General features: G+C 64.8%; 208 protein-coding genes and 7 pseudogenes (2 of these 215 running past the window's edge). 98 read left to right on the forward strand and 117 right to left on the reverse strand.

Translation table 11 applies throughout. The annotated features are described in order from the left end of the window. Positions 1-177, reverse strand: the 5' portion of a protein-coding gene (locus HMP09_RS13540; RefSeq protein WP_176500792.1) for a spinster family MFS transporter. The gene continues 1,140 nt to the left of window position 1, outside the view; the window shows 177 of its 1,317 coding nt (coding positions 1-177); it begins with the start codon at positions 175-177; its stop codon lies off the left edge, out of view. 50 nt (positions 178-227) lie between these two features. Between HMP09_RS13540 and HMP09_RS13545 the strand changes: the two genes are divergently transcribed. The 3 genes from HMP09_RS13545 (at position 228) to HMP09_RS13555 (ending at position 3,050) form a co-directional block, all read left to right on the forward strand. Continuing rightward, on the forward strand, positions 228-1,259 hold the full coding sequence (locus HMP09_RS13545; protein ID WP_176500793.1) for an alpha/beta hydrolase: 1,032 nt from the start codon (positions 228-230) through the stop codon (positions 1,257-1,259). 134 nt (positions 1,260-1,393) lie between these two features. Continuing rightward, positions 1,394-2,182: an IclR family transcriptional regulator gene (locus HMP09_RS13550; RefSeq protein ID WP_176500794.1), complete on the forward strand. Its 789-nt coding sequence runs from the start codon at positions 1,394-1,396 to the stop codon at positions 2,180-2,182. Continuing rightward, positions 2,145-3,050: an SMP-30/gluconolactonase/LRE family protein gene (locus tag HMP09_RS13555; RefSeq protein WP_232090282.1), complete on the forward strand. Its 906-nt coding sequence runs from the start codon at positions 2,145-2,147 to the stop codon at positions 3,048-3,050. The genes HMP09_RS13550 and HMP09_RS13555 overlap by 38 nt, the downstream gene beginning before the upstream one ends. 4 nt (positions 3,051-3,054) lie before the next feature. Here HMP09_RS13555 and HMP09_RS13560 read toward each other — a convergent pair whose 3' ends face one another. Both HMP09_RS13560 and HMP09_RS13565 read right to left on the reverse strand, forming a co-directional pair. Then, on the reverse strand, positions 3,055-3,819 hold the full coding sequence (locus HMP09_RS13560) for an SDR family NAD(P)-dependent oxidoreductase (RefSeq protein ID WP_176500795.1): 765 nt from the start codon (positions 3,817-3,819) through the stop codon (positions 3,055-3,057). After that, entirely contained in the window at positions 3,791-5,983 is a 2,193-nt protein-coding gene (locus tag HMP09_RS13565) for a TonB-dependent receptor (RefSeq protein WP_232090284.1), read from the reverse strand. Before HMP09_RS13565 ends, HMP09_RS13560 begins: the two co-directional genes overlap by 29 nt. A gap of 289 nt (positions 5,984-6,272) precedes the next feature. Between HMP09_RS13565 and HMP09_RS13570 the strand changes: the two genes are divergently transcribed. From HMP09_RS13570 to HMP09_RS13580, 3 genes are all read left to right on the forward strand, one after another. Beyond that, positions 6,273-7,037 (forward strand): enoyl-CoA hydratase/isomerase family protein, encoded by a 765-nt coding sequence (locus tag HMP09_RS13570; RefSeq protein ID WP_176500796.1) that lies wholly within the window; start codon positions 6,273-6,275, stop codon positions 7,035-7,037. A gap of 9 nt (positions 7,038-7,046) precedes the next feature. After that, positions 7,047-8,642, forward strand: coding sequence for an AMP-binding protein (locus HMP09_RS13575; RefSeq protein ID WP_176500797.1), 1,596 nt, complete (start codon positions 7,047-7,049; stop codon positions 8,640-8,642). 97 nt (positions 8,643-8,739) lie between these two features. Continuing rightward, complete coding sequence (locus HMP09_RS13580) at positions 8,740-10,326, forward strand: flavin-containing monooxygenase (RefSeq protein ID WP_232090286.1); 1,587 nt, start codon at positions 8,740-8,742, stop codon at positions 10,324-10,326. A gap of 451 nt (positions 10,327-10,777) precedes the next feature. Here HMP09_RS13580 and HMP09_RS18690 read toward each other — a convergent pair whose 3' ends face one another. From HMP09_RS18690 to HMP09_RS13595, 4 genes are all read right to left on the reverse strand, one after another. Next, positions 10,778-11,350: an SDR family oxidoreductase gene (locus tag HMP09_RS18690; RefSeq protein ID WP_197942434.1), complete on the reverse strand. Its 573-nt coding sequence runs from the start codon at positions 11,348-11,350 to the stop codon at positions 10,778-10,780. Positions 11,351-11,566: 216 nt separating this feature from the next. After that, a complete protein-coding gene (locus HMP09_RS18555) occupies positions 11,567-11,695 on the reverse strand; it encodes a hypothetical protein (RefSeq protein WP_269473566.1) in 129 nt (42 codons plus the stop codon). Between the two features lie 75 nt (positions 11,696-11,770). Beyond that, entirely contained in the window at positions 11,771-13,024 is a 1,254-nt protein-coding gene (locus HMP09_RS13590) for an MFS transporter (protein WP_197942435.1), read from the reverse strand. Further along, positions 13,021-14,022 (reverse strand): LLM class oxidoreductase, encoded by a 1,002-nt coding sequence (locus HMP09_RS13595; RefSeq protein WP_176500799.1) that lies wholly within the window; start codon positions 14,020-14,022, stop codon positions 13,021-13,023. The genes HMP09_RS13590 and HMP09_RS13595 overlap by 4 nt, the downstream gene beginning before the upstream one ends. A 175-nt stretch (positions 14,023-14,197) precedes the next feature. On the opposite strand from HMP09_RS13595, the gene HMP09_RS13600 reads away from it, so the two are divergent. Then, entirely contained in the window at positions 14,198-15,106 is a 909-nt protein-coding gene (locus HMP09_RS13600; protein ID WP_176500800.1) for a LysR family transcriptional regulator, read from the forward strand. 303 nt (positions 15,107-15,409) lie between these two features. Here the strand turns inward: HMP09_RS13600 and HMP09_RS13605 are convergent, their stop codons facing one another. The 6 genes and pseudogenes from HMP09_RS13605 to HMP09_RS13630 form a co-directional block, all read right to left on the reverse strand. Beyond that, entirely contained in the window at positions 15,410-16,012 is a 603-nt protein-coding gene (locus HMP09_RS13605) for a plasmid pRiA4b ORF-3 family protein (RefSeq protein WP_176500801.1), read from the reverse strand. 316 nt (positions 16,013-16,328) lie between these two features. Then, entirely contained in the window at positions 16,329-17,372 is a 1,044-nt protein-coding gene (locus tag HMP09_RS13610) for an IS110 family transposase (protein WP_176500802.1), read from the reverse strand. Positions 17,373-17,451: 79 nt separating this feature from the next. Next, a pseudogene (tnpC, locus tag HMP09_RS13615) lies at positions 17,452-18,962 on the reverse strand (IS66 family transposase); the annotation flags it as partial. Between the two features lie 55 nt (positions 18,963-19,017). Further along, positions 19,018-19,311: an IS66 family insertion sequence element accessory protein TnpB gene (tnpB, locus tag HMP09_RS13620; RefSeq protein ID WP_232090883.1), complete on the reverse strand. Its 294-nt coding sequence runs from the start codon at positions 19,309-19,311 to the stop codon at positions 19,018-19,020. Positions 19,312-19,361: 50 nt separating this feature from the next. Beyond that, the gene (tnpA, locus tag HMP09_RS13625) at positions 19,362-19,724 is read right to left on the reverse strand and encodes an IS66-like element accessory protein TnpA (protein WP_232090289.1); all 363 of its coding nucleotides are present in this window, start codon (positions 19,722-19,724) and stop codon (positions 19,362-19,364) included. 155 nt (positions 19,725-19,879) lie between these two features. After that, positions 19,880-20,806, reverse strand: a pseudogene (locus HMP09_RS13630) (IS481 family transposase). Positions 20,807-22,276: 1,470 nt separating this feature from the next. Here HMP09_RS13630 and HMP09_RS13640 point away from each other — a divergent pair. From HMP09_RS13640 to HMP09_RS13655, 4 genes are all read left to right on the forward strand, one after another. Continuing rightward, positions 22,277-22,882, forward strand: a complete 606-nt coding sequence (locus HMP09_RS13640; RefSeq protein WP_176500778.1) for a recombinase family protein — start codon at positions 22,277-22,279, stop codon at positions 22,880-22,882. Positions 22,883-22,899: 17 nt separating this feature from the next. Next, a complete protein-coding gene (locus tag HMP09_RS13645; RefSeq protein WP_176500804.1) occupies positions 22,900-25,869 on the forward strand; it encodes a Tn3 family transposase in 2,970 nt (989 codons plus the stop codon). A gap of 91 nt (positions 25,870-25,960) precedes the next feature. Further along, positions 25,961-27,244, forward strand: coding sequence for an IS66 family transposase (gene tnpC, locus HMP09_RS13650; protein WP_176499152.1), 1,284 nt, complete (start codon positions 25,961-25,963; stop codon positions 27,242-27,244). 208 nt (positions 27,245-27,452) lie between these two features. Further along, positions 27,453-27,716: a DUF6894 family protein gene (locus HMP09_RS13655; protein ID WP_176500805.1), complete on the forward strand. Its 264-nt coding sequence runs from the start codon at positions 27,453-27,455 to the stop codon at positions 27,714-27,716. On the opposite strand, the gene HMP09_RS13660 is transcribed toward HMP09_RS13655, so the two are convergent. Continuing rightward, the gene (locus HMP09_RS13660) at positions 27,713-28,453 is read right to left on the reverse strand and encodes a Crp/Fnr family transcriptional regulator (protein WP_232090291.1); all 741 of its coding nucleotides are present in this window, start codon (positions 28,451-28,453) and stop codon (positions 27,713-27,715) included. The genes HMP09_RS13655 and HMP09_RS13660 overlap by 4 nt on opposite strands. A gap of 238 nt (positions 28,454-28,691) precedes the next feature. Between HMP09_RS13660 and HMP09_RS13665 the strand changes: the two genes are divergently transcribed. Then, the gene (locus tag HMP09_RS13665; protein ID WP_176500806.1) at positions 28,692-29,258 is read left to right on the forward strand and encodes a recombinase family protein; all 567 of its coding nucleotides are present in this window, start codon (positions 28,692-28,694) and stop codon (positions 29,256-29,258) included. 726 nt (positions 29,259-29,984) lie between these two features. On the opposite strand, the gene HMP09_RS13670 is transcribed toward HMP09_RS13665, so the two are convergent. After that, complete coding sequence (locus HMP09_RS13670) at positions 29,985-31,253, reverse strand: IS256 family transposase (RefSeq protein ID WP_176498995.1); 1,269 nt, start codon at positions 31,251-31,253, stop codon at positions 29,985-29,987. Between the two features lie 194 nt (positions 31,254-31,447). Next, positions 31,448-32,029: a LuxR C-terminal-related transcriptional regulator gene (locus tag HMP09_RS13675; protein ID WP_232090293.1), complete on the reverse strand. Its 582-nt coding sequence runs from the start codon at positions 32,027-32,029 to the stop codon at positions 31,448-31,450. A 345-nt stretch (positions 32,030-32,374) separates the two neighbouring features. On the opposite strand from HMP09_RS13675, the gene HMP09_RS13680 reads away from it, so the two are divergent. Then, a complete protein-coding gene (locus tag HMP09_RS13680) occupies positions 32,375-32,650 on the forward strand; it encodes a BrnT family toxin (protein WP_176500808.1) in 276 nt (91 codons plus the stop codon). 52 nt (positions 32,651-32,702) lie between these two features. After that, entirely contained in the window at positions 32,703-32,867 is a 165-nt protein-coding gene (locus tag HMP09_RS18695; protein ID WP_443026469.1) for a BrnA antitoxin family protein, read from the forward strand. 143 nt (positions 32,868-33,010) lie between these two features. On the opposite strand, the gene HMP09_RS13690 is transcribed toward HMP09_RS18695, so the two are convergent. The 3 genes from HMP09_RS13690 to HMP09_RS13700 form a co-directional block, all read right to left on the reverse strand. Next, complete coding sequence (locus HMP09_RS13690) at positions 33,011-35,338, reverse strand: putative bifunctional diguanylate cyclase/phosphodiesterase (protein ID WP_232090295.1); 2,328 nt, start codon at positions 35,336-35,338, stop codon at positions 33,011-33,013. A gap of 75 nt (positions 35,339-35,413) precedes the next feature. Continuing rightward, positions 35,414-35,857, reverse strand: a complete 444-nt coding sequence (locus tag HMP09_RS13695) for a BLUF domain-containing protein (protein ID WP_176500810.1) — start codon at positions 35,855-35,857, stop codon at positions 35,414-35,416. Positions 35,858-35,868: 11 nt separating this feature from the next. Then, positions 35,869-36,930 (reverse strand): putative bifunctional diguanylate cyclase/phosphodiesterase, encoded by a 1,062-nt coding sequence (locus HMP09_RS13700; protein ID WP_232090297.1) that lies wholly within the window; start codon positions 36,928-36,930, stop codon positions 35,869-35,871. A 199-nt stretch (positions 36,931-37,129) separates the two neighbouring features. Between HMP09_RS13700 and HMP09_RS18700 the strand changes: the two are divergent. Next, positions 37,130-37,342: pseudogene (locus HMP09_RS18700) on the forward strand (DUF4158 domain-containing protein); the annotation flags it as partial. Between the two features lie 48 nt (positions 37,343-37,390). On the opposite strand, the pseudogene HMP09_RS13710 reads toward HMP09_RS18700, so the two are convergent. Next, a pseudogene (locus tag HMP09_RS13710) lies at positions 37,391-38,272 on the reverse strand (IS256 family transposase); the annotation flags it as partial. 484 nt (positions 38,273-38,756) lie between these two features. Between HMP09_RS13710 and HMP09_RS13715 the strand changes: the two are divergent. Next, positions 38,757-39,428, forward strand: a complete 672-nt coding sequence (locus HMP09_RS13715; protein ID WP_176500811.1) for a hypothetical protein — start codon at positions 38,757-38,759, stop codon at positions 39,426-39,428. A gap of 49 nt (positions 39,429-39,477) precedes the next feature. On the opposite strand, the gene HMP09_RS13720 is transcribed toward HMP09_RS13715, so the two are convergent. The 9 genes from HMP09_RS13720 to HMP09_RS13760 form a co-directional block, all read right to left on the reverse strand. Beyond that, on the reverse strand, positions 39,478-39,888 hold the full coding sequence (locus HMP09_RS13720; protein WP_176500812.1) for a single-stranded DNA-binding protein: 411 nt from the start codon (positions 39,886-39,888) through the stop codon (positions 39,478-39,480). A 1,110-nt stretch (positions 39,889-40,998) separates the two neighbouring features. Continuing rightward, positions 40,999-42,149, reverse strand: a protein-coding gene (locus HMP09_RS13725; protein ID WP_176499007.1) for an IS3 family transposase whose coding sequence is annotated in 2 segments (ribosomal slippage) — positions 40,999-41,885 and positions 41,885-42,149 — 1,152 coding nt in all. Because the reading frame shifts where the segments join, the coding sequence is not laid out codon by codon here. Between the two features lie 268 nt (positions 42,150-42,417). Continuing rightward, entirely contained in the window at positions 42,418-43,197 is a 780-nt protein-coding gene (gene istB, locus HMP09_RS13730; RefSeq protein ID WP_176499042.1) for an IS21-like element helper ATPase IstB, read from the reverse strand. Continuing rightward, positions 43,187-44,710, reverse strand: a complete 1,524-nt coding sequence (gene istA / locus HMP09_RS13735) for an IS21 family transposase (RefSeq protein WP_176499629.1) — start codon at positions 44,708-44,710, stop codon at positions 43,187-43,189. The genes istB (HMP09_RS13730) and istA (HMP09_RS13735) overlap by 11 nt, the downstream gene beginning before the upstream one ends. 105 nt (positions 44,711-44,815) lie before the next feature. Further along, a complete protein-coding gene (locus tag HMP09_RS13740) occupies positions 44,816-47,011 on the reverse strand; it encodes a TonB-dependent receptor plug domain-containing protein (protein WP_197942437.1) in 2,196 nt (731 codons plus the stop codon). A gap of 122 nt (positions 47,012-47,133) precedes the next feature. Then, positions 47,134-48,426, reverse strand: a complete 1,293-nt coding sequence (locus HMP09_RS13745; protein ID WP_176500813.1) for a DUF3526 domain-containing protein — start codon at positions 48,424-48,426, stop codon at positions 47,134-47,136. Beyond that, on the reverse strand, positions 48,423-49,862 hold the full coding sequence (locus HMP09_RS13750; RefSeq protein WP_176500814.1) for an ABC transporter permease: 1,440 nt from the start codon (positions 49,860-49,862) through the stop codon (positions 48,423-48,425). The genes HMP09_RS13745 and HMP09_RS13750 overlap by 4 nt, the downstream gene beginning before the upstream one ends. Further along, positions 49,859-50,599 (reverse strand): ABC transporter ATP-binding protein, encoded by a 741-nt coding sequence (locus HMP09_RS13755; protein WP_176500815.1) that lies wholly within the window; start codon positions 50,597-50,599, stop codon positions 49,859-49,861. Before HMP09_RS13755 ends, HMP09_RS13750 begins: the two co-directional genes overlap by 4 nt. Positions 50,600-50,609: 10 nt before the next feature. Further along, positions 50,610-52,670, reverse strand: a complete 2,061-nt coding sequence (locus tag HMP09_RS13760; protein ID WP_232090301.1) for a TonB-dependent receptor — start codon at positions 52,668-52,670, stop codon at positions 50,610-50,612. A gap of 197 nt (positions 52,671-52,867) precedes the next feature. Between HMP09_RS13760 and HMP09_RS13765 the strand changes: the two genes are divergently transcribed. From HMP09_RS13765 to HMP09_RS13785, 5 genes are all read left to right on the forward strand, one after another. Next, positions 52,868-53,332, forward strand: coding sequence for an Rrf2 family transcriptional regulator (locus HMP09_RS13765; protein ID WP_176500817.1), 465 nt, complete (start codon positions 52,868-52,870; stop codon positions 53,330-53,332). A gap of 65 nt (positions 53,333-53,397) precedes the next feature. Then, positions 53,398-54,075: a class I SAM-dependent methyltransferase gene (locus HMP09_RS13770; RefSeq protein WP_232090303.1), complete on the forward strand. Its 678-nt coding sequence runs from the start codon at positions 53,398-53,400 to the stop codon at positions 54,073-54,075. A gap of 277 nt (positions 54,076-54,352) precedes the next feature. Continuing rightward, complete coding sequence (gene istA, locus HMP09_RS13775; RefSeq protein ID WP_176495470.1) at positions 54,353-55,879, forward strand: IS21 family transposase; 1,527 nt, start codon at positions 54,353-54,355, stop codon at positions 55,877-55,879. 13 nt (positions 55,880-55,892) lie between these two features. Next, entirely contained in the window at positions 55,893-56,633 is a 741-nt protein-coding gene (gene istB / locus HMP09_RS13780; RefSeq protein WP_176495471.1) for an IS21-like element helper ATPase IstB, read from the forward strand. Positions 56,634-56,809: 176 nt separating this feature from the next. Further along, entirely contained in the window at positions 56,810-58,306 is a 1,497-nt protein-coding gene (locus tag HMP09_RS13785; RefSeq protein WP_176500819.1) for a right-handed parallel beta-helix repeat-containing protein, read from the forward strand. Positions 58,307-58,346: 40 nt separating this feature from the next. Here HMP09_RS13785 and HMP09_RS13790 read toward each other — a convergent pair whose 3' ends face one another. From HMP09_RS13790 to HMP09_RS13900, 23 genes are all read right to left on the reverse strand, one after another. Further along, the gene (locus tag HMP09_RS13790; RefSeq protein WP_176500820.1) at positions 58,347-59,168 is read right to left on the reverse strand and encodes an FkbM family methyltransferase; all 822 of its coding nucleotides are present in this window, start codon (positions 59,166-59,168) and stop codon (positions 58,347-58,349) included. Next, complete coding sequence (locus tag HMP09_RS13795) at positions 59,165-61,078, reverse strand: acyltransferase family protein (RefSeq protein ID WP_176500821.1); 1,914 nt, start codon at positions 61,076-61,078, stop codon at positions 59,165-59,167. Before HMP09_RS13795 ends, HMP09_RS13790 begins: the two co-directional genes overlap by 4 nt. 208 nt (positions 61,079-61,286) lie before the next feature. Beyond that, positions 61,287-61,979 carry an FkbM family methyltransferase gene (locus HMP09_RS13800; protein WP_176500822.1) on the reverse strand — a complete coding sequence of 231 codons (693 nt, stop codon included), beginning with the start codon at positions 61,977-61,979 and terminating at the stop codon, positions 61,287-61,289. A 95-nt stretch (positions 61,980-62,074) separates the two neighbouring features. Continuing rightward, on the reverse strand, positions 62,075-62,947 hold the full coding sequence (locus HMP09_RS13805) for a sulfotransferase (RefSeq protein ID WP_176500823.1): 873 nt from the start codon (positions 62,945-62,947) through the stop codon (positions 62,075-62,077). Further along, positions 62,944-64,056 (reverse strand): glycosyltransferase, encoded by a 1,113-nt coding sequence (locus HMP09_RS13810; protein WP_176500824.1) that lies wholly within the window; start codon positions 64,054-64,056, stop codon positions 62,944-62,946. The genes HMP09_RS13805 and HMP09_RS13810 overlap by 4 nt, the downstream gene beginning before the upstream one ends. Before the next feature lie 69 nt (positions 64,057-64,125). Next, entirely contained in the window at positions 64,126-65,253 is a 1,128-nt protein-coding gene (locus tag HMP09_RS13815) for a glycosyltransferase family 4 protein (protein WP_232090306.1), read from the reverse strand. Then, on the reverse strand, positions 65,250-66,377 hold the full coding sequence (locus tag HMP09_RS13820; RefSeq protein ID WP_176500825.1) for a glycosyltransferase: 1,128 nt from the start codon (positions 66,375-66,377) through the stop codon (positions 65,250-65,252). Before HMP09_RS13820 ends, HMP09_RS13815 begins: the two co-directional genes overlap by 4 nt. Continuing rightward, complete coding sequence (locus tag HMP09_RS13825) at positions 66,374-67,291, reverse strand: glycosyltransferase family 2 protein (protein WP_176500826.1); 918 nt, start codon at positions 67,289-67,291, stop codon at positions 66,374-66,376. The genes HMP09_RS13820 and HMP09_RS13825 overlap by 4 nt, the downstream gene beginning before the upstream one ends. Beyond that, positions 67,288-69,153, reverse strand: coding sequence for an ABC transporter ATP-binding protein (locus HMP09_RS13830; RefSeq protein WP_176500827.1), 1,866 nt, complete (start codon positions 69,151-69,153; stop codon positions 67,288-67,290). The genes HMP09_RS13825 and HMP09_RS13830 overlap by 4 nt, the downstream gene beginning before the upstream one ends. 79 nt (positions 69,154-69,232) lie before the next feature. Next, positions 69,233-70,336, reverse strand: a complete 1,104-nt coding sequence (locus HMP09_RS13835) for an EpsG family protein (protein ID WP_176500828.1) — start codon at positions 70,334-70,336, stop codon at positions 69,233-69,235. Beyond that, positions 70,330-72,225 (reverse strand): asparagine synthase (glutamine-hydrolyzing), encoded by a 1,896-nt coding sequence (asnB, locus tag HMP09_RS13840; protein WP_232090313.1) that lies wholly within the window; start codon positions 72,223-72,225, stop codon positions 70,330-70,332. The genes HMP09_RS13835 and asnB overlap by 7 nt, the downstream gene beginning before the upstream one ends. Before the next feature lie 59 nt (positions 72,226-72,284). Next, positions 72,285-72,812, reverse strand: a complete 528-nt coding sequence (locus tag HMP09_RS13845; RefSeq protein ID WP_176500830.1) for a hypothetical protein — start codon at positions 72,810-72,812, stop codon at positions 72,285-72,287. A 54-nt stretch (positions 72,813-72,866) separates the two neighbouring features. After that, positions 72,867-73,769, reverse strand: a complete 903-nt coding sequence (locus HMP09_RS13850; protein WP_176500831.1) for a glycosyltransferase — start codon at positions 73,767-73,769, stop codon at positions 72,867-72,869. A gap of 358 nt (positions 73,770-74,127) precedes the next feature. After that, entirely contained in the window at positions 74,128-75,318 is a 1,191-nt protein-coding gene (locus HMP09_RS13855; protein WP_176500832.1) for a glycosyltransferase, read from the reverse strand. After that, positions 75,315-76,388 carry a glycosyltransferase gene (locus tag HMP09_RS13860; protein WP_176500833.1) on the reverse strand — a complete coding sequence of 358 codons (1,074 nt, stop codon included), beginning with the start codon at positions 76,386-76,388 and terminating at the stop codon, positions 75,315-75,317. Before HMP09_RS13860 ends, HMP09_RS13855 begins: the two co-directional genes overlap by 4 nt. Next, positions 76,389-77,267 carry an FkbM family methyltransferase gene (locus HMP09_RS13865; RefSeq protein ID WP_176500834.1) on the reverse strand — a complete coding sequence of 293 codons (879 nt, stop codon included), beginning with the start codon at positions 77,265-77,267 and terminating at the stop codon, positions 76,389-76,391. It abuts the gene before it with no gap. 424 nt (positions 77,268-77,691) lie between these two features. Next, on the reverse strand, positions 77,692-79,068 hold the full coding sequence (locus HMP09_RS13870; protein WP_176500836.1) for an oligosaccharide flippase family protein: 1,377 nt from the start codon (positions 79,066-79,068) through the stop codon (positions 77,692-77,694). A gap of 86 nt (positions 79,069-79,154) precedes the next feature. Beyond that, complete coding sequence (locus HMP09_RS13875) at positions 79,155-80,339, reverse strand: tetratricopeptide repeat protein (RefSeq protein ID WP_176500838.1); 1,185 nt, start codon at positions 80,337-80,339, stop codon at positions 79,155-79,157. 47 nt (positions 80,340-80,386) lie between these two features. Further along, positions 80,387-82,654: a GumC family protein gene (locus tag HMP09_RS13880; protein ID WP_176500840.1), complete on the reverse strand. Its 2,268-nt coding sequence runs from the start codon at positions 82,652-82,654 to the stop codon at positions 80,387-80,389. Between the two features lie 124 nt (positions 82,655-82,778). After that, positions 82,779-83,909, reverse strand: coding sequence for an O-antigen ligase family protein (locus tag HMP09_RS13885; RefSeq protein ID WP_176500841.1), 1,131 nt, complete (start codon positions 83,907-83,909; stop codon positions 82,779-82,781). A gap of 773 nt (positions 83,910-84,682) precedes the next feature. Next, a complete protein-coding gene (locus HMP09_RS13890; protein WP_176500842.1) occupies positions 84,683-85,375 on the reverse strand; it encodes a polysaccharide biosynthesis/export family protein in 693 nt (230 codons plus the stop codon). Between the two features lie 112 nt (positions 85,376-85,487). After that, entirely contained in the window at positions 85,488-86,117 is a 630-nt protein-coding gene (locus tag HMP09_RS13895) for a metallophosphoesterase (protein ID WP_232090315.1), read from the reverse strand. Between the two features lie 227 nt (positions 86,118-86,344). Next, the gene (locus tag HMP09_RS13900) at positions 86,345-87,628 is read right to left on the reverse strand and encodes a sugar transferase (RefSeq protein WP_176500844.1); all 1,284 of its coding nucleotides are present in this window, start codon (positions 87,626-87,628) and stop codon (positions 86,345-86,347) included. 715 nt (positions 87,629-88,343) lie between these two features. Here HMP09_RS13900 and HMP09_RS13905 point away from each other — a divergent pair. The 4 genes and pseudogenes from HMP09_RS13905 to HMP09_RS13920 all read left to right on the forward strand — a co-directional run bounded on the left by HMP09_RS13905 (position 88,344) and on the right by HMP09_RS13920 (position 92,413). Further along, positions 88,344-88,646 carry a UDP binding domain-containing protein gene (locus HMP09_RS13905; RefSeq protein ID WP_176500845.1) on the forward strand — a complete coding sequence of 101 codons (303 nt, stop codon included), beginning with the start codon at positions 88,344-88,346 and terminating at the stop codon, positions 88,644-88,646. A gap of 854 nt (positions 88,647-89,500) precedes the next feature. Then, positions 89,501-90,463 carry a UDP-glucuronic acid decarboxylase family protein gene (locus tag HMP09_RS13910; protein WP_176500846.1) on the forward strand — a complete coding sequence of 321 codons (963 nt, stop codon included), beginning with the start codon at positions 89,501-89,503 and terminating at the stop codon, positions 90,461-90,463. A gap of 167 nt (positions 90,464-90,630) precedes the next feature. Continuing rightward, a pseudogene (locus tag HMP09_RS13915) lies at positions 90,631-91,379 on the forward strand (IS5 family transposase). A gap of 92 nt (positions 91,380-91,471) precedes the next feature. Further along, positions 91,472-92,413: pseudogene (locus tag HMP09_RS13920) on the forward strand (integrase core domain-containing protein). Between the two features lie 524 nt (positions 92,414-92,937). On the opposite strand, the gene HMP09_RS13925 reads toward HMP09_RS13920, so the two are convergent. After that, positions 92,938-93,339 (reverse strand): FHA domain-containing protein, encoded by a 402-nt coding sequence (locus HMP09_RS13925; RefSeq protein WP_176501783.1) that lies wholly within the window; start codon positions 93,337-93,339, stop codon positions 92,938-92,940. A 269-nt stretch (positions 93,340-93,608) separates the two neighbouring features. Between HMP09_RS13925 and tssG the strand changes: the two genes are divergently transcribed. From tssG to HMP09_RS13940, 4 genes and pseudogenes are all read left to right on the forward strand, one after another. Beyond that, positions 93,609-94,580, forward strand: a complete 972-nt coding sequence (tssG, locus tag HMP09_RS13930; protein ID WP_232090322.1) for a type VI secretion system baseplate subunit TssG — start codon at positions 93,609-93,611, stop codon at positions 94,578-94,580. A 67-nt stretch (positions 94,581-94,647) separates the two neighbouring features. After that, positions 94,648-94,695, forward strand: a pseudogene (locus HMP09_RS18705) (hypothetical protein); the annotation flags it as partial. A 1-nt stretch (position 94,696) separates the two neighbouring features. After that, positions 94,697-95,494, forward strand: a complete 798-nt coding sequence (locus HMP09_RS13935; RefSeq protein ID WP_232090324.1) for an N-acetylmuramidase family protein — start codon at positions 94,697-94,699, stop codon at positions 95,492-95,494. Between the two features lie 10 nt (positions 95,495-95,504). Beyond that, on the forward strand, positions 95,505-96,164 hold the full coding sequence (locus HMP09_RS13940) for a hypothetical protein (RefSeq protein WP_176500849.1): 660 nt from the start codon (positions 95,505-95,507) through the stop codon (positions 96,162-96,164). Positions 96,165-96,201: 37 nt separating this feature from the next. Here the strand turns inward: HMP09_RS13940 and HMP09_RS13945 are convergent, their stop codons facing one another. Continuing rightward, on the reverse strand, positions 96,202-96,339 hold the full coding sequence (locus HMP09_RS13945) for a hypothetical protein (protein ID WP_176500852.1): 138 nt from the start codon (positions 96,337-96,339) through the stop codon (positions 96,202-96,204). 348 nt (positions 96,340-96,687) lie between these two features. Between HMP09_RS13945 and HMP09_RS13950 the strand changes: the two genes are divergently transcribed. After that, positions 96,688-97,035 (forward strand): hypothetical protein, encoded by a 348-nt coding sequence (locus HMP09_RS13950; protein ID WP_176500854.1) that lies wholly within the window; start codon positions 96,688-96,690, stop codon positions 97,033-97,035. A gap of 46 nt (positions 97,036-97,081) precedes the next feature. Here the strand turns inward: HMP09_RS13950 and HMP09_RS13955 are convergent, their stop codons facing one another. Then, a complete protein-coding gene (locus HMP09_RS13955; protein ID WP_176500856.1) occupies positions 97,082-97,642 on the reverse strand; it encodes a helix-turn-helix domain-containing protein in 561 nt (186 codons plus the stop codon). A gap of 85 nt (positions 97,643-97,727) precedes the next feature. On the opposite strand from HMP09_RS13955, the gene HMP09_RS13960 reads away from it, so the two are divergent. The 3 genes from HMP09_RS13960 to HMP09_RS13970 all read left to right on the forward strand — a co-directional run bounded on the left by HMP09_RS13960 (position 97,728) and on the right by HMP09_RS13970 (position 99,809). After that, positions 97,728-98,192 carry a DUF6456 domain-containing protein gene (locus HMP09_RS13960; protein ID WP_176500858.1) on the forward strand — a complete coding sequence of 155 codons (465 nt, stop codon included), beginning with the start codon at positions 97,728-97,730 and terminating at the stop codon, positions 98,190-98,192. A 39-nt stretch (positions 98,193-98,231) separates the two neighbouring features. Beyond that, complete coding sequence (dapF, locus tag HMP09_RS13965; protein ID WP_176500859.1) at positions 98,232-99,170, forward strand: diaminopimelate epimerase; 939 nt, start codon at positions 98,232-98,234, stop codon at positions 99,168-99,170. A gap of 84 nt (positions 99,171-99,254) precedes the next feature. After that, on the forward strand, positions 99,255-99,809 hold the full coding sequence (locus tag HMP09_RS13970; protein WP_176500860.1) for a fasciclin domain-containing protein: 555 nt from the start codon (positions 99,255-99,257) through the stop codon (positions 99,807-99,809). Positions 99,810-100,409: 600 nt separating this feature from the next. On the opposite strand, the gene HMP09_RS13975 is transcribed toward HMP09_RS13970, so the two are convergent. Then, the gene (locus HMP09_RS13975) at positions 100,410-101,675 is read right to left on the reverse strand and encodes a NupC/NupG family nucleoside CNT transporter (RefSeq protein ID WP_176500861.1); all 1,266 of its coding nucleotides are present in this window, start codon (positions 101,673-101,675) and stop codon (positions 100,410-100,412) included. A gap of 142 nt (positions 101,676-101,817) precedes the next feature. On the opposite strand from HMP09_RS13975, the gene HMP09_RS13980 reads away from it, so the two are divergent. From HMP09_RS13980 to HMP09_RS14005, 6 genes are all read left to right on the forward strand, one after another. After that, positions 101,818-102,465 carry a queuosine precursor transporter gene (locus HMP09_RS13980; RefSeq protein WP_176500862.1) on the forward strand — a complete coding sequence of 216 codons (648 nt, stop codon included), beginning with the start codon at positions 101,818-101,820 and terminating at the stop codon, positions 102,463-102,465. Between the two features lie 142 nt (positions 102,466-102,607). Then, positions 102,608-103,525 (forward strand): acetylglutamate kinase, encoded by a 918-nt coding sequence (argB, locus tag HMP09_RS13985; RefSeq protein WP_060526005.1) that lies wholly within the window; start codon positions 102,608-102,610, stop codon positions 103,523-103,525. Positions 103,526-103,759: 234 nt separating this feature from the next. Next, positions 103,760-104,062, forward strand: a complete 303-nt coding sequence (locus HMP09_RS13990; protein WP_056066456.1) for a YggT family protein — start codon at positions 103,760-103,762, stop codon at positions 104,060-104,062. Continuing rightward, on the forward strand, positions 104,059-104,370 hold the full coding sequence (locus HMP09_RS13995) for a DUF167 domain-containing protein (protein WP_176500863.1): 312 nt from the start codon (positions 104,059-104,061) through the stop codon (positions 104,368-104,370). Before HMP09_RS13990 ends, HMP09_RS13995 begins: the two co-directional genes overlap by 4 nt. After that, on the forward strand, positions 104,367-105,242 hold the full coding sequence (folD, locus tag HMP09_RS14000) for a bifunctional methylenetetrahydrofolate dehydrogenase/methenyltetrahydrofolate cyclohydrolase FolD (protein WP_176500864.1): 876 nt from the start codon (positions 104,367-104,369) through the stop codon (positions 105,240-105,242). Before HMP09_RS13995 ends, folD begins: the two co-directional genes overlap by 4 nt. After that, positions 105,239-105,859, forward strand: coding sequence for a MarC family protein (locus HMP09_RS14005; RefSeq protein ID WP_176500865.1), 621 nt, complete (start codon positions 105,239-105,241; stop codon positions 105,857-105,859). Before folD ends, HMP09_RS14005 begins: the two co-directional genes overlap by 4 nt. 84 nt (positions 105,860-105,943) lie before the next feature. Here HMP09_RS14005 and HMP09_RS14010 read toward each other — a convergent pair whose 3' ends face one another. Further along, positions 105,944-107,731 (reverse strand): AcrB/AcrD/AcrF family protein, encoded by a 1,788-nt coding sequence (locus HMP09_RS14010; protein WP_176500866.1) that lies wholly within the window; start codon positions 107,729-107,731, stop codon positions 105,944-105,946. A gap of 125 nt (positions 107,732-107,856) precedes the next feature. On the opposite strand from HMP09_RS14010, the gene HMP09_RS14015 reads away from it, so the two are divergent. Beyond that, on the forward strand, positions 107,857-108,282 hold the full coding sequence (locus HMP09_RS14015) for a GtrA family protein (RefSeq protein WP_176500868.1): 426 nt from the start codon (positions 107,857-107,859) through the stop codon (positions 108,280-108,282). Between the two features lie 28 nt (positions 108,283-108,310). Beyond that, positions 108,311-109,039, forward strand: a complete 729-nt coding sequence (locus HMP09_RS14020; RefSeq protein ID WP_176500870.1) for a class I SAM-dependent methyltransferase — start codon at positions 108,311-108,313, stop codon at positions 109,037-109,039. A 373-nt stretch (positions 109,040-109,412) separates the two neighbouring features. Here the strand turns inward: HMP09_RS14020 and HMP09_RS14025 are convergent, their stop codons facing one another. Further along, on the reverse strand, positions 109,413-110,435 hold the full coding sequence (locus HMP09_RS14025; protein WP_176500871.1) for a glycosyltransferase family 2 protein: 1,023 nt from the start codon (positions 110,433-110,435) through the stop codon (positions 109,413-109,415). Positions 110,436-110,482: 47 nt separating this feature from the next. After that, complete coding sequence (locus HMP09_RS14030) at positions 110,483-112,588, reverse strand: RelA/SpoT family protein (protein ID WP_176500873.1); 2,106 nt, start codon at positions 112,586-112,588, stop codon at positions 110,483-110,485. Positions 112,589-112,734: 146 nt separating this feature from the next. On the opposite strand from HMP09_RS14030, the gene HMP09_RS14035 reads away from it, so the two are divergent. Then, positions 112,735-113,214, forward strand: coding sequence for a winged helix-turn-helix transcriptional regulator (locus HMP09_RS14035; RefSeq protein ID WP_176500875.1), 480 nt, complete (start codon positions 112,735-112,737; stop codon positions 113,212-113,214). Between the two features lie 152 nt (positions 113,215-113,366). Here the strand turns inward: HMP09_RS14035 and HMP09_RS14040 are convergent, their stop codons facing one another. Genes HMP09_RS14040 through HMP09_RS14050 form a run of 3 tightly spaced genes read right to left on the reverse strand, consistent with a single transcriptional unit; the run spans position 113,367 to position 115,788 of the window. After that, on the reverse strand, positions 113,367-113,792 hold the full coding sequence (locus HMP09_RS14040) for an acyl-CoA thioesterase (protein WP_176500877.1): 426 nt from the start codon (positions 113,790-113,792) through the stop codon (positions 113,367-113,369). Position 113,793: 1 nt separating this feature from the next. After that, positions 113,794-114,570, reverse strand: a complete 777-nt coding sequence (locus tag HMP09_RS14045; RefSeq protein WP_176500879.1) for a sulfite exporter TauE/SafE family protein — start codon at positions 114,568-114,570, stop codon at positions 113,794-113,796. 9 nt (positions 114,571-114,579) lie between these two features. Next, the gene (locus HMP09_RS14050; RefSeq protein ID WP_176500880.1) at positions 114,580-115,788 is read right to left on the reverse strand and encodes an LL-diaminopimelate aminotransferase; all 1,209 of its coding nucleotides are present in this window, start codon (positions 115,786-115,788) and stop codon (positions 114,580-114,582) included. 300 nt (positions 115,789-116,088) lie between these two features. On the opposite strand from HMP09_RS14050, the gene HMP09_RS14055 reads away from it, so the two are divergent. The 3 genes from HMP09_RS14055 (at position 116,089) to clpS (ending at position 119,119) form a co-directional block, all read left to right on the forward strand. After that, complete coding sequence (locus HMP09_RS14055; protein WP_176500881.1) at positions 116,089-117,798, forward strand: PHA/PHB synthase family protein; 1,710 nt, start codon at positions 116,089-116,091, stop codon at positions 117,796-117,798. Between the two features lie 105 nt (positions 117,799-117,903). Further along, positions 117,904-118,599 carry a phasin family protein gene (locus HMP09_RS14060; protein WP_232090326.1) on the forward strand — a complete coding sequence of 232 codons (696 nt, stop codon included), beginning with the start codon at positions 117,904-117,906 and terminating at the stop codon, positions 118,597-118,599. A gap of 181 nt (positions 118,600-118,780) precedes the next feature. Continuing rightward, positions 118,781-119,119 carry an ATP-dependent Clp protease adapter ClpS gene (gene clpS / locus HMP09_RS14065; protein WP_176501785.1) on the forward strand — a complete coding sequence of 113 codons (339 nt, stop codon included), beginning with the start codon at positions 118,781-118,783 and terminating at the stop codon, positions 119,117-119,119. A gap of 47 nt (positions 119,120-119,166) precedes the next feature. Here clpS and HMP09_RS14070 read toward each other — a convergent pair whose 3' ends face one another. Further along, a complete protein-coding gene (locus tag HMP09_RS14070) occupies positions 119,167-119,850 on the reverse strand; it encodes a Crp/Fnr family transcriptional regulator (protein ID WP_232090885.1) in 684 nt (227 codons plus the stop codon). 252 nt (positions 119,851-120,102) lie between these two features. Between HMP09_RS14070 and murA the strand changes: the two genes are divergently transcribed. Further along, a complete protein-coding gene (gene murA / locus HMP09_RS14075; RefSeq protein WP_176500883.1) occupies positions 120,103-121,386 on the forward strand; it encodes a UDP-N-acetylglucosamine 1-carboxyvinyltransferase in 1,284 nt (427 codons plus the stop codon). 381 nt (positions 121,387-121,767) lie between these two features. On the opposite strand, the gene phbB is transcribed toward murA, so the two are convergent. From phbB to HMP09_RS14095, 4 genes are all read right to left on the reverse strand, one after another. Beyond that, positions 121,768-122,490, reverse strand: a complete 723-nt coding sequence (phbB, locus tag HMP09_RS14080) for an acetoacetyl-CoA reductase (protein WP_056066403.1) — start codon at positions 122,488-122,490, stop codon at positions 121,768-121,770. A 33-nt stretch (positions 122,491-122,523) separates the two neighbouring features. Then, positions 122,524-123,531, reverse strand: a complete 1,008-nt coding sequence (gene hemH / locus HMP09_RS14085) for a ferrochelatase (RefSeq protein WP_176500884.1) — start codon at positions 123,529-123,531, stop codon at positions 122,524-122,526. Further along, positions 123,528-125,714, reverse strand: a complete 2,187-nt coding sequence (locus HMP09_RS14090) for a xanthine dehydrogenase family protein molybdopterin-binding subunit (RefSeq protein ID WP_176500885.1) — start codon at positions 125,712-125,714, stop codon at positions 123,528-123,530. Before HMP09_RS14090 ends, hemH begins: the two co-directional genes overlap by 4 nt. A 178-nt stretch (positions 125,715-125,892) precedes the next feature. Further along, positions 125,893-127,581, reverse strand: coding sequence for a class I adenylate-forming enzyme family protein (locus HMP09_RS14095; protein ID WP_176500886.1), 1,689 nt, complete (start codon positions 127,579-127,581; stop codon positions 125,893-125,895). Between the two features lie 70 nt (positions 127,582-127,651). Between HMP09_RS14095 and lgt the strand changes: the two genes are divergently transcribed. The 6 genes from lgt to HMP09_RS14125 all read left to right on the forward strand — a co-directional run bounded on the left by lgt (position 127,652) and on the right by HMP09_RS14125 (position 133,226). Further along, positions 127,652-128,533 (forward strand): prolipoprotein diacylglyceryl transferase, encoded by an 882-nt coding sequence (gene lgt, locus HMP09_RS14100; RefSeq protein WP_407818267.1) that lies wholly within the window; start codon positions 127,652-127,654, stop codon positions 128,531-128,533. Between the two features lie 152 nt (positions 128,534-128,685). Further along, the gene (locus HMP09_RS14105) at positions 128,686-129,735 is read left to right on the forward strand and encodes a class I SAM-dependent methyltransferase (protein ID WP_232090886.1); all 1,050 of its coding nucleotides are present in this window, start codon (positions 128,686-128,688) and stop codon (positions 129,733-129,735) included. Next, positions 129,732-130,241, forward strand: a complete 510-nt coding sequence (locus HMP09_RS14110) for a GNAT family N-acetyltransferase (RefSeq protein WP_176500887.1) — start codon at positions 129,732-129,734, stop codon at positions 130,239-130,241. The genes HMP09_RS14105 and HMP09_RS14110 overlap by 4 nt, the downstream gene beginning before the upstream one ends. 151 nt (positions 130,242-130,392) lie before the next feature. Further along, a complete protein-coding gene (gene pgeF / locus HMP09_RS14115) occupies positions 130,393-131,163 on the forward strand; it encodes a peptidoglycan editing factor PgeF (RefSeq protein ID WP_176500888.1) in 771 nt (256 codons plus the stop codon). Positions 131,164-131,240: 77 nt separating this feature from the next. Further along, positions 131,241-132,587 (forward strand): cystathionine gamma-synthase family protein, encoded by a 1,347-nt coding sequence (locus HMP09_RS14120; RefSeq protein WP_232090328.1) that lies wholly within the window; start codon positions 131,241-131,243, stop codon positions 132,585-132,587. Positions 132,588-132,707: 120 nt separating this feature from the next. Then, the gene (locus HMP09_RS14125) at positions 132,708-133,226 is read left to right on the forward strand and encodes a phosphoribosyltransferase (RefSeq protein ID WP_176500889.1); all 519 of its coding nucleotides are present in this window, start codon (positions 132,708-132,710) and stop codon (positions 133,224-133,226) included. A 344-nt stretch (positions 133,227-133,570) separates the two neighbouring features. On the opposite strand, the gene HMP09_RS14130 is transcribed toward HMP09_RS14125, so the two are convergent. Beyond that, a complete protein-coding gene (locus HMP09_RS14130; protein ID WP_176500890.1) occupies positions 133,571-133,954 on the reverse strand; it encodes a glycine zipper 2TM domain-containing protein in 384 nt (127 codons plus the stop codon). 155 nt (positions 133,955-134,109) lie between these two features. On the opposite strand from HMP09_RS14130, the gene HMP09_RS14135 reads away from it, so the two are divergent. Continuing rightward, positions 134,110-135,135, forward strand: a complete 1,026-nt coding sequence (locus HMP09_RS14135; protein ID WP_232090330.1) for an esterase-like activity of phytase family protein — start codon at positions 134,110-134,112, stop codon at positions 135,133-135,135. A 70-nt stretch (positions 135,136-135,205) separates the two neighbouring features. Here HMP09_RS14135 and rpmB read toward each other — a convergent pair whose 3' ends face one another. Then, positions 135,206-135,505, reverse strand: coding sequence for a 50S ribosomal protein L28 (gene rpmB / locus HMP09_RS14140; protein ID WP_055874131.1), 300 nt, complete (start codon positions 135,503-135,505; stop codon positions 135,206-135,208). Positions 135,506-135,664: 159 nt separating this feature from the next. Here rpmB and HMP09_RS14145 point away from each other — a divergent pair, with 159 nt between their 5' ends. Then, the gene (locus tag HMP09_RS14145; protein WP_055874129.1) at positions 135,665-135,883 is read left to right on the forward strand and encodes a hypothetical protein; all 219 of its coding nucleotides are present in this window, start codon (positions 135,665-135,667) and stop codon (positions 135,881-135,883) included. Positions 135,884-135,943: 60 nt separating this feature from the next. After that, on the forward strand, positions 135,944-136,372 hold the full coding sequence (locus HMP09_RS14150; RefSeq protein ID WP_176500891.1) for a nucleoside deaminase: 429 nt from the start codon (positions 135,944-135,946) through the stop codon (positions 136,370-136,372). A gap of 144 nt (positions 136,373-136,516) precedes the next feature. On the opposite strand, the gene pepN is transcribed toward HMP09_RS14150, so the two are convergent. Continuing rightward, positions 136,517-139,105, reverse strand: coding sequence for an aminopeptidase N (gene pepN / locus HMP09_RS14155; protein WP_176500892.1), 2,589 nt, complete (start codon positions 139,103-139,105; stop codon positions 136,517-136,519). Between the two features lie 279 nt (positions 139,106-139,384). Between pepN and HMP09_RS14160 the strand changes: the two genes are divergently transcribed. Then, positions 139,385-141,103 (forward strand): M28 family metallopeptidase, encoded by a 1,719-nt coding sequence (locus tag HMP09_RS14160; protein WP_176500893.1) that lies wholly within the window; start codon positions 139,385-139,387, stop codon positions 141,101-141,103. Then, entirely contained in the window at positions 141,100-141,936 is an 837-nt protein-coding gene (locus tag HMP09_RS14165) for an NAD(P)-dependent oxidoreductase (protein WP_176500894.1), read from the forward strand. Before HMP09_RS14160 ends, HMP09_RS14165 begins: the two co-directional genes overlap by 4 nt. Here HMP09_RS14165 and HMP09_RS14170 read toward each other — a convergent pair. The 3 genes from HMP09_RS14170 to HMP09_RS14180 all read right to left on the reverse strand — a co-directional run bounded on the left by HMP09_RS14170 (position 141,849) and on the right by HMP09_RS14180 (position 146,419). Beyond that, entirely contained in the window at positions 141,849-142,784 is a 936-nt protein-coding gene (locus tag HMP09_RS14170; protein ID WP_176500895.1) for a DMT family transporter, read from the reverse strand. The two genes, HMP09_RS14165 and HMP09_RS14170, sit on opposite strands and share 88 nt — an antisense overlap. Beyond that, complete coding sequence (locus tag HMP09_RS14175; RefSeq protein WP_176500896.1) at positions 142,781-143,782, reverse strand: threonine aldolase family protein; 1,002 nt, start codon at positions 143,780-143,782, stop codon at positions 142,781-142,783. Before HMP09_RS14175 ends, HMP09_RS14170 begins: the two co-directional genes overlap by 4 nt. Before the next feature lie 459 nt (positions 143,783-144,241). Further along, positions 144,242-146,419 carry a transglycosylase domain-containing protein gene (locus HMP09_RS14180; RefSeq protein ID WP_176500897.1) on the reverse strand — a complete coding sequence of 726 codons (2,178 nt, stop codon included), beginning with the start codon at positions 146,417-146,419 and terminating at the stop codon, positions 144,242-144,244. A 204-nt stretch (positions 146,420-146,623) separates the two neighbouring features. Between HMP09_RS14180 and HMP09_RS14185 the strand changes: the two genes are divergently transcribed. Further along, the gene (locus tag HMP09_RS14185; RefSeq protein ID WP_176500898.1) at positions 146,624-147,232 is read left to right on the forward strand and encodes an NADPH-dependent FMN reductase; all 609 of its coding nucleotides are present in this window, start codon (positions 146,624-146,626) and stop codon (positions 147,230-147,232) included. Positions 147,233-147,329: 97 nt separating this feature from the next. On the opposite strand, the gene HMP09_RS14190 is transcribed toward HMP09_RS14185, so the two are convergent. The 3 genes from HMP09_RS14190 to HMP09_RS14200 are packed head-to-tail and all read right to left on the reverse strand — an operon-like array spanning position 147,330 to position 153,268. Then, complete coding sequence (locus HMP09_RS14190; RefSeq protein WP_176500899.1) at positions 147,330-148,856, reverse strand: efflux transporter outer membrane subunit; 1,527 nt, start codon at positions 148,854-148,856, stop codon at positions 147,330-147,332. 5 nt (positions 148,857-148,861) lie between these two features. Beyond that, positions 148,862-152,074, reverse strand: coding sequence for an efflux RND transporter permease subunit (locus HMP09_RS14195; protein WP_176500900.1), 3,213 nt, complete (start codon positions 152,072-152,074; stop codon positions 148,862-148,864). 6 nt (positions 152,075-152,080) lie between these two features. After that, complete coding sequence (locus tag HMP09_RS14200) at positions 152,081-153,268, reverse strand: efflux RND transporter periplasmic adaptor subunit (RefSeq protein ID WP_176500901.1); 1,188 nt, start codon at positions 153,266-153,268, stop codon at positions 152,081-152,083. A gap of 213 nt (positions 153,269-153,481) precedes the next feature. Here HMP09_RS14200 and HMP09_RS14205 point away from each other — a divergent pair, with 213 nt between their 5' ends. Next, positions 153,482-153,973 (forward strand): TetR family transcriptional regulator, encoded by a 492-nt coding sequence (locus HMP09_RS14205; RefSeq protein WP_232090331.1) that lies wholly within the window; start codon positions 153,482-153,484, stop codon positions 153,971-153,973. Positions 153,974-154,172: 199 nt separating this feature from the next. Here HMP09_RS14205 and HMP09_RS14210 read toward each other — a convergent pair whose 3' ends face one another. From HMP09_RS14210 to HMP09_RS14245, 8 genes are all read right to left on the reverse strand, one after another. After that, positions 154,173-155,204 (reverse strand): sensor histidine kinase, encoded by a 1,032-nt coding sequence (locus HMP09_RS14210; RefSeq protein WP_176500903.1) that lies wholly within the window; start codon positions 155,202-155,204, stop codon positions 154,173-154,175. Further along, complete coding sequence (locus HMP09_RS14215; protein ID WP_176500904.1) at positions 155,201-155,641, reverse strand: response regulator; 441 nt, start codon at positions 155,639-155,641, stop codon at positions 155,201-155,203. Before HMP09_RS14215 ends, HMP09_RS14210 begins: the two co-directional genes overlap by 4 nt. After that, complete coding sequence (locus tag HMP09_RS14220) at positions 155,638-157,143, reverse strand: sensor histidine kinase (RefSeq protein ID WP_176500905.1); 1,506 nt, start codon at positions 157,141-157,143, stop codon at positions 155,638-155,640. The genes HMP09_RS14215 and HMP09_RS14220 overlap by 4 nt, the downstream gene beginning before the upstream one ends. A gap of 216 nt (positions 157,144-157,359) precedes the next feature. Continuing rightward, entirely contained in the window at positions 157,360-158,139 is a 780-nt protein-coding gene (locus HMP09_RS14225) for an exonuclease domain-containing protein (RefSeq protein WP_176500906.1), read from the reverse strand. 27 nt (positions 158,140-158,166) lie between these two features. Then, complete coding sequence (locus HMP09_RS14230) at positions 158,167-158,616, reverse strand: PH domain-containing protein (RefSeq protein ID WP_176500907.1); 450 nt, start codon at positions 158,614-158,616, stop codon at positions 158,167-158,169. A gap of 269 nt (positions 158,617-158,885) precedes the next feature. Next, positions 158,886-160,265, reverse strand: a complete 1,380-nt coding sequence (gene pgmG, locus HMP09_RS14235) for a phosphoglucomutase/phosphomannomutase PgmG (protein ID WP_176500908.1) — start codon at positions 160,263-160,265, stop codon at positions 158,886-158,888. A 113-nt stretch (positions 160,266-160,378) separates the two neighbouring features. Next, on the reverse strand, positions 160,379-160,645 hold the full coding sequence (locus HMP09_RS14240) for a DnaJ domain-containing protein (protein WP_176500909.1): 267 nt from the start codon (positions 160,643-160,645) through the stop codon (positions 160,379-160,381). After that, the gene (locus HMP09_RS14245) at positions 160,642-161,457 is read right to left on the reverse strand and encodes a division plane positioning ATPase MipZ (protein ID WP_176501789.1); all 816 of its coding nucleotides are present in this window, start codon (positions 161,455-161,457) and stop codon (positions 160,642-160,644) included. Before HMP09_RS14245 ends, HMP09_RS14240 begins: the two co-directional genes overlap by 4 nt. A gap of 126 nt (positions 161,458-161,583) precedes the next feature. Between HMP09_RS14245 and panC the strand changes: the two genes are divergently transcribed. Both panC and HMP09_RS14255 read left to right on the forward strand, forming a co-directional pair. Next, positions 161,584-162,420, forward strand: a complete 837-nt coding sequence (gene panC, locus HMP09_RS14250; protein WP_176500910.1) for a pantoate--beta-alanine ligase — start codon at positions 161,584-161,586, stop codon at positions 162,418-162,420. 92 nt (positions 162,421-162,512) lie between these two features. Continuing rightward, positions 162,513-162,809 carry a sel1 repeat family protein gene (locus HMP09_RS14255; protein WP_176500911.1) on the forward strand — a complete coding sequence of 99 codons (297 nt, stop codon included), beginning with the start codon at positions 162,513-162,515 and terminating at the stop codon, positions 162,807-162,809. A gap of 163 nt (positions 162,810-162,972) precedes the next feature. Here the strand turns inward: HMP09_RS14255 and topA are convergent, their stop codons facing one another. Then, entirely contained in the window at positions 162,973-165,579 is a 2,607-nt protein-coding gene (topA, locus tag HMP09_RS14260; protein WP_176500912.1) for a type I DNA topoisomerase, read from the reverse strand. A 1,179-nt stretch (positions 165,580-166,758) separates the two neighbouring features. Here topA and HMP09_RS14265 point away from each other — a divergent pair. Continuing rightward, positions 166,759-167,082, forward strand: a complete 324-nt coding sequence (locus HMP09_RS14265) for a hypothetical protein (RefSeq protein WP_176500913.1) — start codon at positions 166,759-166,761, stop codon at positions 167,080-167,082. Positions 167,083-167,150: 68 nt separating this feature from the next. Here the strand turns inward: HMP09_RS14265 and dprA are convergent, their stop codons facing one another. Beyond that, positions 167,151-168,254, reverse strand: a complete 1,104-nt coding sequence (gene dprA / locus HMP09_RS14270; protein ID WP_232090332.1) for a DNA-processing protein DprA — start codon at positions 168,252-168,254, stop codon at positions 167,151-167,153. Further along, on the reverse strand, positions 168,247-168,864 hold the full coding sequence (plsY, locus tag HMP09_RS14275) for a glycerol-3-phosphate 1-O-acyltransferase PlsY (protein ID WP_176500914.1): 618 nt from the start codon (positions 168,862-168,864) through the stop codon (positions 168,247-168,249). The genes dprA and plsY overlap by 8 nt, the downstream gene beginning before the upstream one ends. Before the next feature lie 296 nt (positions 168,865-169,160). Between plsY and murI the strand changes: the two genes are divergently transcribed. Then, positions 169,161-169,949: a glutamate racemase gene (gene murI, locus HMP09_RS14280; RefSeq protein ID WP_176500915.1), complete on the forward strand. Its 789-nt coding sequence runs from the start codon at positions 169,161-169,163 to the stop codon at positions 169,947-169,949. Positions 169,950-170,085: 136 nt separating this feature from the next. Beyond that, entirely contained in the window at positions 170,086-171,348 is a 1,263-nt protein-coding gene (gene hemA / locus HMP09_RS14285) for a 5-aminolevulinate synthase (RefSeq protein WP_176500916.1), read from the forward strand. Between the two features lie 33 nt (positions 171,349-171,381). Here hemA and HMP09_RS14290 read toward each other — a convergent pair whose 3' ends face one another. From HMP09_RS14290 to HMP09_RS14310, 5 genes are read right to left on the reverse strand one after another with little or no spacing between them, the layout of a single operon-like run. After that, a complete protein-coding gene (locus HMP09_RS14290; protein WP_176500917.1) occupies positions 171,382-171,939 on the reverse strand; it encodes a Uma2 family endonuclease in 558 nt (185 codons plus the stop codon). Positions 171,940-171,990: 51 nt separating this feature from the next. After that, entirely contained in the window at positions 171,991-172,455 is a 465-nt protein-coding gene (locus tag HMP09_RS14295) for a DUF3429 domain-containing protein (protein WP_176500918.1), read from the reverse strand. Beyond that, on the reverse strand, positions 172,455-173,159 hold the full coding sequence (locus HMP09_RS14300; protein ID WP_176500919.1) for an anti-sigma factor: 705 nt from the start codon (positions 173,157-173,159) through the stop codon (positions 172,455-172,457). The genes HMP09_RS14295 and HMP09_RS14300 overlap by 1 nt, the downstream gene beginning before the upstream one ends. After that, positions 173,152-173,721, reverse strand: coding sequence for a sigma-70 family RNA polymerase sigma factor (locus tag HMP09_RS14305; protein ID WP_176500920.1), 570 nt, complete (start codon positions 173,719-173,721; stop codon positions 173,152-173,154). The genes HMP09_RS14300 and HMP09_RS14305 overlap by 8 nt, the downstream gene beginning before the upstream one ends. A gap of 10 nt (positions 173,722-173,731) precedes the next feature. Continuing rightward, positions 173,732-174,157, reverse strand: a complete 426-nt coding sequence (locus HMP09_RS14310) for a hypothetical protein (RefSeq protein ID WP_176500921.1) — start codon at positions 174,155-174,157, stop codon at positions 173,732-173,734. 246 nt (positions 174,158-174,403) lie between these two features. Here HMP09_RS14310 and rpiB point away from each other — a divergent pair, with 246 nt between their 5' ends. The 5 genes from rpiB (at position 174,404) to HMP09_RS14335 (ending at position 178,039) form a co-directional block, all read left to right on the forward strand. After that, complete coding sequence (gene rpiB / locus HMP09_RS14315; RefSeq protein WP_176500922.1) at positions 174,404-174,838, forward strand: ribose 5-phosphate isomerase B; 435 nt, start codon at positions 174,404-174,406, stop codon at positions 174,836-174,838. After that, positions 174,835-176,145, forward strand: a complete 1,311-nt coding sequence (locus tag HMP09_RS14320; RefSeq protein WP_176500923.1) for a serine hydroxymethyltransferase — start codon at positions 174,835-174,837, stop codon at positions 176,143-176,145. The genes rpiB and HMP09_RS14320 overlap by 4 nt, the downstream gene beginning before the upstream one ends. 3 nt (positions 176,146-176,148) lie before the next feature. Further along, positions 176,149-176,328, forward strand: coding sequence for a hypothetical protein (locus tag HMP09_RS14325; RefSeq protein WP_107964462.1), 180 nt, complete (start codon positions 176,149-176,151; stop codon positions 176,326-176,328). Continuing rightward, a complete protein-coding gene (gene nrdR / locus HMP09_RS14330) occupies positions 176,329-176,793 on the forward strand; it encodes a transcriptional regulator NrdR (RefSeq protein ID WP_056412833.1) in 465 nt (154 codons plus the stop codon). Between the two features lie 160 nt (positions 176,794-176,953). After that, positions 176,954-178,039: a TrmH family RNA methyltransferase gene (locus HMP09_RS14335; protein WP_176500924.1), complete on the forward strand. Its 1,086-nt coding sequence runs from the start codon at positions 176,954-176,956 to the stop codon at positions 178,037-178,039. A gap of 116 nt (positions 178,040-178,155) precedes the next feature. Here the strand turns inward: HMP09_RS14335 and HMP09_RS14340 are convergent, their stop codons facing one another. Then, complete coding sequence (locus HMP09_RS14340) at positions 178,156-178,455, reverse strand: chorismate mutase (protein WP_176500925.1); 300 nt, start codon at positions 178,453-178,455, stop codon at positions 178,156-178,158. 193 nt (positions 178,456-178,648) lie between these two features. On the opposite strand from HMP09_RS14340, the gene rpsD reads away from it, so the two are divergent. Continuing rightward, the gene (rpsD, locus tag HMP09_RS14345; RefSeq protein WP_056053294.1) at positions 178,649-179,263 is read left to right on the forward strand and encodes a 30S ribosomal protein S4; all 615 of its coding nucleotides are present in this window, start codon (positions 178,649-178,651) and stop codon (positions 179,261-179,263) included. A gap of 91 nt (positions 179,264-179,354) precedes the next feature. On the opposite strand, the gene HMP09_RS14350 is transcribed toward rpsD, so the two are convergent. Beyond that, the gene (locus HMP09_RS14350) at positions 179,355-181,328 is read right to left on the reverse strand and encodes an alpha/beta hydrolase family protein (RefSeq protein WP_232090333.1); all 1,974 of its coding nucleotides are present in this window, start codon (positions 181,326-181,328) and stop codon (positions 179,355-179,357) included. A 163-nt stretch (positions 181,329-181,491) separates the two neighbouring features. Here HMP09_RS14350 and HMP09_RS14355 point away from each other — a divergent pair, with 163 nt between their 5' ends. Both HMP09_RS14355 and HMP09_RS14360 read left to right on the forward strand, forming a co-directional pair. Next, the gene (locus HMP09_RS14355; RefSeq protein WP_176500926.1) at positions 181,492-183,129 is read left to right on the forward strand and encodes a M28 family peptidase; all 1,638 of its coding nucleotides are present in this window, start codon (positions 181,492-181,494) and stop codon (positions 183,127-183,129) included. Position 183,130: 1 nt separating this feature from the next. After that, positions 183,131-184,105 (forward strand): agmatine deiminase family protein, encoded by a 975-nt coding sequence (locus HMP09_RS14360; protein ID WP_176500927.1) that lies wholly within the window; start codon positions 183,131-183,133, stop codon positions 184,103-184,105. Between the two features lie 335 nt (positions 184,106-184,440). Here the strand turns inward: HMP09_RS14360 and HMP09_RS14365 are convergent, their stop codons facing one another. The 8 genes from HMP09_RS14365 to HMP09_RS14400 form a co-directional block, all read right to left on the reverse strand. Then, complete coding sequence (locus HMP09_RS14365) at positions 184,441-185,310, reverse strand: class I SAM-dependent methyltransferase (RefSeq protein WP_176500928.1); 870 nt, start codon at positions 185,308-185,310, stop codon at positions 184,441-184,443. Beyond that, entirely contained in the window at positions 185,307-186,707 is a 1,401-nt protein-coding gene (thrC, locus tag HMP09_RS14370) for a threonine synthase (RefSeq protein ID WP_176500929.1), read from the reverse strand. The genes HMP09_RS14365 and thrC overlap by 4 nt, the downstream gene beginning before the upstream one ends. A 130-nt stretch (positions 186,708-186,837) precedes the next feature. Then, positions 186,838-187,383 carry an SURF1 family cytochrome oxidase biogenesis protein gene (locus tag HMP09_RS14375; protein ID WP_176501792.1) on the reverse strand — a complete coding sequence of 182 codons (546 nt, stop codon included), beginning with the start codon at positions 187,381-187,383 and terminating at the stop codon, positions 186,838-186,840. 62 nt (positions 187,384-187,445) lie between these two features. After that, the gene (locus HMP09_RS14380) at positions 187,446-187,829 is read right to left on the reverse strand and encodes a DUF983 domain-containing protein (protein WP_176500930.1); all 384 of its coding nucleotides are present in this window, start codon (positions 187,827-187,829) and stop codon (positions 187,446-187,448) included. A gap of 274 nt (positions 187,830-188,103) precedes the next feature. Beyond that, entirely contained in the window at positions 188,104-189,030 is a 927-nt protein-coding gene (locus tag HMP09_RS14385) for a cytochrome c oxidase subunit 3 (protein WP_176500931.1), read from the reverse strand. Positions 189,031-189,059: 29 nt separating this feature from the next. Then, positions 189,060-189,611 (reverse strand): cytochrome c oxidase assembly protein, encoded by a 552-nt coding sequence (locus HMP09_RS14390; protein WP_176500932.1) that lies wholly within the window; start codon positions 189,609-189,611, stop codon positions 189,060-189,062. Beyond that, entirely contained in the window at positions 189,611-189,757 is a 147-nt protein-coding gene (locus HMP09_RS14395) for a hypothetical protein (RefSeq protein ID WP_176500933.1), read from the reverse strand. The genes HMP09_RS14390 and HMP09_RS14395 overlap by 1 nt, the downstream gene beginning before the upstream one ends. Continuing rightward, a complete protein-coding gene (locus HMP09_RS14400) occupies positions 189,754-190,653 on the reverse strand; it encodes a heme o synthase (protein ID WP_176500934.1) in 900 nt (299 codons plus the stop codon). Before HMP09_RS14400 ends, HMP09_RS14395 begins: the two co-directional genes overlap by 4 nt. Positions 190,654-190,933: 280 nt before the next feature. Here HMP09_RS14400 and HMP09_RS14405 point away from each other — a divergent pair, with 280 nt between their 5' ends. After that, a complete protein-coding gene (locus tag HMP09_RS14405; RefSeq protein ID WP_176500935.1) occupies positions 190,934-191,170 on the forward strand; it encodes a hypothetical protein in 237 nt (78 codons plus the stop codon). 23 nt (positions 191,171-191,193) lie between these two features. On the opposite strand, the gene ctaD is transcribed toward HMP09_RS14405, so the two are convergent. After that, on the reverse strand, positions 191,194-192,855 hold the full coding sequence (ctaD, locus tag HMP09_RS14410) for a cytochrome c oxidase subunit I (RefSeq protein ID WP_176500936.1): 1,662 nt from the start codon (positions 192,853-192,855) through the stop codon (positions 191,194-191,196). 1 nt (position 192,856) lies between these two features. Then, positions 192,857-193,993 (reverse strand): cytochrome c oxidase subunit II, encoded by a 1,137-nt coding sequence (gene coxB, locus HMP09_RS14415; protein ID WP_232090334.1) that lies wholly within the window; start codon positions 193,991-193,993, stop codon positions 192,857-192,859. Positions 193,994-194,342: 349 nt separating this feature from the next. On the opposite strand from coxB, the gene pyrE reads away from it, so the two are divergent. The 5 genes from pyrE to HMP09_RS14440 all read left to right on the forward strand — a co-directional run bounded on the left by pyrE (position 194,343) and on the right by HMP09_RS14440 (position 198,256). Continuing rightward, positions 194,343-194,927 (forward strand): orotate phosphoribosyltransferase, encoded by a 585-nt coding sequence (gene pyrE / locus HMP09_RS14420; RefSeq protein WP_176500937.1) that lies wholly within the window; start codon positions 194,343-194,345, stop codon positions 194,925-194,927. Beyond that, on the forward strand, positions 194,924-195,664 hold the full coding sequence (locus HMP09_RS14425; protein WP_176500938.1) for a pyridoxine 5'-phosphate synthase: 741 nt from the start codon (positions 194,924-194,926) through the stop codon (positions 195,662-195,664). Before pyrE ends, HMP09_RS14425 begins: the two co-directional genes overlap by 4 nt. Before the next feature lie 123 nt (positions 195,665-195,787). Continuing rightward, entirely contained in the window at positions 195,788-196,213 is a 426-nt protein-coding gene (gene acpS / locus HMP09_RS14430) for a holo-ACP synthase (RefSeq protein ID WP_176500939.1), read from the forward strand. After that, the gene (gene lepB, locus HMP09_RS14435) at positions 196,210-197,193 is read left to right on the forward strand and encodes a signal peptidase I (protein WP_176500940.1); all 984 of its coding nucleotides are present in this window, start codon (positions 196,210-196,212) and stop codon (positions 197,191-197,193) included. The genes acpS and lepB overlap by 4 nt, the downstream gene beginning before the upstream one ends. Position 197,194: 1 nt before the next feature. Then, on the forward strand, positions 197,195-198,256 hold the full coding sequence (locus tag HMP09_RS14440; RefSeq protein WP_176500941.1) for an AI-2E family transporter: 1,062 nt from the start codon (positions 197,195-197,197) through the stop codon (positions 198,254-198,256). Positions 198,257-198,353: 97 nt separating this feature from the next. Here HMP09_RS14440 and HMP09_RS14445 read toward each other — a convergent pair whose 3' ends face one another. Next, positions 198,354-199,418, reverse strand: a complete 1,065-nt coding sequence (locus HMP09_RS14445) for a glycosyltransferase (RefSeq protein WP_176500942.1) — start codon at positions 199,416-199,418, stop codon at positions 198,354-198,356. Between the two features lie 159 nt (positions 199,419-199,577). On the opposite strand from HMP09_RS14445, the gene HMP09_RS14450 reads away from it, so the two are divergent. From HMP09_RS14450 to HMP09_RS14460, 3 genes are read left to right on the forward strand one after another with little or no spacing between them, the layout of a single operon-like run. After that, the gene (locus tag HMP09_RS14450; protein WP_176500943.1) at positions 199,578-200,501 is read left to right on the forward strand and encodes a hypothetical protein; all 924 of its coding nucleotides are present in this window, start codon (positions 199,578-199,580) and stop codon (positions 200,499-200,501) included. Next, positions 200,498-201,025 carry a DUF2141 domain-containing protein gene (locus tag HMP09_RS14455; protein ID WP_176500944.1) on the forward strand — a complete coding sequence of 176 codons (528 nt, stop codon included), beginning with the start codon at positions 200,498-200,500 and terminating at the stop codon, positions 201,023-201,025. The genes HMP09_RS14450 and HMP09_RS14455 overlap by 4 nt, the downstream gene beginning before the upstream one ends. 25 nt (positions 201,026-201,050) lie before the next feature. Next, positions 201,051-202,235 carry a glycosyltransferase gene (locus HMP09_RS14460; protein ID WP_176500945.1) on the forward strand — a complete coding sequence of 395 codons (1,185 nt, stop codon included), beginning with the start codon at positions 201,051-201,053 and terminating at the stop codon, positions 202,233-202,235. On the opposite strand, the gene HMP09_RS14465 is transcribed toward HMP09_RS14460, so the two are convergent. Together HMP09_RS14465 and ubiG are read right to left on the reverse strand one after the other, a co-directional pair. Beyond that, entirely contained in the window at positions 202,177-203,601 is a 1,425-nt protein-coding gene (locus HMP09_RS14465) for a DUF2029 domain-containing protein (RefSeq protein WP_232090336.1), read from the reverse strand. The genes HMP09_RS14460 and HMP09_RS14465 overlap by 59 nt on opposite strands. A gap of 209 nt (positions 203,602-203,810) precedes the next feature. Beyond that, positions 203,811-204,482 (reverse strand): bifunctional 2-polyprenyl-6-hydroxyphenol methylase/3-demethylubiquinol 3-O-methyltransferase UbiG, encoded by a 672-nt coding sequence (gene ubiG, locus HMP09_RS14470; protein WP_443026470.1) that lies wholly within the window; start codon positions 204,480-204,482, stop codon positions 203,811-203,813. A 121-nt stretch (positions 204,483-204,603) separates the two neighbouring features. Here ubiG and HMP09_RS14475 point away from each other — a divergent pair, with 121 nt between their 5' ends. The 9 genes from HMP09_RS14475 to pal all read left to right on the forward strand — a co-directional run bounded on the left by HMP09_RS14475 (position 204,604) and on the right by pal (position 213,335). Next, positions 204,604-205,857, forward strand: a complete 1,254-nt coding sequence (locus HMP09_RS14475; protein WP_176501796.1) for an aspartate kinase — start codon at positions 204,604-204,606, stop codon at positions 205,855-205,857. Positions 205,858-205,954: 97 nt separating this feature from the next. After that, complete coding sequence (locus HMP09_RS14480) at positions 205,955-206,974, forward strand: NAD(P)H-dependent flavin oxidoreductase (RefSeq protein WP_176500946.1); 1,020 nt, start codon at positions 205,955-205,957, stop codon at positions 206,972-206,974. Positions 206,975-207,403: 429 nt separating this feature from the next. Continuing rightward, positions 207,404-208,162, forward strand: a complete 759-nt coding sequence (locus HMP09_RS14485) for a hypothetical protein (protein WP_176500947.1) — start codon at positions 207,404-207,406, stop codon at positions 208,160-208,162. Between the two features lie 200 nt (positions 208,163-208,362). Further along, the gene (locus tag HMP09_RS14490) at positions 208,363-208,821 is read left to right on the forward strand and encodes a YbgC/FadM family acyl-CoA thioesterase (RefSeq protein WP_176500948.1); all 459 of its coding nucleotides are present in this window, start codon (positions 208,363-208,365) and stop codon (positions 208,819-208,821) included. Beyond that, entirely contained in the window at positions 208,818-209,510 is a 693-nt protein-coding gene (gene tolQ / locus HMP09_RS14495) for a protein TolQ (RefSeq protein WP_056474212.1), read from the forward strand. Before HMP09_RS14490 ends, tolQ begins: the two co-directional genes overlap by 4 nt. Positions 209,511-209,636: 126 nt before the next feature. Beyond that, positions 209,637-210,074 carry a protein TolR gene (gene tolR, locus HMP09_RS14500; RefSeq protein ID WP_055882060.1) on the forward strand — a complete coding sequence of 146 codons (438 nt, stop codon included), beginning with the start codon at positions 209,637-209,639 and terminating at the stop codon, positions 210,072-210,074. A 13-nt stretch (positions 210,075-210,087) separates the two neighbouring features. Further along, positions 210,088-211,149, forward strand: a complete 1,062-nt coding sequence (locus tag HMP09_RS14505) for a cell envelope biogenesis protein TolA (RefSeq protein WP_176500949.1) — start codon at positions 210,088-210,090, stop codon at positions 211,147-211,149. 236 nt (positions 211,150-211,385) lie between these two features. Next, positions 211,386-212,756 (forward strand): Tol-Pal system beta propeller repeat protein TolB, encoded by a 1,371-nt coding sequence (tolB, locus tag HMP09_RS14510; protein WP_176500950.1) that lies wholly within the window; start codon positions 211,386-211,388, stop codon positions 212,754-212,756. Positions 212,757-212,807: 51 nt separating this feature from the next. After that, positions 212,808-213,335 carry a peptidoglycan-associated lipoprotein Pal gene (gene pal, locus HMP09_RS14515; RefSeq protein ID WP_176500951.1) on the forward strand — a complete coding sequence of 176 codons (528 nt, stop codon included), beginning with the start codon at positions 212,808-212,810 and terminating at the stop codon, positions 213,333-213,335. 141 nt (positions 213,336-213,476) lie between these two features. Here the strand turns inward: pal and HMP09_RS14520 are convergent, their stop codons facing one another. The 4 genes from HMP09_RS14520 to HMP09_RS14535 form a co-directional block, all read right to left on the reverse strand. Further along, positions 213,477-214,340: a S1/P1 nuclease gene (locus tag HMP09_RS14520; RefSeq protein WP_176500952.1), complete on the reverse strand. Its 864-nt coding sequence runs from the start codon at positions 214,338-214,340 to the stop codon at positions 213,477-213,479. Further along, positions 214,337-215,257, reverse strand: coding sequence for an isoaspartyl peptidase/L-asparaginase family protein (locus tag HMP09_RS14525; RefSeq protein WP_176500953.1), 921 nt, complete (start codon positions 215,255-215,257; stop codon positions 214,337-214,339). Before HMP09_RS14525 ends, HMP09_RS14520 begins: the two co-directional genes overlap by 4 nt. Continuing rightward, positions 215,254-216,393 (reverse strand): acyltransferase family protein, encoded by a 1,140-nt coding sequence (locus HMP09_RS14530; RefSeq protein ID WP_176500954.1) that lies wholly within the window; start codon positions 216,391-216,393, stop codon positions 215,254-215,256. Before HMP09_RS14530 ends, HMP09_RS14525 begins: the two co-directional genes overlap by 4 nt. Before the next feature lie 126 nt (positions 216,394-216,519). After that, positions 216,520-217,041 (reverse strand): DUF1993 domain-containing protein, encoded by a 522-nt coding sequence (locus HMP09_RS14535; RefSeq protein ID WP_176500955.1) that lies wholly within the window; start codon positions 217,039-217,041, stop codon positions 216,520-216,522. A 130-nt stretch (positions 217,042-217,171) separates the two neighbouring features. Here HMP09_RS14535 and ispG point away from each other — a divergent pair, with 130 nt between their 5' ends. From ispG to HMP09_RS14550, 3 genes are all read left to right on the forward strand, one after another. After that, the gene (gene ispG / locus HMP09_RS14540) at positions 217,172-218,311 is read left to right on the forward strand and encodes a flavodoxin-dependent (E)-4-hydroxy-3-methylbut-2-enyl-diphosphate synthase (RefSeq protein WP_176500956.1); all 1,140 of its coding nucleotides are present in this window, start codon (positions 217,172-217,174) and stop codon (positions 218,309-218,311) included. Positions 218,312-218,697: 386 nt separating this feature from the next. After that, positions 218,698-219,597 carry a DMT family transporter gene (locus HMP09_RS14545; RefSeq protein ID WP_232090338.1) on the forward strand — a complete coding sequence of 300 codons (900 nt, stop codon included), beginning with the start codon at positions 218,698-218,700 and terminating at the stop codon, positions 219,595-219,597. After that, positions 219,594-220,070, forward strand: coding sequence for a GNAT family N-acetyltransferase (locus HMP09_RS14550; RefSeq protein WP_176500958.1), 477 nt, complete (start codon positions 219,594-219,596; stop codon positions 220,068-220,070). Before HMP09_RS14545 ends, HMP09_RS14550 begins: the two co-directional genes overlap by 4 nt. 17 nt (positions 220,071-220,087) lie before the next feature. Here the strand turns inward: HMP09_RS14550 and HMP09_RS14555 are convergent, their stop codons facing one another. From HMP09_RS14555 to HMP09_RS14570, 4 genes are all read right to left on the reverse strand, one after another. Continuing rightward, a complete protein-coding gene (locus HMP09_RS14555) occupies positions 220,088-220,762 on the reverse strand; it encodes a TIGR02466 family protein (RefSeq protein WP_176500959.1) in 675 nt (224 codons plus the stop codon). Between the two features lie 31 nt (positions 220,763-220,793). Beyond that, complete coding sequence (gene ppa / locus HMP09_RS14560; protein ID WP_176500960.1) at positions 220,794-221,372, reverse strand: inorganic diphosphatase; 579 nt, start codon at positions 221,370-221,372, stop codon at positions 220,794-220,796. A gap of 77 nt (positions 221,373-221,449) precedes the next feature. Then, on the reverse strand, positions 221,450-223,333 hold the full coding sequence (locus HMP09_RS14565) for a M61 family metallopeptidase (RefSeq protein WP_443026471.1): 1,884 nt from the start codon (positions 223,331-223,333) through the stop codon (positions 221,450-221,452). A 289-nt stretch (positions 223,334-223,622) separates the two neighbouring features. After that, positions 223,623-224,273 (reverse strand): DUF1345 domain-containing protein, encoded by a 651-nt coding sequence (locus HMP09_RS14570; RefSeq protein WP_176500962.1) that lies wholly within the window; start codon positions 224,271-224,273, stop codon positions 223,623-223,625. Between the two features lie 49 nt (positions 224,274-224,322). On the opposite strand from HMP09_RS14570, the gene hisS reads away from it, so the two are divergent. The 4 genes from hisS (at position 224,323) to HMP09_RS14590 (ending at position 229,232) form a co-directional block, all read left to right on the forward strand. Further along, positions 224,323-225,567 carry a histidine--tRNA ligase gene (gene hisS / locus HMP09_RS14575; RefSeq protein ID WP_176500963.1) on the forward strand — a complete coding sequence of 415 codons (1,245 nt, stop codon included), beginning with the start codon at positions 224,323-224,325 and terminating at the stop codon, positions 225,565-225,567. A gap of 106 nt (positions 225,568-225,673) precedes the next feature. Continuing rightward, entirely contained in the window at positions 225,674-226,747 is a 1,074-nt protein-coding gene (gene prfA / locus HMP09_RS14580) for a peptide chain release factor 1 (RefSeq protein ID WP_176500964.1), read from the forward strand. A gap of 153 nt (positions 226,748-226,900) precedes the next feature. Then, on the forward strand, positions 226,901-227,731 hold the full coding sequence (prmC, locus tag HMP09_RS14585; protein ID WP_176500965.1) for a peptide chain release factor N(5)-glutamine methyltransferase: 831 nt from the start codon (positions 226,901-226,903) through the stop codon (positions 227,729-227,731). A 259-nt stretch (positions 227,732-227,990) separates the two neighbouring features. Then, positions 227,991-229,232: a DUF4167 domain-containing protein gene (locus tag HMP09_RS14590; protein WP_176500966.1), complete on the forward strand. Its 1,242-nt coding sequence runs from the start codon at positions 227,991-227,993 to the stop codon at positions 229,230-229,232. Positions 229,233-229,339: 107 nt separating this feature from the next. On the opposite strand, the gene HMP09_RS14595 is transcribed toward HMP09_RS14590, so the two are convergent. Next, on the reverse strand, positions 229,340-229,630 hold the full coding sequence (locus tag HMP09_RS14595; RefSeq protein WP_232090340.1) for a hypothetical protein: 291 nt from the start codon (positions 229,628-229,630) through the stop codon (positions 229,340-229,342). A 71-nt stretch (positions 229,631-229,701) separates the two neighbouring features. On the opposite strand from HMP09_RS14595, the gene HMP09_RS14600 reads away from it, so the two are divergent. Further along, positions 229,702-230,127, forward strand: coding sequence for a CBS domain-containing protein (locus HMP09_RS14600; RefSeq protein ID WP_176500967.1), 426 nt, complete (start codon positions 229,702-229,704; stop codon positions 230,125-230,127). Positions 230,128-230,167: 40 nt separating this feature from the next. Here the strand turns inward: HMP09_RS14600 and HMP09_RS14605 are convergent, their stop codons facing one another. Beyond that, positions 230,168-230,403 carry the 3' portion of a lipopolysaccharide biosynthesis protein gene (locus HMP09_RS14605; protein WP_232090342.1) on the reverse strand. Its footprint extends 1,276 nt past the window's final position, so 236 of the gene's 1,512 nt are visible here — the last part of the coding sequence; its start codon lies beyond the right edge, outside the window — the gene reads right to left on this strand; it ends in the stop codon at positions 230,168-230,170.

Below are 230,403 nucleotides of genomic sequence, written 5' to 3' on the forward strand. Positions count from 1 at the left end.
GCCGATCTGCCAGTCGGCCAGATGCAGGTCGATCTTCATCGGCTCGACCAGCAGCGTGACGATCTGGCGGTCGAGCATGTTGAGGACATAGACCAGCATCAGCAGCAGGATCGGGCCATAGGGAAAGGCGCGGGGTTCGCGTGCAGCATCGTCGGCGATCTGGGCCTCTGCGATCATCATCGTCTCCTGTTCGCCTTATGGCGATTGCGGCGATCATAGGACGGGGCATGAATGCCGCTCGCCGGGCATCCGGCGGGCGCGACTTTATCGTCCATGTGATTCAGGGCGGCACGATCGCCGCGCGCCGCTCGCGACTGTCGGCAGGGGCTAGGATGTCCACCGCATCGAGTCAGAGGAAAGCTATGCCGATCGCGCATCACGGCGACGTCGCTATACACTACGACAGTTACGGCGACGTTGACGCGCCGGCCGTCCTGCTGATGGCGGGGGCGGGGCGACCTGCCACCGATTTCGACGCGCCGTTCATCGATGGGCTGACTGCAGCCGGTTTCCGCGTGATGCGTCTCGACAGCCGCGACACGGGCCTTTCCACCGCCTTCCCCGGGGTGTCGGCGAACCTGTGCGCGGTCTACCATGCGGCGCGCGGCGGGGCCCCGGCCAACCCGCCCTATGCGATCGCCGATATGGCGGCGGACGCGATCGCCGTCCTCGACGCGGCCGGAGTGGATCGCGCGCATATCGTCGGGCGCTCGCTCGGCGGGATGGTCGCGCAGCATCTGGCGATCCACGCACCGGCCCGTGTCGCCAGCCTGGCGCTGGTCATGGCCAACAGCCGCAGCCTCATTGACCGGATCGGCGAGGCGACACTCGACCAGCTCGAGGCGGAGTCGATCCCCGACGCCGATGCCTATGTCGCTCGCCAGCTGCGCGTGTTCCAAGCCAACGGGATTGCGGAGGATTTCGACGCGGACCGGATCGCGGCGGAGGCGCGGATCGCGTGGGCGCGCGGCGTTCATCCCGGTGCGACAGCGCGGCATTTCGCCGCCGCCCTCGCCGCCGAGGACATGCGCCCGGCGCTGGCCGGAGTCGCCGCGCCGACGCTCGTCATCCACGGCGCACGTGATCCGGTCATCCCGCCCGCCTATGCGGTCGAGACTGCGGGTGCGATTCCCTGCGCGGAGCTCGTTATGATCGAGGAGATGGCGCATGACGCGCCGCCGCACCTGCGCGCCGACTGGCTCCGGCGGATCGTGCGCCACGTGACCACTCTCGATGCTGGCACACCATCGCATATGTGATAAGTAACCCGTGCAGAGCTGGTCGTGGCCGGACAGGGTCGCGGCGCACTAGCCTCTTTGCCGACCTCTACGCAATGACGTGGCGGCAAAATGACAGAGGTGGCCGCCAAGGCTGCCCGGCATGGAGCGGATCGATGATACGACGTCCCGTCAAATCGGCCTCGCGCACGTTCGAGGTGCTCGAATTGTTTCGCGACCGCCGGATGCCACTGCGCCTGAACGAGATCTACACAGCGCTCGGCTACCCGCAATCAAGCGCGACCAATTTGCTCAAAAGCATGGTCATGGCGGGGTACCTCAACTACAACCGCGCCACGCGCACCTATCTGCCGACGCTGCAGGTGATGTCGCTCGGCAACTGGCTGTACAGCTATATCTCGGCCGACCACGGCTATGGCTGGCTGCTCGACGAACTGCAGCGGCGGACCGACGAGACAGCGGTGCTGGTCACGCAGAACGATCTGTTTATCCAGTATATCATGATGCGGCTGCCCGCGCATCCGCACAAGCGCCCGCCGCATGTCGGCGAGATGCGGCTGATGATCGACGCCACCTCCGGCCTCGCGCTGATGAGCCAGATGCACGACCGTGAGATCGACAAGATCTGTCGCTACAGCAATTATTACGAGCTGAGCCCGGGCGGGCGCGTCGATAGCGCCGAGCTGATGCGTAAGATCGCGTGGATCCGCCAGACCGGCTATTGCTATTGGGACGAGCATCCGGTGCCGGGGATTGCGTCGATGGCGTTTCCGCTCGCCGACACGCTGCATGGTATCCCGCTCGCGGTCGGCGTCGGCGGCACGACCGAGCGGCTGTCGCGCAACAAGAGCGAACTGGTCAAGATCAGCCGCGAGGTGATCGCCGAATTCCGCGACCGCTTCGCCCATGTCCCGGACGAACAATATCTGGTCGCGGCGGAGTGATCCGGGCATGCCGGTAACGATCGACCTGCTGCCCGAAGCCGGCGTCCGGCTCGGCGAGAGCCCGCTCTGGGACCATCGCAGCGACCGGCTCTGGTCGGTCGACGTCGTCGGACCGCGCATCCTGTCCTGCGACGCCAATGGTGCCGCGCCGCGCGAGTGGACACTCGACCAGCCGGTCGGCAGCATTGGCCTCGCGGGCGATGGCCTGGTCGCGGCGTTGGCGGACGGTTTCCATCGCTTCGATCCCGACACCGGCGCGACGACCGCGATCGCACGGCCCGACATAGCGGCGGGCACGCGCTTCAACGACGGCAAGGCGGACCGCGGCGGGAATTTCCTGGCCGGATCGATGCGGGTCGGCGACGGTACCGTTACCGGCGTCTTGTGGCGGCTCGGCACGGACGGTGCGCTGGTCGAACTCGAACGCGATCTGGCGATCACCAACGCGATCTGTTTTTCGCCTGATGGCGACACATTGTACCTAGCAGACAGCCTGGACGGCATCCTGCGATCTTATCGCTACGACGGTTCCGTGCTGGCCGAGCGCAAGACGCTGGCGGACTGCCGTGAGGCAGGGTCGGGGCCGGATGGCGCGACTGTGGATGCGGCCGGCAACATCTGGGTCGCACTGGTAATGGCGCAAGCGATCGCGTGCTACGCGCCCGATGGCCGGCTGCTGCAGGCGATCCCGGTGCCGGTGCCCTATCCGTCGTGCCCGGCGTTCGGCGGGCCGGGCCTGTCCACGCTATACGTGACGAGCATCGCGGATTCGGGCCACCGACTGGTGTCCGACCATCCAGATCGTGGCCGCATCGTCGCGATCCGGGGACTCGATGCGGTGGGCCTGCCCGAAGGCGTCTATCGCTGACTCGTCACAAGACCGCGGTGATACCGCCGTCCACGATCAGTGTCTGCCCGGTCACGAAAGCGGCGCGGACGGAGGCGAGGAACGCGACCGCCTCTGCGATGTCGGCGATCTCGCCCAGTCGCCGGAGCGGGGTGTCCGCCACTCGCGCGGCGAACGCGTCGGTGTCGAGCATCGCGCGGACGCCCTCTGTCGCGATCGTCGAGGGTGCGACCGCGTTCACCCTGATCCGGTCACACGCGAGTTCGGCGGCAGCGGCGCGCGTCAGGCCCTCGACCCCCGCCTTCACGCCGCAATAGACCATCGCGCCCGCGAACCCGAGCCGCGCCGAGACCGAGGCGATGTTGACGATCGCGCCCCCGCCGCCGGCGCGCATCGCAGGGGCCGCGGCTTGGGTCGTCCACAGGATCGCGCCGAAGCCGACGCCCAGCATCCGATCGACCGTCGCCGGGGTAATGTCGGCCAACGGATCGTAGCGATTCCACATCGCGTTGTTGACGACGATATCGAGCCGTCCGCACCGCGCCACCGTCGCGGCGACGGCGGCCTGGACCTCGGCCTGCACGCTGACATCCGCACCGAGCCCGAACGCGCCGCATCCGATTGCCTCCGCCGCGCCTTGCGCCCACTTGGCTTTCCGGTCGACAATCGCCACGGTGCAGCCGCGCGAGGCCAGCAACTCGGCAATGCCGCGCCCGAGCCCGCGCGCGCCGCCCGTTACCAGCGCGACGCGGCCTGTAAACTCAGAACTTGAACTGGAGTTCGACGCCATAGACCCGCCCCTTGTTCAGCGGCGAGAAGGTCGACCCCGCGAAGAACGGCAGCGGCGAGTCCGTCCCGAAGGTCGCCTCGTTCAGCAGGTTGGTGCCGTAAACCGACAGCTTGTACGGCCCGTGCGACAGCGCGAGGTTCGCATCGACCATCGTGGCTGCGCGCAACAGGCCGGTATTCTGGTCGTTGTAGAACGACGCGTCGCGGTAATTGGCGCCGACGCGTCCCTCCAGGCTGGTGTCCGCGGCGACCGTGTGCGCATAGGCGATCGAACCGCCATAGCTCCACGGCGACAGCCGCGGCAGTTTCAGCGCGAAATCCTTGGCGTCGATCACGCGGTCGTTGTTCAGGTCCGCGAAGATCTTCTGATACTTGCCGTCGGTGTAGCCGAACTGCCCGGAGATGGTCAGGCCCTTGAACGGCCGCACCAGCAGCTCGCCCTCGACGCCCTGGATGCGGACATTGGCGGCGTTGGTGATGATCTGGAAGATGCCGAACGGCGGCGCGGGGGTCTGGATCTCGCGCTGGACGTTGTCGATTGTGCTGTAGAAACCGGCGATGTTGACGCGGGCGAAGCGGCCGAACTCCTGCTTGATGCCGACCTCGTAGGCGTCCTGGCCTTCCTGGTCGAACGGGCCCGGATCGACATTGGGGTTGAGGTTGCGGAAATTATAGCCGCCGCTGCGGAAGCCCTTCGAATAGCTCGCATAGACCTGCGTCGCGTCGGTCGGCTTGTACTGCACGCCGAGGCGCGGAGTGAAGCCGTGCCAGTCCTGCTTGCTGCGGAAATCGAACGCGCAGTTGACGGTATCGAGGTCGCAGCCATTGGCGCGGATGCTGGCGATTTGAACCGCCTTGTGCTCCGCCGAATAGCGTGCGCCGACGTTTAGCGTCAGCGTGTCGGTCAAATGCCAGTCGACCGAGCCGAACACGCCGTAGGTGTTCTGCTCCTGCCGGCCACCGCCCGACACGATCAGCGCGCCGTTCGACAGGATGCGCTCCTCGGCATAGTTGATGTCCTGCCAGAAATAATACAGCCCGGTGGTCACGTCGATCTTGCCGAAGCTGCCGGCGTAGCGCAGCTCGTCGCTGAACTGTTCCTGCTTGGTGTGGTTGCGCGAATGCAGCAGCGTCAGCGGCGAGGCATCGACATCCGCGCCGCTGTCGTTGTCGAGCGCGCGATAGCCCATGATGTTGGTGATCTTGCCGTTGCCGAACCCCACGTCGATGTTGGTCTCCGCGATCGCCTGGTCCCAGTCCGACGTGATAAAGCCGGGATAGTTGATCGACACGCCGAAGCTGTCGCGCGGATAGAGGCCGTGGTTGCTAGCGACCGGGCCGTCGCCGCGGATGCGACCATGTTCGTAACGCAGGATCAGTTCGAAATCGTCCGACGGCGTGAAGCGCAGCGCCGGGCGGATGATCAGCGTCTCGTTCTTGCCGATCTTCTTGCCGTCGAAATCGTTGCGGAACCAGCCATTGTCGTTATTGTAATAGACCGCGAGCTTCGCATCGAGCTTGCCCTTGACGATCGGCCCGGTGATCGAGGCCGCTGCGCGCTTCTCGAGGCCGGTGGACAGCCCGAGCTTAGCATCGATGCGCAGCGTGTCGGACGGCGTCGTCGTGCGCAGCACCACCGCGCCGCCGGTCACGTTGCGCCCGAACAACAGGCCCTGTGGCCCGCGCAGCACCTCGACGCCCGCCAGGTCGAACGTGTCGAACAGTACGCCCGCGCTGACCCCCAGATAGATGCCGTCGACGAACACGCCCACGGTCGGGTCGATCGACGGGATTGAACTATTGATGCCCAATCCGCGGATCGAGAAGTTCGCATAGCCCGGCGTAGTGCCGACGCTTTCCAGCGAGGCGTTGGGGACGCTGAAGCTGATGCCCTGGATGCTGCGGACATGCTGTTCCTCGAGCTGCGCCGTGCCGAACGCGGTGACGGCGAAGGGCACATCCTGCACGTTTTGCGCGTCGGCGCGCTTGCTGGCAGTGACGACGATGTCGCCCAGGCCTTCCTGCGCCGCATCCGGCGTCGCGGTGTCGGCCGGCGTTTGAGTCATGGGTTGGCTGGGGGGCTGGGTCTGCGCTTCGGCCTGCTGCGCGAGCAACAGGCTCGCGGCGATGCCACACTGCAGCCAGGCCTTGTATGTGATGATCATTCGCTATCCTCCCCTGAAGGGTGCCCGCGCTCGACCGGTCGGGAATGACCGGCGGCACGATGTCTCGCCCTTGCATGATCGCCGCCGACGGATCGGCTCGGAAGATGTTCGGGGCTAAGAGCCGATCCGGGCAAATGCGCTCGCGGCAAGAGCGCGAAAATCACATCCGGGAATTCGCAGCGTGCCCGGCGTCGCCGCGTTTTCCGATATGCGATATTGCGGGCGGCGCACGCGATCGGCGATGCGGCGGCTGCCCCGCCGTGCATGGTTTGCGTGAGGAGAGACCGCAATGGCCCATGTACATCTCGATGTCACCGATCACGTCGCGCTCGTGACGATGGACAATCCGCCCGTGAACGCCCAGCCGATCGCGTTCATGGAGGCGCTGACGGAGGTTTTCGACAGCTTTAACGACCGCGACGATGTCCGCGTCGTCGTGCTGACCGGCGCGGGGCGGTGCTTCTCCGCCGGTGCCGACCTGAAAAACCGTCCCGATCTCTCCGAACCCGGCACGCGCTGGCGGCGCAACCGGATCGTGCGCGAATCCTCCTATGCGATCGCGGATTGCGCCAAGCCCGTGATCGCCGCGGTCAACGGCCCGGCGCTGGGCGCGGGGATGGGACTGGTCGCGAGCTGCGACATCATCGTCGCGTCGGAGGAGGCGGTGTTCGGCCTGCCCGAGGTCGATGTTGGCCTGATGGGCGGCGGCAAGCATGCCGCGCGCGTCTTCCCGCATTCGCTGGTGCGGCGGATGATGCTGACCGGCTACCGCGCGCCCGCCACCGAGATCTATCGCCGCGGCATCATCGAGGCGTGCCTGCCCGCCGCAGAACTGATGCCCTACGCGATGGCCATGGCGCGGATGATCGCCGCCAAGAGCCCGCTCGCGACGCGCCTCGCCAAGGACAGCATGCGGACGATCGAGACGATGACGTTGCGCGACGGCTATATCTACGAACAGACCAACACCGCTAAACTGTCGACGACGCACGACGCGGCCGAGGCAGTGTCGGCGTTCGTCGAGAAGCGCGCGCCCGTCTTCCTCGGTCGCTGAGCCGGCGTGATGGACTGGAATTTCGGCGACTTGCTCGATGCCACCGCGGCCAATGTGCCCGGCGATCGTCCGGCGATCATCCGCGGAGATCGGGTGCTCGACTGGGCAGATTTCGACGCCCGGACCAATCGCCTGGCGCGGGCGATGCTGGGTGCCGGACTAAAAACGGGTGACCGCGTCGCGATCCTCGCGCGCAACATCCCCGAATTCATCGAGGTCGCCGCCGCCGCGTTCAAGGCGCGGCTGACCCACGTTAACATCAACTATCGCTACACCACCGCCGAGATCGCCTATGTTCTTGCTGATTGCGGCGCTGCGGCGCTATTCCACGAGGACGTGTTCGCCGACCGCGTCGCGCCGCTGCCGGGAATGCTCGACCACCTACAACTTGTCGTGCGGATCGGAGACGGGGGCGGCTATGCGACGATTGTGGAGGTGGGCGACGGATCGCCGCTCGGCATCGTGCGATCGTCGCAGGACGGCTATCTGCTCTACACCGGGGGCACCACGGGGAAGCCCAAGGGCGTGATGTGGCACGCCGGCGATGCGCGCCGCTCGCAGTTGGAATCGCCGATGGCCAAGGTGACGATCGCGTCGATGGACGATCATGTCGCCTATGTCCGCGGCACTGCGCCGGGCCGCGTGCTGCCCGCATGCCCGCTGATGCACGGCGCCGGGCTGAACAGCTCGATGGCGGAACTGTTGAACGGCGGCAGTGTCGTGCTGCTGCCCTCCGACCGCTTCGATGCCGAGGAATTGTGGGACGCGGCGGCGCGCGACCGCGTGACCCGCGTGCTGATCGTCGGCGACGTGTTTGCACGACCCATGGCGCAGGCCTTGCTCGACCATCCGTGTCGCTGGGACCTGTCGGCGCTGCGGCTGATCTCGTCGGCCGGGCTGATGTGGAGCCGCGAGGTCAAGGCCGCGCTGATCGACGCGCTGCCGCAGCTGACATTGCTCGATATCCTCGGCGCGTCCGAGGCGTCGGGGTTCGGCTTCGCGATCACAACCGCGACTCGGGCGACGCCGACCGGGCTGTTCGAACCCGGCCCGCAGACCGTCATCATCGACGTCGCCACCGACCGCGTGTTGCGCGACGACGAGCCGGGCGAGGGCTGGCTGGCGCGACGCCCGCCGTTCGGCGGCGGCTATTTCGGCGATCCGGCGAAGACCGCCGCAACCTATCGCACGATCGGCGGCGTCCGTTACGCGATCCCCGGCGACATGGCCGAACGCCTGCCCGATGGCCGGCTGCGGCTGCTCGGTCGCGGCAGCCTATGCATCAACACCGGCGGCGAGAAGGTGTTCGTCGAGGAGGTCGAGGAGGCGCTGAAGCGCGTGCCTGGGATCGACGACGCGATGGTCTTCGGTCTGCCCGATCCGCAATGGGGCAACAGCGTTTCGGCGATCGTGACCGCGCCGCGCGGGATCGACCAGGCCGACATCCGCGCCGCTCTCGCGACCGACCTCGCCGTGTACAAAATCCCGCGCCGTGTCATCGTCGTCGACGAGATGCCACGGCACGCCAGCGGCAAGAGCGATTACGCGCGGGCCGTCGCGCTAGCCGCCGATCACATGTCGGATAATCACGAAGCATCCGCCTGACCGCGCGTGCTTACGCAAGTGATTTAATATCGAAGACGAAACACCCGCCCGTTGGAGCGCGATCATGGCGAATGCAGTATCAACTATGCCCAAGAAAGTGGACGCTTTCGTGATCGGCACCGGGTTTGGCGGCATGTACGCGATCCACCGGCTGCGCGGAATGGGCCTCGACGTCCATGCGATCGAGGCAGGCAAGGATGTCGGCGGGACCTGGTACTGGAACCGCTATCCCGGTGCGCGCTGCGACGTGATGAGCATCGACTACAGCTATTCCTTCTCGGACGCGATCCAGCAGGAATGGACCTGGACCGAACAGTTCGCCGCTCAGCCCGAGATCCTCGCTTACGCCAATTTCGTCGCGACGACACTCGACCTGCGCCGTAGCGTGAACTTCGAGACGCGCGCGAAAAAGGTCGTCTATGACGATGCCCGCCGCCTCTGGGTGATCGAGACCGAGGCCGGCGCTGTGTTCGAGACGACTTATCTGGTCATGGCGACCGGACCGCTGTCTGCGCCCAAATTGCTCGACATTCCCGGCGCACACCGGTTCAGTGGCACGATCTACCAAGCGCAGCGCTGGCCGCACGAGGCGGTCGATCTAGACGGCAAGCGGGTAGGTGTGATCGGCACCGGATCGACTGGCATCCAGATCATTCCCGTCGTCGCCAAGGAAGCCGGCCACCTTCACGTGTTCCAGCGCACGCCCAGCTTCACGCTGCCTATGCGCAACCGGTCGCTCGAACCCGATTACGTCGCGCAGGTGAAAGCGCATTACCCCGCGCTCCGCGCGATCGCCCGTAACACCTTCACCGGCGGCGTCCGCCCGGTGTCCACCCGCCCGCTGTTCAGCGTGACCGTCGAGGAGCGCAACGCGCTGATGGAGGACGCCTGGGCCAAGGGCGGGCTCACCTTCCTGGGTCTATTCTCCGACTTGCTGACCAACCAGGCCGCCAACGACATCGTCGCCGATTTCGTCCGCGACAAGATCGGCGAGGTCGTCAAGGATCCCGCCACCGCCGAGGCGCTGAAGCCGCGCGGCTACCCGATCTTCGCGCGCCGCCCGTGCCTCGATACTGGTTATTACGAGGCGTATAATCGCGCCAACGTGACGCTGGTCGATTGCCTCACCGATCCGATCGTCGCGGTCACCGAAACCGGTATTCGCACGCAGGGCGGGGAGGTCAACCTCGACGTCATCATCGCTGCCACCGGCTATGACGGCCTGACCGGTGCGATGCTGGCGATCGACATCCGTGGTCGCGACGGCCTGTTGCTGAGCGAGAAATGGCAGGATGGCTCGCGCTCGCATCTCGGCCTGATGATGGCGGGCTTCCCCAATCTCTTCATCGTCGCCGGCGCCAACGGGCCGTCAGCGCTCGCGAATTTCGTGCTGCTCAACGAACAGAACGTCGACTGGACGTGCGACTGTATCGCGTATCTACGCGCCAATGGCTTGGCGACGATCGAACCGACTGTCGAGGCCGAGGACCAGTGGATGCACCAGGTCGCGGCGCTGTCGAGCTCGTCGCTGATGCCCAAGGCCAACACCTGGTACACCGGGGCCAACATCGCCGGCAAACCGCGTGTGTTCAGCATCTATATGGGCGGCCTGGCACGCTATCGCGAAACGTGTGCCGTCGCGGCGCAAGGCTATCAGGATTTTGTTCATGAGCCGAAGATCTAGGCTAAGTTGATCGCGCCGGTACGTCGCGGTGACTTGGTAGGTGCTGACGGCGGTCCGATTTTGTCGATCAGCCCGATTGCGGAAAGCGCGGAACCGATCGTCAACCAACTACGCGCTTTGCTGATTGATGCGTCGCCGCCAGCCTGTCGCCTTTCGTGACGGTCTGCCAAACGAACTCGCGTCCTTGCCACCCTGCCGCGGCTCCGATCGAGATCGGAGCCCTTCGCCCCGATCCAAATCATGAGCCGCGTAAACTGCCGAGGGCGACGGCGACGTTCGAGATGGGCGGCGTTGAGGCACGGCAACCGTAATCCGGGACCCCCGGGATCCAATCACGCGGACCCGGACCGCGACGCGGATGGCAGAGGCCGTTGATTTCGCCGAGCGCGGTGACCTTGACGTCGGCTCCTACCAAGGATGCGGCGTGGACAAAACCGCGCTCGAACCGGCCCTACAAAGTCACCTTCTGGTTCAGCATTACGAGGCATTTATCCTCGCCACTGGGCGCCTGACCTTGAGCCTGATGCCGCGCCAACCGGCGCGCCCGGCGGCTTCGACACGATCTCGGAACGGAAAGGAGCTGATCTCGATTGGAGAACCCGGGTATACGTCGCCGGCGAGCGTCCAATAGGCAGCTAGCAGATCGGGGACGCTCATTGCGCAGTAAATTCGCCATCGACGAGCAACTCGACGCCCGTGATGTAGGAGGCGAGATCACTCTGTAGAAACAGACGGCGTTGGCGATCTCCTGAAGCTCGCCGAGCCGGCCCAGCGGGGTATTCTGGACGATCCCGTCGGTCAGAGCCGCGTCCTGATGCTCGATTAGCGGTGTCCTGATGATTCCGGGGCGGACGGAGTTCACCCGGACGCCGTCTTTTGCATAGACTGCCGCATTCTTGGTCATCGTACGTACCGCGCCCTTGGAGGCTTGATAGGCCGCGACGCCGCCGACCCCCCACATCGAGGAGATATTAACGATCGAGCCTTTGCCGACCTCCCTCATGGGAGCGAGCGCTGCGCGCATGCCAAGGAATGGCCCGGTCTGATTGATCGCGATCGTTCAGCCCCATGCCTCGACGCTCAGACTGTCGATGGGCTCGTGGGAACCGACGATCCCGGCGTTGTTGACGAGTATGTCGAGCTAGCCATGCGCCACGAGAATATTATCGATGGCGTTGGCCCAGTCGGTTTCGGATGTGACGTCGAGCTTCAGCGGCAAAATTCGGTCCGCTGAATAGGCCTATTTCAAGTCCACTATTTCCTCAGCGAAGACGGTCGCGCCAGCCGCCGCCAGCGTCTCAACGGTAGCGTGGCCGATCCCCATTGCGGCATCCGTCACGAGCGCAATTTCGTTGTTGAGGCAGTTCATTTGAAACTCCTTCACCAGTACTGAGGAAAGACAGTCGTGGTACCTGAGCGGATCTGACCATGGTCCGTTCGTCGGTTAGGCCGTGGCAGCTACCGACGTGTGCGATGGCTTGTTTCTCTGACCCACCCAGCCGGACAGGAGGGCCAGAATGAGAGCACCGGTCGACAGAATGGCGCCGGCCCAGTTCGGTGCGGCATAGCCGAAGCCTAGCGTGATAACCGTGCCGCCCGCCCAGGCGCCAATCGCGTTGCCGAGGTTGAACAAGCCGATGTTGACGGCGGAGGCGAGGTTGGGTGCACCCGCCGCTCTGGCGTTGTCGGTCACGAGTTTCTGGATAGGGGCGACGGTGGCAAATCCGAAGACCGACATCAGGAAGATGCAGACTGCGGATCCGATCTGACTACCTGCCAGAAAATAGAAGGCCAACAAGACGACCGCCTGTGCCGCCAGCGTCACGTAGAGCAGAGGCATCAGCGCCCGGTCCGCGAACTTTCCACCGAGAATGTTGCCGACAAAAAGACCTGCGCCGAACAGCGACAGCAACCAAGTGACTGCGCTGCCCGTGTAGCCCGCCACGTCGGTCATCATCGAAGCGATGTAGGTAATCGAGGTGAAGAACGCCGCCGGCCCCAGGATCGTAATCCCCATAGCGAGCAGGACGCGGATGTCGGTGAAAGCCGCCAACTCCTGCCGCAGTTGAGGCGGTTCATGGCGCTCGGCACGCGGCACCAGCATGATGACGCCAGCGATGGCAACGATGCCGATTGCCGTGATCGCGAGGAACGTCGCACGCCATGACACGGTCTGCGCCAGCCACGTCCCGGCGGGCGCGCCGATCAGCGTGGCGAGGGTCAGGCCCGTGAACATGAAGGCGATGGCACTGGTCCGGCGACCCGGTGCGACGAGGTCGGCCGCCATGATCGAGCCGATGCCGAAGAACGCGCCATGCGTCAGCGAAGTAATGACACGCCCGAGGAGAGCCACCGCGAAAGACGGCGCCGTCGCGGTGATGACGCTTCCTACAATGAAGAGGACAAGCAGCCAAGCAAGCATGGTCTTCTGAGGAAGCTTGCCACCCAGGATGATAGTGATGGGAGCGCCGAAGAAGACGCCGAGCGCATAGCTGGTCGCCATATTCCCGGCCATCGGGATCGAGATGCTGAATTCCGCGGCGATGCTGGGCAGAAGCCCTGCGATGACGAATTCGGTGGTCCCGATGCCGAACGCGGCGATCGCAAGGGCCCAAAGTGCCGCAGGCATTGCGTCCCCTTTGGAAGGGGCGGTTTCACATTGACGATCGGCTTGTGAGCCGAGATTGCCACTGCTCATGTTGCGAACTCCGGTAAGACATGGTCGGCCATTTCGGCGATAGCGTCGGCGAAAGGCCGTTGCAGAGGCTTCATGTGAAGTGCGACGTGGTTCACGCCTTCGTCCCGTTGTCGCTTCCAATGGTCGATCAGAGCGTTGCGCCCGCCCCGCATGGTCGACTGCTTGAACTCCAGCGAGGCATTTGGATCAGCGAGGAGATCGAACATGGTGCCGTAGCCATATGGTCGGAACCGACCTTCGCTGCCGCTCCGCCAGTTTGCGATGACGGACGCGAGCTTGGCTGGATCGCTCAGATGCCAGAGCCACCCATCGGTATTGTTTCCCAACCAGCCGAAGTCTTGACCAGCGCGCCCGATGGCGATGATCGGCAGACTAGGTGCAACGGGCTTCGGCAGCATGTCCAACCCGCCGTCCAATGCTCCGTAGAAGCGCGAAAGGTGCTGCGGAAAGGATTGCTCGGTCGCGGCGCGGATCACGCCGAGCGCATCCCGATAGCGTTCTACCCGGTTGCCGATGTCGCTTCCGAACGCTGCAAACTCGGAAGGTCGATCGCCGGTGGCGAGCCCTAGGATAAAGCGACCATTGCTCAGCCTATCGATGCTCGTGGCCTGCTTGGCGACGATTAACGGATCACGCAGCGGGGACACGATGCCGGCAGTGCCGATCGCGATACGGCGCGTGCTTGCGGCGAGCCATCCCGCGTAAACCATCGGATCGACGACCTGGCCCGTATCGCCGAAGCCAGGATCGTAGAACGGAACGTCACGAAGCCAAATCGCGGCAAAGTCCGTTTTATCGACCAGGCGAACCGCCTCGGCATGGCTATCGAGCGTTGGCCACGGCAATCCCGCGTAAGGCTCGAGCGGCGCTACCAAGCCGAATGTGAGACGATCAGATTTGAATACGCTGGAGTAGCCCGGATGCTCCTGAATAGACTTGAGATACGGCAGGCTCGCTATCGGAGGCCTATGGATGTCGGCACCTGCAAACGAGGTCATGCAGTCGCTCAAGACCGGCGCCCCGACAGGTGAAGGCATAGCGGTTCTGATGCTGAGATCGGGGCGGCCATTTGCGTGCTCCTTGAGACTTCGACTTCCAAGGCACCTATCTAGTACAAAGCGGTGGAAAGATTTATAGGCTGCAATTCCGAACAATGCCGCCTATCAAGCTCCAATGTCTGATCCGGTTGAAAGTCTTGGTGCCCTTCGAGGCTTCGTTGCCGCTGCCGACGCGCGCAGCTTCAAAGCCGCGGGGCAGGGGCTGGGTGTCTCGTCCTCGGCAATCGGTAAGATGATCGCGAAGCTGGAAGCCCAGCTCGCTACCACGTTGTTCCACCGGACGACGCGTACGATTTCTTTAACAGAAGCGGGCAGCCTGTTCCTGGTTCGTGCTCGTAATATGCTCGACGAACTCAAGGCCGCGGAGACCGAACTCGCGGCGGCGTCTGGTATGCCGCAAGGGCGCCTGAGAGTCGGCCTTCCTCTCTCCGGCTCGCTGCTGACCAAGGCGTTTGCGACGTTCGTCGCCGAACATCCCCTCGTCGAGCTCGAACTCGACTACAGTGATCGCCTCGTAGACGTCATCGACGAGGGCTTCGACGTTGTCATTCGCAGCGGCGACACGGGCGACTCTCGGTTGCTGCACAAGACGCTCGGCCGGTTCCGGTGGCGGCTCGTGGCGTCGCCAGCCTATGTCGGAAGGCACGGTCAGCCTATGACGCCTGAAGATCTGACTTCCCATATTTGCCTGCGGCAGAAACTCTCCTCCGGCGTCAATTTGCCTTGGGTGCTTCGGTCGGCGCCCAGACTCGTGGTGCCCGTCAGTCTGACCTCGAGCGTCATCGATCCGTTGCTCGACCTCACGCGCGCTGGCGCCGGCATTGCGCTACTCCCGGACTTCCTGCTGCGAGAAGCATTCGCGGAGGGTTCGCTCGTGCCCATTCTGGAGGACGAGATGGAGCATACTGGCGTCTTGACGATGTTGTGGCCGGCCAGTCGTTTCCGAGTGCCGAAGGTGCGTGCATTCGTTGATTGGATCGCGCATTATATCCATGCCCGCGACCCCAAAACGGGCCAATCGTAGAAGCGAGATTTTCGAGCGGATCGGGCGCGATGCGGCCCTTGCGTCCGACGGTCAAGTTCCTTTCAAGAAGGTCCTCGGCCTGGTGGAATCGATGGGAATGTCAGGCATCTAGAAAGCCAGGTTAACCGATTGTACGAGGAGATCGACGTCCGGCCGCGCTTAGCGGCTCGCTGTGGATCGCGGAGGCTGGCGATTCACAGGAGGCTTCGCGCAATGTCGTTAAAAGCCGGGTCAGACTGCTGTCCGGATTAAAGCCAATCTGACCGTCGATGAAAGGGTAAGCGTGGCCGGGAGGCCGCCTTGCTATTGAGTTCGGCTCTTCAGGTAGGCGATCTTTCCGGCATGGCGGCGGCTGGCGATGGCGGCGAGGGCGCGTCGGGTGAAGCGTTCGTCGATGCCGTCGGCGTTGTAAGGGCCTCCGTACCATTCGCGTAGACGGTGGTACTCCTCGTGGACGGGGTCGGCCATGGCATCGAGGAACATCTCGAAGCCGGGTAGTCCCCCTACATCCTCCGGCGGACAACGTCGCTCGCCATCGACAAAGCGAGGATATTGCTGGTCTGGTTCACCGGGGCCGATGCTTTCTACGGTGATGGTGTGCCGCCAGTCATCGCCCATGTCGTAGGTGTAGAGGAGTTCCCGCACGCCGCGGTCGAGGAGCGTCGCGAGCTTGACGTTCCTCGCCGCAGCCATGCCGTTGTCCGGCCATGCCGGGTCGGGCACGCCATAGCGCCGATCTCCGGCCTCGAAATTCCACAGGTGGTAATTTTCCCAGCCCATGGCGGCCTGGATGATGTCATGGAGCATCTTCAGGCTGGCAGTGACCGGCACGTCGACCCGGCGCCAGATGGTGGGTTCGATGTCGTTCAGGACGATATGGACGCGGGCGATGGTTTCGGCGGTCATGCCGCCATTCTGGCAGGTTCGCCTACCCAGTTCCATATGTGGACGGCTCCCTCTTGCAAGGTTCGAGTGGAAAATTCGATCGGATCGTTTGCTTCCATATGTCCGGCCTTTGGGTGCGACCGCTCACGGTCGCTGGCCAAGATGGTTTCCGCGGTGTGTGTTCCAAACACGGCAGCGGCCTGCGACGGCCACTGGAACTGACGGAGTGTCACACGCCTCGGATCGATCGATCGCACCATCTACTCTCTTCATGCAAGATCACGGATCAGCTCAGTTCGATAGCGTCAGTTTTCTGCTGATCGTTCCTGGCCAATTCTTATGCTGCTACCGCGGTTAGCGCGGGCGGCGCGACGCCTCGGTATCGCTCGCCGCTCACCATGAGCTTCCAAGCGATACGCGCCACTTTATTAGCAACGGCAACCGCGACTAGCTTGGGTGGTTTTCGCCCGATCAACCCGAGAAGCCATGGCGTGAGATTTCTGCCTCGCCCGTTGCGGGCGTGTTGAACGACCGCAGTAGCTCCAACCACGAGCGTGCTTCTGAGAAGCTCATCACCAGCGCGCGTGATTACGCCGTGTCTCGTCTTGCCGGCGGTTGAGTGATTTTTGGGGGTCAGGCCCATCCAAGCCGCGAAATCCCGTCCGGACTTGAACAGATGCGGATCGGGGGTTTTCATCATCAGCAAGGTCGCCCCGATTGGCCCCACGCCGGGAATTTGAGCCAGTCGCTGGCTACATTCATCGCTGCGATGCCACGTCATCAACTTCTCGTCGATCCGCTCAATTTCTCGCTCAAGTTGCGCGTGTTCCTTTCCCTGAAGCGCGAATAGTTCGCGCGCTAATTCTGGGATTGTTTCATCCGCCGCTATGCGCTCGAGAAGCGGTATAACGCGACACGCGCCGGTCGCTGCGGTGATACCGAACTCAGCACCATACCCTCGTATTGCGTTGACGAGCTGAGTGCGCTTCTGGATGAGCCTCTCCCGCACTCCAACCAACATGAGCGCCGCTTGTTGTTCGGCGGTCTTTGCTGGAACGAAGCGCATCGTTGGGCGGCTCACTGCTTCGCAGAGAGCTTCGGCATCCGCCGCGTCATTCTTGCCGCGCTTGACGTAGGGCTTCGCCAATTGTGGTGCGATCAGCTTCACCTGATGCCCGAGCGACCCGAGAAAGCGTGCCCAATGGTGCGAACTTCCGCATGCCTCGATAGCGATGACGGTGGGCGGTAGCTTTTCGAAAAAGCGAACCATCTCCCGGCGCGTCAGCTTTTTGCGAAGCACCGGCCTCTCTGCTGCATCGACGCCATGTAGCTGAAAAACGTTCTTTGACGTATCCATACCGATGCGAGTAATTTCCTCCACGGGCGGCTCCTCTGGTTGAGTTTTTCAACGAACTCACTCTGGCACATCGCGATGCCGTTGGGAGCCGTCCACACCAACACGGCAGGAGTTCATCCCAGCGGCTGGCGGGCCAGTCATAGGCAATCCTGGCGATGACGTCGGCGATATAGGCCTGCGGGTCGACGCCGTTGGCCTTGCACGTCTGGATGACGGTGTAGATGGCGGCGGCACGTTCGCCGCCCACGCGCGAGCCGGCGAACAGCCAGTTGCGGCGGCCGATCGCCACACCGCGCAGCGCGCGTTCCGCGATGTTGTTGCCGATCTCCAAGCGGCCGTCGTCGAGGAAGCGGGTCAGCGCCGCCCATCGCTTGGTGCCATAGGCGATGGCTTTGGCCATGTCACACTTGGGGGACAGGCGGCGCAGCGCTGCGTCGAGCACCTCGCGCAGGGCCTCGATCAGCGGTTTGCTGTGTTCCTGACGTGCCCGGTGCCGGATATCCGGCGGCTGGCCGCGCACCTCGGCCTCGACGGCATAAAGCGCGCCGATCCGCTCGAGGATGTCGGTGGTCAGCGGCGTGGCGGTGCGCTCATGCAGGTCAAAGACCTTGCGCCTGAAATGCGCCCAGCAGGCCACCTCGGTCACGCCGCCCCGATACAGCCCGTCATAGCCGGCATAGGCATCGGCCTGGAGGAAGCCGCGGAAGCCGGCGAGATGCGCCAGGAGGTGCGCGGCGGTGCGGTCGGGCGTGAAGTGATACCAGGTTGCGCGCGGCGCGGTGCTGCCCGAGGCCTGGTCGTCGGCCGCATATACCCATAGCCGCCCGGTGGCGGTCTTGCCGCGACCGGGGTCGAGCACCGGCACCGGCGTGTCGTCGGCATGGATCTTGTCGGCCTTGAGGACTTCGTCGCGTATGCGGGCGACGAGGGGATCGAGCAAGGCTGCGGCCTGTCCGGTCCAGCCGGCCAGCGTCGAGCGGTCTATGTCGAGCCCCTGCGTCGCCATCATCTCGGCCTGGCGATAGAGCGGCAGGTGGTGATCGAACTTCGATACCACGACATGCGCGAGCGTCGCGAAACTGGCCTTGCCGCGCGCGACGGCGCTGGGCGGCGCGGGTGCCTGGACGATCTTTTCGCAGACCCGGCAGCTATTTTGGGGCGGATGTTGCGTGCCACCCGCCAGCGCACCGGCACGATGTCGAGCATCTCATACGCGTCCATGCCCAGCCGGCGCAGCGCGCCGCCGCAATCCGGGCAGGTGCAGGCGCCCGAGGCCGGCTCGTGGACGACGTCCTAGCGCGGCAGATGCTCTGGCAGGCTGCGGACCGGCACCGGCCGCGACGCCGTCTCGGACGGGCGCTCCTCTTCCGGCGCCGCGTCGCGCTCGGCCTCCAGTTCTTCCAACGCCAGTTCGAGCTGCTCGACCTCGCGGCCCAGCTTCTCGGACGAGGCGCCGAACTGCATCCGCCGCAGCCGGGCGATCTGCCCGCGCAAGCTGTCGATGAGCAGATCGCGGGCGGCGAGCGCGGCATTGGCCCGGGCCAGCAACGCCTCCAGCGCGGCGATCCGCGCGGTGGCATCAGCAGGGAAAACGGGCGCTTCCGACACCAGCATTTCCTAGCAGATCGTAGCGCTTCGGGCGAGCAAAAGCGACGCAAGACCGCCGGCTTCATCCCGCCAGCGTCGGCGTGCAGGTCCGCTCCGGGCGGCGCCAGTCGATGCCCTCCAACAGCATCGACAATTGCGCTGGCGTCAGCACCACCGTGCCGCTCGCCGCCACCGGCCAGACGAAGCGGCCCCGGTCGAGCCGCTTCGAAAACAGGCAAAGGCCTTGCCCGTCGAACCAGAGCAGCTTGATCAGATGCCCGCGCTTGCCCCGGAACGCGAACAGCGCGCCCGAATGCGGGTTTTGCGCCAGCACTTGCTGCACCAGCACCGCCAGCCCGTCGAAGCCCTTGCGCATGTCGGTCACGCCGCACGCCAGATATACCCGCGTCGGCAACGGCGCCGGGCTCACCGCAGCACCGACAACACCCGCGCCAGCGCATCCGCATCCACCTCGCCGTCGACACTGATCCGAACGCCGCTGGGCAACTCGATATCGATGCGCTCCGGCGCGCATGGCACCGGCCGTGACGCCGGCACGACCGGCTGCGCGAGCTGAACCTCGGCAAACACCGGCAGCGACGGCGTGGCGCCGGCCAGCTTGCCTTCGCGCAGTTGCTTGCGCCACGTATAGATCAGGCTGCTCGACACTTCGCGCAAAGCGATAACATCGCAGACCCTAGCCCCAGGCCGGAACGCTTCGGCCAGGATCTCCAGCTTCTCCGCGTCTGACCATCGCCGCCGGCCCGACACCCGGCCGACTATTTCCATACGACCAGTCATACGAGCGCTCGTATGACTGGTCGTAGAACCCGAAACTTCCTGCACCAACACCACCCTCGTCACTGGCGGCAAGCGTCCCGGCTATCGACGATGCCGCAAGGCGGCCTGATGAATACGCTTACATGGAAGGTGCGCCTAGTTGTTTAGGTGTTTAGTCCCGGCATTTGGTTGATCGAATCAATGATGAACCTATCGGGCTCTGACGTCCAGATTTTGTGATGCATTCGTAAGGCGTGAGGCCACTGAGCGTCTTGAGCCGGCGGGCGAAATTGTAAGCCGCTATGAGTCGGCGAGGTGCACCCGCAATTGCTCGTGGTTCTCGTAGTGAAAGCGTTTGACGGTCGCTTCCTTAATCGTGCGGTTCATCCGCTCGACGTGACCGTTGGTCCAAGGGTGGTTCGGCTTGGTGAGCCGGTGCTCGATATCGTTCGCCTCGCAGATCATGTCGAAGCGCATCTGCCGCGACCAGGCAGTGTTACGAATGCGCGGTTGCTCGGCGAACTGGATGCTGTTGTCGGTCAGGGTCGTGTGAATGCGGTAGGGCACAGCTTTCAGCAGAAGTTCGAGGAACTCCCATGCCGTCCGCCTGGCAACTTTATCGACGAGCTGGGTGACCGCAAACTTGCTGGTGCGGTCGATGCCGACGAACAGGTAGAGCCCTTCGACAAGCTCAGGAGAGCCTTGCCTTCGGCAGTCTGAACCTCGGCGATATCCATCTGGAAGAAGCCGATCGGGTAGCGCTTGAAGCGCTGTCGCTTCGGCTTGTCCCCCTCGATGTCCGGAAGACGGGATATGCCATGACGCTGCAGGCAGCGGTGCAGCGCTGACCGTGTCAGATGCAGGATCGACGGCTGCAACGCATAGAGGCAATCGTCGAGCAGCAGTAATGTGTGACGCCGGAATGCGACGACCGCTGCCTCCTCGGCTTGGGTCAAGATCGTGGAGTGAGGGGCCTTCGGCCCGGTCTTCAAATCCTCGCTCGTCGCCCGCTTCCACCATTTCGCCACCGTCTTCGGGCTGATCCCAAGCTCCCGGCTCAGCGTCGAGAGCGAAGCTTGCGATCGCTGTATTGCTGCTCCGACGACGTGCGTGGTCGTCGATCACCACGCCATCGCGACGCAAGGTGCGTCGGACCACGGGCAGAAAGTCGATCAGGAATGCACGCGGATCACGCGGCGTGGGCGGTGCCCGGCCTTCAGTTGCAAGTGCGCGCACACCTTCCTGATAGCGCCGCAGCGGCACCTCGCCGTCCAGCCCGGCATGAGGACGTAGATGGTAGAGCTTGGCGATGGCGACGGCCAACCAGCGTTCCAGTTCTGCGAGCGTCAGGCACGCCGCCCTGTCGCTGTCGTAGCGTCCGCGCTGCATGACGTTGGAAAAGGTCGTGCCCGGCAGGGCATGGACCAGCTCCATCAGCGTGCCGATCACTCGTTCCACGACACCACCGACCTGCGGTCGCCCGAGCGGTCGCCAGTCGATGGTGATGTCGTGCTGGGCGCACCCGCGCTCCAGCGCCTCCGAATGAAATTCGGTCGCATTGTCCACGCCGATGCGGCGTGGGCGCCCCATGACCGGCCAGTCCGCATCGATTTCAATGGCTTCCAACCAGTCCCGCTTGTCCGACGCGACATGTGCCAGACACAGGCCGACGCTCGTCGAGGAAGGCGCTTCCAGTGTGACGTGGAAACCGGCGATGCAACGGCTGAAGACGTCGATCGCGACGGTCACCCATGGGCGCCCGATTGGGCGGCGCTCGATCGGATCGACCAGGATAAGGTCAACCGGCGTATGGTCGATCTGCACCATGTCGAGGGGTGCCTGCGCGGTTACGGTCGACCCCAGCACCGCTTCCGGCACATCCACGTCGCCACGTTGGCGGCGGTCTTCCATGGACAGCGCCGCAATCCGCCGCCTGACCGTTCCCGCCGATGGCGGCCGCACATGCTGCGCGCGGGCGCGCTTGCGCACCTCGACCACGATGCTTGCTGCCGACAGCCGCTGCGGCGTCAGATACAGGTCGGACACCGCTTCGCGGATCAGGGTATCGCGGCGCTCCGCGATGCGCGCTTTCCCACGTCCGCCACTCGATCTGCCCCGGAGCATCGCGGTCAGCGTACCGCCGCCCTCCCGGCATTTGCGAAGCAAGCGATACACCTGTCGTTCGGTCACGCCCAAGGCGGTTGCCGCCATGCGTGCCTGATCGCGAGAACATGCCGGTAAGTCCGCCAGCGGACGCAGCACAGCCGCACGCCGCTCCGCCTCCTGCCACAAAGGCTCGGGTATCAGGCTCAGGTCCGGGGCATCACCATCCGCCATCTGCCGACATCCACTTCGAGAGAAGTGTAAGCTGCCGACATCGACTCCGATCCCAGCGACATCGACTATGGCAAATGCGGGCACCGTTTAGCAAGCGAGCCAACCCACGGCTGACATCGACTTCGGAAACTGACACCACCCTCCGAAAAGCCCCGTATTTCGCACGACAAACCCTGTCGGACCGCTAGGATGCGCGACAACGTCTATTTCGGGGTTTGTCGCATATGCTGGTCGGTTACATGCGGGTCTCCACCAACGACGATCGCCAGTCGGTCGATCTGCAGCGTGACGCGCTGCTCGGCGCGGGTATCGACGAGCGGCATCTGCACCAGGATCGCGCCTCGGGCGTACGCGACGATCGACCGGGCCTGAAAGCGTGCATGACCGATCTGCGCGAAGGCGATGTGCTCGTCGTCTGGAAGCTCGATCGGCTCGGCCGGTCGCTGTCGCACCTGATCCGCATCGTCGAGGAACTGAAACAGCGCGGCGTTGCCTTCCGGTCGCTGACCGAAGCGATCGACACCACGAATGCGCATGGCAGCTTCCTGTTCAACCTATTCGGCACGCTCGCCGAATATGAGCGGGCACTGATCACCGAGCGCGTCAACGCAGGACTCGCCGCGGCGCGTCGACGTGGCCGCAAGGGCGGCAGACCGCCCACGATCGATGCTGAGAAGATCGACCAGATCCTGGCGGCGCTGGAGGGCGGCACCAGCAAGGCCTCGATATGCCGCAGCTTCAAGGTGCCGCGCTCGACGTTGATCGACATGCTGAAGCGGACCGGGTGGGCCGGGGCCGGGGCGGCCGACAAGCCTGCGATCACCGGCTGACTGAGCGGATCGCCGGCGTGGCATTTCTGGATGCTCAGGCGCGATCGGTTCTGTTCGAGCCTCCCGACACCCACGAGGAGGCACTCGCGCGCTACGCGCTCACGCCGGAGGATGTCGCCTTCGCCAGGCGTCGTCGCCGATCCCACAATCGGCTGGGCTTCGCGGTGCAGCTGGCGCTGGTGCGCGATCTCGGGCGGCCACTGCGCTCGGGCGAGACGATCCCGGTCGCTGTCCTCGATACGGTCGCCGACCAGATCGGCATCGATCCGGTCGTGTTCGAGCTTTACGCCCGGCGTGACGAGACCCGGCGCGAGCATCTGGCCGAGATCGTGGCCCAACTGGACCTGCGGACGATGCAGGAGCGCGATTATCGCCTGTGTATCCGAGCGGCAGCGATCGGCGCGGTGGCCACGGAGAAGGGGGAACCGATCGTACTCGCCGTCATCGACGCGCTGAAGGCCGCGCGCATTGTTGTCCCGGGCGCGGACCTGATCGAGCGACTTGCGCTGGCTGGTCGCGCCATGGCGCGGCGACAGGCGTATCGACATCTGATCGCCGACCTCAGCCCGGCCACGCTGGCCAGCCTGGACGAGTTGCTCAGCGAACGGAGCGGAGAGCGAACCATGCTCGGCTGGATCGCCGATGCACCCGAAGGCGCCAGAACGAAAAGCCTCAAGGCGGTGATCGCCCGGCTCGAGGTCGTGCGCCGCGCAGGGATCACCGACGAACGGCGAAAAACCATCCACGCCAACCGCTACGGCGTCATCGCCAAGGAAGCGCGCATCCTCCACGCCCGCGAGATGCAGCGCTTCTCGGCAGACCGCCGCTATGCGACGCTGACCGCCTTCGTGATCGAGCGGCAGGCAGCGCTCACCGACCTGGCAATCGACCTGTTCGGCAGGCTCCTCGGCACCGCCCGGCGTAAGGCGGAGTGGAGCCGCAACGAGCGGCGCTTGCGCGAGGCCGATATACTGACTGGCGTCGCGGTCGATCATGTCCAGCTCGGCCGGGCGCTGCTGGCGGCGCGCACGAGCGGCGGTGATCTCGGCGCGGCGATCGCCGGCACGCTCGGGTGGGAGGCGCTGGAGACCAGCGTCGCGGTAGCCTCCGGTCTCGTTCATCCCGACAGGCACGACGAGTTCGACGAACTGGTGGGTCGCCAGAGATCGCTGCGCGCCGTCGCCAGGCTCGTATTCGCGGCGTTCAGCTTCCGGTCGTTTCGCCCGACCGATCAGATCCTTGCGTCGATCGAGCTGCTGCGGACGGTGCATCAGGGCGCCAGGCTGCCGAAAACGGTGCCGCTGTCCTTCCTGACCCGCAAGTGGCGACGCCGCGTCCGCTCGGGCAGCGGCGATTTCGATGCGCGCGCTTGGGAGGTCGCGGTTCTCGTTCACCTGCGCGACCGGCTGCGCGCCGGCGATATCTGGGTCGAGGGCAGCCGTGCCTGGCGCAGCTTTGAGGATTATCTTCTGCCGCGGTCGACCTTCGACATGATGCGCGCCGAGCAGCGGCTGGGGCTCGCGGTGCCCGACAGCTTCGATGCCTGGCGCAAGGAGCGAACCGCCACGCTGGATACCCGGCTGAAGGCGCTCGCCCAGGCGGCCGCAGCCGATGCGATCCCTGACGCCACCTTGGGCGAGAAGGGACTTTCGATAAGTCCGATCGGCGAGGAGGAGCGCGACCGGATCGTCGCGCTCAGTCGTCGTCTTTACACGCTCGTGCCTCGCGTCAGAATCACCAGCCTGCTTGCCGAAGTTCACCGTTGGACCGGATTTCTCGACAGCTTCACCCATTACCCCACCGGCCACACTGCGGGCGACGAGGCGGCGCTGATGGCCGCAATTCTCGCCGACGCGACCAACGCCGGTGCCGAGCGCATGGCGGAGAGTTCGCGCGGCGTCACCATCCACCAGATGATGCTGATGATCGACCGTCATCTTCGCCCCGAAACCTACGCGACCGCGACGGCCGTGCTGGTCGATGCGCAGCAGGCTCACCCGTTCGCGGCGATCTGGGGCGATGGTCATGTGTCGTCGTCCGACGGGCAGTTCTTCCCCGCCGGTGGTCGCGGCGAGGCCAGCCTCGACTACAATGCCAAGTACGGCAAGCGCCCCGGCGCCTCGCTCTACGGGTTCCTCTCCAACCGGTTCGCCTCCTTCTTCTCCCGGCTGATCTCGGCCTCCGAGAGCGAAGCGCCCTATGTGCTCGACGGGCTCCTCCACAACGAGAGCTCGGTCGAGATCCACGAGCATGCGACCGACACCGCGGGCGCGACCGAGACGACCTTCGCCATGTTCCACCAGTTCGGCTATCGGCTCATCCCGCGCATCCGCAACCTGGGCGATCGACGGCTATTCGTGATCGCCCCCGACAGCGCCTACGATCCGCTCGACGCACTGATCGGTGGCACGATCAACATGGGCAGGATCGAGCCGCACTGGGATGACGTGCTGCGGCTCGGCGCCTCGGTCGCCGCCGGGCTCGTTCCCCCTTCGGTGATCCTCAAGAAAATCGCAGCGACACCGCGCCAGAACGGGCTGTCGGTCGCGCTGCGCGAGATCGGGCGGATCGAGCGCTCGATCTTCATTTGCGACTGGCTGCTCGATCCCAAGCTGCGCAGACGGTCCCATGCCATCCTCAACAAGGGCGAAAGCCGCCATGCGCTGGCGCGCGCCGTCTTCCTTCATCAGCTCGGCGAGTTGCGCAACCGCGTCGCCGACACAATGGCTTACCGCGCCTCGGGCCTCAACCTTGTCGTCAACGCGATCATCCTGTGGAACACCGTCTATCTCAGCCGCGCCGTCCGCTTCGTGCGCGACCAGGGCACCACTATCCCCGATGCTCTCCTCGCCCAGGTCGCGCCGCTGCCCTGGAGCCATATCGCGCTCACCGGCGACTATCTCTGGAACGAGATCGACCAACCCCTCGAACGCTACCGCCCCATCCGTGCCAACCGCTTCAATCCCAAGAACTTCGTGTTTCCTTAGCGTACACGGCTGAAGAAACTCCCACGGAGCCCCATAGTTGTAATTACCCACCCCCCTTGCGGACGAGCGCGATCGCTGATTCAAAGGGTGTATGGGTCGTCCGGATCTTGAGCGCCTGAGCCGCGAAGAACTGATCGAGCTGGTGCTGCGCCTGCAGCGCCCGGCCAAGACGTCGCAGACCTCGTCGAAGCCGCCCTCGACCGACCGCAAGGAGCGGCGCGAGTCCTCGCGGCCGGGCGGGGCAAAGCCGGGCCACGAGGGACATAGCCGGATACGAGGCGACGCATTCGATCGCGCAATTGATCATCGTCCGGACACCTGCACCGGCTGTTGTGCGGCACTACCGGTCGATCTGGCTGCCGAGACCGTCAGCGAGCACGACACGGTCGAACTTCCGCCGATCACGCCCATTGTAGAGCGCCACAGACGGTTGTCGGTTCGTTGCCCATCGTGCGGGATGCGCGTGGCAGCGGCTCTACCGGACGCTGCGAAAGGAACGCCGTTCGGCGCACGGATCCATGCGATCGCGACCTATCTGAAGACCTTTCAGGCGCTGTCCTACGAACGACTTCAGGGAGCGTTTGCCGACCTGTTCGCCCTGACGATCAGTCAGGGCGGCCTGATGAACATGCTCCGCCGTGCACAGGAGCACTTCGTGGACGGACGCGAGGACGCGGTGTCGAGCTTGCGTCAGGCAAGCGTCGTCAGCTCGGATGAGACCGGGGTGCGTATCGAAGGCAGCAACTCATACCACTGGGTTTTTCGGTGCGACCGTGCCGTCGTTCACACAGCGGCCCCGACCCGCGGCGCGATCGTGGTACGCACCATGATGGACGGGCATCGCCCGGACGTCTGGTGCTCTGACCGCTATGCAGCCCAGCAAGGTCATGCCGATGCACACCAGGCCTGCCTCGCCCATCTTGCGCGCGATGTCGCCTACGCGCTTCAGAACAGTGAGGACTTCTTGCCGATGCGCCTCAAACTATGGCTTGGTAAGGCGTTCAGACTGGCCAGGGACATCCGCCATCTCGCACGATCCACGATTGCCGCCAGGCGACGCGCTCTGGAGCGAACCATCGGCGATATCCTCAGTACGGCGACGGCGTGCGATCTGACCCGAAAGCTCCAGAACAAGTTTGCTCGCGCCAGAGAGCAGCTCCTGACCTTTGCCTATTGGCCCGGCCAGGTCGAGCCGACCAACAACGCGTGCGAGCGCGACCTTCGCCCCGCTGTCATCCAGCGCAAGGTCACCAACGGATACCGCGCCATGTGGGCCGCCCAAGGCGAAGCCGATGTCAGGACCGTCGTCGCCACCGCACGTCTCACGCCTGGCGCCAACATCTTCGGTACGATCGCAGCAACCCTGGGCGCCTAAAAATCCGTCAGATTTGGGGGTGGGTAATTACCGATAGTTAGCTATACAAACGGCAGCACCCAAGAATGCTCCGAAAGCAGCATATTTTACGATGCCCGTTTTTGCTTTCTCGATCGTCAGTGGAGGCGCATCGATGTGCATAACTTGATCTATGCTCACGACGTGTCCTCCAGAACGAGCAATGTATCGCAGCTAGAGGTGCCTTGCGATGACCATTTATTTCTTCAATATCATCGAAGGGGATGAGTACATCTCCGATTTGGAGGGCATCGATTGCTCAGATTTGGCCGCCGTGCAGAAGGCGGCGATCGCAGGTGCCAGCGGGCTGATTGCCGAGGCCATGAAGAAAGGCGAGCAGGACTACCGCGGGCGGTTTGAAGTGGCGGATGAACGTGGTGCAACGGTTCTTTCGCTGGCGTTTGCCTGCCCTATCACAATCAAGATCATCCCGCCTCTCGCCAAGGAAAGCTAAGCCGCGAACGGCAAAGCCGGCTGGTGCAGGTAGCCTTTACTGAAATCGCCGGCTGAACGCAGTCCGGACCAGTCCTTGATCGTTACCTTTCGCCCGTCCGTGCTGATAAGCCCATCGGCGCGCAACGCCTTGAGCGTGCGATTGACGTGAACCGACGTTAGGCCGGTCGCGTCCCCAATCTGCTCCTGCGTCATCGGCAATTCGTAATCTGGAGCTTTGCATATGCCCGCAGCTTCCTGGCACAGTGCAAGTTCGCAAAGCAGGTGCGCGATGCGCTGGCGGGCATTACGCTGGCCAATGTTTAGTATCCATTCCCGCGCCATTGAAGCGTCCACCAGAGTGTCGAGCCAAAGCGCGCGCCCAATAGCGGGGTATGCTTCCGTCAGGTTGAGAATTGCTTGGCACGGTATGTACGCTACCTGGGCATGGGTCAGGGCCTGCACATTGTGATCGGCATCTTCAAGAAGGATGTTCTGTAGATCGACCAAATCTCCTCGCAGATGGATCGATACGATCTGTCGTGAGCCGCTGCCTGTGATCTTGCTCCGGTACACGAAGCCCCACAGAAGTAGGCAACAGTTCTTTACCTTGTTCCCTTCCCGAACAAGGTACATGCCAGGATCGACGTCTGCCAACCGGTACTGCAAGGCCAAGATCGCGTTGGTTTCGGCTGGGCCCAGCGGCGACCGCCGCGTCAACTTGTCGAGCATCGGTGCAAGCACTGCGGAATTAGGCATAAGCTCTCCATCCTTCTGGGCAGGGAAGCTATCCCTCTGTCGGCAGCGCGCGGCTACGCATCGATTAATCAGTATAGCATAGATTAATCATGCAGAGGCAACTCTATGCTTGGTAGCTGGGCAAGTCATATTTCTGGCAAGTCGCCGTTGATGCGAAAATCACAAGTTTTGCATCGACTAAAAAATAGCCGGAATGCAGGCACTTCCGTGATGCATAAATCCAATGCACAACCGGCGTATGATTTACGGCTACGCACGCGTCTCATCCAACGGTCAGGATCTGGCCCAGCAGCTCGCCCAGCTCGACGCGGTCGGCTGCACCAAGATCTACCGCGAGAAGATTAGCGCCGCGACGGCCGATCGACCGCAGCTCAAGCGCGCGATCGCCGCGCTCGATGCCGGCGATGTGCTGATGGTGACGTCGACCGATCGCCTTGCTCGCAACACCCGCGACCTTCTGAACATCCTGTACGTGGTGAAGGAAGCCGGTGCGGGCTTCCGCTCGATTACCGAGCCAATGGTTGACACCACCTCAGAGTTTGCCGAGGTCATCATCGCTGTCTTGGGCGTCGCGGCCGGCTGGGAGCGCCATCGCATTACCGAACGCACCACTGCCGGCAGGGCTCAGGCCAAGGCGCGGGGCGTGAAGTTCGGTCGACGTGCTGCCCTCACCCCTCACCAGCAGGCAGAGGCACTACAGCGGCTCGCCGCTGGCGATACGCAGCGCACAGTCGCCGCCCTGTTGGGGGTCAATCAGGCAACGATATCGCGGCTGTATCGAACACACGGAACGATAGGCGACTAGCGGGAATTAGATGTCATCGCGCTGCCACCATATCATGCGAAGCAGCCATGCCCCTTCGGATTACAAAATCGTGCAAAGCTCGACCCCACTGATCCTTGACCAGCTAGTCGATTGCATAGCGACGGGGCGTGATCCCTCAGTCCTGGAACTCGAAAGCCTTGCGAAGCGCATGTGGACAGAGGGGGCAAAAAGCCGTTCGGCATTCTCGTGGGACAACCTACCTCCCACGAGCCTGGAGCGGGTTATCGCGCTACGATCGTCGCTATTGGCACTGCGGGGAAGTGACCTGCGCTAATCGAAAAACGGAGTGGTTTCCAACGCGCTAAACCGCGTTAAAATCCATTGATGGTGAAGCGCACATATGTTCCGGCAATGCGCCTTGAAGCCGATCTCAAGGAGCGTTGGAGCTTATATTCAGTTGACGGCGATTGTTGGCTACCTGTCGTCTTCCGTTCAGAGCGAGAGGCAGCGGAAGCTAGCAAAGTGGTCAATCGTGCAATCCGCTAATTCCGCAGTGCCGAGTACCTATTCAACAACCGACGCGCATCGGATTTTCGCATCGAGGAAACTCGCGGCTTCCACGATTTTTAGCCTGATGCAAAACTTGTGATTTTTCGCATCACTGACGCGGCGGGGGCAGCTCATGTCAGTTTCCGCAGTCAGTGTCAGCGGATTTTCAGAGTGCGTGTCAGCGGGAGCTATGCCGGAATTTGGGTGACGAGGCGATCAGGCGGCGCGGGTTGATTGGCCGTCGACGACTTCGGTGCCGTCACGGAATGTGACACCAGCGACGACTTTGGGCAACTGGTTCTCGCCCTTCAGCCGGCGCCATTTCCTGGACGCGGCGATGACGAGTTTGAAGACCATGAGGCGTGCCGTCTTTGGTGACAGCGCGCCCTTGGTACGCACCGTCCTGTGGCGCACGGTCGCGAACACGCTCTCGATCGGGTTCGACGTCCGCAGATGGTCCCAGTGCTCGGCGGGGAAGTCGAAGAAGGTGAGCAGCCTCTCGCGATCCTTGGTCAGGCATTCGACGGCCTTGGTGTATTTCGCGCTATATTTCTCGACAAAGACGGCGATCGCCTTCTCCGCCGCTGCGCGCTCAGGCGCGCTATATATCTCGCGCAGGTCAGCTTTTATTGCAGGCTGCACCGACTTGGGCACCTTGTTCAGTACGTTGGCGATCTTGTGCACCCAGCAGCGCTGGTGGCGCGTGCTGGGCCAGACTTCGTCGAGCGCTTTCCAGAAGCCGAGTGCGCCATCGCCCACCGCGATCTCGGGTGCGATTGCGAGGCCGCGCCGTTTCACCTCGACGAGCAGCTCGCGCCAGCTCTGAGCGCTTTCACGGACGCCCACCTGGAAGCCGACCAGTTCCTTCCTGCCCTCAGGCGTGGCGCCGATCAGCACCAGCATGCACTCGGAATGATCCTCCATCCGCGCCTGCAGGTAGACGCCGTCCGCCCACACATACACGTAGCGGCGGGCCGATAGGTCGCGCGCCTGCCAGTGCTCGTATTCGACCTGCCATTCAGCGGTGAGCCGACCGACCACCGCCGGCGAAAGGTTGGGCGCGTCCTTGCCAAGGAGCGCCGTGAGCGCCTCCTGAAAATCGCCGGTCGAAACCCCGCGCAGATACAGCACCGGCAGCAGCGCATCCAGGCTCTTGGTCCGCCGTGCCCAGCGCGGCAGGATTGCCGACGAGAAGCGCACACGCTCCCCTTCCTCGGCCCCCCCGCGATCACGGATCTTCACGCGCGACACCGGCACCGGGCCAATCCCGGTCTGGACCTGACGCTCTGGCCCGTGCCCGTGGCGCACCAGGCGCGACCGTCCATCGGGTAGTCGCAGGTCGTCTCGCGCCGCCAGGAACGCCTCGGCCTCCAGTTCCACCGCCTGCGCAAGCAGCCGGCGAGCTCCGGCACGCAGCACCTCGGTCAACGGATCGTCGACATCATCGGGCTGGCGAAATTGAACGACGTTGGTAGTATCGGTCATGGCGTATCGCTCTCCTTGAGAGGTTCCGGCAGGCTCATCACCCGCCTCGATACGCCGCCTTCAATCCTCCACCGTCACCCATTTTCCAACATAGCTCTGTCAGCGGGGCGGGAGACGCAGGATCGGCGTTCTCACAGGGATCGCTGGCGATAGGGTGCGATACGGACCTTGGCCCATCTGCAGCTTCATATAGCTTAGAGGCCAGCCTCGACCGCGAGCCTGATCAGGCCCGTTGTGGAGGTCAGGCCGAGCCGCTCCATCAGGATAGCGCGGTGCATCTTGACGGTTTTCTCGGCCAGTCCGAGTTCGGCGGCGATCTGCTTGTTGAGTAGGCCCTGCGCGACAAATTTCAGCACCTGGCCCTGTCTTGGCGACAGCGCCTTGACCATTTCCGCCGCCCGGATCCGGCGCATGCTGGTGGGAGCCGCGGCGTTCGTATCGATCTCGACCTGCGAGCCGAGAAAATACAGCAGCCGGTCTTCCTCGTCGTACAGCGGCGCGACTAGTACGGCATTGCGGAACGGCTGTCCGTTGCGCTTGTAGTTGAGGATCTCGACCAGTACCGGCTTGTGCTCGCGCACGCCGCGACGAATCTCTTCTGACAGCCACGGTTCGGTCGCCGGACCTGACAGGAACCGGCAGTTGTACCCTATGACCTGGTCCGCGGGATAGCCGGTCAGGTCACAGAACGGCTGGTTGCACGCGATAATCGGGTTGTCGGGACGCCGAGGGTCGCTGATCACGGACGGTATCGGGCTATCGGTGACGACTCGCATCAGCCGCTGGTGCGACCTTGAGTCAGCCCTAACGGCCGCAATGGTCTCGGTAGTCATCTCCCTCGATCTCCCGGCGCTTGATCAATCGCCTGCACCCTTCGAAGTTCGATACCATAGTTCCGACCAACCATGATAAAACGTTACTCTTCGGTAGTGGCAAAAGGTGATCGGAGCCGATGTGCGAATCTCGAAAGACAGATTCCGGATCTCGTATGTCGATCCGATTTCGGGAATGACCCAACGTCGCCTGTCGGTTGCGAACTGATTTGGCAGCAGGTTGGCCCTCGTTCTTTTTGGGTGAACAATAATTGTTGTTGCCGCGATTAATTGGGTGTACGGAAATCTGTGAAAATCGAGTTCGACCCTGCCAAGGACCGCGCGAATGCCGCCAAGCACGGCATGTCGCTGGTGGCAGCGGAGGGGTTCGATTGGGATACGGCGTTGGAGCGCGAGGACGATCGTTTCATTTACGGGGAAGCCCGGTTCGTTGCCCTTGGTCTGATCGGTGACCGCCCGCACGTGCTGGTGTTCGCCGAAGGCTCTCACGAAGATGCGGTGCGCGCCATCAGCCTGCGTCCCGCAGAAAAGCATGAGGTGAGGTTCTACTATGGGCAAGTTTGATCCCGAAATTCACGACGATAGTCCACCACTCGATGCTGCGTTTATGGCTGGCATGACTCCATCCCGGCGCGGTCGGCCGAGGCTGGAAACGCCAAAGGTCGAAATCAAAATCCGCTTGGACGCAGCAACGGTCGAGCATCTGCGTGGCAGCGGCCCTGGATGGCAGACACGCGTGAACGCCTTGTTGGGCCAACTAGTGGAGGCGGGGCAAATCTAGCGATCCATCCGTCTCGCAAAGGATCGGCCAATGGGAACGCGCCGGCATTCCCAATTAGGACCGTTGATTGGGAACTGCATAGCATTCTCAAAACGGTTCGGATGGAAAGCGTCACGCGCCATTACTTCATCATAGTATGAAGATTAATGGCAGCTCAAGTTCAAAGCCTCTGTCAAAATCGCCTCTGCCTTCTCTTGTGGCAGCGGCTTAGCGAAGTAATATCCTTGAACGGCGTCGCATCCGATCATCGCCAGCGCCGTCACCTGATCCACAGTCTCTACGCCCTCGGCTATGACCCCAACCTGAAGAGTGGCGCCCAGCTTGATTATCAACTCCACGATCGCAGCGGTCCGGCTGTCCTCACACAATCCGTCAATGAAAGACTTGTCGATCTTGATCGTGTCGATCGGGTAGCGGTTGATGTAGCTAAGAGAGGAATAGCCGGTGCCGAAGTCGTCGAGTGCTATACGAACGCCGAGTTCGCGCACGCGCGTGATTGTTTCAGCGATGTAGGGTGACGGATTTAGGAAAATACCTTCAGTGATCTCAAGCTCCAGGCAGGTCGGGTGAATGTCAAACTCTTTCAAAGTAAGATCCAGATCGCCAAGAAAATCGGGATCGACGAATTCTGCTGCCGATGTGTTGACGCTCATACGCAAATCTGGCTGCGCGAACTTAACCTGCCAGAGCTTCAGTTGTTGGCAGGCTTCGCGCATCACCCAGCGGTCGATCTGCCGGATCAGCCCGATCTGCTCGGCGACCGGTACAAAATCGGTCGGAGATACCGTGCCACGTTCCGGGTGTTCCCAACGCAGCAATGCCTCGAAGCTGACCACCGTTTTCGTCGTCGGATTGACGATCGGCTGATAGACGAGCCTGAACTCGCCCCGATCAAGTGCGTGTCGCAGATCGGTCTGAAGCGCCAGGAGCGCGATCGCATTGTCGTGCATCGAGGCATTGAAGATCGCGTAATCGCCGTATCCTGCGCGTTTGGCCTCGTACATCGCGATGTCCGCATCTCGGATGAGATCTTCGGGAACTGCGGCTCTATCAGCGGCTTCGACGATACCGATGCTGCACGACGGAAAGACGCTCTGGCGACCCAATTGGACTGGCGGGCGCAGCGCTCCGATGATCCGCTCGGCGACCGATACCGGCATGGCCAAGTCGTCAGCGTCCTCGATCAGCACCGCGAACTCGTCGCCGCCGATGCGTGCAAGCGTATCCTGCGGCCGAATGCACCCTTTCAAACGATGTGCGATTTCCTGGAGTAGTGCGTCGCCCGCGATATGGCCAAGGCTGTCGTTGACGACCTTGAACTGATCGAGGTCCAGGAACAGTACCGAACAGGTACCGTGTTCTGATTCCCGCCATCGGTCGAGGGCTGCTGCCAACCGCTCCATGAAGAACGCGCGGTTGCGAAGGCGCGTTAAATTGTCATGGAACGCGGTATAAAGCAGCTCAGCTTCGACCCGTTTGCGCTCTTGAATCTCACATGCCAGTGCTTCGTTTTCAGATTCGGCAAGGCGGATACGCAATGCGAGCTGCTCGGCATCCTTGCGGTCGGTGATGTCGCGCTGGACCGAGACCCAGTGGGTAAACCAACCGCGCTCGTCTGCGATAGGTACAATGCTCAGCTCGACCCAGAATTCCGTGCCGTCCTTGCGGTAGTTGATCATTTCGATCTCGATCGGCTCCCAGGCTTCGAGCGCCTGACGAAGCCTCGCTCTCGACGTTGGATCCGTTTTTTCGCCCTGTAACAGGCGTGGCGTCCGCCCGATGACCTCGTCTGGCTCGTATCCCGTCGCCCGCGTAAAGGCGGCATTGCAATAAAGGATGCGTGGCCCCGGCAGGTTCACCGGTTCGGCTTCGGTTATGACGATGGAATCGCGCGCATGTACTGCAACAGACTCCAGCAGCCGCAAGCGTTCCACGCGTTCGCGCTGATCGGCACAGTCCGCACCATCGACGATGACGCGCAGCCGCGCGACCTCGAACAGTGTCGCCAGATGCGCCGCGTGGGCGCGTAAGACGTAGGTCTGGGCAGCGTTCAGCAGGGGCCGCGGTTCGTTATGTGCGACGATGAGTAATCCACCCCCATCACATACGATGCCGGTAACCGCTGCAAACTTCAGCGTCGTTGCCGCCAAACCTGAGAAATGTAGATTGTCAGCCAGCGCCGCGTCGTCGATCGGGCTGATCGTCTGCACTACCGCGTCGCCTGACTGGTGACGAAGTGGCCTGGGCGCAAGCCGGGGAACGGCATCGATCCGAGAACTGTCGCCGCCCTGCGCGATCACCACGAGCACGCCATCCTCAATCCGGCATACGAACGCGGCAACGCAGCCCGCCGCACGTGCCGCTTCATCTGCAACGCGTTGATATGACGAGGCTGTGCCGAAGCCGAGGATATAGCCGACCGGGACAGCCGTTAAATCGCCCGTCCACTCCGTCGGCATTTGCATTTGCATTTGTGAGATCTCCGAACTCGCAAAAAGTCGCGCGCCAGCATGCGCACCGTGTACCTGCCTCGCTTCGCCACGCCTTCAGTACGCGGTATGTTCTTCCTCAAGCGCCAGTTGATGCAGCGCCTCGAACAATCCATCGCCTGTCATGCGTGCTGGATCGAAACCACTTTGCGGTCCCACCGTGCCGTAGCGTGCCGCGTCTTCCACGCGCGCACCGACGAAACCCATCGACCAGTTTTCAAACGCGCGGGCAGGCGTCGGATCGAAGGCCAGCAAGGAGACGTCACCGTGTCGCTCGTCCTGCTGGACGCGTTCAAACACGCCCTCGACCGCGGACCGCGACCCCTCCAGCACCTGCGCAAAACAGCCGGCGTTGAACATCAGCGCTCCGGTGACACCGACCCTCTCATTGTTGACTTGGCTCTTGGTCAGGATCGACGAGATCGCGGTCGCCAACGTAGCTTCATCACCCACGATGGCGTTGCGGCTGTAATAGACCAGGCGATAGAGCGGTTCGGACATCTCGGGATTCCTCAGCAAGCTTGGGCAATTTGATCGGGCGTCAGCAACGCCATCGCATCGACTGCGGACATTGGCCGGCCGGTCAGATACCCCTGCACTGCATCGCAGCCTTCGGCGCGAATGCAGGCAAGCTCGGCATCGGTCTCGACGCCTTCTGCGACCGTCTTCATGCCCAACGCCTTGGCAAGGCTGTTCACAGCGCGAATGATCGCCCGGCGATCGGCGTGGGCATCAATATCGCGGATGAAGCACTGGTCGATCTTGATCTTGTCGAACGGAAACTTCTGCAGATAGCTGAGCGACGAATAGCCGGTGCCGAAATCGTCCATCGATACCGATACGCCGAGACCGCGCAGCCTGTTCAACACGTCCCATGCGGCATCTGTATTATCCAGGAGTGCGCCTTCGGTAATCTCGAGTTCCAGGCGCTCGGCCGGAAGCTGCGATTGGTCAAGGGCGGAGACGACCGTTTCCAGGATCTTCCCTCCACGGAACTGCAATGGCGACAGATTGACGGCGATTGATATCGCGCCCGACCAGGACGCCGCCTGCTTGCACGCGGTACGCAGCACCCATTCCCCGATCGCGGGAATAATACCGATTTCCTCGGCAAGCGGAATGAAGTCTCCAGGTGAAACGAGGCCACGGACGGGGTGGTGCCAGCGGATCAAAGCCTCAAAGGCGGTGAGCCGGTTCGACGCGATGTCGAACTGCGGTTGATAGACCAGTTCGAATTGCTTGAGTGCCAACGCACGCCGTAGATCGACCTCCATCGATCGACGAGCCTGCATCCGCTCGTTCATTCCCGGCTCGAAGAAACGATAACAGCCGCGTCCCTCGGCCTTGGCCCGGTAGAGCGCAAGATCGGCGTTCTTCAGCAGGATATCCGGCTCGTAGCCATCGTCGGGCGCGATCGCGATACCGACGCTCGCGCCGATATGCAGCATATGACCTTCGACCGCATAAGCTCGCCCGATCAGGTCAACGAGGCGGGTTGCTAGCGCGGTCGCTGCGGCCGGCTGTGGCGCGTCGGACTGGATGATCGCGAACTCATCGCCACCGAGGCGTGCCACCAGGTCACCAGCGCGAAGAGCACTTGTCAGCCGTTCGGCGACCTTGCGTAGCAGGCCCAGTCACCTCATAGGTCGAAAAACGGCCATCTCGTAGAACGGATCGGAAACGGTCCGCGCGGTTGACTGTTGCGTTCCGGTACTCGAATGTTGTGAAACAAGCGGGCCGGAGAAGACAATGTCGGTGGTGAGTATCTGGGGGATGGAGGAGGAGCTCGCCGGCCGCTGGAGTTTGGCGTTCGAAGATTTCGCGCTTTTGAACGCAAAGCCTGCGGCGACCCGGCTCGGCTTTGCCGCGCAGCTGCTCCTGTACCGTACGACAGGGCGCTTTGGTCGCGGTGCCGGTGAGTTTCCGGATACCGCGGTAGCGTATCTTGCCGAGCAGATCGGAGCATCGCCTGCAGAGCTTGAGGACTATGACTGGCTCGGCCGATCGGGGCGACGGCATCGTGCCGAGATTCTCGACCATTTGGGCGACCTTGCGCCATTGCCCCTTGGCGGCCTCAGGCGTTTCCTGGGCATAGGCCGTAGCGATGAAGGCCGAGACGACGCGGCGCCCGCTCTTGCCGGCATGTGCGGTGGCGTTACGCGCGAAATGTACGCGACACCGCTGCCAGCTCGCGCTGAACACGCGCGACACGGCAGCTTTGATGCCTTCATGAGCATCCGAGATGACGAGTTTCACGCCGCGTAAGCCCCGCCGCGCCAGGCTGCGCAGGAAGTCCGTCCAGAACGTCTCGGCTTCCGAGGCGCCGATCGCCATTCCAAGCACCTCGCGCCTGCCGTCACTGTTCACGCCGACCGCGATGGTGACCGCGACCGAGACGATCCGACCAGCCTGGCGGACCTTCAGATAGGTGGCGTCGACCCAGACATACGGCCAGTCTCCCTCGATGGGCCGGTCGAGGAACGCCTTCACGCGGACGTCGATCTCCTCGCACAGCCGGCTGACCTGGCTTTTCGAGATGCCCGACATTCCCATGGCCTTCACCAGATCATCGACCGACCGGGTCGAGATGCCCTGGATGTACGCCTCCTGGACGACCGCGGTCAGCGCTTTTTCTGAAAGGCGCCGAGGCTCCAGGAAGGCGGGAAAGTAGCTGCCCGTCCTCAGCTTGGGGATACGCAGTTCAACGGTGCCGGCCCGCGTCTCCCAGTCGCGCTCACGGTAACCATTGCGCTGGGCGAGGCGGTCACTGCTCTTCTCGCCATACCCGGCGCCGGTCAGGCTGCCGACCTCCAGGTCCATCAGCCGCTGCGCGGCAAAGCCAATCATCTCGCGCAGGAAATCTGCGTCCGCGCTCTTTCCCACCAGCGCCTGCAGGTTCATCGTATCGTCGGTCATCGGAGTCTCCGTTGGTTGAGTTTCGCAACCCAAACCTAACCGAAGATCTCCGATGGCCACCCCTCAGCTACACCACGTCCCGGGACGCGACCCAACGCTGGGTCGCTGGTAACGTCCACGTCGCTAAGGGATGGGCGGCCGCCTGCCTCTCGTATCCGCACTCTGCGTCCCCTCGATCGATGGGAGAGTTCGCCGGCCTGCAGAGACGGGCAGTCCGGGGCAGATTGGAAAGAAGTTGCCGCTTTTCGGAAGAGGATTTCCTGCGCGCGTGCGCGCCCGTCAGTTGATCGTCACCCGAATGGGCCGAGACCGGTCACGGGCTCGGTGGAGCGAAGCGGAATAGAGCGACGGTTCCGGCGAAGCCGGAGACGCCCCCACATTCGATGGTTCTCCTCGCGACGGACTTCAAGCCAATTAAGGGCTGTTCATCGTCGGAGGTTTCGCCAATTCTCTCCTCATCGTGAACGACAACGGGAGCTGCTGGATGCGAATTGGTTTGATGGGATGCGCCGGGATGGTGCTGCTCGCTGGATGCAGCGATCCGAAGAAGGCCAGCGATGGGAATTTCAAGACAGCGATCGATGCGTACCTTGTGAAGAAGCCCATGTGCATCAACGCGCCGACGAGCGACACACGACCGACTGGTCAGGAGAGGGGGGCTTCACCGTTCCCGGCTTATGTCGCGATGCCGACCGCACCAGCGGGGCAGGCCAACTTCGAGGACAGGACCCGGTCGTTCGACGCGCTGGTGAAAAGTGGGCTGGCGAGCACGTCGACGGGAACGATCGAGACTGATTCTAGCTGGGGAGGGTCCAAGACCAAGCTGGCCGTGAAGATCTATAATCTGACGGAACAGGGCCAAAAGGCGTTCGTCAAATCTCCCGATGGGAATCCTTATGGCAACGAGTTTTGCTACGGGACGCCAGCGGTCAGCGAGGTAACGCAGTTCACTGAACCAAGCGCCGCTTTCGGGGCCACGATGTCATCGGTCGCCTATACTTATCATGTGAAGGACCAGGCGGGTTGGGCGACCGCTTCGGCAATGGTCGAGGCCTTTCCGATCCTGAAGCAAACGACAGGCGACAAGCTTGAAGGGAAAACCACCGTGGTTCTCACGAATACTGGGTGGGTGGATAGCCGAGGCAGCAAATTCTAGAACGTAGTTGAGGCCCGGAGCCGTAGCTCCGGGCCGTGCCCGCCTCGGTTCAGAAGGGTACGTCGTCGTCATCCTGACCGCCGTGATCCTGCGTGTCGCCCTGCTGCTGGCGCCCCCGGCTGAGGAAGGTCACTTCGTCGGCGATGATCTCGACACCGAAGCGCTCGATGTCTTGGCTGTCCGTCCAGCGGGTGTAGTGGATGCGGCCCCGGATCATGACCTTCTGGCCCTTGTCGACATACTGGGCGACGGTCTTGCCGACGCCGTTGAAGCAGGTGATGCGGTGCCATTCGGTGTCCTCGACCCGGCGACCGCCATCATCCTTGAGGATCTTGCCTTCGCTGTCGCGCTTGGGGCGCGAGGTGGCGAGGCTGAACTGAGTGATCTTGGTGCCGCCCTGGGTGGTGCGGGTATCGGGGGTGGCGCCGACGTTGCCGGCGAGGATGACGAGGTTCTGCATTTCGAGGTTCCTTTTCTTGTTCGCCGGGGGTCCGTTCCCTCGACTGAACACCAAAAAAGACGGCCAGGAGGCCCTCTCCACCGAAAGCGCGCAGACGCGTAAGGGGAACCCCGATCAGAGGGGTGGTGCGGGCAGCCGCGTAAGCGGCAACTCGGCCCGAAGGATCGCGGGTTGGGGAGGGCGGACGGCCGGATTAGGTCGTTCAGGAAAGAGAGGGGATGGACCCCAATGGCGGGCAACGGACAGAGAACCGTGTGCAGGACCAGCTTGTCGCATCGATCTGCCGGCAATGTCGGTGCCTCGATACGTCACCACAGGCGGAATGATACCCTGACTGCCGTCGCCTTGCGCCGATCGCGGGCGGGCCAACCTCACCGGGACGACGGTCGCAGCGTGGACCTTGGCTCCGCCTTCCTGCCCGAGGCGCGCGCCGTGCCCCCATGTCGATATGGCGATGATGATTGGTCCCGCGCGATCCACGCTGCTGAACGGCTGAAACCCGAGCGCGGGTGTCGTGATGCCGATGGAGGCTTTCAAACGCGATCGCCAGCAGGGCGTCGCGCAGTCCATCATCGCGGCGTGGCGACTATGCCTCTGAACCGAGGCAGACTGCCGGGGGCAGCTCCGGACCTCGCCTCATGGAATCGCTCCGCGCCGGAAATCGGGGTGCGATAGCGCCCGCTTCACGCGATCTAGGCGAGGCACCGCACCGTCGAGCGTGGCATGGCTGCCTTCAGTTCAGTGTGGAAGAGGTCCAGTTGAGCCGCGCGCGATGCGCGTTCGCAGTCCTCGGCAATTTGCGTGGCGCCTCCCCGCCTTTTGCTGGCCGATGCTCATGCCGAGCATGGAAATTGTGGTGCGCCTGCCGACGGAGGCGAGCAGCGGTTCTCGGCAGAAGCGACCGGCAAGGAAGACGATCGGGCCGGCGTACCGCGGCCCGATCGCTCGCCGTAGCTGGCGACCGTCTTCTCGCCCCATGCACGCCGCTCTGCGGCCATCACGTCGCGGAGGTGGCGTCATATAGGGCGAGAGGCGCTTGGTTGGCTTCACAAGGCCGTGCGCGGGCCGACACGATGTGGACTTGCCCCGATAAAGTGGAGAGGCATTTGCTCAGCGTGACGCAGTTCGTTCGAACTGGGCGGGGCTGATGTAGTCGAGCGCGGAGTGGCGCCGGACGGGGTTGTAGAAGCCGTCGATATAGCGGGCAATGGCCTGTGCGGCTTCGTCGCGGGTATAGAAGACGGTGCGCCAGACGAGCTCGGATTTGATCGTCTTGAAGAACGTCTCGACCATCGCATTATCGTAGCAATTTCCCTTTCCCGACATGGAGATACGGATGCCGTGGCGGCGCAGCTCGGCCTGGTAATCCACCGAACAATATTGACTGCCGCGGTCCGAGTGATGGATGAGCCCTTCAGGCGGACGCCGCATGACGAGGGCCTTGCGCAGCGCGGCGAGCGCCAGATCACGGTGCAGCCGGTCGCCGACGGCCCAACCGATCACACGTCGGGAGAAGAGGTCGATGACCACGGCCAGATAGAGCCATCCCTCCCGCGTCCAGACATACGAGATGTCCACGCCCCACTTCTGGTTGGGTGCCGTTGCAGTAAAATCCTGGTCGATGATATTCGGTGCGATCGGCCAGCTGTGCTCGCTGTCGGTCGTTCGTTTGAACCGGCGTTTCTGCCGGCCCCGTAGGCCGTTCTCACGCATCAGTCGCGCCGTGCGCCTGCGTCCGATGGCGAAGCCATCATCCTGCAACTCGCGTGTCATACGCGGGCTGCCATAGGTGCCGTTCGACAGCGCGAACGCAGAACGGACATGCGCCAGCATCACCATATCGTCGCGTTGACGCCGACTGGCAGGTCGATCTTTCCACGCGAAATAGCCGCTCGGGCTGATGCCGAGCACTTGGCAAAGGCGGTGTACGGGGAAATCCTTCTTCGCCTGATCGACGAGCGCGAACCTCATCGACTTCCCTCCCGGGCGAAAAAAGCGGTCGCCCGCTTCAGTATGTCGCGCTCTTGTCGGAGGATCTCGTTCTCCCGCCGAAGGTGCTTCAACTCGGCAGCCATATCTGCCTGCGGCGCCTCGCCGGGCATCTCCATCAATCGATCACGACGACGGCCGATCCAGCGTACCAGCGTAGACAGGCCAACGCCCAGATCCTCCGCCACCGCACGCTGCGTACGCCCGCTGGTCGCCACCAGCCGGACCGCCTCGTCCTCGAATTCCTTCGTAAATCGTCGCTGCTTCGTCATCGAGTTCACCTTTCATCTCAGGAAAACTCTCCACTTTTCTGAAGCAAGTCCAATGTACCAGCGCTCGCCAGCCTCCTCGTCATAGTTCGCGAGCATCGTCCACCCAGGTGAGCCAGCCTGAGAATTACTCTGCTGCGTCGTCCGTCTTGCGCTTGCGTGGAACTGGTTTTGCCGCCTCGGTGTTGATTTTCACTGAGAGTTGACCCGGAGTTTTCATCGAGAAGTGACCCGCGTCGAAGGGTTCATGTCATGCCCGCGGGGTTGCGGGTCAAGGTGAGGCTTTGTCCTTTTTCGGTTTGTCGGCCTCGGACCGGACGCGGAACCGGAAGCTGTCGTTGCCGGTCTCGACGATGTGGCAATGGTGGGTAAGGCGGTCGAGGAGCGCGGTTGTCATCTTGGCGTCGCCGAAGACGCCGGCCCATTCGCTGAAGCTGAGGTTCGTGGTGATGATGACGCTGGTCTGCTCGTAGAGTTTGCTGAGCAGGTGGAACAGCATGGCGCCGCCCGAGGAACTGAACGGCAGGTAGCCCAGCTCGTCGAGGACGACGAGATCGAGGCGAAGCAGGCGCTCGGCGAGCTGCCCGGCCTTGTTCATGGCTTTCTCCTGCTCGAGCGCGTTGACCAGGTCGACGGTGGCAAAAAACCGGACCTTCCGGCGCCGGTGCTCGATGGCCTGCACAGCGAGCGCGGTAGCGATGTGCGTCTTGCCGGTGCCGGGGCCACCAATCAGGACGACGTTATCGGCGCCGTCGATGAAATCGCCCTGATGGAGTTGGCGAACCATGGTCTCGTCGACTTCGGCGGAGGTAAAATCGAAGCCGGTCAGATCCTTGTACGCCGGCAGCTTTGCAGCCTTGATCTGGTAGGCGATGGATCTGACTTCGCGCTCCGCCATCTCGGCCTTGAGCAGCTGAGACAGGATGGGAACGGCCGCATCGAAGGCAGGCGCGCCTTGTTCGATGAGGTCGCCTACGGCCTGGGCCATGCCGTACATGCGAAGATCGCGCAGCATGACAACGACCGCGGCGCTGGCGGGATCATGACGCATGGCGCACCTCCTTCATAAGCGTGTCGTAGCGGCCGACATCGGCTTGGGGTTCACGTCGCAGGACGAGCGCCTGTGGGGCATCGATGGGCGTGACGCTGGCGGTCTTGCCGTCGACCAGCCGATGCAGGATGTTGAGAATGTGGGTTTTAGTGGCGACGCCGGCCTCGAGCGCTAGTTCGACCGCGCACAGCACCGCTTGTTCGTCGTGCTGGAGCACCAGTGCCAGGATATCGACCATCTCCCGGTCGCCGCCCGCGTGCTTGAGCAATCGCTCGCGCAATTTCCGAAAGGCGTCGGGCAATTCGGTAAAGGGCGCACCATTTCGCATGGCACCCGGCTTGCGCTGAACCACCGCCAGATAATGGCGCCAGTCGTAGATAGTCCGTCCTGGCGAGCTGTGCGCCCGGTCGATCACCCGGGCGTGCTCGCACACCCTGCGCCCTTCCGCGACCACGACGATGCGCTCAGGGTAGATCCGCAGGCTCACCGGCCGGTTCGCGAAGGAAGCCGGGACGCTGTAACGGTTGCGGTCGAAATGCACGAGGCAGGTCGGCGATACCCGCTTGGTATGTTCGACGAAGCCATCAAACGGGCGCCCCGGTTTCATCAGGTCCGCCACTTCTTGCGCCCATACCTCGGCAACGGTGCCGGGAAGGTTGCCGTGCGGAATCTGTGCCCACTGTGCGATACACTGCTCTTCCAGCCATGCGTTGAGCGCAGCAATGTCGGAAAGTTCGGGCAGTCGCTGCCACAGCCGGCGACGCGCATCCTGGACGTTCTTCTCAACCTGACCTTTCTCCCAGCCCGATGCCGGATTGCAGAATTCGGGTTCGAACAAATAGTGGCTCGCCATCGCCGCGAACCGCGCGTTGACCTGCCGCGCCTTGCCCGTGCCGATACGGTCGACCGCGGTCTTCATGTTGTCGTAGATCCCGCGCCGCGGCACTCCGCCCAGCACCCGAAAGGCATGCTGGTGCGCATCGAACAGCATCTCGTGGGTCTGGAGCGGATACGCTCGCACGATGAACGCCCGGCTGTGCGACAGCTTGGTGTGCGCTGCCTGCAGCTTCACCCGTTCGCCGCCCAGGATGGCCCAGTCCTCGCTCCAGTCGAATTGAAAGGCTTCGCCGGGCATGAACACCAGCGGCACGAACGTGCCCCGGCCCGTCGTCTGCTCCTGGACCTGACGGTCGGCCTTCCACGCCCGGATGAAGGCCGCTACCCGACTGTAGGACCCGTCATAGCCCAGCACGACCAGGTCGGTATGGATCTGCTTGCCCGTACGCCGTTGCTTGCGCGATTTGCCAGCTTCCGTCTTCAACCATCCCGATAGCCGGTCGGCGAACGGATCCAACTTGCTCGGCCGGTCGACCACTTCGAACTTCGGCTCCACCGCGTCCGACCGCAGGTATTTGCGGATCGTGTTACGCGACAGCCCCGTACGTCGGGTTATCTCCCTGATCGACATCCCGTCCCGGAATGCCCAGCGCCGGATCACGCTCAGTAACGCCATGTCTATCACTCCTTGATCCCCCGACAGCCTGCCGGGGTGAGGTTGAGACACGGGTCACTTCTCGGTGGAAATTTATGCCTTCTCCGGGTCAGCTCTCAGTGGAAATCAACACAGCGTGATCTTGTCGCGCGGCAGGCTGTCCGAAAAACGAAGTTGCTGGGTAAGGTCGAAGAGCGGCGTCGTGATGCCGAGCGCTGCGATCGGCGCCGGGGTGCCCGCGATCCTGTCGAATGTCGTCTTATTGTAATTGCCCGCAAGCGTGGCCGTGATCCGGCTCCCGTCCGGAAAACGGTGCCGGTAGTTCATGACCAGATCGACGCCCTTGGTCTCGGTGTCGACTGCGTTGGTCAGGAATGACAGCGCAGCGAAGCCGGACTGCCCGTTGGCAGCCAAAAAGCTGGTCAGGCGTGCGTCCTGAAAGGTCGACGAGATGGCTATGCGATCACGCACCTTGATGCGGTAGGCATCGAGGGTCGCCGTGAAGCCGCCCGCTTCGAAAACGGCACCGATCGACACGTTGCGCGACTGTTCAGGCTTCAGGTCTGTCGCACCTGCCAATCGCGCCGCGGGGTTGTCGACCGCCGCCACCCGCACGATCGCCTGGGCGCCGTTTAGGATCAGTGTGTTGGATGCGTTATAGCCGGACTGCGCCAGAGCGGGCGCACGGAACCCCGTGTTGTAGGAGCCGCGCAGCGCCAGTCCGCCGAACAGACCCAGCCGCCCGGCAGTCTTGAAATTCGTGGTGCTGCCAAAGTCGGAATAACGTTCGTGCCGAACCGCCCCCGACACGAGAAGCCGGCCAAAAAGCTGCTTTTCCACTTCCCCATAGACCGCGATGCTGTCGCGAGCGATCGAAGCACGATCGTCGGGTCCATTGCTCGGGCCGGGTTGCGAACCGATCGGCCCTGGGCGACCCGCGTTGGGCCCATCCGGGATCAATACGCCACCGTTGCGATATCCATCGGGTGCCCCCGAGAAGAGACGGTAGGTTTCCTCGCGATACTCGGCACCGAAGGCCAGTCTCAGCGGCTGATCATCGCCGAGCGGGATCTCGCGCGTGAAATCGAGGTTCGAGGTCCACTGATAGAAATCGCTGCCGCCGCGGTAGAAACGTGACGGCGAGGCGGCACCCAGCGAGACGTTTACGCTGTCGACATAGGTCGTGCGGACGGTGCTGACGCCGTAGACCGTCGACAGATCCCAGCCGAAGCCGGCCAGGTCGTCGCCACGCAGCCCGAGCGCGGTGGAGATATTTTCCAGCCGGGTGTCGAGACCCGGGCTGTAGCCGTCGGGGTAGAGCGCACGCACCGTTTCGTCCTGTCCGGGGCGGCGGAAGAAATACTCTATGTCGCCGTCGAGCCGGTTGTAACCGCCGAAGCTGTAGAGTTCGGCGCCGCCAGGCATGGGGGCGACGAGGTTGTAGAAAAGCTGGTAGTTCCGGTTGGGCTGGTCGCCTTGCTGGAAAACGCGCCGGTCGAACCCCGCTTCGCGTGGATCGAGCGTGCCGTTCGAAGGGGTCAGACCTGTGCCGGAGCCATAATTGGCCGAAGGCGCAACCGGTCGACCGGCGGCATTCGTCCCGAAATATTGCTGGCGGGTATCCGGCCGCGCGCGGTTGGTGCCGTCCCGGTCCTGATAGGCGGCGGTCAGACGCAGGACCCCATCGTTGCCGAGCGGCACGCCGGTCGAGGCGCTGACCTCGTACGTATCGCCGTCGCCTTTGGTGGTCTGTACGTAGCCCGCCTGCGCACTGGTGCCGACCGACCGGTCGAGGATCATGTTGATGACCCCCGAGATCGCGTCGGATCCGTATTGGGCGGCGGCACCGTCGCGCAGCACCTCGATCCGGGACATGGCGAGGGTCGGGATGGCGTTGAAGTCGACCGCGACGTCGCCGCGGCCGATGCCGTTACTGGAATTCAGATCGGCCGTAGTGTGACGACGTTTGCCGTTGATCAGTACGAGCAGTTCGCCGGCCCCAAGCCCGCGCAGCGATGGTGGCTGGATGAAATCGCCGACACCCGATGCCAGCGGCCGCGGCGCGCTGAAGCTCGGCACCTGGACCTTCAGCATCTGGATCAGGTCGACACGGCCGCTCTGTTGCAGCGCCTCACGCGATATGGCGTCCACCGGCGTCGACGATTGCGTTGCAGTCCGTCCGCCAAAGCGGCTGCCGGTGACGATGATGTCGCCGGCCTCCTTGTCGCCTTCGATCGCGTCCGTTTCCCGAACCGCCTCCTGTGCGAACACGGGCATTGGCATCGCAGCCGTGGCGGCAAGCGCCATCGCGAATGATCGCATGAAGATCCCCCTTGTGTGATGTTATTCTATGACAGCGAGCAGGCGGCGACCGGCCGGTTTCCGGTCAGTGAAAGGCTTGGTAGGTTCGGTTGGCGATCAACCGCCGTGACGATGCGGTATCGTCACCGATCGGCGGCCTCGCCCGGTGCCCCGGCTGCGGTTGCCTGCGCGGCAAACTTCGGTGCCCGGCCGAAATCGGCTTTGCCAAAGGGACGGTCGCGGAACAGATATCCGTAGTAGAAACCGCGTAGCCGGGCATGGAATGCACGTATGCGGTCCTGATAGGCCAGCTGCGCGCGAACATCGGTGTCGGCCAGCCGGGTCAGCAGCGCCTGTACGCCGACCGACGGGAGCACCCAGCCAAGCATGCGGGCAGCGGCATCGCGACGTTCGAGCCCATTCCGATAGGCACGGACGCGGGGCGCGACACTCTCATCACCGACCTGATGGAAGGCGAAGTACCATTTATAGTGGAAGGCGGACCCAAGCGGCGCGGAGTCCGCCCATTCGGGATGCCCCGCATAGAAGCGACGCATCGTCGCATCGCGCGGGATATCCCAGGCGCGGTTGACCGTCTCGCGTTGCGCCAGCGCGATCTCCGTACCCTGGCCGATCGGCACGGCGCGGTTGATCGCGACATGCGCCAGCGTCGGCAGGACGAGCACCAGAACCAGCCAGCAGGCGGCCAGCGTGGCGGCATTCGCGACCGAACTCCAGCGAGGCCGCGCGACGACGGCTGCGAGCGCCATCCAGAACAGGAGGTAGGCAAGGGCCAGGCCAAGAACCGCAAGGATCGCTCCGGCTCCGACGCCGGACGCCACTGCGCCCAAAAGGAAGGGCACGCCAAGCGCCGCCCATAGCAGCGCGATGCGCAGCAGCATGCGTCGCCGTAGCAGTTTCGCGCCGCCGCGCGGCAGCGCGTCCAGCATCCGCAACCGGCCTGCTTCGCGTTCACCCGACGTCAGATCGTGGAACAGCGCGACCACGAACAGCGGTGCCAGGAACACCAGCACGAACGCGAAATCAAACCGTCCGGGCAGCGCGAGTTCAGGGTTGAACACATCCCCGTCGTAGATCTGCGCCTCCAGTCCCAGCGCGCGGACGCGCAGGATGTAGGGCGAGACGTCGCGCATCCCGAGTGCTGCGAAGGCCAGCGGTGACGGTGCGTCCCAGGTCGGGTGGAAGCTGTAATAGCCCGCACTGCCCGCATCCTTGGTGCGGTCGAAATAGTCGGCGACCGCGGCGATATCCTCGGCCTGCGCGGCCGGAATGGCGGCGATCGCCGCGCGTTGCCGTGCGACTTCCAGCATGCCCGCCGTCACCGCAGCGGCGGCGAGGACCGCCAGCAAGGCCAGCGCAACAACGCTCAGCCGCGCGCGGAACAACAGGCGCAGTTCGTGTATCCACAGGATCATCGACGCGCTCCCAACCGGCGGGTCACCCGCGTGAGCAGCAGCGCTGCGACCGCGACCCATGCTCCCAGCACGAGGAGGCCGGGCAGGGCGGCCACCGCCAGCGATGCTCCGCCCGGTGGACGAAAGACGAAATCGGGCATCTGTTGCCAATTGTCCGCGGCAATCCGCTTGCGACGATCGGCACCCGCATCATCGGCTATGTCGTCGGCATAGCTGACATTCTCCGCCTCCATGCGGTTGAGACGCTGCACCAGCGCATAGCGATAGGCCTCGGCCTGTTCGAGGAAGCGGCGATGCCCGGCAAAACCGGTGTCCGCCGCCGCCATCGACAGCGCGCGGATCGCGATCGTGGGACTGAACACGCCTATCGCGTCGACGATGCGGTTCTGCGTCGTCTGGGCCGCGAAGCTGGCGCCCGCATAGCGATCGAACAGGCTGGACGTCAGCCGCTCGCCTTCCATCGCCAGCAGTCCCTTGTAGTTCATCGGCAGATCCTCGATCCGGGTCACGCCGTAGCGTTGCAGGACCGATTGCTTGAAGGCAGCCAGATGCGGATCGTCGGGGTTGTGGCTGTCGCCCAGCCGCCGCAGATCGCGGGCGATGGCGACATCGGTCTGAAGGCGGTTTTGAAGCGGCACGGCCGCGCCTGCGATGTCGGGCGCGACGCGCGGCAGCAGGACGACCGCGACCGCCCAGATGGCCAGCAACGCCAGCAGGGCGTCGCGCGCCCGCCTGGCGAACGCCGATGCGAGCAGGATCAGCACGACCCACAACGCGAGATACAGCGCGTAGCCGAGCGCGATGGCCGCCATCGGGAGCGCCAGCGTCCCGGGCTGTGCGACGACCGCAACGAAGCCGATCATGGCCGGCAGTCCGACGATCGCCGCGACGATCCCGAGCGCGGCGAGCTTGCCGCGCACCAGTTGTCCGCGCGAGACACCCTGCAACATCAGCACCCGCAGCGTCCCGCGCTCGGTCTCCCGCGCCAGGACGCCGAAACCCAGAAAGATCAGCAGCAACGGAGCAACGACCTGGAGGACGAACGCGGGGGTGAGCTGGCCGAAGCGGACCAGCAACGAGCTTTGCCGCACGTCGCCGAAATTGGCGCTGTTCTGACGATGGCCTTCAAGGAACATGCTGTTGCCCGTGAAGGCGTCGACGCCCGGATCGAACGCCGCGAGGGCCCCGAGCGGGCGGTAGATGAAGGTGCCGTAGTGGACCATGCGGTGGGGGTGGCGATCGGGCTGCGCCTTGAACGCGGCGGCCGCGGCCTGCTGGTGACGGGTGCGCAGGTCGGCGATGCCACGCTGGTGCGACCATGAACTGAGCACCGCCGCCAGCGTCAGCAGGACAAGCAGGACGAGCGCGATCACCGCGACGCGGTTGCGCGCCATCAGTCGCAGTTCGTCGCGCGCGATCAGGCGGGTCGCGTTCATGCGGCGATCCGCCCCGTAACAACCTGGAACCGGGCGTGAAGCGCGCGGATGTCGAACCGCTCGGCGCCGGTTGCGGCCACGTCCTCGACGATCCGGCCTTGTTCGAGGAAGGCGATCCGGTCCGCAACGTCGGCCGCGGACAACAGGTCGTGCGTCACCATCAACACGGCCGTGCCGCGGTCCCGTACCTTGAGCAGCAACGCGTTGAAATCGGCCGTCGCGCGCGGATCGAGGCCGGAGGTGGGTTCGTCGAGCAGCAGCACCGGCACCTTGCGAAGCAGTGCCACCGCAATCGCGACCTTCTGCCGCATGCCCTTAGAAAAGCCGCCGAGCCGCTGATCCCACGCACGATCCTGCAACCCGGCGGCGGCCAGCGCGTCGGTGATCGCGCCGCGCTCCTGTCGCTGATCGGCGAGTGCCAGCAGATAGTCCGCATTTTCGACGGCACTCAGATGTTCGTACAGCGCGACGTTCTCGGGCAGGTAAGCGATTTGCCGCCGGGCCGCATCGGCGTCGACACCCGGATCGACGCCGCACACGGTGATCCGGCCGGCATCGGCACGGACGAAGCCGAGCAGCGCGGACAAGGTGGTCGACTTGCCCGCCCCGTTGCCGCCGAGCAGGGCGGTGATGCTACCGGCAGGGACGGCAAGTGACAGGCCGTCGAGGACGCGGTGGTCGTCGTAGGCGAGCACGAGTTCGCGGATCGCGACCGGGTGATCTTGAATGTCGGACATGGAGACCTCGTCAGTAGGACAGGCGCAGCGAGGCGCGGACGGAGCGCGGCGCGCCGGGGTAGATCCACAGCGGGCTGTAGGACGATTGCGCGTAGTGCGTGTCGAGCAGGTTATCGACTTCGGCGCGGAAGGTGAGATTGCGGGTGACCGGCAGCTCGGCCGACGCCTTGACCTTGGTATAGGCGGGCAGAACAAGACCGCTGGCGTCGATCGCGCCCGCCCGGTCGCCGATGTGCGCGACGCCTCCACTTAGCTGCATGTATGTCCCGTTCGACAGTGGAAGCTTGTGAACGACCAGCAGCGTACCCGAATGTTTCGCGACGTTCAGGACGGCCGGGGTCGCGAAGCTGTCGTCGAGCGTCCTCGCATCGACCCAGCTGTAGTTGCCGACCAGCTGCCATCGCTGGCCCAGGCGCAGGGCGGCATCGAACTCGACGCCGCGGCTGGACAGTCGACCGACCGGTGCCAGGAAGTTGGCGTCGGTCGGATCGTTGGTGAGGATGTTGTCCTTGCGAATGTCGTACCAGGTCACGCCGATGTCGATCCCGCGCCACCGGCCGGCCGCACCGATCTCGTACCCGGTCGCCTCCTCGGGTGCGAAGCTCGCGCCGTCCCGTCCGGTGCCGGAGTTGAGCAGGAACGATTGACCCCAGTTCGCGTGGACTGCGATCGCATCGGTTACTGCGTAGCGGACACCGGCGCGGAACTTCACCGGCTCGTCGCTGATCTGCGACGTCACCCCGGTCAGGTTGCGGCGCAGCCGCTGGCGATAGCCATCGATCCGGACCCCGCCGGACAGCGTCAGCCGGCCGGTCACGTCCCACATGTCCTGAATATACAGCGTGCCGACCCGGCGCGTCTCGCGCTGGTTGATCGACGGCAACAGCGGAAGCGCCTGCGCCAACCCGTAGACGGGCGCGAAGATGTCGATCGCGTAGGGGTTTGCCGCGCTCGGATTGCGGCGGTTGAGCAGTTCGAGATAGTCGAGCGTATAGCCCTTCGCACCGATGCTGACCCGGTGCGGCCCGAGGGCGTCGACCTCCCCTCGCAGCTCGAGCCGGGCCGACAGATCCTCGACCTCGTAGCCGCGCTCGCGCCGCTGCCGCCACAGCGTACGACCGTCCACCAGCCGCGACTGGTCGGCAGAGAAGCCTCGCAGGTCGCCCGTGCGGTAGACCACCGCGCCGTTGAGCGACCAGCGGTTGCTCAACTTCCATTCGCCGCTCAACTGGTGACGTGTGTCGGTCGCGCGGGTCAGGCCATTGTCCGGTTCGCCGAGATAGCGCGACGCGGGCAGGGCCAGTGCATCGCCGTTTACCGCCGGCAGCCCGCGATCGAACGGCGACGCGAAATCGATATGCTGGCCGACATAGGTCAGCTGGAATGCGTCACTGGGCCGCCAGGTCAGCGAGGGCGCGATGACCCGCCGCTTTAGGGCGACGAAATCGCGATAACCGTCGCTGTCCCCGGCGGCGAAGACGATCCGGGCCGCGATCGTATCGCTCAGCGCGTTGGTGCCGTCGAACTCCAGGCGGCGCGTGTTGAACGAGCCATAAGTAATGGCAGCGGAGGCGTAGGGTGCGAAACGCGGCGTCTTGGTGACGATGTTCACCCGTCCCGCCGGATCGATATCGCCGAAGATCGCGCCGGCCGGACCTTTCAGCACCTCGATCCGCTCGACTGTCGAAGGATCGCGCGGCGGCGCCATGCCGCGGTTGGCGAGCGTGCCGTCGACATAATATTCGGCGCCGCCGTCCGGTGTGCCCAGGAAGCCGCGAATGGCGAAATTGTCGAGAAACCCGCCGCGATTATTCTGCTGGCTGACTCCGCTGACCAGTTCGAGCGCGTCCGACAGCCGATTGACCCCCGACGCGCGCAGGATGTCGTTCTCGATCGCGCGGCTCGATTGCGACATGCGCTGCGTGACCCGGTCCGAAGACAGGCTGGGATCGGTCGCGCGTCGGGTGCCCAGGACGACAATGTCGTCCTTTTCCTCGACCTCGTTCCGATCGGCCGCTTCCGGCTGTTCGCGCCTGTCATCCTGCGCGGTTGCGGATGCCGGAACCGTCACGAATGCGGTGCTGACCAGGAGAGAACAGGCGGGGCGGAAACCACGAGGTAAAACTGACTTCAACATCAAGCCTTCAACGGTCGGATGAAAACGTTATGATATAGCGTATCATACTGAGCTACTGCCGCAATGCAACATCGACGTGGCGCCTCACTCGCGTCTTGACGCGGTGCCACTCTCGCAACATATGATGTTGCATGAAACAAGACAGCAGATTGTCGGGCGTGCTGCACGTCGTGCTTCACATGGCCGAGGTGGAGGGGCCGGTGACATCGGAGACGATGGCCAAGGCGATGCAGACCAACCCGGTGGTCATCCGCCGCATCATGGCAGGCTTGCGCGATGCCGGGTTCGTTCGCTCGGAGAAGGGGTATGGCGGCGGTTGGACGATCGCCCGTGATCTTGCCTTCATCACGTTGCGAGACGTCTACGGTGCCCTTGGCGAACCCGACCTGTTCGCTATGGGCAACCGCACCGAAGCACCGGGCTGCCTTGTCGAACAGGCGGTCAACGGCGCGCTGAACGACGCTTTCCAAGATGCCAAAGCGTTGCTGCTCGACCGCTTCAACGCGGTGACGCTCGCCGAACTGAGTGCCGACTTCCACGCTCGCATGGTTGCGAGCGGCAAATCCGTCGATCCCGAAATCGTCCATGCCGCATGACGCGATTGCCTCGCCCTTCGCTCTAACCAGTTTCAAAGGTGAAACTCATGTCTGACAGCAACCGTATGTTCCTCGACATGTTCTCGGATCGCGAGCGCATCGCGCACTACGCCGATGGCCCTCGGCGCTTCACACCCGGTATCGACGCAGTGCATCGCATGACGGCGCTCCTGCTGACCGAGCACGCGCCAGCCGATGCCCAAGTGCTTGTGCTTGGTGCCGGTGGCGGGCTCGAACTGAAAGCATTGGCCCGAGCGCAAGCCGGCTGGCATTTCACGGGCGTCGACCCCGCCGGACCGATGCTCGATCTAGCACGCGAAACGATGGGTGAGGATGCTGACCGTGCCGACCTGATTGAGGGCTATGTTGACGCTGCGCCTCCGGGCCCGTTCGATGCTGCAACCTGCCTCCTCACGCTTCATTTCCTCGATCGCAACGAACGCGTACGCACTTTGAGCGAGATGCACCGCCGCATGAAGCCGGGCGCCCCGCTAGTCGTGGTCCATTCGAGCTTTCCGCAGGACGAACCGTTCCGCACGCGCTGGCTCGCACGCTATGCCGCGTATGCAGTCGCGTCCGGTGCCGACCCGGCCCAGACCGAACAGGCCCGCGCTGCCGTGGGCGCCAGCCTGGCGCTGCTTACACCTGACGACGATGAGACTTGCTTGCGCGATGCTGGCTTCAAGGAGGTGGAGCTGTTCTACGCTGCGTTCACGTGGCGGGGTTGGGTATCCCGCGCCTAAAACGTGTGGCGCTCGGGAGCGCTTAGTTAGTCGCTTATATCCTGATTTTTGACCGGCGCGCATATGGTCATTTTCGCGACAGGGTGCTGATTCCGAGGCAAGCCGCCCCCTCATTCCGAAATAATGCCGCCCCCTGATTCCGAGAAATAGTCGCCCCCGGATTCCGAGATGATGTCGCCCCCTTGCGGGGTGGGTCGGACCGGGATCGCCGGCAGGGTTATCGTCGCTCCTTTGGGTCTGTCCGAAGGAGTGAATGATGCCGGCGGGAAGGGTGAGTATGCGACGTGTCCGCGAGATGATGAGATACCGGTTCGAACAGGAGCTGGGATACAAGGCGATATCGCTGCGCGTGGGTGCGGTGCCCTCGACGGTGCGGGCGACCTTGAAGCGTGTCGCGGATGCGGGACTGAGATGGCCGCTGGACGAGACGCTCGGCGATGCTGCGCTGGAGGCATCACTTTACCGCGATGCGGGCAAGAAGACCGGCCACCGCCGCTGTCCCGAACCCGACTGGGCGCAAGTTCATCGCGAGCTGAAGCGCAAACATGTCACGCTGCAGGTGTTGTGGGACGAGTATATCGCCGAGCATCCGACCGGCTATCGCTACAGCCGATTCTGCGACCTGTATCGCGGCTGGGCGATGAAGCTGCCGGTTACGATGCGGCAGAACCATGCGCCGGGTGACAAGCTGTTCGTCGATTATGCGGGCGACAAGATCGCGGTGGTGATCGACCGACTGACGGGCGAAGTGCGTGACGCGCATATCTTCGTGGCGGTGCTGGGGGCGTCCAGCCTGACCTATGCCGAGGGAAGCTGGACCGAGACGCTGCCCGACTGGCTGGCGGCGCACACGCGCGCGCTCGCAATGTTCGGCGGTGCGCCGGCGCTGTTCGTGCCCGACAATGCGAAGGTCGCGGTGATCAAGGCTTGTCTTTACGATCCGCAGGTCAACCGCAGCTATGCCGAGATGGCGGCGCATTACGACAGCACGGTGCTGCCGACGCGGCCGCGCCGCCCGCGCGATAAGGCAAAGGTAGAAGCTGCCGTGCTGATCGTCGAGCGCTGGCTGTTCGGACGCCTTCGGCGTCGGATCTTCTACAGCCTGGCCGAACTGAACGCCGCGATCGCCGGGTTGCTTGCCGAGCTGAACGATCGGCGCGTGCTGCGCCGGGTTGGGCAGACGCGTCGTCAGTTGTTCGAAGAGATCGACCGGCCCGCGCTGAAGCCGCTGCCAGCCGAGCCCTATGTCTACGCCGAATGGCGGCGCAGGCGCGCGGGACTCGATTATCACGTCGAGATCGAGCGGCATTATTACTCCGTCCCATACCGCTTCGCACGCGAGCCGATCGAAGCGCGGATCACCGCGGCGACCATCGAGCTGTTCCACAAGGGCGAGCGGATCGCCGCGCACATGCGCGGCTCGGGCAATGGCCGCCATACCACGATCCCGGAGCATATGCCCTCGTCGCACCGGCGCTTTGCCGACTGGACCGTGGAGCGGATCGCGCGCGATGCGACCGCGATCGGGCCATGTACGGCATTGCTGTGCGAGAAGATCCTCGTCGAACGGCGCCATCCCGAGCAGGGCTTCCGGGCCTGTATGGGCATCATGCGCATGACGCGCAGCTTCGGTGCCAAGCGGATCGAAGCGGCTTGTTCGCGCGCGCTCGATATCGGTGCGCTCACCTACGGCTCGGTCAGATCGATCCTCGACAAGAACCTCGACCAGATCCCGTCATCGCCTCCGGTTGAGAGCCCGCCGGTCGATCATCCCAACATCCGGGGCTCACGCTATTATCACTGAAAGGAACACGACGATGCTCGCACATCCGACCCTTGATCGGCTGAACGAAATGGGCCTGGCCGGTATGGCCAGGGCGTTTGACGAACTTGCCACCAATGCCGAAGCGGATCGGCTTACCCATCCCGAATGGCTGGCACTCCTCCTCGACCGCGAATGGGGTGTCCGCCACGATCGCAAGCTTGCCGCCAGGCTGCGGTTCGCCAAGCTGCGCCATCAGGCCTCGCCCGAGGACATCGATTATCGCAAACCCCGCGGGCTCGACCGCGCGCTGGTCGTGAAGCTCGTGGTCGGCGACTGGATCGCCGCACACGACAATCTGGTCATCACCGGACCCACCGGGGTCGGTAAGAGCTGGCTTGCCTGCGCGCTTGGTCACAAGGCCTGCCGCGACGATCGCTCGGTGCTCTATCAGCGCGTCCCCAAGCTGTTCACCAGCCTCGCGCTTGCCCGCGGGGATGGTCGTCACGAACGCTTGCTGCGAAAGCTCGGCGGCGTGCAGCTACTCATCCTCGACGACTGGGGCCTGGAGCCGCTCGACGCACTCGCGCGCCACGATCTGCTCGAGATCCTCGAAGAACGCTACGGGCGGCGCTCGACGATCGTTACCAGCCAGCTGCCCATCGCCAGTTGGCATCAGGTGATCGCGGATCCGACCTATGCCGACGCGATCCTCGATCGCCTCGTCCACAACGCCCATCGGCTCGACCTCGATGGCGATAGCATGCGGCGTGCGAAAACCAGCCAGATCGCTTGACGTAAGCACCGAACGAAACAACAACGATCATTGCCGACAAGGCCCCGCTTCCGGGGGGCGACATCATCTCGGAATCAGGGGGCGCGATCATCTCGGAAACGGGGGGCGACTTCGTCGGAATCAGCAATAAGTCCGCCAAGCGGCGTCGATACGGTACGGCTTTGATATAGAAAGGTATGATCATAGTGGCTTCCATACTCGCGCCTGATCGCCGCCAATTCTTGCATGGAGTTGCTGGTGCTGCGCTCGTCATTAGCCTAGCGCCTGCTGCGGGCGCTCAAATAACCTTCACGCCTGAACGCTTCGGCGCAAAGGGCGACGGGCGAACTGATGACAGCGCGGCGTTTGCCCGCCTGTCTGACGCTGTGAACGCAGCAGGCGGGGGCACCGTCTTGTTGCGGCGCACGACGTATCTTGTCGGCACGCAAAACCGTGCCTCAGATGGCCGCTTTGTTGAGGCGCAACTCATGCTCTTCACGAACTGTCGTCACCCCTTGGCGATCCGTGGCAATGGCGCGAGACTGCGCTGCGCGCCGGGGCAACGTTACGGTGTGTTTTTACCGGATGGATCGCCTAATCCTGGAATCGTGCGGAAAGGCATCGAGGGCATGACGCGCCCCTATGCCGCGATGATCGAGGCACGGTTTTGTAGCGGAGGAGTTTTGATCGAGAACATCGAACTCGATGGGAATTCGGGCGAGCTCGTGCTTGGAGGGCGTCGCGGCGACAAGGGCTGGCAGATCGGCTGCGCAGGCGTCGTGTTCCGCAATAACGCAGGAGCCGAGCGGATGGTCAACGTCCATGCCCACCACCAGCCACATGACGGCTTTTATATTGACGGGCCCCGCGATCCGACGCCCGGCACTGTGCGCCATTTCATTAACCTCAAAGCAGATACCAACGGGCGTCAGGGGATGAGCATTGTCGGTGGCCGAGATTACCGCATTGAACGCTCAAGCTTCACGCGAACCGGACGTGGCGCCGTGGCAAGTGCGCCTGGGGCTGGCGTAGACATTGAGGCAGAACGCAAGAAGTCGATTCGAAAACTTGCCTTTCTCGGCTGTCGATTCGCCGACAACAAGGGCTGCGGAATGGTCGCGGATTCGGGTGATACCGCAGATGTGTCGTTCACCGACTGTGTCTTCGTCGGTACCGACAATTGGTCGGTGTGGCCTAACAAGCCGGGCTTTCAGTTCACCGGCTGCACCTTTGCCGGTAGCCTCGTCCATGCCTTTGGTGATTCCGATCCCGCCCGGGCCAACAGATACACGATGTGCATTTTCACCGATGATCCTGCGCTGTCGCCTAACGGGCAACTTCGGTTGCGCAAAAACCTGTCCGCCGATATCACTCACGCGGACAACGTATTGTTCGATCGCTGCCGGTTCGTGATGAATCACGACGGCGTGCTCCCGTTCAGCGACGGTCCCATCTACCGCGATTGTACCATGAGCCAGCGTGCGGCACGGCGTGCAGCGACCCGAGGTACGTTCGAAGGGCGCAACGTTATCAACGGACCGGTGGATCTTGGCATGTCCGCAATTATCGGCGAAACCGTTTTGAATGATGTTGTCGTGCCCAAACGGTCACAGGCCGAAGCGCAGGCACTGCGCGCTGCCGGAGAGCGGGCGCGCCTTGCGCGCGAGGGCAAGAAGGTCAAGCCGCTACCTTAGCCGCTACACCCACCGCTGGATCGGTGTATGGGCACGGGCTTCAGCCAAACAGGAAGTTCGACCGCCCGAGGTCCGCGACCGCTGGCGCTGCTATCCAGCGTGCGACGTCGGTTGCTGTAACCGCCTCGCCAGTATCGATCTGCGTGCATGCGTAGCCATGACGGAACATCGTCTCGAAAAGTGCTCCGAACTGCGGATTGGCCGAGCGTGCGGCATCTCGCTGCTGCAGGAATACCTCGATCAGCCAGCGCGGTTTGTCTGAACGTGCCAGCAGCGCTTCCGCGCCGCTCATGACTTCCATTTCGGCCCCTTCAACGTCGACCTTGAAGAAGAGCCGCTGCTCCGGCCAGCGTGCGGCGAACAAATTGTCCAGGCTGGTAACCGGGACCAGGCGCGAGAAGGAGGCGCGCCACCCGTGCCAGTGCGGTGTCAGCGACGCGATCACGCCGTCCCCATAGAATGGCCGCACGGATGTTGCCTGTCCCATTGCTACGGGAAAGACCTCGACGCCTGCAAAACCGTTTGCATGGATGTTCGAGAGCAGGAACTTGAGGTTTCCGGCCTCCGGTTCGATCGCGCAGACAGAAACGCCAGCCGCTGCGGCGATGCAGGTATAGATTCCCTCGTTCGCGCCAACGTCAATGAATACGTCAGTGTCGCCGAGCGCTGCAGCGATCACGGCGCGTTCGTGGGGCTCCCAACTCTCGCGGAAGAAGCCATCTCGGCCGGCAAAGCGGAAGCCCAGCGGATGGTCGCGGAACCTTCGCGAGAGTTTCTCGGCCCGGTGGGCGCGGTAAGGTGCCATGATAGGAAGCTGGTAGATCGCACGTTTCAGTCGGCGTCGGATGTTCACAATGGTCATTTCGGCTGACGCTGGGGCTGAGGCGATCGTGTCCGCTCGCGTCGGACGGCGTTGAACAAGGGGTCGTAGAGCGGGGCGATCAGGCGCACGCCGGCCGATGTGAGGTGATGCGTGTCCGAATAGAGTGGTTCACTGCCGTGCGCAAACAGACAGCGGTTGCCTGGACAGAGTAGCGGCGTGGGATCAAGCACGGTTGCGCGCGAGTGGCGCGCAGCCCAATCGGACATCGCTTGATTAACTGCGCGCTGACGCACGTCGTGAGTATTACGCGTATAGCGGCTTGCGTCACTCCATGCACTTGGGCTGGCGAGGTAGTAGGCTGGTGCAAGGGCGGCATCCTGCGGCGTGGGCCGCTCGAGCACCACTCGCACACCCGTGGCCGCCAGACGAGCGATTGCAGCGTCAAACGTCCCGCGATCGAGCAGGTCGGGCCACCGTGCGATGACCACTGCCTGCGTGATACCCTGCCGCCGGATGTCGTGAGCGACGCCCCGCCAAACCGACCATTTGCAGTTACGATCCACGCCGAAGTCAATGATCCGACAGTTCTGGGTGGTGATGTATACGGGGACGTCATAGCGGTCACCCAGCGCGGCCAGCGCGTGCTTTTGCATCTCGACGTGCGAATCTCCGATGAAGAGGATACCACCCGGCCCGGTAGCGCCGTTTATCAGGCAGGTCTGTCCGCGCCAGTGCCGCAGCCGGCCCGCAAAGGCACAGCGGCCGTCGGGTCGGTCCATCTGTGCGAGCAGCAGCGGCTGCTCGCGGCTTGGGTATCGCTGGATCAACCCGTTGGTCGCGACTAGAGCAACGCCAGTAGTTACGGCAAAAAGCAAAAACGCAAGGAGGAGCGCCATCGTGCGGCGCGAAGGGGTCAGCCGTGCCGATCGCGATACGCCACGCTCCAGCACCCACCACGACGCGACGCCGAGCACATAGCCGAGCAGCAGCAGCGCAACTACTTCCCGGCCGCTGACGGAATGCCCGAGCAGCAAATAGGCGAACACGAGCGGCGGCCAATGCCACAGATACCAGCTGTAGGAGATGTGTCCGAAGTGCTGCGAGACGCGGTTGGTGAAAACTGTTGCTAAACCAGGTGACAGGCGGTTCTGTACCAGACACAAGGCGGCAGTCGCCATTACCGCAAGCAATCCTTGCGTCAGGACGCTGGCGTTGTCGTCGTTGAACAGCAATGCCGCGGCCAGCAGACCAACCAACGCGATCACGCCAACGGCGTTGGCTACGCCACGCGGCACCGGTTTACCGATGCCGCGACGGAACAGCGTCGCGGCTCCGATGCCTACCAAGAACTCCCAGGCACGAAAGGGCAGCCAGTAGAAGCTCGTCTTGGCGCTAATCTGCTCGATGATGGCGCTGGCACCGATCATGGCGAGGGATAGCAGCACGCAGAACGCAAACGTGAACCGCCGCCGCCGGCGAAGGGCTGCGACGAGTATCGGGAAACAGAGGTAGAACTGCTCTTCGATCGCAAGAGACCATGTGTGCAGCAGCGGCTTCAGCAGCGCTGCATCGAAATACTCGCCCTGCATCCAGAAGACGACGTTTTGGGCGTAAAGTGCCTGCCCGATCAGACTAGCGCCGAAGTTGATAAGGTCCTTTGGTACCATCACCCACGCCGCTATGACTGTCGTGGCGACAAGCATTGCAAAATAGGCGGGTACCAGCCGTCGTACCCGTCGAAGAAAAAAGGTCCGATAGCTGACCTCGTTTGCGACCATTGGTTCCAGATAGCGCAGCGCGATTACGAAGCCTGAGATGACGAAGAAGACGTCGACGCCGATATAGCCACCGCCGACGAGTACCGGAAAGCTGTGGAATAGGACCACCGCGACCACTGCGAAGGCGCGTAGTCCATCGATCACCAGCAGGCGCTGTTCGGCGCGGCGCATTGTCTTCATCCCCCCGGAGCGCCGCTCTTGCCCTCCATTTAAGCTAACACCGCTTTGATCGTGCCTCAACGCGCTTATTAGGTATGTTCGACGTCAAACCGGGTTTTGTCCAGAAGGGGTAGGTCCGAAATGGGATCGTTGCTAACGTTGCGGGTTAGAGCCCTCTGCCCGCGATAAGGGCAGATGGAGCCGAGCCGGGCCATTGCTCCTATCGTGCCTTGCTGAAGATCTCATGACTGACGAACATGGGATTGGCGCGGCGGAGATGAGGCTGCTTCGTCGGCCATTCGGTGACCTGATCATAGAAGCCAAAGAGCCGATACCCATGATCCTCGAGAAAGGCCTTCAGCGCTTCGAAAGGGATGTGAAACGTATTTTCAGGGTTCATGCCCGCTTCGACTTGGACTGCTACTACGCGTCCCGCATCCAGCATCGCGACTGCGCCCTTTAAAACTTCGAGATCGTGGCCCTCGGTATCGATTTTTAGAAAATCGATCCGCTCGATGCCGTTCTCAGCGCAGAACGCGTCGATAGTCTCTATTCTGATCTGCGCATCGCCATTCTCGGAGATGTGGAAGGTTGCAGGGTCAGCGCCCTGAGACAGCATTGCCGTTGCCGCTGTACTACCCAAGGCAACTTGATGAACCTCGACGTTTTTGATCGAGCGTGTGCGGATGCGGTCCGCATTGCTGGCCGACGGCTCGAAGCAGTGGATCTGGGCCTCAGGAAAGCGACGCCTGAACTTGACCGCCGACTGGCCAATGTTTGCGCCCACGTCAAATATCGTTCTTGGCTTCATGATCGAGGCCAGGTCGGCGCAGACATCAGCCCCCCGGCGGGGTTGCTTGAACGATCGATAGCGTTTCCGGACGTGGCGAACCAGGCGTTCAAACTTTCGCATACTTTTCTCTCCGCGGTTCCGGTAGCAGCAAACCGGTGATGCCATCAGATTGGGCAACATAGTGGTCTGTCTTCGCCGATTGAGATCTGAATGGCCTAGCGGCTGTGCCGATCGCGCCAAGTGGCGCCACGCGCACCCAACATGTGGGCGCAGCGGTCGAGTTCGTCGGCAAACCAGTACCTAACAGCATCGCGGACCTCCGGGGCAGGCTTGAGTGTCACACGCCCCTGCTTGCGGTTTCGCCCTGGCGCGATCGCCGGCAGGCGCTTGCTCCAGTCTGCACCGATCTTGTCAACGATCCGGCGTAGCGACGCTTCCGGCTCGGCGACGATGTCGTCGAAGAACACTATGCCGAGCCTGTCTGCACCAATGCCGTTCTGCCAGCGCGTGACGATATCGCTCAGGAAATGCTGCTTTTGCCGCTCGGGATCGTCGAAGAATGCGCGGACAATTTCGGGCGAACCATAGTCGACCTCGCCGAATGTACGCTTGCGCGCGTGCATAGACAGCTCGGACCAGAAGCGTTGGACAGGGTCGCGGGCTAGCAGCAACACCCGGGCGTCGCTCAGCACCGGCAACACCCGTGAGATCTCGGGGCCGCTCATCGAGGCGTACATAGGCGATATGTCGCCTGAGACCCGCCGTCCAGCCGGAGCAAACAGCGTGCGATACCCGTCCAGGTCGAAGGTAGAGTCGGCTGCCAGCTGCCGCGCCGTACGCAGGAAGGCGCGGTCGGCCATTATGCCCGGCCCCTTGTTGCGAACAACCCGCTTCGTGACCTCCCAGCGAGTCCAGCGCATCGCCATATAGGGTTTGCCGTGATGGGCCGGAAAGCCGCCGCTCAGGTAGCTAAGTTCCTGGATCGGCGTGAGCCAGATGTCGCGGTGAAACTTCAGTTGGTCAGCCAGCCAGGTCGTGGCACTCCGCTTCGGCCCGATGCAAATAAAATTGGGGCGGAGTGAACTCACGCGGCTGTCTGTTCACAAGGGGAAAGTCCCAGCAGGTCGAAATGCCGCGCGAGCACGGCGTCCTCGCTGAAGCGCACGACCCCCTCAGCTAAGATTTTAGCCGGGGTAGGGTGATCAAGCTGTGACGCGATCGCGGCCGCTAGCGCCTCATGATCCCCCACAGGGACAACCTTACCATAACGCCCGAACCCCAAGATTTCGGCCGGCCCGCTGGGGCAGTCTGTCGCGACTAAGCTACATCCGCACATCATCGCTTCGATCAGGACGTTACCTAGCCCTTCAAAATAGGACGTCATGGCAAATACGTCAGCGCGGGCGAAGTAGCGCAGCGGATTGGTGATCTCGCCCGGCAGCGATACCCGATCGGCTAATCCGAGCGCGTGCACTTGTTGCTCAAGTTCACCACGCGACGGTCCTTCGCCGAAGATCACGAGCCGGATGTCGCGGCCGTCCTGCACCAGCCGATTAAAGGCGGCGATGAGGTCGGAGAAGCCCTTGCGCGGCGATAGCGTCCCCGCGCTGACCACAATCGGTGTTGTCTTATCGACGAACCATGCGTGGTCAATTGGCTCGCTAATGCGGGCTCGCGATGGCGCGTCGTCGACCAGGTTATAAACCGTGACATGCGGCGCATGGCGGAACAGCGCGCGATATTCCTGTACCATTCCCTCGGATACGCAGGTGAGGGCGTCAGCGCGCCACATGACAGCCCGCATCGCCTGCTTGAATACCCATTTTCGGGTGAGCAGGCGGTTGGAATAGGTGAAGAACGGATTGACCCGCGACGATCCGCTGATCTTCGCCTTAGATCCGGTCAGGATTGCCGCCAGCAGCACAAAGCCGTTGAGATTGTCCTGCGAAGAGAAGACGATGTCGGGTTTGGCACGGCGCAGGTAGCGGCAGAAGGGCAGCAACATGCCGCGTGCCGTGGCGGGTCCCAGCACTTCCAGTCTGGCGGCGCCTAAGTCGTGTACCTTAGCCTCGGAGCCGACATGACCGAAGACCAGATCGACATCGTGCCCGAGCGCGGCGAGCGCCCGCGCGAACCTGATCTGTGTCAAAGGCACGCCCGTAAGGGAGAAGCGAGCGACAACGACACAGATCTTCATCGACGCCCTTCCGTTTTGTGGCAATGCTGGCTCATGCTGGAAAGGCGATCACGGCCGTGGAGCCTTGTGTCAAGCTACGGTACGGCTGCTTACCGCAGCGGTGATGCGATCCAGATAGATGTCGATCACACGCTGTTCGGCATAGTCGCGCTCGACCCGCGATCTCGCTGCTTGGCCCATTGCGTGGCGTTCGGCAGGAGTAAGAGCGATCATTTGGCACATCGCCGCAGCCAGTGAGCCTGGATCTTTTACCCGGCAGAGCAACCCGGCGACGCCATTCTCCACCACGTCGCGGCAGCCAGGCACGTCGGTGGTAATCATCGGCCGGGCGAGGGCGGACGCTTCCAGTAGCACTCGTGATGTGCCCTCCCGGTAGGACGGAAGCACGATCACGTGCGCATCGGCCATCGACGTGCGGACATCCTCGACGGCGGGATGATAGTCGACCACGCCTTCGCGGACCCAGGCTTCGACTGTGCTTGCAGGTATGGCAGTCCGGTTCTCGGCACCAAGTCCGCCGAGTAACCCGAAACGGACATGTGGATGCTGGCGCTGTACGATCCGCGCCGCCTCTACATATTCGCCAACGCCCTTGTCCCACAGCATTCTCGCGACCAGCAGAAAACGCAGTGGCCGCATCGCGTCAGTGGGTGCTGCTGCGGTAAAATGGTTTAGATCGATTCCCGATCCGGGCAGCAGCACGGCTTGTGCCGGCTGAATTAGCCCTAGTGACGCGAACTGCGTGAGGTCATCATTGTTCTGAAAGAAGACAGTATGCGCGCCTGCCAAGCCAACTCGATAGAGACCCCGCACAACACGATTGAGCGCGCCCCTGCGCATGAAGCCGGTACCGAGGCCTGATATGTTGTTGAGCGTGGGAATGCCCAGGCTACGGGCTGCAAGTGATCCGTAAACATTGGGTTTGATGGTGTAGCCCAGCATTACGGCAGGCCTCTCGCGGCGCAGAATGCGCCGGAAACCCGCTAGCAGCGCCAAGTCACGGGCGGGTGACAGTCCGGCGCTGTCCATCGGCAGCGCGACCAGCCGAATGCCGGCCTGTTCTAGGGTGGCGTGCGCCGTACTATCTTGTGGTGTCACGGCGACGACTTCAAAGCCGTGCGCCATCAGCGCGCGCAGCACGCCCATACGGAAGTTCACAAGATTCCACGCCGCATTGACGGTAGCGACGATCTTCACCGGCCCGCTCCCCCTCGACCAGCAGTAAGCTCCGCGCACGCGGCCAAAAACTCGTCGCGATAGAGGGGCTGATTGCACCACGTCCGCACTGACGCCTTGCGTACCTCGCAAAAGGCACTGGTGTTCGCCAGTAGCTGCTCTACCCTGTCACGTGCGTTCTCGGGGGTGGTAAACCATATTCCGTTGCGGCCGTCCTCGACATAGCTGCCAATCTCGCCGACCGGGGTCACAACCGGCACCAATCCCAGCTGCATCGCTTCGACGACCGCCATGCCCATGCCTTCAAACCGGCTGGTCTGAACGAAGAAGGTTGCGGTGCTGGCATGGCGAGCGATCTCGGACATGTCCGCGGGACCGGTGAACCGTACAGCATCCGTCAGCCCCAGCTCTGCGACCTTTGCCTCGAGCATCGATTGCTCGCCACGATCAGGGCCGATAATCGTGAAGCGCGCTTCGGGACGGCGAGCATGCACGAGCGCGAAGAAATCCAATGCCAGATCAATCCGCTTACGCGGGTGCAACCTTCCCCAGCTGACGAAATGTGGTGCTGGTACCTCGCTGGCGACCTGATCGAGGCGCGTGGTGAGGAAGGATATGGGCCGCACGCGCGGCGCCCATGCAGGACCAAGCCGCTGCGCTGCAGTAGAGGCGGAGTCTGCCAAAACCGCATTGGCTACCCGCGCGGTCAGCCGGGTGAGTATCGCATCCACCTTGTTGGAATGGCGGACATTATGGAGAAAGATGACTAGCCGGGTGCGCGGGCGTAGTAGCTTTACGATCAGTCCCACGATGCACGACCGCCAAAGCGACAGTACCAGCACCGCCGGTCGCAGGCGAAGCAAGTGCCAAATCGTGCGGGCGAAGGCCAATGGATTGTTCTCTGGGCCAATGCCCGGCTCGTAGACATAGGCGCGCGGCTGGGACCGACGATTGCTCGCGACATATGCCTTTCGGAGGACGAAACCGGGATACCGTCCAGCAGCAACGCTTGCTGCTGCGGTTTCGACACCGCCGATGTCATCATAGGGGATGACGTGGACGATTTGCGGCAGCGTTTGTTCGTCCGCCTCCTCGTTGGAGGCGGAGTGGGGCGCTTGGACGCTGGCGGGCTTGGAATGCCTCATCGTCGCGCCGTCAGCAACCGGTGCAGGGGAGCCGCCAGACCAAGCCTTGCCGCTAGCATCATCGCTGCGCTGCCCCAGCGCTCGCTGGGGCTGGGGGTCAGCCGAAGCAGGGCAATGCGGAACTGGCGAGCCGCATGCACGTCGCCAAGGCGCAGGCTTGTGCGCAGACGCCCCAACAGGAAACGACGGCGATTGGAGTCACTACGCAGATGATCGCGCGCGAAGGCGAGGCTTGCATCGACGTTCGACCGCGCGCTCATTCGCGCCTCGCCCGCGATGTTGATCATCACGCCGGGCGTAGGATCGAAACCGATCCGCTCCCCGTTGCGACACGCGGCAAGAGCGAAAGCCCAGTCCTGGTGTTTGGTTAACTGCGGATTGAAATTGGTACCGCGCCGCAGTGGCTTGTGCACGGAGATGGTCGACGATCGGGCATCACCCCCTCGCGCAAACAGATAGTCCTCGATGTCGCCACCGTCATAGGCGGCCATCGGACCGTTCCACTCGCGTGTCCCATCGCTCAGCCGAAAGCGACCGATGATGATGCTGACCTGCTCTGCCGTGTGAAGTTCGCGTCGCCGGGCGACATGGCCGGGTAGAAATTGATCGTCTGAATCGAGGAATAGCACCATATCGCCTGCCGCGCGTGCCAGCCCAACGGCGCGGGAGTGAGCTGCGTTGGTCCGCGTCGGTTTCCTCACCAAAGCAACGCGCCCGTCCGCTGCGGCAATCGTCTGTAGCGCCGCCGTATCATTGGAAGCGTCATCCACGACGAGGATCTCGGCTGTGCGATCATCGATTGACGCAAGCGCACGGGGCAGGGTGCGGGAGCTGTTGTAGGTTGGGATGACCACGGTTGCGATCGATCCGGCCTGTTCTGACACGCCCTGTCCGGGCTCGAACACCTGCGTCATGCCTTGACCGCCTGGGCCGCGTGGCTGCTGGCCTCACTACCGATCACCTCCTCGAACGTCCCCTCGGCAACAATCTGCCCGGCATCAAGCCGGATGATCGTGGAGCAATGCTGCAGCGTGCTCAGCCGGTGCGCCACGATGATAATCGTCAGCTCCTCGTCGAGCTGTTGTATCGACTCCATGACCGCGTTTTCGGTTATGGCGTCGAGCGCGCTGGTCGCCTCGTCTAGCACCAGTAGTGGACGGCGCGCATAAAGCGCGCGCGCCAACCCGATCCGTTGGCGCTGCCCACCCGATAGCCGCATGCCCTGCTCTCCAACGCTGCTCGCATAGCCATCCGGGAGCGCCTCGATGAACTCGGCCGCATGGGCGGCTTCGGCCGCGGCGCGCACCCGAACCATATCGATTGCGCTCGCCTCCTGGCCAAAAGCAATGTTGGCAGCAAGCGTGTCGTCGGACAGGAAAATCGCCTGCGGAACATGGTTGATGTTGGCCTGCCAGCTAAAGCGGTCTTGCGCATCGGCTAGCGATGTCCCGTCAATGAGCACTGCGCCGTGCTGTGGCTGAAGCAGACCCATCATAATGTCGAGAATGGTGCTCTTACCGCTGCCTGTACGTCCTACCAGCCCGACGCGCGCACCCTTGGGAATGGTGATCGAGACATCGCGCAAAACCGGGACCCCGGTGCCATAGCCGAATGACACGCCTTGCAACTCGATTGCATGCGCAAAGGCAAGCGGCACGGCGTCTCGGTTTGGCCGCTCAACGGGTTGATCCAGTACGTCGAGCACGTTGGTAAGATTGACGTAGTTGGTCATCATCTGCGACCAGCCGAAATAGACTTGCTGGAGGAGCGGCATCAGCCGCTGCGCTCCAACCGCAAGCGCGCCGAGCGCCGGCAACGCTGTCATTATCCCGCCGGGCTGGCGCGATGCAGCTACCGCCAGCACCGCGATCAGCACCATGCCGATTCCTTCGACCAAATACCGTGGCGCGTTGGCGAGGAAGGTGGTGACCGATTGCGCATCGCGAAACGACTGGTCAAGCTGGCCGAATTTGCGGAGATAGAGTGGCTGTGCGCGCTCGATCAGCACGTCGCGGATCGCCCCCATACCCTCCTGGATTGCCTGGATACGCTGCGTAGCAAGGCCAGAGAGACGGCCGCTATTGCGCTGGAGCACACGTCGCACACTCAGAGATATCACAACATAGACGCCACCGAAGCTCACGAGCGCTGCTGCTGCGAGCACGGGATCGATGAACGCGAGCGCGGCGATGATGAAGATCATGACCGTAAGCGAGATTAGCCCCTGCATGAGCGGCTGCAGGAACAGGTTGGTGATGTTGTTCACCTTCTGGATGCCGGCCTGCATCTCAGCGCTGTTGTGGAGCGTGTGGTAGAGGTAACTCTGGTGGAGCAAATGGTCGTAGAGGCTCGTGCCGAGATCGTGACCGACGGCAAAGACGAAGCGCTGCGTCGCACGCAGCAGCAGCAGCCGGAGCAGTGTGGCTAAAACGGCGGCCGTGACAAACAACAGCGTTGCAGCCAGCAGGAGCCGGTCCTGAGGCAGACCGAGCAAGTCAATGATCTGGCCAAAAACAGGGGAGCGCTCGACCCGTTCGGGGGCCGCGAGCAAGGTCAGGAACGGGAGCAATGCGCCGATGCTCGCCATCTCTGCAAAGGCGCCCACGAGCATGAATAGCCAGATGCGCCCTGCCTGGCAACGTCGCCTGACAGACAAATGTGCGAACAGGCGCCGTACTGCGGCTGTTACACGGTGTGCCTTGGCGTCCCGCGAAGCGACCTTTGTAACAGGTGTCAGCGGCACGAGCGCATTCGGCAGGGGGGCGTAGTTGGCCATGTCAGCTACCCTGCTGTTGCCGGAATGTAAGGCATAGTCCCGGTGAACCGGGGGCAGCAAAGAATGCTATTAAGCGCATTTAGTAGGACCTATCGCCGGGATCGCCGCACTCGAGGCACACGCTGTCCTCGAACAGGTAGAAGCGATACGGAAACCACGAGGCTGCATGGTCGCCATAGTTAGCAAAGGTGAAAAATACGACGAGGTATAAGAGTAGAATGCCGACGGCGAAAAGCTGGCGCTGTTGATTTGACCGGGCAAGCGCGTCGGGAACGCGGGCGTATAAGAAGCATTGCACGGGCAGCAAGTACAGGCTCAGTCGATCGACGACCGTTGACGATGCGAAAATTAGTACCGCCGGTACGGCTGCCACGGCCGCTGCGCTGAGGGCTGTCCATGCCAGCAGAGCGCTGCCCTGTAAACCGAACTGTCTCCGAAAGATGAGGAAAATAGCCGCAGGAAGTGCACCCATAAAGGCGCGGACAAGTGCCCCTGAGGAACTCGCATTTGTGTCTACATAGTTGGTGACGAGAACATCAGCGCGAGCACCGATTAACGACCGAAACGCAATGATGGTAGTCGCGGCAACCAGCGCAATAACGAGCAAGCGGTTGCGTCGGCTCGCGATCGCGCCCAGCGGGATCAGCACCAATGCTGTTGCGTGGAACAATGCGCCTGTGGCGACCCAAATTGTGTATCGCCTGATGTCCTCGCGCCCAAGCGCCAGCAAGCCCATCAGGATGAATGAGATCGCTATGCCTTGGCGAATATATCCCATCCCGCAAACCACAACGAGGTAGGGAAACGCTACGGTCATGCAGAGCCATGGTCGCGGCTGGGCAAGGCAAAAGACCATCAGCGCGCCTGCCATGACGATACCGGAAAACATGGTGATGAAAACTATTCCGGTCGTAAACTGCGAAGCCACGATCGACAAAGCGGTATAGCCGACGTCCTTACTCGTAGCAGCCGCATTATCGACCGTGAGCCAGTAGAACGGTTCGAGATTAGAGTAATAGTTGCCCCAATCGCCGCCAGTCTTCCAGCGACCGCCGATGAACACAGCGAGTGCAATTGAAAACAAGACCCACACGAAGTTGACGCGGTAGTTTACCTTTTCTACGCCTTGCTCAAGCAGCGCCATGAAGCAAGAAAAGCCCAGAAAAATCCAGTAGATCAGCATTGCACTTGCCACCCGATCAACATCAGAACGGACCACAACGCTGCTGTCCAGTCATGTGTGCCGCGTAAGTGCTGCTGCCACCGAATCTGCACCGCGGCGCCGTCCAGACCCTCTATCATTGCCAAAGATGATGGCGCTAGCAGTGACTCAGCCCAGTCACGCAAAGGGCCGCGCAGCCATCGGGCTAGCGGCACGCCGAACCCGGCCTTCGGGCGCTCGATCATCGAACGCGGCACATGGCGGTAGAGCACCTGCCGCAGCAGCCATTTGCTTTGGCCGTCCCGGATTTTCAAACCGAGCGGCGTCTGCCAGGCGCAGGCGACGACGTCCCGGTCGAGCATGGGCGCGCGCACTTCCAGGCCCACTGCCATGGAGGCGCGATCGACTTTGGTCAGGATATCGTCTGGTAGATAGGACAAGATGTCCCAGTACATCATCTGCTCTTCACGGGTTAGCCCAAGAAAGGCCTCGTCCGCTGCTAGTCCAGAAAGCCGCGACTGATGGAGAACAGGGACCCCGGCATGCCATTCCTCGGTAAAGGCAGCATAGATATCGCGCAGTGCACCACCCGACCGCAGGGCACGCGCCACTTTATGTGCCTTGTTGCCGAGCATTGGCACAGACGGCACGAAAGGAAGCGTTCCTATGCGATCCCACAGGTCTGTCGAGACGCCGTTAATCAACCGGCCGAGCCCCTGACGCCCGCCCGCTGGCAGTAACGACAGACGGTCGAAGATGCGGCTGGTCATTGTGTATCGATTATAGCCGCCGAACAGTTCGTCGCCACCGTCGCCTGATAGTGCAACGGTGACAGTACGGCGTGTTTCGCGGCTTAGGATATGGGTTGCAATCTGTGAGGAGTCCGCGAACGGCTCGTCATAGATAGCGGGTAAAGTGGCAATCACATCCATTGCCATAGCTGGTGTTATATAATGCTCATGATGCTCGGTGCCGAGATGACGCGCAACCATCGCGGCATGTGGTGCCTCGTCGAGATCTGGATCATCAAAGCCAATAGTGAAAGTCTTTACCCGCCCGCCGATAGCACGTTGCATAAGCGCGACGATTAGGGAACTGTCCACTCCACCAGATAGGAATGCACCGATTGGTACATCTGACATCGTCTGCTGCATGACGGCGGTCGTTAGCGTGGCCTCTAGGGCGGCAATCGCGCGATCGGGATCGTGCTCCGGTGCCGCCATGCCTTCGCATGCAACATCAGTCAGCGACCAGTAGCGTGCGCACGATATTCCCGGCGCTACCGATGGAACAGCAGGCGGACGGACGGGAGGTTGCGCGATGGTTTGTGCATCAAGCGTCACGATCGTGCCAGGCATGACCTTGTAGATGCCGCGATAGATTGAGAAGGGCGCCGGTACGCAGTTGAAGCGAAAGTACAGCGCGGTAACGTCAGGATCAACAGTTGCTGAAAAGCCAGGGACAGCTCTGAACGATGCCAGACTTGAGCCGAATAGAAGCTTATTCTCGTTCCAGCCATAGAATAGTGGTTTTTCGCCGATCCTGTCGCGGGCGAGGCTCAGCTGCCGTGTCTCTCGATCCCAAAGCCCTAGCGCGAACATACCGCTGCAGCGCTCCAGTGCTCCGGACAATCCCCAGCAAGCGACCGCTTCGAGCAGGGTTTCGGTGTCCGAGTGGCCGCGCCACTCAACAGGCCCGTTCGCCTCGATCGCGCGACGGATGTCCGCGTGATTGTAGATTTCGCCATTGTAGGTGAGCACATATCGGCCGCAGCGAGAATGGTAGGGCTGGTGGCCTGCTTCCGAAAGGTCGACAATCGCAAGCCGGCGGTGGCCGATGCCGATCCCAGCCTGTCCATCGATCCAAACGCCCTGATCGTCGGGTCCACGGTGCGCCAGTGCGTCCGCCATCGCTCTGACAGATGCTTCCGCGACGGAACCTGTCGTTAGTATACCGGCGATGCCGCACATCAAACATCGCTCTTTATGGTGTTCAACACAGGGCAGAAGACGGTGTTATGGGCGGAGGCTACCCGTAGCACGGTAACAGGCGCCGATGTGGCATGCCGGACTTTGCGCTTGCCTGGTTCGGTCTTAGCTAGTCCGCTGATTGCCAGTACGACGATGGGGGCCTTGCGCGTTCCGCAGGTATATTCGACATGCTTCGATCCAAGGGTCAGCGGCACTCGCGACCTACAGCGGTGCGCCAGTCGTACTGCAAATGTTCGAGGCATCGAACGGTCAAAGCCGGCTGTTATCGCAACGACGGTTTGTACGTAGCAGGCAGGAGACTGCTTCAAAGCAAGCATCGTGTCGGCTTCGCCGGTCGGCATGTCAAGGCTCACACGACGAGTAGCCACGCATCCGATTCCAAAGAGGCCCGCAGGAGCAGTGCGGCGAGGGAAGAGCGAGAACGACGAACCAGCATCGTACTGCCCCATCACGCCGACCATCCCGCAAAGTCTGGGGTGTGCAGTGACGGAATTCAGCTTCTCCATGCGAGCAGACCTGCGCTTACCCGAACGCTGACGGCAGTGATCCACGCGGTGGCATTAGCCATCAAAATCAGCTCCTACCTGTCCACGTAACCCGCGCACCACGGCTCGCGGCACGAGGCGGCGCTGTCGGCCCATCAGCAGGGCTGCAAGAGTTTGCCAACCGTTGCGCGCGCCGTAGCGCGCTAGGCCGATGCCGAGCGTTAGCACATTTCGCACCGGTACCTTGTCGAAATAGCGGTGGTTCAGTGCCAGCGTGTTCTTGACGAAATAATAGAGTTTGATGGGCGTGAGCGGTCGTTGAGTGACATCGGGGTGGTAGTGACGTGCTGCCAGAACCGAGCGGACCCTGCCCACCCGGCGTAAGCGGAAGAAATAATCCACTTCGTCGCCATATGTGTAGAAACCCGTGTCCACGGTACCTGCCGCCTCAATCGCCGCCCGGGTTATTAACGCGCCGTTGAACAGGTGCGCGAACGGGTAAGTGCCATCCCCTGCGACTTGGCCGAGCTCTGCCAGCGTCGGCAGCTTGCGCGGTCGCCCCGCGACCACCGGCAGACCGGCGCGGTTCAGTAGCGGGAACGGAAAGACAAAGTGTGTCGGCTGGTTTTCGCGCAACACGACTGAGGAGACGCAGGCTACGTCCGGTGCAAGACCCGCCTCAAGCGCTGCCAGCGCATGGGTGTCAGGAAACCCATCATCATCCATCAGCCAGACTGCGTCAAAGCCGCCATCCATGCACTCGGCGATCGCACGGTTCCACCCGGCCGCCGGACCGAGATTTGGCTGATCTATGTGCGCTACCCCATTGGCATCGAGCATCGCCACCGTATTGTCAGTGCTGGCGTTGTTGATGATTATCAGACCATCGGATGGGCGCGTTTGGCGCTTAACATGGTCAATGCAGCGCTCCAAAAGAGCACAGCGGTTATGCGTCACGATCGACGTAAGGATTCTCATGGAGCGAGCCTGGCGAAGGCAAGATAGAGGTCGGACAAACTATGCTGGCTCTCGGCGACGGGGAGCACAGCAAGCGAGTACACCGCCCGATGGCCATCTGAGCCAAGCGTGGCCCAGCGATCGTTGTTGACGGAGTACGGCAGAGCGCGGGCCTCTGCTGCCCCTCGTGCAGCCGAAGTCAATACTGGCTGCTCGCGCCGGATGGCGGACCTAACCGTTTTCGCAGGTACCAACACGCGGGTCGGCACGTGAAAGGTGGCGGTCAAAGCTGGTACGAGCATCACCGTGGTGAGCTTGCCACTGGTGCCACGACGTTCAGCATCGCCGCAAATCCGCGCAGCGCCAGGTATCCACGCACTCAAGACCCCCTGACATCAAGCGCCTCGTAGATCGCGGCATAAGCATCTACGCCAGAGTCCAGGCTAAGGGCCAGTGCGGATGAGCGGATTTCTGCCGAGGACAGTGGCCGCGCAAGTACCTGTCCCAGTCCGGCGCACATCGTGGCGGGCGCAAAGTCTCTCAGCACGAGCGATCCGTTGACACCTGGTGAGAGCAGGGTGTCGAGGTCGCCGACGCCCGCATTGGCGATAACGGGCACGCCGCATGCCAGCGTCTCGCCGACCTTGGTGGGAGAGCAACCAATTTTGGACAGGTCAGCGCGAATGAAAGCGACCGACAGGTCGCTTGCTCCAATCAGCGCTGGCACCCGTGATCGCGTCGCGCCGGTGACCCGGATCGCCTCGCGGGGCAGTTCGGCAGCGGCAGCCGCAGCATACACGGTGTCGGTGGCATTGTTGACGACGAATAGGAAAATTGCGTTCGGTCTTAGCGTCCGCAACTGCACGAACAGCGTCATCATACGATCGAGCAGATACTCAACGCCGATGCTTCCGAGATAGAGGAGCACTGTGGCGTCCTGGGCGATCTCGAGTTCCGTGCGGGTCGTCGCCACGTCACGCGGCAAACCGAACAGGTCGAAGTCGGCGCAGCACGGCACGACCGAGAAGGTGGGCGCTGGGGCTGTGCCGACATATTCACGGCGCAAGTGCGTCACCGCACGCTCAGTCAAACAATTCACATGATCCGCGGCAAGCACGAACCTTCGCTCGAGGCGCTTGAGCCAGCGGAAGACGGTCACGAACCGGCCTCTGGCGATCCCTGTATCCGCCCAGAAATCGCGGAAGTCGAATAGCAGCCTGGCACCCGTCCATCGCTTCACCGCCATGCCGACTGGCATGGTTGGGTGACTGCGGCAATGGACGAGTGTGATGCGTTCGGCGCGACAAATGCGGCCTGCCGCGCGGGTCATCGCGGCAAGGTCGCGCAGTGTGCCGATCAAAGGCTTGTGGTAAGATATTGTTGTCCAGCGCACACCAACGGATGCAAAGCGCGCCTGATAATCGGCAATCAGCGCCTCTCTGCCATCCTTCTCCGCGCTGAGAAGGTGGATGTCATAGCCGCGCGCGGCCAGACCGAGCACGTAGGGCGCGATTTGACTTTGGCCGATGTGATCAGTGATCCCATCCTGACTGATGTACAGAACTGTCATTCGGCCGTCCCAAGCAGCAGTGCTCGATAGCGCGCGGCAATCGGTGCCGGCGCGAAGGCAGTAGCCCGCGCACGCGCGGCCTCCCTGGCGTCGGGCGCTGCGAGCGCCTCGTCCATGGCTTCGGCCATTGCGACCGCGTCCCCAACGCGGACCAGTCGGCCAAGGCCCTTCAGAATCTCAGCCGGTCCACTTGGGCAATCCGTAGATACTACCGTCAGACCATAGCCGAGCGCTTCGGCCACGACGTTGGCAAAACCTTCATAGTCCGAGGACAGCACGAATAGATCCGCCGATGCATACCAGCGCTCCGGATCCGGCGCGTGGCCGGGGAGCAGCAGCTGACTCGCTATGCCGAGCTTTTCCGCAGCTTGCTCGATCGCTGCGCGTTCACTCCCTTTACCAACGATCGCCAGCCGGTCACCCGGTCGAGCCATGCGAGCGAAGGCGTCGAGCAGCAGGAGGTGGTTTTTCTGAGGCTTCAGCGTGCCGACGCTCAGGATGCGTCGCCCGGCGCTGCCCCAATCGGGAAGGTTGCCGGGTTGAGGCGGAGAGGGGGGCGCTATCGGGTTATGGATGGCGTGCACGGCGCTACGAGGCAGGCCGCAGAGCAACGCTAGGTCGTCGGCTGCGCCTTGCGACACGGCAATCCGGGCTGCAGCTTGGCGGTGGCTCCACCGCACGGCAGGGCGCAGCAAGGCGCGCGCGCTCGCTGGCCAGGTCTGTGCCTCGACGGACAGCGTATTATGCTCGGCCACCACGACCCGTGTTCGACTGCGCCGCGCCGCCCACACCGCGATGCTGGTCAGCGGCCACATGGAGGCGAGCAGGACATCAGGCCGCACCTGTGTGCAATAGTCCTTAAGTGGGCGAACCGCATTGCGTAACCGTCTGGCCTCCAACGGAACCAAGCGCACGCCGACGGGAACCGCGTCCAACAACGCGCCCTCTTGGCGCAGCAACAGCAGGTCGACATCGTCACCCAGCCGCAAGAACTCCTCGGCGAGCGTGAGCGTGACACGCTCGGTGCCCCCTGGCTCAAGGCTTGGGAGCAGTAGCGCAATCCTGGCCATTCAGCCGCCTGTACGCTGGGCAAGATAATTGTGCCGGTCGAGCCGCTTCACTGCGAAGCCAGCCCTAGCAATTTCTGCTGCGATAGCCCCGGTGTCATCAAGCTGTTCAAAGATGATTGCCCGTGTGCGCGCTAGTGTCGCCGCAGCGCCTGCCAACGCATCGATCTCGGCGCCTTCAATATCGATCTTGAGTAGCGCAATCTCGGCCACGTCCGCGAGCACCTCATCGAGCGTGCGCGTCACCACCGAGAGCATTCTCGGTCGGTCAAGCGTGTGCGCGAGTACGAGCGTAGCCTGTCCGGATATTGCTGGGTCGATCGCAGCGGTGACAGTACGCCCCGAACTCGAGGCAAGTGCTGCCTCCACGACGTCCGCTTCCACCCCGTTGCGCGCAAGGTTGGCGCGCAGGCGTGCCGCGGTGCGCGGGATCATCTCGATCGGAACCAACCTACCGGAAGGCCCAATCAGTCGGCCAGCGAATACGCTGAACGCGCCAATATTGGCGCCTGCGTCGACGACGGTGTCACCGGGATGGAGTAGCGCGCGGGCGGCTGCATAGACCGCTGCTTCGCGGCGGGGCAATAGCAGGTACAATTCGTCGCTATGCGCGTGTGCGAAAAAGCGACCGAGCGTTGGCACGTCGATATCGACGTCGTGCAGAAGTACCGGGTTGCGCCAGCTATAAAAGCGACCCCAAGCGGTTGCTGGCGCAGCGAGCGCCGACCGGCGCAGCCAGCGGCGGTCGGCTGGAGTTACGCCTTTGACCTCACGCAGTATGACTATCCAGGTGGTGATGCGGTCGAGATAGTTGAGCGCTCCCCGGCCTGCACGCCTAAAGGGCGGCGGCAACTTCCAGGCAAGAGCAGTAACCGGACTCACGTATCACTCCATTGCAGCGATCGCGGGAAAGCTATGACGACTGCGATTCCTTGAGGAGGATTGGCGCGGTTACGGGGTGCTCGCCAGATACGGTATTGATCGTCGCTCGCCTGAGCTTGGTCGCCTTGGCGCTTGTTCCGGCTTCGACCAAGCCACAGCTGAGCTACTACGCTTTCATGCACCTGGCGTGAAAGGGCAGAGCCTGCTGTCTGCTGATTGCCGTCGCGGATTGCGTAGTGGAGGATTGGGATGTCACCGCCGGCCTCGAGTGCTGCTTTGGTACGGAAAGTGGTACGGGTATCAGGATCGCGTGTTGGGAACGAACTGACTGTAGCATTACTACCGTCGAACGACGTAGCGTGAGCAGCGCGCGTCTTGTGCCGTCCTCGCCCGATCAGTGAATTCGTCATATCTTTTGTCCTTTCTAATTCGGACCACGGCCGCGCTTGAGCGACCATGTTAGAAAGGGGCGCAGGCATCGGGAACCGGTATCGAATAGGCTGGCGGTGCCAAGAAGAGACGGGTTAATCCCTAAGGTATGGCGAGCGAACCGGTTTAATAGTCCGGCACGGACAATCGTTGCGACGAGGGTAGACGCAGCTGCGCCCATAGCGCCGAACAGGGGCGTAAGCACAAGGCCTGCCGCCACTGCCGCCATCACAGATGCCAAAAACGCTCGAGCGACCACTCGCTCGTGTCCCGTCATGCTCAGAAGCATGACGCTCGGCCCCAGGGCTGCAGCGACCAACTGATTGCAGCTGAGAACCAAAAGCGGCCAGTAGGCACCGACGAAATTCGATCCAAAGGCAAGCGGTAGCAGCCATCCCCCGGCAACCGCGACGCCAAGCGTTGCTGCTCCAACCGAGATCGTCATGAAGATGGTTGATCCAGCGACGATGCGCGCGAGCCGCTGGCGCTCGCCCGCCGCATGCGCACCGGCGAGGAACGGTCCCACGACGATGTTCTGTAAAGAGATAGGCACCGATACGACGGCCGAGCAGGCCATTGCGACCCTTAGTAATCCGGCGTCGGAGATACTCGCTGCATAACTGGCCAAAAGTACACCATAGCTGCCCTCCAACGCGCGCATTGCCTCCAACAGCGTCATGGGTAACGCCGCCGCAGTCCACGCTCGCAGGCGCGGCGGACTACGCCCAGCAGCACGAGGAAGGCGGACGTAGAACAGGGCAAAGCCGATCGCTGTAATGCCGACGGCCGCCAGAGTTTGTGCACGAATTGCTTCTCCAGCCCCAAGCGGCCGCGACCAGACGAGGAGTGCAGTGAGGAATGCGAGCGGCCGCACCAGCACATCGAGCAGCTGGCTAGTGACCACGCGCTCCTGCCCGCGCAGTAGGCCGGTCGCGAGTGCCGAGAGCGCCAGTGTAGGTAGCAATATCGCCGCAGCGGTCAGAGCCGTCTTGAGCGACGGCGCAAGCGGCAACGCGTGGGCGCAAATCCAAAGGGCAGTCGCCAGAAAGAGGGATGCGGTACCGACCGTCAGTGCAAACCACCATGCTAGGGCGGCTACCTCGTCAGCCTGGCCGCGGACGCGTGCTGCCGAAACCTCACGGGTCGCTAGCAGTGGTAAGCCGAGCTGCGCCGGCACGGCGAGCAACGTGACCAGCGCGATCGCCGTGCCGTAAATGCCGTAACCCGCGGGACCGAGCTGCCGCGCCAGCACCACGCCGACGCCAAAGGTCGCCAATGTGCCTGCTACCCAAACCGCCCCGCTCCTCAAGGTCGCCACCGCCAGCCGCTGTCCAAGACTGGATTGGGTCAGCCTGCGAAGGCGGGTCAGCATGCCGTTTCCCGCCAATCACATTGCAGGGCAGCGACAGTGGCTAGTGCCGCGATTGCGAAGGCAATCACGTGGAAGCCCGCAGGCCGTCAGCCACTAGGGACCAACTCGACGCCGGTGACCTGCGCCTCGATCTCGCTGAACATCTCGCCGGGTGTTCCCACCAAACGTACCCGCAGCATTTCGCACCCTGGTGCGACGGTTACTGGCGTTGACAGCGCCCGCAGCTGTGTATTGAGGGGATCGAGCGGCAAAGTGGCGATTACTGCGCCGTTGGCGCAGCGCACCTCCATGTTTAATCGCCCGCCCGTCGCCCCGTTTGTGCGGCGCCGTGCAACAAGCCGAAGCTGGTATGTGCCTGATCGCGCGTACACATATTGTTCCGCCAGTACGCCGGTCGTTGATCCGAAGTAGCGCACATTAAGTGCCGTCGCCTGCGGTAGATCGCCAGCAGTCACCATGCGCGTAGAACCAATTTCGTCCTGCGCGAGGATCCAGTTGAATGGCTTGGCTCCAGGCCACCGACCGAAGTTGCCGTCATAGATACCGTGAGCACGTTCGCGATAATTGGTCGGAAGAAGCTGCTGCCAAGCCCGATAGGCGCGTGCTCCATCGCCAGCGTTGACCATCGCGACAAACACCGCGCGCTGCTCATCCCCCGTCGCGGCCGAATTTGCGGCGCTCGATGAAGGCGCCAGCAGAGCCAGGAGGACGTCCGGCGAGGTAGTGTTAGCCGCTGTCTGGAAAAAGGCAGTGCGCCAGAACGGCCGCGTTGCCAGTTCAACTGTCAGCGCCTTCTGCCCGTCAGGCGTGGCGGCAATGGCCGTTAGTACGGTCATGATTGCAGTTATCGCTTCCGGCCTGAGGTGGATCGCTGGCCCAACCTCATCGAGCGCTGCCGCATAGTGCCCGGTGCGCACGAAATGATCCAGCAACCAGAAGCGAGCGAGCGGGGCACGGGGATCGCGATCCCGCGCCGCCATCATCAGTCGTTCGGCACGCCTTAAATCTCCCTTGACCGCCGCATCAACGCCCGCGAGCGCAAGTGGGTCGGCAAGCAAGGGATCACGCACTAGCGCAGAGCGGTAAAGCGCGCGCGTGGTATCGTCGATATCGCCGCTAGCAGCAGCGACACGCTGACGCGCAAGCGCCGCGAGGCTTGCACCATCAGCGGGCCAAAACTGCGCTGCTAATTGCGGATCAGCATCACGGACACTGTCTTGGACCGCAACGCGTACCGACATCCAGCCGAGTACAAGGGCGGCCCCCAACATTGCCGCCCGTACAACGCTGCCGGGGATATACCGACCCTCCTCTACAGTCATGCGACGCGATCAATATCGAGTTGGCGGATTTCCGCGTCTTCTCCGTAACGCTTCTGGCGACGTGTGCCGTAGCCATAGCCGTACCCATAGCCATAACCCGAGCCATAGCCGTAGCCGTAGCCGCCGTTCTTCGGATTGTACTTTGTCAATATAACGCCAGTGATGCTCGCATTTGCCGATTGCAATCGACGTAGCGAACTCAACACCGCCGGACGGCGAGCTGAACCAGCCTCCACCACTAGGATGGTGGCATCGCAGATTGCCGAAAGGATCGGCGAGTCCGCTAAGCCAAGCACTGGCGGTGAATCGATCAGCACAATGTCGAAATGATCTGAAAGCTCACTAAGAATTGCTTCTATCCGGTTCGTGGCCAGTAGTTCTGCTGGGTTCAGCGGAATTGGTCCGCTCGGCAGGAGCGATAAATTGGCAAGAGCGGTCGTTGCCACGTGGTCCATCGTACGCCCAGGAGTTACCAGAAGCGTCGCCAGTCCGATATCGCTAGGTTGACTAGTCTTGAATGAAGGCTTGCGCATATCAGCATCGACCAAAACGACCTTGGCACCAGCACGGGCAAGATTTTGGGCGAGTGCGAGCGACGTCGAGGACTTGCCTTCGCTCGGTCGTGTACTCGTCACTAACGCGGTTCGTGGAAAATTGCTATTCGAGATAAACTGTATTGAGCTCATGATCGTATAATAGGCTTCACTGATCTCCGAACGTTGATCCTTTAGCTCTTCGACGAACGAGACGTCCTTGGCTGTCTTGGGAACGATACCCAGCAACGGCACCTTAAGCTTGTTTATCACGTCTTCGGGAGTCTTAAGCGTGTCGTCCACGAACTCTATGGCGAATGCCAAGCCCAATCCAAGTATGACGCCAGCTAAAAGGCCGATCGCTAGATTCTTGTAGACGTTAGGCGTGAAGGGTGAAGTTGGAATCCTACCGTTATCGACGATCGCCGCCTGGCTTTCGCCGACACCGCCAGCAGTGCCGATTTCTTTGAAACGCTGCAACAAACCGTCATAAATCGTGCGGTTGGTGTCGAGATCCCGCTGAAGAATATTGTACTGGATTCCTCGACTGCGCAGATCCAACACATTTGTGCGGTACGAATTCACCTCCGCGAAAAGCTGGCGTTCGCGTCCTTGCGCTGCAACAAAAGCCGACCGCAGCATGTCGCGTTGAGCCGAGCTTATCTTACCAGTTTCAGCTGCAATGCTGTTACTGATCGATGCCATGCGTTGACGCAGCGCGACCATTTCGGGAAAATCGGGACGGAACGTCCCGAGCTTTTGCTGGTAATCGGCTTCCACCCCAGCGAGCAGGCTACGCAATCCCTGAACAGCCGAAGCGTTGTCGGCAGCCGCATTGGCTGTCGGAGCCGCCTGACGATAGGCTTGCTCGGCTGCAATACGGTCGCGGGTCGCAGCGGAAAGTGCTTCGTTATATGATACCAGCGACTGCGCCGACAGCGAGTCTTGCGCAGGACTAGTGTTGTCGCCGGCCTTGCCAGTTCCGGCACTGCTGCTGCTGAGAGAGAGGATGTTCTGAGACCGAGCGTACGCGACGAGAGCCCGTTCGCTCGCTTCAAGTTTCTCGCGAGTAGAGGAAAGGCGGGTCTGCAGGAACTGTCGGGCAAAAGCGGTCGCATTATAGCGCCGCTCCAGTGTCGAATCGATAAAACCTTGCGCATACGCGTTGATCACTCGCGCCGCTCGCGCCGGATTAGGATCACTATAGGCAATGACGATCAAGTTGCTGCCACGTAACGGCGTAACCTCAAAATGCTGCATCATTTTGCCGACCGCTGCGCCCTCGCGGTCTGCGAGGTTTGTATAGCCTTTCACGAAAGCGTCGTCATTAGCCAGGCCAACGGTTCTCATCACCCGCTCCGCCAACGTACGGCTGCTCAAAAGTCCGACTTGTGTGGTCAAAAATTGCGCTTCATTGCGCGCTGCCGGCTGAAGGTCCGTCTGCTGCTGCATGAGTTGCATAGGCTGCGTGTTGATTTCCAACGTTGCGCTGGATCGGTACACTGGTGTCGTTGAGAGCGTCACGATAATCGACGCAGCGACGGCCGCGATCAGCATGCCCACGATTAGCCACCGCCACTTCATCAGGACGCGCCAGACTTCATTGACGTCAAACTGGCTTGGCGTTTTGCGAGTGTCGATCGGTTCTACAGGCGCAGGTGAACCCTGGACCAACTGGTCGCGAGACATCGCAGCGCGTTCAGGCAAGGAAGTCGCGGTAATATCGGTCATGGATTTCCGTCGATCTGGCAGATGGCCATGCCTCTCGGCGGCGATTGGTCGTGAATAGGCATGACGGTTCGTGCAACGCGCGGCAAGTGTAGCATGCAAGCAGCCAGAAATTGCTTCGTGTCCATCAGTCGGCCAACGCTATCTCGATCGTGCGCGCACCCTTCGCGCGACGTTGACGCCGCCGCGTGGACTGCCATGCCGGCATCTCTGCTGATTCTGGAGCGACCATCAGCGCTGCAGCAACGGCAGCGACGGCGGCCAACGCTGAAGTGCGCGTCGGATAGTCTACTAGGCTGTGAGCGAACATAACACCTATGACAACGAAACCGGCGCGTGCAATCGCATCGCCTTCCCCGCTTCGCCACAGTCGTCGTCCCTGCGTAATCCAGAATATGAAGGCTGAGACTAGGAGAGCGATGCCTGGCAGTCCATGCTCCAGGGCAACTTCGACATACTCGTCGTGGGCGTGATTGAGGTATTCTAGCGAAGCCTCTTTCACATCTTCATAATGCGGATAGATCCGTTGAAACGTACCGCCCCCGGAACCTAACGGCAGATAATCCAGCGACGCTGCCGCCGTCGTGCGGATCGACTGGTTACGCATATGCGGATCGATGCCGCTCAACTTGTCACCCAGGTCGTTTATTTTGATAGGTGCCACGATCGCGGCTACACTGCATACTAAACCGATCATCAGACCAATCTGTATTAGCGAGCGTGGGACCGTACCGTTTTCGCCTCGGATGAATACCGCCCCGGCAGCCAGTAGCGTCGGTATCAGCAACAACCAGCCGGCAGCGGACTTGACCACGACTACCCCGACCGCGATCAGCAGGGCTACGCAACCAGTCATCATAAGCCGTCCGATCTTTGAATCGACCTCTTGCGATTTACGATTTGGGCTGATTGCTATAGCGCCAATGAAAGGAAGCGTCGTCAGCAACAGCGTTGCAAGATGATTGCGGTTCGCGAAGAAGCCGACAACGCCGCCCCTGTTTGTAACGTCGTAAATGTAATATAGAGAGTCCGGCCCTTGCATCTTTTGAAAAATGCCGAGGAAGACCGAGGCAACTGCGACGGCCACAAGCACGTACAATGCGTAAAGTCGTCCGTACCCCGACGAGGCAAAGGTCAGCAGCAGCATCGCAAACGGAGGTACAATCGCAAGCAGTGCGGCGACCGTGCGATCAGGCGATAGGGAAATAGGAAGCCAAGGCGTGCTGCCACCAACAAGATCAAAACCCGCTTCGGCCAAGTTACGCCCAGGTAGTAGTCTCCACAAGAAAGGCGGCAGTGGCATAAGTTCGAGGATCAGCAGGATCCCGACTGCGGCGAATAGTATGAGTACAATGCAGGCGCGACGAGGCAATTGGGGAAGCGATCTCGAAAGAACGACCGTCAATATGCACAACAATCCAAGCAGCTGGAGCGCGCCGTTCACCAAGAACCCGGCAGCGCTTGCGCCGCCCAATACCAGGCACAACAACATATACGCCGGCATTAGATAACGACTTATGATGCGCGACAACTACGTAGCCCCAGATTGAAGCTGAGGCGCTACCGCCGCCAGCGCATGAGCATGCAAGTCACACATTAACGCGGGAAAAAAAGCGTATCCGCGCGACGGCACCCAATTTCAGCAAGCCTATGCTTCATGGACTTGTAGGGCGAGTACCGCCGTTGCCACCACTACCCGACGCGAGGGCAACTACTAAACCAAAGGCGGCTAGCCCGGCCAAGGCGTAGAGGATCCTATTCGACCTCTTAGCCGAATCCGACCGTGAATCCTGCGCTGTGACATTAGCCTGTGCAGCGCCTGCCCCCGTTGTACGGGTAACAGGTGCGGCCATGCTCGCCTGAGATGTCGCAAGCGCCACTACGGCAGCGATCGTTGCAAACGTGCGCATCAAACCTCCCAAAGTCGAGTTAGTGCACAATCTGCACATCTCGCATTTATAAAAGCCTACCACCGCATCGCAGCAGCGGCAAGACCTTGATGCTGCAGAGGATCGCTAGGTCTACCGACCCCTAGAAGCGTGTAAACAGCCCAAGGAGTGGAACCGTTTGCAATAAGGTTGTCCACGTCTGGTTTGTCTGTCGCCCGTCGACTATAATGATATCGTTTGCATAAATGATCGGATCAGCGTCAGTGCCGTTGCGGATCGTTGTTAGGTCGAACGCGGCCGCATTCCGCTGACCGTTGATCTGGCGGAACACCACAACTTTTTTAGGGTTGGCGCCCTGTGAGGTGCCACGCGCCATTGCGATCGTTTTCATCAACGTAGGTTTGTCCGGAATGGGGTAAAGACCCGGCGCCGCCACCGATCCGTCGACCGTGACCGTTCTGGCCACAGTAGTTTTCAAAGACACTGTGACTTGAGGACGCTGCAGGTAGCGCGTGTCGAGTCGGGTAGTAAGGTCCGTACCAATTTCCTGCGTCGATTTGCCAGCGACGGCAACCGTACCGATCAGCGGCATCACCATGTTGCCCGCAGCATCGATTTGGTAATCGCCAGACATGGATTCGACGTTGAAGATGGTTATGTTTAGAACGTCGCCAGGACCCGCCCGATACGTCACAAGCGTAGCCGTACCCGCGAGTGCGTCAGGTGCTGTAAAATTCTTCGGATTATAGGAAAGCTGACTATCGCGCTTACTGGCGCAGCTCGCCAACAGCGCGATGCCAGCTGTCAGTGCGATTAACCTGAGCCCGAAGCGCAACTGCTCATCCTCCCTGTAGGGTAAGCTTGAGGAGCATTTCCTCAGCGTTACCAGTCGCTCTTCATGCCCCAGCTCGGACGGCACGACAAGCCTGAGCACCTCGACAGCTGCATCACCCGGTGGAAAGGAACCAGCGTTCCGCACCCTCCAGGCCGATGGCGGTCAGAACGCCAGTTTTATACGCACCGGTGTCAATCCCAATTCGATTATCGTACTCATTAGCGGTTTTTTCGATCGTGTGTCCGTGAACTATCATCGCGCCGTGTGCTGCCCGACTTGCCAAAAAATCCTCTCGGATCCAGCGCAAGTCGGCGGCCTGCTGCTCAGCGAGAGGTACGCCCGGGCGAATGCCGGCATGAACGAAAAGATAGCCGCCAACCGCGATTTTACTCTCACCCGCATCCAGCAAAGTGACAACATCTCGTGGGATTCTCGTTTTCAGAAGCGTCGCCAGATCGTTGTAATTGCCCCGGTTGATGTCTTCTTCCGCTAGGCCAAAGCTGGTCAGTGTTGCTAGGCCGCCGTTGTGCATCAGAGAGCGAACTGCTTGACGGTCGCCGCGTGCGGCCAGCACGAACAGCTCCTCATGGTTGCCTTTGATTAACCGGCCGACGCCTGAGGCGAGGAGGTCACGCGCATAATCAATGACCAGCGCGGAATCGGGACCGCGGTTTACCAGATCACCGAGCAATATCACGGTGCGCGTCGCGGGGCTGCGCGCAGTATGATCCGCTTCGATCATGTCTAGCAGACAATGCAACTCGTTTGCGCAACCATGAACATCCCCGATAGCATATACACGCTGCCCCGGCGGGACGGTAGGAGGTGCCTGGGTACTGGCGCGTAATGCCTTGCGGCGGAATAAGATCGGCAATCGCACCTTCGTTACCTTGATTTTTCGCGCGTCAACGTCGGTGGTATCGCGGTGGCCTCGATATGCGCTCCGTACGGCGTGCTAGTCAGCGTGGTTCAGCGTGCGCCGAAACCATTCAGGATCGTCCGCAGCGTCTTAAGCGCAATCAAAACATCGAGCCAAGCGGAGAAATTTTTGATATAGTAAAAGTCATAGCTAAGTTTTGCTTTGACAGAGGCAAGATCGGTGACGTGCCCTTGCTGCACCTGTGCCCAGCCGGAGATGCCAGGTCGAACGATATGCCGGTAATGGTAAAAGGGGATTTGTCCCTCGTACCAACGTGAGAGCGGAATGGCCTCCGGCCGCGGACCTATCCAGCTCATTTCGCCTTTTAGGACATGAAATATTTGCGGCAACTCATCCATGCGACTGCGTCGCAAGATGTGTCCGATACGCGTGATGCGCGGATCGCCGATAGTCGTCATTGCGTCGCTTCGCGCAGCTGCATCGCTCACCTCGCTGCGCACGTACATCGTACGAAACTTTATCATCCGGAACGGAATGCCGCGGTGCCCCATCCGGTCCTGAACGAAGAGCAATGGTCCGGGCGAGCTTAGTTTCACGATCAGTGCAATTCCGAGTAGCAATACTGCAAGGAAAGGCGAAAGAATAATTATGCTGAAGAGATCTAACATACGTTTGGCATGGACATAAGCGAGATTAGGTACAAGCGAGCCGAAGCTGTTCTCCGACAAATGGTCCATCGATACGCGGCCGGTAATTGATTCCATCAGCACTTTGGTATGATAAACCTCATGTCCCCGAACTGCTGCGATTGCGAGCATGCGCGCCCAGTCATCGCTGTGATCGTGCTGGAGATCAGCGACGATGACCACATGGGGGTCGTCCGGCACCACCGGATCGGTCAAGATCGTCCAGTCAACGCCAGGCACCTCGCTCACGGTTTTGATGTGGCCGAACGGTACCAGCCAGAAGCGGCGTTGTATCTTGCGCGCGACGTGCAGCGCGACGCTGAGGGCGACCAGCAGCGACAAGGCGAACGAGACCGAGAGGAACAGTCGGTTGTACTCAAGGCGGGCTAGCAGAAGCGTTGCGATAACTAGCCCGTAAGCGCTGGCGAACGAGGGTACGATATAGGTGAAAGCCCGCGTGCCTGGGAAAGAGGCGACGCGGCGGACGATCAGTGTCGCACCAATGATCGCAAATGTTGCGCCGATAATGCTATGTGTGACACCCCGTCCGGCTCGGCTTTCCTCACCGAGATAGGGGATCAGAAGCGTCGTTGGCAACACGATGCCACACAGTAGGCCAAGCGTCAGTTGTGCGCGCAGCCTCTCGGCCCTGGATCCTAATGGCCGTACAACGGGATCGCGCGTCATCAGCACGTACTACCACCGCCCACCTGCAGTCCCCCTTAACACGGTATTAGGCGTGCTTCCGCGCCTGCTTTCAGGCCGTTTGCCACATACGATAGTTATCCTGCCCCAGGCCAGCGGTCCACGTATCATTTAATTCTGCGGTCAATTGTTACTTTCTGACAGGACACGTGCGCCCAGAACGCGATCAGCGCTACGTTTGAGGCCTTGTAAATAATAAAGGTCGCGGTAGAGCCTGTTGCATTTCGCGTATGACAAAAATATCTCTTAACCGATCCTTTCACCTACTCTCAAGGCCTAAGTTTATCCAGTTGGGTTTCTTATACTTTTCGCTCGTTCGGGTTAGCGGCAATTCAAAGTCATATGCTGTTATCCATCTCGCATGCGGATGCTTTGGTCTTTTGCTCCCGCGGGTTGGGCCGCCTCAGCATATCGAACATCATAGTGAGAGGACTTGGCCACCTGCGTGTCGAGTGAGCCAATGCAATGGGCAGCATTATCTAACGTGAAAGTTGGGGGGGTGTATATGCGGATCACGATGGTAGGGGCAGGTTATGTTGTGCCTGGTATCGGGCGCGTGCTTTTCCGGACTTTGGCCACGAAGTGATTTGCGTCGATAAGGACCCGAACAAGATTGCTTTGCTTGAAAAGAGGTCATGCCGATCTTTGAGTCGGGGCTCGAGCAACTCGTCGTGAGGAACGTCCAAGCCGGGCGCCTTTGCAGGACGCCGGTGCCACAATACGGGCCTGCGATCCTGAAGGGATCGAGCAAGCGGGCAAGATCCTGACTCACGTTACTTTCGTCGATGATCCCTATGAGGCTGTAGCCGGTGCCGATGTCGTGGTCATCGTAACTGAGTGGGATGCGTATCGTGCGTTAGATCTTTCGCGGATGGCCAAAACGATGCGTGCGCCACTAATGGTCGACCTCCGTAACGTCTATGCCAGGAATGAGGTGAACACCGCAGGGCTTACCTATGTCGGCGTCGGCAAACGTGACAACGCCTTGGCGGTAAAGTGATGTCAGCAGGATCTAAGTCATTCGTGTAGATTACATCCTAGTCGCACTGGAAGGATATAACTACTATCGCCGCGCATGTCTGGCGGCGGTAGTTTCGACAATTACTGTTCTACAGTTCCCGACCTCAAGACTGGCGTCACATGATCCGCGGATGTAAGATATTCAGTGCTAATTGCCTTTGGCAACTTTAATCTGTTGTCTGGAGCGCGTCTTAGTCGACGAGCCGTGCTGAATTGCCGCCTGACATGGTGTGCGCGGTACGTGGATGGTTTGAAATCATATATGCGGGGCGGTCGCACGATGAAGCATATGGCCGATCGCTAGCCACGCCGCCGTCCATTACGAGTAGCGGGCCCTTTCGGCGCACGTCGCAATCGACTGATAAGAATCACGCTTAAATTGGCCGAGCCGAGCTTCGGTCAGGTGCGGTTCGTTGATTCCGGTGCCGTCGCGCCGTAGTCGTAAAGCGACAAGTAATGTTTTGCGGCCAATTGCTCAACGCGGTATCGGCAACCTTTACTCAACACCCGGCGGCGACATAATGCCTCTCGAAGGTCACACTATATTGGATCCGCTTCGTGGCGTTGTATACTATCACGGCAGCGCAAACGACTCTCGTGCAGGTTGCCCGCTTTTTGGTTCCGTCCCACGCGGTAACGGCGGCAGAGGCGACCATACACAACAATATACTCGATGCCCCACGATGGCAGCGCAGTCTGGCTGTTCGTCTAAGGGCCAAAACGTGAGACGGCTGCGTTATATTGCGGGCGCCAGCTAGAATTACGTAAAAATCAAGCCTAAATGCGCGGGTTCTGAAATCAGCAAAGTTCAGTATTTTTAGGGTAAAACTTCAAGTGGTTAATCAGAAAACTCAAGGTTCTGCTAAGCGTATCCTGGTGACGGGCGGTGCAGGATTTTTAGGATCTCATCTGTGCGATGCCTTACTTGCTCGTGGAGATGAAGTTCTTTGCATAGATAACTTTGTAACCGGCTCTCGAAAGAATATCTATCACATACTAGATAATCCTAATTTTGAATTGCTGCGGCATGACGTTACATTTCCACTCTATGTTGAAGTGGATGAGATATATAACCTTGCCTGCCCCGCATCGCCGGTCCATTATCAAGCCGACCCCGTACAAACAATCAAGACAAGTGTAGTCGGTGCGATCAACATGTTGGGTCTTGCAAAGCGTCTGCATATCCCAATACTGCAAGCGTCGACATCTGAGGTTTACGGAGATCCTCAGATACATCCGCAGGAGGAAGGCTACTGGGGGCATGTAAATCCTATTGGGCTGCGCTCCTGCTATGATGAGGGCAAGAGAACTGCCGAAACTCTGTTTATGGACTATCATCGGCAGCATCACTTAGATGTAAAGATAATCCGTATATTTAATACGTATGGACCGAGGATGAGTACCCATGATGGGCGGGTAGTCTCCAATTTTATTGTGCAAGCGTTGCAAGGAAAGCCCATTACGATTTTTGGAGACGGAACCCAGACGCGTTCCTTCTGCTTTTACTCCGATCTCATTGCGGGCTTCTTATCAATGATGGCTTCGCCGCAATCGTTTACAGGGCCATGTAACATCGGCAACCCCATCGAGTTTACGATGATCGAGCTCGCGCAACAGGTCCTAGATCTTACCGGTTCGCAATCAAAATTGATTCACATGCCCCTGCCGCAAGATGACCCGCGTCAGCGCAGACCTGACATCGCGTTGGCTCAAAATAGACTTAAATGGGACCCGGTTATCTCGCTACGTGAAGGCTTGAAAGAGACTATCGCGTATTTTCGCGCCTTGCTTGGTTAATGTTAAGGCATTATGAGTTGCAGAGTTCGCGCAAAATGAACGATTGATGATAAATGATCTCTCATGCCGCCATGATATCTCTAACACATCGTGTAAGGTGTCACTAGGATCAGGACCCATTGATGTAAGAAGCGTGTTCTGATCCAGGCTCCGCGAGGAGACGTGGGATGAGCGGCCTGCATTGGCTGACCGATGAGCAGATGGCGCGCTTGCAGCCGTACATTTCCGAAAAGCTACGGCAAGCCTCGGGTCAATGATCGGCGGGTGTTGAGCGGCATCGGTTTCGTCAATTGTAATGGACTCCGGTGGCGGGGCCTGCCCAGCGCTTATGGACCGCACAAAACGCTGTACGTCCGTTGGAAGCGGTGGGGCGAGAGGGGCGTGTTCGTGCGCATGACGCAGGGCCTGCTGTTGCGGACGCCCAGTCCAAGACCATCATGATCGATGCGACCTACTTGCAGGCGCACCGCACGGCGTTCAGCGTGCGCGAAAAGAAGAGGACCTCTGGCGCCTGATTGGCCGCACAAAAGGCGGCATGAATATCAAGCTGCACGCGGTCGGCGGCGCGACCAGCGACCGCTCAGCTTCTTCATGACTGCCGGGCAGGTCAGCGACTATACCGGTGCAGCCGCGCTGCTGAACGATCTGCCAAAGGCACAACGGCTGCTCGGCGATCGTGGCTATGACACCGATTGGTTTAGGAACGCTCTGCATGCCAAGGGCTTCGAGCCATGCATCGCAGGCCGGAGATCGCGGCTCGAATCCGTCAGATACGACAAGCGCCCACAGACGCCGCAGCCGCACCGAGATCATGTTCAGGCGCCTGAAGGGCCGGTGCCGCGTAACTAGCCGCTACGACCGTTGCCCTACCGTCTTTTTCTCTACCGTCGCCCTCGCTGCCACCGTCATCTTCTAGCTATGGCCAATGAGTCCTTAAATGGTTAACGCTACGTGACCCGCATTTTCTCCAGTTGGAGTTAGAGTCCGCCCCCGGAAAGGGACGGACCAATTAAAGGGAAGCAGTTTTCGGAAGATTGGATCATCGGCATTCTGAAAGAAGGTGAGGCAGGCGCGGTGGTGACGCATCTGTGTCGTCGGAATGGGATGTCGAGCGCGACCTGTTACGGCTGGACGGCCCAGTTAGGCGGCTTGGAGGTATCCGATGCGAGCGGCAGCAGGCGCTCGAGGAGGAAAACACCTGGCCCAAGCGTCGGCGGGCCGACACGATGCTGGACAACGCAGCTCTGAAAGACCTGCTGTAAAAAAAGTGGTGACGCCTGCCGCAAAGCGGGAAGCAGTCGCGCATCTTCACACGGCGCTGCGGGTGATCGAGTGGCGGCGTTTGCTATCGTCGGAGTGGATCGCAAGAGCATGCGGTATCGCTCATGTCGGGGCGGGGGTGGCGCGCGCGGGCGCCCGCCCCGGTGCTGGCGCTGCCCAACCAGCGCTGGAGCCTGGACTTCGTGCACGATCAGATGGTTACGGGCCGGTGGTTCCGCATCCTCAACGCCGTCGACGACGTGACGCGCGAATGCTTGCGGGCGGTGCTCGACACGTCGATCTCGGGCAAGCGGGTGGTGCGCGAGCTGGGCGACCTGGTCGCCGAGCGCGGCGCCCCCAGGATGATCGTCAGCGACAATCCTGTCCTGAGCGAAGTCGAAGGGGGACCGAACTGACCTCGAACGCAGTGCTCGCATGGTCGGGTGATGCCGGCGTCGAGTGCACTATATCGCACCAGGCAAGCCTACGCAGAACGGGTTCGCCGAAAGCTTCAACTGTCGCATGCGCGACGAACTGCTCAACGATACGCTGTTCTTCACGGTCCGCCAGGCGCGCTCGATCCTCGCGCGCTGGGTCGATGATTACAACACTGAGCGGCCGCACTCGTCGCTCGGCTACGTCATACCAGGAGCGGTCGCCGCCGAACTCGAAAAGCAACGAGCAGGCTAAAATCCGCCAATTGCTTCAATCGCGGTCCTGAGCAATAACAACGGTCGGACTCTGGTTGTCGCTGGATGAAAGGCGGGGGCGTCGGGCGTTATTGAGTCACTCTATCATTATGTTGGTATAATAAAGCGATATAAATATAATATTTATAATGATAATAATGCTGTTTAGCTTCGTTACGCGGAAGTAATGACGACTTGAGGGTGTATGGTGCCAAGGCAATTATCGGCGGATTTCACTCATGCGGTTTCTGAAGCGATTTTGGTGCATCCTGACTCGAGGCCACCGGTTCACGCCGAGCTCTGTTAGACCGGGCATGGAGACGTGCGTTTAATGTCGCGTGCGAGGGTAGACATCGTGACGGTAAAGCATCGAGCTAGGTAACTTTTGCGAGCTATAGAGCATCCTCGGACCACGCCGGCTCGCGGAGATGCCCCAGTGTGCATCTTCCAGATAATCCCCTGCATGCTCGGCGGAGGTGACTGGTTCAAACCGAGCGACACCGAGCATGGTATTAAGAGTCGCCTCTACTCTCGTGGGAGGCGCGTCCTGTACCCGAGCCGCCAACCCGCCGACGATCCGGTACCGGAAGGTGGCGGTGCGTCCCAGCCATGCGCCGCCATTGGGAAGGCGGCATCGTTCGTCGCGTGGGCTGACGGTGCGTCGGCGTCCCAGCCTTGCCAGGCCGGGGCGGCAGATGATGCCAGCGGACCGACGCGTTCCTCGGCCTGCCCGGTCAGGCGGGCGGCGATGACATAGCTGGCGATGTGTAACCGGTGGCCATCCGCGATACGGTGCGGCGAAGCGAAGCGCTCGCCGGTCGCCGCAAGCATCGTGCCGTTCGTACTGCAGTCGGTCAGCACATAACCGCCATTGTCCAACCGGATCTCGAAATGCCGCGACGAGATATAGCGGGTAGGATCGGGCAGGGCCCAGTCGCATGGGTTCGCCGGGCGACCCGTTGTCGAGGTGCCGCACGTCTTCGATGGCGAGAGTTAGCGTCATCGACCGAGTACCGTCATGCCACGTTCGGCGATCCGCTCGCCAAGCACCAGCGCTGTCTCCAGCGCGGCCACGGGGTCGGTCGCCCGACGCGTCGCCGCGTCGATCGCACTCATGGTATAGCGCGCCGGATCGGCCGCCGTCACACCATCTGGACTTCCTCGCGGCGGCTGCGGCGTCGCGGGAGCGGTTCGGATTGTTCCCGATCGTGCGGGGGGCGGAGGCGCGCGCGCCCGGCCTGCCGGGGGTCGGGCTGGCGCGCAGGCCGGATCAGAATATCACCGACCTGGTACAGGTGCCGACGCTGGCCTTTCCGGACTCGACGCTGGACGAGGTGGAGGTCCGCAACGGCCGCGCGCGGATCGGTGGGTTCTGGTTCGGGTTGACCGGGCCGATGGGGCCGTTGCCCTCGCACATGACCGAGTTCGCGGTGTTCGAACGCCGCTATGCAAAGAAGCGCCCGTTCGGCCGCTGGCTCGATCCGCTGTCGGGACCGATGCTCCAGTTCTTCTTTCGCGCCTGGGCGGATTCGCAGCTGGCGGCGCAGGCCGACCGGCTCGACTACGATCGGTTTGCCGATCATGTTGCGCGACTTACCGGTGCCACCGAAGGCGTATCGCCGAGCAGCTCCCGAGCAGCTCCCGGGCAGGCGCGCGTGCATTACGCCGCGCTGTTCGCCTCACGTCGCAGCGCCGGCGCGATCGAGGATGCGATGACTCACCTGCTGGGACAGCCCGTGACGATCCTGGAATATCAGTTACGCTGGTGGTCGATCGAGGCCGACAACCAGACCCGGCTCGGGCGATCCTTTTCCGGGCTTGGCAACCAGGTCATGCTGGGCGGCCGGGCCAAGGTTACGTGGGATGCGTCCCGCGTCGTAATCCGCGCGCGCGCTCGTGCCGATTACGACGCCCTGTTGCCCTCCGGGCCACGGTTTCGCATTTTGTCCGAGGCGCTGGATGCGTTCGCGCCCAGTCACCTCGAATGGGACGTCGCGCTCGAGGTGGCGGGCAAGCACGCCCGGCCCGCGCGGCTCGATGGCTCCACCCGGCTCGGCTGGACCGGCTGGATCGGCCAGACCGGTGACGATGCGGTGCGCGGGGACGCGCATTTGCGACGATCAACCATGGTCCGTCCGATGACGGATCCGATGTTGAGAAAGGTTTGATATGGCGATTGTGGCTCCAATTGGTCCCCGGTGGCCTAACCGTGCCGCCGACGTGCGGACCATTCAGATGTTACTGAATCGTACCGGATCGTCGGGATCGACTCCGTTGAAGGTCGATGGCGTATTCGGTCCTCGAACCGCCGATGCGATCACGCGCTACCAGACCCAGTCCCTGCGGCTCCGCAAGGCCGGACGGGGTCGTCGATCCGAACGGCCCGACGCTGAACAAGCTCGGCCGCGATCATCGGGGCAACACGACGCCGACCCGCCCCGTGCCACACCAGCCAGCACGTGCACCGGCGCCAGCTGCGCCGTCCCGGACTGCCCCGGCGACAGCGCCGCAAGGCATTGGCCCGGGAGGGCTCAGCGAGGCGACCTATGTCGACATGGCCGCCCGGCTCCAGTGCGAGACCGCGGCGATCAAGGCCGTGGTCGAAACCGAAGTCGCGATCCGCGGCGCTTTCGATGGCGATGGCCGACCGACGATCCTCTACGAGCGCCACAAGTTCAGCAAGCATACCGGCGGGCGGTACGACGTCCCGCATCCCGATCTCTCCAACCCGGTCGGTGGCGGCTATGGTAGATTTTCGGAGCAATATCCCAAACTCGAGCGCGCGATGAAGCTCAATAGCAGTGCGGCGCTGAAGTCGGCGAGTTGGGGCGCGTTCCAGATCCTTGGCGAGAACCATGTCCAGGCAGGTCATGCCACCGTCGAGGCATTCGTCGCGGCAATGAAGAGCGGCATCCTCGCGCAGGCGGAAGCGTTCGTCGCTTTCGTGCTCGCGAACCGGACATTGCTGACCGCGCTGCGGGCGCGGAACTGGTCCACGTTCGCCCGGATCTACAATGGTCCGGCCTACAAGAAATTCGCTTACGACGACAAGATGCGCAGCAGTTACCTGAAATACGCTTGAGGAAGATACTATGACATTCGATCCCAAATGGCTGTTGCTCGGCGCGGCGTCGCTGGTTCTCGCCTGCTCTCCCGAGGCTGGTACCGCCTTGAACAATTCGACCAACGCCGTCGCCACACCCGCAGCGGAGCCCAGCGAGACGATCGCGCCCGAGCCGAAGGCGCCTGCCGCGCCCGCATCAGCGGGCAAGATTTCTCTGGCTGGTAGCGCCGACGCGGGTGCCATTTCGCAGACCAAGACGGCCGCCGCCGGTAAGCAGATGACCAAGGTGCAGGTCACGTCAGCGCAGTCGTTCGGGCTAACCGTGGACGGGCAGCGGGTCGCACCGGTCGTCACCGGCGAGGCAACGCTGCCCAACGGTACCCCCGGATGCTTCGCCGCGATCGTCCAGGACGGCAAGGTCTCGCTGGTCCCGACGATCGGTCAGGACGAGTACGAAGCGGAATCATGCGACAAGCCAACCGCGGTCGGCATCTTATCGTCGTCGGGCGACGTGGTTCGCATCGGCGCGGTATTCGGCGCCTTTTCGCCGAATGAGACTGTCAGCGAGCCGATCGTCCTGACCTGGGCCCGCTCCGCCGGCGCCCTTTCGATCGATGCAGCCGGCTCCAGCAAGGCCTCGCAAGCCAGCGCACAAACGATCGCGGCCATGCGACGCGCGGTGCAATAACGTAGCTTCGGGGCGGATGATCAGGCGAACGTTCGAGTCATTGAATGATGGAAGGATGCGCGCAAACTGCCAACAGCGCTCCCATGCGGGATAGGGCATTTGTCTTGCGCAGATCTGTGGCGTCCATGTTCGCTTGCACGATAGCGGCATGCAGCGCCGAGCCGAGCGTGGCCACCGGCAACGCTGTCGGGGCGACCCAAGCCCCCTCAGTCGTAGCGTCGGTATCTGCACCTGCACCTGCGGTTCTGCCTGCCCGACAAGGTTTGAAGCTGGCCGGGCAGGCGGATGGCACAGCGGTCGCAGCGACGCTTGCCGAGGCACGGCGTCAGAAAATGACGGATGTCGAGATACCCAAGGATCAGTCGTTCCGCGTGGTCGATGGTGCGCGGCAGGTCGCAACCGTCCTGACCGGCACGGGCGATATGCCGGATGCCATCTCTGCCGGCTGCCTCATCGCAATCTATCAGGGGGATGACGTCGAACTGATCCCGACACTGGGATATGGCACTTACGAATCGGAAACATGCGGAAGGCCGTTGGCGGTCGGCATCGTATCGAGCGAGCCCGTCCGTTTCGGGATCGTCTTGCGCGGCTATTCGCGCTCGGCAGCGAATTTGCCGCGATCGTCGGGGTTGGCCTGTTCGACGCCGGCCAGACGCGTTTCGCGAGTGGCGAGCTGACGTCGCGGCTGGAGGGCACCGCACGCGTCCTAGTCGTGCGCGGCGTGATTGACACGACGCCGTCGCTCGGGCCGACGTTCAGCATCGCGGCAATCGGCCAGATGCAATGGGCAAATGATCCGTTGCCGAACTATGAGGAGTTCGCGCTCGGCTGCTTCAAGAGCGGGCGGCGCAATAGGTCGAGATGCTGACCAGGACCGATAAATATCGGTGGTTCGAACATGTCGCCCGCTATCGCTATAGTTCGCGAACCAGACGCATCGCGACGGCGATCCAGGCGGTGTCTGCGATCGTCAGCGACTGCGTACCTGAGCCCGGCGGCAGGACGGTAACGCCGCCGTCGTAGGCGGTCAGTCGTCCGAACGCGAACCGTCCTGCCGGTTGCGGGACTAGAACGTCGCGGTTGAGCGCTGTTTTGAAATCGGTGGGGGTCAATGTTAATGCCCAGATGACGTCGCCGGCGCGGTAGTCGCCCGTGCCGTTTGTGACGGTGATTGCGATCTGGCCCGGTGCGACCTGGGGCGGGAGTGCCGTCGTGGTTCGTCGCGGGGCATGCGCGCCGCGGCCGTCCAGGATCGCCGCGACGGGCAGGTCGGCACGATCCGGCAAGGTCACGAGGTCGCTCGCCGCGACGCCCAGCGCAGCGGCGATCCGGTTGAGCCAGCCGACCGACACGGTCCGCGTGCCGGTCTCCAGCCGCCCGATCGTCTGCGCCGTGGTCGGCGGATCGCAGCGTCGGGCGACCTCCTCCAGCGTCAGCCCCTTGGCGCGCCGGACTTCGCGAATAGCGGTGATCATCGAACAGCTCCAAACCAGATGGGTTATTCTCCTGTCCTACAACCGTGCGGATATGGCAACCGTCATCCACAATGGGAGATGGCACATGCGCGACCTGGTAGAGCGATCAATCGATTCGGAGGGTGTTCCACAACCGGCCGGCACGCGTCGCGGTCGCACCGTGACGGTAAACCTCGCCGAGTCGCCGCTCGGCTGGCTGCGGTCGCGTGCGTTGATCGACGCGGCGCAGTTCCAGGCAGGGGAGCGGCTCCGGGCAGACTATGAACGCGCGTCGATCGCGCCGAGCGTGACGATGCGCTGGGTGGAGCGCGTCGATGGAGGGGGGCATGACGCGCTCGATCCGGCATCGGCGCAGATCGCGGCGAAGCGTCGGTTCGACGCGGCGCTGGCGGCGGCGGGGCCGGGGCTGGCGGATATCCTGTGGCGCGTCGTGTGCGCAGGCGAGGGGCTGCCGGTGGCGGAGAAGGCGTTGCAGTGGCCGGCGCGGGCAGGGCGGCTGGTCCTGACGCTCGCGCTCGACCGGCTCGCGACGCATTATCGGATGGGTTAGGCGCTCGCATTGGTGCGCGGGCGTGACTAGATGACGGGCATGCGCTTCGATCTCCTAAAATGCCACGGCTCGGGTAACGACTTTCCGCTGATCGACGCGCGTGCGTCGACGCTTGGCGATGCGGCCTGGGCGGCCGTCGCGCGGGCATTGGCGGATCGGGATGGGCCGGTTGGTGGCGACGGGCTGTTGCTGCTGACGGCCGGCGACCAGACCCATGCGTTCGGCATGAGAATGTTCAATTCGGATGGCAGCGAGTCGGAGACGTGCCTCAACGGGTTGCGCTGCGTCGCGCGCGCCGGGTTCGCGGCGACGGGCTCGGAGTCCGCGATGGCGCTGCTGAAGACGAGCGACGCGGCCGTGGAGCGTGACGGCGATATTGCCGAGGGCGTGTTCACCGTGCGCGAGATCGCCGGCCCCGCGTCGCTGGATGTCGCGGCGTGGCCGATGGCCGTCGGGACCGATCGCATCGTCGATACGCCGATCGCAGGCTTGCCGACGGACCGCGCCTTCACCGCGGTCGCAATGCCGAACCCGCATCTCGTGACGTTCGTCGAGGCCATCGACGAGGCCGAGCTGGTTCGCGTTGGTGAGGTGTGCGAGGCCGCGCCGGATTGGCTGCCCAACCGCGCCAATGTCAGCTTCGTCGAGGTCCGCGGCGCCGACCTGTTCGTGCGCACTTTCGAACGCGGTGTCGGGCTGACCGACAGTTGCGGCAGCGCGATGGCGGCGTCGACCTATGCCGCATGCCTGACCGGCCGGATTGCGTACGACACGCCGACCACGGTCTTCAACAAGGGCGGACTCATCCGAGCCGAGGCGAGCGAGACCGCGATGGTCACGCTGTCGGGTAATGCGACGTTCGAATGGCGTGGGTCGATCGACGTCGATCTCGCGACGGCGACGGCAAGCCGCCTGACCGTGACGCAGCGGCATGACGATGAAATCGCGGCTTGGGACAGACTAATCGCAACGATCTGAAACACGGCTGCATCATTCTCCCGATCCGGCCGTATCTTTCCGTAGAAGCGTCGGACGACCGGCGCAGTGCAGGAGAGAGCTGTCATGAATCACGTGTTTCGTACCGCGATCGTCGCCGCCGCCGTTGCCGTCAGCGGCAGCGCCATCGTCGCCGCCCAGACCAATCCGATGGTCGGCGGCGCCGCGATGTATCCGACCAAGACGATCGTCGAGAACGCCGTCAATTCGAAGGAGCACACGACGCTGGTCGCCGCGGTCAAGGCCGCCGGCCTGGTCGAGACGCTGTCGGGTCCCGGTCCGTTCACCGTGTTCGCGCCGACGAACGCCGCGTTCAAGAAGCTGCCCGCCGGCACCGTCGACACGTTGCTCAAGCCCGAGAACAAGGCGCAGCTCGCCGGCGTCCTGACCTATCACGTCGTTCCGGGCACGATCACCGCCGCCGACATCGCCGCCAAGGCAAAGGCGAACGGCGGCACCGCGACCTACACGACCGTGCAGGGCGAGCCGCTGATGTTCAAGAAGGTCGGTACCGGCTGGGGCATCATGGACGGCAAGGGCCACAAGGGCCGCATCACGATCGCTAACGTCATGCAGTCGAACGGTGTGATCCACGTCGTCGATACGGTGATGCTGCCGTAATCGCGCGACGGTATGCGAGATAACTGCCTCGCTTCCCGTACCCCTGCGAGGTGGTTTTCGTCGGGCCCGTTGCCGGAAGGTGGCGGGCCCGATTGCGTTTGGGCGCCGGGCGTGTCGTCTCGGTTTCCGTCCTGCTGACGAACGTCAGGACCCAGAGCCATAAAGGGTAGCGTTCGTTACCCTGGATCCTGACTTTCGTCAGGATGACGGAAGAGGGACGACGGACGAGGGATGACGGAAGAGGGACGACGGACGACGAACGGTGTGATCCACGTCGTTGATACGGTGATGCTGCCGTAATCGCGACTTCACGCGAGATAGCTGCCTCGCTTTTCCCCCACCCCCGCCAGGTGGTTTTCGTCGGGCCCGTTGCCGGAAGGTGGCGGGCTCCATTGCGTTTGGGCGCCGGGCATCGTTGCCATGCCTGTCATCTCAGCGCTCGTCATCCTGACGAACGTCGGGATGACGGAAGAGGGGCGACGGAAGAGGGGCGACGGAAGAGGGGCGACGGACTGCGGAAGAGGGGCGACGGACTGCGGAAGAGGGGCGACGGAAGAGGGGCGACGGACTGCGGAAGAGGGACGGCGGACGGGTGGCGGCTCAGCCGATCAGAAGGCCCGCGAGCGCTGCGGACATCAGGTTGGCGAGGCTGCCCGCGGCCAGTGCGCGCAGGCCGAGCTTGGCGATCATCGGGCGTTGGTTGGGCGCTAGGCTGCCGGTGACGGCCATTTGGATCGCGATCGACGAGAAGTTCGCAAAGCCGCACAGCGAGAAGGTGATGACCGCGATCGTGCGTGCGCTCAGCCCCTGCTGCGTGCCGAGCGAGATATAGGCGACGAATTCGTTCAGCACGATCTTCTGCCCGAACAGACCGCCGGCGATCCCCGCCTCGTCCCAGGGCACGTTCAGCAGGAACATGATCGGCGCGAAGACATAGCCGAGCAGGCCCTGGAAGCTGAGCCCGGGCAGGCCGATCATGTTGCCGAGCCCGCCGAGCAGGCCGTTGGCGAGCGCCACCAGCGCCACGAACGCCAACACCATCGCGCCGACCGCGACCGCGAGGCGCACGCCGGTCTGCGCACCCTGCGCGGCGGCCATGATCAGGTTGGCGGGCTTTTCCTCGTCGTGCGTCGCCTGCGGCATGGGCTCGCCTGCCGAGGATTCGCCGGGCAGGTCGCCGAGCGCGAGTTCGCCTTCGGGCGGCGTCACGCGGTCGGGCATGATGATCTTGGCCATCAGGATGCCACCGGGCGCGGCCATGAAGCTGGCGGCGAGCAGATAATCGATGCGGATCCCCATCGACGCGTACGCCGCGAGGATGGTGCCGGCGACGCCGGCCATGCCGCTGGTCATCACCGTGAACAGCTGCGCCGGCGTGAGGCCTGCGAGATAGGGGCGGATGACGAGCGGCGATTCGCTCTGACCGACGAAGATGTTCGCGGCCGCGCACAGCGATTCGACCTTCGAGACGCCGATGACCTTCTCGATCCCGCCGCCGACCCAGCGCACGACGAACTGCATGATGCCGAGATAATAGAGGATCGAGACGAGGCTGGCGAAGAAGATGATGACCGGCAACGCGGCGATCGCGAAGCTCTGGCCGCCGATTTCGGGCGTCGCCATCTTGCCGAACAGGAATTCGGTGCCCTTCTGCGAATAGCCGAGCAGGTTGGCGACGCCGCCCGACATCTCGCCGAGCACGACCTTGCCGAAGCTCGAATACAGCACGAGCACGGCGATGCCCGCCTGCAGCGCGAAGGCGGCGCCGACGATGCGCAGGCGGATCGCCCGGCGATCGCTCGACAGCAGCACGGCAATGCCGAGGATGACGGCGATGCCCGCAAGGCCGATGACTAGTCTTTCCATGGACGCCCTGCATTTTTAACTGACACGCGCCGCCCCCCGGCCGCGCAAGCGACCGACATGACACGCCGCCGCGCCCATCGCTAGTCCTATCGGGGTCGCTAGTCATTTGACGGCGCGCGCGTTTTCGCTAGCGTCCCCGGCGATGGATAAGCCTGTTCCCGCGTTCCCGCGTTCGCTCTTCGTTTTTTCGGTCCTGTACGGCGGCATGGTGTGCATTGCCGGCGTGTTGGGGGTGAAGCAGGTCGCGCTCGGCCCGCTTGCAGTCGAGGCGGGGATCTTCGGCTTCCTGCTGCTGGTGGTGCTGAGCAGCGCGATTTCCGAACTGCACGGCCAGAAGACTGCGACGTTCCTGGTACGCCTCGGCTTCATTCCCCTGCTGGTGTCGTCGGCGCTGATCCACCTAGTGCTGGCATTGCCGCACGATCCGGGGATGTACCCGCCCGCGGTCGACGCGTTCCCGGTGGTCGTCGGACAAAGCTCTCGGATGATGATCGCGGGGCTGATCTCCTACGGGATCTCGCAGACGCTCAACGTGCTGATCTTCTCGAAGCTGTCGGGACAGGTCGGCAGCGGCGAGGGCAAGCTCGTCTGGCTGCGCGGCATGATCGCGAGCATCATTTCGCAGATCATCGACACGATTTTGTTCATCACCATCTCGTTCCTCGGCGAACGGCCGATCCTCGGCCTGATGGAGGGGCAGATGCTCACCAAGGTCGTGCTGTCGATCGTGCTGGTGCCGTTCATGATCACGTTCTTCGTGCGACTGGGGCGGCGGCTGGACCGGGGTTAACCCGTCATCCTGGCGACAGTCAGGATCCAGAGCCACGAGGGACGCCGCCCGTTAGCCTGGATCGGGACTTTCGTCAGGATGACGGAATTGATGATATGCGGTCCTGCTTTCGCTAATCCCCCGCACTGGCTAAGGGAGCGCGATGACCGATCACACGCCCGATCCCGCCCTGCTCGCCAAGGCGGAAACGCTCACCGAGGCACTGCCCTATTTGCAGCGGTACGCCGGCAAGACGTTCGTCGTGAAATATGGCGGCCACGCGATGGGCGACCCGGAATTGCAGCGCGATTTCGCCGAGGACATGGTGCTGCTGAAGGCGGTCGGCATCAACCCGGTCGTCGTCCATGGCGGCGGGCCGCAGATCGGCGCGATGCTCAAGCGGCTAGGCGTCGAATCGCGCTTCGTCGACGGCCTGCGCGTGACCGACGCGGAAACCGCGCAGATCGCCGAAATGGTGCTCGCGGGCTCGATCAACAAGGAAATCGTCGGCTGGATCGGGCAGGCGGGCGGCCGCGCGGTCGGCATTTCGGGCAAGGATGCCGGCCTCGTCCTCGCGCAGAAGGTCGGCCATGGCCGCGAGCCGGACAAGCTGCAGGGAATCGAACGCCATGTCGACCTGGGCTTCGTGGGCGAGCCGATCGCGGTCGACCGGACGATCCTCGACACGCTGATCGCGGCGGACATCATCCCGGTGATCGCACCGATCGGCATCGGCGCCGATGGTCACACTTACAACATCAATGCGGATACGATGGCAGGCGCGATCGCCGCGGCAATGGGCGCCGCGCGCTTCTTCCTGCTGACCGATATCGTCGGCGTGCTCGACAAGCAGGGCGAATTGCTGACCGATCTCGATCCGGCGCGGATCGCCGAACTGCGCGCCGACGGCACGGTGACGGGTGGCATGATCCCCAAGCTCGATACCTGCGTCGCGGCGGTCGAATCGGGTGTCGACGCCGCGGTCATTATCGACGGCCGGGTGCCGCATGCGATGCTGCTGGAGATCTTCACCAAGCAGGGCGCGGGTACGCTGGTGAGTGCGAACGGGCGCTCGCGGTAGCGTCTCGCGACGTCGCCCCACGCCTGTCATCCTGATGAAAGTCAGGATCCAGAGCCGCTAGGGTGACGTTTGTGGCTCTGGATCCTGGGTCGAGCCCAGGATGACGAGGGTTGGGGCCGCGGTGCAGCGCACATCCTCGTGCGCCCACTCGCGACACTGACCAGCGACACCACAGGGCTTCTCGTTCTCCCCCCGCCCCCTTATATCGGCAACACACCAGCGGAGACCCTTGCCTTGATCGCCCTTCTTCAGATCGTCCAGTTGCTGCTCACCGTCATCTGGTGGATCATCGTCGTTCAGGCGATCCTGTCGTGGCTGATCGCGTTCAACGTCATCAACACGCACAGCGATTTCGTCCGCACCGTGTGGACCGCACTGCAGCGCATGACCGAGCCGATGTATCGTCCGATCCGCCGCGTGCTCCCCGATTTCGGCGCGCTGGACCTGTCGCCGCTCGTCGTGCTGCTGATCCTCTACATCCTCAGCAACATCGTCATTCCGAACATCGCGCAGAATTACCTCGTCGCGACCTATTGAGCCAGCAACCGGCATGGCGCGCACTGGCTGACGGGCTGGCGATCGCCGTCCGGGTCACGCCGCGCGGCGGCCGCGACGCGCTGACCGCCGGGACCGACGCGCATTTCGCGGCGCGCCTGGCGGCGGCGCCGGTGGACGGCGCTGCGAACGCCGCGCTGATCGCGCTGGTCGCCAAGACGTTCGGCGTGCCAAAGCGCGCGGTGACGTTTGTCTCGGGTGAAACCGCCCGGCTGAAGCGCCTGCGCATCGCCGGTGACGTCGCTACGCTGGCGGAAATCGCGTCCGCGCTCTATGGGCCGCGGGCATGAGCGCGACCATCATCGACGGCAAGGCCTTCGCCGCCGGCCTCCGGGCCCGTATCGCAGACGGCGTCACCGCCTTTCGGACACAGGCGGGCCGCGCGCCCGGCCTTGCCGTGGTGCTGGTCGGCGAGGATCCCGCCTCGAACGTCTATGTCCGCTCGAAGGGCAAGGCGACGCGCGAGGCTGGGATGGAGAGCATCGAGCACCGGCTGCCCGCCGACGTGTCGGCCGACGACTTGCTCGCGCTGGTCACGACACTGAACGCCGATCCGGCGATCGACGGCATCCTGGTCCAGCTGCCCTTGCCCAAGCATATCGACGAGCAGGCGGTGATATCGGCGATCGATCCCGACAAGGACGTCGACGGGTTCCACCCGATCAACGCGGGCCGTCTCGCGACCGGGCTGCCGGGGTTCGTGCCCTGCACGCCGCTCGGCTGCGTGATGCTGCTCAAGAGCGTGTTGCCGAACCTCAGCGGGCTCGAGGCGGTCGTCGTCGGGCGCTCGAACATCGTCGGCAAGCCGATGGCGCAATTGCTGCTCCGCGAAAGCTGCACCGTTACCGTCGTGCATAGCCGGACGACGGACGTGCCCGCGCATATCCGCCGCGCCGATATCGTCGTCGCTGCCGTAGGAATCCCGCAGATGATCCAGGGCGACTGGCTGAAGCCCGGCGCGACCGTGATCGACGTCGGCATCAACCGGACCGAGACGGGGCTGGTCGGCGACGTCGACTTCGCGAGCGCGGTCGACGTCGCGGGTGCGATCACGCCGGTGCCGGGGGGCGTCGGGCCGATGACGATCGCGTGCCTGCTGCGCAATACTCTGGTCTCGGCAGGGCGCCGCGAAGGCGTTGCGATCGAGGAGTCGAGCCTGTGATAGAACTCTACATCTCGTCGCTGATCACGTTCTTCGTGGTCATCGATCCGCCGGGCTGCGCGCCGATCTATGCCGGACTGTCGGCGAGCGCGTCGGCGCTCCAGAAGCGGGCGATGGCGATCCGTGCGGTCGGCGTGTCGGCGGCGATCCTGTTCGTGTTCGCGCTGTTCGGCGAGGCGTTGCTGAAAGGGCTGGGGATCAGCCTGGCGAGCTTCCGCATTGCCGGCGGCATCATGCTGTTCCTGATCGCGCTCGAGATGGTGTTCGAAAAGCGCACCGAGCGCCGCGAGGATCGCGCCGCGAAGGTCGCCAGCGACCCTGAGGCGGAGGACGTCTCGATCTTCCCGATGGCGATGCCGATGATCGCCGGGCCGGGCTCGATCGCGTCGGTGATGCTGTTGATGAGCCGCAACAGCGGAATCGAGCGCTCGGCGGTGGTGCTCGCGGCGATGGTGACGATCCTGCTGCTGACGCTGGTCGCGCTGCTGGCCGCGGGGCCGATCATGCGGATCCTGGGCGCGAAGATCGAGGCGGTGATCACCCGCCTGCTCGGCGTGCTGTTGGCGGCACTGGCGGTGCAGTTCGTGATCGACGGGCTGACCGAAGTCCTGCGCTAGGTCGTTCTCCTGCGAATGCAGGAGCCCAGGATTACAGACGGTGTCATTCGTTACCCTGGGCTCCTGCGTTCGCAGGAGAACCGATCAATCCACCTTGAACAACCGCAGCGGCGATTTGCGCGGCAACGGTAGCGGCGTCAGCCACGCCGGCACCTCGTTCTTCGCCATCTGCGCATAGAATCCCTTCGGGCTGCGTGCCTTGTAGTTGGTCGACTCCGCCGCGTTCGGGCAAAGCAGCAGCATCGTCGCGCCGTGCCGCCTGATGATCGCATGCGCCTGGTCCGCCGTCCCGCCGAACGCGTGCTGGACGTCGAGGATCGCATCGCCGTTGCGGTGATAGGGCCCGGCGATCGCATCATGATGCGTGATCGTGATCAGCCGCGGCCCCATGTCGACGAAGGTGAAGATCGTCTGCGCGGGGTATTTGTCGAGCGCCATCAGCACGGTCGTGCGCAGGCAGTCGCCGGTCGCCATGTTGACGCGCTTCTCATACGGCTTGGGCCGGTCGATCGGCAGGTATTTGAGCACCATCCCGGCGAACATGCCCGAGACGATCAGGAACGCGGCGGCCGTCCCCAGCACGCGCACCGCGATCGATCGGTTGCCGAGCAATCGAGGGATGATCAGCCAGGCCAGCGCCGTCGCGCCCGGAATAGCCAGCAGCTGCGCCGCGGGCCCGGCGCGGACCTGCCACAGCAGCATCGCGCAGGCGAACGCGGTGAACAGCGCGACCGCCGCCCAGCCGACGGCACGCGGATCGCGCCGCGCGCGCCAGGCGGCGATGATCGCGCCGATCAGGCCGATGATCGGCAGCGTCGCCAGCGCGAAGCCGACGCGGAAGCTGTGCTTGTAGATCGGCTTGGCCTCGCGGACATTGTTCAGCCAGTTGCGCTGCAGCTCGGGCGAGATGCCCTCGGGCCGCCCAAGACACTGCGGGAAGACGAGGGCAAAGCCGACGACGATCGCCGCACCGGCCGCGACCGCCAGCGCCAGTCGCATGCCGCGCGACGCGGGCCCGAACCGTGCGAGCAGGAACAGCAGCATGCCCGCCGCGATCATCACGCTCAGCCACACCGGGGTCAGCGCGTCGCAGCGCATCGCCTGGTTGGCGTTCGACGCGAACAGCGCGAACCCGAGCGTGCTGCCCCCGCCCAGCGTCAGCGCATAGATCGACAAACGCTCGGCCTCGGACCGATCCCAAACCCAGCGCAGCGCGATGATCGCCCCTGCCATCGCGGCATAGGGCAGCAGCTCGAGACCGATCGACAGCGATACCGCACTCGCGATACCGACCATCGCGCCACCGCGACGGCCGTTCGTATCGCACAGGCCCGCGACCGTCAGGCTCAGCATCGCCAGCTGCCAGCCGTGATGATCGATCCGCTCGGGCATGAACATCAGCATCGTGGCGGTCGCGCCGACCATGAACACGACCGCGAGGGGCCAGGCATAGGGGCTGATCAACCGCCGCACGGTCGCGCTGATGCCGAGCATCGCGATCGACAACGGCAGCAGCGGCGCGATCCCGCAGGCCAGCCGCTCCGCCCAGCTGTTGCTGGTGAACAAACGGAAGAACAGGATCAGCCCGGCGATCGGCAGGTCCACGATCCGGCTCCAGTGGATGTCGAACCCGACCGGCGGGTTCAGCCGGTAGTTGCGCAGATCGTACCAGCCCTGCCCATCGAGCAGCGCGCGGACCTGCATCAGCCGCATGTTGTCGTCGGTATCGCCCAGCGACAGCCAGCGGACCTGGCCCCAGCGATCGACCATCGACCACGCCGCCACCGCCACCCAGGCGAGCAGCGTCAACGCGATCCAATGCCGATCGAGTTCGTCCAGCAACGTCCGCCGCTGAAGTGGTGCCTGATCCAAAACGCTTTCCTCCAGCCCGCACGCACTCTAGATGCGCGGGCGTATCTCAAGCGTCGCTCTATCGCGGTGCCCGTAAAGAACAAGGCACCGGCGCGATCGCCGGAGGGTAAAAGAACAAGGCGGGCATGCAGGCGATTTGGCGACAGATGGAGCAGATGCGGGCGAGCGGGGTGCTGGGCCAGCTCGTGCGCTTCGGCATCGCCGGCGGCATTTCCAGCGTGGTGTACTCGCTCGTCTACCTGCCGCTGACCGCCTATGTCTTCCCGCCGCGCCAGGCGGTGGCCGCGGTGCCGTTCGCGTTCGCGGTCGCGGTGGTGGTCGGGTTCTTCCTGCACAGCCGCTGGAGCTTCAAGGGACATGCCAAGGCGCCGGGGGCGGCGCGCCACGTCAAGTTCGTGATCGTCCAGGGCTCGGGGCTCGCGCTCAATGCGGTCATCACCTGGATCGGTACGGCGCTGCTCCATTTGCATCCGTGGATCCCGCTGATCCCTGCCGTCTTTCTTGCCGCGATCGTGACGTTCCTGCTCAACCGTTTCTGGGTTTTCAACTGATGCTTCCAACGAACTGGGCGAACTACTGATGGACCGCATCGTCTACGACCGCATGGCCGCGCATGATTCCACGCATTGGTGGTACCGCGCGCGCCGCGACATTCTCGCCGACTACCTGACCCGCTACGGCGCGTTGCCGAAGGACGCCAAGATCCTCGAGATCGGCTGCGGCACCGGACATAACCTGCCGATGCTGGCGGAGTTCGGCAGCATCGACGCGATCGAAATCGACCCGGCGGCGCGCGAGATCGCGAGCGAGCGGCTCGGCAAGCCCGTCGGCGCGGCGCCTTTGCCCGAGCTGCCGGGCGTGCCCCGCGCGCATTACGACCTGATCGCGGTGCTCGACGTGGTCGAGCATATCGAGGACGACGTCGCCGCGCTGAAGGCGATGGCAGATTGCCTCGCGCCCGGTGGCAAGATCCTGATTGCGGTGCCGGCGCACCAGTGGATGTGGAGCGCACACGACACGGTGAACCACCACCACCGCCGCTATTCGAAGGCGACGTTGCAGTCGGCGATCGAGACGGCGGGGCTCAAGCCCGAGAAGCTCGGTTATTTCAATTCGCTGCTGTTCCCGCTGGCGGCGGCGGCGCGGATTGCCGGGCGGATGACGGGGCGCGACGACAGCGACGATTCCCCGCCGCCCAAGCTGGTGAATGCGTTGTTCGAGACGATCTTCCGGCTAGAGCGGCATCTGGTCGGGCGCGTGCCGATGACGCCGGGGGTTTCGATCGTGACGCTGGCGGTAACGCGGTAGCGATCGAGGTATCTGCGCGCCCTCTTCCGTTCGTCCTGAGTAGCCGTCGAGTAGCTGCGAAGCCGCGTATAGGGACGGCGTATCGAAGGGTATTTGGCGCGCGGAACCCATACCTCGATACGACCCCTCGATACGCTCCTTACGGAGCCAGTCGGTCTCTACTCGGCACGAACGGAATAGGGCGTGGCGCAACTCCCCGAATTGGCAAGCACGCACCAAGCAATCACTACCCCGGCGAAGGCCGGGGCCCAATTGGGGAACTTGGCCGACCGAGGACGGCGTCTCGTTACTGCGACCTTTCCAATTGGGCCCCGGCTTTCGCCGGGGTGGTGCTGTTGCGCAAGTGGTGCAGCGATCGGCTTGGCGGCGTTCGTCAGTCGATGCGGACGGGAAGGGGGCCATCAGGTGCCTGCGCCGCCTCGACCGGCTCCGCGCGGAACCCCAGGGTTGCCTTGCCCTGGATCGGGCCGGCGATGTCCGCCACAATATACAGCGGCCGGCGCTTCGATTCGACGTAGAGCCGGCCGAGATATTCGCCGATCATCCCCAGCACGAACATCTGCACCGCGCCCAGGAACACGGTGACCAGCATCGTCGAGGTCCAGCCCTGCACCGCGCTGCCCGACAGCCAGCCGATCGCGATATAGACGAACAGCAGCAGCGACACGCCGGTCAGCGCGAGCCCCGCATGGCTGGCAAACCGCAACGGCGCGGTCGAGAAGCCGGTGACCGCGTCGAAGGCGAGGCGGATCATCTTGGCGAGCGGGTAGTTCGTCTCGCCCGCGAGCCGCTCGGCGCGATCATAGGGGAAGGGGACCTGGCGGAAGCCGATCCAGGCGACCATGCCGCGGATGAAGCGCGCCTGTTCGGGCAAGCTCAGGAACGCATCCAGCGCACGCCTGCTCATCAGCCGGAAATCGCCGGTGTCGAGCGGGATCGGCGTCTCGGTCATCCGAGTCAGCAGGCGATAGAAGGCGGCGGCGGTCGCCTTCTTGAACACCGTCTCGCCCGCGCGCTGGCGGCGGACCGCATAGACGACGTCGGCCTGGCTCGCCGCCATCGCCGCGCGCATGTCGGACAGCAGCTCGGGCGGATCCTGCAGATCGGCGTCGATGATCAGGATCTGCTCGCCCGCGCACAGATCGAGCCCCGCGGTGAGCGCCAGCTGATGGCCATGGTTGCGCGACAGGTTGATCGCGACCAACCGTTGGTCGGCGCTGGCGAGGCGTTGCATCACGTCCCAGCTGTCGTCGCGCGAGCCGTCGTTGATCAGGACGATCTCGTAATCGTCGCCGACCGCGACCTTGGCCGCGCCGGAAATGCGGGCGTGCAGGATGTCGAGGCACGCGGCCTCGTTATAGCAGGGGACGACGATAGAGAGAGAGGGACGGTTCATCGCCCCCGTCTAGCGTCCGCCGCGCTCGCCGTCATCGTCGGATGTTTCTACACCCGCTCCACGGTGTGCACCGCGTCCGCCGCGCGCAGCCCCGCCATCAGCCGCATCAGCTGCTGCACGTCGTGCACCTCGACATCGATCTCGTTGGTGTGGAAGCTCTTGTCGCGCGTATCGAGCCGCAGGTTGATGATGTTGGCTTTGTGCCCCCCGATGATCGTCGAGACGATGCCGAGCGAGCCCGGCTCATTCTTCACCATCACCGATATCCGCGCGACCGCGCCCTCGGTCTCGTCACCCCAGGCCACGTCGACCCAGTCGGTCTCGTTCTCCGATCGCTCGGCGAGTTCGGCGAGGACCTTGCAGTCGATCGCGTGGACCTCGATCCCGGCATCGGGGCGGCGCAGGCCGACGATCCGGTCGCCCGGCACCGGGTGGCAGCAGGTTGCGAGATCATAGGCGACACCGGGGGTCAGGCCCTTGATCGAGATCGCGCTCGATTGCGGTGCCAGCGCATGCGTGACGTCCGCGCCCGCCGACCCCGGCATCAGCGCTTCCATGACTGCGGCGTCCGACAGCGTGCGTCGCGCGATTGCGACCATCAGCGATGATTCGTCGGGCAGTTTCAGCCGTTTGAGCGCATGGCTCAGCGCATCGGTGCCGATTTGCGCGGGCAGTCGCGTGACGATGTCCTCGTACAAGGTCCGGCCCAGCGCGATCTGCTCGACGCGCTCCTTCTGGCGCAGATGTCGGCGGATCGCGGCGAGCGCCTTGCCGGTGGTCGCGACGTTCAGCCATTGCGGTTGCGGCGACTGGCCCTTCGAGCGCAGGATCTGCACCTGGTCGCCATTCTCGATCACCGTCGACAGCGGCACGACACGGCCGTTCACCTTCGCACCGACCGCCTGGTCGCCGAGGTCGGTATGCACCGCATAGGCGAAGTCGATCGAGGTCGCGCCCTTGGGCAGCTGGATCAGCTCGCCCTTCGGCGTGAACGCGAAGATGCGATCGGTGTACATCGCCATGCGCGTATGTTCGAGCAGCTCCTCGGGGCTCTCGGCCGTATCGAGGATCTCGACCAGGTCGCGGATCCAGCTGACCTGCCGATCGCTGCCGTTGATCTGCTGTTTGTATGCCCAGTGCGCCGCCAGTCCGAACTCGGCCTGCGCGTGCATGTCGGCGGTGCGGATCTGGATCTCGATGCGCGCGCTGTCGGCATGGATGACCGACGTGTGCAGCGAGCGATAGCCGTTGCGCTTGGGCGTCGAGATGTAATCCTTGAACCGCCCCGGCACCATCGGCCAGCGCTGGTGGATGATGCCCAGCGTGCGGTAGCAATCCTCCTCGGTCGGCACGATCGCGCGGAACGCCATCACGTCGGACAGCTGTTCGAAGCTGATGTGCCGCTCCGACATCTTGCGGAAGATCGAATAGGGATGCTTCTCGCGCCCCGAAATCTCGGCCCCGACGCCGGCGCGCGCGAGCACGAGCTTCAGGCCGGAGGCGATCTTGGCGATCCGGTCGCCATCGCCCTTCTTGAGCTGTTCGAGACGGCGGTTGATCGATTCGGAGGCTTCGGGCTCCAGTTGTTGGAACGCGAGCGACTGCATCTCGCGCATGAACTCGTACATGCCGATCCGCTCGGCGAGCGGCGCGTAGATGTCCATCGTCTCCTTGGCGATGCGACGGCGCTTCTCGGGTTTCGCGATATGGTGCAGCGTCCGCATGTTGTGCAGCCGGTCGGCGAGCTTGACCAGCAGCACGCGGATGTCGTCCGACATCGCGAGCAGGAACTTGCGCAGATTTTCGGCGGCGCGCTCGTTCTCGGTCTGCGCCTCGATCTTCGAAAGCTTGGTGACACCGTCGACGAGGCGCGCGACCGACGCACCGAACAGCCGCTCGATCTCCTCGGGCGTCGCGACCGTGTCCTCGATCGTGTCGTGCAGGATCGCGGTGGCGATCGTCTCGGCATCGAGATGCAGGTCGGTGAGGATGCCCGCCACCTCGATCGGGTGGCTGAAATACGGATCGCCGGACGCGCGCTTCTGGCTCCCGTGCGCCTGCATCGAGAAGACATAGGCGCGGTTCAGCAGGGCCTCGTCGGCGTCGGGATCGTAGTCGAGGACGCGATCGACCAGTTCATATTGGCGCAACACGGATCGTAGATGGGGCCGGGGAAGGACTTTTGGCAACAAAAAGCGTCGGATCACTGTGATCTAATGGCTGCATGAGTGGCGAATGCGTGGGGCGTTTCGCTTCTGTGGCATATGCGGTACGCTTGCCCACGGACGAGGATGACGTGATGGGCAAATTGCGCGAACCATTGCTGGAATGCAGCCTGCCCGCCGCGCTGGAGGCAATGGGCGAGCGCTGGTCGTTCCTGATCCTGCGCGCGGCGTTCAACGGCCTGCACCATTTCGAGGAGTTCCAGTCGGAGCTCGGCATCGCGCGCAATATCCTGGCGAACCGGCTGGCGCGGCTGGTCGAGCACGGGATCCTGGAGCGGCAGCCGATCCCGGAGGACCGCCGCAAGATCGCCTATGGCCTGACCGACAAGGGCTTCGCGCTGCTGCCGACGATGATCGCGCTCCGGCAATGGGGCGAGCGGTGGGAGACGTGCGTGCCTGCGTTCCCGATCCTGGTCGACGCGCGCGATCGGCGGCCGCTGCAGCCGGTCTCGGTGCGCGCGCATGACGGGCGCGTCTTGGGGAAGGGGGACCTGATCTGGGCGCTACCGGGCGAGGTTGCGGGGGAAGAGGCCGAAGCGGCGGCAGCGGAGTAGGGGGCGGAGCCATTTGCCCGAGAGGCCCCTCCCCGGCGGAGGCCGGGGCCCAGTTGGGGGACGTCGCTGATAAGCGTTGCGCGTCGTTACCGCGACCTTTCCACCTGGGCCCCGGCCTCCGCCGGGGAGGGGCCTGTGCGGGGGAGGACGGCTCAGGCGTCGGGCAGCGCCTCCAGCACCGCACGGATCGCGTTCGGCAGCGGCACCGGCCGCCCGGTTTCCAGATCGACATGTACGCTGACCATCGTGATCACCGTATGCAGTTCGCCCGTCTCGGCATGCGCCAGTTCGAACCGCTTCGTAAGGCTGGACGTACCGAGCTTCTCGATCCGCACGAACGCCTCGACCGTATCGCCGAGGCGGAACGGCTTCAGATAATCGATCTCGGTGCGGCGCACGTTGAACTCGGTGCTGGGCCACACCTCCGGCAAGGCCGTAGCGATCCCGGTCCAGTCCCAGAACTCGGTGACCGCGACATCGGCATATTCGAGATAGCGCGAGTTGAAGACGATGCGCTGGCCGTCGATTTCGGCATAGCGCACGCGAAACCGCGTCGAGAAGGCGAAACCCGGGCGCATGTCAGATGACCAGGCGGATGCCGACGATCGCCAGCACGGTCGCCAGCACCGGCACCAGAACGCGGTCCGACACGCGCGTTGCGATCAGGCTGCCGACGACGATCCCGGGGATCGAGCCGATCAGCAGCGACACGAGCAGGTTGACGTCGACCGAGCCGAGGATCCAGTGACCGATCCCGCCGAGCAGAGTCAGCGGCACGGCATGCGCGATGTCCGAGCCGACCAGCCGGTTGATCGGCAGCTTCGGGTACAGGATCAGGAGGGCGGTCATCCCCAGCGCGCCGGCACCGACCGACGTCAGCGAGACGAGCACGCCAAGCACTGCGCCGAGCAGGACCGTCAGCATCGCCTGACGCTCGCCGTGGACCGTGCCGACGCGCGGCGTCAGCCACGCGACGATCCGCGCGCGCAGGAACGTCGCCACCGCCGACAGGATCAGCGTCACGCCCAATATGACGGTGATCGCATGGCCGGTGTCGGACGATTTCTCGCCGAGATGGTTAAGCATGAGCAACGTCGCGATCGCCGCGGGAACGCTGCCGGTCGCGAGCCGCCGCACGACGCGCCAGTCGACCGTCCCGCGCCAGCCATGCACGGTCGTGCCTACCGTCTTGGTCGCCGAGGCGTAGAGCAGGTCGGTGCCGACCGCGGTGGCCGGGTGGAAGCCGAAGACGAGCACCAGCAGCGGCGTCATCAACGATCCGCCACCGACCCCCGTCAGTCCGACGATGAGGCCGACGAGCACGCCGGCCACCGAATACAACAGATTGATATCCACGTCGGCGCGTTAGCCGGCGCCGCGCGCGGGCGTGTTGACGCCCATCGACTGGAGATATTTCTTCACGTTGCGCGCCGCCTGGCGGAGCCGCTGTTCGTTCTCGACCATCGCGATTCTCACATAGCCCTCGCCATTTTCGCCGTAGCCCACCCCTGGGGCCACCGCGACGTGAGCGTGCGTGAGTAATTGTTTGGTGAACTCAAGGCTGCCTAAATGCGCGAGGGCGGGCGGCAGCGGCGCCCAGGCGAACATGCTCGCGGCAGGCGAGGGAATATCCCAGCCAGCGCGGCCGAAGCTCTCGACCAGCACGTCGCGGCGCTTGTGATACAGCTCACGGTTGCGCGCGACGATATCCTGCGGGCCGTTGAGCGCGGCGCAGGCCGCGGCCTGGATCGGCGTGAACGCGCCGTAATCGAGATAGGATTTCACGCGAGTCATCGCCGCGATCAGCGTCTTGTTGCCGACCCCGAAGCCCATTCGCCACCCGGCCATCGAATAGGTCTTGCTGAGCGAGGTGAACTCGATCGCGACGTCCTTCGCGCCCGGCACCTGGAGGATGGAGGGGGTCGGTTTGCCGTCGTAATACAGCTCCGAATAGGCGAGGTCCGAGATCACCCAGAGCTTGTGCTTCTTGGCGAACGCGACGACGCGTTCGTAGAAGGCGAGATCGACGACCTCCGCGGTCGGGTTCGACGGATAGCCCATCACCAGCACCGACGGCGCAGGGACGGTGAACGCCATCGCGCGCTCGAGGCTCTCGAAATACGCCTCGTCCGGCGTCGTCGGCACCGCGCGGATCGTCGCGCCGGCGATGATGAAGCCGAACGTGTGGATCGGGTAGGACGGGTTGGGCGCAAGCACGACGTCGCCGGGCGCGGTGATCGCGGTGGCGAGGCTGGCGAGCCCTTCCTTCGAGCCCATCGTGACGACGACCTCGGTCTCGGGATCGACGTCGACGCCGAATCGCCGGCCGTAGTAATTGGCTTGCGCTTTGCGCAGGCCGGGAATGCCCTTCGACTGCGAATAGCCATGCGCGCTGGGCTTGCGCGCGACTTCGACGAGCTTTTCGATGACGTGCTCGGGCGGCGGCAGATCGGGATTGCCCATGCCGAGATCGATGATGTCCTCCCCGCCCGCGCGCGCCGCCGCCCGCATCGCGTTCACTTCGGCGATGACATAGGGGGGCAAGCGTTTGATGCGGTAGAAATCTTCGGACATGATCAGCCTCAAGCTGGAGGAGGGGATGCTGTACCGCAGGCGAGGGGAGGCGTCATCCGCCTCATTCGTCGCCGGTGCGAAAGCTCGGGTATTGGGGTTGGCGGAAGACGAGCGACGCCACACATCCTCCGTCATTCCGACGAACGTCAGGACCCAGGGTTACGGGCGTCGGCGTTTGCGGCCCTCGGTCCTGACTTTCGTCAGGATGACCGACAGGAGTAGCGGCGAGCGCGCTTGAATCGACTTATCCTTCCGCTCGGCCGATCGCTCGGCTAAGCTCCGGAAAAAGCAGAGGACGTCATGGCCGAAACTCCTCCTATTCCAAGCCTCCCCGATCTCCAGCATTGGACCTGGGTGATGGGGCGCGCGCAGCAGATGATGATGGAGCAGGGCTTGGCGGCGATGCAGGCGAAGCCCGAGGGGATCCCGGCGATTCCCGGCTTCACCGATGCCGCCACGCTGGAGCGGGCGCGGGATTTCTGGAGCGAGAGCCTGACGCTGTGGCAGCGGTTCCTCGATCCCGCCAAGGCGGCCGAACCCGCGCCGGTCACCGACAAGCGCTTCAAGGCGCCGCAGTGGCGCGAACCCGTGTTCGACCTGATCCGCCAGAGCTACGAACTGATCGGCGACCACATGCTGCGCGGCGTCGAGGCGGTCGACGGGCTCGACGCCAAGCAGAAGGAGCAGTTGCGGTTCGCGACCAAGGGGTTCGTCGATGCGATGAGCCCGACCAACTTCGCGCTGACCAACCCGCAGGTGATCGAGAAGACGATCGAAACGCGCGGCGAGAGTCTGCTCAAAGGCTTGCAGAACATGATGGCCGATCTTGCCCGCGGGCAGGTGACGCATACCCCCGACGGCGCGTTCGAGCTTGGCCGTAATCTCGCGATGACGCCGGGCAAGGTGGTCAAGCGCACGCCACTCTACGAACTGATCCAATATACGCCGACCACGCCCAAGGTGCTGGCGACGCCGCTCGTCATCTTCCCGCCTTGGATCAACCGGTTCTACATCCTCGACCTGACGCCGGAAAAGAGCTTCATCCGCTGGGCGATCGAACAGGGCATCACGGTCTTCATGGTGTCGTGGAAATCCGCCGATGCGAGCATGAAGGACGTGATCTGGGACGATTACGTCGCCGCGCAGGTCGATGCGATCGACACGGTGCGAACTGCGCTGAAGGTGCCCGCGGTGCACACGATCGGCTATTGCGTGGCGGGGACGACGCTGGCGGCGACGCTCGCGCTGCTGGCGGCGCGCGGCGAGGCGGGCAAGGTCGCGAGTGCGACGTTCTTCACCGCGCAGGTCGATTTCGCGCAGGCGGGCGAATTGCAGCATTTCATCGATGACGAGCAGTTGAAGATGGTCGCGTCGCTCTCGCCCGAGGGGTTTCTCGATGGGCGCTACATGGCGACGACGTTCAACCTGTTGCGCGGGCGTGACCTGATCTGGAACTATGTCACGCAGAATTACCTGCTCGGCCAGGATTACGTGCCGTTCGACCTGCTCCACTGGAACGGCGACACGACGAACCTGCCCGCGAAATGGCATCTGAGCTATCTGACCGACCTGTACCGCGACAATCTGCTGGCGAAGGGCGCGATCACGGTCGACGGCACGCCGATCGACCTCACCACGGTGACGACGCCGAGCTATGTCCAGGCGGGGCGCGAGGATCATATCGCCCCGGCCGAGAGCGTGTGGAAGCTGACGCAGCTTTTCGCCGGGCCGGTGAAGTTCGTGCTGGCAGGGTCGGGGCACATCGCCGGAGTCGTGAACCCGCCGGCGGCCGGAAAGTATCAGTTTTGGACCAATCCCTCGGCGCATACGACGCTGGAGGACTTCGTCGCGGGGGCGACGGAGACCAAGGGAAGCTGGTGGCCCGACTGGATTGCGTGGGTGCGCGCCGTGGAGCCGAAAACGATATCGGCGGAAGGGGTTAGGCAACCCGGCGCTGGCGTGCTCGCGGCTCTTGGCGATGCCCCTGGCGAGTATGTTAGAGCCCGATAGCGCTGCCTTCCGTTCACGTCATGGTGCACTGCACAATTTCGTTGTGCAGTGCCACGAAACGTGTACAAAGATCACGACATAACTCCGAAGAGAGGTGCGTGGATGGTGGATATCGTGAAACGGACGGCCAAGGCCGGTTCGAAGCAAGCCGCCACCGCAAAGGCCGCCATGGCCGGCACCTCCGCGCGGACTGTCGCCAAGCCGGCGAAACCGGCACCCGAGCCGATCGCCAAGACGCCGGCACCTCAACCTCTCGCGGCTGTTTTTGTATCGCCGCACACGGACATTCCCGCCCCGATTCCGGCCAGCGCGCCAACGGGGATCCCTGCCAGCGAAACAAAGGACGCCATGATGGATACGATCCAGAGCATCACCGAGAAGACCAAAGCCCTCTTTACGGGCGCGAACACTGCCGAGTTCAACGAGCAGGCCAAGGGCGCGATGGAGAAGTCGGCGAAGATGGCGGAAGATTTCGTCGCCTTCGGCAAGGGCAACATCGAGGCGCTCGTCGAGTCGTCGAAGATCGCCGCGAAGAACGTCGAGGCGCTCGGCCAGGACGCCGCCGAATACGCCAAGACGTCGTTCGAGAGCGCGACCGAAGCCGCCAAGACGCTCGCTGCCGCCAAGTCGCCGACCGAGTTCATGAAGCTGCAGGGCGATTATGCGCGCACCGCGTTCGACACGATGATCGCCGAGGGCTCGCGTTCGACCGAGCGGATGCTCAAGATGTTCGGCGAGTTCGCACAGCCGATCTCGAACCGCGTTGCGGTCGCGACCGACAAGATGAAGATCTCGGCGTAAGCTACGCGATGCCGTCTTCGGGCGGCAGGTGATGAGAAAGGGGCGGCCGTCGTGCGACGGTCGCCCCTTTTGCGTTTGCGGATTTCGTGCGACGTTTGCGGTCGCCCCCTTGCCCTTGCCCCCCGGCATGCCATATTTTGGCAGCATGGTGTTGACCCCCGAAATGAAGCTGGCCGCGATGATGGCCGAGCGCCGCGACGATGGTGGCGAGGATGGCAATGGCGGCACCGGCGCCGGCATCGCGACCAAGACGCGCACGAAGACCAAACAGCCGACGCCCTACCGCGTGCTGATGCTCAATGACGACTATACGCCGATGGAATTCGTCGTGCTGTGCCTCCAGCGCTTCTTTCGCATGGATATGGAGGCCGCGACTCGCGTGATGCTGCATGTGCATCAGAAGGGCGTCGGCGTGTGCGGGACGTTCAGCTACGAGGTGGCCGAGACCAAGGTGAGCCAGGTCATGGATTTCGCCCGGCAGAACCAGCACCCGTTGCAGTGCACGCTCGAGAAGGCGTGATGGTCACCGTGTGATCTGACCCTCCCCCGCCGCGGGAGGATAAGAGGTTACCGCGCGGGCGGGAGCCAGCGCAGGTCAAGCCCTTCGAACCGATCGATATAATTCGCCGCCTGCGCCAGCGTCGTCTCATTGAGCAACGTCACGCGTCCGGCTTCGCGACGAATCAACCCATCCTCTTCCAGCTGCCGCAGCATGCGGTTGACGTGGACCGCGGTGAGCCCGGTGGCGTCGCCGATCTCCTCCTGCGTCAGGCCGAGCATGAAGCTGTTGCCCATCGCGCGGTCGCGCATTCGCATCCGGTTGCGCATCTCGAGCAGCAAAGCCGCGATCCGCGCCTTGGCCGAGGTCCGGCCGAGTGCTGCAAGGCGGTCGGTCAGCGCGACCTTCTCCATCTGGTTCATGACCATGATGATCGCCGACAGCCGTGGGTGATCGGTGACGAGGCTGGTCATCGCCGAGCGATCGAACGGGCACACCGTGCAGTCGGTCAGCGCGACCACCGTCTCGGGCGAATCGCGATACACCAGCGCCGAGACCGCCAGCATGTCGCCGGCATAGAGGAAGCGCAAAATCTGGCGGCTGCCGTCGTCGAGCAACACATAGCTCATCGCCATACCGCGTTGCAGGATGTAGATTTCGGCCTGCGGATCATTTTCGCGCACGAGAAGGGCTCCACGCCGCAAGTCACGCGGGCGCTCCTCCAACCGCGCTAACGCAGCCTTCTCGTTCATCGACAGGTCGATGAGATCGCCGATGCGGTCGGCGAAGCAGCTGTCCGGCACTCTGTAATGGTCCCCAATGTTCGAGAACCACAGAGCAAAGCTGGGATTTCCGCGCATTAAAGTCGATCAAGCACGGGGTGTTAGCGGCGCTGAAGCGATCAGCCGGTCCCAATGCGGGACTGGACCCCCAGGCACCGTCCGCCTGTCGCCCGATCGGTGCGCGGCCCTTGCGCAGAACGTCAGCCGCGATAGACACCCGGAATGGACCGTATTCTCATTCGCGGCGGCAATCGCCTGTCCGGGCGCTTGCCCATCTCTGGCGCCAAGAACGCCGCGCTCACGCTGATGCCGTGCGCGCTGCTGACCGAAGAGCCGCTGACGCTGCGCAATCTGCCGCGGCTGGCGGATGTCGACGGTTTCGGCCACCTGCTCAACCAGCTGGGCGCGTCGACCGCGATCCAGGGCACGCGGCCCGAGGATTTCGGTCGGGTCATGACGATCCGCGCGGGCAATCTGACCTCGACCGAGGCGCCGTACGATATCGTGCGGAAGATGCGCGCGTCGATCCTCGTGCTCGGGCCGCTGCTCGGGCGCGGCGGCGAGGCGACGGTGTCGCTGCCGGGCGGCTGTGCGATCGGCAATCGCCCGATCGACCTGCATCTGCGCGCGCTGGAGGCGATCGGTGCCGAGCTCGAGATGGCGGCGGGCTATGTGAAGGCGATCGCGCCAGGTGGGCGCCTGCCCGGCGGACGCTTCCGCTTCCCGATCGTGTCGGTCGGCGCGACCGAGAACGTGATCATGGCGGCGGTGCTCGCCAAGGGTACGAGCGTGATCGAGAACGCCGCGCGCGAGCCCGAGATCGTCGACCTGTGCAACTGCCTCGTCGCGATGGGCGCGTCGATCGACGGGATCGGTACCGAGACGCTGACGATCGAGGGCCGCGACCGGCTGCACGGCGCGACCTATGCGGTGATGCCCGACCGGATCGAGGCGGGCAGCTATGCCTGCGCGGCGGCGATCACCGGCGGTGACCTGGAACTGGTCGGCGTGGCGATCCCCGACATGGGGGCGACGATCGACGCGCTGGTCGAGGCGGGCGTGTCGGTGACGCCGACCAAGGACGGCGTGCGCGTTTCATCGGACGGCGTGCTGAAGCCGCTGACGCTGTCGACTGCGCCGTACCCTGGGTTCGCGACCGACATGCAGGCGCAGTTCATGGCGATGCTCTGCAAGGCAGACGGCGCCAGCGTGCTGACCGAGACGATCTTCGAGAACCGCTACATGCATGTGCCGGAGCTGGCGCGGATGGGTGCGGATATCCAGGTGCGTGGGCGGACCGCGGTGGTGCGCGGCGTCGACAAGCTGGTCGGGGCGCCGGTGATGGCGACCGATCTGCGTGCGTCGATGAGCTTGATCCTGGCGGGTCTCGCGGCCGACGGCGAGACGTCGGTGGGGCGCGTGTATCATCTCGATCGCGGGTATGAGCGGTTGGAAGAGAAGCTGTCGGCTGTGGGCGCGGATATCGAGCGCGCCAGCGACGGGTGAGCTTGAGCCGCGGTTAGCCCTCTCCCCTCTGGGGAGAGGGTTGGGTGAGGGGCGGTTGGGAAGGCAGCGCTCGCGGCACCCCTCACCCCGACCCTCTCCCCGAAGGGGAGAGGGAGCAGATTGCTCGGCGTTTTGCGGTGGCATCCTTGCCTAACGGACGCTGGGGGGCGGTCCAAGTAGCGCTGCCCGGCTAGTTCCCCCGCGAAGGCGGGGGCCCAGGAACAAGCAGAGTGCCCTTGGTAGCTCGGTAGACATCGACGCAGCGCCGCCGGCAAAGCCGCCGTCGGACGGGTTCGGTAAACCGACCCGCCGGCCGTGCCGGGCGCTGCCCGCTTCGCTGTGCTTGCGGGCAACGGCTGCGCTTTGCGCTGCCTGCGCCCGTCAGTACATGTGCTGCCCGCCATTGATGCTGAGCGTCGACCCGGTCACGAACCCGCCCTCTTCCGAGCACAGGAACGCCACGCCGCGGGCGATCTCGGTTGCCTGACCCAGCCGCCCGACGGGGATCTTCGCGACGATCTTCTCCAGCACGTCCGCCGGGACTGCTGCCACCATGTCCGTGTCGATATAGCCCGGCGCGATCGCGTTGACCGTCACGCCGGCGCGCGCGCCCTCCTGCGCCAGCGCCTTGGTGAAGCCGTGGATGCCCGACTTCGCGGCGGCATAGTTCACCTGGCCGTACTGCCCGGCCTGGCCGTTGATCGACCCGATGTTGACGATCCGGCCCCATTTGCGCGTCCGCATGCCGGGGAACACCGCCTTGGCCATGTTGAAGCAACCGCCGAGGTTGGTGTCCATCACCTCTTTCCAGTCCTGGTACGTCATCTTCAGGATGGTGCCGTCGCGGGTAATGCCCGCATTGTTCACGACGATATCGACATCGCCCAGATCGGCCGCGACCTGCGCGCAGCCCGCCTGGCACGCGTCGTAATCGGCGACATCCCATTTATACGCCTTGATGCCGGTGCGCTCGGTAAATTCCCGTGCGCGGTCATCGTTGCCGGCATAGGTCGCCGCTACGGTCAGGCCCATGTCCTGCAATGCGAGACTGATCGCTTCGCCGATTCCGCGCGTACCACCGGTTACAATTGCGACGCGTGCCATCAGTCTCTCCTAGGTTCAGCCTTTTGTGAGAGGCTAGCCAGCCCGCACCCATCCTTCAAGCTCGCGTGCCAAAATGCTGCGCAGCATTTCGACGCCGACCGGACTGTCGTTGAGACACGGCAGATAGGCGAAATGCGTGCCGCCGGCCTCCTCGAAGCTCTCGCGCCCGCGGATCGACAGCTCCTCGAGCGTCTCCAGGCAATCGGCGGAGAAGCCCGGCGCGAAGATCGCGACCTTCGTCTTGCCGGCCTTGGCGAGCGCGACGAGCGTCTCGTCGGTTGCGGGGCCCAGCCACTTTTGCGGCCCGAAGCGTGACTGGAAGGCGATCGTCAGCTCGCGCCCCATCCGCTCGCCGAGCAACCGCGCGGTCTTCTGGCAGTGGCAGTGATAGGGATCGCCCTGTTGCAACGTCCGCTTCGGCATCCCGTGGAAGCTCGCGACGATCGCGTCCGGCGTGAAGTCGAGCGCGGCGAGCCCCTCCTCCAGCGAATCCTTCAACGCGTCGATGTACAGCGTGTCGTCGTAATAGGGCGGCAGCGTGCGGATCGCCGGTTGCCAGCGCAGGCCGGCCAGATGCTTGAACGCCTTGTCGTTCGCGGTCGCGGTCGTTGCTGCGCAATATTGGGGATAGAGCGGCGCGAGCAGGATGCGCTCGCAGCCCGCCGCTTTCATCGCGGTCAGCCGGTCCGAAATCGATGGATTGCCATAGCGCATCGCCCAGTCGACCAGGACCGCGGGGCCGAACGCGTCCTTGAGCGCGGCCGCCTGCAACCGGGTGATCGCGGCGAGCGGCGACCCGTCGTCGCGCCAGACCTGTGCGTAGGCGTGCGCGGACTTTTTCGGGCGCGTGTTTAGGATGATCCCGCGCAGGATCGGCTGCCACGCGATCTGCGGGATTTCCACGACGCGCGAATCGGACAGGAATTCGCCGAGATAGCGCTTCACCGATTTCGCATCGGGGCCATCGGGCGTGCCGAGGTTCATCAGCAGCACGCCGATCTTGGGGGCGGGAATCGGCGGATGATCGGGGGGCAGGGTCATGCTGCCGGTCTTAAGGGCAAATTGCGGATGCGAAAGCCCGTTGACGCATGGAGCGCGTTGGCGATCGCGGGTGCGACTGCGGGGACGCCGAGTTCGCCGACGCCGCCGGGCGCGTCCTCGCTGCGGATCAGCTCGACGGTGATGTCGGGCGTGTCGGCGAGCCGCGGCAGCGCGATCGTGTCGAACCCGCGCGCATCGGCGAGCCCGCGGGTGATCCCGGTCGATGCGCCGAGCGCGCCGGCCAGTCCGAAGATCAGTCCGCCCTCGATCTGCTGGCGGACGATGTCGGGGTTGATCTGCGCGCCGCAATCGACCGCGGCGACGAGGCGGTCGACGACCGGGCGCTGGCCGGGCCCCAGATGCGCCTCCGCCATGACCGCGATGTAGCTGCCGCGGAAGGCATGCGCCGCGATCCCCTGGCCGCTGCCCGCGACGCCGCCGTTCCAGCCGCCGAGCGCCGCCGCGGTCGACAGGCAGCGCGCGAGGCGCGGCTCGGTGCCGAGCATGCCGACGCGGAACGACATCGGTTCGGACTGCGCGACATGCGCGAGTTCGTCGAGGAAGCATTCGGTGAAGAACGCGGTGTAGCCATGCGCGCCGCCGCGCAGGTGGCCGGTCGGGATGCCGATCTCGGCGGGGTGGTGGTCGATCGCATAGGCCGGGATGCGATAGGCGGGCGTCGCGCCTGCCACGGCATAGCGGTCGCCGCGCACCCCGATCAGCGCGGCCTCGGTCGCGAGCCCCGGTATCATCCGGCGCGCCATCTCGGCCCCGGTCGACGGCGCCGCGATCTTCGCGCTCCAGCCCAGAATCGCGCCATTGGGGGCGAGCCGCGCCGCCATCTTCGCCACTGCCGGCGCGCGGTAGTGATCGTGGATCGAGTCCTCGCCGCGCGACCAGACCAGGCTGACGGGGCGCCTGAGCTTGACCGCGAGGACGGCGGCCTGCTCGGCGATGTCGGGTTCGAGCGCCGCGCCGAACGATCCGCCGATCAGCATCGGGTGGACGACGACCGAGTCTTCGCCGAGACCCGCCGCCCGCGCCGCCGCGGTCCGCGCGAGGCCGGGCGCCTGGGTCGCGAGCCAGAGTTCGAGCCGGCCGTTCGAGAAGGACGCGGTCGCGCTGCGCGTCTCGATCCCCGCGTGCAGGCCGAGGCCCGCACGGTAGGTCGCGGTGACGAGCCTGGCGCCCTGGAAGGTCGCGGCGACGTCGCCCGTCTCGGCCATCCGGGTGCCGGAGCGAGCGAGTGCGGCATCGAGCGCTGCGTCGATCGACTTCGTGTCGGGGAGGGGGGCGTTGTTCCCGAATCGCGGGGCGAGCGCGTCGAGCGCCTTTTGTGCGGCCCACCCGGTCGTTGCAACGGCCGCGACCCATCGCGGGTTCTCGACTACCGACAATACGCCTCGGATGCGGTCGGCAGCAGCGCGGTCGACCTTGATGAGGCGACTGCCGATCGGACCTTGGCGGATCGCGGCATGCACTATGTCGGCAAGCCTGACGTCACCGGCAAAATTCGCCGAACCGGCAACCTTCGAGGGTGTGTCGATGCGCGGGACGGACTTGCCGGCGAGCTTGCCGGCGCCTTGAATGCCGATCGGGAGCGGATCGGGGAGAGTGAAGCTTGCCGCCGCTTCGGCCAGTTCGGCGAAGCGGATGCGCTTGCCGGCGTGCGTGCAGAAGCCCGCATCGACGGTCACTTCGGTCCAGTCGGCATCCCAGCGCTTTGCCGCCGCCATGCACAGCAGCGCGCGTGCGCTCGCGCCTGCCGCGCGACAGGCTTGCTCGAACATCCGGATCGAACTCGATCCGCCGGTCAGCATCGGCGGCTGCGGGGTGCCTTCGGGGAGGCGGTCGAACAGGCCTTCGAACAAGTCGTGCAGGCCGACCGGGTTGGCGTAGAGCGGGTTGAGCGGGGCGGGTTCGACGCCGACGGTGCGCCAGTCCGCGCCGAGCTCGTCCGCGACGATCTGGGGGAGGGTGGTGTAGACGCCCTGGCCGTGCTCGACCTGCGGCACGGCGACGGTGACGTGGCCGTCGGTGCCGATCTTGAGCCAGGCGCCGAATGGGGTTTCGCCGGGGTTGACGACGAGCGTCGGCGCATAGCGGCGCGGCCAGAGGCCCCACGCGACGACGAGGCCGATTCCCGCGCCGCCGCCGACGAATATGCTGCGCCTGCTGATCATGCCGTGGCCCCTAACCCTTCTCCCCTACGGGGAGAAGGTGGCGCGCAGCGCGATATCACGGCCCCGTCATCCTGACGAAAGTCAGGATCCAGAGTAACGGAGCGCGACCCGCTTGGCTCTGGATCCTGACTTTCGTCAGGATGACGGACGTGTGGGCGGAGGCTGCGCGTTCGACCCGCTACGCCAGCGCGCGGTACGTTGCCTTGAGCGAGACCTTGTCGATCTTCTCCGTCCCGAGCCGCGGCAGCGGCGTGTCGGAGATCCAGATCCGCTGCGGCACCTTGAACGCGGCGATATGCTGGTAGAGGAACGCGCAGAGATCGTCGGGCGTCAGCGTCTCGCCGTCGCGCATCACGACCACCGCGCCCGGCACCTCGCCGAACCGCTCGTCCGCCAGCCCGAACACTGCGGCTTCCGCCACCGCCGGATGCTCGTACAGCGCGGCCTCGACCTCCTGGCACGAGATATTCTCGCCGCCGCGGATGATGATGTCCTTCTTGCGGTCGACGATGAACAGATAGCCCTCTTCGTCGAGATAGCCGATGTCGCCGGTGCGGAAATAGCCGTCCGATGTGAACGCCGCGGCGGTCGCGTCGGGGCGGTTCCAATATTCCTTGAAGTTGCAGATCGAGCGGATGCACACCTCGCCGCGCTGGCCCTGATCGACCGGGTGGCCGGCATCGTCGAGAATTGCGAGGTCGACCAAAGGAGCGCCCGCGCGGCCGGCGGAATTGGGCTTGGCGAGGTAATTGCTGCGCCAGTTGCCCGTACCGACCGCGTTCGTCTCGGTCAGGCCGTAGCCGATCAGCGGCGCGCTTCCGCCCATTTCGGCATCGAGCCGGCGGACGTGATCGACCGGGCGCGGGGCGCCGCCCGCCGCGAAGTCGGTGACGGTCGACAGGTCGTAATTCGCGCGATCGGGATGGTTGAGGATCTCGAAACTCATCAGCGGGACGCCGACGAAATAGGTGACGCCCTCCGCCTCGATCAGCCGCATCGCCTCGCCCGCATCCCATTTCGGCATGAGCACGAGCTTGCGCCCCATCGCGAAGCTCTGGAGAAACACGGGCACCTCGCCGGTGATGTGGAAGAGCGGGATCGTCAGGAGCGTGACCGGCTGGCCGACCGGCGGATTGCCCTGTGCGGTGGCGATGCCCATCATCATCATCGCCTGGCCGAGATAGTTGAAGATGCCCTGCACGATCGCGCGATGCTCGGACAGCGCGCCCTTCGACTGGCCGGTCGACCCGCTCGTGAAGAGGATCGTCGCATGATCCTCAGGCCCGAGCGGCGGCAGGTCCGCGGTGTGATCGTCCTTGGCGAGCACGGTCGCGAGCGCCTCGGCGAGCGGGCGCGAATCGTCGATCTCGATCACCGGTGCGGTGAGGCCCGCGAGCTGCGCGAGCCGTTTCACGCGCGGTGGGTCGGCGAAGACGAGCGCGCAATCGACGGCGCGGATCGCCGTCTCCAGCTCCTCCGCCTGCCACCAGCCGTTGAGCAGGGTCGCGACGCCGCCGGCCATGACGATGCCCATGTAGAGCACGATCCACGACGGCGAATTGCGCATCGCGATGCCGACCCGGTCGCCCTTCGCCAGGCCGTGACCGCCGACCAGCGCGCGCGCGACACGCTCCGCCGCGGCATGGACCTCGCCGAACGTCAGCCGCTCGGGCCCCGACACGAGAAACACCGCGTCGCGGTGTTCGTTGGCGTAATGCGCGAAATAATAGCTGAGCGCGGGCGGCGCGGCGGCGATCGTCGGGAGCGTGACCCCGAACCGCTCGGCCGAACCGAGCGCCAGCATGCCGTCGGGCGCGGTCAGCGCGGCCATCGTCGAATCCATAGCCGCATCGAGCTCGGTCCGCATATCGCTCTCCTACTTGGTCTTATCGTTACTCGTCTTTATGCAGGGGCGAACGCGTGGGGAAAAGCCTTTGATCCTGTCGACCATTTCAGCTGCCGTCGGCAGTCACATCCGCTTCGAGGATCTGGGTTTGCACCCCGATGTCTTCTCGATCGGATTCTTCACGCTGCGCTGGTACAGCCTTGCCTATATCGGCGGGATCCTGCTCGGCTGGTGGTATCTGCTGAAGCTGCTCGCACAGCCCGGCGCACCGATGGCGCGGCGGCATGCCGACGACCTCGTCTTCTACGCGACGCTCGGCATCATTCTCGGCGGGCGACTCGGCTACGTAATCTTCTACGCGCCCGAGATGTTCCTGCATCCCTTACGCATCTTCAGGCTGTGGGACGGTGGGATGTCGTTCCATGGCGGGGTCATCGGGACGTCGATCGGGCTGATCCTGTTCGCGCGCAAGCACCAGCTCAACTGGTTGCGCGTGCACGATTATATCGCCTGCGCCGTCCCGTTCGGGCTGTTCTTCGGGCGGCTCGCGAACTTCGTCAACGGCGAGCTCTGGGGCAAGCCGACCGACGTCGCCTGGGGCATCATCTTCGAACGCACCGTGCCGTTCGGCATGATCGAGCCGGCGCGCCACCCGAGCCAGCTGTACGAGGCGGGGCTGGAGGGCATCCTCCTCTTCGCGCTGCTGTGGTTCGCGTTCTGGAAGACCAAGGCGCGCTACGATCCGGGCAAGCTCGTCGGGCTGTTCGTGCTGGGCTACGGGCTCGCGCGCTTCACCGTCGAGTTCTTCCGCGAACCCGATTCGCAGCTGCGTGCCTTTGCCGAACATACCGGGCTGCACATGGGCCAGTGGCTGTGCGTGCCGATGATCGTCGGCGGCGCGTATCTGGTCGCGACGTCGGCCAAGCGGCGGGTGCGGGTCGAGTCGATCGCGGGGACGCAGAGCGTCGCCTGACACGCGTTTCCTCGTGAGTTTAGTACCTCCCCTGCGGAGGCCGGGGCCCAGTTGGAACGTCCAGAGTGACGTGCGTTTCGCGTCGTTACATCGGCCATGCCAACTGGGCCCCGGCCTGCGCCGGGGTGGTAGAGAGTTTTAAGATGGTCGACATGCCCGACACCGCGCTCCCCGAACGCCTCGCGCGCGCGATCGCGCTCGCGGGACCGATCCCCGTCGCGCAGTATATGGCCGCCGCCAACGCGCACTATTATGCGACGCGCGACCCGCTCGGCGCGGGCGGCGACTTCACCACCGCGCCCGAGATCAGCCAGATGTTCGGCGAACTCGTCGGCCTGTGGTGCGCGGACCTGTGGGACCGTGCGGGGCGGCCGGACGTGGCGTGGGTCGAGCTCGGCCCCGGTCGCGGGACGCTCGCCGCCGATGCGGCGCGCGCGATGGCGAAGGCGGGGCTCGAACCCCCGGTCCATTTCGTCGAGACCAGCCCGGCGCTCCGCGCGGCGCAGGCCGAGCGAGTCCCCGGCGCGACGTGGCACGACACGATCGACACGCTGCCCACCGATCGGCCGCTGATCGTCGTCGCCAACGAGTTCTTCGATGCGCTGCCGATCCGCCAGCTCGTCAAGCGTGAACAGTGGCACGAACGCCTCGTTGCCGCGCAGGATCTTCTGTTCCTGCCGATCGCGGGCAAGCCGCTGCCCGATGCGGTCATTCCCGAACCGTTCCGCGATGCGCCCGCGGGATCGATTCTCGAAACCTCACCAGCCGCCGTGACCATCGTCCGCGGCCTCGCGCAGCGGATCGCCCGCCAGGGCGGCGCGCTGATCGCGATCGATTACGGCTATGAGGGGCCCGCGCTCGGCGACAGCTTGCAGGCGGTCCGCGGCCATGCCTTCGCCAACCCGTTCGAGGCGCCGGGCGAGCATGATCTGACCGCGCATGTCGACTTCACCACGCTCGCCGCCGCCGCGCAGGCCGAAGGCGCAGTCGCCTGGGGGCCGGTCAGCCAGCGCGACCTGCTCGGCGGGCTCGGTATCGATTCGCGCACCTCGGCGCTCGCCAAGGCGGCGCCCGCGCGCGCCGACTCGCTGGCGGCGGATCGCCGCCGGCTGATGGACGACATGGGGACTCTGTTCAAAGCGCTCGCGATCACCGCGCCGTCCTGGCCGACCCCGGCGGCGTTCGCAGGGATGGGCGCGTGATCGCCTATCGCGACGCGGTGCCCGCCGACGGCCCAGCACTCGCCGCGATGGCGAAGGAGTCGTTCACCGAGACGTTCGGCACGCTGTACCGCCCGCAGGACCTCGCCACGTTTCTCGACGAGGCGTTTGGCGAGAACGGGCTGCCGGCACAGATCGGCGATCCTAGCTACACGATCCGCCTTGCCACCGACGGCGCGGCGATCGTCGGGTTCGCCAAGACCGGCCCCGTCGCCTTCCCCGGCGACTGGCCCGAGACGGCGGTCGAACTCTACCAGCTGTACGTTCGCGCCGACCAGCTTGGTGCGGGCGTTGGCCCTACGCTGATGGACTGGGCGATCGAGTCCGCGCGTGCCGATGGCCGGACGGACATGATCCTCAGCGTCTATGTCGACAATGCGCGCGCGATCCGATTCTACCAGCGCTATGGGTTCGTCGAGATCGGCCGGTATGTCTTCATGGTCGGCGAGCAGCCCGATGACGATCGCATCATGCGGTTGGTGTTGTGATGATCGATAGTGCCGCGGATTCGCGCCACCCCGGCGAAGGCCGGGGCCCAGTTGGAAAGGTCGCAGTAACGATGAGCAGCCCTTCGTCAGCAACGTCCCCCAACTGGACCCCGGCCTTCGCCGGGGTGGTGTCATGCGAGGGGCGTTCGGCATGACTGTCGACGTCATCCGCGCCAAGTCGCTTGGCGACGTCCGGCACGGCTTTCTTGGTCGTCGCGGCGGCGTATCGACCGGCGCCTATGCGAGCCTGAACGTCGGCATCGGCTCCGACGACGACCCCGCCGCGATCGCCGAGAACCGCCGGCGTGCCAGCGAGGCGGTGCTGCCGGGCGGCACGCTCGTCGGGCTCTACCAGATCCATTCCGCCGACGTGGTCACGGTGCTCGCGCCGTTCGACGACTCGCTCCGTCCCCGCGGCGACGCGCTGGTCACCAACCGCCCCGGCGTGGCGCTCGGCATCCTCACCGCGGACTGCGCGCCGGTGCTGTTCGCCGACGCGGAAGCCGGCGTCGTCGCCGCGGCGCATGCCGGGTGGAAAGGCGCGCTCGGCGGCGTCACCGACGCGACGATCCTGGCGATGGAGGCGATCGGTGCGCGCCGCGACCGCATCGTCGCCGCGGTCGGGCCGTGCATCGCGCGCGCCAGCTACGAGGTCGACGACGCGTTCATCCGCCGGTTCTGCGAATCGGATCCGGCGAATGAGCGCTTCTTCGCCGATGGCCGCGCGGACCATTATCAGTTCGACCTGGAGGCCTATGTCGTCAGCCGGCTCGCCGACGCCGGGATCGGCCGGATCGAGGCGCTCGGGCTCGACACCTATGCGGCCAAGGACGAGGGCGTGGACCGCTTCTTTAGTTACCGCCGCGCGACCCATCGTGGCGAACCCTCCTATGGCCGTCAGATCAGCATCATCGGGTTGTAACGGCTCCCAAAGCCCGCGCCGGTCGTTTAGGCTCTGCACATCGGTCCGCGCCAGACGGGCCACGCAGGAGCTCATGAATGTCCGATACCCCCGATAATGCAGGCGCCATTCCCGCCGAGACCGAAGCCGACCTGACCGGCGTCGCCGCGCGCGTCGCGCCCAAGCCGCAGGTCGAGAAGATCGGTGGACGCAAGCTGAAGCCGTCGACGCTGATGATGGGCCATGGCTATGATCCGTCGCTGTCGGAAGGCTCGCTGAAGCCGCCGATCTTCCTCACCTCGACCTTCGTCTTCCCCAACGCCGCGGCAGGCAAGCGGCATTTCGAGGGCGTCACCGGCAAGCGTCCGGGCGGCGCCGAGGGCCTTGTCTATTCGCGCTTCAACGGCCCGAACCAGGAGATTCTCGAGGATCGCCTGGGCGTGTGGGAAGAGGCGGAGGATGCGCTTGCTTTCTCGAGCGGCATGTCGGCGATCGCGACCTTGTTCCTCGCGATGGTCAAGCCGGGCGACACCATCGTCCATTCGGGGCCGCTCTATGCTGCGACCGAGACGCTGATCGGCCGCGTGCTCGGCAAGTTCGGGGTGAAGTGGCTCGACTTCCCGGCGGGCGCGACCCGCGAGGAGATCGACGCGGTGATGACCGAGGCCGCGACCGGCAACGTCGCGCTGATCTATCTCGAAAGCCCCGCCAATCCGACCAACGCGCTGGTCGACGTCGAGGCAGTCGCGGCCAGCCGCGATGCGATCTTTACGGGCGAGAAGCCGCCGATCGCGATCGACAACACGTTCCTGGGGCCGCTGTGGTTCCAGCCGCTCAAGCATGGTGCGGACATCGTCGTCTATTCGCTGACCAAATATGTCGGCGGGCATTCGGATCTCGTCGCGGGCGGCGTGCTCGGATCGAAGGAGCACATCAACACGATCCGTACGATGCGCAACACGATCGGCACGATCACCGATCCGAACACCGCCTGGATGCTGTTGCGCAGCCTCGAGACGCTCGAACTGCGGATGAGCCGTGCGGGCGAGAATGCGGTGAAGGTCTGCGGCTTCCTGCGGCATCATCCAAAGGTGGAGCGAGTCGCATATCTCGGCTTCCTCGAGGACGAGCCCGGCATGGAGCGTCAGGCCGACATTTATCGCCGCCATTGCACCGGCGGTGGTTCGACCTTCTCGCTGTATCTCAAGGGCGGCGAGCGCGAGAGCTTCGCGTTCCTCGACGCGCTGAAGATCGCCAAGCTCGCGGTGTCGCTCGGCGGGACCGAGACGCTGGCGAGCCACCCGGCGGGCATGACGCATCTGTCGGTGCCCGATGCGCGCAAGCAGGCGCTGGGGATCACCGACAACCTCGTCCGCATCTCGATCGGCGTGGAGGATCCGGACGACCTGATCGCCGATTTCGAGCAGGCGCTGGACACGATCTGAGTATTGTTCTCTCGCGAACGCGGGAGTCCAGGGTCACGAGCGCAACGCCTGCGACCCTGGACTCCTGCTTTCGCAGGAGAACGGCTAGCTCTCGGCAGGGCAAGCCGGTACCATCCGTCGATGCCAACCTTCACCCCGATCCCGCAGCACGAGTTCGTCGCTGCCGTGTATATTCTCGCCGCCAAGCTGGTCGAGGATACCGCCTGGAAACCCGATTATATCATCGGCGTCGGCCGCGGTGGGCTCGTTCCCGCGGTGTTCCTGAGCCATGCGATCGGCCTGCCGACGCTGTCGGTGGATTATTCGAGCCAGGTGAAGGACTTTGCCGACGCGCCTTTGGTGAAGCTCGCCGCGCGGACTCGAGACGGCGAGCGGCTGCTGTTCATCGACGACATCAACGATTCGGGGCGGACGATCACGCATCTGCGTGGTGCGCTGGCGGCGGCGGGGGCTGTCGAGGGCGCGGTGCGGTTCGCGATGCTGATCGACAATGTGAGTTCTGCCGAGCGGATCGAGTATAGCGCGCGGACGATCGATCGGGCGGTGACGAAGGACTGGTTCGTGTTCCCCTGGGAAGCGGTCGCGCCGGCTGCGGCGATCGCGGAGGATGCGGCGGAAGTGCCCGAGCGGATCGCCTGATCAGACCACCGACGTCATTCTTACGAAAGTCAGGATCCAGGGTAACTAAGCAGCGTCGATCGTGGCTCTGGATCCTGACTTTCGTCAGGATGACGGGGTAACCGTCATGTCCTGCATCGTTGGTGCGGGTTTTTCGGGCTTTGGACGAACAAAGGGCCGGCTCCCATAGGGGAGGCCGGCCCTCGCCCTCGATACGCTACGCGAGGGAACTGGGAAACTGGTTGGGCCTATACGAACGGGACGTCGGCAAAGCCGTCGCCGGTCGGGTCAGGCGCTGACTGCCCGCCGTCCGTGCCGGCGGTTGCTCGACCGCTTTCGCGGCGAGCACCGGCCCGTTACCGGGCTTACCGCCGGCAATATCCGGGATTGTCCGACTTATCGATCGCGTTGCCGGCAAGGCCACCACCGGCCGCGCCGAGGACTGCGCCGAGCGTGCGGTCACCACGACCGGCGACGGTGTGACCGAGCAGGCCGCCGGCAAGTGCGCCGATGATCGTGCCGCCGGTGTTGTCGCAGCCGCGACGGCTGCGCGCATTGTAGCGGCGGTCGTTGCCGCGATACTCGCGGTAGCCACGGTCGTAGCCATTGTCGCGGTAGCCGCCACCCTGATAGCCGTCGTAGCCACGCTCGTAGCGCGAGCCCCAACGCTGCGCATCGGCGGCAGCAGGAACGAGGGCGGTCGCACCCAATGCGAGGGCACTGGCGGCGAGTGTAAAAGTCTTGAACATCGTGCGTCTCCCGTTGGGGATTTCGGCGGCGGCGAGGGCCGTGCTTCCATCCTCGATGAGAGGCTTATGAGTGATTCGCATTGAGCCGAGCCTGAATGCCTCCGTTATCCGCTGTTCATGCTTCCGCGGACCGCGCTGGGCCCTATGAGGGCGCGATGCGACGCTTGATCACCGCCCTGTTCGTCTGCGTCAGCGTCTGTGCGATCGTGCCGACCTGGTCGGGTGAGGCGCGGCTCGACCTGCTCGGCACGCGTGCGCAGTTGACCGCGACGCGCGTGATGCTCGACCGGACCAACCCGCGGCATGTGCGCGTCGGCGGGCTCACCTATCTGGGCGGCGTGGCGCTCGCCAGCCGCGATCGCGCGTTCGGGGGTTTCTCCTCGCTCGACGTCGCGCCGGCCGCGACCGGCAATCGCTTCACGGTGCTGAGCGATGGCGGCAACATCGTCCAGTTCGATATGGGGTCCGACTGGCGCCCGCACCGAGTCGTGTTCGAGAACCTTCCCGCCGGGCCGGGTATCGGCTGGGAAAAGCGCGACCGCGACAGCGAATCGATGGCGATCGATCCGGTGACGGGGAAGATCTGGGTCGGCTTCGAGGATAGCAACGCGATCTGGCGCTATGCTGCGGGGTTCGCGCGGTACGAGGCGCGGGTCGCGCCCGAGGCGATGCGGAGATGGCCGTCGAACGGCGGACCCGAATCGATGGCGCGGCTGCCCGATGGACGCTTCGTCGTCATCAGCGAGGAGGCGCATGTCCGTCGCCCGGACTGGACCGGATCGGCTAAGGCGCGGTTGCGCACGCGGCAGGCGCTGATCTTCGCGGGGGATCCGACCGGCGCCGCGCAGCCTCGGCGATTCGCGTACGAACCCTATGGCCGGTACGATCCGGCGGACGTGACCGCGCTACCGAACGGCGACCTGCTCGTCCTAGATCGCGGTTTCCGGCTGCCCTTTACCTTCTCCGCGCGCATATCGCGGGTGGCAGCGCGCGACGTGGCGGCAGGGCGAATCGCACGCGGCCGCCTTATCGCGACGATCGATGCGCCGCTGATCCACGACAATTTCGAAGGGATCGCGACCACGATCGAGAACGGCGCGACGATCGTCTGGATCGTGTCCGACGACAACCAGATGGTTCTCCAGCGCACGCTGCTGCTGAAGTTCCGGCTCGATCGCTAGACGCACAAACGCCGACGGCCCGCCCTGCGCGGTGCAGGGCGGGCCGCGGTGATCGTCTCAACCGTCGCTGTTAGGCGGCGACTGCCGAAGCAGCGATCTTCTTGACGACTTCGCGCTTGAGGCGACGAACGCGGAGCGACAGCTTGTCGTCCGAGGTCTTCACCAGCCAGTTGTCGAGGCCGCCGTTATGCTCGACGGTACGCAGGCCATGCGTCGAAACGCGCAGCTTGACGCCCTTTTCGAGCGAATCGGACAGCAGCGTGACGTTCTGCAGGTTCGGCAGGAACGTGCGCTTGGTCTTGTTGTTGGCGTGGGAGACGTTGTTCCCGACCATCCGGCCCTTGCCGGTCAGTTCGCAGATGCGCGACATGTGATTACCTATTCAAGTGTCGGGAGGAACCCCGGAAAGGCGCGCGGATAGCTGGCACGCCGGCTTTCGTCAACCGATTCACGTAAAACGTGTTGTGCAACCGGCAGCGCTCGGCGACGTTGTTACGCTATCGAACTGTTCAATAAAAGGGGATGTCTCATGCGTACGCTCTTGTCACTCGTCGCGATCGTCGTGCTGGTCGTGGTCGGCCTGATGTATTTCGGGATCATCAACATCGACCAGACCCGCCAGGGCGTGGTCCAGGCGCCGAAGTTCCAGGCCGACGTCGCCAAGGTCACGCTCGGCACCGAGAACAAGACGGTGGCGGTGCCGACGATCAACGTCGAGAAGCCCGCCAACAGCCAGGCACCGAACTGAGCTTTACGCGAGGGTGCGGGCGGGGCAGGGCCTGAGGCCATGTTTCCCGTCCCCGAACCCATGCGCCGCGCGCTCGACGCGGCGCGCGATGCGGCGCTGGCTGGGGAAGTCCCGGTTGGCGCCGTCGTCGTGAAGGACGGTGTCATTATCGCCGTGGGCGCCAATGCGCCGCGGGCGTTGTCCGATCCGACAGCGCATGCCGAGATCCAGGCGATTCGCGCCGCGGCTTCGGTTTTGGGGAGTGACCGGCTCGAAGGCTGCGACCTGTGGGTGACGCTCGAGCCCTGCGCGATGTGCGCGGGTGCCATCGCGCATGCACGGATCGCGCGGCTCTATTACGGGGCGCCGGATGCGAAGGGCGGCGCGGTCGAGCACGGGCCGCGATTCTTCGGCCAGCCGACCTGCCATCACCGGCCTGAAATCTACGCTGGCATCGCTGAGACGGAAGCCGCGGGGATCCTGCGCGCGTTTTTCACTGCCCGTCGGTAGGAAGTATAATTCGTAATCCTCCCCCGCCAGGGGGAGGTGGCACCGAAGGTGACGGAGGGGGAGGACCCGGAACAGCGGTTTCCCTTTCCTCCCCCTCCGTCTGGCAAGGGCCAGACACCTCCCCCTGGCGGGGGAGGATTAGCGTTACCCTTCCAGGCTTTTCGATGCTTGCTCGAACAGATCCTTCGACAATCCCGGCGTTGCCACGATCCGCTCGAGTTCCGCGCGCATCAGCCCGGCGCGCACCGGATCGAAGCGGCGCCAGCGGCCGAGCGGCGGCAGGAGTTTCGCCGCGGTCTGCGGGTTCAGGCGGTCGAGCGCGATCAGCCGGTCCGCGAGGAACCGATACCCGCTCCCATCGGCAGTATTGAACGCACGCTGGTTCGCGCCGAACGCGCCGATCAGCGAGCGGGCCCGATTGGGGTTGGTGAGGGTGAAGTCGGCATGGTCGGCGAGCCCTGCAACGACCGCGCCGGTATCGTCGCGCGACGACTGCGCCTGCGCCTGGAACCACTTGTCGAGCACCAGCGCGTTGTCGCAATATTGGCTGTAAAAGATGTCGAGCGCGGTGGTGCGGATGTCCGACATGCTGCTCACCAGCGTCGTCAGCGCACCCATCCGGTCCGTCATGTTATCCGCCGAATCGAACTGCGCGAACGCCAGGTCGGCGGCGTCATCCGCACCGCTCGCCGCGATATAGCCGAGCGCGACGGTGCGCAGGCGGCGCAGGCCCTTGTCCTCAGGCGTGTAGGCATAGGGCCGACCCTCGCCGCGCGCATAGGCCTGCCGCCATTGTGCTTCGAGCCGCGTGCCCAGATCGCGCCGCAGCGCGTCGCGCGCGTGGAAGATCGCCTCGGGATCGACGATCGTCATCTGATCGCCGATGAAGCTCTCGGACGGCAACAGCACCGCCTCCGCGACGAACGCCAGATCGAGATCGGCGTTAGCGAGCGTGGTCGCAACCGCGGCGATCACGCCCTCATGATCGGTGCGCCCCTCCACTGAGGCGACCAGCGTATCGAGCATCAATTGCTGCATCGCCTCGTAGCGCGCGAACGGGTCGTCGTCGTGTGCGCTGAGGAAGGCGAGGTCGGCAGCGGTGCGATCGCTCTCGACCACCACCGGCGCGGAGAAGCCGCGGTTGATCGACAGAATCGCGCGTTCGGAGAGACCCTCGAACACGATCGTGTCGAGTGCGTCGTCGAACAGGACGAGCCGCTCGTCGGTCAATCCCGCGCCCGACTCCGCGCCGAACAGCTTGATCCGCAATGGCAGGACCATCGGCGACTTTACCGGCTGGCCGGGCGTCACGGGCACCTGCTGCGCGAGCCGTAGCGTGGCGCGGTCGCCGTCCTGCGAGAGGCTGGCAGAGACGCGCGGGGTGCCGGCCTGCGAATACCAGAGGCGGAACTGGGTCAGGTCGACCTTGCCCCCTTCCTCCATCGACGTGACGAAATCCTCGCAGGTCGCCGCCGTCCCGTCGTAGCGGTCGAAATACAGGTCGGTGCCCGCGCGGAAGCCCTGCGGGCCGAGGATCGCGGCCATCATCCGGATCAACTCTGCGCCCTTGTTGTAGATCGTCGCGGTGTAGAAGTTCGAGATCTCCTGATAGGATTCGGGGCGCACGGGATGCGCGAGCGGCCCTGAATCCTCGGGGAATTGCGACGCGCGCAGGCCGCGGACGTCCTCGATCCGCTTGACCGCGCGGCTGCCCTGGTCGGCCGAGAAGCCCTGGTCGCGATAGACGGTGAAACCTTCCTTCAGCGACAGCTGGAACCAGTCGCGGCAGGTGATCCGGTTGCCCGACCAGTTGTGGAAATATTCGTGCGCGACGACCGCGGCGATCGCGTCGTAGTCGTAATCGGTCGCAGTATCCGGGTCGGCCAGGATGTAGCGCGAGTTGAAGATGTTGAGGCCCTTATTCTCCATCGCGCCGAAGTTGAAATCGTCGACCGCGACGATGTTGAACACGTCGAGGTCGTATTCGCGGCCATAGGTCGTCTCGTCCCACGCCATTGCGAGTTCGAGCGCCTTCAAAGCATGGCCGGTCTTGGGCAGGTCGGCCTCGCGCACCCAGATGCCGAGCGAGACTTCGCGGCCCGACTTGGTCGTGAAGCGGCTGCGGTTGACCGCGAGATCGCCCGCGACCAGCGCGAACAGATAGGAGGGCTTGGGGAACGGATCGTGCCACGTCGCCCAATGACGGCCGTCGTCGAGCTGCCCTTGCGCGACCGGATCGCCGTTTGCGAGCAGCACGGGGAAGTGCGTCTTGTCCGCGGTCATCTTGACCGAATAGACGCTGAGCACGTCCGGGCGATCGGGGAAATAGGTGATGCGGCGAAAGCCTTCCGCCTCGCACTGCGTGCAGAGATTGCCGCCCGACGCGTAGAGCCCCATCAGCTGCGTGTTGCGATCGGGCGCGATCTCGACCTGAGTCTCGATGACGTGCGCGGTGCCGGTGAGCGGGATGACGAGCTGTTCGCCGTCGATCCGCCAGTCGTTGATCGCGACGCCATCGACCGTGACCGACAGCGGCTTCTGTCCCGCGCCGTCGAGCCGCAGCGGTGCGGCGTGATCGCCGTTGCGCGTCACCGACAGCGTCGCGGTAACGCGCGTGGTGGAAGGATCGAGGTCGAAATCCAGTTTCGTCTCGGGGACCAGCCATTCGGGCGGCGTATAATCCTCGCGGCGGATGACGAGCGGGTGGGCGAGACTGTTCTGGAGATCGAGCATATCTGTCGGAATATAGGGCCGCGCCCGTCTATCGCCAGCCAAAGCTTGGCGCCGTGCGGTACGATCACTTGCACCTCCCCGGCGGAGGCCGGGGTCCAGTTGGAGAGGTCTTGGTGACGAAGCGCAGTCTATGTCAGCACCGTCTCCCAACTGGACCCCGGCCTCCGCCGGGGAGGTGTTTCTCGGTGTGGAACGTCTTCGCCCCCGCGACCCAAAGCTTGCGTGGGAGTTCGTGCATGCTACGCCGCTGCAACACGTTCCCTTTGCTAGGATTTCCGGATGTATCGTCCTCTCGGCGCGCTCGCGGTGCTCGCGCTTTCTACGTCGGCCCTTGCCCAGACGGCGCCTCAGAGTGCGCCGGTCGCGGCGCAGACCGCCGCGTTGAACGCAAAGCTCGCAGCCCCGCTGCCAGCCGATCAGGCGGCGATGAAGGCGCATGTGCTGTTCCTCGCCTCCGATGCGATGAAGGGACGCGAGGCCGGGAGTCCCGAATTCGACATCGCCGCGCAATATGTCGCCGCGCAGTTCTACGCCGCGGGGCTTCGTCCGGGCGGCGATGCGGGCGGCTATCTCCAGACGGTGCCCCTGGTCAGCTACAAGGCGGCGAGCAAGGGCGATTTCGTCTGGACCGGTCGCGGCCCCGCGCAGCCGCTCGTGTTCGGTGAGGATTATGTCCCCGCGGCGAACGGCGCGAAGGCGGAAACCAGCGTGTCGGCTCCGGTCGTGTTCGTCGGCTACGGCATCGACGCGCCGCAATATGGCCAGGACGATTACAAGGACGTCGACGTGCGCGGCAAGATCGTCGCCTATTTCGGTGGCGCGCCCGCGCGGTTCGGTGGCGAGGAGCGCGCATTCTTCGGCTCGGGCGGGACCAAGGCGGCGATCGCGCAGGCCAAGGGCGCGGTCGGCGTGATCACGCTGGAAAGCCCGCGCTCGGCCAAGGTCCGGACGTTCGCCAAGATCGCGGAGTCCTACGCGACGCCGCGGATGACCTGGGCGAACCCCGACGGCACCGGCAAGGTCGATGCGCCCCGCGCGCCGTCGCTCGGCACCGTCAGCATGGTCGGCGCGGCCAAGCTGTTCGCCGGCGCACGCACGCCGTGGACGCGGATCGCCAAGCAGGCGAACGGCGACAACGCGAAGTTCACGTCGATGCCGCTGCTCGGCACGCTGACGGTAGCCACCAAGACGAGCTTCGTCCCCGCCGCCAGCAGCAACGTCGTCGGCATGATCCCTGGCAGCGATCCGGTGGTGGGCAAGGAGGTCGTTGTGTTGTCGGCGCACCTCGATCACATCGGCATCACCAAGCCGGTGAAGGGAGATGCACTGAACAACGGCGCGCTCGACAACGCGATCGGCATCGCCAGCCTGATCGAGGAGGCCAAGCGCTTCACCGCCAGCGGGCAGGCGCCCAAGCGGACGATCATGTTTCTCGCCGTCACCGGTGAAGAGAAGGGGCTGGTCGGGTCGGATTATTTCACCAACCACCCGACCGTGCCGCTGAGCTCGATCGTTGCGGACGTGAATCTGGACATGCCGATCCTGACCTACAAGTTCGAGGACATGGTGGTGTTCGGCGCCGAGCGTTCGACGATCGGCCCGATCGTGCAGAAGGCCGTCGCGGCGATCGGGGTGGGCCTGTCGCCCGACCCGATGCCGGAGGAGGGGATCTTCGTCCGCTCCGATCATTTCCGTTTCGTCCAGAAGGGCATTCCGGCGGTGTTCCTGTGGCCGGGTCAGAAGGGGCCGGGCAAGGCCGCGGTCGCGTATTTCATGGCGAACAATTATCACAAGCCGTCGGACGACCTGTCGCAGCCGATCCTGTGGGATCAGGGCGTGCGGTTCGTCGATGCGAACTACCGGATCGCACGCGAGATCGCGGACGGCGCGCAGCGGCCGGTGTGGAATGCGGGCGATTATTTCGGGACCCTGTATAAGGGGCCGATGGCACCGACCGGGTATAAGGGGCCGATGGCAACGACCGGGACGACGAAATGAGCAGGCTGCTGATCTTCGGGCTGGGCTACACCGCGGGGCGGATCGCCGACCGGCTGGCCGGCGACGGGTGGCACGTCGTCGGGACTACGCGCGACGGGCGCGACGCTACGATCCGCTTCGACGAGACGGACGCCGTGGCCGTCGAGATCGCGGCGGCGACGCATATCCTCTCGTCGGTGCCGCCGGTCGACGAGGTCGATCCGGTGCTCGTCCGCTATGGTTCGCTGCTGATGCGGTCGCGGGCGACGCTCGGCTATCTGTCGTCGACCGGGGTGTACGGCGATGCTGCGGGCGCATGGGTCGACGAGACCGCGCCGATCGGTGGCGGTCGGCGTGGCGCGCGCGCGGTGGCGGATGCGGATTGGCTGACGATCGGCGCGCGGACGTTCCGGTTGCCGGGGATTTACGGACCGGGTCGCTCGCCGCTCGACCGGGTGCGGCAGGGCAAGGCGCACCGGATCGCGCAGCCGGGACAGGTCTTCAGCCGCGCGCATGTGGACGATATCGTCTCGGGCGTGATCGCCGGGTTCGACGCGCCGGCGGGCGCGTATAACATCGCGGACGACGTGCCTGCGTCGCAGAACGACGTGGTCGCGTTCGCGGCGATGCTGCTCGGCATGCCCGCACCGCCGTTCGTGACGCTCGAGGAACTGACCGCGATGGGGCGCGGTTTCTATGCGGAGAACCGGCGGGTGGCGAACGGCAAGGCCAAGCGCGTGCTCGGCTGGACGCCCGCCTGGCCCGACTACCGCGCCGGTCTGCGCGCGCTGAGTGCGATGACGAGCCCGATGCCCGACAGCACCGCGCCAGCGACGGCCAGCGTCGACCAGTGATAGCGCTCGAAGATCGTCGATAGCAGCATCGCGATCACCGGGACGATCACGCCCGAATAGGCCGCCTTGGCCGGGCCGATCGCGCGGATGACGTTGAAATAGAGCGGGAAGGCGAGCGCCGACGCGAACACGCCGAGATAGAGGATGCCCGCCACATAGCCGAAGCGCGGTTCGAACACCGGCGGGCCGGTCGTGATCCACGCGAACGCCGCGTCGAGACACGCGCCGATCAGCATCGCGATCGCGAGCGTCGGCGCCATCGGATAGCGTTTGGCGAACGCGCTCCCCTGAATGACGTTGGCGACCGATGCGGCCATCACGCCGCACAAGGTCAGCACGATCCCGATCGTCGCCGAGCGCGGCCCGTGCGGATCGACCCGCGCCTCGTTGACGAACAGCAACGCGACCCCGGCCATCGCCACCGCACACCCCACCATCAATTGCCGCCCAAGGCGCTGTTTTAGGAAGATGCGGCCGAAGATCGCGTTGGGGACGAGCAGGAGCGCGAACACCACCGCGACCAGTCCCGACGTCACGTAATGCTCGGCGCGGTAGACGAAGTTGAAGTTGAACGTGAACAGCGCGACGCCGATCACGGCGGCGAACGCGTAGCCGCGCGCGTCGAACCGGAAGCTCTCGCGTTTCATGGTCGCGTAGATCGCCATCGCGATGCCGGCGACGAGGAAGCGGTAGCTGATCGACCAGCTCGGCGGCACCACCGCGATCTGGTCGCGGATGATGAGCCAGGTCGATCCCCAGATCAGCGTGACGATGCCGAACGGGATCAGCACCGCGGCGCGTGTCGACTGGATCGGCGGTAGGGGCGGGGCGGTCGGGCCGGGGGTCATAACGCCCGGATCGCGTCGGCGAGCAGACCGACCGCCTCCGCCGGGCTGTCCCACGCGGTGACGAGGCGGATCTCGCCCGCCGCCCAGTCGTAGAAGTCGAAGCCGCGCGCGCGCAGGGCTGCGGCTTCTTCGGGGGTTGCGCGCAGGAAGACTTCGTTCGCCTCGACGGGGTGGACGAGGCGGTCGCCGGCTGCGGCGGCGAGCGTGGCGGCGGCGTCGTTCGCAGCGCTGGCGTTGGCGAGCCAGAGATCGTCGTCGAGCATCGCCAGGATCTGCGCGGCGAGATAGCGCCCTTTCGACAGCAGCAGGCCCGCGCGCTTGCGGCGGTATTGCGTGACGGCGGCGAGGTCGGGCTTGAAGAAGACCAGCGCCTCCGCGCTCATCGCGCCGTTCTTGACGAAGCCGAAGCTGAGCGCGTCGACGCCGGCGCGCCACGTCATGTCGGCGGGCGAGCAGCCGACGCGCGCCATCGCATTGGCGAACCGCGCGCCGTCCATGTGGAAGCCGAGCCCGCGCTCCTTGGCGAGCGCACCGATCGCGGCGACCTCGTGCGGCTGGTAGACGCGGCCATATTCGGTGGCGTTGGTGATCGAGATCGCGTGCGGCTGGACGCGGTGGACGTCGTCGGGGATCGCATCGAGGACGGTGCGGATCGTCTCGGGCGTCAGCTTCGCGCCGATGCCGTCGGCGAGGAACAGCTTGGCGCCGTGCGTGTAGAATTCGGGCGCGCCGCCCTCGTCGTTCTGGATGTGCGCGTCGCGGTGGCAGACGATGCCGCCGTGCGGGGGGCAGAGCGCGGCGAGCGCGAGGCAGTTGGCGGCGGTGCCGGTGGGGACCCAGAGCACGGCCACCTCGGTCTCGAACAGCGCCGACAGGCGGCCATCGAGCTGCTGGCTCCACGCATCGCCCGCATAGGCGGTGTCGAGCGTGTCGGCGGCGGCGATCGCGGCCATGACGTGGGGATGGATCGTGGCGGCGTTGTCGGAGAAAAAGCGCATGGTCAGGACATGCTGCGATGCAGTGATGGCGTCAACAAGGGCTTCGACCAAGTCGTTCCCTTCTACTTCGTCATCCTGGGCTCGACCCAGGATCCAGAGCCACGAGGCGTGTCATTCGTGGCTCTGCATCCTGACTTTCGTCAGGATGACGGCGGGGGCGGGGATCGCGTCCCCTCGCTTAACGAGGGCTTCGACCGCGACGCACCCTTCTGCTTCGTCATCCTGGGCTCGACCCAGGATCCAGAGCCACGGGCGGGGTCATTTGGGGCTCTGGATCCTGACTTTCGTCAGGATGACGGCGGGGGCGGGGATCGCGGCCCCTCGCTTAACGGGGGCTTCGACCGCGACGCACCCTTCTGCTTCGTCATCCTGGGCTCGACCCAGGATCTAGAGCCACGAGGCGTGTCATTCGTGGCTCTGGGTCCTGACTTTCGTCAGGATGACGGGGTGGGGGGGACGTCACTGCTCCCCGTCATACCCCGGCTCGTCCTCGGGCGGGCGGCGATCGTCGCGTAGTGGCGGTCCCTCCTGCCGGTCGCGATGCGAGGGTCCGACCGAGATCGTGCCGTCCTCACCCATTTTGAGGTTCAGCCCGAGACCCTCGATCTCGCCGCCCAGCGGCAGCACGGCATTGTCCTCCTCGTCCGACGGCAGCGCGTCCGGATCGACCTCCTCGACCGCGGGTGGCGGGGCTGCGACAGGCGCGATGCCGAGCGCGGACTGCATGAAGTCGCGCCAGATCCGCGCCGGGATCCCACCGCCCGACAGCCCGGGGTTCGAGGAATTGTCGTCGTTGCCGACCCACACGCCGACCACGAGATCGCGCGCGAAGCCGACGAACAGCGCGTCCTTGTTGTCCGAGGTCGTGCCGGTCTTGCCGAACGCATCGACCGTCAGGTTCGCCTGCCGCCCGGTGCCGTTCCGGATCGACGCCGCGAGCAGATCGAGCATCTCGTCATGGATCTTCGACGGGATCTCGGTCGCGCCGCCGGTCAGCGACTGGTACCAGCCCTTCTCGCGGACGTCGGCCAGGCCGCGCGGCTGGACCGGATATTGCTCGCGCGCGATCGCGGCATAGGCGGCGGTCAGTTCGAGCAGCGACACGGTCGAGGTGCCCAGCCCGATCGTCGCCTCGTTCGGGATCGGCGTCGAGATCCCCAGATCGCGCGCTGCCTTGATCACCGCCTTGACGCCGACCTGTTGCGTCAGTCGCGCCGCCGCGACGTTGGACGAGCGGGCGAACGCCTGGCGCAGCGTGATCGTCCCCTGATAGCGGCCGTCGCTGTTCTTGGGCGACCAGTCGCCGATCGTCACCGGGCGGTCCTCGATCGTCGAATCGGGGGTCAGCCCCTGGCGCATCGCGGCCAGATACACGAACAGCTTGAAGGTCGAGCCCGGCTGACGCCGCGCCTGAGTCGCGCGGTTGAACGGGCTCTTGCGATAGTCCTTCCCGCCGACCATCGCGACGACGCGGCCATCCGGGCGCATCGCGACCAGCGCGACCTGCGCCTGACGAAGGCCTGCGCGCGCGACGGTACGCTCGGCGGCGCGTTGCAGGCGCGGATCGAGCGTGGTCTGGACGGTCGTTTCGGTCTTCACCTCGCCGGCCTGATCGCGCGCTTCGGGGAGGATCCAGTCGGCGAAATAGGTGCCGTTCGGCAGTTGCCCGGGGCGGCTGGCGAGGACGCGCTGCGGGCGGACCGCGTCGCCCTCGGCCTTGGTCAGGAAGCCTGCCGCGACCATCGCGCCGACGACGACGGCCTGGCGCTTGCGCGCGCCTTCGAGGTTGGAGGTGGGGGCCAGCCGCGACGGTGCTTTCACCAGTCCGGCGAGCATCGCCGCTTGCCCCACGTTCAGCGTGTCGGGCGTGCGGCCGAAATAATGCTTGGCCGCCGCGCTGATCCCGTAGGTGTTGTCGCCGAAATAGACGTTCGAGAGATAACGCGAGAGAATCTCGTCCTTCGACAGCCACGCCTCGAGCCAGAAGGCGATCATCGCCTCGCGGATCTTCCGCGTTGCGGTGCGGTCCGAATCGAGGAACGCGTTCTTCGCCAGCTGTTGCGTGATTGTCGAGCCGCCCTGGCGCACGCCGCCCGAGCCCATGTTCGCCCACGCCGCGCGCGCGATGCCGCGCGGATCGACGCCCCAGTGCGAGTAGAATCGCCGATCCTCGATCGCGAGGAACGCCTGGGTCACGTGCGGCGGCAGCTTGGCCGCATCGACCGGCTTGCCAATGATCGCACCGCGCCGCGCGATCGGCGTGCCGTCGTCCGCAGTGAGCGTGATCGAGGGCGGCGTCGGCGGCTGGAGCGATTTCGACAGCGGCGCGGTGATTGCCAGCCAGATGATCGCGATCACCAGCAGGACGATGCCGATGCCAAAGCCGCGCAGGATCCACCGGCCGATCGGACGCTTGCGGCGCGGTACGGTGCCAGTCGCGTAGGGCGGCAGCGCGTCGCGGTCGTCATAGGGCTCGGGATCGTCACCGTCCCGCTCCGCGTCGTATTTCTGGCGCAGGCGTTCGCGTTCGCTGATCAGCCGCCCGCGCTCATACGCATAGGGCTCGCGGTCGCCGTGCGAATCGGCGCCGGCGCGGCCGGCACTGGAACGGTTGGTGTCGAAGGGGTCGGGGCGCATCGGTCGTTCCAGCGGGTCGGCCAGGCGGCGGACTTCAGGTGTATTATCGTTATATGACAGTTCGGGCAAGTCTCGGCCTGCGACGCCCGTTCCTGCGCATGCTTAACGTGTACAGGGGCTTAGCGACAGCGGTACGACGTCTCCAGGACGAGAACCGACCGAAGCCCTGTTGTCATCGCGCGGCGAAACGGGAAAGAGCATCTCATGACGTTCGAACAGGATGAAACCGTGGCCGCTTCCGACACTCTCCCCCTCGTCGTCGGCATCGGCGGAACGATCGGCGGCGTTTCGTCGACCGAGCGCGCGCTGCGGATCGCGCTCGATGCGGTCGAGAAGCAGGGCTATCGCACGCAGATGTTCGGCGGCGCCGACATGGCACGGCTGCCGTTGTTCGACCCGAAGGCGACGACCCGGACCGCAGACGAGCGGGCGTTCGTCGAGGCCGTACGCGGCGCATCGGCGGTGATCATCGCCAGCCCAGGCTATCACGGCAGCATCTCGGGCGTGGTGAAGAACGCGCTCGACCTGCTGGAGGAAACCGCGCGCGACGAGCGGCCGTATCTGGCGGACATGCCGGTCGGGCTGATCGCCACGGCCTATGGCTGGCAGGCGACGGGGAGCACGATCGCGGCATTGCGCTCGATCGTCCACGCGCTGCGCGGCTGGCCGACGCCGTTTGCGGCGGCGATTAATACGCAGGTGACCAAGTTCGACGACGAGGGCGGCGCGAGCGATCCTGCGGTGATCGAGCAGTTGCGCTTGGTCGGCCACCAAGTCGCCCGGTTCGCGCCGCTGTCCGAGCCGGCGAACTAACCAGTCCGTCATCCTGGGCTCGACCCAGGATCCAGCGCCACGAACGGCGTCGTCAGCGGCGCTGGATCCTGACTTACGTCAGGATGACGAAGGGGCCTTACTTCAGGCCGCCGCCGAGCGAGCGGTAGAGTTCGACCGCATTGCTGTCGCGCACCAGCCGCGTCGCGAGCAGGCTTTGTTGCGCGGTGTAGAGCGCACGCTGCGAATCGAGCGTGTTCAGGAACGGGTCGATCCCGGCGCGGAAGCGAAGCTGCGACAGATTATACGCCCCCGCCGCGTTGTCGCGGAGTGACGACTGCGCCTCGAGCTGGCTGTTGATGGTGCCGCGACGCGCCAACGCGTCGGCGACTTCGCGGAAGCCGGTCTGGATGCTCCTCTCATACGTCGCCAGCATCGCGTCGCGCGTCGCCTTGGCGTATTGCAGATTGCCCTTGTTGCGGCCGAAATCGAAGATCGGCTGCGTGACAGACGGAGCGACCGACCATTGCTGGCTGCCGCTGCCGAACAGGTTCGACAGGCCGAGGCTGAGCGTACCGAACGCCGCGGTGAGCGAGATGTTCGGGAAGAACGCCGCGCGTGCCGCGCCGATGTTCGCGTTGGCGGCGATCAGGTTGTGCTCGGCCGCCGCGACGTCGGGGCGGCGCAACAGCACCTCCGACGACAGGTTGGCGGGCAGGTTCTCCAGCGTCGGCGTCTTGTCCGGCATCCGTGCGGGAAGCAGGTCCTGCGTCACGGTCGTCCCGGCGAGCAGGTTGAGCGCGTTCTGGTCCTGCGCGATCAGCGTGGTCGCGTCGGCTATGTCCGAGCGCGCCTGGTCATAGGTGGTGCGCGCCTGACGCACTTCGAGTTCGGATGCGATGCCGATCCGGAACCGGTCCTGCGTGAGCTTCAGCGTCTGGCCGAACGCGCGCTCGGTATCCTGCGCGATCTTCAGGCGGTCCTGGTCCGCGGCCATCGTCAGCCACGCGGTTGCGGTCTCCGAGATGAGCGACACCTGGGCGGCGTTGCGATTCTCCTCCGCCGCGAAATACGCTTCCTGTTGCGCCTGAGTGAGGTTGCGGATGCGGCCGAAGAGATCGATCTCCCATGCCGAAACGCCGATATTGGCCGAGTAGATGTCGGCGCGTCCGCTGCCCGTGACGGCCGTGCCCGCGCCGCCGGTACCACCACCGGTGCCGGTGCCCGTTCCGGTACCGCCACCGACGCTACCGCCCGTGCCGCCACCGACACCGCCTACGCCGCCGCCCACCGCGCCGAACGGCGACTTCTGGTAGGTCGCGCTGCCGGTCGCACCGATCGTCGGGAACAGGTCTGCGCGCTGGACGCGGTATTGCGCGCGTGCCTGTGCGACGTTGGCGACAGCGATGCGGACGTCGCGGTTATTGTCGAGCGCGAGGCGGATCACGCCGCGCAGGCGGTCGTCCGTGAAGAACGCCTCCCATGCCGTGTCCGCCGGCACGATCGCGCTCGCGGCGTTGCCCGCCGCATAGGCGGGGCCGGTCGGTCCGCTCGGCGCTACGGGAAGCTCCGGGCGGACGTATTTGGGAGCGAGGTTGCACCCGGCGAGCGTAAGCCCGGCGGCGAACGTGAGCGCGGTGCGGCTGGAGATCTTGGTCGAGAACATCTGGATCAGGCCTCCTGCGGCCGCTGGTCGTGGGGCGGGTGACGAGTGTCGTCATGGCCGCCATCACGGTTGTCATCATCATTGCGGACCTGATCGCGGTCTTGCCCCGCGCCGGCCTTGTCCTGCTTGAAGACGCGCTTCACGAGCAGGAAGAACAGCGGGACGAAGAAGATCGCAAGGACGGTCGCGGACAGCATGCCGCCGACCACCGCCCAGCCGATCGCGTTCTGGCCGCCGGCACCCGCACCGCTCGACAGCGCGAGCGGCAGCACGCCGAAGATGAACGCGAACGACGTCATCAGGATCGGGCGAAGGCGAAGCTTCGCCGCCTCGACCGCGGCATCGGCCGCGTTCATCCCGTCGCCCATCTTCTCCTCGGCGAATTCGACGATCAGGATCGCGTTCTTCGCCGCCACGCCGATCGTCGTGATCAGCCCGACCTGAAGGTAGATGTCGTTGTTCAACCCGAAGAGCATCGCCGCGCCGACCGCGCCGAGGACGCCGAGCGGCACCACGAGCAGGACGGCGATCGGGATCGACCAGCTCTCGTATAGCGCCGCCAGGCAGAGGAACACGATCAGCAGCGACAGCGCATAGACCGTGGTCGACTGGCCGGAGGACAGGTTTTCCTCGTAGCTGAGGCCGGTCCACTCATAGCCGATGCCGGGGGGCAGCTTGGCCGCCATCTCTTCCATCGCGGCGATCGCGGCGCCGCTGCTGACGCCGGGTGCCGGCGAGCCCATGATCTCGAAGGAGGCCACGCCGTTATAGCGCTCGAGTCGTGACGGGCCGTAGTTCCAGCTCGTCGTCGAGAAGGACGAGAAGGGCGCCATCGCATTGCTGGTCGTGCCGCGGACGTAGAAGTTGCCGAGATCGGCCGGCGACGTGCGGAACGGTGCGTCGGCCTGCACGAACACCTTCTTCACGCGACCGCGGTCGATGAAGTCGTTGATGTACGCGCCACCGAACGCGGTGCTGACGGTCGTGTTGATGTCCGACTGGCTGAGGCCGAGCGCACCCGCCTGCGCCTGGTCGACGTTGAGTTTCAGCTGTGGCGCATCCTCAAGGCCGTTCGGGCGGACCTGCATCAGGCGCTTGTCCTGGCTGGCCATGCCGAGCAGCATGTTGCGCGCCTCGAGCAGTTTCTCGTGACCGACGCCGGCATTGTCCTTCAGCATGAAGTCGAAGCCGTTGGCGTTGCCGAGTTCCTGCACGGCGGGCGGCACGAAGCCGATGACCATGCCCGCACGCACACCCGCAAGCGCCTGGTTGGCGCGCCCCGCGACCGCGGCGACGGTGTTGTCCTTGCCGCTGCGGTCTTCCCACGGCTTGAGCTGGATGAAGGCGATGCCGACATTCTGGCCCTGGCCGACGAAGCCGAACCCGCTGATCGTGAAAATGCCCGAGATATTGGCCTTCTCGTCGATCAGGAAGTGATCGCGGACCTTGTCCATCGTCCGCGCGGTTTCCTCCATCGGGGTTCCCGACGGCATCGAGACCTGCGCGAACATGACGCCCTGATCTTCCTCGGGAAGGAAGCCCGACGGCAGGCGCAGGAAGATGAACGCCATCGCGACGACGATCACGGCATAGACCAGCATCGTGCGGACCCAGCCCTTCTCGACCCGGCGCAGGCCGTTGCCGTATTTGCCGACGCCCTTGTCGAAGGTGCGGTTGAACCAGCCGAAGAAGCCCTTCTTCTCGGCATGGCCGTCCTTGGCGGGCTTCAGGATCGTGGCGCACAGCGCCGGCGTCAGGATCAACGCGACCAGCACCGACAGCGCCATCGACGATACGATGGTGATCGAGAACTGGCGGAAGATCACACCGGTCGAGCCGCTGAAGAACGCCATCGGCAGGAACACCGCGGACAGCACCAGGCCGATGCCGACCAGCGCGCCGCTGATCTCGTCCATCGACTTCTTGGCGGCTTCCTTCGGGGAAAGCCCCTCCTCCTGGATCAGGCGTTCGACGTTCTCGACGACGACGATCGCGTCATCGACGAGCAAGCCGATCGCCAGCACCATGCCGAACAAGGTCAGCGTGTTGATCGTGAACCCCGCGACCTGGAGCACGGCCAACGAGCCGAGCAGCACGACCGGGACCGCGATCGTCGGGATCAGCGTCGCGCGGAAGTTCTGGAGGAACAGGAACATCACGAGGAAGACGAGGACGATCGCCTCGATCAGCGTGTGGATCACCTGCTCGACCGACAGCCGGACGAACGTCGAGTTGTCGATCGGGAAGGCGACCTTGACGTCGGGCGGGAACTGCTTGGCGATCCGCGCGACCTCGGCCTTGACGAGCGTGACGGTATCGAGCGCGTTGGCGCCCGGTGCCAGCTTCACGCCGAAGCCTGCTGCCTGCTTGCCGTTATAGCGCGCCTGGAAGCTGTAGTTTTCCGAACCCATCTCGACGCGCGCGACGTCCGACAGACGCACGGTCGCACCGCTGGTTGCCGACCGGACGATGATCGCGCGGAACTGCTCAGGTGTCTGGAGACGAGTCTGCGCGGTGACGGTCGCGTTGAGCGACTGGCCCTTCACCGCAGGAAGGCTGCCGACCTGTCCGGCCGAAACCTGTGCGTTCTGCGCGGTCAGGGCCGAGGTGATGTCGGTGACGGTGACGCCGAGGTTCGACATCTTGAACGGATCGACCCAGATCCGCATCGAATATTGCGCGCCGAACACCTGCGTGTCGCCGACGCCCTTGATGCGGCTGAGCGGATCCTGGAGCTTGGAGGCGATCATATCGCCGAGATCGACCTGGTCGTGCGCGCCATTCTCGGAATAGGCGGCGATGACGAGGAGGAAGTTGGCAGTCGCCTTTGTCACGCGGAGACCCGCCTGCTGCACTTCCTGCGGCAGGAGCGGCGTCGCCTGTTGCAGCTTGTTCTGCACCTGGACCTGCGCGATGTCGGGATCGGTGCCCTGCTCGAAGGTGAGCGTGATCGCGAGGTTGCCCGAGCCGTCAGACGTCGAGGCGAAGTAGCGAAGGTTGTCGATGCCCTTCATCTGCTGCTCGATGATCTGCGTCGTCGTGTTCTCGAGCGTCTGTGCGTCGGCGCCCGGATAGGACGTCGCAACCGTCACCTTGGGGGCAGCGATCTCAGGGAACTGCGCGATCGGCAGCGAGCGGATCGCGAGGATGCCCGCCAGCATCAGGATGATGGCGATGACCCACGCGAAGATGGGTCGGTCGATGAAATAGCGTGACATGGGCGGTTACTTCCCGGCCTGCGTGGTGCCAGCGGCTGGTGCGGCGCCGTTGCCGGGCGTCTTGCCGACCTGCTGCGGGGCAGCGGGCTTGACGGTCGCGCCAGGGCGCAGGTTGAGCAGGCCCTCGACGATCAGCTTGTCGCCGGGCTTCAGGCCGCTGGTGACGATCCACTTGTCGCCGATCACGCGGTCCGTCGTCACGTTACGCTGTTCGACCTTGTTCTGCGCGTTGACGACCAAGGCCGTCGCACCGCCACGCGGATCGCGCGTGATGCCGGCGGTCGGCGCCATGATCGCCTGGCTGCGCGTACCCTCGACCAACTTCGCGCGGACGTACATGCCCGGGAGCAACAGGCCGTTGGGGTTCGGGAAGCTCGCGCGCAGCGTCACCGCGCCGGTGGTCTGGTCGACCGTGACTTCGGAGAATTGCAGGCGACCCTCGACCGGGTAGGTGCTGCCGTTCGGAAGGATGAGCTGGACGCGGGCGCTACCGTCGCCGCGCGTCACGCCGCCGGTCGCCATCGCCTGCTTGAGATCAAGCAGCTGCGCCGCCGACTGGACGACGTCGACATAGACGGTGTTGGTGCGCTGGATCGTCGCGAGCGGATCGGTCTGGCCCATCTGGACCAGCGCGCCGACGGTCACGAGCGACCGGCCGATGCGACCCGAGATCGGCGCCTTGATGCGCGTGAAGCCGAGGTTGACGCGGGCCGACTGGACCGCTGCCTGCTGCGCTGCAACATTGGCGCGAGCCTGCTGCGCGGACGCAGTGGCGTTGTCCGCCTCCTGCTTGCTGACCGCGTTGAGCTGCACGAGCTGGCCGTAGCGCTGCGCCTGGAGTCGGGTCGCGTTGATCTGAGACTGGGCGGCGCCGAGCTGGCCCTGCGCGCTGGCGAGCGCCGCGCGGTAGGGGGCGTCCTCGACCGCGTAGAGGACCTGGCCCTTGCTGACCATCGCGCCCTCGGTGAACAGCCGGTCGCGGACCACGCCGCTAACCTGCGGGCGGACTTCCGAGGTTTCCACCGCGGCGATACGACCGGGAAGCTCCGACGTCAGGACGACCGATTCCTCGGCGACAGTGACGACGCCGACGGTCGGGGTCGGCGGCGGCGGCGCAGCCTGCTCCTTGCCGCAAGCCGACAGCAGGACAAGTGCGGCCAGTGCCACAGATCCCTTGAGGTTCAATCGCTGCATGTTGAGCATCCCGACGTCCGTGCAGAAGAGTTTTATCGGAATGAACGTTCATTCCGCTTGCTTGCCCGCTATGATCGTGCGAGCGGCGGGTCAACCAAAAAACGCGTTGAGGATATGATTTTGAGTGCAGTGCAGCATGAGATGGGGAGCCGCGAGCGTATCGTTGCCGCAGCCCGTCACCTGTTTGCGACCCAAGGGTTTCATCAGACTCCGATGTCCGAACTGGCCGTCGCGGCGGGCGTATCGGTCGGCCAGATCTATCGGCTGTTCACCGGCAAGAACGCGGTGATCCAGGCAATCGTCATGGAAGACGCCGCTGCGAAGATGGCCGAGTTGCAGACGATGAACGACTCGGTGAAGTCCGAGGGATTGTCGATCGAGGAGGGGTTCGTCGAACTCGCACGCCGCGCTTTGTCGAAGGGCGACGAGGCGCTGTCGTTCGAGATCATGGCCGAGGCGCACCGCAACGCCGATGTCGCCGACACGATCGCTGACCTGTGTCGCGACTTCCGCCGTATGATCCGCGAACTCGCCTGCGTCGCGAATCCGGACTTGCAGGAAAACGAGCTGGAGGGGGCCGAGGAACTCATCCTCGCCTTCATGTTCGGGCTGGGCCACCGGACCTTGTCGCGACCTCGTCTGTCGGAGGATGAGACGGCGCGGCTGACGGGGCGGATGATCCTGGCGGCAGTGCGCGCGCTTTGAAGCCGCGTAGAAAACCCCGTTCGTGCTCAGTAGCGATCGAGTAGCTTCGCAGAAGCGTATCGAAGCATCGGTTCCGCACGCTAGCCTGTCCTTCGATACGCCCTCTCGATACGCGGCCATGCCGCTACGCGATGGCTACTCAGGACGAACGGTAGAGGACTCGAAAGGCGAATGAGTCCCTTGTTGTAGTGTGCGCCTTCTATCGTACCGCGGCGCGAAGGGTGGCGCGGACGCCGGTGTGCGTTGGGTCGTACTCGACGATCGACTGGAGGCTCTGCGCCATCGCGCGGATCAGCTTGGTGCCCAGCCCGGTGCCGCGCGGGACGGCGTCTTCGGGGATGCCGCAGCCATCGTCCTCGACCGCAAGCAGGAAGATGTCGTCGTCGATCCGGCGTAACGCCACGCGGACTTCGCCGCCGCCGGTGGGGTAGGCGTATTTGCAGGCGTTGGTGACGAGTTCGGTGACGATGACGCCGAGCGACACCGCGCGGTCGGTGGGCAGGCGAATCGGCTCGGCGGCGAGGCTGAGCGCACGGGGGAGCGCTTCGGTCGACCAGGTCTCGGCGAGTTCGTCGACCAGCGCGCCGAGATATTCTTGCATGTCGACATTCTCGACGTCGTTGCTGGTATAGAGCCGGCGGTGGACCTGCGCGATCGCCTGGATGCGGCGCTGCGTATCTTCGAGCGCTTCTCGCGCCGAAGGATCGGTCAGCGCGGTCGCCTGGAGCCGGACCATCGCCGAGACGAGTTGCAGCGAGTTGGCGACTCGGTGGTTCACCTCGCCGAGCAGGGCCTCGAGTCGCGCGTTGCTGGCGCGCAGGTCGGCCTCGGCGGACGCCTTGTCCTGTTCGAGCAGCGCCCGCGCGCGCACCTGTTCGAACGAGGCGTCGAGCAGGTCGAAGAAATCCTCGCCGACGGTCTTCACGACATAGTCCGCCGCGCCCGCCTTCAGCGCCGCGACCGCGATGCGGCCTTCCTCCGAGCCCGTGACGTATACCACAGGGGGTGGATCGGGCAGCCGGCGGAGCGCTTCGAGCGTTTCGAGGCCGTCCATGCCAGGCATGTAGTGATCGACCGCGATCAGGTCGAAGCGCTCGGCGGCGGCCTTCACGACGCCCTCGGCTCCCGTCTCGGCGACGGTCATCCGGTAGCCGCGACGATCGAGCGCACGCGCCGCCAGCCGCCGGATCCCGGCGTCGTCATCGATATAGAGGACGCTCGGTCCGCTCACTCGGCTTCGGGAACCTGGATCACCGACAGGAACAGCCCGAGCTGGCGGATGGCCTGCGCGAAACTCTCATAGTTCACCGGCTTGGTGATGTAGACGTTGCAGCCCAGATCATAGCAACGCTCGATCTCGACCTTGTCGTCGGTGGTGGTCAGCACGACGACGGGCGTGCGGCGCAGCGGGCTGCTCTCCGCCTTGATCCGCGCGAGAATGTCCGTCCCGCTCATGTCCGGCAGGTTGAGATCGAGCAGGATCATGGCCGGGCCGCTCTTCGCAGGGCCCTCAGCGGCGTGGAACAGGAAATCCAGCGCGCTGGTGCCGTCGGTGAAGTGACGGATGTCGTTCAGGATGCCGGCGCGCCGGATGTTCTTCTCGATGAGACGGGCATGCCCCTCGTCATCCTCGATCATCACGATACCGACGGTCTTGTGATCGTTCATGCTGCGTCCTGGATGGTCATGTGGGTCGGCAGGTTAAGCCGGAAGGTCGCGCCGGCGCCAAGCGTCGACTGCACGTCGATCGTGCCGCCCAGACGATAGGCGAGTGCGCGGACATGTGCGAGTCCGATACCTTCGCCCGGCTGGTCCTGCGCACCCGACCGGCGGAACAGGTCGAACACGCGCTGGTGATCGCGCGCATCGATGCCGCGGCCGTTGTCGACCACCGACAGGATGACGCGGCCACGTTCGGTATGGCCCCTGACCGTGATCTCGCCGGGGCGACCGGGTTGCAGGTATTTGGTCGCGTTCTCGATCAGGTTCGACAGGATCTGTTCGAGCGCGAGGCGATCGGTGACGATCGGCGGCATCGGCCGCTCGACGCGCACCACGGCACCGCGATCGTCGACGATGTGCTGCATCGCGCCGACGATCGTATCGACCAGTTGCGCCGGGTCGATATGTTCGGGGGCGATCGTCCGGCGACCTTCGCGCGCGAGCTTGAGGATGGCGTTGATCAGCCGGTCCATCTTCTGCGTCGAGGTGCGGATGAAACCGATCGCCTCGGGCAAGTCCTCGCGCGCTGCCATCCGCGCGTCCTGCGTAAGGATGTGCGGCGCGTCGGCTTCGGCACGGTCGACCAGTTCGCCGAGCGGCCCCGCGGCGGCGGCGAGTTCGGCGGTGAAGCCCATCACGTTGACCAGCGGCGAGCGCAGATCGTGACTGACGATATAGGCGAAGCGCTGGATCTCCTCGTTCGCGCGGCTGAGATCGGCGGTGCGTTCGGCGACCTGCTCCTCGAGCGTTTCGTTGAGGGTGCGCAGGCTGTTGCGCGAGCGGGCGAGGTCGGCGGTGTAGCGACGGATGAGCAGGACCGCGAGGATCGCGACGATGAGCAGCAGCGTCGCGGCCAACCCGGCGACCGAGAGGAACAATGCGCTGGTGCGTTCCTGCCGCTCGGTCCGGATCGCGAGCAGGCGGACTTCGTCGGCGGCCATCGCCTGGAGGCGGTAGCGGATGCTGCGCATCAACGGCACGCTGGCGTCGACCGCGAACCGGCGCTGCGCTTCGGCGATCCGGCCCGAGGCTACCAGGGTCATCGATTGCGTCCGGAGCGCGCGCAACTGGACGAACCGCGGCTGGATCAGTGCGAGCCGCGCGATCTGGTTGCGGTTGTCGCGCGTCAGGTAACGCAGCTTGCGGATCGACGGCACCAGATTGCCCGCGGTCCGCGCATAGGCGGTGGCGAACAGCGGTTTGCCGGCCAGTATGTAGCCGCGCCGCGCGGTCTCGGATTGCTCCATCTGGATCTGGAGCGTCGCCACCGCCTGGCGGACGTCCTGCGTGTGGAGGATCTCGGCGGTATAGGCGCGGTTGCGGACCGTGATCCAGCCGATCGCGATCGCCGCGGCAGCCAGCGCGATGAAGCCAAGCGTCATGAACGCGACCAGCCAGCGCGCGACGCGCCCTTCCGACGACGGCAATTTCAAGCGTACACGCACCATAGGATACCGACCTACGTTAAGGCAGGTCGTTACGCCAGCGATACTGACCTGAGGCAAAGCAATGGTGTTTCCCTTACGATCCTCCCCCGCCAGGGGGAGATGGCTGGCGCTTGCCAGACGGAGGGGGAGGACACGGAACAGAGGTTTCCCTTACCTCCCCCTCCGACGCCTTCGGCGCCACCTCCCCCTGGCGGGGGAGGACCGCAAGAGCGTCCGCTACAGCAACAGGTCCTGCGCGCTGGCCTTGCCGACTCGGCCGCCGCCGCTGCGGCGGTCCATCTCGTGGTTGGCGGTGAAGCGAATGTCAGGGTCGCGGTCGGTCATGAATGCCATCAGCGTCTCGTGATCGAGCTCGGACCATTCCTTGCCGCGATCGGGCCCGTAGCGGACGCGGGGGATGAGACCGGGATCGCGCGACCATTCGAGCAATTGCGCAAGACTCGCCTCGTTGAGCATGTCGCGCAGGTGGAATGCGGTGACGTAGGCGTCGGGGAAGGCGCGGTGCGCGGGGAGCCCGCGCTCATGCTCCATGCCGTGGGGCTTGCGCCAATAGCGCAGCACCTGGTTGGAGAAGCTCGGCGAGTCGGGCCAGAGCCGCAGCGCACACTTCCACGTGCAGATCCACTCGGCATCGCGGGTCAGCGCGGGGGTGCAGAACTTCTGCTCGAAATCGGCGCGGTGTGCAGCGAGCGCCAAGCGGCGGGGCCAGGGATCGAGGACCTGGCGTGCGCAGTCATGCCACCACGGCGCGTCGGCGACATGCTCGTCGAGGATGTGGTGGATCGCCTGCGTGACCGGCGGGATCAGCCGGCCGGGATTGACGAGCAGGCTGCCGCCTTCGCCGTAGATCTCCCAGCGGCCATCCTCGCCGAGCGCGACGTCCTGCCAACCGATCTCGCAGACGCCGTGCGCGGGCGGGGCCGAGCCGGTGGTCTCCAGGTCGACGACCCGGATCATCTGGGGTTGCTGCTTGGGCTTAGGATAGGGGGGCGCCATGCCCGCCATGTGGGGACAAAAGCGCGCTTAATCCAGCGCGTATGTATCCTCGACGTCGAGTTCGCGGACGCCGCGACGTTGGCGCGCGCGGTCGACGAGCTTGCGCAAGCCTTCGCGGCGTTCGCGCGCCATCGGGATATCGCGGAGCGTGAATTCGCCGCCGTGCGTGGTGCGATCGCTCGAGGTGAGGGTGATCGTGCCGATGTCGGTCATCTGGTTGAGCAGCGAATAGCCGAGGCGGACGTCCTTGATCCGGTAAAGCTCGACCTCGTCGATCGTCTTGAACAGGATGCCACGTTTGATGATCAGCCGCTGGTCGGTGATCTCGTACGCCGCGCTGCGGTTCTTGAGCCAGCGGACGCCGATGAGGACGAAGCCGATTCCGACTAGGCAGGTGAGCAGCGTTCCCCAGCCGGCAAAGCTGCCGAGCAGCCAGCGGCGCGTGCTGGAGCGGAATTCATCGACTGGGCGCTCCACGGGGGGACTCCTTGGGGGGGGGGGGGTGGCGGGACGGTAGGCGAGGGGGATGGCGTGTCAATCATGTGCCGCCGCTGCCTTAAGTACTGCGACGATTCCCCGCGTTGTCGTCATCCCCGCGAAGGCGGTACGCAATTCTGAGGGCAAGCTTGCAACCTGCACCACCCCGGCGAAGGCCGGGGTCCAATTTGGTGACGTTGCTAACCGATGCCGGCTCTTCGTTAATTCTACCTTTCCACTTGGGCCCCGGCCTTCGCCGGGGTGGCGGTCTAGTTGAGCCGCCCGTTGCGGATCACGCCGCTCGCCGCCAGCTGCACATCAACCTCACTCAGCAACGCATCGAGCGCCGTCTGGTCCTTCGCCTCCGCGCGCACCGTCAGCATCGCCTGCGTGTTCGAGGCGCGGAGTAGCCACCAGCCGTCGGCGGTCGTCACGCGCGCGCCATCGGTGAGGTTCATGTCCGCGCCACCCGCCTGCAACCGCGCAATCACCTCATCCACCACCGCGAATTTGCGCGTATCCTCGACTGGAAAGCGCAGGTCGGGCGTCGCGACCAGCGCCGGCATCGCGTCGCGCAGGTCGGTGAGCGAGCGCCCCGAAAGATGCACTGCACGGATCAGCCGCACCGCCGCATATTGCGCGTCGTCGAACCCGTAATATTCGCCCGCAAAGAACAGGTGCCCGCTGAGCTCGCCACCGATCGGGGCGCCGGTACGAGTCATCGCGGTCTTCATCAGGCTGTGGCCGGTCGCCGCCATCACCGGCTCGCCGCCCAACGCGGCGATTCGGTCGAACAGCGCCTGGCTCGACTTCACGTCAGCGACGATCGGCGCGCCGGGGTGTTCGCGCAGTGCAGGTTCGACCAATATGGAGAGAATCTGATCTCCCCAGAGCACGCGTCCCAGCCCGTCGACTGCACCGATCCGGTCGCCGTCCCCGTCGAAGGCCAGTCCGAAATCGAGGTTCTTCTCCGCGACCAGGCGCTTCAGGTCGGCGAGGTTGGACTCTTCGGTAGGATCGGGATGATGGTTGGGAAACTTGCCGTCGACATCGGCGAAGATCACATGATGCTCTCCCGGCAACAGCTGGACGAGCTTCTCGATCACCGGGCCCGCGGCGCCGTTGCCCGTGTCCCAGCCGATCCGGTACGCGCCGCCGGCATAGCCCGCCATCAGCCGTCCGACATAGGCGTCGAGCACGTCAGCGTGCGTAACCTCGCCCGCGCCTTCGCTCCAGGCGCCCGAGGCGGCGAGCGCCGCGAGGTCTTGGATATCGTCCCCGAAAAATGGCGCGTGCGCATGCACCATCTTGAAGCCGTTATAGTCGGGGGGATTATGGCTGCCGGTTACCTGGATGCCGCCATCCACTTCTAGCGTCGCCTCGGCGTAATACAGCATTGGGGATGTACTGAGGCCGATGCGGACGACGTCCACCCCGCCTGCGACGAGGCCGGACACAAGCGCCGCTTCGAGGTCGGGCGAGGAGTTGCGGCCGTCATAGCCTACGGCCACGCGCGTTCCGCCCGAGGCACGTATGCGGGTGGCAAAGCCGCGCCCGATCGCGACGGCGTCGGCAGGGCCTAGCGCTTCGCCGACGATCCCGCGGATGTCGTATTCTCGGAGCGAGGTCGGGTCGAACAGGTGAGTCATGGGCCTCTCGACGATTATGTCTCACTCCTGTTCCCCCGCAAACGCGGGGTCCAGGAGCCAAGAGCGATAGTGTTTGTAACCCTAAGCTCCTGCGTTCGCAGGAGAACACGCCGTTACCGGGTCCGCTTCAGTAGCAGGTCGCGGGCGGCGTTTACCCGGCGGGTCAGGTCGGTCGAGCCGCCGCGGTCTGGGTGGACCGAAGCGATCAGGCGGCGGTGGGCGCTGCGGATCGCGTCGGCGTCCGCGGTGCGATCGATGCCGAGGATCGAACGCGCCTCCGCTTCGTCCGTGACGACGACCCGTTCAGCCTTGGGCTTCGGCTTTGGGCGCAGGTAATGCCAGGCCAGCCAGATGAAGATGGCGGCGACGATCCACTTCACGCAGCCACGTCCGGTGCACGCTCGGCGAGCACTTCCGGCAGCTGCAACGCTGCCATCATCTCGCGCAGTTCCTGGCGCGCGGCGACATGGCCGAGGCCCATGCTGCCAAACGCCTTCGAATCGATCATCGTCAGGCCGGCGGGGAACATCTCGCGGTAGATTACGCGCTCGCCGAGCCCTGGAATGATCCGGAAGCCTACGCGCTTGGCCAGTTGCGCCAGCGCATCCGAGACGCGGCGCATGTTGCGCGCCTCGATATGCTGGAGGCGGTTGCGGAGCACGACCCAGTCGATCGTCGTCCCGTCGGCGCGCGCGCGCTGCTTGCGTGCATCCCAGATGAGTTCGGAATAGAAGCTCGGACGCGTGACCTGATACGTCTCGGGATCGACCTGGCCGATCAGATCGAAGTCGACGAAGCTGTCGTTCATCGGCGTGACCAAGGTGTTCGCCAGCGCCGCCGCGGTGCGCGCGAACGGATCGTCGCGGCCCGGCGTATCGACGACGAGGAAGTCCGCGCCCTCGCACAGCGAATGCCACAGATCCTCGAACTGGTCCTCGCTCTGGTCCGACAGCGTCGCGTGGCGCGGCATCGGCAGCACCGAGCCGTTGCGCTTCATCGTCTCGGCGCGGTTGTCGAGATAGCGGCCGACGGTGCGCTGACGATGATCGAGGTCGAGACACGCGACGCGCGCGCCCTTGGCAGCCAGCGCGATCGCGACGTGCACCGCGGTCGTCGACTTTCCCGTGCCGCCCTTCTCGTTGGCGAACACGATGACGTGCGTGGGAACATGCGTCGACGCGGCCGCTGGCAGGGAGGCGGCAACGGGCGTAGAAGCGGGGGTCTGTTGGGGGCCCGTGGCCAACGCGCGTTTCCTTATTGATCGTGGAGGTCACCCTTCATAGAAGCCGCGACCGCACTTATCGAGTAGGAGTTTCACGTGGACATCGTCCGGGACCTGAATGCGTTGCGCGACAGCGTCGCCGCCTTCCGCGCGGCGGGGCAGCGCGTGGCGCTCGTCCCGACAATGGGGGCATTGCACGCGGGCCATGTCGCGCTGATCGAGGCGGCGAAACGGCCGGGGACCAAGGTCGTGGCGTCGATCTTCGTCAATCCGACGCAGTTCGGGCCGAACGAGGATCTGTCGCGCTATCCACGGCGCGAGATGGCCGATATCCGGATGCTGAACGAGGCCGGGTGCGACCTGCTCTGGCTGCCGTCGGTCGAGGCGATGTACCCCGATGGGTTCGCGACCATGGTCCGAGTCTCGGGGGTCAGCGACGGGTTCGACGGCGCGTCGCGGCCCGACCATTTCGACGGCGTCGCGACGGTCGTGTCCAAGCTGTTTAACCAGGTCGGCCCCGACGCGGCGTATTTCGGCGAGAAGGATTACCAGCAGCTCGCGGTCGTCCGGCGGTTCGTCGCCGATCTCGATTTCGCGATCGACATCGTCGGCGTGCCGACGCAGCGCGACGATGACGGCCTCGCGATGTCGTCGCGCAACATCTATCTCGACGACGAGCAGCGCAAGCAGGCGGTGGCCTTGCCGCGCGCGCTGGGCGTCGCCGCGCGGGCGATCGCGAAGGGCGAGGATGTCGAGTCGGTGTTGGACGATGCGCGCACGACGCTGGTCGGGGCGGGGTTCACGATCGACTATGTCGCGCTTGCGGATGCCGAGACGCTCGCCGAAAACCCCGCGGCGGATCGTCCGCGGCGGTTGCTGGCGGCGGCACGGATGGGCGCGACCCGGCTGATCGACAACGTCGCGATCGAATAGCGCAACGCGTTGTAAAATGGAGACGTTAACCCATTAACCATTCCGTAGGGCGAATCGTCGCAGTCTGCCTCAACGAACATTGGGGGCAGACCATGGGTAGCAGTCTCAAGAACGCGAATTTTCTGATCGAACGACGGCTGAAGGACGCCGAGCGCGGTGATGACCGGGCGTGTTACGAGCTCGGGATGGTGTATTCGACCGGCGCATCGGGTGTCGTGCTTGACCTGATCGAAGCGCATAAGTGGTTCAACCTCGCGGCGGTGTCGGGCAACATCGCGGCGCAGGAATGCCGTGCGCAGATCGCCGAAGACATGACCGCGCGCGAGATCTCGGTGGCGCAGCGCGCCGCGCGCGACTGGATGCAACTGGCGCAGCGCCGGGCTGCTTAATTTAGACGGTTCATGGTTGGCATTATGCTCCCCCTTCAGGGGGAGGTGGCAGGCGTAAGCCTGACGGAGGGGGCGGAAGCGGTAACAGCTGTTTCGTATCCTCCCCCTCCGCCGCCTTTGGCGCCACCTCCCCCTGGCGGGGGAGGATTTAGGTAGCTGCTCCTCAGGCTTCCGCCTTCTTTTTTGGAGCGGCTTTCTTGGCCGGAGCCTTCTTTGCCGGAGCCTTTTTGGCTGGAGCCTTGGCGTCGGCGGCCGCAGCCTTGGCCGGTGCTTTCTTCGCCGCGGGCTTCTTGGCGGGGGCCTTCTTCTTCTTCGTCGCAGGCGCCGCCGCCGCGCGCGCATCGATCAGCGAGGCGGCTTCCTCCAGCGTCAGCTGGTCCTTCTCGATCGACTTGGGCAGCGTCGCATTCGTCGTGCCGTCGGTGACATAGGGACCATAACGCCCCTCCATCAGCTTGATCTCCGCCTCGGTGCGCGGATGGTTGCCCAGCACCTTCAGCGGCGCCTGCGCCCCGCGTGCGGTGCGTCCGCCGCCGGCCGCCGCCTCGGCCAGCTTCACGACCGCGGCGTTCATGCCCGTCTCGAACACGTCCGCCGTGGTGGTGAGACGCGCATACTTGCCCTCATGCTTCAGATACGGCCCGAACTTGCCGATCGTCGCGATGATCGGTTCGCCGGTCTCGGGATGATTGCCGACCGTCCGCGGCAGCGACAGCAGCTTGACCGCCCATTCGAGGTTGAGCTCGCCGATATCCTTCGGGATCGACGCCATCTTGCGGTCTTCGCCCTCGCCGATCTGCAGATACGGGCCGAAGCGTCCCGACTTGCGCTCGATCGGCTGGCCGGTGTCGGGATGCGTGCCGAGCGTCGACGGACCCGCATCCGCCTCGGCGTCACCACCGGGCTGCGCGAAGCGGCGCGTATATTTGCACTCGGGATAGTTGGAGCAGGCGATGAACGCGCGGAACTTGCCACCGCGCAGCGCGAGCTGGCCCTCGCCGCAATTCGGGCAGAGCCGCGGATCGCCGCCATCCGCCTTGGCGGGAAACAGATAGGGCGCGAGGAAGATGTCGAGCTCGGCGGTGATCGCGCTAGGCTGCTGCTCCATCACCTCGTTGGTGCGTGGCTTGAAGTCGCGCCAGAACGCGTCGAGCACCGACTGCCACTGCGCGCGGCCGCCCGAGACGTCGTCGAGTTCCTCCTCGAGTTCGGCGGTATAGTCGTAGCCGACATATTTCTCGAAGAAGCGCTCGAGGAATGCCGTCACCAGCCGCCCGCTCTCCTCGGCGAAGAAGCGGTTCTTCTCGATCCGGACGTACGCGCGGTCCTTCAGCGTTTTGATGATCGAGGCGTAGGTGGACGGACGGCCGATGCCGAGCTCCTCCATCCGCTTGACCAGCGAGGCTTCCGAGAAGCGCGGCGGCGGCTGGGTGAAATGCTGCTCGGCGTCGACCTTCTTCTTGGCGGGGGCATCGCCCTCCTTCATCCGCGGCAGGCGGCGTGCGTCTTCGTCCTGCGTGTCGTCGGCGCCTTCCTCGTACAGCGCGAGATAGCCGGGGAACAGCACGACCTGACCGGTGGCGCGCAGGATGTTGCGCCCCGTGCCGTCGGCCATCTCGACCGTGGTGCGCTCCATCCGTGCCGACGCCATCTGGCTGGCGAGCGCGCGCTTGAAGATCAGGTCGTACAGCCGCGCATGATCGCCGCCGCCGGCCTTGTCCTTGCTGAAGTCGGTCGGGCGGATCGCTTCGTGCGCTTCCTGCGCGTTTTTGGCCTTCGACTGATACTGGCGCGGCTTGTCGGGGACGTAGCTCGCGTCGAAGCGGTTCGCGACTGCGAGGCGCGCGGCGCTGATCGCGCTGCCGTCCATCTGCACGCCGTCGGTACGCATGTAGGTGATCGTGCCGTCCTCGTAGAGGCCTTGCGCGATCCGCATCGTGTGATCGGCGGAGAAGCCGAGTTTCCGCGAGGCTTCCTGCTGCAAGGTCGAGGTCGTGAACGGCGGCGGCGGGTTGCGCGTGGCGGGCTTGGTCTCGACCGACTGGACCGAGAAATTGCCATCGAGCACCGCCTGCTTGGCGCGCAGCGCGTCGCCTTCGTTGCCGATCGACAGGCGGTCGAGCTTGTTGCCCTCGAACTGAGTGAGGCGCGACTGGAACGCGGTGCCGTCATGCTCCATCTCGGCCGTCACCGACCAATATTCCTGCGGCTTGAAGACGTCGATCTCGCGCTCGCGCTGGACGATGAGGCGCAGCGAGACGGACTGGACGCGACCGGCGGACTTGGCGCCGGGCAGCTTGCGCCACAGCACCGGCGACAGCGTGAAGCCGACGAGATAATCGAGCGCGCGGCGGGCGCGATACGCGTCGATCAGATCGTCGTCGAGCTCGCGCGGGTTCTTCATCGCCTCGGTGACGGTCGCCTTGGTGATCGCGTTGAACGTGACGCGCTCGACCTCCTTCGGCAGCGCTTTCCGCGCACGCAAAACCTCGCGGACGTGCCACGAGATCGCCTCGCCCTCGCGATCCGGATCGGTCGCGAGGATCAGGCGGTCGGCGAGCTTGGCAAGATCGGTGATCGCTTTGAGCTGCTTCGATTTGTCGGCGTAGTTTTCCCACGTCATCGCGAACTGATCGTCGGGGTCCACCGAGCCGTCCTTGGGCGGCAGGTCGCGGACATGGCCGTAGCTGGCCAGCACGCGATAGTCGCTGCCGAGATATTTCTCGATGGTTTTGGCCTTGGCAGGCGATTCGACGATGACAAGCTGCATGGGAAAACCGGGATCCTTACGTGTACGCGTACGAGGGTGGCGGCGCAGGGATGGCCGCGTCAACCCGGGTTGGTTCAGAGTGAAGTATAGAAAGTGCAGACGCTGGCGACCGTTTTCCAGAGGGCAGGCGCAAGGCGGCAACGATTTTGCGCGGCGGGTGGTTCGGGGAGCGGTTGTCTTGCCACGATAGCGTCCTTCGACGGTTCGAGTTGCGAGGGTGCCGCCGAAATCGGCGCAGGCCCCGGATCGGGCACCGGACGGTATGCACGACGTCGTTCGTGTAGGACACGCTTTGAGTAGATGCGTTAGGGCTGGTTTCGCCCAATTCCAGACGTCACCCTTGCATCCAAGCGTCTCGCGGATCATCGTCAACCGGTGGTTGCGCCGAAACACATCATCCCTTGCATCTGCGTACTTGCAGCGGGATGCGCGCAGCGACCTCCAATTAAGGTAGTGGAAAGCTTAGAGGACCGTTTTGAGCGGCATATGGCAGAAGCAAGCCGGTGGTGTGTAGTTCGTGATTGGCACACACTTTTCGCAGTTGAGGCGGTAGGTGAACGCATCCGACTACGGATGCTCAATTTTCCTAAAACACCTTCACAAGGTCGAGACTTCATATTCGGTAAAACTGGGTGTATCGTGAATACTTTCGGTGTTGCGACGTTCACAGACCACCGGATCGAGTTTCCTGCCTCCTCGCTTCAAGCGACAATCAGAGGCCGTCGGATCGATTAAACGTCCGCTTCCTCTCCATCTCGGCCATTCCGGTAACGCCCACGTTCAGCGCTACGGGCCTTTACGGCGCTTGCTCAAGAGCGTGCGCTCGTTCAGTTTTACCGTATGACGGATAGATTCAAACGGCCAACGACGTTCGGCGCTTTCGCCATCGCGATAACAATGGCGGTGAACGGCTGCACTGCTTCCCGAAGCGCATTCACTCCGTCCGTCTTTGAAACGGCCAAATCGGCATGTGGCGCAGCAGATGCTTACATTTCAAAATCGAACCCGAAGGCCATTGGGTTTCGAGGGTACGCAGCGTCCCACGCTGAACAAGCTAAATGCCTCGTGGAGCGTCTAAAAGAGACGGACGCGAGGGTGATCGGATTTATCAGCGAACCGCCTAGCTAAATAGCCGATGTCGCTCAATTGCGGACATTTGGGATCGGGCTAGAAAGAGCAATGTCTATTGTGCCAAGCCTCGACGATTGGAACCGGCAATCCGTTAATGTCATGCAAGCGATGCTTGGTATGATCTCCCCCAATTTTCGCATGGTCACTCTCGATCACGATGGCACGCAATGGATCATCGGCTTCGTGTTGGAGAGCGTAAATGCCGAAGACCGCGAGGAACTCGCCGACTTTGAGGCAGAGTGGGACGCATTACAGAGCGGCCCAACGCCTCGCGATTTGCAAGTCTCGTTCACGGCTGGGAGCTTGGCATGGCCGAGTGCGCCGACGCGAGCGTTATACCGACGAAGAGAGGTGATGCTCATTCAGGAATGAACGGCAGCTTCCCATCCATTGCGGACATTGCCATCCAGCACACAGGATGTTCCCCAATACGTTAGTGGTCAGACGACGCTCACGCGACCGCCGGCGTGGCGTTCCAGTCGACCGCCGAGTTCGAGTTCGAGCAGGACGGTGTGGACGATTGCGGGGGCGAGGCGGGACTGGCGGATGAGTTCGTCGATCGCGACGGGGACGGGGCCGAGCAGATCCGCGATCCGGCGGCGCTCGGAGTCGCTGGCATCTTCGGGGGGCGCGGCGGCGTAGGCGTCGATCGGGGAACGGACCGAGCGCGGATCGAACGGGCGGATCTGTTCGAGGATGTCGGCGGCGGATTGCACCAGCGTGGCGCCTTCGCGGATCAGCAGGTTGCACCCTTGCGCCCGCGGATCGAGCGGGCTGCCGGGAACGGCCATGACCTCACGGCCGGACTCGTTCGCCAGGCGGGCGGTGATCAGCGAGCCGGATTTGGGGACGGCCTCGACCACCACCGTGCCGATCGCGAGGCCGGCGATGATGCGGTTGCGCGAGGGGAAGTTGCGCGCCTTGGGCTCGGTGCCGGGGGGCTGTTCGGCGAGCAGGAGGCCTTCGCGGGCGATGCGCTCCTGCAAGTCCGCGTTGTCCGGCGGATAGGCGATGTCGATGCCGCTGGCGATGACGCCGATCGTCGCGCCGTTGGAACCTGCGCCGCCGATCCGGCCAAGTGCCCCGATATGCGCGGCGGTGTCGATCCCGCGGGCCAGGCCTGAGACGATCGTCGTACCCTCCTCGGCGAGTTGCAGCGCGAGCTGGCGGGCGAAGCGGCAGGCGGCGGCGGATGCGTTGCGCGCACCGACCATCGCGATGCAGGGGCGGCGTGCGTGAGCTATGTCGCCGCGCAGAATCAGCGCCGGGGGCGCGGTTTCGATCTCGGCGAGCAGCCGGGGATAGTCCGGGTCGTCGAGGAAGAGGTGGCGCGCGCCGAGCTTGGCGGTGGCGGCGATCTCGCGCTCGGCGAGGGCCGCGTCTGCGATCCTTGGTGTGCGTCCACCGCCCCGCGCGGCGAGCATCGGGAGCGCGTCGATGGCGGCGTCCGCGCTGCCGAATCGGGCCATCAGCTGGCGATAGGTGACCGGTCCGATCCCGGTCGTACGGATGAGCCGAAGTCGTGCGACGGTCGCGTCAGTCACCCGGTGGTCGTTTTGCACGGCCGATGCGAGGCTCGGCGCCGGAGAACAGGCGTTCGATGTTCTCGCGGTGCTTCCAGACCACGATGAGGGCCAGTGCCAGCAGGAGAAGCACCAGATCGAATCGACCGAACACGGCGGCCGCGAACGGTGCACTGAGCGCGGCGGCCATGCCGGCGACCGAGGAGATGCGCAGGCCTGCGAGAAGGCCGAGCCAGACGACTGCATAGACCAGCCCGAGCGGCCAGTGGAGCGCAACGACGATCCCCATGAGGGTGGCGACGCCCTTGCCGCCCTTGAACCCGAGCCAGACAGGGTAGCAATGGCCGATGAACGCGCCGGCGGCTGCCAGGAGGGCGTTGCCGGGGAAGAGGTGCGCGACCAGCAGCACGGCGACCGCGCCCTTGGCCATGTCGAGCAGCAGCGTGGCGGCGGCGAGGCCCTTGCGACCGGTGCGCAGGACGTTGGTGGCGCCAATGTTGCCCGAGCCGATCGTGCGCAGATCGCCCGCGCCGCCGAGCCGCGTCAGGATGACGCCGAACGGAATCGAGCCGAGCAGATAGCTCAGCACGAACGATAGCGTGGGCGCGACCCAGAGAATTTCCGTCTGCAACTACGTCCCCCGTTCTGGAAGGCTTATAAACGACGCGGAGCGGACGGCAAATGGCTGGCGGTTGATGGAGTGCCGAAAAGAGATTGGTCGTCGGCCTTGCGATCCTCCCCCGCCAGGGGGAGGTGGCGCCGTAAGGCGACGGAGGGGGAGGACACGAAACGGACGGGGTCGCCTACCTCCCCATCCGTCTGGCAAGGGCCAGCCACCCCCCCTGGCGGGGAGGATCGTTGGGCTTTGGCGGCCGTCAGGGTGATCCGGCCTAGTTTGCGCGAGCCGATCCGTTCTAAGGACCGGACATGGACCAGCGCCCCATCCTGTTCTTCGATTCCGGTGTCGGCGGTCTGTCGATCGTCGGTCCGGCGCGCGCGGCGTTGCCCGATGCGCCGTTCGTGTACGCGGCCGACTCGGCTGGCTTTCCTTATGGCACGAAGAGCGAGGCGGAGATCGCGGCGCGCGTGCCGGTGCTGCTGGGGCGGCTGGCGGAGCGGTACCGACCGCGGCTGATCGTGATTGCGTGCAACACCGCCTCGACGATCGCGCTGCCCGTGGTGCGCGCCGCGCTTGACCTGCCGGTGGTGGGGACGGTGCCGGCGATCAAGCCCGCCGCGCTGCTGTCGACGACGCGGACGATCGGCGTGCTGGGGACCGAGGCGACCGTGCGGCAGGCGTATGTCGACGATCTGGCGGCGAGGTTCGCAGGCGATTGCACGGTGCTGCGCCATGGTTCGGCGGCTTTGGTCGAGATGGCGGAGGCCAAGTTGCACGGGCGGGCGGTTGCGCCGGAGCGCTATGCCGCGGTGCTCGACGGGTTGTTCTCACAAGCCGGCGGCGAGGCGATCGACGTGATCGTCAACGCGTGTACGCATTTCCCGCTGGTCGAAGCGGAGTTGGCGGCCGCGGCGCCCGGCGTGCGGTTCGTCGACGGTGGTCCCGGGATCGCGCGGCGGATCGTTCACCTGATGCAGGGCGAATCGTGGCCGGGCGCGGGGGAGGGTGTCGCCGTCTTCACCCGCCTGGGCGACGACGAACGCGCGCTCGCACCGGCGTTGGCGGCGCGCGGGTTTGGCAGGATCGAGCCGCTCTAGGCGTCGGCCTGGGACAATGTGGCACCTTGCTTCGCGGGCGCATCGTGGCAATGTGCATCCAGGATGAGGGAAGCGATCACCGTAAGAGCGGTATTGCGCTGGAAACGAGTGAAAGCGAGGCGTAGTGCCCAAGGCCATGAGTATCGCAGGCAAAACGGCAACGGACGGCAGCACGGGTCCGCGAGTCGATTATTCGCGCGTGTTCACGCAGGCGATCGACCGGTTGCATGCCGAGGGCCGCTACCGCGTGTTCATCGATATCCTGCGCAACAAGGGCGCGTTCCCCAACGCGCGCTGCTTTGCCGGGCATAACGGCCCCAAGCCGATCACCGTGTGGTGCTCGAACGATTATCTCGCAATGGGCCAGCATCCCAAGGTGATCGCGGCGATGGAAGAGGCGCTGCACGACGTCGGCGCGGGCTCGGGCGGCACGCGCAACATCGGCGGCAACACGCATTACCATGTCGACCTGGAGGGCGAACTCGCCGACCTGCACGGCAAGGAAGCGGCGTTGCTGTTCACCAGCGGCTATGTCTCGAACGAGGCGACTCTGGCGACGCTGGCCAAGGTCCTGCCGGGCTGCATCATCTTTTCGGACGAGCTGAACCACGCGTCGATGATCGCGGGCATCCGCAATTCTGGGTGCGAGAAGCGCGTGTTCCGCCACAACGACCTTGCGCATCTCGAAGAGCTGCTGGCCGCGGAAGATCCGGCGGCGCCCAAGCTGATCGCGTTCGAGAGCGTGTATTCGATGGAGGGCGACATCGCGCCGATCGCCGCCGTGTGCGACCTCGCCGACCGCTACAATGCGCTGACCTATTGCGACGAGGTCCATGCGGTCGGGATGTACGGCGCGCGGGGCGGCGGGATTTCGGAGCGGGACGACGTCGCGCACCGGATCACGATCCTCGAGGGCACGCTTGGCAAGGCGTTCGGCGTGATGGGCGGCTATATTGCCGCCGACCGCACGATCGTCGACGTGATCCGCAGCTATGCGCCGGGGTTCATCTTCACGACCTCGTTGTCGCCGGTGCTGGTCGCGGGCGTGCTCGCCAGCGTGCGGCATCTGAAGAGCTCGAGCGTCGAGCGCGACGGGCAGCAGGCCTCGGCGGCGATGCTGAAGGCGATGCTGAAGGACGCCGGGCTGCCGGTGATGATCGGCGACACGCATATTGTGCCGCTGATGGTCGGCGATCCGGTCAAGGCGAAGAAGATCAGCGACGTGCTGCTCGCCGAATACGGCGTGTACGTGCAGCCGATCAACTACCCGACCGTGCCGCGCGGGACCGAGCGGCTTCGGTTCACCCCGGGCCCTGCGCATACCGAGGCGATGATGCGCGAACTGACCGATGCGCTGGTCGAGATCTGGAGCCGGTTGGACTTGCGCAAGGCGGCTTGAGGCCGGGCCTTGCTAGCGGCGGGGCCGCGCTGATCAGTCGATCGTGATCGTGCCGTCGGTATCAGGAACGGCAAGAGGTTCGCCAAATCCCACCGAATGGAATCGCGTATAATCGCCTTCCACGGGTTCAGCGTAAACATGCACGATGGAGCGGTTCCCGTCGACAACCCAGTAATTGGGGATGCCGCCGCCGGCATAAGCGAAGCGCTTCATTGTGGTGTCGCGAGCGACGGAGGTTTCCGCGACTTCGATGACGAGTAGGAATGCGTCAGCGGTCAGCAGGCCGTTACCCTCGGCTGGTTCGCGCAACACGGCAACGTCACAGCCGAGCACGGTGTCGTGGCCGAGATCGACACCGATTTCGCCCATAATCCGAGCTTCGGGTAACAGGCGCGAACGACGGATGCCGATCTGCATCTGACGCGCGGCATGTGCTGTCAAAGGCGGGTTCATCCGTTCGAGTTCCCCATCGACCAGTTCGACCTTGATGTCGTCGAACGCGCCGGACTCACCTATGCGCAGGAACTCGGCGGTGGTGAAACGCGCCCTGGTCTGCTGATCGGTGCGGAGAATAACGGCGGACTTATTCATGGCGGAGTCGTACCACGAATCCGAGGTTCCTACGAGTCGCCCAACCAATCCCTACAGCGCGGCGGCCAGCATCGTCAGGATGCCGAGACCGAGCGACAACGGCACGCGCAGCGCCATCCAGCCGGGCGGTGCGATACCGGCGCGCACCAGCGCGCGGTCGACGAGCAGCGCGCCGATCAGGCTGATGCCGAGCACCACGAGCGACGGGCCGGGCCAGCGCAGGCCGACCATCCAGGGCCAGGCAGTGACGAGCGCGATCAGCGAGGGGGCGACGCTGGCGAACCAGAGCCAGCGCGGGGCCGAGTCGGTGCGCGCGGCAAGGCCCCACCAGAGGCCACCAAGGAAGCTCAGGATCAGCGCGGCATAGGCGTAGGCGATCGCCAGCGCCGAGTAGCGGCTTTGCGGATCGCCGCTCAGCAACAGCGCGACTGCCCCGAGTTGCGGGAGCAGGCCGCTCAGGCCGAGCAGGCGCGCGATCGGCGGGATGCCGCCGGTCGTGGCAGGTCGCACGGGCATCAGACGCGTGCGACCACACCAGTGGCGACGACTGGACCGGTCGGCAGGCCGGTCGGCGAGCCACCGAGCGGCTCGACCGAAATGGCGAGCGTCACGCCGGGGGTTATGCGATCGCGGTCGACGCCCTTGGGGGCCAGCGCGGTCGGGCGTCCCGAGAGCAGGCCTAGCGCGTGCGGCACGCCGTCGCCGCCGATCACCCAGAGTTCGGCGACACGCGCATTCGGCACGCCGGGGCCTGCCGCGACGCGGAGCGCGCCGTTGGCGGGATCATAGACCGCGGCGACGGGCGCCTTCGCATCGCCGAGCATCGCGACGAGGACGCTGCTCGCGCGCGCCACGGGAACCGGCTGTGCAACCGGCACGGTCGGCTCGGGACGGACCATCACGAACAGCAACAGCGACGCGGCGATCGCGCTGGTAACGGCGGCAAGCGCCGGCCATGCGAAGCGGTTGGTCCTTGAAGGCGTCGCGTTCGCATCGAGACTGGCCTCGATCCGTGCGACGAGATGCGGCGGGGCGGCGTATTCCGGCCAGAGATCGAACAGCGCGGCGAGTCGCGACCGCCACCATTCGACCTGCGCGGCAAAACCGGGTTCGGCGAGGACGCGGCGGAGCGCTGCGCCGCGCTCTTCTCCGTCGAGCAGGCCGAGCGCGAGTTCGGCTGCGGCGACATCCTCGGGGACAGCGATATCCGGATCAGCCATCGAGGCAATCCTTCAGGCGGGCGAGGCCGCGGCGGACCCAGCTCTTCATCGTGCCCAGCGGCACGGCGCGCTTGATCGCCAGTTCGGCATAGGTGATGCCGTCGAAAAATGCGGTGCGGATCGCGTCGCGCTGCTGCGGTTCGAGGGCGTCGAGGCATTCGATCAGTTCACGCGACGATTCGCTCGCCAGCATCCCCGCTTCGGCGCCTTCGCCGGGATCGGCGATGTCGGGCGCGTCGTCGAGCGGGCTGGTGCGGCGGACGCCCTGCGCGCGCTGCCAGTCGATGGCGCGGTTGCGCGCGATCGTCGCCAACCAGGTTATCGGGCTCGCGCGACCGGGTTCCCAGGCACCGGCGCGTTTCCAGATCGTGAGATAGACCTCGTGCAGCACATCCTCCGCGGCTTGGGCGTTGCCGCAGATACGGTGGGTGATGCCGAAAAGCTTCGCGCTGGTCAGCGAATAGAGTTCGCGAAACGCGTCGCGATCCTCCTGGCCGGTACGCAACAGCACCTCGGAAAGGTGCGCGCGGGCGGCATCTGCGTCTGGATAGGCTCTGGTCACGAAGTGGAACCTAGCGGCTGAGTCCGTCGCGGCAATAGCCTTCGCCTGGCTTGACGGTGAGACAGTCGGTTTTGCCGAACAGATATTTGAGTCCGGTCGCGTCGCCGTTGGTCGGGCGCAGGGTTTCGCGGATGCCGCCGCGATCGAACGACAGCGCATCGCCGCTCGCTATGCCGTCGAACGTGCCTTTGTTGTCGAGGTCCCATTGCATCGCAAGCGTGTAGCGGCCGGGGGTGGTCGTGGGGGCGATGTCGAGGACCATGCCTTCGACGCCGATCCAGCGGCCGGTATAGTCGGGCGCGGGTTTCGGCTTGGGCGGGACCAGTTTGCGTTCGACCGATCCGGCAGACGTCATGTTGCCATCGCTGCTGGTGTCGGGTGCCGGGCCGGAGCAGGCGGTCAGCGCGACGGCGGCGATCAAGGTCAGGGGTTTCATGGCACGTCTCCTTGAGGACGATCGGCATTTGGCGCCGATTTCTGTTCCCGCCGTCATCCTGACGAACGTCAGGTTCCAGAGCAAATGAGTGTCGTGCCCTGTAACCCTGGGTCCTGACTTTCGTCAGGATGACGGCGTTGATTGGGATGCGCCCGTCTATCACGCCCCCGCGAACAGGTGTGGCAAAATCCGGCTCGGGTGGGTAAGGAGCTGGGCACCCGATCCCCCGTCACAGGATTACGCCAGGTGCGCATCGCCATCGCGTCCGATCACGCCGCCGTTTCGTTGAAAGCGGTGCTTGCCGCGTGGCTGCGCGAGGCGGGGCACGACGTGCTCGACCTTGGCCCCGAAGGCACCGCCAGCGTCGATTATCCCGATTACGGGTATAAGCTCGCCTCGGCGATCGCCGATGGCAGCGCCGAACGCGGCATCGCACTGTGCGGATCGGGCATCGGCATCTCGATCGCCGCGAACCGCAACCCCGCCTGCCGCTGCGCGCTCGTCTCCGAGCCGCTGTCGGCGAGCCTTGCGCGCATCCATAACGACGCCAACGCCATCGCGATGGGCGCCCGCCTGATCGGCGAGGAAATGGCCAAGGCGTGTGTCGAAGCCTTCCTCGCCGCCGATTTTGCCGGCGGCCGTCATCAACTCCGTGTCGACAAGCTAAAGGTCCCTGCATGAGCACCCAGCCCAATACGCTCCATGACGTCCAGCCGGACGGCTTCTTCACCCGCGGCCTCGCCGATGCCGATGCCGCCGTCTTCGCCGGCGTCGAGGCCGAGCTCGAGCGCGAGCAGACGCAGATCGAGCTGATCGCGTCCGAGAACATCGTCTCGAAGGCAGTGCTCGAGGCGCAGGGCTCGGTGTTCACGAACAAATATGCAGAAGGCTATCCGGGCAAGCGCTATTACCAGGGCTGCGCGCCGTCGGACACGGTCGAGACGCTCGCGATCGAGCGCGCCAAGCAGATTTTCGGTTGCGAGTTCGTCAACGTCCAGCCGCATTCGGGCGCACAGGCGAACGGCGCGGTGATGCTCGCGCTGGTCAAGCCCGGCGACACGATCCTCGGCATGAGCCTCGATGCCGGCGGCCACCTGACTCACGGCGCGAAGCCGGCGCAGTCGGGCAAGTGGTTCAACGCGATCCAGTACGGCGTCGACGCGACCACGCACCTGATCGACTATGACGCGGTCGAGGCGCTGGCGGTCGAGCATCAGCCGAAGCTGATCATCGCCGGCGGCTCCGCCTATCCGCGCGTCATCGACTTCGCGCGCTTCCGGGCGATCGCGGACAAGGTCGGCGCGTATTTCATGGTCGACATGGCGCATTTCGCCGGGATCGTCGCAGCCGGGCTGCACCCGACGCCGTTCGGGCACGCGCATGTCGTGACGACGACCACGCACAAGACGCTGCGGGGCCCGCGTGGCGGCATGATCATGACGAATGACGAGGCCATCGCGAAGAAGATCAACTCGGCGGTGTTCCCGGGCCTCCAGGGCGGGCCGCTGATGCATGTGATCGCAGCGAAGGCGGTCGCGTTCGGCGAGGCGCTCCAGCCCGACTTCAAGAGCTACATCGCCGCCGTCGTCGAGAATGCGAAGGTGCTCGCGGCGACGCTGAAGGAGCGCGGCTCGGACGTCGTTTCGGGCGGCACAGACACGCATCTGGCGCTGATCGATCTCACGCCGCTCGGCATCACCGGCCGCGATGCGGACGAGGCGCTCGAGCGCGCGGGGATCACCTGCAACAAGAACGGCATTCCCAACGACCCGTTGCCGCCGATGAAGACCAGCGGCATCCGCGTCGGCAGCCCTGCCGGCACCACGCGCGGCTTCGGGCCGGCCGAATTCCGCGAGATCGGCAACATGGTCGCCGACGTGCTGGACGGGCTCGCGAAAAAGGGCGAGCATGGGGACCCGGAAGTCGAGGCGGACGTTCGGACGCGTGTTCGTGCATTGTGCGCGCGCTTCCCGATCTACCAAGGATAAGACATGTCGAAGATCGATGACCTCCAAAACGACATCAAGGCGACGCCGGGCCTCGGCAAGAGCATGGCCAAGTGGAGCGCGCTCGGCGCGGTCGTGGCGATCCCGGTGCCGGTGATCGGCCCGATCTTCGGCGCACTCGCGGGCGCGGGTTACGCGTACTACAAGGGCAAGAAGAAGGTCTGAATGCGCTGCCCCTTCTGCGGACATGAAGACAGCCAGGTAAAGGACAGTCGCCCCACCGAAGACGGGGCGGCGATCCGGCGTCGGCGCCAGTGCGAGGGCTGCGCCGCGCGGTTCACGACGTTCGAACGCATCCAGCTGCGCGAGCTGTTCGTGTTGAAGAGCGAGGGGCGCAGGGAGCCGTTCGATCGGGAGAAGCTGCTGCGGTCCTTGTCGATCGCGACGCGGAAACGGGCGATCGAGGCGGGGCGGATCGACAAGCTCGTGAGCGGGATCCAGCGGCGGTTGGAGACGCTGGGCGAGAACGACGTGACGTCGAAGCGGATCGGCGAGATGGTGATGGACGGGCTCAAGGGGCTCGATTCGGTCGCGTATATCCGGTTTGCGAGTGTGTACCGGGACTTCAGCGAGGCGAAGGACTTCGAGGCGTTTGCCGGGAGTGTGGAGGAGGTCGGGCGGGCGGAGTGATCCGGGCTTGTCCTTCGATATGCGCTCTCGACTTCGCTCGATCGCTTCTCGGGACGAACGGCTGCATTGGTCCAGTATCGCTCGCGACCTGCCCCTTTCCGTTCGTCCCGAGTAGACGTCGAGCTTGTCGAGACGGCGTATCGAGGGATAAGCCCCACCGATGACATTCTGGGCCTATGTGGTGCGCTGCGCCGACGACAGTTATTACACCGGACATACCGACGATCTGGAGCGCCGGATCGGTCAGCATAACCTTGGCGAGATTGCAGGGTACACGCAGACGCGTCGCCCGGTGACGCTGATGTGGAGCCAGGACTTCTCCTCGCGGCAGGAAGCGCTGGCGGCCGAGTTTCAGGTCAAGGACTGGTCGCGGAAGAAGAAGGAGACGCTGTTCCGCGACGACTGGGCGGCGGTGTCGGCGGCGGCGCGGAAGCCGGAGCGCTCCGAACCTGTCCCTCGATACGAGGTCTCGACAAGCTCGACCTCTACTCGGGACGAACGGGGTGGGCTGGACGCTGCCCCACCCCCGGTGATCGTCCTCGTCCGCCCCCAGCTCGGCGAGAACATCGGCAAGGCCGCGCGCGCAATGCTGAACTTCGGGCTCACCGAAATGCGGCTAGTCTCCCCGCGCGACGGCTGGCCCAACCCGTCCGCCGGCCCCGCCGCCAGTGGCGCAGACATCGTCCTCCAGAACGCGCAGGTGTATGACAGCGTCGCCGCCGCGACCGCGGACTGCGCGCAGGTGTTCGCGACCACGGTGCGCAAGCGCGGTGTCACCAAGCCGGTCGTGACCCCCGAACAGGCCGCGACCGAAATTCACGCCGCGCCCGGCCGCTCGGCTATCCTGTTCGGGCCCGAGCGATCGGGGCTCGAGACCGACGACGTCGCAGTCGCGCGGACGATCATCACCGTGCCAATCAATCCTGAGTTCGGGTCCTTGAACCTTGCCCAGGCGGTGATTCTCGTCGCCTATGAATGGTCCAAGGGGCTGACCGCGGAGCGTGAGCTCAGCCAGCCGTCGATCAACCCGATCATGCCGCCCGCGCCGCAGGAAGAGCTCGACGGGATGATCGGGCAGCTCGATACGATGCTGATGGCGTCCGGGTTCTTCCATCTACCCGACAAGATGCAGTCGACGCGGCGGACGTTGCGTACGCTGCTGACCAAGCCCGGCTGGTCGAGCCAGGAGGTCCGGACGATGCGCGGCGTGCTGTCGTCGCTGGCGGGGAAGAAGCCGCGGGTTTGAGCTATGGCATCCTGGGCTCGACCCAGGATCCAGAGCCGCAGAGCGCGGCGTTTGTGGGTCTGGATCCTGGATCAAGTCCAGGATGACGGAGTGTGGGGAGGGAGCGGCGGCCCGCCTCAGCGCCGGTCGAACGCCGCCAGTTCATACGCGATCGACGCCTCGACCAGCCCCTCCCAAAGATCCGCGATCGCCGCGTCCGGCAACCTCAGCCGTGCGGCTTCGGCGCGCGCATTGTCGATCACCTGCGTCTTGCGCGCTTCGTCGCGGACATGGCCGCGTTCGGGCTTGATGCGTGCGGCGGCGTCCATATAGGCGAAGCGGCGCGCCAGCAGTGCGACGAGCTCGCGGTCGAGCGCGTCGACGCCGGCGCGGACCTCGGTCATGGTGGTGCAGTCGGGTCCGGATAGGATGGTCATGCCGCCTCTTGCCCAGCGACCCGCACGCTGTCCAGCTTGACTCTGGTGCGCCCCCCGTCTAGGCGCCCGCCTTCGCAATGGCCCTGCACCCCGGTGAAGCGGTGGCCCTGCCTTGTCCGGACCCTTGGGTCTTAATGACGACCAGCAGAGCGATACCGGGACCAACGTTGTTTGCATTTGCAAAGGTTATATTATGTCGAAGCGTCAAAGCGCGAAGTACAAGCTCGATCGCCGTATGGGCGAGAACATCTGGGGTCGCCCCAAGTCGCCGGTCAACAAGCGCGAATACGGCCCGGGCCAGCACGGCCAGCGCCGCAAGGGCAAGGTCAGCGATTTCGGTATCCAGCTGCGCGCCAAGCAGAAGCTCAAGGGCTATTATGGCGACGTGACCGAGAAGCAGTTCCGCGCCTGCTACCATGAGGCCGCACGGCTGAAGGGCGATACGTCGCAGAACCTGATCGGCCTGCTCGAGCAGCGCCTCGACATGATCGTCTACCGCGCCAAGTTCGCGCCGACGATCTTCGCGGCCCGCCAGATCGTTTCGCACGGCCACATCCGCGTCAACGGCGTGAAGTGCAACATCGCCTCGCGTCGCTGCTTCGTCGGCGACGAGATCACGCTGGGTTCGAAGGCGCAGGAAATGGCGCTGGTGATGGAAGCACAGAGCCTCGCCGAGCGCGAGATCCCTGATTACGTCGCCACCGACGGCGCGGCGAAGGTCACCTTTACGCGCGTCCCGACGCTCGACGAAGTGCCTTACCCGGTGAAGATGGAACCGAACCTCGTCGTCGAATTTTACTCGCGTTAAGCCGAGTACGTTCGACGTCCGACGACGTGGCTTCGCCACGGCGTGGTTCGAAAACAGAAAAGGGCGGTCCCGATGGGGCCGCCCTTTTTCGTTACATCTTCATCGCCGTCCGCAGGAACGTATCGGCGCGGTCGAGCAGGTCGGTGCGCGCGGCATCGTCCTCCAGCTGGTGGTCCAGCCCCTTATACTCGACGAACTGAACCGATTTGCCTGCCCCCTTCAGGCGTGACGCCATCAACCGGCTTTCGGCAATCGACACGTTCTGGTCGCGATCCCCGTGGAACAGCAGCACGGGCGCCACGAAGCGATCGGCGTGCCGGGCTGGTGAGCCTTCCTCGGCGGTGACCCGCGTCCCGAACGTCTCGTCCAGCGATTGTGGCGTCGAATCGCCTTTCCACTCCTGGCGCAACAGGTCGAAATCGGTCACGGGTGCGACTGCGACGATCGCCTTGAACAAGGTCGGATCGACAGTTCCAGACTGGAGTGCCGCATAGCCACCATAGGACCAGCCGACGATCGCCAGCTTGGCGGGATCGGCGATCCCCTGCTTGACGAGCCACCGCCCGCCATCGTCGATGTCGCCGACCGCGGTCTTCCACGATCGGAACCCGTTCTGCTGGAACCAGCTGTCGCCATAGCCGGTCGAGCCGCGATAATTGGGCTGGAGCACGGCATAGCCGCGATGGGCGAAGAACTGCGACAGCCAGTCGAAATTCCATTCGTCGCGCGCCCAGGGGCCACCATGTGGCAGGACGATGGTCGGAAGGTTCTTGCCGTCGCTACCCGGCGGTAGGGTCAGATATCCCGGCACCATTGTCCCGTCGCCGGCGGGGAAGCTGACCGGCTTGACCTGCGCCAGCTTGACGTTGGTGAGCTGCGGGCGGATCGGAAGAATCTCGGCAAGCTTCTTGGTCGTCTTGTCGAACAGGTAGAAGCGGCCCGGATCAGTATCGGCATTCGCGAACATGACCAGCTTCTGCTCGTCCGCGCTCGCATCGACGAAGCTCGTCAGCGGCGCGCCCGGCAGTGCCTTCGACAGCGAGGCGGCGAACTGTTTGAGGGGCGGATCGAACATCGCGGTCGCGCGCTTGTCGGTGACCCAGCTGGCGCCGACGACGCGGTCCTGGCGGCCGATCTGGACCAGCTCGTCGACGTCCGCGTCGGGGCGGGAAAAGACGAGTTTCTTGGTCATGCTGCCGTCGAGCGCGATGCTGTACACCCCGGTGCGTCCGCCTGTCGCGTCGAGGCCGTAGACGACGTCCAGATCGGGATCGACGGCCTGGGGTACGAACCCGCTCGAGCGGCCGCCGGATGTCGTGACCGTCGACAGCGGCAGCCATTCGCGGTTAGCCTTGCGGCGATAAAGAAAGTCGTAGCGGCCCGCATTCTGCCCCAGCGTCGTCGTTGGGCGGCGCACCATGATGCGGACTACCCCGCGTCCGTCGGTGACATAGCCTGCGACGCCACCGCGCGGCGCTTCCACCATCGCGCGCGACAGGGTAGTTGTATCGACGCGCTCGACCATCAGACCCTCGCGGGTTTGGCCAGTGATGCGTCCGGTCGTGACCTCGGGAACGGCCAAGCGCTGCATCAGCACGGTGCCGTCGCCCTTCTCGCCCAGCCAGTCGATCACGCCACCGCCGCCGAGCGCGATGCCGAGCGAATATTCGTTGCCGCGCGCGCTCAGCAGCTTCTGATCGCTGCCGTCTGCATTGATCGAGAAGAGGCGGGTATAGCCGTAATAGGACGTGCCGATCATATCGATAACGTACAGCCCGCAAACCAATCGCGTATTGGTCGACCAGCGACAATAGCGCAGCCGCTCCGGGTTACCGCTCGTCGTCAGGATCGGCTTCATGCCCTTGCCATCGTCGAGACGGACGATTGACAGCACGGCGCCGCGGCCCGCGGTTGGCTGGATCACCGCCAGTGCCTTGCCGTCCGGTGAAATCGTGACGCCCGTCACATTGTCCCGCGCACCGAATTGCCGCGCCGCATCGCTTGGTGCGGCGCTTGCGGGCACAATAGCCAGGCTTGTCGCCGCCGCCAGCATCAACGCCGGCATCGCCCATGATCCTATCGTCACGAAACCCCCTGATTCCCCATATCCGGTCGATAGTATCCGACCCGCGCGCGCTGGCAATCGGTCTATATCGGAAATGGATCGTGTTCGTGGACAAGCGCTAAACCGGGTGCGAAAAGAGCGGCGCCAACCGATTGGAGCATAGATGCGTCCCCTGATACTTGCTGCCTTGCTGTTGCCTTTCCCGCTTGCCGCCCAGGGCGGGCCTGAGCCCGCCATCTCCGTCGAGACGTTGAAGACCGTCACGCAGGTGCTCTCGTCCGACGCGTATGAAGGCCGCGCGCCGACCACGCCTGCGGAGGCGAAGACCGTCGCCTATATCGTCGAGCGGATGAAGGCGGCGGGGCTGAAGCCGGGTAACAAGGGCACGTGGACGCAGGACGTGCCGATGGTGGAGATCACGGCGGGCAACGTCGCACCGTTCAGCTTCACCGGTGGCACGGCGCCCGTCAGCCTCGCCTATCGCACCGACATGGTCGCGGGCACGTACCGCGTAGCGCCTAAGTCCGCGGTGGCGAACAGCGACGTGGTGTTCGTCGGCTACGGCATCACCGCGCCCGAAAAGGGCTGGGACGATTATGCCGGCGTCGACGTGAAGGGGAAGACCATGGTCATCCTGATCAACGACGCAGACTGGCAGACGATGTCGCGTGAGGGCCCGTTCGAAGGGCGCGCGATGACGTGGTATGGGCGATGGCCGTACAAGTTCGAGAACGCCGCCAAGCACGGCGCGGCGGCGGCGATCATTGTCCATGATACCGAGCCCGCCGCCTATCCGTGGGCGGTGGTGCAGTCGTCCTGGACCGGGCCGCAGCTCGAGCTCGACGAAAAGGGCGATCACCTTGACCAGTCGCAGATCGTCGGCTGGATGCAGAAGTCGGCCGCCGAGCGCGTGTTCGCGAGCGCGGGCAAGGATTATGCGACTCTGGCGGCGGCGGCGAAGGTGAAGGGGTTCAAGGCGGTGCCGCTCGGGCTGAAGCTGTCGGGCGGGTTCACCAACACGATCCGGCGGCAGGCGTCGAAGAACGTCATCGGTGTGTTGCCGGGCAAGACGGCGCCCAACGACTACGTGCTGTATTCGGCGCATTGGGATCATCTCGGGCGCTGCGACGCGGTCGATGGCGACGACATCTGCAACGGTGCTGCGGACAATGCGACCGGTGTCGCCGGGCTGATCGCGCTCGCGGAGGCACAGGCCAAGGCGGGCCCGGCCAAGCGCTCGATCGCGTTCCTGGCGGTGACGGCGGAGGAATCGGGGCTGCTCGGATCGCGCTATTACGCCGAGCACCCGATCTATCCGCTCGCGCATACGGTTGGCGGCGTAAACATGGACGTTCTGAACGTCGACGGGCGCGCGAAGGATTTCGTGCTGACCGGTGCGGGTAAGTCGGAGATCGAGGACCTCGTGAAGCCGTTCGTCGCCGCCGAGGGACGCGTGATCGGGGTCGAGGCGAACCCGGAACGCGGCGGCTATTACCGGTCGGATCACTTCAGCTTCGCCAAGCTGGGCGTGCCGATGCTCGATGGCGGCAGCGGCGAGGATCTGGTCGTCGGCGGGACGGCGGCGGGGCATGCCGCGCGCGAGGACTATGTCGCGCACCGCTACCACAAGCCCGCGGACGAATACGACGCGAAGTGGGACTGGTCGGGTGCGGTCGAGGATCTCGGGATTTATTACGGTCTCGGGCGCAAGCTCGCGGACGATACCAGTCTGTGGCCGAACTGGTATAAGAGCGCCGAATTCCGCGGCATTCGTGACCGCGATCGCGCAGGAGCCAAGTAACGTGACTACACCCGCCGCCTCTACCCCCGCCGAATGGGCGCACCACAAGGCCGTGTGGATCGGCTTTCCGAGCCATGCGGACCTGTGGCTGGACGATCTTGAACCCGCGCGCGACGAGGTCGTCGCGTTCGCAAAGGCGGTCCATGCCGAGGGCAAGGGCGAGACGGTGATCCTGGTCGCGGCGGACGTCGGATCGGCGACCACCGCCAAGCGGCTCGCGCCGTTCGCGCAGGTGGTGGTCGAGCCGTTCGGCGACATCTGGCTGCGCGATACCGCCCCGATCATCGTCGGGGACGGCAGCGCGCGGGACTTTCGCTTCAACGGCTGGGGCGGGAAATACGACCTGCCTGGCGATGACACGATCGGGCAGCGACTGGCGGCGAGCCGGCACAAGCGCGTCGAGGCGTGCGACTGGGTGCTGGAGGGCGGCGCAATCGATGGCGACGGGACCGGGACGGTCGTCACCACCGCGCAATGCCTGCTCAACCGCAACCGCAATCCGTCGCTGAGCAAGGCGGAGATCGAGGCGCGGCTGGCGTCGGATCTCGGCTATACCCGCGTGGTGTGGCTGGGGGACGGGCTGGTCAACGATCATACCGACGGCCATGTCGACAACCTTGCGCGGTTCGTCGGCGAGGGACGTGTGGCGATCCCGCAGGCGGCGGATAACGACCCGAACTGGCAGGTGTATCAGAACGCGGCGCGCGATGCTGCGGCAGCCGGGCTGGAGGTCGTGACGATCCCGTCGCCGGGCCGCGTGCTGCGCGACGAGGAGGTCGTGCCGGCGAGCTATATGAACTTCTATATCGGCAATGCCGCGGTGGTGGTGCCGCTGTACGGCGCGGAGAACGACCAGGCGGCGGTTGTGGCGATCCAGGCGCTGTTCCCGGACCGCGAGGTCGTGGGGCAGCGCGCGGATCACATCCTGACCGGGGGGGGGAGCTTCCACTGCATCTCGCAGCAGATTCCGGGGTGAACACCCACCTCCGTTCGTCCTGAGTAGCCGTCGAGTAGCTCCGTAAGGAGCGTATCGAGACGGCGTATCGAAGGACAGGTTGGCGCGCGAAACCTGTACCTCGATACGAGCCCTCGATACGTCCCTTCGGGACTAATCGGTCTCTACTCGGCACGAACGGTAATGGGTGTCAGCGGCTTCAGCGGGCCCGAATAGGTAACGTAGCACCACCCCGGCGAAGGCCGGGGCCCAATTGGGTAACGTCGCTGAGGACGGACGGCGTCTCGTTACTTCCGCCTTTCCAATTGGGCCCCGGCCTTCGCCGGGGTGGTAGTGTGTGTGTGTGTGTGTCGGGGTCAGCGGCTCCAGCGGGCCCAGATTGCGGTGGGGAGCGTCAGGCCGCGGGCTTCCTCGCGGACGCCCAACTCACCCACTTCGACCTTGCCCGGCAGATCCGCGAAGACCTGGTTGAGCAGCTCGCCGATCGCCAGCGCCGACATCCGCACCGCGTAAACCGTCAGGAACAGGAACCGCGAATTCTCGTCGAGCAGCTTGCGGCAATCGGCTATGAGCTTCGGCAGATCTTCCTCGAGACGCCACACCTCGCCCTCCGGCCCGCGACCATATTTCGGCGGGTCGAGCAGGATCCCGTCATACCGCCGCCCCCGCCGAACCTCGCGTGCGACGAACTTCGCCGCGTCGTCGGTCATCCAGCGGATCGGTGCGTCGGCCATGCCCGAGAGCCTGGCGTTGGCCTTGGCCGCCTCGACCGACTTCTTGGACGCATCGACATGGACCATCCGCACACCCTTGGTCGCCATCGCGAGCGTGCCGACACCGGTATAGCCGAACAGGTTCATGCATTCAGGCGACTCGAGCCCGGCGACGCGCTCGCGCATCCAGCTCCACACCGGCGCCATGTCGGGGAAGAAGCCGAGGTGGCGGAACGGCGTGGTCTGCGCGGTGTAGGACACCTCGTTCCACTTCAGCGTCCAGCCTTCGCGGGGGACCGGCTCGGCGAATTCCCAGCGGCCGCCGCCATCCTCGTCGGAGCCGGGGACGAATTCGCCCTGCGCGGTCCAGTCGGCGGAGGCGGGGGCCCACATCGCCTGCGGTTCGGGGCGGATGAAGCGGAAGCGGCCATAGCGTTCGAGCTTCTTGCCGTGGCCTGAATCAATCAGGCCGTAATCGGCCCAGGGTTCGCCGATGAGGGTTTCGAGCTTCATGCCGATGGCCTCGCCCGCTCGGTGATGTAGGCGGTGATCGCGTCGAACGTCGCGGGGAGCGTCGCGTAGCGTTCCTCGCGGTCGAACAGGTCGCCGACCCGCGCGGGCAGCGAGGGACGCACGCCGGTGGCGCGTTCTACTGCGTCGCCGAACTTGGCGGGGTGCGCGGTAGCCAGCGTCACGATGGGAACGCCCGCCGGCACGTCGAGGCGCAACGCGGCGGCGAAGCCGATCGCGGTGTGCGGATCGATCACTTGGCCGGCATGCTCGTGCGCCCAGCGCATCGCGAGCGTCATGTCGTCGAGGTCGACGCGGTCGCTCTTGAAGAGGGCCGAGGCCCCTTGCGACTGCGCGTTGGTGAGACGCATCGCGCCCGAGGCTTCGAACCCGGCCATCTGCGCGGCCAGAGCGGCACCGTCACGGCCGCCGAGATCGAACAACAGGCGCTCGAAGTTGGAGCTCACCTGGATGTCCATTGACGGGGTTGGGGTCTGCTGGACGCCCCCCTTCGAATAATCGCCGGTGCTGAGCGCGCGGTGGAGGATGTCGTTGACGTTGGTCGCGACGACCAGCTTGGCGACGGGGAGACCCATCTTCGCCGCGACATAGCCGGCGAACACGTCGCCGAAATTGCCGGTCGGCACCGCGAAGGCGACCTCGCGATCGGGCGCGCCGAGGCGGACCGCGGCGTAGAAGAAATACACCACTTGCGCCATCAGCCGTGCCCAGTTGATGGAGTTGACCGCCGACAGCGCGAACTTGGTCGAGAAGGCGCGGTCGTTGAACATCGCCTTCACGAGCGCCTGCGCGTCGTCGAAGCTGCCTTCGATGGCGATGTTGTAGACATTGGGGCTGAGCACCGTGGTCATCTGGCGGCGCTGCACGTCGGAGATGCGGCCGACCGGGTGGAGCATGAAGATGTCGATGCCCTCGCGCCCCGCGACTGCGTCGATCGCCGCCGAGCCGGTATCGCCACTGGTCGCGCCGACGATCGTCAGGCGCTTGTCGGTGCCGGCGAGGAAGCGTTCGAAGAACAGCCCGAGCAACTGGAGCGCGACGTCCTTGAACGCGAGCGTCGGGCCGTGGAACAGTTCGAGCAGCCACTGGTCGTGATCGAGCTGGACCAGCGGCGCCACGGCGGCGTGCGAGAAGCGGCCATAGGCCTGGTCGCAGAGCGCCTTCAGTTCCTCGCGGGTCATCGCATCGCCGACGAACGGGGCCATTACCGCAACCGCGGTGTCGACATAGGAGAGACCGGCGAGCGCCGTGATTTCGTCGCGACTTAGCGTCGGCCATGCCTCGGGAAGATACAGCCCGCCGTCGGAGGCGAGGCCGGCGAGCGTTGCCGCTTCGAAATCGAGGACGGGGGCGGAACCGCGGGTGCTGATGTAACGCATGGTTTGTCGGTTAGCGGGCTGAGCGGAAGCGAACAAGCTACGCGGTTTCCGTTTTCCTGCGAACGCAGGACTCCAGGGTTTGGGAGCGATGCGTGCGGTACCCTGGGCTCCTGCGTTCGCAGGAGAACGGCTAGCGCGGGCGGCGGCGTAGCGCGAGGGTGTAGATGATCGCGGCGATGGCTGCGAAGAAGAACCATTGGCCCGCATAAGCCAGGTGGTTGTTCGGTACCGAGGCGATGTCGGGCTTGCCGTTGGGGTTCAGTCCCGCTTGCGGGGTGTCCGCGACGAGCATCAGGCGCTGTGGCGTATGATCGAACAGCGAGCCGATCAGCGAGCGGCGGTCGGGCGCGTGGCTGATGAAGCCCGAGACTTCGCCACCGGCCCAGACGACCTTGGTCATCGGATCACGCGTCGTGCCGAGCTGGACGACCATGCCGGGGCCGTCGGCGCCGGTCCGGCACTGGGCGATCGCGCGGAAGCCGGATTTGCCGGCGCCGGCGAGCGTGATGTCTGTCGGCTGGAGGCAGAGGCCCGAGGCGCGGCGGAACAGGAGCGTCTCGTCGGGAAGGCGCGGGAACGCCATGGGCGGCTTGGCGGGGTTGGCAGCGAGCTGGGCAAGGAACGCCTCCTTTTTCGGGAGGCGGTCGAGAAGTTGCCACAGGCCGAGGCCGATCATCGCCGCGATCGCGAGCGTGACGAGGATGGTCGGGATAACGGGGATGCGCTTAGCAGGACGAGTCACGGTTCGATTTTGCCCTCGCGCGCGGCGTTGCGATATTCGGCGGACATGAGCGCGCCCTTCGCGGCGCGCAGCGACAGGACGACGCCGCCGGCGGTGAACGGGATCCAGATCAGCATGTGCAGCCAGCGCGGCGGATGAACCTTGAGTTCCAGCGTGATCGCGAGCGCGACGACGAGTGCGCCCAGGATCAGCGTCAGGAACGCGGCGGGGCCGTCGCCGACGTTGAACTTGGTGAAGTCGAGGCCGCAGTTCGGGCAGCGGTCGGCGAAGTTGGACCATTTCGCGAAGAGGGTGGGCCTGCCGCAGCGCGGGCACAGGCCCTTGAGCGCGACCTGCGCGATCGAGGGGGCGGTGGCGAGGGGGTAGGGGTCTTCGGTCATGGCGTTATCGCCTCCTGACGGCTGTGCATCCCCGCGAAGGCGGGGATCCAGACTGGGCTCCCGCCTTTGCGGGAGAACAGGAGGCGGGTGCCACAATTGGCGTGCGTTAGTGCCTTACCAGCAAAGGCCACCACCCCGGCGGAGGCCGGGGCCCAGGTGGGAGACGTTGCTAAGGCAGGGCAGCGTGTCGTTACTACGACCTTGCCAACTGGGCCCCGGCCTCCGCCGGGGTGGCGCCTACCGGGGCGGTGACGCACTCCAAAACCGTCGACGATCAACCGCCGTGGACGGGGGCGCCCCAGCCGCCCCAGACATAGACGGTGACGAACAGGAACAGCCACACCACGTCGACGAAATGCCAGTACCAGGCCGCCGCCTCGAACCCGAAATGCTGGCGCGGGGTGAAATCGCCGCGATAGGCGCGGACGAGGCAGACGATCAGGAAGATCGTGCCGATCAGCACGTGGAAGCCGTGGAACCCGGTCGCCATGAAGAACGCCGCGCCGTAGTTGATCCCCTTGAACGGGAACGGTGCGTGGACGTATTCATAGGCCTGGATCGAACTGAACAGCGCGCCGAGGATCACGGTGAGCCACAGGCCCTTGAGCACGCCGTCGCGGTTGCCGACGCCGATCAGGCCCCACAGTCCGGTCTTCTCGCCGCCGCGCTGGTTGTGGATCAGCGCGTGGTGCGCCCAGGTCACGGTGGTGCCCGAGGTGAGCAGGATCAGCGTGTTGAGCAGCGGCAGTTCGAACGGGTTGATGACCGTCAGGCCCTTGGGCGGCCACTGCGCGATCATCGCCGCGCCGCCTTCGACCGCGCGTGTGACGCTGCCATCGGCATAGGTCATCGCGGTCGGGAACAGCGAGAAGTCGAAGAACGCCCAGAACCAGCCGACGAAGAACATTACCTCGGAGGCGATGAACAGGATCATGCCGTAGCGGAAATGCAGCTGGACGACGGGGGTGTGATCGCCCGCATGCGCTTCCTTGATGACCTGTGCCCACCAGCTGTAGAAGGTGAAAAGCAGGCCGGCGAGGCCGATGAAGAAGATCCAGCCGCCGCCATTGGGCTTGTCGATATGGCCGCCATGCATCCACATGATGCCACCGACCGCCATGATCAGCGCGGACATCGATCCGACCAACGGCCAGACGCTGGGTGGCAGGATGTGATACTCGTGGTTCTTCGCGCCGGCCATGGAACTCCCCTATTCTCTTTGCGCCCGTCCTAGCTTGCGTTTTTCGCGGAATCCACCGGGTAAAACGTGTAGCTGAGCGTGATCGTCTGGATATCGGCCGCGTCCGGATCGCTCAGGATCTTGGGATCGACGAAAAAGATCACCGGCATCCGCGCGGTTTCGCCGGGCTTGAGCGTCTGCTGCGTGAAGCAGAAACACTGGATCTTGGTGAAATACTTGCCCGCCTGCGCAGGCTGGACGTTGAACGTCGCGGTGCCGGTGAGCGGTTTGGTCGACGTGTTTGTCGCAGTGAAGAACGCCATGTCGCGCGCGCCGATCGCGATCGTGTCCGAGCGGTTTTCGGGGACGAACTTCCACGGCAGCTTGGGGCTGACATTGGTGTCGAAATCGACCCGGATCTGGTGATCGACCGCGCCGGGGGCGACCAGTCCGCGCTGCGTCGTGCCGTTAAGGCCGGTGACCGAACAGAACAGGCGGTAGAGCGGCACACTCGCCCAGGCGAGCCCGGTCATGAAACAGATGAAGAGCACGGCGAGCGCCGCGGTGCGATTGGTGCGCGACATCGCCTTCCAGCCGGCCATCAGTGCGGCATGCCCGCACGAATCTTGGCGATCGAGATCGCGAAGACGAGGATGACGAACGCGCCGAGGAGCAGCGCCATGACGCGCGCGCGCCCGCGCTGGCGGCTGCGGATCAGGTCGGCCTGGTTGGGCTCTGAGGGCGTCATGCGAACCACCGGTCGACGACCAGCGCGCCGAACATCACGAACAGATACAGGATCGAGTATTTGAACAAGGCCTTCTCCGGTTTCATCGCATCATCGGCATGCGTGGTGCGTTTGGCGACACGGACCGCGAGCAGCGCGAACCAGCCGGTGAGCAGAACCGCCGCCATGCCGTAGATCGCGCCGGTCAGCCCGAGCGGCCAGGGCAGGATCGCCACCGCCGCCATTGGGATGGTGTAGAGCCCGATCTGCGTCCGGGTGGTGCGCTCGCCGGATACGACGGGGAGCATCGGCACACCCGCGGCGGCATAATCGCTCTTCATGAACAGCGCGAGCGCCCAGAAATGCGGCGGCGTCCACAGGAACACGAACAAGAACAGCAGGACGGGGAGCAGCGCGATATTACCGGTCGCGGCTGCCCAGCCGATCAGCGGCGGGAACGCGCCGGCGGCGCCGCCGATGACGATGTTCTGCGGCGTGCGGCGCTTGAGCCAGACGGTGTAGACCAGCACGTAGAACAGGATCGAGACGGTCAGGATCGCGGCGGCGAACGCGTTGACCGCGAACCCCATGAACAGGACCGAGAATGCGCCGAGCCCGACGCCGAAATGGAGCGCCGCTTGACGTTCCATCCGGCCATCGGGAAGCGGGCGTTTCTGCGTGCGGCGCATGACCGCGTCGATGTCCGACTCGTACCATTGATTGAGCGCGCCCGCCGCGCCCGCGCCGAGCGCGATGCAGAGGATCGCGGTGAAGCCGATCACCGGATGTACGCCCACGGGGGCGGCCAGCATGCCGCACAGCCCGGTGAAGACGACGAGCGTCATCACGCGCGGCTTGGTCAGCGCCAGGAAGTCGCGCCAATGCGCCGGTGGCAGGAGGGGAGTGGCAGGTGTCATGGTTCGGGTATGCTATACGCGCTGCGGGGGCTTGAGGAAAGCGGTGTGGCTGCGCGCGCCGCGTGGTTGCGAAACCAGCGAGGATAGGGGTGGGTATGGGATCGCGATCTCCGTCGCTTTGTACACCCGTCACCCAGCTAAAGCCGGGTCTGCCTGCGTTGTGCGCGACCGACCTCTCACGGTGAGACCCGGCTTTCGCTGAAGTGATCGGCTTCGGCGGACTAGGCGCCCCGCCGATCCACCCGCGCCGTCGTCCTGACGAAAGTCAGGACCCAGGGGCATGGAGAACGATGCTGTCGAACCCTGGGTCCTGACTTTCTTCAGGATGACGGGCGTGGGCGGGGGAGCGTTCGCGGCATTGCGGTGGCGTGGTATCGGCCCAAAAAAAGCCCCGGGTTTCCCCGAGGCCTTCTCTTTCCTGGCTGGCCCCGACACGGGAGCAAGTCCCGTGTCGTCGGACGCGGCGTTGCCGCGCTGGCCGTTCGGATGGGTGCGGCTCAGCCGCACCGGCGCGTAGCTGTCGCTACGCCGCCTCGCATCCTAGTCGATCCGCGGCAGCGTCTCGAACTGGTGGTATGGCGGCGGTGAAGAGATCGTCCACTCCAGCGTCGTCGCACCGTCGCCCCAAGGATTGTCGCCCGCAGGCTTGCCCGCGATCATCGACCAGATCAGGTTGACGAAGAACACCACCATGCCCGCGGCCATGATCATGTAGCCGACCGAGGCGACCGTGTTCCAATGCTCATACTGCGGCGTATAGTCCGGGATGCGGCGCGGCATACCCTGGAGGCCGAGGAAATGCATCGGGAAGAACATGACGTTCACGCCGATGAAGAACACCCAGAAGTGCAGCTGGCCGAGGAACTCGTTGTACATCTTGCCCGACATCTTCGGGAACCAGTAATAGAAGCCCGCGAACAGCGAGAACACCGCACCCAGAGACAGAACGTAGTGGAAATGCGCCACCACGTAGTACGTGTCCTGCATGTAGTCGTCGATGCCGCCATTGGCGAGCACCACGCCGGTCACGCCGCCGACGGTGAACATGAAGATGAACCCGATCGACCACACCATCGGCGTCTTGAAGGTCAGCGAGCCGCCCCACATCGTCGCGATCCACGAGAAGATCTTGATGCCGGTCGGCACCGCGATGACCATCGTCGCCGCGGTGAAGTACATCTTGGTGTTCACGCTGAGACCGGTGGTGAACATGTGGTGCGCCCACACGACGAACCCGACCACGCCGATCGCGACCATCGCATAGGCCATGCCGAGATAGCCGAAGACGGGCTTGCGGCTGAACGTCGAGATGATCTGGCTGACGATGCCGAAGCCCGGCAGGATCATGATGTAGACTTCGGGATGGCCGAAGAACCAGAACAGATGCTGGTACAGGACGGGGTCGCCGCCGCCTGCCGGATCGAAGAAGGTCGTGCCGAAGTTGCGATCGGTGAGCAGCATCGTGATCGCGGCCGCAAGGACCGGGAGCGCCAGCAGCAGCAGGAACGCGGTGACCAGCATCGACCACACGAACAGCGGCATCTTGTGCAGCGTCATGCCCGGCGCGCGCATGTTGAAGATCGTCGTGATGAAGTTGATCGCGCCGAGGATCGACGACGCGCCGGCCAGATGCAGCGCGAGGATCGCCATGTCGGTCGACGGCCCGGGCTCGCCATAGGTCGAGAGCGGGGCGTAGAGCGTCCAGCCGTTACCCGCACCACCAAAGAACGGCGAGGCGAGGAGCAGCGTGAAGGCGGGGATCAGCAGCCAGAACGACACGTTGTTCATGCGCGGGAACGCCATGTCGGGCGCGCCGATCATGATCGGCACGAACCAGTTGCCGAAGCCACCGACCATCGCCGGCATGACCATGAAGAACACCATGATCAGGCCGTGCGCGGTAATGAGCACGTTCCAGAGATGGAGCGATTCGTCGAGGCTGGCAGGGCCGCCGTGGAGCATGCTCGCCCAGCCCTGGAGATACTGAATACCGGGATGCGCGAGCTCGGCGCGCATGAGGCCCGAGACCGAGCCGCCGATGATCCCCGCGACGATCGCGAAGATCAGGTACAGCGTGCCGATATCCTTGTGGTTGGTCGACATGAACCAACGCGCGAAGAACCCCGGCTTGTGATCGGTATCGTGATGGTCGTGCGCTTCGTGCGAAACGAACGCCGACGGATTGAGAGCGGTGTCGGTCATCTTACAGTCCCGCGTTGCCGGCGCCGGCCGGGTTTGATGTAGCGCCCTGCGTCGTGGCAGGAGCGGCAGTCGTCACGTTCTCGACCGGGCCGGTGGCGTTGGCGGTTTCCGCCGCCTCCTCGACCTTCGCCGCGGAGCCATCGGCGCCGGGCTGCGGGATCACCTTGTCGGAGGCCTTGCCGGGTGTCGGCATCGTGCCGCCCTTGGCCTTGACCCACGCGGCGTATTGCGCAGGCGGAACGGCCTCGACCGCGATCGGCATATAGCCGTGGCGCGCGCCGCACAGTTCCGAACACTGGCCGAAATACAGGCCGGGCTTGTCGATGGTAAAGCTCGTCTCGTTCAGGCGGCCGGGGATCGCGTCGAGCTTGATCCAGAATGCGGGGACCGCCCAGCTGTGGATCACGTCGTTCGACGTCGTGATCAGGCGGATCGGTACGCCGACGGGGAGGACGATGCGGTTGTCGGTGGCGAGCAGCTTGGGGCCGTCCGCGTCGGTACGGCCACGCTCGCCGGCGTCGACGTCAGCCTTTTCCTTCAGCATGTTGGCGGTGATCTCGAAGCCGCCATTGTCCGGATACTGGTAGGTCCAATACCATTGGTTGCCGATCGCCTTGAGCGTGACGGCACCCGACGGCGCCGGCTTGAACTGTGCCTGGAGCAACCCGATCGAGGGGACTGCGATCAGGACGAGGATCACGACCGGCGCGAGCGTCCAGAGGATCTCGATCGCGGTGTTGTGGCTGGTCTTCGACGCGACAGGATTGCGCGCGCGGCGATAGCGGAACGACACCCAGAACAGCAGCGCGAGCACGAACAGAGAGATGATCGTGATCGTCGGCACCAGGATCGAATTGTGCATCCAGTGCGCGAACTGGCCGTTCTTGGTGACCTGAGGCTGGAGGCCGAACAGGCCGTCGGTCGGCTGGCCGATCATCGGCTGGGCCGTCATCGCGGGGGCACCGTCCATCGCGAGTTCGGGGCTGGACGGGTTGGCGGTCGGCGTCGCGGCCGACGTGGTCGGCGCGGTGTTGGACACGCCGCCCGGCGCTGCAGCAGCCTGCGGTGCCGCTGCCGCCGGCTGAGCCGCCTGCCCGGCGACACCACCGAGACTCGCCAGTGCGAGCCCCGCTGCCATCGCAAATCCTCTCATCCCCATCTTGCGCATCGTTATTCTTGACCCCGGTTTATAGCGAACCCGATATCACGGACGCGCGGATGTCTGTTTATAATTTGTTCGGGGCTATACGCGGCGGGGGGGGATGCCTCAAGCCTTGTCTGGCGCTGGACCTTGAAGCGTCCGCACTAACCGCGCGTCATCCTGACGAAAGTCAGGATCCAGGGTAGCGAACGGCGACTTACATGGCTCTGGATCCTGACTTTCGTCAGGATGACTGAGGGAGATGTATTAAGGTGCCGGTAGTCGTTGCGCGGCCATTCCCGCGCTCGTATCAGCGCGGCATATCCTTTTGGAGCGATGACCCGCGATGACCGAAGACGACGTGCTCGCCGAATTCCGCGCTGCCGAAGCGTTGCTCGAAGGGCATTTCATCCTGTCCTCGGGCCTGCGGAGTTCGCGCTACCTGCAATGCGCGCGGGTCTTGATGGACCCCGCGCGGGGGGCTCGGTTGTCGGAGGCGCTGGTGGCGTCGCTCCCGGCTGAGTTGCGCAACCAGATCGACGTGGTGGTGTCGCCGGCGATGGGCGGCGTGATCGCGGGACACGAGATGGCGCGCGCGCTCGGCGTCGAGGCGATGTTCCTCGAGCGGCCCGACGGCGTGTTCGAACTGCGCCGCGGGTTCCGTCTGGCGCCGGGCCAGCGGGTCCTGATGATGGAGGACGTGGTCACCACCGGGCTGTCGTCGCGCGAGGCGATCGCGGCGATCGGACGCGCGGGGGGCGTGACGGTTGCGGCGGCGGCTTTGGTCGATCGCTCGAACGGGACGGCGGACCTGGGCGTGCCGTTCTTCCCGCTGATCCGGCTCGACGTTCCGACCTATGCGGCGGACGCGCTGCCGCCCGAACTCGCGGCGATCCCGGCGATCAAGCCTGGCAGCAGGGCGGCGGCATGAGCCCCCCCGGCAGCGAGCATCTGCGCCTCGGCGTCAACATCGATCACGTCGCGACCGTGCGCAATGCGCGCGGGGCGGGGTATCCGGATCCGGTTCGTGCCGCCCTGGTTGCGGCGGCGGCGGGGGCGGACGGCATCACCGCGCATCTGCGCGAGGATCGCCGGCACATTACCGACGACGACATCGCACGGCTGTCGGCCGAGCTGACGATCCCGCTCAACCTGGAGATGGCGGCGACCGACGAGATGCTCGGCATCGCGCTGCGTCACAAGCCGCACGCGGCATGCATCGTGCCGGAGAAGCGCGAGGAACTGACCACCGAGGGCGGGCTCGACGTCGCCGGGCATTACGACCGGATGGCGCGGCTGGTCGACACGCTGGGCGGGGCGGGGATCCACGTGTCGCTGTTCATCGAGCCCGACGCGCGCCAGATCGAGGCGGCGGTGCGGCTCAAGGTGCCGGTGATCGAATTGCACACGGGGCTGTATGCGGAACTGTCGGGCGAGGCGCAGACGGTCGAACTGCGGCGGCTGACCGATGCGGCGGCGCTCGCGGCGAAGAACGGCATCGAGGTGCATGCGGGTCACGGCCTGACCTACGACAACGTCGCGCCGATCGCGGCGATCCGTCAGGTTCGCGAGCTGAACATCGGGCATTTCCTGGTGGGCGAGGCGCTGTTCGTCGGGCTTGGCGAGGCGGTGCGGCTGATGCGCGAGGCGATGGATGCGGCGCGGTAAACAGCCCGTCCGTCATTCCAGCGAAAGCTGGGATATCAGGCCGCAGGGGGGCGCTCTATCACTGGGAGATCCCAGCTTTCGCTGGGATGACGGGTTTTGGGACGACGGGTTGGGGACTCGATCGTGATTATCGGGCTCGGCTCCGACCTGTGTAACATCGAGCGCATCCAGGCGTCGATCGAGCGGTTCGGCGAACGGTTCGAGACGCGCGTGTTCACCGATGCCGAGCGCGCGAAGGCGGCGCGGCGGCCGTTCACCAAGGCGGGGACGCTCGCCAAGCGGTTCGCGGCGAAGGAGGCGTTTTCGAAGGCGGTCGGGACCGGGTTTCGCGCGGGCGTGTTCATGCGCGATATCGGTGTGGTCAACGCGGCCAGCGGGGCGCCGACGCTGGCGTTGACCGGGGGCGCCAAAGCGAGGCTTGACGCGCTGACGCCCGAAGGCCACGCCGCACGCGTGCATCTGACGATGACGGATGATCACCCCTGGGCGCAGGCCTTTGTGATCATCGAAGCTATACCTCTGATATCTCACGTAGATATGAATCGATGAAGGACGCGGCGTTGGACGGCAACGAGTTCCCAGACAAGCCCCTCGCGCAGCAGACGGCGACGGTCGACACCGTCGCTCCGACGGCCTCCGCACCGGACACACCCCGCCGCCGCGGCACCGACTGGTGGGGCGAGGTGAAGGGGATCTTCTGGCTGATCCTGGTCGTGCTCGGCTTCCACAGCTTCATCGCCAAGCCCTTCTACATCCCCAGCGAATCGATGCTGCCCGGCCTCAGGATCGGCGATCGGCTGGTGGTGACCAAGTTCGCCTATGGCTGGTCGTTCGTGTCGCCGACGATCCCGAACCCGGTCGCGATCTTCAAGGGCGTCGTGCTGCGCCAGCAGGAAGACAGCTGGAGCGTGTCGCTGCCGTTCATGCATGGCCGCCTGTTCGGATCGCTGCCGACGCGCGGCGACGTGGTGATCGTGACGCCGCCGGGGACGCATAACGACTATATCAAGCGCGTCATCGGGCTGCCCGGCGACAAGCTCGCCGTGCGCGGCGGAATCGTGTTCCTGAACGGCGTCGCGGTGAAGCGCGGCCCGCTTCACGACACGCTGATCCCGGTCGACACGAACAGCCCGTGCAGCGAGATCGACTATCCCGGTGCGCGCGAGACGTTGCCGGATGGCCGCCAGATGTGCCGCCTGCCGACTTATACCGAGACGCTGCCCAACGGCCGTCGCTACGAGACGATCGATCTCGAGTCCGACAGCCAGGGCGACAATTTCGCGGAGGTCACGATCCCCGCGAACCACGTCTTCCTGATGGGCGACAACCGCGATCGCTCCGCAGACAGCCGGTTCGCGTTGAGCCAGCTCGGGCTGGGTGGGCCGGTGCCGTACGAGAATCTTGGCGGCCGCGCGGAGTTCATCACCTTCAGCCTCGATGGCGACGCGACCTTCAACCCGCTGACCTGGTGGGGATCGCTGCGTTCGGATCGTGCCGGCACGTCGCTGCATCCCGCCAAGGCGAGCTGAGATGGCCGAGACCAACACCGTCGACGAGCTGAGCCCGGTCGAGATGCGCGATCCGTTCCTGCGCAAGGAACTGAAGCGCGCGATAATCTGGCTCGGGCTCGCCTGTGTGATCGCGTTGCTGATCGTGCTGGTCCAGCCGTTGCTGATCATCTTTGCCGGCGTCGTGTTCGCGGCCTTGCTCGATGGCGGCGTGCGGCTGCTCGGGCGGGTGTTGCCGATCGGGCGCGGCTGGCGGTTGCTGATCGTCGTGCTGCTGACGTTCGCCTTCCTGGTGGGGACGTTCGTCCTGACCGGCGTGCAGGTGACCGAACAGGTCATGCAGCTGCGCTCGACGCTGGAATCGCAGGCCAACCGCTTCACCGGCTATCTGACGTCGCAGGGGCTGATGCCGGGCGCGTCGGACGTCAACGGCATCGCCAAGCAGGCGCTCGGGTCGGTGGGGCGCGTGACGTCGTGGGTCGGCAGCGCGATCGGTGCGATCACGAGCATGTTCATGATCCTGATCCTCGGGCTGTTCATCGCAATGGATCCGGGCACCTATTCGCGCGGGCTCCAGTGGATGGTGCCGGTCGACCTGCGGCCCGAGTTCGCCAGGACGCTGGTCAAGATGGGCGCGACGTTGCGCAAGCTGCTCGCGGGACGCCTGCTGGGCATGGCGGTCGAGGGTGTCGCGAGCGGCATCGCGCTGGCAATCGGCGGCGTGCCGATGGCGATGCTGCTCGGCATCATCGCGGGCATACTGGCGTTCATTCCGAACGTCGGCGCGATCGTGACGGGCGTGCTGATGGTCGCGGTCGGCTTCAGCGCGGGCGTCGACACGGGCTATTGGGCGATCGGCACGTACCTCGTGGTGCAGACGATCGACGGCTATGTGATCGTGCCGATGGTGGCCAAGCGGACGGTCGACCTGCCGCCGGCGTTGACGCTGGGCGCGCAGATCCTGGCGAGCGCGCTGTTCGGGATTTTGGGGCTGGCGCTGGCTGACCCGATGACCGCGATGATCAAGACCGCGCTGGAGCGCCGATCGGAGCGGGAAGAAGAGAAGGTGGAGGCTGAGGCCTGACTCGATCTAGCGATCTCCTCGCATCCAGTCCGGTTCAAGCCCACCCACTGTCATCCCCGCGGACGCCGGGATGACGGAACGGGGGGGCGGTAGGGCGCTAGCGCTTTACCAGTTCGTCGAAGAGCGCGAGATAGCGCGCGGCTGAGTCCGCACCCGGTTGCGGGACTAGGTCTGGTCGCTGCGTGCTTGGACCGAGCCAGGCGTCCAGCGCAGCAACCAGCGCCGCCGCATCGTCTCGTGCGACGACCGTGCCGCGATCTGCGCGGTCGATGATTTCCGCCACCGCCGTGCTGGAGTCGGTCGAAATCACCGGCGTCCCGACCGACAGCGCCTCGCGCAACACGCCGGGAACGCCTTCATAGTCCGAGGTCAGCACGACGACCTGCGCGCGGGCCATGATCGGCAGCGGGTCGGTGCTGTGGCCGAACAGGCGAACCCGGTCCCCCAAGCCCAGCGCGCGAATCTGCGCCTCGATCGCGCCGCGCATCCCCCCTTCGCCTAGGATGACCAGCGGTATCGTCCGGTCCGCCAGCAACGGCAGCGCGGCGATCAGCCGGTCCCAGCGCTTCTGCGGTTCGAGCCGGCCTACGCCGAGAACGTAGCGCGGCGGCAGATCGGGCAGCGCGGCAGGGATCGGCACCGCCGGCGGGTTCGGGATGACGCTGGTCCGCCCGACCATGTGCGTCGCGCGCGCGGCTTCTTCGGCCGTGGCCGGGGTCATCGCGACGAGGTGGTCGAGGAAGCGTCCGTGGCCTGCGAGCCAGAGCTGGTGCGCGGCGTGCATCGCCCGCCCGTGATCGGCACGCGCGGGCGCGTTGGACATCTTGGCGACGATCGGCGGGCAATGCCGCCCGAGCCGCAGCCGGGTCCAGGCGGCGATCCCGGTATAGAAATTGCCGGGGCAGAAGATCATGTCGGGCGCGAGACGCCGCACGACACCCGGCAGCGCAAGCAACCGCGAGGGCGCAACGATTTCCAGCCCGTCCGGGAGTTCGGCCGCCAGGGGCCCGTCGATGCTTTCGATCGCCAGCGTCACGCGGCGCCCTGCCGCCAGCCAGCCGCGCGCGAGGCGCAGTTGCGCGCGCTCGACGCCGCCACCGCGCAGATCCTCCGCATAGGTCATGATGTGCCGTGCGGTCGGCGGTCCGATCAGGGCTGACATATCGCGGTCATCATAATGCGCGATGGATAAAGCGGAGATCGCGACCGATTGAAACCGACATTGCGTGCACCTGTGTTGCCGGACGGCTATTACACCGGACGGCCAGCGTCAAAACGGCTTTGAGGGCAATGGCTTGAGGAACGACGAGTGAGTACGCGCATGGCGAAGACGAGCGAGCCCGAGGGCTATGCGGATATCGCGCGCGCCGGGCTCGAGCCGCTCAAGACGCTGGGCAACCGCTGGCCCGCGATCATCGGCGCGGTACTGACGGTGGCGATGATCGTCGGGCTGGGCCGCGAGCTGCTGGGGCATGGCCTTGCCGGGCTGTCGCGCTCGGTCCCGCAGGATCCGCGTTTCTATCTGTGCTTCGGGTTGCTCTACATGTCGCCGCCGACCGGCGACTATGTGATCTTTCGCCGGTTGTGGGGCATTCCGCTTGGCGGCCTCGTCGCGCTGATCAAGAAGCGTATCGCGAACGAGGTCGTGTTCGGTTATTCGGGCGACGCGTATTTCTATGCCTGGGCGCGGGCCAAGGCGCGGATGGTGGCGTCGCCGTTCGGCGCGGTGAAGGACGTCACGATCCTGTCCGCGATCGCGGGGAACGCGATCACGCTGCTGCTGGTGGCGATCGCGTTGCCGCTCGGCCGGCATCTGCTGACGCATGACCAGTTCCGGACGGTGCTCGGATCGGCGGCGGTGACGCTGGCGATCTCGCTGCCGTTCCTGATCTTCTCGCGCCGCGTGTTCTCGCTGCCGCGCGCCAAGCTGTGGTGGGTGTTCGGGATCCACTGCATCCGGCTGCTGTGCGGATCGGTGCTGATCGCGTTCGCGTGGCATTTCGCGCTGCCGGGCGTGCCGGTGGGCATGTGGCTGTTCCTCGCCGCCGGGCGGCTGCTCGTGTCGCGGCTGCCGCTGGTGCCGAACAAGGACCTGCTGTTCGCCAACGCCGCGATCCTGCTGATCGGGCAGGATCAGGCCTTGTCGGAGCTCATCGCGTTCACCGCCGCGCTGACGTTGGTGGTGCATGTCGCGCTGATCATCCTGTTCGGCATCCATGCCGCGCTCACGCGGTTGCGCGCATGATCCGCAGCTGTGTGGGGCTTGCCGCGATCGTCGGACTTGCGGGATCCGCCGGGGCGCAGGTGCTCGGCAGCGATGCGGCCGCGTGCCGGCCAGGAGCCGGAACGGACGGCGGGCCGGCGATCGCGGTCGAGATCACCGGGCTGAAGGATCGCACCGGCGAACTGAAGCTCGAACTCTATCCCGGCAACGAAGCGGATTTCCTGAAGGGCGACCGCGTGCTGATCGCGGCGGGCAAGACGTTTCGCCGGGTGGTCGTACCGACACCCGCGACCGGGCCGATGACGATGTGCATCCGGGCACCACAGCCGGGTCGCTACGCGCTGTTGCTGACGCATAATCGCGACGGGAAGAACAAGTTCAGTTTCTGGACCGACGGCGCCGGGTTTGCGAGCAACGTGAAGCTCGGTCGGTCGCGGCCGAAGGTGGAGCAGGCGCTGGTCGCGGTCGGCACGGGGGTGACGGCGGTGCGGATCACCGCGCAATATCTGCGCGGGCTCGGCTGGTTCGGGCCGGTCACGCCGTGAGGATCACCCGGGCGAGGATCGGCCGTTGAGAATCGTCGACGTCAACGAGTTCTACTCGCCGACCGGCGGCGGCGTGCGGACCTATGTCGACCGGAAGATGGGGATCATGGCGGATATGGGCCATGAGCTGATCGTCGTAGCGCCGGGCAGAGAGGACCGGGTCGAGGAGCGGCCGGGCGGCGGGCGGATCATCTACCTCGAGTCGCCGGGGATGCCGTTCGATCGCAACTACGGGCTGTTCTGGGACGAGGGTGCGATCCACCGCGTGCTCGACGACCTCGACCCGGACGTGGTCGAGTGCTGCTCGCCGTGGCGGCCGGCGTGGTTCGTCGGCGACTGGCAGGGACGCGCGGTAAAGTCCTTCTTCATGCACAACGACAATATCGCGGCCTATGCGCAGCGCTGGTTCGCGGGCGTGGCGAGCCACGACCAGATCGAGCGCGGGTTCGGCTGGTACAGCCGGTACATGAGCCGCTTCCTCGAGAAATACGACGTCGTCGTGACCAACGGCCCGGCGCTCGAGAAGCGATTGCGCGCGCGTGGCGTTAGGATCGACGCGGCGATGCCGCTGGGGATTGAGCGCGGGCATTTCTCGCCCGAGTTGCGCGACACGCGGTTGCGCGCGGCGTTGCTGCGACAATGCGGTTTGCCCGAGGAGGGGATGCTGTTGCTCGGGCTCGGGCGGCATCACGGCGAGAAGCGCTGGCCGCTGGTGGTCGATGCGGTGGCGCGGGCGGGGGCGACTCTGCCGGTCGGGCTGGTGCTGATCGGGACGGGCGCGCAGAGCAAGGCGATCGCGCGGCGGATCGGTGGCTCGCCGCATATCCGGATGTTCGCGCCGGTCTATGATCGCGAGCGGCTCGCGCGGATCATGGCGAGTTGCGATGCGCTGATCCACGGATCGGAAGCCGAGCCGTTCGGGCTGGTCGCGTCAGAGGCGATGGCGTCGGGGCTGCCGCTTATCGTGCCGGATACGGGCGGGTGCGCGGAGGTGGCGGACCGTCATGCCAGCGAGCTGTACGCGGCGCGCGATGCGGAGAGCGCGGCGGCGGCGATCGGCCGGTTGTTCGCGCGCGACCGCATTTTGCTGCGGCGCGCGGCGGCGGTGGCGGCGCGGCACGTCCGCAGCGACCGCGAGCATGCGGTCGAACTCATGGACTATTATGCGGGGCTGGTCGCGGCGAAGCAGGGCGTGCGACGTACAGCGTGAAGCGAGTGCCGGGGACCGCGATCGCGACGTAGCCGGCGCGGAGTGCGGCGGTGGCAAGCACGCGGTCCAGACTGGCATCGCCGCTGGTCGCCGGGCCTTCGCCGCCGGTGAGGATCGTCGATCCGTCGAGTTCCGGGCGTGCGCCGGAGACCAGGTGGAGCGCATGTTCCTGGGACGCGTCGAGCAGGTTCGTGCTGCGGAAATAAAAGGGTCCGGTGGCGAAGGCGGGGGCCGGCAGGCGATGTGCTGCGGGAAGGATTTGCGGCGAAAGCGTCGCGATCGGGCCTGCAAGGCCGTGGTGGTCGAGCGTGCGACCGATCGCTTGGCCTTCGCGGAGTGCCTCGGTGAGTGACAGGCCTTCCGCATCCGCCAGGGCTGCGATCGAGGGGGCGAGACCGGCGGTGGCGAAGATCGCGAACGCGATTCGCCACGCGCGGCTCGGGAGCGGGACCAGCGACAGGCGGACGAACAGCGCCGGCAGGGCGGGGAGGAGATATTGCCGCCAGGTCGGGAACGGCAGGAGTGCGGCGACCAGTCCGGCAAGGATCAGCGCATCCAGCAATCCCATTGTGCGGCGGCGCCATGCGTCGCGGGCGACCAGCGCGAGCGCGGGCAGGGCCGCGCCGAGCGAGAGGAACTTGAGCGTGTCGATCGCCTTGGCCGGGAAGGACATCTTCCACGGGCGCAGCGCGTAATATTCGGCGGGGCCGCGCGCCGGGAAGGTGAGCGTGCCGAACACGAACCCGGCCGGGCTGCCGGCATAGGTCCAGCCGACGAAAGCGACCACCGGAAGCGTGCCAAGCAGGATCGCGACGGGGCGGTGGCGGCGGTCGACCAGCGCGTAGAGGCCGTAGGCCAGCGCCGGGAACGCGTAGGAGATCTTCGCGGCGGCGGCGCTGGCGAGCAGGAAACCGGCGAGCGCGGCGGTGGTGCGGGTCGTGGCGGGGCGGACGATCAGGGGGAGGGCGGCGGCGAGCAGCGCGGCGGGGAGCGCGTCGTTGCGCGCGGTGCCGATGCTGAAGAGGAGGATGTCGCAGCTCGCGAACAGCGCTGCCGCGACGAGCGCGGCCTTGGGTTTGGCGCCGACGGTGCGGGCGGCGGCGTGGACGCAGGCGATCGTCGCGACGCCGAGCAGCGCGTTGAGGATGCGGAGCGCCGGCCAGGTCCAGGGGCCGGCGACGAGCGCGACGGGTGCGAAGAGATAGGGCTGGAGCGGGGTCTGGAGGTAGGCGAAGTCCCGATAGGGGAGCAGGCCGTGGGCAGCGAGCGCGGCGGCGGCGACATATTGGCTCTCGTCGTGGTCGACCGGGCGGAGGAGGGCGAGCGCGATGAAGAGGATCGCCAGCGCTGCGAGCATCAAAAGCATGTTCACCCGCGAAGGCGGGGGCCCAGTCTGGACACCCGCCTTCGCGGGTGAACAAGGTAGGGGAGGGACACGCTTCATTACTCAGCCCCACCCCGGCGGAGGCCGGGGCCCAATTGGGGGACGGTGATGATTAGGGACGTCGTTTCATTACCACGGCCTTCCCAATTGGGCCCCGGCCTCCGCCGGGGTGGGGTGTGGCGGAGCACGAGTCAGGCTTTTACCGCAGTCAGGAAATAATCGAGGCTCGTCGAATCACTCAGCGTGAACCCGGTCGCCGGCGAGAAGCTCAGCCCCCGCGTGTCCGTCACGCGGAGCCCGGCGTCCTTCAGCAGCGCGGTCAGTTCCTCGGGCGTCAGGAACTTGTTCCAGTCGTGCGTGCCCTTCGGAATGCGCCCGGTGCCCTCCGCCACGGTGATCATCGCGATCCGCGACAACGGCGTGCGGTTCGGCGTCGACAGGATCAGCAGCCCCCCGTCCGCCAGTACGCGCGACAGGCCGCGGACGAAGCCCGCCGGATCGCTGACATGCTCGATCACTTCTAAGCTAGTGACCAGATCATACTGCCCGACGAGCCCCTCGACGCCGCCCGCGCGATAATCGATCGCGAGGCCGCTTTGCGCCGCATGGACCTCCGCCACCGCGATATTCTCGGGCGCCGCGTCGATCCCGGTCACCGCCGCGCCGAGCCGCGCGAGCGGTTCGCACAGCAGCCCCGCGCCGCAACCGACGTCGAGCGCGCTCTTGCCCGCCAGCGGCGTGAAGCTCGACCCGTCGCCGCTCCAATGCGCGTCGACCTGCTCGCGGATATAGCGCAGGCGCGGCGGGTTCAGCTTGTGCAAGGGGGCTGACGAGCCCTTCGGATCCCACCAGTCCGCCGCCATCGCACCGAAGTGCGCGGCCTCGTTCGGATCGATTGTTGCGTTCATGAGCGTGTCGCTTGCCAGTTTCATGCGCGCTACCTATCAGGGCCGCCGCTTCGACCCAAAGGGATTTGCGCAGTTCATGGCCCGTATCGTGATGAAATTCGGTGGCACGTCGATGGCGGGTATCGAGCGTATCCGCAACGTCGCGGCGCGCGTGAAGCGCGAAGTCGATGCGGGCAACCAGGTCGCCGTCGTCGTCTCGGCGATGGCGGGCGAGACCGATCGGCTGGTCGGCTTCTGCCGCGAAGCCTCGTCGCTGTACGATGCCAAGGAATATGACGTCGTCGTCTCCGCGGGCGAGCAGATTACGAGCGGCTTGCTCGCGATCGCGCTCCAGGCGGCGGGCTGCAAGGCGCGCTCGTGGCTCGGCTGGCAGTTGCCGATCAACACGTCGGATGCGCACGGCTCGGCACGGATCGGCGAGATCGACACCGCCGCGCTCGACGCGAGCCTTGCGGACGGTATCGTTGCCGTGATCCCCGGTTTCCAGGGCGTGGCGGACGGGCAGCGCGTCACCACCTTGGGGCGTGGCGGTTCGGACACGTCGGCGGTCGCGATCGCGGCGGCGATGAAGGCGGATCGCTGCGACATCTATACCGATGTCGACGGCGTCTACACCACCGACCCCCGAATCGTCCCTCGCGCGCGGAAGCTCGGCAAGGTGACGTATGAGGAGATGCTGGAACTCGCCAGCGTCGGCGCCAAGGTGCTGCAGACCCGGTCTGTCGGCCTGGCGATGAAAGAGAATGTGCGCGTGCGCGTGCTGTCCTCGTTCGAGGATGGCGATACAAATGACGGACATCGTGGCACGTTGATCGTGGGCGAAGAGGAAATCGACGATATGGAACGCCAGCTCATCACCGGCATCGCGCACGATAAGAATGAGGCGAAGATCACGTTGACGCAGGTCAGCGATCGCCCCGGCTCGGTCGCGGCGATCTTCGCGCCGCTCGCCGATGGCGGCATCAATGTCGACATGATCGTGCAGAACGTCGCGCATTCGACTGGCTCGACCGACGTCACCTTCACCGTGCCCGCCGCGGACCTCGCGCGCTCGCTCGATATCCTCGACAAGGCGAAGGACGCGATCGGCTATGCGACGATCGTCCACGACACGCGCGTCGCCAAGGTCTCGGTGGTCGGCGTCGGGATGCGCAGCCATGCGGGCGTCGCCTCGACGATGTTCACGACGCTGGGCGAGCGCGGGATCAACATCCAGGCGATCGCGACCTCGGAGATCAAGGTCAGCGTGCTGATCGAGGAGGATTATACCGAGCTCGCGGTGCGCGTGCTGCACACCGCCTACGGGCTCGATGCCGAGGATGCGGCTTGACGGACACCGTCCGTTCGTTTCGAGCGTAGTCGAGAAATATGTCACGGATATCGCGCGGGGTTTTTCGACTCGGCTCGACACGAACGGGAGTTTTGTAATGACCATCGGTAGCGACCGGCTTCAGCGCCGCATGGCGCGCGGCGCGGAATTCCTCGGGTCCGAGGTCGCCATCCTCGGCGGCGCGATGTCGTGGGTGTCCGAGCGGCATCTCGTCTCCGCGATTTCCAACGCGGGCGGGTTCGGCGTGATCGCGTGCGGGGCGATGACGCCCGCGTTGCTCGACACCGAGATCGCCGCGACCAGGGCGCTGACGGACAAGCCGTTCGGCGTGAACCTGATCACGATGCACCCTGCGCTGTTCGAACTGGTCGCGGTCTGCGCCAAGCACAAGGTCGGCCATGTCGTGCTCGCCGGTGGCCTGCCGCCCAAGGGCAGCATCGAGGCGATCAAGGAGACGGGGGCCAAGCTCATCGCGTTCTCGCCCGCGCTGGCGCTCGCGAAAAAGCTGATTCGCAGCGGCGTCGACGCGCTGGTGATCGAGGGCATGGAAGCCGGCGGGCATATCGGCCCGGTCTCGACCAGCGTGCTCGCGCAGGAGATGCTGCCCGAGATCGCCGAGCAGGTGCCTGTGTTCGTCGCGGGCGGGATCGGCCGCGGCGAGGCGATTGCGGGCTATCTCGACATGGGTGCGGCGGGCGTCCAGCTCGGCACGCTGTTCGTGTGCGCGACCGAATCGATCGCGCACGCCAATTTCAAGAAGGCGTTCATCCGGGCCTCGGCGCGCGATGCGATCGCCAGTGTGCAGATCGACGCGCGGCTTCCGGTCATTCCGGTCCGCGCGCTGAAGAACGCGTCGAGCGAGCTGTTCACCGCCAAGCAGCGTGAAGTCGCCGGTCATCTGGATGGCGGCCGCGTGGAAATGGCCGAGGCGCAGTTGCAGATCGAGCATTACTGGGCAGGCGCGCTGCGCCGCGCGGTGATCGACGGCGATATCGAGCATGGCTCGGTGATGGCGGGCCAGTCGGTCGGCATGGTCAAGCGCGAGGAGCCGGTCGCGGACATCATTGGCGGGCTGATGGCGCAGGCCGCGGCGGCGCTGGAAGCGCGCGCGGCCTGAGACGACCCCGATCCTCCCCCGCAAGGGGGAGGTGGCGCCGAAGGCGACGGAGGGGGAGGACACGGAACAGCGGTCAGCGCTGACCGCCCCCTCCGTCAGCCTGACGCCTGCCACCTCCCCCTGGCGGGGGAGGATCGAGCCGACGGCGTTTTCTCATTGAGCCAGCATTCTGAACAGTGGCCTCCCACATCCACCACTACCACCCCGGCGAAGGCCGGGGTCCAGTTGAGGGACGTCGCTGACGGAGGCTGCGCGCCGTTACTGCGACCATTCCAACTGGACCCCGGCCTCCGCCGGGGTGGAGCTGGTTGATTGGCATACACGCCAACCCCGCCCCCTCTCCATTCGCCGCAAATCGCGTACGGCTTACGTCTCGTTAACCTAATCCCGGCAAGAGTGTCCCGTCGGGGGACGTTACGAGGTGTTGCGATGAGTCGTCGGTTTGCGTTGCTGTCCGTTACCGCGCTTGGCCTGCTGGCCGGCTGCGCCCAGAAGCCTCGGACCGTGGCGGCGGTCGTGCCGCCCGTCATCATGGTGCCCGTGCCCGCGCCAGTGATGCCCAAGGGCGCGTCGCCGACCATCGTCATTCCCGTGGCGCTTGCGGACGGAACCTATCCGACGCCGAATCGCAACCTGACGACCGCCGCCAAGGTCTGGCATCTGCGCGCCGCGCTCAACGTCGCCGCGCTCGCGTGTCGCGGGCCGCAGGAACTGGTGATCGTCGCGGGCTATAACGCGCTGCTGTCGGCGCAGAAGCCGGTGCTCGCCAAGGCCGAGGCGACCTATGCCAGCGAATACAAGTCGGGCGGCGGCGACTGGCAGGATCGCTACGACGATTCGATGACGCGTCTGTACAACTTCTTCTCGCAATCGCCCGCACGCGACGATTTCTGCGCGGCGGCGAATACGGTTCTCGCGCAGAGCGCAGGCGTTTCGGCCGAGGCGCTGCCCGCCTTCGCCGCGCAGAACCTGCCCGTCCTCGAGCGGCCGTTCACCGATTTCTACCGCGCGGTCGATGCGTGGCGCGGTCACGCCGTACCGCGGCCGGTCCAGCCCGTGATGGCCTCGCGCCAATATGCGTCGAACACGCCGGTCCAGACGATCACGCAGGCGCGCCTCCAGCCGGTCTCGCAGCCGGTGCCGCCCGCGCAGCCCCGGCTGAAGCTCGACGCCAGCGTTTTCCAGTAACTTCTCTCCTGCAAGGGAGAGGTGGCAGGCGCCAGCCTGACGGAGGGGGCGGCAGGGCGAACCGCTGTTCCGTGTCCTCCCCCTCCGTCGCCTGACGGCGCCACCTCCCCCTTGCGGGAGAGGATCGTATCGCTGCGTATCCCGACTATCTTGCAGCAAAGCTTGGCTTCCCTGCGAAGACTGGGTTAACAGCCGCGGGAATGGCTGAGGTTTCAGATCGTCCGGCGGAAGGCCGCTTCGAAGGGCGCGAGCACCGGTTTCCGGTGCGCGTCTATTTCGAGGACACCGATCTGTCGGGTGCGGTTTATCACGCCAACTACCTGCGCTACATGGAGCGCGCGCGCTCGGATATGCTGCGGCTCGGCGGGATCGACCAGCGCGGCACGTTCGAGGCGGGCGAGGGCTCCTATGCGATCGCCAGCGTCGCGATCCGTTACGCGGCCCCGGCCCGGCTCGACGACGCGCTGCTGGTCGTCTCGCGGATCATGCAGGTGCGCGCGGCCGGGGTCGCCATTCATCAGAGAGTCATGCGCGACGGGCTTGTCTTGGCCGAGGCGGACGTGGTGGCGGCATTGGTCGCCCCCAACGGTCGCCCGCGCCGCCAGCCGCGCGCTTGGATCGATATTTACGAACGCCTTGTCTGGCAGGGGGAAGCATGAATCCGGTGTTGACTATGGATAGCGCGACGCTGTCGCCGATCCACTTGTTCCTCCAGGCCGACTGGGTGGTGAAGGGCGTGATGATCGGGCTGTTGCTCGCCAGCATCTGGACCTGGGCGCTGATCGTCGCGTTCTGGCGGCGGATCGGCAAGACGCGCAAGAACATGACCCGGTTCGAGCGCGATTTCTGGAAGGCCGAGGATATCGACGTCTTCTACAAGGCGGAGGGCGAAAGCGAGCTGCCGTCGGCGCGCGTGTTCGCGGCGGGCGTGACCGAGTGGCGGCGCTCGACCGCGGGCGGCACGATCGACAAGAGCGGCACGCGCGAGCGGCTGGCGACGACGATGGGCGCCGCGGTCGCGGGCGAGATCGACAAGCTGTCGGATCGGCTGAATGTGCTTGCGACGGTCGGATCGGTCGCGCCGTTCGTCGGGCTGTTCGGTACCGTCTGGGGAATCATGCGCAGCTTCACCAGCATCGCCGCGGCCCAGAACACGTCGCTCGCGGTGGTCGCTCCGGGCATTGCGGAAGCGCTGTTCGCGACTGCGATCGGGTTGTTCGCGGCAATTCCGGCCGTGATTGCGTACAACCGCTTCAGCCACGGCATCAACCGGATCGAGGCGAGCCTGAACCGCTTCGCGGACGGTTTCCACACGACGCTCTCGCGCCAATTGGACGGCTCGCGATGAGCGCCCTTCTTATCCCCCTTCCGCTTGCGGGAGGGGTTAGGGGAGGGGCTTCTGCCTCTTCCTTCGATGGCGGCACGTTCGGCACTGCCCTCCCCCGACCCCTCCCGCGAGCGGGAGGGGAGTAGGGTGGCGATGAACCTGCCTTCTTCCCGCGGGCGCGGTCGGCGCGCGCCGATGGCGGATATCAACGTCACGCCGCTGGTCGACGTGATGCTGGTGCTGCTGATCATCTTCATGGTGACCGCGCCGCTGATGACTGCGGGCGTGCCGGTGAACCTGCCCGACGCGCGCGCCAAGGCGCTCGACCAGGAGCAGAAGCCCGTCGAGATCTCGATGGACGAGACCGGCGCGCTGTTCATCGACAAGGATCAGGTCACCGACGATGCGCTGCCGATTCGGCTCGCGTCGATCGCCGCCAGCCGCGCGGTCGGCGACGAGCCGCAAGTGTTGCTGCGTGCGGATCGGAAACTCGATTACGGCCGCGTGATGCGCGTGATGGGCGAACTCAACCGCGCCGGGCTGAACCGGGTCGCGCTGGTGACCGTCGAGGGTAATCAGAACTGATGGCGCTCGGCTGATGGATCGCTCGGAGAAGATCGGCTTAGGCGTCGCGCTGGTCGGGCATGTCGTGCTGTTCGGCCTGCTGTCGGTCGGGTTTCTCGATGCGCCCGAACCGCCAAAAATCCAGCAGCAGCCGATCGACGTGAGCCTCGTGCCCGACGTCGCGCTGGAGGCGACTGCGCCGCAATCGACCGAGGCGCCCTCGCAATCGATCGCGCCGGACGAGGGCGCGCCCGAGGACGCAGCGCCGCCGGCGCCGCAAGAGGCCGAGCCCGAGCCGACGCCCGATCCCGTGCCGCCGGCGCCGCAGCCGAAGCCCGCGCCGCCCAAGCCGCAGCCGGCGCCAGAACCCGCGCCGAAACCGCAGCCCAAACCCAAGCCTGCGCCGCCGAAGCCCGCTGCGAAGCCGGCGCCGGTCGCCAAGCCTGTTGTGAAGCCGCAGCCCAAGCCTGCGAAAGCGCCGCCTACCAAGTCTGCGCCAGCCAAGTCTGCACCGGCGAAGTCTGTGCCCACCAAGGCCGCAGCGAAGCCGAGCGCTGCGCCGGCCAAGACGTCCTCCACGTCGGGCAAGACGTCGTCCGCGTCATCGGCCAAGCCCGCCAAACCGTCCTCCACCAAGGGCAGCGGCTCGACCGCGGAGGCCAAAACGTCGCGGCCACGCGGCTCGCGGCTCGGCGACAATTTCTTGAAGGGGCTGTCCGCCGATCCGTCGCCGAGCAAGTCGGAAGCGCCCAAGGCCGCCAAGCTCGGCGCGCAGGCGGCGGCCAATATCGGCTCGGCGATCCTGCGGCAGGTGCAGCCCTGCGCCAACCGCCAGGTCACGCCGGGGCCGGGGGCGGAGCGGATCCGCGTCACGATCAACCTCAAGCTCAACCGCGACGGTTCGCTCAAGTCGCGTCCGACCATCAGCGGTCATGCCGGCGTCGACGACGACAACCGGCGCTATGTCGACCGCGTCGACGATCTGGCGATCGCGACCTTTGTCGGGTGCTCGCCGCTGCGCGGTTTGCCCGACGACCTGTATGATGTGCAGAATGGCTGGAGCAATTTCAGCCTGCGCTACAAACTTCCCGGCTGAGGATGTCCGTTATGACTCGATTCGATCTGGGTTTTCGCCCGTCACGCCAGCCGCTCGCTTTGGTGGACCGCCTCCCGTTGCACGGCACCCACCCCGGCGGAGGCCGGGGCCCAGTTGGAAAGGTCGATGTAACGATGCGCGGACCTCAGTCAGCAACGTCCCCCAACTGGGCCCCGGCCTTCGCCGGGGTGGTGTTGGGCGGACGTAAGGCTCGATCGATCCTCGCCTCGGTTGGCTTGCTCGCATTCGTCTGTGGGAGTGCCAGCGCGCAGGACGCCCCCGCGCCCGCCTCGCAACAGGCCCCTGCCGACCCCGCTGCGCCCGCACCAGCCGGCGACCAGTCCGGCGGACTCGTGGTCGACGTCACCGGCGGCATCTCCGCGCCGATGCCGATCGCGATTCCCGTCATGCCGACCGCCGCGGTCGTGTCCACACCGGCCGGCTCGACCGACGTGCTCGGCCGCCAGCTCGCCGACATCGTCACCAACGATCTGCGCAATTCAGGGCTCTTCACGCCGCTGGCGCCGGGCCAGCTGCGCCCGATCACCTTCCCCGAAGTGACCGCGCCGGGGTTCGAGTATTGGGGCAGCACGGGCGCGCAGGCGCTGGTGCAGGGCTTCATCCGCGCGACCGGCGACGGCAATCTGACGGTCGGCTGCTATCTGTACGACGTCTCGTCCAAGGCCGAACTGACGCGGAGCGGGTTCGTCGTGTCGCCGTCCGACTGGCGCCGTGCCGGGCATAAATGCGCCGACATGGTCTATACCCGGCTGACCGGTGAGGGCGCGTATTTCGACAGCCGCGTCGTCTATGTGTCCGAAACCGGACCCAAGGGCCGCCGGATCAAGCGGCTCGCGATCATGGATCAGGACGGCGCCAACCACCGCTTCCTGACCAACGGCCAGTCGATCGTGCTGACGCCGCGCTTCGCGCCGAACCAGCAGTCGATCGTCTATATGAGCTATCTCAACAACCGCCCGGCGATCTACGTCTACGATATCGGCTCGGGGAAGCAGCGCCTCGTGGTGGCAAACGCCAACCTGACCTTCGCGCCGCGCTTCTCGCCCGATGGCCGCAACATCCTGTTCTCGATGGCGCAGGGCGGCAACACCGACGTGTACCGCGTGTCGTCGCAAGGCGGCACGCCGCAGCGGCTGACGAATTCGCCGGGGATCGATACCGGCGGCAGCTATTCGCCCGACGGCAGCCGAATCGTGTTCGAGAGCGATCGGTCGGGCGGGCAGCAGATCTACGTGATGAACGCCGACGGATCGAACCAGCAGCGGATCAGCTTTGGCGGCGGCCGCTATGCGACGCCGGTGTGGAGCCCGCGCGGCGACCTGATCGCGTTCACCAAGCTCGGCGGCGGGTTCCGGATCGGCATCATGAGCCCGAGCGGCGGCGGCGAGAAGCTGCTGACCAACGACTGGCAGGACGAGGGGCCGAGCTGGTCGCCGAACGGGCGGGTGATCAACTTCTATCGCTCGGGACGCGGCAGTGGCGGCAAGGCGGATCTCTGGTCGGTCGACCTGACCGGAGTCAACGAGCGCAAGATCCCGACGCCGCTCGACGGCTCTGATCCGGCCTGGGGCCCGCTGCGGCCCTAAACCTGCTATGGGGGCATAACGGGGAACGTGATTTTCTACGGGAGACTATCTATGTCGAAGCTTTCCAACATCTTGCTTGCATGCACCGCATTGATCGCTGTCGCCGGCTGTTCGAAGAAGCGCCCCGAGGTGTTGCCGCCCGCACCGGTGGACAATAGCGGAGCGGTCGATCCCAACGCGGGGATGAACAACGGCAATGTCGGCGGCGCGATCGTGCCCGGCTCGGATGCCGACTTCCAGCGCTCGGTGAACTCGAACACGGTGAACTTCGGGCTCGACATGTACGACATCGATCCGACCGCGCGTGCGATCCTCGACAGCCAGGCGCAGTGGCTGGCCAAGTTCCCGAACCAGCGGATCACGATCGAAGGCCATGCCGACGAGCGCGGCACGCGCGAATACAACCTCGCGCTCGGCGATCGTCGTGCGAATGCGACGAAGAACTATCTGGCGGCGCGCGGCGTGTCGTCGTCGCGGATGACGACGATCAGCTATGGCAAGGAGCGCCCGGTCGCGATGGGCTCGGACGACCAGAGCTGGGCGGCGAACCGTCGCGCGGTTACGGTGGTGCTGAACTGACCTTCTACCCCTCTCCCTTCAGGGGAGAGGGAAGGAGGAGCCGCAGGCGACGGGAGGGTGAGGGCACGTGTCTTGGTGAGCGTGCCCTCACCCTCCCACGCTTCGCGCGGGCCCCTCCCTCTCCCCTGCAGGGAGAGGGGTTTAGCCCAGCGCCTTGTCGAGCAGTTTCGCCAGGCGGATACCCCCGCGGCGGATTTCCTCGCGCGAGACGGGGACCATCTTCGCGATCGTCGCGTCGTCCATTTTCACCCGCGCCGGCACCGGGCCACACGCATCGCCGCCGAGCGCCGCCGCATACGCCGTATGCGAGGCCTCCCAGCTCTCCCGGCTCCAGTCGACGACACTGCCCGCGCCGATTTTCGCGCGCTCGGCCGCCGGATAGCGCCGTACCAGCGACGGCGGCGTGGAGATTGCGCGCTCGGCCAGCGGGCCGTCCCAGATCGAATGCAGATTGAATCGCGCAGGCGCGTAGATGCCGTAATCCGCCTTCACGTCGTTCCCGCCCTTGTCGTGGCGATCGCCTGCGTGGAGCGGCTGGTGGAGATCGCCGACGAAGTGGATCAGGAATGCCAGCGCCTGAACGCGGTCCTTGGGCGCAGTGGCGCGATCGCGCAGAAGTTTCACGTCGCGGTCGATCTGCGCCGAGACGCAGTCGCCGTCCTTGCACGCAGGCGTCAGGTCGAACGGCGCGCAGACGTCGGCGTTCTGGTAGTGCCAGCTATACGCGAAGCCGAAGCGCGACTTGCCGTCGGCGGTCTTCAGCGGCTTGATGCAGTCCGCCCAGACGCTTGCCTGCTCGATCGTGCCCGCGGGGCATTCGGGCGTGTCGAGCAACGCCTGTTGCGCGAGCAGCCGACGGATCGCCGCCTTGGTCTTCGGCGTGACGTTGGCATAGGCGATCTGCGCGACGGTCTGGTGACCATATTCCCAGAACGCGGTGGCGGGGGAGGCGAGGCCGAGCACGGCCAGCGCGGACGATGCCGCGGCGAGGATAAAGCGCTTCATGCCGGCTCGTTAGCGTAGATCGCGACCGTCCGGCACCCCGCAGACGATGCGGTGCCGCGGTACATGCCGACGGTGTTGAACCCCCATGCCATGTCGCCGTCCGGGCCCGCGACGATCACGCCGCCGGTGCCGCCGAGCGCCTTCACCTCGGCCAGCACCGCGTCGGCGGCGACCTGAAGCGATTCGCCCGATAGGCGGACGCGCGCGGCGATCTCATGGCCGACGCCGACGCGCAGGAAGAACTCGCCCGAGCCGGTGCAGGAGACGGCGCAGGCGCGATCGTCGGCGAAGGTGCCCGCGCCGATCACGGGCGAATCGCCGATCCGGCCCCAACGCTTGCCGGTGACGCCGCCGGTCGAGGTGGCGGCGGCGACATGGCCGTGCGAGTCGCACGCGACCGCGCCGACCGTGCCGTATTTCATGTCGACGTCGAACCCGCCGCCATCGGCCTGGAATTCGGCGAACTGGCGGCGGCGTTCGTCGGTCGCGAACCAGTCGGCGTCGGCCTGGGGCAAGTCACGATCACGCGAGAACGCATCCGCGCCCTTGCCGGCCAGGAAGACGTGGCGGCCGTCGTCGAGGATCGCACGCGCGAGCCCGACCGGGTTGCGCGTCGCGGTGGCCGCCGCGACGGCCCCTGCCGCCCGCGTGCGGCCGTCCATGATCGCCGCATCGAGCTCGAGCACGCCGTCATGCGTGAACACCGCGCCGCGCCCCGAGTTGAAGTGGAGGTCGTCCTCCAGCACGCGGACCGCAGCCTCGACCGCGTCGAGCGCGCTGCCGCCGCCTGCCAGCACCGCCGACCCGGCGTCGAGTGCGTGCGACAGGCCGGCGCGCGCGCCCGAATCCTGTTCGGGCGAGACCATCTCGCTGTCGAGTTTGCCGGCGCCGCCGTGGATGACGAGAGTCCAGGTCATGCTGAGTCTTTCGAGGGGAGGGCGCGCAGGCCGATGAGCGGACGGAGCAGCGCGATGCCGCGGCCGATCCGGTAGAAGGCGATGCACCCGACGATCGTGGCGGCGAGCAGGCAGGCGAACTCCGCCCAGCCGGGCAATCCGGCGGGGAGCAGCGCGTACATCACGAGCACGATGATCGTCTGGTGGATGAGGTAGAAGGGGAACACCGCCTCGGTCAGCACTGGCCGCCAGCGATGGTCGCGGTTCCAGTGGCGTTCGGCGATCCCGATCAGCGCGACGATCGCCCCCCATTGCTCGAGCGCATGCGCGATACCGTAGGGCGTGTAGACCCAGCGCGGCGTGACGACATCCGCGGGCCAGCGGAGCTCGACGCCGATGACGCAGAGATAACCGATCACCGCGGCGATCGCCCCCGTTTTCCACCAGCGCCCGATCGCCGCCATCGCCGGCTCGGACCGTGCGAGGCCGAAGCCGAACAGGAAGGCGGGGAAATAGGTGACGTGCGCGATCCAGTCGCCCCACAGCGCCTGCGTCTCGCCGACCATGCGCAACCACCAGGCATGGACGAACACGAGCCAGGCGATCGGCACGCCGAGCACGGCCCAGCCGCCGAACATCCGGTCGAACGCGCGTTGCAGCCCGTCGCCCCTCACGACCAGCACCGCGACTGTCAGCAGCGTCGTGTAGACCCAGAGATACACCACGAACCACAGATGGTTCCAGGTCGGCAGCGACAGCCCGGCGAGCTTGCCGAAGCGGAAATAGTCGTGGCTCCAGAACGTCAGATAGCTGCCGGCATAGCCATGCTTGGTGACCAGCTCGACCCAGGGTTGCGGCGGCACGATCACCGCGATGCCGAACAGCAAAGGCACGAGCAGCCGGTAACAGCGATTGGCGAAGAACGCGCCCGCGCCGCGCGACCGGTTCAGCAGCGCGCGGCTGGCATAGCCCGAAACGACGAACAGCAGCATCAGCCGCCAGGCGTTGCTCGCCAGCATCGGCAGCCGCACCCAGTCCTCGACATGGAGCGACTTCACATGAAAGTTCCACGGCACGAAGACCATGCCGATATGGTAGAGGATCAGCAGCGCGAACGCGCCGATCCGCAGCCAGTCCATGCCGTAATGCCGGGTCATCGCAGCGCCCTAGGGGGCGGGGGGCAGTGCGGCAAGCGCGGGACGGGGGAGGTGGTGTTCAGGACTGGTCGGCGTTCGTCCTACAATCCTCCCCCTGGCGGGGGAGGATTGTTCATGCGTTTCGTCTCACGCCTTCATGCGCGGCGTGCCGAGGAAATCGCGCTTGCCGAGCTTGACGCCCTGTGCGCGCAGGATCGCGTAGGCTGTGGTCGCGTGGAAATAGAAATTTGGCTGCGAGAACGACAGCAGGAAGTTCGCGCCGGTGAACGGCATGACGAAGGTGCCGAATTCGAACTTCGTGTCGTTCTCCGCGAGCGTGTCGAACGTGTCGCGGTCGATCGCTTCCAACGTGACGATCGCGTCACGCAGGACGGCGTGGAGCCCGGCGAAATCGGTTGGCCAGGGCGAGCGATCGGGCGAGAAGGTCCCGCACCGGACGCCTTCGATTCCGCCGACCGAATGCGCCGCGCACGATTTCACCTGATAGCCGAACGGCAGCATGTCGTCGGCGAGCTTCGCGTCGATCAGCGCGGCAGGCTCGATACCCTGCTCGGCCGTGAACGCCTCCGCCTTGTCGAGCATCGCGTCGATCGCGCGGAGAATCTGCAGGTTCGAAGGGATCGTCGCATCGTAGAGGGAAAACGTCATCGGCCTGGCTCCTGTGTGTCGCGCAGTTATGGCCGACGTTCGCGCCCCCCGCCAGCGCCGTCCTTGCCAGCCATGTTCCGTTCCGCCGCGCTAGTCGCTATATACGTCCTCGAACTCCCGAGGAATCCCCATGTCCCTTCGTCCCTGGCGCGATATCACCCGCCGCACGAGCCGCCAGATCATGGTCGGCACCGTCCCCGTCGGCGGCGACGCGCCCGTCACCGTGCAGACGATGACCAACACGCCGACCGACGACGTGCGCGCGACGGTCGACCAGATCCGCCGCTGCGAAGAGGCGGGCGTCGACATCATCCGCGTCAGCTGTCCCGACGTCGAATCGACCACCGCGCTGAAGCAGATCGTCCGCGCATCCCGCGTGCCGATCGTCGCGGACATCCATTTCCACTACAAGCGCGCGCTCGAAGCCGCCGATGCGGGCGCGGCGTGCCTGCGCATCAACCCGGGCAATATCGGCTCGGCGAGCCGCGTGAAGGAAGTCGTCGACGCGGCCAAGTCCAACGGCTGCGCGATCCGCATCGGCGTCAACGGCGGCAGCCTCGAGCGGCATCTGCTCGAGAAATACGGCGAGCCATGCCCCGATGCGCTGGTCGAGTCGGCGATGGATCACATCAAGCTGTTGCAGGACCATGACTTCCACGAATTCAAGGTCGCGGTGAAGGCCTCCGACCTGTTCCTCGCGGTCGCGGCGTATCAGCAGCTCGCCGAACAGGTCGATTGCCCGCTGCATCTCGGGATCACCGAAGCGGGCGGGTTCGTCGGCGGCACGGTGAAGTCGGCGATCGGGATGGGCAGTCTGCTCTGGTACGGCATCGGCGACACGATCCGCGTGTCGCTCTCGGCCGAGCCCGAGGAAGAGGTGCGGGTGGGCTTCGAGATCCTGAAATCGCTCGGCATCCGCAACCGCGGCGTCCGCGTCGTCTCGTGCCCGTCCTGCGCACGCCAAGGCTTCGACGTGATCCGCACCGTCCAGGCGCTCGAGGAGCGGTTGCAGCATATCCGCACGCCGATGTCGCTGTCGGTGCTCGGCTGCGTCGTCAACGGCCCGGGCGAAGCGCGCGAGACCGATATCGGCATCACCGGCGGCGGCAACGGCAAGCACATGGTCTATCTGTCGGGCGTCACCGACCACCACGTCCAGGACGCCGATATGGTCGATCACATCGTCCGGCTGGTCGAGGCGAAGGCGGCGGAGATCGAGGCGGCGGATGTTGCGCTCGCAGCGCTGGTCCCGGAGATGGCGGCGGAATAGGGGGCGGCGACCTTCATCCGTTCCGTCATCCTGACGAAAGTCAGGATCCAGGGTAACGAACGCGGACTTCAATAGCCCTGGATCCGGACTTTCGTCAGGATGACGAGGTTCTGCTGGACGGCGCGTCACTGATTCTCAGGCGTTCCGCCCCTGGCAGATCTCCCGCGCAGGCGGGAGTCCAGGGTAACAGACGATAGCGTTCGTGGTCCTGGGCCCCTGCGTTCGCGAGAGAACCGCGATTAATTTGCATGAGGCACTGCTTCATCGAACGTCGGAACCTGCAACGGCGATTCCTGCGCCGACGATAGCGTAGCGACGGGATGGGGGTTAAGCGGATAGCATGAGCATGGTCCCAACATTGACCGTTCACGATGCGGGCTAGTCCGGTGACGCGCCGCACCGTCTCCCCCGCACTCGCCTTCGCCGTCGCCGCGCTCGGCATCGGGCTGTTCTCCATGATGGACGCGGTGATGAAGGCGCTCGTGCTCGCGATCGGCGTCTATAACGCGCTGCTCTGGCGGCAGATGGCGAGCGTCGGGCTGGGGGCGGTCGCGTGGAAGCTCGGCAGGAGCGGGCGGCCGTCGGCGCGGGCGCTCAAGCTGCACCTCGCGCGCGGGCTGGTGACGACGGCGATGGCGGTGTTGTTCTTCTGGGGCCTCGCACGCGTGCCGATGGCGCAGGCGATTTCGCTGACCTACATCGCGCCGATCCTAGCGCTTCTGCTCGGTGCGGTGACGCTGGGCGAGCGCGTCGGGCGCAAGGCGGTCTTCGCGTCGATCGCGGCGCTGGGCGGCGTGCTGGTGGTGATGATCGGGCAGGGGCGCGGCGTGACGGGCCCCGAGCCGTTCCACGGTGCGCTCGCGGTGCTCGGGTCGGCGATCTTATATGCGGTGAACCTAGTGATCGCGCGGCTGCAGAGCCAGGCGGCGCGGCCGGGCGAGATCGCGTTCTTCCAGGCGCTGGTCATCACGGCGACGCTGGCGCTCGCCGCGCCGTGGCTGGCGGTGGTGCCCGAGGCCGCGCAATGGCCAAAGCTCCTGCTCGCCGCCGGGCTCGCCACCGCATCGCTGTGGCTGCTCGGCTGGGCCTATGCGCACGGCGACACGGGATTTCTCGCAACGACCGAATATACCTCGTTCGTCTATGCCGCAGGGCTGGGTTTCCTCGTGTTCGGCGAGCGGGTATCGGCCTTCACGCTGGCGGGCGCGGCGATCATTGTCGTCGCGTGCCTGTACGCGGCGCGGCGGCGTGACATCGCGCAGACATCGATCGAGGCTAGTGCATGACCCATATCCGTTCCGCCACCGCTGCCGATGTCGGCACGATCCTGCGCTTCGTCCGCGAACTCGCCGCGTTCGAGCGCGAGCCGGATGCGGTCGAGGCGACCGAATCGATGCTGGCGGAGGCGTTGTTCGGCGAGCGGCCGGCAGCGGAGGCGGTGATCGCGGAGACTACGGACGGCCCGCTCGGGTTCGCGCTGTTCTTCCACAATTTCTCGACCTGGACGGGCAAGCGCGGGCTGTATCTCGAGGATCTGTACGTGACGCCGGACGCGCGCGGGCAGGGGGTAGGCGGTGCGTTGCTGGCGCATCTCGCGGGCGTGGCGCTCGATCGCGGGTGCGCGCGGTTCGAATGGTCGGTGCTCGACTGGAATGCGGACGCGATCGCGTTCTACCGCAAGGTGGGCGCGGTCGGGATGGAGGACTGGACGATCCAGCGTCTGTCCGGCGACGCGCTCGTCCGGCTGGCGGGGCGGTAGGCGACAGGCGGCAGCGGCTAGGCTTTCACGTCGATATTCATCGCGATCGATAACCGGTCGCCGGTGCCGAGATGCGGACGGACGCCGTGACGCAGCCAGGCGGGAAACAGGATCAGGTCGCCGGCCTCGGTCGGCAGGCGGCGTTCGATGGGCTGCGGCTGGCCATCGATGCCGACGAGACGGAAGCCGGGCAGGCGCATGAACGGGACTGGGAAGCGCGGGTCTTCGAAGAACAGCTCGCCGCCCGCCTCGCCTGAGGCCTCGCCCGAGACTGGGGGCTGGCCCATGTCGACATAGAAGACCGCCGCCCACAACACGCCGGGATGCGCGTGGCTCATGTTCAGCGCGCCGGGGGGCGAGACGTTCGCCCACATCTTGACGGTCCATTCGAGCAACGCCGGATCGCGGCCGTCGAAATGCGAGGCGCGCTTGGCCATCTTTACCGCGGTGTCGGCAAGTGCGGCCGCAGCCGGACCGCCCCAGTCGAGCATGTCGGTGGCAGAATGCCAGCCACCGACATTGGAGCGCGCGAGGCTCGGCGCGGCGGCATGGCGCTCGCTGATCACGGACCGCAGCGCCGCGGTCAACGCGGCTGCATCGGCCAGCCGGCCGTGCAGGATCGGCGTCTCGTACAGTCCGATCTGTGCCGCGCGGACGCGGATGCCGTCGAACGTATGAGACGCCGTGGTCATGCGATCAGCCGCCCGCTGCTGGGAGCAGCGATCAGCGACCGGCGGTGTCGTCTGCGTTCATCGGCTCTTCGCCCTTGGCCTTCTCGGCCTCGTAGCGTTCGATCGCCTCGATCGTGACGCGCTTGGCTTCGTCGGCGTCGCCCCACTTGCCGACGCGGACCCACTTCTTCTTCTCGAGGTCCTTATAGTGCGTGAAGAAGTGCTCGATCTGCTCGAACACGATCTCGGGCATGTCGCCGCGCTCGCCGATATTGGCATAGTAGGGGAACACCGAATCGACGGGCACGCAGACGAGCTTTTCGTCGCCACCGGCTTCGTCCTCGAGGTTCAGCACTGCGATCGGGCGCGCGCGGACGACGCAGCCCGGGATGAACGGCGAGCGCGCGATCACCAGCGCGTCGAGCGGATCGCCGTCCGGGCTGAGCGTGTGCGGCACGAAGCCGTAGTTCGCCGGGTAGCGCATCGGCGTGTGCAGGATGCGATCGACGAACAGCGCGCCCGAGGCCTTGTCGAACTCGTACTTCACGGGCTCGCCGCCGGTCGGCACTTCAATGATGACGTTCAGGTCTTCGGGCGGGTTCTTGCCGGTCGGGATGAGATCGATACGCATGGCGGTCCTTTCGATATGCCGATGCCGGCGCTCCACGGTTTGGAGAGCGGCCGGCATCGGTAAGATACAGTTGCTGGTCAGCGCGGCGTCAGCAGCTTGTCCAGCCCGCCGTCACCTGTACCCACCTTCTGGAGCCGCGGATAGCGCGGGCCGTCATGGTAATCGAGCAAGATGTCGCGAAAACGGTCGTTGTTCTTTACAGTGAGGCGGATCGGCACCTTCGTGCCCTTGGCTGCTAGGATCGCCGCCTTGATACGATCGGCCGAATAGGCCTCGGCGTTGACCGCCTCGATCTCGGTGCCGACGTCGAGACCGGCCTTGAACGCGGGGCTATCCCAGATCGAGGAGGTGACGACGCCCTCCTTGTTGATCACCATGCCGAGCGAATAGCTGACATCGGTGCCGCGCGTCTTCTCCGCCTGCTTCAGATACGGGCTCTGCTCGGGGCCGTAGACCAGCTTGTAGCCGTTCATCGCGAAGCCGTTGATCGGCGCGGGCTTGCCCGTCTCGGTGAGGCGCGTGTCGAGGAACGTCGCCCAGTCATAGGGGACGATGCCGTTCAGCGTCTTGGCGACGTCGGCGAAGGTGTAGGTCAGTTCGCCGTAATCGCCGTCGCGGACGCCGAAAAAGGCTCGCGCGAAATCGTCGATCGACTTGGTCCCGCCCGACTTCTGGCGGAGCATCGCGTCGACCTCCATCCAGACCATCAGACCCTCGTTGTAATAATCCTCCGACCGCTGCCAGCTGGTCCAGCCCTTGGGCTTGCGCGCGGAGATGACGGGATCGTTGGTGGTGTCGATCAGCGGGCGCCATTCGCGACCCTTTGCGCTGTCGTAGATGCCGAGGATCGAGGCATAGCCGTCGAGCGTGTCCTGCTTGCTGACGAGGCCTGACCGCGCTTGGAGGACATAACCCCAGAACTGCGTCTGCCCCTCATACACCCACAGCAGCGAATCGCGCATCGGCGTACGGAAGTCGGGCGTCCACAAGTCTGCACCGCGGCGGAACTTGCCGTCCCAACTATGCGTGAACTCATGTGGCAGCAGGTTCCGCGCGGCGGCGCCCGTTTCCCATTCGGTGAAATAGCCCGGACGTACACCGTTCTCCGAGCTGCGGTGATGCTCGAGGCCGATCCCGCCGAGCTGGTCGGTGATCGACAGCAGGAATTCATAGTGATCGTAATGCTGTGCGCCGAAGGTCTTGGCGGCCTGGTCGACGAGCCGCTTGTGCGCGTCGATCTGCTCTGGCTTGGCGGCGAGCTGGTCGGGGCTGTCGGCGAACACGTTGAGATCGACGCGCGGGCTGAGCGGCCAGACCTTGCCGTATTTGCCCGCGAGCGTCGGCGAATCGACGAGGATCTCGTAGTTGGTCGTGTCGTAGCTGTAGGTCGAGCCCGACACCTTAGCCGGTACCGCACCCGCCGCGGTCCAGCCAGCTGGGTAGGTCGCGGTCATCTTGATCGGGATCTGGCGCGTGAAATAGCCCGCCGGGTAGAGGCTGACGAGGTTGGGCTGGAGGCTGACCATCGTCGGCGTCATCACGATGCGGCCCTGGTCGCCCTTGGTCGCGGAGATGAACTGGAATTCGGCGACCAGCGTCTTTGCGCCCGTCGGCACGTCGATGTGGAACGCGAAGACGTCGACCGGATCGCGCGTCCAGGGGACGATCTTGCCGTTCGCGCGGATCACGAGACCGGCGAGCTTCTCGATCTCGCCGCGGGGGGAATGCGCGCCGGGCAGCCATTTCGGGTAGAGCAGCGCCATCGGGCCGGACTTGGCGACCGGGATTGTCTCCTTCACGCGGAAGATGCCGCGCTCGGTATCGGTCGCGTCGACGTCGAGCAGCAGCGTGCCGGGATAGGGCGTGTCGACCGCGTCGGGGATCGTGTCGACGAACGGCACCGGTTGCGGCGCGGTGTTGCCGGCGGGAACCTGCGCGAGCGCAGGACCAGCGGCGGACATTGCAGACGCGAGCAGGGATGCGACGAGAAGCTTGCGGATCAAGGAAGGGCCTTCCGGCTGAGAGACGATGATACGAGGTGTAATCGGGGTAAAGGGCAGTCGTCCAGTCCTTTACCGGAGTGTGGGTCAAGCATGCGCTTACGCTGCCCTTGCCGTCATCCTGACGCCGCCCCCGTCATCCTGACGCCCCCCGTCATCCTGACGAAAGTCAGGATCCAAGGTTACGGGCGCCGGCGTGTCTGGCTCTGGGTCCTGACTTTCGTCAGGATGACGGAGCGCGTGGGCCGCGTCAGCCACTCCCGAGCACGTTGATCGTGAACGCCAGCACGCCGATGTTGAACACGAACGCCGCCATGCACTGGCCGAGCGCGGCCTTGCGCACGCGGCGCGCGGTGATCTCGACGTCCGAGGTCTGGAACGTCATCCCCAGCGTGAATGCGAAATAGGCGAAGTCCCAATAGTCCGGCTCGTCGCAGCTCGGGAAATCGAGCCCTTTCGCGTCCTTCCCCTCCGGATCGTCGACATAATAGAGATGCGCATAGTGCAGCGTGTAGATCATGTTCGAGAACAGCCACGCGAGCGCCAGCGTCGTGATCGTCAGCGCGATTCCGACCGCGTCGTTCTTGCCCTGCAACTCCTTCGCCACCGCGACCAGGATGACGAGCATGATCGTCCCACTGAACCCGAGCAGCACCGCGCGGTTGGCGTCGTTCTCCTCGGCAGCGCGCCGCATCCGCTCGGCGGTGGCGTTGCGGAACAGTGTGCCGACCGCGATCAGGAACACCGCGGCGGCGAGGTCGAAGGCCCCCATCGTGCCGCGTCCGAGCCCGAAGCGCGGGATCATCGTCACCAGCCCGATCACGAAGACCAGCACGAACAGGACGAAGCGCGGCGGGGCAACGCGTTGGCCCAGGCCCCAATATCTGGCTTTGCTAGTCATGGCACGGCGCTAGCGCTTCGCGGGCACGTCGCCTAGATACGCGCGCATCATGGCAAGAATAGAAACTCCGCGCCGCATTCGTGGCACCCAGGACATTTTCGGCAACGAGCAGCGCCGGTTCGCGCACGTCCTGTCGACGTTCGAGCGCGTGCGGGCGCTGTATTGCTTCCAGCGCGTCGATATCCCGGTGTTCGAGTCGACCGCGGTGTTCGCCCGCTCGCTCGGCGAGACGACCGATGTCGTGTCGAAGGAGATGTACACGTTCGAGGATCGCGGTGGCGATTCGCTGACGCTGCGGCCCGAATTCACCGCCGGCATCGCGCGCGCCTATCTGACCGAGGGCTGGCAGCAGTTCGCGCCGCTCAAGATCACGACCAGCGGCCCGGTGTTCCGCTACGAACGCCCGCAAAAGGGGCGGTTCCGGCAGTTTCACCAGATCGACGCCGAGGTGATCGGCGCGGCCGAACCGGCGGCGGACGTCGAACTCCTGGTGCTGGCGGATCAGTTGCTCCGCGAACTCGGCATTGCCGACGGCGTGACGCTCCAGCTCAACACGCTGGGCGATGCGGAGACGCGCGACGCGTGGCGCGCCGCGCTGGTCGCGCATTTCGAGGCGCATCGCGGTGAGCTGTCCGAAGACAGCCTGACCCGGCTCGAGAAGAACCCGATGCGGATCCTCGATTCGAAGGATCCGCGCGACCGCCCGATCGCCGACAGTGCGCCCGATATCGATGCGTATCTGACGCCCGAGGCGCGCGCGTTCTTCGACGCGGTGACCACCGGGCTCGATGCGGCCGGCGTCGCGTGGGAGCGCAATGCGCGGCTGGTCCGCGGGCTCGATTACTACCGCCACACCGCGTTCGAGTTCGTGACCGACCGGCTGGGTTCGCAGGGCACCGTGCTGGCCGGCGGCCGCTATGACGGGTTGATCGGCTCGCTCGGCGGGCCCGAGACGGCGGGTGTGGGCTGGGCTGCGGGCGTCGAGCGGCTCGCGATGTTGCTGGAGGAGCCGGCCGCGGCAACGATCGACGCCGTCGTCGTACCGATGGGCGCAGACGCCGAAGCGCGCGCGATGGGTATCGTCGCGGACCTTCGCCGTGCAGGCGTTGCGGTCGAGATGGCCTACAAGGGCAAGATGAAGGCGCGGATGGCGAAGGCCGACGCGCTCGGCGCGCGCTTCGCGATCATCCTCGGCGACAACGAGCTCGCCAAGGGCGTCGCTGCCGTGAAGACGCTTGGCGCGGGCACGCAGGCCGAAGTCGCCTTCGCCGATCTGGCGGAGGCGTTGCGTTGAGCCTCCCCGTCATCCCAGCGCAGGCTGGGATCCAGAGCCATGAAGGCTGCGCTCTGTTACTCTGGATCCCAGCCTGCGCTGGGATGACGGAAGAGGGAGCGCGCGCATGACCCAGATCTCCCCAGACCGCATCCGCGCGATCGAGGCGCGGCGGGACGAGCTGCAGGCGCTGATGTCGACCGGCGACCTCCCCTCGGACCGCTTTGTCGCGGTGTCGAAGGAATATGCCGAGCTCGAACCCGTAGCCCAAGCCGCCACCGAAGTGCGCCGGCTGCGGCAGGAGGCGGAGAGCCTTGCCTTCATGGCCGAGGATGCCGACGACGAGCTGCGCGCGATGGCATCGGATGAGCTGCACGAGAACCGCGCGCTGCTCGAAACCGCCGACCGCAAGCTAGCGCTCGCATTGCTCCCGCGCGATTCCGCCGACGAGCGCTCGGCGATGCTCGAAGTCCGCGCCGGCACCGGTGGCGACGAGGCGGCGCTGTTCGCGGGCGACCTGTTCCGCATGTACCAGCGTTATGCCGAATCGCAGGGCTGGCGGGTGGAGATGATCTCGGGCTCGTCGTCCGATGCGGGTGGCTTCAAGGAAGTCGTCGCCAGCGTCACCGGCCAGGGCGTGTTCGCGAAACTGAAGTTCGAGAGCGGCGTCCACCGCGTCCAGCGCGTGCCCACCACCGAGGCCGGCGGGCGGATCCACACGTCCGCGGCAACGGTGGCGGTGCTGCCCGAGGCAGAGGAGGTCGACGTCAAGATCGACGACAAGGACCTCCGCATCGACGTCTATCGCTCGTCGGGCCCGGGCGGGCAGTCGGTCAACACTACGGACAGCGCGGTGCGGATCGTCCACATCCCGACCGGGCTGACGGTGATCCAGCAGGACGAGAAGTCGCAGCACAAGAACAAGGCGAAGGCTTTGCGCGTGCTGCGGACCCGTCTCTACGAGGCGGAGCGCGACCGGTTGCACGCCGAGCGCGCGGGCGCGCGCAAATCGATGGTCGGGTCGGGCGATCGCTCGGAGCGGATCCGGACGTATAACTTCCCGCAAGGGCGCGTGACCGATCACCGCATCAACCTGACGCTGCACCGCCTGCCGGAGATCGTCGCGGGCGAGATGGACGAGCTGATCGGCGCGCTGGTGTCGCAGGACGAGGCGGACCGGCTGGCGCAGCTGGATGGGTGAGCCGCTCTCCTGCTCCCCCGCCCGCAAGCGGGAGGGGGCCGGGGGGTGGGCTCGCGCGGCGTTTCAGGCGGGCGGGTCGCTCTGGTCCTTCGACCCATTGTTAACGGTGCGTTCGCGGTGAGCGCGAGCCCACCCCCCAACCCCCTCCCGCACGTGGGCGGGGGGGTAAATACGGCGCTCGCCGCCGCCGCTGCGCAGTTCGCCTTCTCCGCAACGCCGCGGCTCGATGCCGAACTGCTCATGGCGCACGCACTCGGCGTCGAGCGTAACGCCATCTTCCTCGACCCGACGCGCTACGCCGTCCCTGCCACCTTCGCCGACCTCGTCGAGCGCCGGCTCCGCCATGAGCCGATCGCCTATATCACCGGCACCCGCGGCTTCTGGTCGATTGACCTTGCGATCGGCCCCGGCGCGCTCGTTCCCCGCGCCGACAGCGAAACACTCCTTGTCGCCGCCCAAAAACACTTCGCGGGCCGCGCGCCTGCAACCGTGCTCGACCTCGGCACCGGCCCCGGCACGCTGCTCCTCGCCGCGCTCGACGAATGGCCCGCCCGCGGTCTCGGAGTCGATTATTCCCCCCAAGCACTCGACTATGCCCGCGCCAACGCCGCCGCGCTTGGCATGACCGAACGCGCCAGCTTCGTCCGCGGGAGTTGGGCCAGCGCAATCGTCGGCCAGTTCGACCTGATCCTCGCCAACCCGCCCTACATCGCCACCGACGAGCAACTCCCGCCCGAAGTGCATGACCACGAGCCGCACGCTGCGCTCTTCGCCGGCGCGGATGGGCTCGACGACTACCGCATCCTTGCCGGGCAACTCCCGGCCTTGATCGCCCCCGGCGGCGCGGCGGTGATCGAGATCGGCGCGACGCAAGGCCCGTCCGTGACCGCACTGCTCGAAGCGCAAGGTTTGCTTGTCACGCTCCACCACGACTACGGCAACAACCCGCGCGCGCTGGTTGCAATCCAAGGCCATGGGACTTGAACAATCTGGCGCTAAACCTCACATTTCACTTGTAGTAGGTCCCTTGCGGACGCTATCACATGGGCAGGGGCACGCAATCTCGACATTTTGGTCGGTTTTTAGCGTTGACCCGCATCCTTCGCTTTGAGGTCGCTGCAGTCCGGCGGCCCTGGCAAGCTCGACGCACCGATCTCGTATAGATCGTCGGTGCGCGGCGGGGGGTTTGCACCGCATTTTCGGAGCACGACCAGATTTTGGTTCGACGACTGAGGACACAAGCTTGATCAACAACCGGCAAGCCGGCCGCCGTCGCGGTCGTGGCAACAATAATAATGGCGGCGGCGGTAGTGGTGGCGGTCAACGCCAAGGCGGCGGTGGTGGCCAGGGCGGTCGCGATACCGGCAACCGCATCGACAGCCGCGCGCGCGGCAACGCGAGCCAGCTGTACGAGAAGTACAAGAACCTCGCGCGCGACGCGCAGCAGCAGGGCGACCGCGTCAACATCGAATATTACCTCCAGTTCGCGGACCATTATTTCCGCGTCCTGAGCGAAACGCGCGCCCGGTTCGAAGAGAGCCAGCCGCAGGCGCAGCAGCAGCCGCGTCGCCAGCAGCCGTTCGACCTCGACGGTGACGACGATTACGGCGACGAGGGCGAGCCGATCCGCTCGGGCGAGCAGCAGGGTGCGCCGGAGCAGGGCCGCACTGAGCAGAATGGCGGCCAGCAGAACGGCCAGTACCAGAACGCACCCCGCCAGAACCGCGAAGGCCAGAACCGCGAGGACCGTCCTCAGCGCGACGACCGGCCGCAGCGTGAAGAGCGCCCACGGTACGAGAGCAACCGCTATGAAGGTCAGCGCAACGAGGGTCCCCGTAGCGAAGGCCCTCGTAGCGAAGGCCCCCGTAACGAAGGGCAGCGCGAGGACCGCGTCCGCGGCGACAGCCCGCGTAACCAGCGCAACACGCAATCGCGTGATGCCCAGCCCCGCGATGCCCAGCCACGCGACGACCGCAACGGCGAGGAGCAGGGTCAGGCACGCGAGGCGCAGGCGCGTGAGAGCCAGCCGCGTGACGAACAGGTCCGTGAGCCACGCAGCGATTACCGCGATACGCCGCAGCGCGAGACGGTCCGTCGCACGCCCCGCGTGAGCGCGCCGGTCGCCAATGCCAATCAGGATTCGGAAGCCGACGCGGTCCGTTCGGTAACCGAAGCCCCGGAACAGGCTGCGCAGCCGACCGAAGCCGTCGAGACGACGATGCCCGTCGCCGCGACCGAGGAGCAGCCCCGCCGTCGCGGTCGCCCGCGCCGCGATCGCAGCCTCGACGCACCCGTTGCGACCGAAGATGCAGCACCGACCGCCTTCGATGCGGATCGTCTGCCGCCATCGCTCGGCATCTCGGCAATCACGCCGACGCCAGCGCCAGCGCCAATGGCCGAAACGACCGCCGCCAGCGAAGCGGCGCCTGAGGAAAAGCCCCGCCGTCGCCGTGTCCGTGCAGTGCCGGACGAGGTCGCAGGCTGAGCCTGTCATCCCGGACTCGTCAGGGGTTTAGTTGAGGCTCAAAAAGGCCGGTGCCGCATCACGCGACACCGGTCTTTTTTATGCCCGACGTCCGGCCCCCCGCACGCTCATTCGATCCGCGTCACGTCCTCGTCATGCCCGCTTCCCGAGCTGAGGAACACGAGCCCCATCAGCAGTCCGGCCAGCATCACCGATCCGCCGACGCCGCCCATCACCGCAAGCATCGTCACCAGATGCAGCGGGCCCTGCACATGCGCCATCGCCGCGATGACTGCTGCGACGCAGACTGCCGCCGCCAGCACCATCCACGCCATGATCTCGCGAAAGCGTGCCCATGCGAACGCAGCGTAGTGCGGGTCGTCCAACCCGGCCGGTGGTTCAGGCAGTCGATCGGTCATCGCTTCACATTGCCGCGCAAACATGGTTTCCTCAAGCCAGGCGCAACAGACGCAGTTGAGGAGAGGCGAAGATGACGATCGCGGCGATCCTGAAGGACAAGGGCGACATACAGTCGCTGACCCCAGACTCAACTATGGCCCAGGCCGTGGCGCTGCTTGCCGAGAAGCGGATCGGCGCCGCGCCGGTGCTCGACGGGGACCGGGTCGTCGGCATATTTTCCGAACGCGACGTCATCCATTGCCTGCAATCGGATGGTGCCGCTGCGCTGGAGCGGCGGATTGGCGACGTGATGACCACCGCGGTGAAGTCGGTCGGACCGAACGAATCCGCGATCGGCGCGCTGTCGCTGATGACTCAGCGGCGGATCCGCCATCTGCCGGTGCTCGAGGGCGAAACGCTCGTGGGATTCGTGTCGATCGGCGATCTCGTCAAATACCGTATCGACCGGATCGAAGCCGATGCCGCGGCAATGCGCGAATACATCCAGTCCGCCTAGACTGGCCGGCGAGTCCGGCTTCCTAGTCGAGCTGGCTAGACTAAGCGGCCACTGGCTGTTTGCGCGCGACCGCGATCAGTTCGCGGACCGTCGCCCGCGCAAAGATCAGCATCCACGCCGCATAGACCGCCGCACCGATAGCCACGAGGATCGCCAGCCGCCAATGCGCGCCGAGCGGCGGCAGCATGTGATCCACCAGGCCGACGATCAGCGCCATCGCGATCGCTGCCAGTGCCGGCGATGCGACCGCGCGCGCGACGTCTCGCGCGCGCACGC

This window comes from Sphingomonas sp. HMP9 (assembly GCF_013374115.1).
GTDB lineage: Bacteria > Pseudomonadota > Alphaproteobacteria > Sphingomonadales > Sphingomonadaceae > Sphingomonas.

Bases quoted from the DNA above. Each gene is read 5' to 3' on its own strand.
- HMP09_RS13545 (WP_176500793.1), top strand. From the start codon at position 228: ATGAATGCCGCTCGCCGGGCATCCGGCGGGCGCGACTTTATCGTCCAT.
- HMP09_RS13550 (WP_176500794.1), top strand. From the start codon at position 1,394: ATGATACGACGTCCCGTCAAATCGGCCTCGCGCACGTTCGAGGTGCTC.
- HMP09_RS13555 (WP_232090282.1), top strand. From the start codon at position 2,145: ATGTCCCGGACGAACAATATCTGGTCGCGGCGGAGTGATCCGGGCATG.
- HMP09_RS13560 (WP_176500795.1), bottom strand. From the start codon at position 3,819: ATGGCGTCGAACTCCAGTTCAAGTTCTGAGTTTACAGGCCGCGTCGCG.
- HMP09_RS13565 (WP_232090284.1), bottom strand. From the start codon at position 5,983: ATGATCATCACATACAAGGCCTGGCTGCAGTGTGGCATCGCCGCGAGC.
- HMP09_RS13570 (WP_176500796.1), top strand. From the start codon at position 6,273: ATGGCCCATGTACATCTCGATGTCACCGATCACGTCGCGCTCGTGACG.
- HMP09_RS13575 (WP_176500797.1), top strand. From the start codon at position 7,047: ATGGACTGGAATTTCGGCGACTTGCTCGATGCCACCGCGGCCAATGTG.
- HMP09_RS18690 (WP_197942434.1), bottom strand. From the start codon at position 11,350: ATGCGCGCAGCGCTCGCTCCCATGAGGGAGGTCGGCAAAGGCTCGATC.
- HMP09_RS18555 (WP_269473566.1), bottom strand. From the start codon at position 11,695: ATGAACTGCCTCAACAACGAAATTGCGCTCGTGACGGATGCCGCAATG.
- HMP09_RS13590 (WP_197942435.1), bottom strand. From the start codon at position 13,024: ATGAGCAGTGGCAATCTCGGCTCACAAGCCGATCGTCAATGTGAAACC.
- HMP09_RS13595 (WP_176500799.1), bottom strand. From the start codon at position 14,022: ATGACCTCGTTTGCAGGTGCCGACATCCATAGGCCTCCGATAGCGAGC.
- HMP09_RS13600 (WP_176500800.1), top strand. From the start codon at position 14,198: ATGTCTGATCCGGTTGAAAGTCTTGGTGCCCTTCGAGGCTTCGTTGCC.
- HMP09_RS13605 (WP_176500801.1), bottom strand. From the start codon at position 16,012: ATGACCGCCGAAACCATCGCCCGCGTCCATATCGTCCTGAACGACATC.
- tnpB (WP_232090883.1), bottom strand. From the start codon at position 19,311: ATGCGCAAGGGCTTCGACGGGCTGGCGGTGCTGGTGCAGCAAGTGCTG.
- tnpA (WP_232090289.1), bottom strand. From the start codon at position 19,724: ATGGAAATAGTCGGCCGGGTGTCGGGCCGGCGGCGATGGTCAGACGCG.
- HMP09_RS13640 (WP_176500778.1), top strand. From the start codon at position 22,277: ATGCTGGTCGGTTACATGCGGGTCTCCACCAACGACGATCGCCAGTCG.
- tnpC (WP_176499152.1), top strand. From the start codon at position 25,961: ATGGGTCGTCCGGATCTTGAGCGCCTGAGCCGCGAAGAACTGATCGAG.
- HMP09_RS13655 (WP_176500805.1), top strand. From the start codon at position 27,453: ATGACCATTTATTTCTTCAATATCATCGAAGGGGATGAGTACATCTCC.
- HMP09_RS13660 (WP_232090291.1), bottom strand. From the start codon at position 28,453: ATGCCTAATTCCGCAGTGCTTGCACCGATGCTCGACAAGTTGACGCGG.
- HMP09_RS13665 (WP_176500806.1), top strand. From the start codon at position 28,692: ATGATTTACGGCTACGCACGCGTCTCATCCAACGGTCAGGATCTGGCC.
- HMP09_RS13670 (WP_176498995.1), bottom strand. From the start codon at position 31,253: ATGACCGATACTACCAACGTCGTTCAATTTCGCCAGCCCGATGATGTC.
- HMP09_RS13675 (WP_232090293.1), bottom strand. From the start codon at position 32,029: ATGCGAGTCGTCACCGATAGCCCGATACCGTCCGTGATCAGCGACCCT.
- HMP09_RS18695 (WP_443026469.1), top strand. From the start codon at position 32,703: ATGACTCCATCCCGGCGCGGTCGGCCGAGGCTGGAAACGCCAAAGGTC.
- HMP09_RS13690 (WP_232090295.1), bottom strand. From the start codon at position 35,338: ATGCAAATGCAAATGCCGACGGAGTGGACGGGCGATTTAACGGCTGTC.
- HMP09_RS13695 (WP_176500810.1), bottom strand. From the start codon at position 35,857: ATGTCCGAACCGCTCTATCGCCTGGTCTATTACAGCCGCAACGCCATC.
- HMP09_RS13715 (WP_176500811.1), top strand. From the start codon at position 38,757: ATGCGAATTGGTTTGATGGGATGCGCCGGGATGGTGCTGCTCGCTGGA.
- HMP09_RS13720 (WP_176500812.1), bottom strand. From the start codon at position 39,888: ATGCAGAACCTCGTCATCCTCGCCGGCAACGTCGGCGCCACCCCCGAT.
- istB (WP_176499042.1), bottom strand. From the start codon at position 43,197: ATGCGTCATGATCCCGCCAGCGCCGCGGTCGTTGTCATGCTGCGCGAT.
- istA (WP_176499629.1), bottom strand. From the start codon at position 44,710: ATGGCGTTACTGAGCGTGATCCGGCGCTGGGCATTCCGGGACGGGATG.
- HMP09_RS13740 (WP_197942437.1), bottom strand. From the start codon at position 47,011: ATGCGATCATTCGCGATGGCGCTTGCCGCCACGGCTGCGATGCCAATG.
- HMP09_RS13745 (WP_176500813.1), bottom strand. From the start codon at position 48,426: ATGATCCTGTGGATACACGAACTGCGCCTGTTGTTCCGCGCGCGGCTG.
- HMP09_RS13750 (WP_176500814.1), bottom strand. From the start codon at position 49,862: ATGAACGCGACCCGCCTGATCGCGCGCGACGAACTGCGACTGATGGCG.
- HMP09_RS13755 (WP_176500815.1), bottom strand. From the start codon at position 50,599: ATGTCCGACATTCAAGATCACCCGGTCGCGATCCGCGAACTCGTGCTC.
- HMP09_RS13765 (WP_176500817.1), top strand. From the start codon at position 52,868: ATGAAACAAGACAGCAGATTGTCGGGCGTGCTGCACGTCGTGCTTCAC.
- HMP09_RS13770 (WP_232090303.1), top strand. From the start codon at position 53,398: ATGTTCCTCGACATGTTCTCGGATCGCGAGCGCATCGCGCACTACGCC.
- istA (WP_176495470.1), top strand. From the start codon at position 54,353: ATGCGACGTGTCCGCGAGATGATGAGATACCGGTTCGAACAGGAGCTG.
- istB (WP_176495471.1), top strand. From the start codon at position 55,893: ATGCTCGCACATCCGACCCTTGATCGGCTGAACGAAATGGGCCTGGCC.
- HMP09_RS13785 (WP_176500819.1), top strand. From the start codon at position 56,810: ATGATCATAGTGGCTTCCATACTCGCGCCTGATCGCCGCCAATTCTTG.
- HMP09_RS13790 (WP_176500820.1), bottom strand. From the start codon at position 59,168: ATGACCATTGTGAACATCCGACGCCGACTGAAACGTGCGATCTACCAG.
- HMP09_RS13795 (WP_176500821.1), bottom strand. From the start codon at position 61,078: ATGCGCCGCGCCGAACAGCGCCTGCTGGTGATCGATGGACTACGCGCC.
- HMP09_RS13800 (WP_176500822.1), bottom strand. From the start codon at position 61,979: ATGCGAAAGTTTGAACGCCTGGTTCGCCACGTCCGGAAACGCTATCGA.
- HMP09_RS13810 (WP_176500824.1), bottom strand. From the start codon at position 64,056: ATGAAGATCTGTGTCGTTGTCGCTCGCTTCTCCCTTACGGGCGTGCCT.
- HMP09_RS13820 (WP_176500825.1), bottom strand. From the start codon at position 66,377: ATGAGGCATTCCAAGCCCGCCAGCGTCCAAGCGCCCCACTCCGCCTCC.
- HMP09_RS13825 (WP_176500826.1), bottom strand. From the start codon at position 67,291: ATGACGCAGGTGTTCGAGCCCGGACAGGGCGTGTCAGAACAGGCCGGA.
- HMP09_RS13830 (WP_176500827.1), bottom strand. From the start codon at position 69,153: ATGGCCAACTACGCCCCCCTGCCGAATGCGCTCGTGCCGCTGACACCT.
- HMP09_RS13835 (WP_176500828.1), bottom strand. From the start codon at position 70,336: ATGCTGATCTACTGGATTTTTCTGGGCTTTTCTTGCTTCATGGCGCTG.
- asnB (WP_232090313.1), bottom strand. From the start codon at position 72,225: ATGGCGGACGCACTGGCGCACCGTGGACCCGACGATCAGGGCGTTTGG.
- HMP09_RS13845 (WP_176500830.1), bottom strand. From the start codon at position 72,812: ATGGAGAAGCTGAATTCCGTCACTGCACACCCCAGACTTTGCGGGATG.
- HMP09_RS13850 (WP_176500831.1), bottom strand. From the start codon at position 73,769: ATGAGAATCCTTACGTCGATCGTGACGCATAACCGCTGTGCTCTTTTG.
- HMP09_RS13855 (WP_176500832.1), bottom strand. From the start codon at position 75,318: ATGACAGTTCTGTACATCAGTCAGGATGGGATCACTGATCACATCGGC.
- HMP09_RS13860 (WP_176500833.1), bottom strand. From the start codon at position 76,388: ATGGCCAGGATTGCGCTACTGCTCCCAAGCCTTGAGCCAGGGGGCACC.
- HMP09_RS13870 (WP_176500836.1), bottom strand. From the start codon at position 79,068: ATGCTGACCCGCCTTCGCAGGCTGACCCAATCCAGTCTTGGACAGCGG.
- HMP09_RS13875 (WP_176500838.1), bottom strand. From the start codon at position 80,339: ATGTTGGGGGCCGCCCTTGTACTCGGCTGGATGTCGGTACGCGTTGCG.
- HMP09_RS13880 (WP_176500840.1), bottom strand. From the start codon at position 82,654: ATGACCGATATTACCGCGACTTCCTTGCCTGAACGCGCTGCGATGTCT.
- HMP09_RS13895 (WP_232090315.1), bottom strand. From the start codon at position 86,117: ATGATCGAAGCGGATCATACTGCGCGCAGCCCCGCGACGCGCACCGTG.
- HMP09_RS13900 (WP_176500844.1), bottom strand. From the start codon at position 87,628: ATGACGCGCGATCCCGTTGTACGGCCATTAGGATCCAGGGCCGAGAGG.
- HMP09_RS13935 (WP_232090324.1), top strand. From the start codon at position 94,697: ATGGCGTATTCGGTCCTCGAACCGCCGATGCGATCACGCGCTACCAGA.
- HMP09_RS13940 (WP_176500849.1), top strand. From the start codon at position 95,505: ATGACATTCGATCCCAAATGGCTGTTGCTCGGCGCGGCGTCGCTGGTT.
- HMP09_RS13950 (WP_176500854.1), top strand. From the start codon at position 96,688: ATGCGGAAGGCCGTTGGCGGTCGGCATCGTATCGAGCGAGCCCGTCCG.
- HMP09_RS13955 (WP_176500856.1), bottom strand. From the start codon at position 97,642: ATGATCACCGCTATTCGCGAAGTCCGGCGCGCCAAGGGGCTGACGCTG.
- HMP09_RS13960 (WP_176500858.1), top strand. From the start codon at position 97,728: ATGCGCGACCTGGTAGAGCGATCAATCGATTCGGAGGGTGTTCCACAA.
- dapF (WP_176500859.1), top strand. From the start codon at position 98,232: ATGCGCTTCGATCTCCTAAAATGCCACGGCTCGGGTAACGACTTTCCG.
- HMP09_RS13970 (WP_176500860.1), top strand. From the start codon at position 99,255: ATGAATCACGTGTTTCGTACCGCGATCGTCGCCGCCGCCGTTGCCGTC.
- HMP09_RS13975 (WP_176500861.1), bottom strand. From the start codon at position 101,675: ATGGAAAGACTAGTCATCGGCCTTGCGGGCATCGCCGTCATCCTCGGC.
- HMP09_RS13980 (WP_176500862.1), top strand. From the start codon at position 101,818: ATGGATAAGCCTGTTCCCGCGTTCCCGCGTTCGCTCTTCGTTTTTTCG.
- argB (WP_060526005.1), top strand. From the start codon at position 102,608: ATGACCGATCACACGCCCGATCCCGCCCTGCTCGCCAAGGCGGAAACG.
- folD (WP_176500864.1), top strand. From the start codon at position 104,367: ATGAGCGCGACCATCATCGACGGCAAGGCCTTCGCCGCCGGCCTCCGG.
- HMP09_RS14015 (WP_176500868.1), top strand. From the start codon at position 107,857: ATGCAGGCGATTTGGCGACAGATGGAGCAGATGCGGGCGAGCGGGGTG.
- HMP09_RS14020 (WP_176500870.1), top strand. From the start codon at position 108,311: ATGGACCGCATCGTCTACGACCGCATGGCCGCGCATGATTCCACGCAT.
- HMP09_RS14025 (WP_176500871.1), bottom strand. From the start codon at position 110,435: ATGAACCGTCCCTCTCTCTCTATCGTCGTCCCCTGCTATAACGAGGCC.
- HMP09_RS14035 (WP_176500875.1), top strand. From the start codon at position 112,735: ATGGGCAAATTGCGCGAACCATTGCTGGAATGCAGCCTGCCCGCCGCG.
- HMP09_RS14040 (WP_176500877.1), bottom strand. From the start codon at position 113,792: ATGCGCCCGGGTTTCGCCTTCTCGACGCGGTTTCGCGTGCGCTATGCC.
- HMP09_RS14050 (WP_176500880.1), bottom strand. From the start codon at position 115,788: ATGTCCGAAGATTTCTACCGCATCAAACGCTTGCCCCCCTATGTCATC.
- HMP09_RS14055 (WP_176500881.1), top strand. From the start codon at position 116,089: ATGGCCGAAACTCCTCCTATTCCAAGCCTCCCCGATCTCCAGCATTGG.
- clpS (WP_176501785.1), top strand. From the start codon at position 118,781: ATGGCCGAGCGCCGCGACGATGGTGGCGAGGATGGCAATGGCGGCACC.
- HMP09_RS14070 (WP_232090885.1), bottom strand. From the start codon at position 119,850: ATGAACGAGAAGGCTGCGTTAGCGCGGTTGGAGGAGCGCCCGCGTGAC.
- murA (WP_176500883.1), top strand. From the start codon at position 120,103: ATGGACCGTATTCTCATTCGCGGCGGCAATCGCCTGTCCGGGCGCTTG.
- phbB (WP_056066403.1), bottom strand. From the start codon at position 122,490: ATGGCACGCGTCGCAATTGTAACCGGTGGTACGCGCGGAATCGGCGAA.
- hemH (WP_176500884.1), bottom strand. From the start codon at position 123,531: ATGACCCTGCCCCCCGATCATCCGCCGATTCCCGCCCCCAAGATCGGC.
- HMP09_RS14090 (WP_176500885.1), bottom strand. From the start codon at position 125,714: ATGATCAGCAGGCGCAGCATATTCGTCGGCGGCGGCGCGGGAATCGGC.
- HMP09_RS14095 (WP_176500886.1), bottom strand. From the start codon at position 127,581: ATGCGGACCGAGCTCGATGCGGCTATGGATTCGACGATGGCCGCGCTG.
- HMP09_RS14105 (WP_232090886.1), top strand. From the start codon at position 128,686: ATGCCCGACACCGCGCTCCCCGAACGCCTCGCGCGCGCGATCGCGCTC.
- pgeF (WP_176500888.1), top strand. From the start codon at position 130,393: ATGACTGTCGACGTCATCCGCGCCAAGTCGCTTGGCGACGTCCGGCAC.
- HMP09_RS14120 (WP_232090328.1), top strand. From the start codon at position 131,241: ATGTCCGATACCCCCGATAATGCAGGCGCCATTCCCGCCGAGACCGAA.
- HMP09_RS14125 (WP_176500889.1), top strand. From the start codon at position 132,708: ATGCCAACCTTCACCCCGATCCCGCAGCACGAGTTCGTCGCTGCCGTG.
- HMP09_RS14130 (WP_176500890.1), bottom strand. From the start codon at position 133,954: ATGTTCAAGACTTTTACACTCGCCGCCAGTGCCCTCGCATTGGGTGCG.
- HMP09_RS14135 (WP_232090330.1), top strand. From the start codon at position 134,110: ATGCGACGCTTGATCACCGCCCTGTTCGTCTGCGTCAGCGTCTGTGCG.
- rpmB (WP_055874131.1), bottom strand. From the start codon at position 135,505: ATGTCGCGCATCTGCGAACTGACCGGCAAGGGCCGGATGGTCGGGAAC.
- HMP09_RS14145 (WP_055874129.1), top strand. From the start codon at position 135,665: ATGCGTACGCTCTTGTCACTCGTCGCGATCGTCGTGCTGGTCGTGGTC.
- HMP09_RS14150 (WP_176500891.1), top strand. From the start codon at position 135,944: ATGCGCCGCGCGCTCGACGCGGCGCGCGATGCGGCGCTGGCTGGGGAA.
- pepN (WP_176500892.1), bottom strand. From the start codon at position 139,105: ATGCTCGATCTCCAGAACAGTCTCGCCCACCCGCTCGTCATCCGCCGC.
- HMP09_RS14160 (WP_176500893.1), top strand. From the start codon at position 139,385: ATGTATCGTCCTCTCGGCGCGCTCGCGGTGCTCGCGCTTTCTACGTCG.
- HMP09_RS14165 (WP_176500894.1), top strand. From the start codon at position 141,100: ATGAGCAGGCTGCTGATCTTCGGGCTGGGCTACACCGCGGGGCGGATC.
- HMP09_RS14170 (WP_176500895.1), bottom strand. From the start codon at position 142,784: ATGACCCCCGGCCCGACCGCCCCGCCCCTACCGCCGATCCAGTCGACA.
- HMP09_RS14175 (WP_176500896.1), bottom strand. From the start codon at position 143,782: ATGCGCTTTTTCTCCGACAACGCCGCCACGATCCATCCCCACGTCATG.
- HMP09_RS14180 (WP_176500897.1), bottom strand. From the start codon at position 146,419: ATGCGCCCCGACCCCTTCGACACCAACCGTTCCAGTGCCGGCCGCGCC.
- HMP09_RS14185 (WP_176500898.1), top strand. From the start codon at position 146,624: ATGACGTTCGAACAGGATGAAACCGTGGCCGCTTCCGACACTCTCCCC.
- HMP09_RS14190 (WP_176500899.1), bottom strand. From the start codon at position 148,856: ATGTTCTCGACCAAGATCTCCAGCCGCACCGCGCTCACGTTCGCCGCC.
- HMP09_RS14195 (WP_176500900.1), bottom strand. From the start codon at position 152,074: ATGTCACGCTATTTCATCGACCGACCCATCTTCGCGTGGGTCATCGCC.
- HMP09_RS14200 (WP_176500901.1), bottom strand. From the start codon at position 153,268: ATGCAGCGATTGAACCTCAAGGGATCTGTGGCACTGGCCGCACTTGTC.
- HMP09_RS14205 (WP_232090331.1), top strand. From the start codon at position 153,482: ATGTCCGAACTGGCCGTCGCGGCGGGCGTATCGGTCGGCCAGATCTAT.
- HMP09_RS14215 (WP_176500904.1), bottom strand. From the start codon at position 155,641: ATGAACGATCACAAGACCGTCGGTATCGTGATGATCGAGGATGACGAG.
- HMP09_RS14220 (WP_176500905.1), bottom strand. From the start codon at position 157,143: ATGGTGCGTGTACGCTTGAAATTGCCGTCGTCGGAAGGGCGCGTCGCG.
- HMP09_RS14225 (WP_176500906.1), bottom strand. From the start codon at position 158,139: ATGGCGCCCCCCTATCCTAAGCCCAAGCAGCAACCCCAGATGATCCGG.
- pgmG (WP_176500908.1), bottom strand. From the start codon at position 160,265: ATGACTCACCTGTTCGACCCGACCTCGCTCCGAGAATACGACATCCGC.
- HMP09_RS14255 (WP_176500911.1), top strand. From the start codon at position 162,513: ATGGGTAGCAGTCTCAAGAACGCGAATTTTCTGATCGAACGACGGCTG.
- topA (WP_176500912.1), bottom strand. From the start codon at position 165,579: ATGCAGCTTGTCATCGTCGAATCGCCTGCCAAGGCCAAAACCATCGAG.
- HMP09_RS14265 (WP_176500913.1), top strand. From the start codon at position 166,759: ATGTCTATTGTGCCAAGCCTCGACGATTGGAACCGGCAATCCGTTAAT.
- murI (WP_176500915.1), top strand. From the start codon at position 169,161: ATGGACCAGCGCCCCATCCTGTTCTTCGATTCCGGTGTCGGCGGTCTG.
- hemA (WP_176500916.1), top strand. From the start codon at position 170,086: ATGAGTATCGCAGGCAAAACGGCAACGGACGGCAGCACGGGTCCGCGA.
- HMP09_RS14290 (WP_176500917.1), bottom strand. From the start codon at position 171,939: ATGAATAAGTCCGCCGTTATTCTCCGCACCGATCAGCAGACCAGGGCG.
- HMP09_RS14295 (WP_176500918.1), bottom strand. From the start codon at position 172,455: ATGCCCGTGCGACCTGCCACGACCGGCGGCATCCCGCCGATCGCGCGC.
- HMP09_RS14300 (WP_176500919.1), bottom strand. From the start codon at position 173,159: ATGGCTGATCCGGATATCGCTGTCCCCGAGGATGTCGCCGCAGCCGAA.
- HMP09_RS14310 (WP_176500921.1), bottom strand. From the start codon at position 174,157: ATGAAACCCCTGACCTTGATCGCCGCCGTCGCGCTGACCGCCTGCTCC.
- HMP09_RS14320 (WP_176500923.1), top strand. From the start codon at position 174,835: ATGAGCACCCAGCCCAATACGCTCCATGACGTCCAGCCGGACGGCTTC.
- HMP09_RS14325 (WP_107964462.1), top strand. From the start codon at position 176,149: ATGTCGAAGATCGATGACCTCCAAAACGACATCAAGGCGACGCCGGGC.
- nrdR (WP_056412833.1), top strand. From the start codon at position 176,329: ATGCGCTGCCCCTTCTGCGGACATGAAGACAGCCAGGTAAAGGACAGT.
- HMP09_RS14335 (WP_176500924.1), top strand. From the start codon at position 176,954: ATGACATTCTGGGCCTATGTGGTGCGCTGCGCCGACGACAGTTATTAC.
- HMP09_RS14340 (WP_176500925.1), bottom strand. From the start codon at position 178,455: ATGACCATCCTATCCGGACCCGACTGCACCACCATGACCGAGGTCCGC.
- rpsD (WP_056053294.1), top strand. From the start codon at position 178,649: ATGTCGAAGCGTCAAAGCGCGAAGTACAAGCTCGATCGCCGTATGGGC.
- HMP09_RS14350 (WP_232090333.1), bottom strand. From the start codon at position 181,328: ATGCCGGCGTTGATGCTGGCGGCGGCGACAAGCCTGGCTATTGTGCCC.
- HMP09_RS14355 (WP_176500926.1), top strand. From the start codon at position 181,492: ATGCGTCCCCTGATACTTGCTGCCTTGCTGTTGCCTTTCCCGCTTGCC.
- HMP09_RS14365 (WP_176500928.1), bottom strand. From the start codon at position 185,310: ATGAAGCTCGAAACCCTCATCGGCGAACCCTGGGCCGATTACGGCCTG.
- thrC (WP_176500929.1), bottom strand. From the start codon at position 186,707: ATGCGTTACATCAGCACCCGCGGTTCCGCCCCCGTCCTCGATTTCGAA.
- HMP09_RS14375 (WP_176501792.1), bottom strand. From the start codon at position 187,383: ATGATCGGCCTCGGCCTGTGGCAACTTCTCGACCGCCTCCCGAAAAAG.
- HMP09_RS14380 (WP_176500930.1), bottom strand. From the start codon at position 187,829: ATGACCGAAGACCCCTACCCCCTCGCCACCGCCCCCTCGATCGCGCAG.
- HMP09_RS14385 (WP_176500931.1), bottom strand. From the start codon at position 189,030: ATGGCCGGCGCGAAGAACCACGAGTATCACATCCTGCCACCCAGCGTC.
- HMP09_RS14390 (WP_176500932.1), bottom strand. From the start codon at position 189,611: ATGGCCGGCTGGAAGGCGATGTCGCGCACCAATCGCACCGCGGCGCTC.
- HMP09_RS14395 (WP_176500933.1), bottom strand. From the start codon at position 189,757: ATGACGCCCTCAGAGCCCAACCAGGCCGACCTGATCCGCAGCCGCCAG.
- HMP09_RS14400 (WP_176500934.1), bottom strand. From the start codon at position 190,653: ATGACACCTGCCACTCCCCTCCTGCCACCGGCGCATTGGCGCGACTTC.
- HMP09_RS14405 (WP_176500935.1), top strand. From the start codon at position 190,934: ATGGAGAACGATGCTGTCGAACCCTGGGTCCTGACTTTCTTCAGGATG.
- ctaD (WP_176500936.1), bottom strand. From the start codon at position 192,855: ATGACCGACACCGCTCTCAATCCGTCGGCGTTCGTTTCGCACGAAGCG.
- coxB (WP_232090334.1), bottom strand. From the start codon at position 193,993: ATGGCAGCGGGGCTCGCACTGGCGAGTCTCGGTGGTGTCGCCGGGCAG.
- pyrE (WP_176500937.1), top strand. From the start codon at position 194,343: ATGACCGAAGACGACGTGCTCGCCGAATTCCGCGCTGCCGAAGCGTTG.
- HMP09_RS14425 (WP_176500938.1), top strand. From the start codon at position 194,924: ATGAGCCCCCCCGGCAGCGAGCATCTGCGCCTCGGCGTCAACATCGAT.
- lepB (WP_176500940.1), top strand. From the start codon at position 196,210: ATGAAGGACGCGGCGTTGGACGGCAACGAGTTCCCAGACAAGCCCCTC.
- HMP09_RS14440 (WP_176500941.1), top strand. From the start codon at position 197,195: ATGGCCGAGACCAACACCGTCGACGAGCTGAGCCCGGTCGAGATGCGC.
- HMP09_RS14445 (WP_176500942.1), bottom strand. From the start codon at position 199,418: ATGTCAGCCCTGATCGGACCGCCGACCGCACGGCACATCATGACCTAT.
- HMP09_RS14450 (WP_176500943.1), top strand. From the start codon at position 199,578: ATGGCGAAGACGAGCGAGCCCGAGGGCTATGCGGATATCGCGCGCGCC.
- HMP09_RS14455 (WP_176500944.1), top strand. From the start codon at position 200,498: ATGATCCGCAGCTGTGTGGGGCTTGCCGCGATCGTCGGACTTGCGGGA.
- HMP09_RS14465 (WP_232090336.1), bottom strand. From the start codon at position 203,601: ATGCTTTTGATGCTCGCAGCGCTGGCGATCCTCTTCATCGCGCTCGCC.
- ubiG (WP_443026470.1), bottom strand. From the start codon at position 204,482: ATGGCGGCGGACTGGTGGGATCCGAAGGGCTCGTCAGCCCCCTTGCAC.
- HMP09_RS14475 (WP_176501796.1), top strand. From the start codon at position 204,604: ATGGCCCGTATCGTGATGAAATTCGGTGGCACGTCGATGGCGGGTATC.
- HMP09_RS14480 (WP_176500946.1), top strand. From the start codon at position 205,955: ATGACCATCGGTAGCGACCGGCTTCAGCGCCGCATGGCGCGCGGCGCG.
- HMP09_RS14485 (WP_176500947.1), top strand. From the start codon at position 207,404: ATGAGTCGTCGGTTTGCGTTGCTGTCCGTTACCGCGCTTGGCCTGCTG.
- HMP09_RS14490 (WP_176500948.1), top strand. From the start codon at position 208,363: ATGGCTGAGGTTTCAGATCGTCCGGCGGAAGGCCGCTTCGAAGGGCGC.
- tolQ (WP_056474212.1), top strand. From the start codon at position 208,818: ATGAATCCGGTGTTGACTATGGATAGCGCGACGCTGTCGCCGATCCAC.
- HMP09_RS14505 (WP_176500949.1), top strand. From the start codon at position 210,088: ATGGATCGCTCGGAGAAGATCGGCTTAGGCGTCGCGCTGGTCGGGCAT.
- pal (WP_176500951.1), top strand. From the start codon at position 212,808: ATGTCGAAGCTTTCCAACATCTTGCTTGCATGCACCGCATTGATCGCT.
- HMP09_RS14520 (WP_176500952.1), bottom strand. From the start codon at position 214,340: ATGAAGCGCTTTATCCTCGCCGCGGCATCGTCCGCGCTGGCCGTGCTC.
- HMP09_RS14525 (WP_176500953.1), bottom strand. From the start codon at position 215,257: ATGACCTGGACTCTCGTCATCCACGGCGGCGCCGGCAAACTCGACAGC.
- HMP09_RS14530 (WP_176500954.1), bottom strand. From the start codon at position 216,393: ATGACCCGGCATTACGGCATGGACTGGCTGCGGATCGGCGCGTTCGCG.
- HMP09_RS14535 (WP_176500955.1), bottom strand. From the start codon at position 217,041: ATGACGTTTTCCCTCTACGATGCGACGATCCCTTCGAACCTGCAGATT.
- ispG (WP_176500956.1), top strand. From the start codon at position 217,172: ATGTCCCTTCGTCCCTGGCGCGATATCACCCGCCGCACGAGCCGCCAG.
- HMP09_RS14550 (WP_176500958.1), top strand. From the start codon at position 219,594: ATGACCCATATCCGTTCCGCCACCGCTGCCGATGTCGGCACGATCCTG.
- HMP09_RS14555 (WP_176500959.1), bottom strand. From the start codon at position 220,762: ATGACCACGGCGTCTCATACGTTCGACGGCATCCGCGTCCGCGCGGCA.
- ppa (WP_176500960.1), bottom strand. From the start codon at position 221,372: ATGCGTATCGATCTCATCCCGACCGGCAAGAACCCGCCCGAAGACCTG.
- HMP09_RS14565 (WP_443026471.1), bottom strand. From the start codon at position 223,333: ATGTCCGCCGCTGGTCCTGCGCTCGCGCAGGTTCCCGCCGGCAACACC.
- HMP09_RS14570 (WP_176500962.1), bottom strand. From the start codon at position 224,273: ATGACTAGCAAAGCCAGATATTGGGGCCTGGGCCAACGCGTTGCCCCG.
- hisS (WP_176500963.1), top strand. From the start codon at position 224,323: ATGGCAAGAATAGAAACTCCGCGCCGCATTCGTGGCACCCAGGACATT.
- prfA (WP_176500964.1), top strand. From the start codon at position 225,674: ATGACCCAGATCTCCCCAGACCGCATCCGCGCGATCGAGGCGCGGCGG.
- HMP09_RS14595 (WP_232090340.1), bottom strand. From the start codon at position 229,630: ATGACCGATCGACTGCCTGAACCACCGGCCGGGTTGGACGACCCGCAC.
- HMP09_RS14600 (WP_176500967.1), top strand. From the start codon at position 229,702: ATGACGATCGCGGCGATCCTGAAGGACAAGGGCGACATACAGTCGCTG.